Annotated in this window: 239 protein-coding genes, 1 tRNA gene and 1 other RNA gene (1 of these 241 only partly in view); 125 read left to right on the top strand and 116 right to left on the bottom strand. The window is 66.1% G+C overall.

Annotation, left to right across the window (positions count from 1 at the left end; all coding sequences use genetic code 11):
- The 3 genes in view from rfbB to G5V65_RS01200 are tightly spaced (at most 36 nt apart) and all read right to left on the bottom strand, a layout consistent with a single transcriptional unit that may run on beyond the window.
- Positions 1–47 carry the start of a dTDP-glucose 4,6-dehydratase gene (gene rfbB / locus G5V65_RS01210; protein WP_165046591.1) on the bottom strand. It extends 994 nt beyond the left edge of the window, so only the first 47 of its 1,041 coding nucleotides appear in the window; the start codon lies at positions 45–47; its stop codon lies beyond the left edge, outside the window.
- Positions 44–604: a dTDP-4-dehydrorhamnose 3,5-epimerase gene (gene rfbC / locus G5V65_RS01205; RefSeq protein ID WP_206526612.1), complete on the bottom strand. Its 561-nt coding sequence runs from the start codon at positions 602–604 to the stop codon at positions 44–46. Before rfbC (G5V65_RS01205) ends, rfbB begins: the two co-directional genes overlap by 4 nt.
- A 36-nt stretch (positions 605–640) precedes the next feature.
- Positions 641–1,279: an SGNH/GDSL hydrolase family protein gene (locus G5V65_RS01200; RefSeq protein WP_165046590.1), complete on the bottom strand. Its 639-nt coding sequence runs from the start codon at positions 1,277–1,279 to the stop codon at positions 641–643.
- Positions 1,280–1,409: 130 nt separating this feature from the next.
- On the opposite strand from G5V65_RS01200, the gene trxA reads away from it, so the two are divergent.
- From trxA to G5V65_RS01185, 3 genes are read left to right on the top strand one after another with little or no spacing between them, the layout of a single operon-like run.
- Positions 1,410–2,312, top strand: coding sequence for a thioredoxin (gene trxA, locus G5V65_RS01195; protein WP_165046589.1), 903 nt, complete (start codon positions 1,410–1,412; stop codon positions 2,310–2,312).
- A gap of 27 nt (positions 2,313–2,339) precedes the next feature.
- On the top strand, positions 2,340–2,984 hold the full coding sequence (locus G5V65_RS01190) for an LON peptidase substrate-binding domain-containing protein (protein WP_165046588.1): 645 nt from the start codon (positions 2,340–2,342) through the stop codon (positions 2,982–2,984).
- Entirely contained in the window at positions 2,981–3,163 is a 183-nt protein-coding gene (locus tag G5V65_RS01185) for a Trm112 family protein (RefSeq protein WP_165046587.1), read from the top strand. Before G5V65_RS01190 ends, G5V65_RS01185 begins: the two co-directional genes overlap by 4 nt.
- On the opposite strand, the gene G5V65_RS01180 is transcribed toward G5V65_RS01185, so the two are convergent.
- Entirely contained in the window at positions 3,160–4,389 is a 1,230-nt protein-coding gene (locus G5V65_RS01180; protein ID WP_165046586.1) for an FAD-dependent oxidoreductase, read from the bottom strand. The two genes, G5V65_RS01185 and G5V65_RS01180, sit on opposite strands and share 4 nt — an antisense overlap.
- 82 nt (positions 4,390–4,471) lie before the next feature.
- Between G5V65_RS01180 and G5V65_RS01175 the strand changes: the two genes are divergently transcribed.
- From G5V65_RS01175 to G5V65_RS01160, 4 genes are all read left to right on the top strand, one after another.
- On the top strand, positions 4,472–5,803 hold the full coding sequence (locus G5V65_RS01175) for an amidase (RefSeq protein WP_165046585.1): 1,332 nt from the start codon (positions 4,472–4,474) through the stop codon (positions 5,801–5,803).
- Positions 5,804–5,932: 129 nt separating this feature from the next.
- Positions 5,933–7,111, top strand: a complete 1,179-nt coding sequence (locus tag G5V65_RS01170) for an aminotransferase class I/II-fold pyridoxal phosphate-dependent enzyme (protein ID WP_165046584.1) — start codon at positions 5,933–5,935, stop codon at positions 7,109–7,111.
- A gap of 11 nt (positions 7,112–7,122) precedes the next feature.
- The gene (locus tag G5V65_RS01165) at positions 7,123–10,197 is read left to right on the top strand and encodes a DNA translocase FtsK (protein WP_165046583.1); all 3,075 of its coding nucleotides are present in this window, start codon (positions 7,123–7,125) and stop codon (positions 10,195–10,197) included.
- Between the two features lie 101 nt (positions 10,198–10,298).
- The gene (locus G5V65_RS01160) at positions 10,299–11,336 is read left to right on the top strand and encodes a lysine-2,3-aminomutase-like protein (RefSeq protein WP_165046582.1); all 1,038 of its coding nucleotides are present in this window, start codon (positions 10,299–10,301) and stop codon (positions 11,334–11,336) included.
- 180 nt (positions 11,337–11,516) lie between these two features.
- On the opposite strand, the gene G5V65_RS01155 is transcribed toward G5V65_RS01160, so the two are convergent.
- The gene (locus G5V65_RS01155) at positions 11,517–12,818 is read right to left on the bottom strand and encodes a D-amino acid dehydrogenase (protein WP_165046581.1); all 1,302 of its coding nucleotides are present in this window, start codon (positions 12,816–12,818) and stop codon (positions 11,517–11,519) included.
- 374 nt (positions 12,819–13,192) lie between these two features.
- Between G5V65_RS01155 and G5V65_RS01150 the strand changes: the two genes are divergently transcribed.
- Positions 13,193–13,795: a LolA family protein gene (locus G5V65_RS01150; RefSeq protein WP_165046580.1), complete on the top strand. Its 603-nt coding sequence runs from the start codon at positions 13,193–13,195 to the stop codon at positions 13,793–13,795.
- Between the two features lie 17 nt (positions 13,796–13,812).
- Here G5V65_RS01150 and G5V65_RS01145 read toward each other — a convergent pair whose 3' ends face one another.
- Positions 13,813–14,397 (bottom strand): transglycosylase SLT domain-containing protein, encoded by a 585-nt coding sequence (locus G5V65_RS01145; RefSeq protein WP_165046579.1) that lies wholly within the window; start codon positions 14,395–14,397, stop codon positions 13,813–13,815.
- 76 nt (positions 14,398–14,473) lie between these two features.
- Complete coding sequence (locus G5V65_RS01140; RefSeq protein ID WP_165046578.1) at positions 14,474–15,355, bottom strand: AEC family transporter; 882 nt, start codon at positions 15,353–15,355, stop codon at positions 14,474–14,476.
- A gap of 84 nt (positions 15,356–15,439) precedes the next feature.
- On the opposite strand from G5V65_RS01140, the gene hspQ reads away from it, so the two are divergent.
- From hspQ to G5V65_RS22235, 6 genes are all read left to right on the top strand, one after another.
- Positions 15,440–15,766 carry a heat shock protein HspQ gene (hspQ, locus tag G5V65_RS01135; RefSeq protein WP_165046577.1) on the top strand — a complete coding sequence of 109 codons (327 nt, stop codon included), beginning with the start codon at positions 15,440–15,442 and terminating at the stop codon, positions 15,764–15,766.
- A gap of 65 nt (positions 15,767–15,831) precedes the next feature.
- Complete coding sequence (locus G5V65_RS01130) at positions 15,832–16,167, top strand: STAS domain-containing protein (protein ID WP_165046576.1); 336 nt, start codon at positions 15,832–15,834, stop codon at positions 16,165–16,167.
- Positions 16,130–16,630 (top strand): ATP-binding protein, encoded by a 501-nt coding sequence (locus G5V65_RS01125; RefSeq protein WP_165046575.1) that lies wholly within the window; start codon positions 16,130–16,132, stop codon positions 16,628–16,630. The genes G5V65_RS01130 and G5V65_RS01125 overlap by 38 nt, the downstream gene beginning before the upstream one ends.
- A 666-nt stretch (positions 16,631–17,296) precedes the next feature.
- The gene (locus G5V65_RS01120) at positions 17,297–18,874 is read left to right on the top strand and encodes a gamma-glutamyltransferase family protein (protein WP_165046574.1); all 1,578 of its coding nucleotides are present in this window, start codon (positions 17,297–17,299) and stop codon (positions 18,872–18,874) included.
- Between the two features lies 1 nt (position 18,875).
- The gene (locus tag G5V65_RS01115; RefSeq protein ID WP_206526611.1) at positions 18,876–19,334 is read left to right on the top strand and encodes a GAF domain-containing protein; all 459 of its coding nucleotides are present in this window, start codon (positions 18,876–18,878) and stop codon (positions 19,332–19,334) included.
- Positions 19,334–20,131 (top strand): GFA family protein, encoded by a 798-nt coding sequence (locus G5V65_RS22235; protein ID WP_241250399.1) that lies wholly within the window; start codon positions 19,334–19,336, stop codon positions 20,129–20,131. Before G5V65_RS01115 ends, G5V65_RS22235 begins: the two co-directional genes overlap by 1 nt.
- Positions 20,132–20,134: 3 nt before the next feature.
- Here the strand turns inward: G5V65_RS22235 and G5V65_RS01100 are convergent, their stop codons facing one another.
- Positions 20,135–20,560, bottom strand: a complete 426-nt coding sequence (locus G5V65_RS01100) for a VOC family protein (RefSeq protein ID WP_165046573.1) — start codon at positions 20,558–20,560, stop codon at positions 20,135–20,137.
- Between the two features lie 161 nt (positions 20,561–20,721).
- Between G5V65_RS01100 and G5V65_RS01095 the strand changes: the two genes are divergently transcribed.
- The 4 genes from G5V65_RS01095 (at position 20,722) to G5V65_RS01080 (ending at position 24,736) form a co-directional block, all read left to right on the top strand.
- Entirely contained in the window at positions 20,722–21,360 is a 639-nt protein-coding gene (locus G5V65_RS01095; RefSeq protein WP_241250398.1) for a LysE family translocator, read from the top strand.
- Positions 21,361–21,363: 3 nt separating this feature from the next.
- Positions 21,364–22,260, top strand: a complete 897-nt coding sequence (locus tag G5V65_RS01090; RefSeq protein ID WP_165046572.1) for a homocysteine S-methyltransferase family protein — start codon at positions 21,364–21,366, stop codon at positions 22,258–22,260.
- A gap of 5 nt (positions 22,261–22,265) precedes the next feature.
- On the top strand, positions 22,266–22,916 hold the full coding sequence (locus G5V65_RS01085; protein WP_165046816.1) for an RluA family pseudouridine synthase: 651 nt from the start codon (positions 22,266–22,268) through the stop codon (positions 22,914–22,916).
- Positions 22,917–23,041: 125 nt separating this feature from the next.
- On the top strand, positions 23,042–24,736 hold the full coding sequence (locus tag G5V65_RS01080; protein ID WP_165046571.1) for a methyl-accepting chemotaxis protein: 1,695 nt from the start codon (positions 23,042–23,044) through the stop codon (positions 24,734–24,736).
- A 465-nt stretch (positions 24,737–25,201) separates the two neighbouring features.
- On the opposite strand, the gene G5V65_RS01075 is transcribed toward G5V65_RS01080, so the two are convergent.
- From G5V65_RS01075 to G5V65_RS01045, 7 genes are all read right to left on the bottom strand, one after another.
- Entirely contained in the window at positions 25,202–25,636 is a 435-nt protein-coding gene (locus tag G5V65_RS01075) for a hypothetical protein (RefSeq protein WP_165046570.1), read from the bottom strand.
- Positions 25,633–26,019 (bottom strand): response regulator, encoded by a 387-nt coding sequence (locus G5V65_RS01070; protein WP_165046569.1) that lies wholly within the window; start codon positions 26,017–26,019, stop codon positions 25,633–25,635. The genes G5V65_RS01075 and G5V65_RS01070 overlap by 4 nt, the downstream gene beginning before the upstream one ends.
- Complete coding sequence (locus G5V65_RS01065) at positions 26,010–26,891, bottom strand: protein-glutamate O-methyltransferase (protein WP_394352225.1); 882 nt, start codon at positions 26,889–26,891, stop codon at positions 26,010–26,012. The genes G5V65_RS01070 and G5V65_RS01065 overlap by 10 nt, the downstream gene beginning before the upstream one ends.
- 104 nt (positions 26,892–26,995) lie before the next feature.
- Positions 26,996–27,457, bottom strand: coding sequence for a chemotaxis protein CheW (locus tag G5V65_RS01060; RefSeq protein ID WP_343162802.1), 462 nt, complete (start codon positions 27,455–27,457; stop codon positions 26,996–26,998).
- Positions 27,458–27,469: 12 nt separating this feature from the next.
- Complete coding sequence (locus tag G5V65_RS01055; RefSeq protein ID WP_165046566.1) at positions 27,470–29,563, bottom strand: chemotaxis protein CheA; 2,094 nt, start codon at positions 29,561–29,563, stop codon at positions 27,470–27,472.
- On the bottom strand, positions 29,560–29,934 hold the full coding sequence (locus G5V65_RS01050) for a response regulator (RefSeq protein ID WP_165046565.1): 375 nt from the start codon (positions 29,932–29,934) through the stop codon (positions 29,560–29,562). The genes G5V65_RS01055 and G5V65_RS01050 overlap by 4 nt, the downstream gene beginning before the upstream one ends.
- Positions 29,931–30,239, bottom strand: coding sequence for an STAS domain-containing protein (locus G5V65_RS01045; protein WP_165046564.1), 309 nt, complete (start codon positions 30,237–30,239; stop codon positions 29,931–29,933). The genes G5V65_RS01050 and G5V65_RS01045 overlap by 4 nt, the downstream gene beginning before the upstream one ends.
- Before the next feature lie 281 nt (positions 30,240–30,520).
- Here G5V65_RS01045 and G5V65_RS01040 point away from each other — a divergent pair, with 281 nt between their 5' ends.
- Genes G5V65_RS01040 through G5V65_RS01030 form a run of 3 tightly spaced genes read left to right on the top strand, consistent with a single transcriptional unit; the run spans position 30,521 to position 33,990 of the window.
- Entirely contained in the window at positions 30,521–31,483 is a 963-nt protein-coding gene (locus G5V65_RS01040) for a CheB methylesterase domain-containing protein (protein ID WP_241250397.1), read from the top strand.
- Positions 31,480–31,998 carry a chemotaxis protein CheD gene (locus G5V65_RS01035; RefSeq protein WP_165046563.1) on the top strand — a complete coding sequence of 173 codons (519 nt, stop codon included), beginning with the start codon at positions 31,480–31,482 and terminating at the stop codon, positions 31,996–31,998. The genes G5V65_RS01040 and G5V65_RS01035 overlap by 4 nt, the downstream gene beginning before the upstream one ends.
- Positions 31,999–32,052: 54 nt before the next feature.
- Positions 32,053–33,990: a methyl-accepting chemotaxis protein gene (locus G5V65_RS01030; protein WP_165046562.1), complete on the top strand. Its 1,938-nt coding sequence runs from the start codon at positions 32,053–32,055 to the stop codon at positions 33,988–33,990.
- A 381-nt stretch (positions 33,991–34,371) separates the two neighbouring features.
- Here the strand turns inward: G5V65_RS01030 and G5V65_RS01025 are convergent, their stop codons facing one another.
- The gene (locus G5V65_RS01025) at positions 34,372–36,351 is read right to left on the bottom strand and encodes an FAD-dependent oxidoreductase (RefSeq protein WP_165046561.1); all 1,980 of its coding nucleotides are present in this window, start codon (positions 36,349–36,351) and stop codon (positions 34,372–34,374) included.
- A gap of 215 nt (positions 36,352–36,566) precedes the next feature.
- Here G5V65_RS01025 and G5V65_RS01020 point away from each other — a divergent pair, with 215 nt between their 5' ends.
- Positions 36,567–37,844: a methyltransferase family protein gene (locus tag G5V65_RS01020; protein WP_165046560.1), complete on the top strand. Its 1,278-nt coding sequence runs from the start codon at positions 36,567–36,569 to the stop codon at positions 37,842–37,844.
- A gap of 28 nt (positions 37,845–37,872) precedes the next feature.
- Here the strand turns inward: G5V65_RS01020 and G5V65_RS01015 are convergent, their stop codons facing one another.
- Positions 37,873–39,315, bottom strand: coding sequence for an aldehyde dehydrogenase family protein (locus G5V65_RS01015; protein WP_165046559.1), 1,443 nt, complete (start codon positions 39,313–39,315; stop codon positions 37,873–37,875).
- Between the two features lie 289 nt (positions 39,316–39,604).
- Between G5V65_RS01015 and G5V65_RS01010 the strand changes: the two genes are divergently transcribed.
- The 6 genes from G5V65_RS01010 (at position 39,605) to G5V65_RS00985 (ending at position 45,091) form a co-directional block, all read left to right on the top strand.
- On the top strand, positions 39,605–40,261 hold the full coding sequence (locus G5V65_RS01010; protein WP_165046558.1) for a peroxiredoxin: 657 nt from the start codon (positions 39,605–39,607) through the stop codon (positions 40,259–40,261).
- Between the two features lie 129 nt (positions 40,262–40,390).
- Positions 40,391–41,158, top strand: coding sequence for a glucose-1-phosphate cytidylyltransferase (gene rfbF / locus G5V65_RS01005; RefSeq protein WP_165046557.1), 768 nt, complete (start codon positions 40,391–40,393; stop codon positions 41,156–41,158).
- A 3-nt stretch (positions 41,159–41,161) separates the two neighbouring features.
- On the top strand, positions 41,162–42,211 hold the full coding sequence (gene rfbG, locus G5V65_RS01000; RefSeq protein WP_165046556.1) for a CDP-glucose 4,6-dehydratase: 1,050 nt from the start codon (positions 41,162–41,164) through the stop codon (positions 42,209–42,211).
- A complete protein-coding gene (gene rfbC / locus G5V65_RS00995; RefSeq protein WP_165046555.1) occupies positions 42,208–42,756 on the top strand; it encodes a dTDP-4-dehydrorhamnose 3,5-epimerase in 549 nt (182 codons plus the stop codon). Before rfbG ends, rfbC (G5V65_RS00995) begins: the two co-directional genes overlap by 4 nt.
- Positions 42,753–43,985, top strand: coding sequence for a class I SAM-dependent methyltransferase (locus tag G5V65_RS00990; RefSeq protein WP_165046554.1), 1,233 nt, complete (start codon positions 42,753–42,755; stop codon positions 43,983–43,985). The genes rfbC (G5V65_RS00995) and G5V65_RS00990 overlap by 4 nt, the downstream gene beginning before the upstream one ends.
- Positions 43,982–45,091: a DegT/DnrJ/EryC1/StrS family aminotransferase gene (locus G5V65_RS00985; protein WP_165046553.1), complete on the top strand. Its 1,110-nt coding sequence runs from the start codon at positions 43,982–43,984 to the stop codon at positions 45,089–45,091. The genes G5V65_RS00990 and G5V65_RS00985 overlap by 4 nt, the downstream gene beginning before the upstream one ends.
- Here G5V65_RS00985 and G5V65_RS00980 read toward each other — a convergent pair.
- The 3 genes from G5V65_RS00980 to G5V65_RS00970 are packed head-to-tail and all read right to left on the bottom strand — an operon-like array spanning position 45,081 to position 47,846.
- A complete protein-coding gene (locus tag G5V65_RS00980) occupies positions 45,081–45,812 on the bottom strand; it encodes a WbqC family protein (RefSeq protein ID WP_165046552.1) in 732 nt (243 codons plus the stop codon). The two genes, G5V65_RS00985 and G5V65_RS00980, sit on opposite strands and share 11 nt — an antisense overlap.
- On the bottom strand, positions 45,809–46,567 hold the full coding sequence (locus G5V65_RS00975; RefSeq protein WP_165046551.1) for a cephalosporin hydroxylase family protein: 759 nt from the start codon (positions 46,565–46,567) through the stop codon (positions 45,809–45,811). Before G5V65_RS00975 ends, G5V65_RS00980 begins: the two co-directional genes overlap by 4 nt.
- Positions 46,568–46,595: 28 nt before the next feature.
- Positions 46,596–47,846: a glycosyltransferase family 2 protein gene (locus G5V65_RS00970; RefSeq protein WP_165046550.1), complete on the bottom strand. Its 1,251-nt coding sequence runs from the start codon at positions 47,844–47,846 to the stop codon at positions 46,596–46,598.
- Positions 47,847–48,095: 249 nt separating this feature from the next.
- Here G5V65_RS00970 and G5V65_RS00965 point away from each other — a divergent pair, with 249 nt between their 5' ends.
- Genes G5V65_RS00965 through G5V65_RS00925 form a run of 9 tightly spaced genes read left to right on the top strand, consistent with a single transcriptional unit; the run spans position 48,096 to position 56,116 of the window.
- Positions 48,096–48,932, top strand: a complete 837-nt coding sequence (locus G5V65_RS00965; RefSeq protein WP_165046549.1) for a phytanoyl-CoA dioxygenase family protein — start codon at positions 48,096–48,098, stop codon at positions 48,930–48,932.
- Positions 48,860–50,086 carry a class I SAM-dependent methyltransferase gene (locus G5V65_RS00960; protein ID WP_165046548.1) on the top strand — a complete coding sequence of 409 codons (1,227 nt, stop codon included), beginning with the start codon at positions 48,860–48,862 and terminating at the stop codon, positions 50,084–50,086. The genes G5V65_RS00965 and G5V65_RS00960 overlap by 73 nt, the downstream gene beginning before the upstream one ends.
- A gap of 22 nt (positions 50,087–50,108) precedes the next feature.
- Complete coding sequence (locus G5V65_RS00955; RefSeq protein WP_206526610.1) at positions 50,109–50,831, top strand: class I SAM-dependent methyltransferase; 723 nt, start codon at positions 50,109–50,111, stop codon at positions 50,829–50,831.
- On the top strand, positions 50,824–51,816 hold the full coding sequence (locus G5V65_RS00950; protein WP_165046547.1) for an ATP-grasp domain-containing protein: 993 nt from the start codon (positions 50,824–50,826) through the stop codon (positions 51,814–51,816). The genes G5V65_RS00955 and G5V65_RS00950 overlap by 8 nt, the downstream gene beginning before the upstream one ends.
- On the top strand, positions 51,797–52,486 hold the full coding sequence (locus G5V65_RS00945; protein WP_165046546.1) for a metallophosphoesterase family protein: 690 nt from the start codon (positions 51,797–51,799) through the stop codon (positions 52,484–52,486). Before G5V65_RS00950 ends, G5V65_RS00945 begins: the two co-directional genes overlap by 20 nt.
- A gap of 34 nt (positions 52,487–52,520) precedes the next feature.
- Positions 52,521–53,639, top strand: coding sequence for a GDP-mannose 4,6-dehydratase (gene gmd, locus G5V65_RS00940; RefSeq protein ID WP_165046545.1), 1,119 nt, complete (start codon positions 52,521–52,523; stop codon positions 53,637–53,639).
- A gap of 3 nt (positions 53,640–53,642) precedes the next feature.
- Entirely contained in the window at positions 53,643–54,383 is a 741-nt protein-coding gene (locus G5V65_RS00935; RefSeq protein ID WP_165046544.1) for an FkbM family methyltransferase, read from the top strand.
- 23 nt (positions 54,384–54,406) lie between these two features.
- On the top strand, positions 54,407–55,363 hold the full coding sequence (gene fcl, locus G5V65_RS00930) for a GDP-L-fucose synthase (protein WP_165046543.1): 957 nt from the start codon (positions 54,407–54,409) through the stop codon (positions 55,361–55,363).
- Positions 55,364–55,366: 3 nt separating this feature from the next.
- The gene (locus G5V65_RS00925) at positions 55,367–56,116 is read left to right on the top strand and encodes a glycosyltransferase family 25 protein (RefSeq protein WP_165046542.1); all 750 of its coding nucleotides are present in this window, start codon (positions 55,367–55,369) and stop codon (positions 56,114–56,116) included.
- Here G5V65_RS00925 and G5V65_RS00920 read toward each other — a convergent pair.
- Complete coding sequence (locus G5V65_RS00920) at positions 56,104–56,817, bottom strand: FkbM family methyltransferase (RefSeq protein ID WP_165046541.1); 714 nt, start codon at positions 56,815–56,817, stop codon at positions 56,104–56,106. The genes G5V65_RS00925 and G5V65_RS00920 overlap by 13 nt on opposite strands.
- Before the next feature lie 123 nt (positions 56,818–56,940).
- Between G5V65_RS00920 and G5V65_RS00915 the strand changes: the two genes are divergently transcribed.
- Both G5V65_RS00915 and G5V65_RS00910 read left to right on the top strand, forming a co-directional pair.
- Positions 56,941–57,723, top strand: a complete 783-nt coding sequence (locus tag G5V65_RS00915; RefSeq protein ID WP_165046540.1) for an FkbM family methyltransferase — start codon at positions 56,941–56,943, stop codon at positions 57,721–57,723.
- Positions 57,724–57,744: 21 nt separating this feature from the next.
- Entirely contained in the window at positions 57,745–58,608 is an 864-nt protein-coding gene (locus G5V65_RS00910) for an alpha-1,2-fucosyltransferase (RefSeq protein WP_165046539.1), read from the top strand.
- Here the strand turns inward: G5V65_RS00910 and G5V65_RS00905 are convergent.
- The 4 genes from G5V65_RS00905 to rpsO form a co-directional block, all read right to left on the bottom strand.
- Positions 58,605–59,477, bottom strand: a complete 873-nt coding sequence (locus G5V65_RS00905; RefSeq protein WP_165046538.1) for a glycosyltransferase family 10 domain-containing protein — start codon at positions 59,475–59,477, stop codon at positions 58,605–58,607. The two genes, G5V65_RS00910 and G5V65_RS00905, sit on opposite strands and share 4 nt — an antisense overlap.
- Positions 59,474–60,328 (bottom strand): FkbM family methyltransferase, encoded by an 855-nt coding sequence (locus G5V65_RS00900; RefSeq protein ID WP_165046537.1) that lies wholly within the window; start codon positions 60,326–60,328, stop codon positions 59,474–59,476. Before G5V65_RS00900 ends, G5V65_RS00905 begins: the two co-directional genes overlap by 4 nt.
- A gap of 128 nt (positions 60,329–60,456) precedes the next feature.
- The gene (pnp, locus tag G5V65_RS00895) at positions 60,457–62,598 is read right to left on the bottom strand and encodes a polyribonucleotide nucleotidyltransferase (protein ID WP_165046536.1); all 2,142 of its coding nucleotides are present in this window, start codon (positions 62,596–62,598) and stop codon (positions 60,457–60,459) included.
- Positions 62,599–62,969: 371 nt separating this feature from the next.
- Positions 62,970–63,239, bottom strand: a complete 270-nt coding sequence (gene rpsO, locus G5V65_RS00890; protein WP_165046535.1) for a 30S ribosomal protein S15 — start codon at positions 63,237–63,239, stop codon at positions 62,970–62,972.
- A 280-nt stretch (positions 63,240–63,519) separates the two neighbouring features.
- Here rpsO and G5V65_RS00885 point away from each other — a divergent pair, with 280 nt between their 5' ends.
- Entirely contained in the window at positions 63,520–64,512 is a 993-nt protein-coding gene (locus G5V65_RS00885) for a calcium-binding protein (RefSeq protein WP_165046534.1), read from the top strand.
- Here G5V65_RS00885 and G5V65_RS00880 read toward each other — a convergent pair.
- From G5V65_RS00880 to truB, 3 genes are all read right to left on the bottom strand, one after another.
- Positions 64,494–65,402 (bottom strand): alpha/beta fold hydrolase, encoded by a 909-nt coding sequence (locus G5V65_RS00880; RefSeq protein WP_165046533.1) that lies wholly within the window; start codon positions 65,400–65,402, stop codon positions 64,494–64,496. The genes G5V65_RS00885 and G5V65_RS00880 overlap by 19 nt on opposite strands.
- Entirely contained in the window at positions 65,399–65,908 is a 510-nt protein-coding gene (locus G5V65_RS00875; protein WP_165046532.1) for a DUF1643 domain-containing protein, read from the bottom strand. The genes G5V65_RS00880 and G5V65_RS00875 overlap by 4 nt, the downstream gene beginning before the upstream one ends.
- Before the next feature lie 93 nt (positions 65,909–66,001).
- Positions 66,002–66,904, bottom strand: a complete 903-nt coding sequence (truB, locus tag G5V65_RS00870) for a tRNA pseudouridine(55) synthase TruB (RefSeq protein WP_165046531.1) — start codon at positions 66,902–66,904, stop codon at positions 66,002–66,004.
- A 113-nt stretch (positions 66,905–67,017) separates the two neighbouring features.
- Between truB and pgsA the strand changes: the two genes are divergently transcribed.
- From pgsA to G5V65_RS00855, 3 genes are read left to right on the top strand one after another with little or no spacing between them, the layout of a single operon-like run.
- Complete coding sequence (pgsA, locus tag G5V65_RS00865) at positions 67,018–67,683, top strand: CDP-diacylglycerol--glycerol-3-phosphate 3-phosphatidyltransferase (protein WP_165046530.1); 666 nt, start codon at positions 67,018–67,020, stop codon at positions 67,681–67,683.
- A complete protein-coding gene (moaD, locus tag G5V65_RS00860; protein WP_165046529.1) occupies positions 67,680–67,928 on the top strand; it encodes a molybdopterin converting factor subunit 1 in 249 nt (82 codons plus the stop codon). Before pgsA ends, moaD begins: the two co-directional genes overlap by 4 nt.
- A 3-nt stretch (positions 67,929–67,931) precedes the next feature.
- A complete protein-coding gene (locus G5V65_RS00855; protein ID WP_165046528.1) occupies positions 67,932–68,369 on the top strand; it encodes a molybdenum cofactor biosynthesis protein MoaE in 438 nt (145 codons plus the stop codon).
- Here G5V65_RS00855 and G5V65_RS00850 read toward each other — a convergent pair.
- The gene (locus G5V65_RS00850; protein WP_165046527.1) at positions 68,356–69,351 is read right to left on the bottom strand and encodes a P1 family peptidase; all 996 of its coding nucleotides are present in this window, start codon (positions 69,349–69,351) and stop codon (positions 68,356–68,358) included. The two genes, G5V65_RS00855 and G5V65_RS00850, sit on opposite strands and share 14 nt — an antisense overlap.
- Positions 69,352–69,570: 219 nt before the next feature.
- On the opposite strand from G5V65_RS00850, the gene G5V65_RS00845 reads away from it, so the two are divergent.
- Positions 69,571–70,464: a L,D-transpeptidase gene (locus tag G5V65_RS00845; protein ID WP_165046526.1), complete on the top strand. Its 894-nt coding sequence runs from the start codon at positions 69,571–69,573 to the stop codon at positions 70,462–70,464.
- 81 nt (positions 70,465–70,545) lie between these two features.
- On the opposite strand, the gene G5V65_RS00840 is transcribed toward G5V65_RS00845, so the two are convergent.
- Positions 70,546–70,887, bottom strand: coding sequence for a cupin domain-containing protein (locus G5V65_RS00840; RefSeq protein WP_165046525.1), 342 nt, complete (start codon positions 70,885–70,887; stop codon positions 70,546–70,548).
- 158 nt (positions 70,888–71,045) lie between these two features.
- On the opposite strand from G5V65_RS00840, the gene panB reads away from it, so the two are divergent.
- Entirely contained in the window at positions 71,046–71,870 is an 825-nt protein-coding gene (gene panB / locus G5V65_RS00835; RefSeq protein ID WP_165046524.1) for a 3-methyl-2-oxobutanoate hydroxymethyltransferase, read from the top strand.
- Positions 71,867–72,706, top strand: a complete 840-nt coding sequence (panC, locus tag G5V65_RS00830; protein ID WP_165046523.1) for a pantoate--beta-alanine ligase — start codon at positions 71,867–71,869, stop codon at positions 72,704–72,706. Before panB ends, panC begins: the two co-directional genes overlap by 4 nt.
- Before the next feature lie 3 nt (positions 72,707–72,709).
- On the opposite strand, the gene G5V65_RS00825 is transcribed toward panC, so the two are convergent.
- From G5V65_RS00825 to G5V65_RS00800, 6 genes are all read right to left on the bottom strand, one after another.
- Positions 72,710–74,017: an FAD-binding oxidoreductase gene (locus G5V65_RS00825; protein ID WP_165046522.1), complete on the bottom strand. Its 1,308-nt coding sequence runs from the start codon at positions 74,015–74,017 to the stop codon at positions 72,710–72,712.
- Positions 74,014–74,430 carry a GtrA family protein gene (locus tag G5V65_RS00820; RefSeq protein WP_165046521.1) on the bottom strand — a complete coding sequence of 139 codons (417 nt, stop codon included), beginning with the start codon at positions 74,428–74,430 and terminating at the stop codon, positions 74,014–74,016. Before G5V65_RS00820 ends, G5V65_RS00825 begins: the two co-directional genes overlap by 4 nt.
- Positions 74,427–75,893: a UbiA family prenyltransferase gene (locus tag G5V65_RS00815; protein WP_165046520.1), complete on the bottom strand. Its 1,467-nt coding sequence runs from the start codon at positions 75,891–75,893 to the stop codon at positions 74,427–74,429. The genes G5V65_RS00820 and G5V65_RS00815 overlap by 4 nt, the downstream gene beginning before the upstream one ends.
- The gene (locus G5V65_RS00810; protein WP_165046519.1) at positions 75,890–77,146 is read right to left on the bottom strand and encodes a glycosyltransferase family 87 protein; all 1,257 of its coding nucleotides are present in this window, start codon (positions 77,144–77,146) and stop codon (positions 75,890–75,892) included. Before G5V65_RS00810 ends, G5V65_RS00815 begins: the two co-directional genes overlap by 4 nt.
- 15 nt (positions 77,147–77,161) lie before the next feature.
- Complete coding sequence (locus G5V65_RS00805; protein ID WP_343162801.1) at positions 77,162–77,920, bottom strand: SDR family oxidoreductase; 759 nt, start codon at positions 77,918–77,920, stop codon at positions 77,162–77,164.
- A gap of 140 nt (positions 77,921–78,060) precedes the next feature.
- Complete coding sequence (locus G5V65_RS00800) at positions 78,061–79,332, bottom strand: acetylornithine deacetylase/succinyl-diaminopimelate desuccinylase family protein (RefSeq protein WP_165046518.1); 1,272 nt, start codon at positions 79,330–79,332, stop codon at positions 78,061–78,063.
- Positions 79,333–79,431: 99 nt separating this feature from the next.
- Here G5V65_RS00800 and G5V65_RS00795 point away from each other — a divergent pair, with 99 nt between their 5' ends.
- Entirely contained in the window at positions 79,432–79,698 is a 267-nt protein-coding gene (locus tag G5V65_RS00795; RefSeq protein WP_206526609.1) for a hypothetical protein, read from the top strand.
- 7 nt (positions 79,699–79,705) lie between these two features.
- Positions 79,706–80,350, top strand: a complete 645-nt coding sequence (locus G5V65_RS00790) for a DUF1523 family protein (protein ID WP_165046517.1) — start codon at positions 79,706–79,708, stop codon at positions 80,348–80,350.
- A 45-nt stretch (positions 80,351–80,395) separates the two neighbouring features.
- Here G5V65_RS00790 and G5V65_RS00785 read toward each other — a convergent pair whose 3' ends face one another.
- From G5V65_RS00785 to pyk, 10 genes are all read right to left on the bottom strand, one after another.
- Positions 80,396–82,015, bottom strand: coding sequence for a GMC family oxidoreductase (locus G5V65_RS00785; RefSeq protein ID WP_165046516.1), 1,620 nt, complete (start codon positions 82,013–82,015; stop codon positions 80,396–80,398).
- Between the two features lie 218 nt (positions 82,016–82,233).
- Entirely contained in the window at positions 82,234–83,526 is a 1,293-nt protein-coding gene (locus G5V65_RS00780; protein WP_165046515.1) for an autotransporter outer membrane beta-barrel domain-containing protein, read from the bottom strand.
- Positions 83,527–83,731: 205 nt separating this feature from the next.
- Positions 83,732–86,140 (bottom strand): phenylalanine--tRNA ligase subunit beta, encoded by a 2,409-nt coding sequence (gene pheT, locus G5V65_RS00775; RefSeq protein ID WP_165046514.1) that lies wholly within the window; start codon positions 86,138–86,140, stop codon positions 83,732–83,734.
- Positions 86,141–86,490: 350 nt separating this feature from the next.
- Complete coding sequence (gene pheS / locus G5V65_RS00770; RefSeq protein ID WP_165046513.1) at positions 86,491–87,573, bottom strand: phenylalanine--tRNA ligase subunit alpha; 1,083 nt, start codon at positions 87,571–87,573, stop codon at positions 86,491–86,493.
- Positions 87,574–87,692: 119 nt separating this feature from the next.
- A complete protein-coding gene (locus tag G5V65_RS00765; protein ID WP_165046512.1) occupies positions 87,693–88,385 on the bottom strand; it encodes an SGNH/GDSL hydrolase family protein in 693 nt (230 codons plus the stop codon).
- Between the two features lie 263 nt (positions 88,386–88,648).
- Positions 88,649–89,011, bottom strand: coding sequence for a 50S ribosomal protein L20 (gene rplT / locus G5V65_RS00760; RefSeq protein WP_165046511.1), 363 nt, complete (start codon positions 89,009–89,011; stop codon positions 88,649–88,651).
- Between the two features lie 12 nt (positions 89,012–89,023).
- A complete protein-coding gene (rpmI, locus tag G5V65_RS00755; protein ID WP_031338626.1) occupies positions 89,024–89,224 on the bottom strand; it encodes a 50S ribosomal protein L35 in 201 nt (66 codons plus the stop codon).
- Positions 89,225–89,372: 148 nt separating this feature from the next.
- Entirely contained in the window at positions 89,373–89,597 is a 225-nt protein-coding gene (locus G5V65_RS00750; RefSeq protein ID WP_165046510.1) for a hypothetical protein, read from the bottom strand.
- 27 nt (positions 89,598–89,624) lie between these two features.
- Entirely contained in the window at positions 89,625–89,855 is a 231-nt protein-coding gene (locus tag G5V65_RS00745) for a hypothetical protein (RefSeq protein WP_165046509.1), read from the bottom strand.
- A gap of 56 nt (positions 89,856–89,911) precedes the next feature.
- On the bottom strand, positions 89,912–91,360 hold the full coding sequence (pyk, locus tag G5V65_RS00740) for a pyruvate kinase (RefSeq protein ID WP_165046508.1): 1,449 nt from the start codon (positions 91,358–91,360) through the stop codon (positions 89,912–89,914).
- A 139-nt stretch (positions 91,361–91,499) separates the two neighbouring features.
- Between pyk and G5V65_RS00735 the strand changes: the two genes are divergently transcribed.
- The 4 genes from G5V65_RS00735 to G5V65_RS00720 all read left to right on the top strand — a co-directional run bounded on the left by G5V65_RS00735 (position 91,500) and on the right by G5V65_RS00720 (position 95,758).
- A complete protein-coding gene (locus G5V65_RS00735; RefSeq protein ID WP_165046507.1) occupies positions 91,500–92,237 on the top strand; it encodes an N-formylglutamate amidohydrolase in 738 nt (245 codons plus the stop codon).
- A 149-nt stretch (positions 92,238–92,386) separates the two neighbouring features.
- On the top strand, positions 92,387–93,310 hold the full coding sequence (locus G5V65_RS00730) for a calcium-binding protein (protein WP_165046506.1): 924 nt from the start codon (positions 92,387–92,389) through the stop codon (positions 93,308–93,310).
- A 105-nt stretch (positions 93,311–93,415) separates the two neighbouring features.
- Entirely contained in the window at positions 93,416–93,724 is a 309-nt protein-coding gene (locus G5V65_RS00725) for a DUF1244 domain-containing protein (protein ID WP_165046505.1), read from the top strand.
- A 186-nt stretch (positions 93,725–93,910) separates the two neighbouring features.
- A complete protein-coding gene (locus G5V65_RS00720) occupies positions 93,911–95,758 on the top strand; it encodes a calcium-binding protein (protein WP_165046504.1) in 1,848 nt (615 codons plus the stop codon).
- Between the two features lie 86 nt (positions 95,759–95,844).
- Here G5V65_RS00720 and G5V65_RS00715 read toward each other — a convergent pair whose 3' ends face one another.
- Positions 95,845–96,705, bottom strand: a complete 861-nt coding sequence (locus G5V65_RS00715; RefSeq protein ID WP_165046503.1) for a D-amino-acid transaminase — start codon at positions 96,703–96,705, stop codon at positions 95,845–95,847.
- 163 nt (positions 96,706–96,868) lie between these two features.
- Here G5V65_RS00715 and G5V65_RS00710 point away from each other — a divergent pair, with 163 nt between their 5' ends.
- Entirely contained in the window at positions 96,869–97,096 is a 228-nt protein-coding gene (locus G5V65_RS00710) for an AbrB/MazE/SpoVT family DNA-binding domain-containing protein (RefSeq protein ID WP_165046502.1), read from the top strand.
- Positions 97,077–97,499 carry a PIN domain-containing protein gene (locus G5V65_RS00705; RefSeq protein ID WP_241250396.1) on the top strand — a complete coding sequence of 141 codons (423 nt, stop codon included), beginning with the start codon at positions 97,077–97,079 and terminating at the stop codon, positions 97,497–97,499. The genes G5V65_RS00710 and G5V65_RS00705 overlap by 20 nt, the downstream gene beginning before the upstream one ends.
- A 71-nt stretch (positions 97,500–97,570) precedes the next feature.
- Here the strand turns inward: G5V65_RS00705 and dgcA are convergent, their stop codons facing one another.
- Positions 97,571–98,533, bottom strand: a complete 963-nt coding sequence (gene dgcA / locus G5V65_RS00700; RefSeq protein ID WP_165046501.1) for an N-acetyl-D-Glu racemase DgcA — start codon at positions 98,531–98,533, stop codon at positions 97,571–97,573.
- Between the two features lie 154 nt (positions 98,534–98,687).
- On the opposite strand from dgcA, the gene G5V65_RS00695 reads away from it, so the two are divergent.
- The 3 genes from G5V65_RS00695 to G5V65_RS00685 all read left to right on the top strand — a co-directional run bounded on the left by G5V65_RS00695 (position 98,688) and on the right by G5V65_RS00685 (position 101,188).
- The gene (locus tag G5V65_RS00695) at positions 98,688–99,644 is read left to right on the top strand and encodes an L-malyl-CoA/beta-methylmalyl-CoA lyase (RefSeq protein WP_165046500.1); all 957 of its coding nucleotides are present in this window, start codon (positions 98,688–98,690) and stop codon (positions 99,642–99,644) included.
- A gap of 273 nt (positions 99,645–99,917) precedes the next feature.
- The gene (locus G5V65_RS00690) at positions 99,918–100,877 is read left to right on the top strand and encodes an acetyl-CoA carboxylase carboxyltransferase subunit alpha (RefSeq protein WP_165046499.1); all 960 of its coding nucleotides are present in this window, start codon (positions 99,918–99,920) and stop codon (positions 100,875–100,877) included.
- Entirely contained in the window at positions 100,874–101,188 is a 315-nt protein-coding gene (locus tag G5V65_RS00685; RefSeq protein WP_165046498.1) for an SMR family transporter, read from the top strand. Before G5V65_RS00690 ends, G5V65_RS00685 begins: the two co-directional genes overlap by 4 nt.
- Positions 101,189–101,298: 110 nt before the next feature.
- Here the strand turns inward: G5V65_RS00685 and sucD are convergent, their stop codons facing one another.
- Genes sucD through G5V65_RS00665 form a run of 4 tightly spaced genes read right to left on the bottom strand, consistent with a single transcriptional unit; the run spans position 101,299 to position 105,589 of the window.
- Positions 101,299–102,198 (bottom strand): succinate--CoA ligase subunit alpha, encoded by a 900-nt coding sequence (gene sucD / locus G5V65_RS00680; protein WP_165046497.1) that lies wholly within the window; start codon positions 102,196–102,198, stop codon positions 101,299–101,301.
- A gap of 12 nt (positions 102,199–102,210) precedes the next feature.
- A complete protein-coding gene (locus tag G5V65_RS00675; RefSeq protein ID WP_165046496.1) occupies positions 102,211–103,383 on the bottom strand; it encodes a malate--CoA ligase subunit beta in 1,173 nt (390 codons plus the stop codon).
- A gap of 31 nt (positions 103,384–103,414) precedes the next feature.
- On the bottom strand, positions 103,415–104,353 hold the full coding sequence (locus G5V65_RS00670) for an HpcH/HpaI aldolase/citrate lyase family protein (RefSeq protein WP_165046495.1): 939 nt from the start codon (positions 104,351–104,353) through the stop codon (positions 103,415–103,417).
- A 15-nt stretch (positions 104,354–104,368) separates the two neighbouring features.
- Positions 104,369–105,589 (bottom strand): pyridoxal-phosphate-dependent aminotransferase family protein, encoded by a 1,221-nt coding sequence (locus tag G5V65_RS00665; RefSeq protein ID WP_165046494.1) that lies wholly within the window; start codon positions 105,587–105,589, stop codon positions 104,369–104,371.
- Between the two features lie 146 nt (positions 105,590–105,735).
- Between G5V65_RS00665 and G5V65_RS00660 the strand changes: the two genes are divergently transcribed.
- On the top strand, positions 105,736–107,133 hold the full coding sequence (locus G5V65_RS00660) for a helix-turn-helix domain-containing protein (RefSeq protein WP_165046493.1): 1,398 nt from the start codon (positions 105,736–105,738) through the stop codon (positions 107,131–107,133).
- A 117-nt stretch (positions 107,134–107,250) separates the two neighbouring features.
- Here G5V65_RS00660 and G5V65_RS00655 read toward each other — a convergent pair whose 3' ends face one another.
- The 4 genes from G5V65_RS00655 to G5V65_RS00640 are packed head-to-tail and all read right to left on the bottom strand — an operon-like array spanning position 107,251 to position 110,190.
- Positions 107,251–107,853: an MSMEG_1061 family FMN-dependent PPOX-type flavoprotein gene (locus tag G5V65_RS00655; RefSeq protein ID WP_165046492.1), complete on the bottom strand. Its 603-nt coding sequence runs from the start codon at positions 107,851–107,853 to the stop codon at positions 107,251–107,253.
- A gap of 35 nt (positions 107,854–107,888) precedes the next feature.
- Entirely contained in the window at positions 107,889–108,629 is a 741-nt protein-coding gene (locus G5V65_RS00650; protein WP_165046491.1) for a lysophospholipid acyltransferase family protein, read from the bottom strand.
- On the bottom strand, positions 108,626–109,519 hold the full coding sequence (locus G5V65_RS00645) for a cell division protein FtsX (RefSeq protein WP_165046810.1): 894 nt from the start codon (positions 109,517–109,519) through the stop codon (positions 108,626–108,628). The genes G5V65_RS00650 and G5V65_RS00645 overlap by 4 nt, the downstream gene beginning before the upstream one ends.
- Positions 109,519–110,190 carry an ATP-binding cassette domain-containing protein gene (locus G5V65_RS00640; protein WP_165046490.1) on the bottom strand — a complete coding sequence of 224 codons (672 nt, stop codon included), beginning with the start codon at positions 110,188–110,190 and terminating at the stop codon, positions 109,519–109,521. Before G5V65_RS00640 ends, G5V65_RS00645 begins: the two co-directional genes overlap by 1 nt.
- Before the next feature lie 166 nt (positions 110,191–110,356).
- Here G5V65_RS00640 and G5V65_RS00635 point away from each other — a divergent pair, with 166 nt between their 5' ends.
- Positions 110,357–111,202, top strand: a complete 846-nt coding sequence (locus tag G5V65_RS00635) for a zinc-ribbon domain-containing protein (protein WP_165046489.1) — start codon at positions 110,357–110,359, stop codon at positions 111,200–111,202.
- 38 nt (positions 111,203–111,240) lie between these two features.
- Here G5V65_RS00635 and G5V65_RS00630 read toward each other — a convergent pair whose 3' ends face one another.
- The 7 genes from G5V65_RS00630 to argH form a co-directional block, all read right to left on the bottom strand.
- A complete protein-coding gene (locus tag G5V65_RS00630) occupies positions 111,241–113,736 on the bottom strand; it encodes a DUF4175 domain-containing protein (RefSeq protein ID WP_165046488.1) in 2,496 nt (831 codons plus the stop codon).
- 43 nt (positions 113,737–113,779) lie between these two features.
- On the bottom strand, positions 113,780–115,045 hold the full coding sequence (gene lysA / locus G5V65_RS00625; protein WP_165046487.1) for a diaminopimelate decarboxylase: 1,266 nt from the start codon (positions 115,043–115,045) through the stop codon (positions 113,780–113,782).
- Between the two features lie 164 nt (positions 115,046–115,209).
- Positions 115,210–115,521, bottom strand: a complete 312-nt coding sequence (locus G5V65_RS00620) for a DUF2834 domain-containing protein (protein ID WP_165046486.1) — start codon at positions 115,519–115,521, stop codon at positions 115,210–115,212.
- The gene (locus G5V65_RS00615) at positions 115,521–115,664 is read right to left on the bottom strand and encodes an argininosuccinate lyase (RefSeq protein ID WP_165046485.1); all 144 of its coding nucleotides are present in this window, start codon (positions 115,662–115,664) and stop codon (positions 115,521–115,523) included. The genes G5V65_RS00620 and G5V65_RS00615 overlap by 1 nt, the downstream gene beginning before the upstream one ends.
- Before the next feature lie 25 nt (positions 115,665–115,689).
- Positions 115,690–115,863, bottom strand: coding sequence for a hypothetical protein (locus tag G5V65_RS00610; protein WP_165046484.1), 174 nt, complete (start codon positions 115,861–115,863; stop codon positions 115,690–115,692).
- On the bottom strand, positions 115,860–116,045 hold the full coding sequence (locus tag G5V65_RS00605; RefSeq protein WP_165046483.1) for a hypothetical protein: 186 nt from the start codon (positions 116,043–116,045) through the stop codon (positions 115,860–115,862). The genes G5V65_RS00610 and G5V65_RS00605 overlap by 4 nt, the downstream gene beginning before the upstream one ends.
- 58 nt (positions 116,046–116,103) lie before the next feature.
- Complete coding sequence (argH, locus tag G5V65_RS00600) at positions 116,104–117,507, bottom strand: argininosuccinate lyase (RefSeq protein WP_165046482.1); 1,404 nt, start codon at positions 117,505–117,507, stop codon at positions 116,104–116,106.
- 21 nt (positions 117,508–117,528) lie between these two features.
- Here argH and G5V65_RS00595 point away from each other — a divergent pair, with 21 nt between their 5' ends.
- On the top strand, positions 117,529–118,074 hold the full coding sequence (locus tag G5V65_RS00595) for a TlpA family protein disulfide reductase (protein ID WP_165046481.1): 546 nt from the start codon (positions 117,529–117,531) through the stop codon (positions 118,072–118,074).
- 142 nt (positions 118,075–118,216) lie between these two features.
- Here G5V65_RS00595 and G5V65_RS00590 read toward each other — a convergent pair whose 3' ends face one another.
- Positions 118,217–118,819, bottom strand: coding sequence for a DNA-3-methyladenine glycosylase I (locus tag G5V65_RS00590; protein ID WP_165046480.1), 603 nt, complete (start codon positions 118,817–118,819; stop codon positions 118,217–118,219).
- Positions 118,820–118,913: 94 nt separating this feature from the next.
- Here G5V65_RS00590 and G5V65_RS00585 point away from each other — a divergent pair, with 94 nt between their 5' ends.
- The 4 genes from G5V65_RS00585 to yddG all read left to right on the top strand — a co-directional run bounded on the left by G5V65_RS00585 (position 118,914) and on the right by yddG (position 122,984).
- Positions 118,914–119,774 (top strand): EAL domain-containing protein, encoded by an 861-nt coding sequence (locus G5V65_RS00585; protein ID WP_165046479.1) that lies wholly within the window; start codon positions 118,914–118,916, stop codon positions 119,772–119,774.
- Between the two features lie 117 nt (positions 119,775–119,891).
- Positions 119,892–121,067 carry an acetyl-CoA C-acetyltransferase gene (locus G5V65_RS00580; RefSeq protein ID WP_165046478.1) on the top strand — a complete coding sequence of 392 codons (1,176 nt, stop codon included), beginning with the start codon at positions 119,892–119,894 and terminating at the stop codon, positions 121,065–121,067.
- Between the two features lie 119 nt (positions 121,068–121,186).
- Complete coding sequence (gene phbB / locus G5V65_RS00575) at positions 121,187–121,912, top strand: beta-ketoacyl-ACP reductase (protein ID WP_165046477.1); 726 nt, start codon at positions 121,187–121,189, stop codon at positions 121,910–121,912.
- Between the two features lie 208 nt (positions 121,913–122,120).
- Positions 122,121–122,984, top strand: coding sequence for an aromatic amino acid exporter YddG (gene yddG, locus G5V65_RS00570; protein WP_165046476.1), 864 nt, complete (start codon positions 122,121–122,123; stop codon positions 122,982–122,984).
- A 5-nt stretch (positions 122,985–122,989) separates the two neighbouring features.
- Here the strand turns inward: yddG and G5V65_RS00565 are convergent, their stop codons facing one another.
- The 3 genes from G5V65_RS00565 to G5V65_RS00555 form a co-directional block, all read right to left on the bottom strand.
- Entirely contained in the window at positions 122,990–123,157 is a 168-nt protein-coding gene (locus G5V65_RS00565) for a DUF465 domain-containing protein (protein ID WP_161765955.1), read from the bottom strand.
- A 92-nt stretch (positions 123,158–123,249) separates the two neighbouring features.
- Positions 123,250–124,017 carry a tRNA1(Val) (adenine(37)-N6)-methyltransferase gene (locus G5V65_RS00560; protein WP_165046809.1) on the bottom strand — a complete coding sequence of 256 codons (768 nt, stop codon included), beginning with the start codon at positions 124,015–124,017 and terminating at the stop codon, positions 123,250–123,252.
- A gap of 2 nt (positions 124,018–124,019) precedes the next feature.
- Positions 124,020–124,238: a putative signal transducing protein gene (locus G5V65_RS00555; protein WP_165046475.1), complete on the bottom strand. Its 219-nt coding sequence runs from the start codon at positions 124,236–124,238 to the stop codon at positions 124,020–124,022.
- A 47-nt stretch (positions 124,239–124,285) separates the two neighbouring features.
- Between G5V65_RS00555 and G5V65_RS00550 the strand changes: the two genes are divergently transcribed.
- From G5V65_RS00550 to G5V65_RS00540, 3 genes are all read left to right on the top strand, one after another.
- Positions 124,286–125,287, top strand: coding sequence for a polyprenyl synthetase family protein (locus G5V65_RS00550; protein ID WP_165046474.1), 1,002 nt, complete (start codon positions 124,286–124,288; stop codon positions 125,285–125,287).
- 148 nt (positions 125,288–125,435) lie between these two features.
- Positions 125,436–125,714 (top strand): hypothetical protein, encoded by a 279-nt coding sequence (locus G5V65_RS00545; RefSeq protein WP_206526606.1) that lies wholly within the window; start codon positions 125,436–125,438, stop codon positions 125,712–125,714.
- Between the two features lie 81 nt (positions 125,715–125,795).
- Complete coding sequence (locus tag G5V65_RS00540; RefSeq protein WP_241250395.1) at positions 125,796–126,122, top strand: hypothetical protein; 327 nt, start codon at positions 125,796–125,798, stop codon at positions 126,120–126,122.
- On the opposite strand, the gene G5V65_RS00535 is transcribed toward G5V65_RS00540, so the two are convergent.
- From G5V65_RS00535 to G5V65_RS00525, 3 genes are all read right to left on the bottom strand, one after another.
- Positions 126,119–126,952, bottom strand: coding sequence for a 4-(cytidine 5'-diphospho)-2-C-methyl-D-erythritol kinase (locus tag G5V65_RS00535; RefSeq protein ID WP_165046472.1), 834 nt, complete (start codon positions 126,950–126,952; stop codon positions 126,119–126,121). The genes G5V65_RS00540 and G5V65_RS00535 overlap by 4 nt on opposite strands.
- Complete coding sequence (locus tag G5V65_RS00530) at positions 126,939–128,663, bottom strand: tetratricopeptide repeat protein (RefSeq protein WP_165046471.1); 1,725 nt, start codon at positions 128,661–128,663, stop codon at positions 126,939–126,941. The genes G5V65_RS00535 and G5V65_RS00530 overlap by 14 nt, the downstream gene beginning before the upstream one ends.
- A 131-nt stretch (positions 128,664–128,794) precedes the next feature.
- Positions 128,795–130,441 (bottom strand): electron transfer flavoprotein-ubiquinone oxidoreductase, encoded by a 1,647-nt coding sequence (locus tag G5V65_RS00525; RefSeq protein ID WP_165046470.1) that lies wholly within the window; start codon positions 130,439–130,441, stop codon positions 128,795–128,797.
- Positions 130,442–130,721: 280 nt separating this feature from the next.
- Here G5V65_RS00525 and greA point away from each other — a divergent pair, with 280 nt between their 5' ends.
- Both greA and G5V65_RS00515 read left to right on the top strand, forming a co-directional pair.
- A complete protein-coding gene (gene greA / locus G5V65_RS00520) occupies positions 130,722–131,192 on the top strand; it encodes a transcription elongation factor GreA (protein ID WP_165046469.1) in 471 nt (156 codons plus the stop codon).
- Between the two features lie 30 nt (positions 131,193–131,222).
- Positions 131,223–132,233 (top strand): hypothetical protein, encoded by a 1,011-nt coding sequence (locus tag G5V65_RS00515; RefSeq protein WP_165046468.1) that lies wholly within the window; start codon positions 131,223–131,225, stop codon positions 132,231–132,233.
- 35 nt (positions 132,234–132,268) lie between these two features.
- On the opposite strand, the gene G5V65_RS00510 is transcribed toward G5V65_RS00515, so the two are convergent.
- Positions 132,269–133,222, bottom strand: a complete 954-nt coding sequence (locus tag G5V65_RS00510) for an L-threonylcarbamoyladenylate synthase (protein WP_165046467.1) — start codon at positions 133,220–133,222, stop codon at positions 132,269–132,271.
- 133 nt (positions 133,223–133,355) lie between these two features.
- Here G5V65_RS00510 and G5V65_RS00505 point away from each other — a divergent pair, with 133 nt between their 5' ends.
- The 5 genes from G5V65_RS00505 (at position 133,356) to G5V65_RS00485 (ending at position 137,592) form a co-directional block, all read left to right on the top strand.
- Entirely contained in the window at positions 133,356–135,080 is a 1,725-nt protein-coding gene (locus tag G5V65_RS00505) for an acyl-CoA dehydrogenase family protein (RefSeq protein ID WP_165046466.1), read from the top strand.
- A gap of 17 nt (positions 135,081–135,097) precedes the next feature.
- Positions 135,098–136,171: an MBL fold metallo-hydrolase gene (locus tag G5V65_RS00500; protein WP_165046465.1), complete on the top strand. Its 1,074-nt coding sequence runs from the start codon at positions 135,098–135,100 to the stop codon at positions 136,169–136,171.
- A 12-nt stretch (positions 136,172–136,183) separates the two neighbouring features.
- Positions 136,184–136,684 (top strand): DUF6173 family protein, encoded by a 501-nt coding sequence (locus tag G5V65_RS00495; protein WP_165046464.1) that lies wholly within the window; start codon positions 136,184–136,186, stop codon positions 136,682–136,684.
- Between the two features lie 76 nt (positions 136,685–136,760).
- On the top strand, positions 136,761–136,907 hold the full coding sequence (locus tag G5V65_RS00490) for an aa3-type cytochrome c oxidase subunit IV (protein ID WP_165046463.1): 147 nt from the start codon (positions 136,761–136,763) through the stop codon (positions 136,905–136,907).
- Positions 136,908–136,986: 79 nt separating this feature from the next.
- Positions 136,987–137,592, top strand: a complete 606-nt coding sequence (locus G5V65_RS00485) for a hypothetical protein (RefSeq protein WP_165046808.1) — start codon at positions 136,987–136,989, stop codon at positions 137,590–137,592.
- Between the two features lie 9 nt (positions 137,593–137,601).
- On the opposite strand, the gene G5V65_RS00480 is transcribed toward G5V65_RS00485, so the two are convergent.
- Both G5V65_RS00480 and G5V65_RS00475 read right to left on the bottom strand, forming a co-directional pair.
- On the bottom strand, positions 137,602–137,928 hold the full coding sequence (locus G5V65_RS00480) for an AzlD domain-containing protein (protein WP_165046462.1): 327 nt from the start codon (positions 137,926–137,928) through the stop codon (positions 137,602–137,604).
- A complete protein-coding gene (locus G5V65_RS00475; protein WP_165046461.1) occupies positions 137,925–138,629 on the bottom strand; it encodes an AzlC family ABC transporter permease in 705 nt (234 codons plus the stop codon). Before G5V65_RS00475 ends, G5V65_RS00480 begins: the two co-directional genes overlap by 4 nt.
- Positions 138,630–138,697: 68 nt before the next feature.
- Between G5V65_RS00475 and mobA the strand changes: the two genes are divergently transcribed.
- The 4 genes from mobA (at position 138,698) to mscL (ending at position 141,830) form a co-directional block, all read left to right on the top strand.
- Complete coding sequence (gene mobA, locus G5V65_RS00470; RefSeq protein WP_165046460.1) at positions 138,698–139,288, top strand: molybdenum cofactor guanylyltransferase MobA; 591 nt, start codon at positions 138,698–138,700, stop codon at positions 139,286–139,288.
- Entirely contained in the window at positions 139,285–140,655 is a 1,371-nt protein-coding gene (mobB, locus tag G5V65_RS00465; RefSeq protein WP_165046459.1) for a molybdopterin-guanine dinucleotide biosynthesis protein B, read from the top strand. The genes mobA and mobB overlap by 4 nt, the downstream gene beginning before the upstream one ends.
- Entirely contained in the window at positions 140,652–141,233 is a 582-nt protein-coding gene (locus G5V65_RS00460; protein WP_165046458.1) for a GNAT family N-acetyltransferase, read from the top strand. The genes mobB and G5V65_RS00460 overlap by 4 nt, the downstream gene beginning before the upstream one ends.
- A gap of 177 nt (positions 141,234–141,410) precedes the next feature.
- Positions 141,411–141,830 (top strand): large conductance mechanosensitive channel protein MscL, encoded by a 420-nt coding sequence (mscL, locus tag G5V65_RS00455; RefSeq protein ID WP_165046457.1) that lies wholly within the window; start codon positions 141,411–141,413, stop codon positions 141,828–141,830.
- Between the two features lie 64 nt (positions 141,831–141,894).
- Here the strand turns inward: mscL and ald are convergent, their stop codons facing one another.
- Positions 141,895–143,013: an alanine dehydrogenase gene (gene ald, locus G5V65_RS00450; RefSeq protein ID WP_165046456.1), complete on the bottom strand. Its 1,119-nt coding sequence runs from the start codon at positions 143,011–143,013 to the stop codon at positions 141,895–141,897.
- Positions 143,014–143,170: 157 nt separating this feature from the next.
- Between ald and G5V65_RS00445 the strand changes: the two genes are divergently transcribed.
- Positions 143,171–143,632, top strand: coding sequence for an Lrp/AsnC family transcriptional regulator (locus G5V65_RS00445; RefSeq protein ID WP_165046455.1), 462 nt, complete (start codon positions 143,171–143,173; stop codon positions 143,630–143,632).
- A gap of 405 nt (positions 143,633–144,037) precedes the next feature.
- Here the strand turns inward: G5V65_RS00445 and rpsU are convergent, their stop codons facing one another.
- Positions 144,038–144,244 (bottom strand): 30S ribosomal protein S21, encoded by a 207-nt coding sequence (gene rpsU, locus G5V65_RS00440; protein ID WP_023666753.1) that lies wholly within the window; start codon positions 144,242–144,244, stop codon positions 144,038–144,040.
- 107 nt (positions 144,245–144,351) lie between these two features.
- On the opposite strand from rpsU, the gene G5V65_RS00435 reads away from it, so the two are divergent.
- Together G5V65_RS00435 and G5V65_RS00430 are read left to right on the top strand one after the other, a co-directional pair.
- The gene (locus tag G5V65_RS00435; protein ID WP_165046454.1) at positions 144,352–145,050 is read left to right on the top strand and encodes a COQ9 family protein; all 699 of its coding nucleotides are present in this window, start codon (positions 144,352–144,354) and stop codon (positions 145,048–145,050) included.
- Positions 145,051–145,075: 25 nt separating this feature from the next.
- Positions 145,076–146,065, top strand: coding sequence for an NAD(P)H-quinone oxidoreductase (locus G5V65_RS00430; protein WP_165046453.1), 990 nt, complete (start codon positions 145,076–145,078; stop codon positions 146,063–146,065).
- 135 nt (positions 146,066–146,200) lie between these two features.
- Here the strand turns inward: G5V65_RS00430 and G5V65_RS00425 are convergent, their stop codons facing one another.
- On the bottom strand, positions 146,201–146,836 hold the full coding sequence (locus G5V65_RS00425) for a ribonuclease T2 family protein (RefSeq protein WP_165046452.1): 636 nt from the start codon (positions 146,834–146,836) through the stop codon (positions 146,201–146,203).
- 124 nt (positions 146,837–146,960) lie between these two features.
- Here G5V65_RS00425 and G5V65_RS00420 point away from each other — a divergent pair, with 124 nt between their 5' ends.
- Positions 146,961–147,719 (top strand): DUF1013 domain-containing protein, encoded by a 759-nt coding sequence (locus tag G5V65_RS00420; protein WP_165046451.1) that lies wholly within the window; start codon positions 146,961–146,963, stop codon positions 147,717–147,719.
- Positions 147,720–147,781: 62 nt separating this feature from the next.
- Here G5V65_RS00420 and recR read toward each other — a convergent pair whose 3' ends face one another.
- The 7 genes from recR to G5V65_RS00385 form a co-directional block, all read right to left on the bottom strand.
- Entirely contained in the window at positions 147,782–148,402 is a 621-nt protein-coding gene (gene recR, locus G5V65_RS00415; protein WP_165046450.1) for a recombination mediator RecR, read from the bottom strand.
- A 1-nt stretch (position 148,403) separates the two neighbouring features.
- Complete coding sequence (locus G5V65_RS00410) at positions 148,404–148,757, bottom strand: YbaB/EbfC family nucleoid-associated protein (protein WP_165046449.1); 354 nt, start codon at positions 148,755–148,757, stop codon at positions 148,404–148,406.
- 70 nt (positions 148,758–148,827) lie between these two features.
- Positions 148,828–149,241 (bottom strand): hypothetical protein, encoded by a 414-nt coding sequence (locus G5V65_RS00405; RefSeq protein ID WP_165046448.1) that lies wholly within the window; start codon positions 149,239–149,241, stop codon positions 148,828–148,830.
- Positions 149,217–150,980, bottom strand: coding sequence for a DNA polymerase III subunit gamma/tau (locus tag G5V65_RS00400; RefSeq protein ID WP_165046447.1), 1,764 nt, complete (start codon positions 150,978–150,980; stop codon positions 149,217–149,219). Before G5V65_RS00400 ends, G5V65_RS00405 begins: the two co-directional genes overlap by 25 nt.
- Positions 150,981–151,136: 156 nt before the next feature.
- An RNA gene (gene ffs, locus G5V65_RS00395) (signal recognition particle sRNA small type) lies at positions 151,137–151,233 on the bottom strand.
- 55 nt (positions 151,234–151,288) lie between these two features.
- Positions 151,289–151,915 carry an HAD family hydrolase gene (locus G5V65_RS00390; RefSeq protein ID WP_165046446.1) on the bottom strand — a complete coding sequence of 209 codons (627 nt, stop codon included), beginning with the start codon at positions 151,913–151,915 and terminating at the stop codon, positions 151,289–151,291.
- Positions 151,916–151,950: 35 nt separating this feature from the next.
- Positions 151,951–153,786 (bottom strand): bifunctional 2',3'-cyclic-nucleotide 2'-phosphodiesterase/3'-nucleotidase, encoded by a 1,836-nt coding sequence (locus G5V65_RS00385; protein WP_165046445.1) that lies wholly within the window; start codon positions 153,784–153,786, stop codon positions 151,951–151,953.
- 169 nt (positions 153,787–153,955) lie between these two features.
- On the opposite strand from G5V65_RS00385, the gene nudC reads away from it, so the two are divergent.
- Together nudC and G5V65_RS00375 are read left to right on the top strand one after the other, a co-directional pair.
- Positions 153,956–154,909: an NAD(+) diphosphatase gene (gene nudC, locus G5V65_RS00380; RefSeq protein ID WP_165046444.1), complete on the top strand. Its 954-nt coding sequence runs from the start codon at positions 153,956–153,958 to the stop codon at positions 154,907–154,909.
- Between the two features lie 77 nt (positions 154,910–154,986).
- Positions 154,987–155,460 (top strand): SRPBCC family protein, encoded by a 474-nt coding sequence (locus tag G5V65_RS00375; protein WP_165046443.1) that lies wholly within the window; start codon positions 154,987–154,989, stop codon positions 155,458–155,460.
- On the opposite strand, the gene G5V65_RS00370 is transcribed toward G5V65_RS00375, so the two are convergent.
- The gene (locus G5V65_RS00370) at positions 155,457–156,290 is read right to left on the bottom strand and encodes a prephenate dehydratase (protein ID WP_165046442.1); all 834 of its coding nucleotides are present in this window, start codon (positions 156,288–156,290) and stop codon (positions 155,457–155,459) included. The two genes, G5V65_RS00375 and G5V65_RS00370, sit on opposite strands and share 4 nt — an antisense overlap.
- A gap of 124 nt (positions 156,291–156,414) precedes the next feature.
- Between G5V65_RS00370 and G5V65_RS00365 the strand changes: the two genes are divergently transcribed.
- The 6 genes from G5V65_RS00365 to G5V65_RS00340 all read left to right on the top strand — a co-directional run bounded on the left by G5V65_RS00365 (position 156,415) and on the right by G5V65_RS00340 (position 164,137).
- Entirely contained in the window at positions 156,415–156,945 is a 531-nt protein-coding gene (locus G5V65_RS00365) for a c-type cytochrome (protein WP_165046441.1), read from the top strand.
- Positions 156,946–157,122: 177 nt separating this feature from the next.
- Positions 157,123–159,045 carry an extracellular solute-binding protein gene (locus G5V65_RS00360; protein ID WP_165046440.1) on the top strand — a complete coding sequence of 641 codons (1,923 nt, stop codon included), beginning with the start codon at positions 157,123–157,125 and terminating at the stop codon, positions 159,043–159,045.
- Positions 159,046–159,064: 19 nt separating this feature from the next.
- Positions 159,065–160,213, top strand: a complete 1,149-nt coding sequence (locus tag G5V65_RS00355) for a microcin C ABC transporter permease YejB (RefSeq protein WP_165046439.1) — start codon at positions 159,065–159,067, stop codon at positions 160,211–160,213.
- A complete protein-coding gene (locus G5V65_RS00350; protein WP_165046438.1) occupies positions 160,213–161,325 on the top strand; it encodes an ABC transporter permease in 1,113 nt (370 codons plus the stop codon). Before G5V65_RS00355 ends, G5V65_RS00350 begins: the two co-directional genes overlap by 1 nt.
- Complete coding sequence (locus G5V65_RS00345; protein WP_165046437.1) at positions 161,322–162,917, top strand: ABC transporter ATP-binding protein; 1,596 nt, start codon at positions 161,322–161,324, stop codon at positions 162,915–162,917. Before G5V65_RS00350 ends, G5V65_RS00345 begins: the two co-directional genes overlap by 4 nt.
- Positions 162,914–164,137, top strand: coding sequence for a glycosyltransferase (locus G5V65_RS00340; protein WP_165046436.1), 1,224 nt, complete (start codon positions 162,914–162,916; stop codon positions 164,135–164,137). The genes G5V65_RS00345 and G5V65_RS00340 overlap by 4 nt, the downstream gene beginning before the upstream one ends.
- 13 nt (positions 164,138–164,150) lie before the next feature.
- On the opposite strand, the gene hemN is transcribed toward G5V65_RS00340, so the two are convergent.
- The gene (gene hemN, locus G5V65_RS00335; protein WP_165046435.1) at positions 164,151–165,506 is read right to left on the bottom strand and encodes an oxygen-independent coproporphyrinogen III oxidase; all 1,356 of its coding nucleotides are present in this window, start codon (positions 165,504–165,506) and stop codon (positions 164,151–164,153) included.
- Positions 165,507–165,598: 92 nt separating this feature from the next.
- Between hemN and fnrL the strand changes: the two genes are divergently transcribed.
- The gene (gene fnrL, locus G5V65_RS00330) at positions 165,599–166,345 is read left to right on the top strand and encodes a transcriptional regulator FnrL (protein ID WP_165046434.1); all 747 of its coding nucleotides are present in this window, start codon (positions 165,599–165,601) and stop codon (positions 166,343–166,345) included.
- Positions 166,346–166,560: 215 nt separating this feature from the next.
- Here the strand turns inward: fnrL and G5V65_RS00325 are convergent, their stop codons facing one another.
- Positions 166,561–167,409, bottom strand: a complete 849-nt coding sequence (locus G5V65_RS00325) for a universal stress protein (RefSeq protein WP_165046433.1) — start codon at positions 167,407–167,409, stop codon at positions 166,561–166,563.
- A 206-nt stretch (positions 167,410–167,615) separates the two neighbouring features.
- Here G5V65_RS00325 and ccoN point away from each other — a divergent pair, with 206 nt between their 5' ends.
- Genes ccoN through ccoP form a run of 4 tightly spaced genes read left to right on the top strand, consistent with a single transcriptional unit; the run spans position 167,616 to position 171,083 of the window.
- The gene (gene ccoN / locus G5V65_RS00320) at positions 167,616–169,220 is read left to right on the top strand and encodes a cytochrome-c oxidase, cbb3-type subunit I (protein WP_165046432.1); all 1,605 of its coding nucleotides are present in this window, start codon (positions 167,616–167,618) and stop codon (positions 169,218–169,220) included.
- Positions 169,221–169,235: 15 nt separating this feature from the next.
- Positions 169,236–169,961, top strand: a complete 726-nt coding sequence (gene ccoO, locus G5V65_RS00315) for a cytochrome-c oxidase, cbb3-type subunit II (protein WP_165046431.1) — start codon at positions 169,236–169,238, stop codon at positions 169,959–169,961.
- A 12-nt stretch (positions 169,962–169,973) separates the two neighbouring features.
- Positions 169,974–170,198 carry a cbb3-type cytochrome c oxidase subunit 3 gene (locus G5V65_RS00310; RefSeq protein ID WP_165046430.1) on the top strand — a complete coding sequence of 75 codons (225 nt, stop codon included), beginning with the start codon at positions 169,974–169,976 and terminating at the stop codon, positions 170,196–170,198.
- Between the two features lie 3 nt (positions 170,199–170,201).
- Entirely contained in the window at positions 170,202–171,083 is an 882-nt protein-coding gene (ccoP, locus tag G5V65_RS00305; protein ID WP_165046429.1) for a cytochrome-c oxidase, cbb3-type subunit III, read from the top strand.
- 134 nt (positions 171,084–171,217) lie between these two features.
- Here the strand turns inward: ccoP and G5V65_RS00300 are convergent, their stop codons facing one another.
- Together G5V65_RS00300 and G5V65_RS00295 are read right to left on the bottom strand one after the other, a co-directional pair.
- A complete protein-coding gene (locus G5V65_RS00300; protein ID WP_165046428.1) occupies positions 171,218–171,640 on the bottom strand; it encodes a thioredoxin family protein in 423 nt (140 codons plus the stop codon).
- A gap of 23 nt (positions 171,641–171,663) precedes the next feature.
- Entirely contained in the window at positions 171,664–172,380 is a 717-nt protein-coding gene (locus G5V65_RS00295) for a cytochrome c biogenesis CcdA family protein (RefSeq protein ID WP_165046427.1), read from the bottom strand.
- 244 nt (positions 172,381–172,624) lie between these two features.
- On the opposite strand from G5V65_RS00295, the gene ccoG reads away from it, so the two are divergent.
- Genes ccoG through ccoS form a run of 4 tightly spaced genes read left to right on the top strand, consistent with a single transcriptional unit; the run spans position 172,625 to position 176,914 of the window.
- A complete protein-coding gene (gene ccoG / locus G5V65_RS00290) occupies positions 172,625–174,055 on the top strand; it encodes a cytochrome c oxidase accessory protein CcoG (protein WP_343162800.1) in 1,431 nt (476 codons plus the stop codon).
- A gap of 1 nt (position 174,056) precedes the next feature.
- Entirely contained in the window at positions 174,057–174,521 is a 465-nt protein-coding gene (locus G5V65_RS00285) for a FixH family protein (RefSeq protein ID WP_165046425.1), read from the top strand.
- Positions 174,522–174,525: 4 nt separating this feature from the next.
- A complete protein-coding gene (locus G5V65_RS00280) occupies positions 174,526–176,748 on the top strand; it encodes a heavy metal translocating P-type ATPase (protein WP_165046424.1) in 2,223 nt (740 codons plus the stop codon).
- Between the two features lie 7 nt (positions 176,749–176,755).
- Positions 176,756–176,914, top strand: coding sequence for a cbb3-type cytochrome oxidase assembly protein CcoS (gene ccoS, locus G5V65_RS00275; RefSeq protein WP_165046423.1), 159 nt, complete (start codon positions 176,756–176,758; stop codon positions 176,912–176,914).
- A 54-nt stretch (positions 176,915–176,968) separates the two neighbouring features.
- Here the strand turns inward: ccoS and G5V65_RS00270 are convergent, their stop codons facing one another.
- The 3 genes from G5V65_RS00270 to G5V65_RS00260 form a co-directional block, all read right to left on the bottom strand.
- Positions 176,969–177,643 carry a fumarylacetoacetate hydrolase family protein gene (locus tag G5V65_RS00270; protein ID WP_165046422.1) on the bottom strand — a complete coding sequence of 225 codons (675 nt, stop codon included), beginning with the start codon at positions 177,641–177,643 and terminating at the stop codon, positions 176,969–176,971.
- Between the two features lie 2 nt (positions 177,644–177,645).
- Positions 177,646–179,349, bottom strand: coding sequence for a serine hydrolase (locus G5V65_RS00265; protein ID WP_343162799.1), 1,704 nt, complete (start codon positions 179,347–179,349; stop codon positions 177,646–177,648).
- A 180-nt stretch (positions 179,350–179,529) separates the two neighbouring features.
- Positions 179,530–180,234, bottom strand: a complete 705-nt coding sequence (locus tag G5V65_RS00260; RefSeq protein ID WP_165046420.1) for an HAD family hydrolase — start codon at positions 180,232–180,234, stop codon at positions 179,530–179,532.
- Positions 180,235–180,412: 178 nt separating this feature from the next.
- On the opposite strand from G5V65_RS00260, the gene clpS reads away from it, so the two are divergent.
- From clpS to G5V65_RS00245, 3 genes are all read left to right on the top strand, one after another.
- A complete protein-coding gene (gene clpS, locus G5V65_RS00255; RefSeq protein ID WP_165046807.1) occupies positions 180,413–180,733 on the top strand; it encodes an ATP-dependent Clp protease adapter ClpS in 321 nt (106 codons plus the stop codon).
- A gap of 201 nt (positions 180,734–180,934) precedes the next feature.
- Positions 180,935–181,921, top strand: a complete 987-nt coding sequence (locus tag G5V65_RS00250; RefSeq protein WP_165046419.1) for a class I SAM-dependent methyltransferase — start codon at positions 180,935–180,937, stop codon at positions 181,919–181,921.
- 13 nt (positions 181,922–181,934) lie between these two features.
- Positions 181,935–182,741 (top strand): SDR family NAD(P)-dependent oxidoreductase, encoded by an 807-nt coding sequence (locus G5V65_RS00245; protein ID WP_165046418.1) that lies wholly within the window; start codon positions 181,935–181,937, stop codon positions 182,739–182,741.
- On the opposite strand, the gene G5V65_RS00240 is transcribed toward G5V65_RS00245, so the two are convergent.
- Entirely contained in the window at positions 182,742–183,137 is a 396-nt protein-coding gene (locus G5V65_RS00240; RefSeq protein WP_165046417.1) for a hypothetical protein, read from the bottom strand.
- 113 nt (positions 183,138–183,250) lie between these two features.
- On the opposite strand from G5V65_RS00240, the gene hemF reads away from it, so the two are divergent.
- Both hemF and G5V65_RS00230 read left to right on the top strand, forming a co-directional pair.
- Positions 183,251–184,126, top strand: coding sequence for an oxygen-dependent coproporphyrinogen oxidase (gene hemF / locus G5V65_RS00235; protein WP_165046416.1), 876 nt, complete (start codon positions 183,251–183,253; stop codon positions 184,124–184,126).
- Positions 184,127–184,175: 49 nt separating this feature from the next.
- A complete protein-coding gene (locus G5V65_RS00230; protein WP_165046415.1) occupies positions 184,176–184,529 on the top strand; it encodes a hypothetical protein in 354 nt (117 codons plus the stop codon).
- Here the strand turns inward: G5V65_RS00230 and G5V65_RS00225 are convergent.
- The 4 genes from G5V65_RS00225 to G5V65_RS00210 are packed head-to-tail and all read right to left on the bottom strand — an operon-like array spanning position 184,526 to position 187,239.
- Positions 184,526–185,428, bottom strand: a complete 903-nt coding sequence (locus G5V65_RS00225) for a DMT family transporter (RefSeq protein WP_165046414.1) — start codon at positions 185,426–185,428, stop codon at positions 184,526–184,528. The two genes, G5V65_RS00230 and G5V65_RS00225, sit on opposite strands and share 4 nt — an antisense overlap.
- A complete protein-coding gene (locus G5V65_RS00220; protein ID WP_165046413.1) occupies positions 185,425–185,832 on the bottom strand; it encodes a VOC family protein in 408 nt (135 codons plus the stop codon). The genes G5V65_RS00225 and G5V65_RS00220 overlap by 4 nt, the downstream gene beginning before the upstream one ends.
- Before the next feature lie 58 nt (positions 185,833–185,890).
- Positions 185,891–186,928: a uroporphyrinogen decarboxylase gene (gene hemE / locus G5V65_RS00215; RefSeq protein ID WP_165046412.1), complete on the bottom strand. Its 1,038-nt coding sequence runs from the start codon at positions 186,926–186,928 to the stop codon at positions 185,891–185,893.
- Positions 186,925–187,239, bottom strand: coding sequence for a hypothetical protein (locus tag G5V65_RS00210; RefSeq protein ID WP_165046411.1), 315 nt, complete (start codon positions 187,237–187,239; stop codon positions 186,925–186,927). The genes hemE and G5V65_RS00210 overlap by 4 nt, the downstream gene beginning before the upstream one ends.
- A 74-nt stretch (positions 187,240–187,313) precedes the next feature.
- Between G5V65_RS00210 and hemC the strand changes: the two genes are divergently transcribed.
- Positions 187,314–188,258, top strand: coding sequence for a hydroxymethylbilane synthase (gene hemC / locus G5V65_RS00205; RefSeq protein ID WP_165046410.1), 945 nt, complete (start codon positions 187,314–187,316; stop codon positions 188,256–188,258).
- Positions 188,259–188,370: 112 nt separating this feature from the next.
- Here the strand turns inward: hemC and G5V65_RS00200 are convergent, their stop codons facing one another.
- The 4 genes from G5V65_RS00200 to G5V65_RS00185 form a co-directional block, all read right to left on the bottom strand.
- Positions 188,371–189,564 (bottom strand): hypothetical protein, encoded by a 1,194-nt coding sequence (locus G5V65_RS00200; RefSeq protein WP_165046409.1) that lies wholly within the window; start codon positions 189,562–189,564, stop codon positions 188,371–188,373.
- Positions 189,561–190,985 (bottom strand): FAD-binding oxidoreductase, encoded by a 1,425-nt coding sequence (locus tag G5V65_RS00195; RefSeq protein ID WP_165046408.1) that lies wholly within the window; start codon positions 190,983–190,985, stop codon positions 189,561–189,563. The genes G5V65_RS00200 and G5V65_RS00195 overlap by 4 nt, the downstream gene beginning before the upstream one ends.
- A gap of 157 nt (positions 190,986–191,142) precedes the next feature.
- Entirely contained in the window at positions 191,143–191,451 is a 309-nt protein-coding gene (locus G5V65_RS00190; RefSeq protein WP_165046407.1) for a hypothetical protein, read from the bottom strand.
- A 9-nt stretch (positions 191,452–191,460) separates the two neighbouring features.
- Positions 191,461–192,108, bottom strand: coding sequence for an arylesterase (locus tag G5V65_RS00185; protein WP_165046406.1), 648 nt, complete (start codon positions 192,106–192,108; stop codon positions 191,461–191,463).
- Between the two features lie 49 nt (positions 192,109–192,157).
- On the opposite strand from G5V65_RS00185, the gene G5V65_RS00180 reads away from it, so the two are divergent.
- The 4 genes from G5V65_RS00180 to iolG all read left to right on the top strand — a co-directional run bounded on the left by G5V65_RS00180 (position 192,158) and on the right by iolG (position 197,357).
- The gene (locus tag G5V65_RS00180; protein WP_165046405.1) at positions 192,158–192,841 is read left to right on the top strand and encodes an ABC transporter ATP-binding protein; all 684 of its coding nucleotides are present in this window, start codon (positions 192,158–192,160) and stop codon (positions 192,839–192,841) included.
- Positions 192,838–195,345, top strand: a complete 2,508-nt coding sequence (locus G5V65_RS00175) for an FtsX-like permease family protein (protein WP_165046404.1) — start codon at positions 192,838–192,840, stop codon at positions 195,343–195,345. The genes G5V65_RS00180 and G5V65_RS00175 overlap by 4 nt, the downstream gene beginning before the upstream one ends.
- Before the next feature lie 179 nt (positions 195,346–195,524).
- Positions 195,525–196,307, top strand: a complete 783-nt coding sequence (locus G5V65_RS00170; RefSeq protein WP_165046403.1) for an SDR family oxidoreductase — start codon at positions 195,525–195,527, stop codon at positions 196,305–196,307.
- Positions 196,308–196,355: 48 nt separating this feature from the next.
- A complete protein-coding gene (iolG, locus tag G5V65_RS00165) occupies positions 196,356–197,357 on the top strand; it encodes an inositol 2-dehydrogenase (protein ID WP_165046402.1) in 1,002 nt (333 codons plus the stop codon).
- 333 nt (positions 197,358–197,690) lie between these two features.
- On the opposite strand, the gene G5V65_RS00160 is transcribed toward iolG, so the two are convergent.
- Positions 197,691–198,329 (bottom strand): hypothetical protein, encoded by a 639-nt coding sequence (locus G5V65_RS00160; protein ID WP_165046401.1) that lies wholly within the window; start codon positions 198,327–198,329, stop codon positions 197,691–197,693.
- 122 nt (positions 198,330–198,451) lie between these two features.
- Between G5V65_RS00160 and argE the strand changes: the two genes are divergently transcribed.
- A complete protein-coding gene (gene argE / locus G5V65_RS00155) occupies positions 198,452–199,606 on the top strand; it encodes an acetylornithine deacetylase (RefSeq protein WP_165046400.1) in 1,155 nt (384 codons plus the stop codon).
- Entirely contained in the window at positions 199,606–200,646 is a 1,041-nt protein-coding gene (mnmH, locus tag G5V65_RS00150) for a tRNA 2-selenouridine(34) synthase MnmH (protein WP_165046399.1), read from the top strand. Before argE ends, mnmH begins: the two co-directional genes overlap by 1 nt.
- Positions 200,647–200,809: 163 nt before the next feature.
- Here mnmH and rpoN read toward each other — a convergent pair whose 3' ends face one another.
- Positions 200,810–202,066, bottom strand: coding sequence for an RNA polymerase factor sigma-54 (gene rpoN / locus G5V65_RS00145; RefSeq protein ID WP_165046398.1), 1,257 nt, complete (start codon positions 202,064–202,066; stop codon positions 200,810–200,812).
- A gap of 110 nt (positions 202,067–202,176) precedes the next feature.
- Here rpoN and selD point away from each other — a divergent pair, with 110 nt between their 5' ends.
- The 5 genes from selD to G5V65_RS00120 all read left to right on the top strand — a co-directional run bounded on the left by selD (position 202,177) and on the right by G5V65_RS00120 (position 208,350).
- Complete coding sequence (gene selD / locus G5V65_RS00140; protein ID WP_165046397.1) at positions 202,177–204,363, top strand: selenide, water dikinase SelD; 2,187 nt, start codon at positions 202,177–202,179, stop codon at positions 204,361–204,363.
- Positions 204,364–204,579: 216 nt separating this feature from the next.
- Positions 204,580–206,583: a hydantoinase/oxoprolinase N-terminal domain-containing protein gene (locus tag G5V65_RS00135; RefSeq protein ID WP_165046396.1), complete on the top strand. Its 2,004-nt coding sequence runs from the start codon at positions 204,580–204,582 to the stop codon at positions 206,581–206,583.
- 61 nt (positions 206,584–206,644) lie between these two features.
- A tRNA-Met gene (locus tag G5V65_RS00130) sits at positions 206,645–206,721 on the top strand.
- 523 nt (positions 206,722–207,244) lie between these two features.
- On the top strand, positions 207,245–207,724 hold the full coding sequence (locus tag G5V65_RS00125; RefSeq protein ID WP_165046395.1) for a DUF7931 domain-containing protein: 480 nt from the start codon (positions 207,245–207,247) through the stop codon (positions 207,722–207,724).
- A 5-nt stretch (positions 207,725–207,729) separates the two neighbouring features.
- Positions 207,730–208,350 carry a hypothetical protein gene (locus G5V65_RS00120; protein ID WP_165046394.1) on the top strand — a complete coding sequence of 207 codons (621 nt, stop codon included), beginning with the start codon at positions 207,730–207,732 and terminating at the stop codon, positions 208,348–208,350.
- Positions 208,351–208,359: 9 nt separating this feature from the next.
- On the opposite strand, the gene G5V65_RS00115 is transcribed toward G5V65_RS00120, so the two are convergent.
- From G5V65_RS00115 to G5V65_RS00050, 14 genes are all read right to left on the bottom strand, one after another.
- The gene (locus G5V65_RS00115; protein ID WP_343162798.1) at positions 208,360–209,412 is read right to left on the bottom strand and encodes a tyrosine-type recombinase/integrase; all 1,053 of its coding nucleotides are present in this window, start codon (positions 209,410–209,412) and stop codon (positions 208,360–208,362) included.
- Positions 209,384–209,620, bottom strand: a complete 237-nt coding sequence (locus G5V65_RS00110) for a hypothetical protein (RefSeq protein WP_206526641.1) — start codon at positions 209,618–209,620, stop codon at positions 209,384–209,386. Before G5V65_RS00110 ends, G5V65_RS00115 begins: the two co-directional genes overlap by 29 nt.
- Entirely contained in the window at positions 209,617–209,859 is a 243-nt protein-coding gene (locus G5V65_RS00105) for a hypothetical protein (protein WP_165046392.1), read from the bottom strand. The genes G5V65_RS00110 and G5V65_RS00105 overlap by 4 nt, the downstream gene beginning before the upstream one ends.
- Complete coding sequence (locus tag G5V65_RS00100; RefSeq protein WP_165046391.1) at positions 209,856–210,095, bottom strand: hypothetical protein; 240 nt, start codon at positions 210,093–210,095, stop codon at positions 209,856–209,858. The genes G5V65_RS00105 and G5V65_RS00100 overlap by 4 nt, the downstream gene beginning before the upstream one ends.
- Positions 210,095–210,235 carry a hypothetical protein gene (locus tag G5V65_RS00095; RefSeq protein WP_165046390.1) on the bottom strand — a complete coding sequence of 47 codons (141 nt, stop codon included), beginning with the start codon at positions 210,233–210,235 and terminating at the stop codon, positions 210,095–210,097. Before G5V65_RS00095 ends, G5V65_RS00100 begins: the two co-directional genes overlap by 1 nt.
- Positions 210,232–210,546: a hypothetical protein gene (locus tag G5V65_RS00090; protein ID WP_165046389.1), complete on the bottom strand. Its 315-nt coding sequence runs from the start codon at positions 210,544–210,546 to the stop codon at positions 210,232–210,234. The genes G5V65_RS00095 and G5V65_RS00090 overlap by 4 nt, the downstream gene beginning before the upstream one ends.
- On the bottom strand, positions 210,539–210,757 hold the full coding sequence (locus G5V65_RS00085; RefSeq protein ID WP_165046388.1) for a hypothetical protein: 219 nt from the start codon (positions 210,755–210,757) through the stop codon (positions 210,539–210,541). Before G5V65_RS00085 ends, G5V65_RS00090 begins: the two co-directional genes overlap by 8 nt.
- A complete protein-coding gene (locus tag G5V65_RS00080) occupies positions 210,754–211,377 on the bottom strand; it encodes a hypothetical protein (RefSeq protein ID WP_165046387.1) in 624 nt (207 codons plus the stop codon). Before G5V65_RS00080 ends, G5V65_RS00085 begins: the two co-directional genes overlap by 4 nt.
- Positions 211,374–212,198, bottom strand: coding sequence for a ParB N-terminal domain-containing protein (locus G5V65_RS00075; RefSeq protein ID WP_165046386.1), 825 nt, complete (start codon positions 212,196–212,198; stop codon positions 211,374–211,376). Before G5V65_RS00075 ends, G5V65_RS00080 begins: the two co-directional genes overlap by 4 nt.
- Positions 212,199–212,302: 104 nt before the next feature.
- On the bottom strand, positions 212,303–212,596 hold the full coding sequence (locus tag G5V65_RS00070; RefSeq protein WP_165046385.1) for a hypothetical protein: 294 nt from the start codon (positions 212,594–212,596) through the stop codon (positions 212,303–212,305).
- Positions 212,597–212,657: 61 nt separating this feature from the next.
- On the bottom strand, positions 212,658–212,855 hold the full coding sequence (locus G5V65_RS00065) for a hypothetical protein (protein WP_165046384.1): 198 nt from the start codon (positions 212,853–212,855) through the stop codon (positions 212,658–212,660).
- Positions 212,852–213,064: a hypothetical protein gene (locus tag G5V65_RS00060; protein ID WP_165046383.1), complete on the bottom strand. Its 213-nt coding sequence runs from the start codon at positions 213,062–213,064 to the stop codon at positions 212,852–212,854. The genes G5V65_RS00065 and G5V65_RS00060 overlap by 4 nt, the downstream gene beginning before the upstream one ends.
- 207 nt (positions 213,065–213,271) lie before the next feature.
- A complete protein-coding gene (locus tag G5V65_RS00055) occupies positions 213,272–213,790 on the bottom strand; it encodes a hypothetical protein (RefSeq protein WP_165046382.1) in 519 nt (172 codons plus the stop codon).
- A 215-nt stretch (positions 213,791–214,005) separates the two neighbouring features.
- Positions 214,006–214,341 carry a helix-turn-helix domain-containing protein gene (locus G5V65_RS00050; RefSeq protein WP_165046381.1) on the bottom strand — a complete coding sequence of 112 codons (336 nt, stop codon included), beginning with the start codon at positions 214,339–214,341 and terminating at the stop codon, positions 214,006–214,008.
- Positions 214,342–214,427: 86 nt separating this feature from the next.
- On the opposite strand from G5V65_RS00050, the gene G5V65_RS00045 reads away from it, so the two are divergent.
- From G5V65_RS00045 to G5V65_RS00005, 9 genes are all read left to right on the top strand, one after another.
- Complete coding sequence (locus tag G5V65_RS00045) at positions 214,428–214,637, top strand: hypothetical protein (RefSeq protein ID WP_165046380.1); 210 nt, start codon at positions 214,428–214,430, stop codon at positions 214,635–214,637.
- A complete protein-coding gene (locus G5V65_RS00040; protein WP_165046379.1) occupies positions 214,637–214,999 on the top strand; it encodes a hypothetical protein in 363 nt (120 codons plus the stop codon). The genes G5V65_RS00045 and G5V65_RS00040 overlap by 1 nt, the downstream gene beginning before the upstream one ends.
- Positions 214,996–215,136, top strand: a complete 141-nt coding sequence (locus G5V65_RS00035; protein ID WP_165046378.1) for a hypothetical protein — start codon at positions 214,996–214,998, stop codon at positions 215,134–215,136. The genes G5V65_RS00040 and G5V65_RS00035 overlap by 4 nt, the downstream gene beginning before the upstream one ends.
- Positions 215,137–215,645: 509 nt before the next feature.
- Positions 215,646–216,719, top strand: a complete 1,074-nt coding sequence (locus tag G5V65_RS00030; protein WP_165046377.1) for a hypothetical protein — start codon at positions 215,646–215,648, stop codon at positions 216,717–216,719.
- Positions 216,719–216,970 carry a hypothetical protein gene (locus G5V65_RS00025; RefSeq protein ID WP_165046376.1) on the top strand — a complete coding sequence of 84 codons (252 nt, stop codon included), beginning with the start codon at positions 216,719–216,721 and terminating at the stop codon, positions 216,968–216,970. The genes G5V65_RS00030 and G5V65_RS00025 overlap by 1 nt, the downstream gene beginning before the upstream one ends.
- The gene (locus G5V65_RS00020; protein ID WP_165046375.1) at positions 216,967–217,188 is read left to right on the top strand and encodes a hypothetical protein; all 222 of its coding nucleotides are present in this window, start codon (positions 216,967–216,969) and stop codon (positions 217,186–217,188) included. Before G5V65_RS00025 ends, G5V65_RS00020 begins: the two co-directional genes overlap by 4 nt.
- Positions 217,188–217,700, top strand: coding sequence for a DUF1937 family protein (locus tag G5V65_RS00015; RefSeq protein ID WP_165046374.1), 513 nt, complete (start codon positions 217,188–217,190; stop codon positions 217,698–217,700). The genes G5V65_RS00020 and G5V65_RS00015 overlap by 1 nt, the downstream gene beginning before the upstream one ends.
- A complete protein-coding gene (locus G5V65_RS00010) occupies positions 217,700–217,993 on the top strand; it encodes a hypothetical protein (protein WP_165046373.1) in 294 nt (97 codons plus the stop codon). The genes G5V65_RS00015 and G5V65_RS00010 overlap by 1 nt, the downstream gene beginning before the upstream one ends.
- Entirely contained in the window at positions 217,990–218,220 is a 231-nt protein-coding gene (locus G5V65_RS00005; RefSeq protein WP_165046372.1) for a hypothetical protein, read from the top strand. Before G5V65_RS00010 ends, G5V65_RS00005 begins: the two co-directional genes overlap by 4 nt.
- Positions 218,221–218,274 lie beyond the last annotated feature (54 nt).

Raw genomic sequence — 218,274 nt, 5'->3', positions numbered from 1 at the left:
ACGGCGGAACCTATGAATCCCGCCCCGCCGGTGACCAGGATCTTCATGCCTCATCCTTCCAGTCAAAGGGTGATTGCCAGTCCGCCATGGCCGGGGCCGCCGCATCCTTGGCCGAAAGGACCGGCTCCACCTCATCGCCCCAGTCGATCCCGACCGTGTTCCACCGCACCGCGCCATCATGGCTTGGCGCATAGGTATCGGTGCATTTGTACTGCACCTCGGTATCCGGGGCCAATGTCAGGAAACCATGCAAAAATCCTTTTGGCACAAGAAGTTGCCGTCCGTTCTCTGCCGTCAGATCGACCCGCACCCAGCGCCCGAAGGTCGGCGAACCCCGGCGGATATCCACCGCCACATCCCGGATCGCCCCGCGCGTGCAGCGCACCAGCTTGTCCTGCGCCCGCGGCGGCGATTGATAGTGCAGGCCCCGCAACGTGCCCTTCTGTGCCGAAAAGGAATGGTTGTCCTGCACAAAGGCCAGGTCCAGCCCGGCCTCGGCCATGCGGTCGGCATTCCAGGTTTCCATGAACCAGCCCCGCGCATCGCCAAAGCGCTGCGGGGTCAGGATCAGGACACCGGGCAGGTCTGTCTGTTCGATCAGCATGAAAACAAGCGTCTCTCAATCAAGGCCGCGCGGGGATCAGACCATCGTCCGAACCTTCTCCGCCACGGCCCGTCCTAGGGCCGCATGGGCTGTTTCGTCAAAATGCACACCGTCGATCGGGCTGACCGATATCACTTGTCCGGCGTCCATGAAGCCGATCCCGCGGGATCGCGCAAGATCGGCATAAAGCGGCGCAAGCGCCTGTGACCGCGCCGCGCCACCCCAGAACTCCACCCGGATCGGCCCGGTCTCCACCACCGGGGGCGGACAGATCAGCAGGATCCGGAAACCGCCATGCCGATCCTGATACTCAAGCGACATTGCAACATCCAGCAAGCCGGCAATCCCGGCCACCACCTGTTCGGGTGTTGTCGCGAAGCGTGTCTTCACGTCATTCGTGCCCAGCATGATGGTCAGCACGTCGATCGGCCCATGCGATTGCAGCGCCATCCGCAGGGCCGGGCGACCATTCATGATCGCCCCCATGACGGGATCATCGAATTGCGCCGTGCGCCCGGGCAATCCTTCCTCGGCAAGCTCCCAGTCGTCGCCCAACGCCGCCTGAGCGATCTTCGGCCAGCGGGTCTTTTGGTCAAAGCGCCGATACTCTCCCCGGTTCAGGATCGGTGGCGTTCCGTGCGTGTTGCTGTCACCGAATGTCAGCAGAATGGGCATGCATCGTCCTCTGGCCGCTTTGCGCCGCAGGCTAGGGCGCGCGGCGACGCAGGTAAAGCGGCTTTGCCTATTGGACTCAGCCCGCGCGGCGCGCATATAGAGGGCAAAGCGAAGTGCGACGAGGAATGCGATGTTCGGTATGGATGAAAAAGCGGTGCCTGCGAAAGACCTGGTAAAGGACAGCACCGAAGCAACCTTCATGCAGGATGTGATCGAAGCCAGCCGCGAAGTGCCGGTGATCGTGGATTTCTGGGCCACCTGGTGCGGCCCCTGCCGGACGCTTGGCCCCGCGCTGGAGGCGGCGGTTCTGGCCGCCAAGGGCAAGGTCCGCATGGTCAAGGTCGATGTCGACCAGAACCAGATGATCGCACAGCAGTTGCGGATCCAGTCGATCCCCACGGTCTATGCCTTCTGGCAGGGTCAGCCTGTCGATGGCTTCCAGGGGGCCATTCCGGCATCCGAGATCAAGAAGTTCATCGACAAATTGTCCGATCTGGCCGGTGACGGCGGCCTGGCCGAGGCGTTGGAAGCAGCCGATCAGATGCTGGCCGAAGGGGCGGTCACGGATGCCGCCGAAACCTTCGCGGCGATTCTAGGCGAAGAGCCGGAAAATCCGGGTGCCTATGCCGGTCTGATGCGCTGCCATCTTGCTTTGGGCCAGCTTGATCAGGCCGAAGCGATGCTGGCGGCCGTGCCCGCCGCGATCGCCAAGGCAAAGGAAATCGAAGCGGTGCGCGCGCAACTGGAGCTTGCCCGACAGGCCGCCAATGCCGGCCCCGAACAGGAACTGCGCGCCGCGGTCGAGGCGGATCCCGCCGACAGGCAGGCACGCTTTGACCTTGCGCTTGCGCTGCATGCCGCGGGGAAAGTGGAAGAGGCGGTCGATACGTTGCTGGATCTGTTCAAGCTGGACCGCGAATGGAACGAAGGCGCGGCAAAGGCCCAGTTGATCACCATTTTCGAGGCGATGAAGCCGACCGATCCGGTCGTTCTCAAGGGGCGTCGTCGGCTGTCTTCGATGATATTTGCCTGAAGCCCGTTCAGGGCTAGTTCCAAGGGCATGATGAACGTCGCCGACCTGCCAGAGATCCTGCCGGTATTTCCCCTTCCCGGGGCGCTTCTGCTGCCACGGGGGCGCTTGCCCCTGCACATTTTCGAACCCCGCTATCTGGCGATGATCGAGGATTGCATGAAGACCCGGTCCCGCCTCATCGGGATGATCCAGCCGCGCGAGGTTCCGGGCACCGGCGAAAAACGCCTGAACGCCATCGGTTGCGCCGGCCGTCTGACCGGCTTTTCGGAAACCGAGGACGGCCGCTACATGATCACGCTGTCCGGCATATCGCGTTTCCGCATCAAGGAAGAGGTGACGGGCTTTTCTCCCTATCGCCGCTGCTCTGTGGAATGGACGGGCTTCCAGCGCGATCTCGGCCCGGTTGAGGAAGACCCGGAATTCGCGCGCGAGTCATTCCTTGTCCTCTTGGGCCGGTATTTTCAGACGATGAATCTGTCCACCGACTGGTCCAGCCTGAAAGAGGCCGAAACAGAACTGCTGATCAACTCGCTGTCGATGCTGTGTCCGTTCAGCCCCGAAGACAAACAGGCCCTGCTGGAGGCGCCATCCCTCACGACTCGGCGGGAAACCCTTGTTACATTGATGGAATTCGCCCTGCGCGGCGGATCGGGTGAAGAGGTGATGCAATGACCGACGCCACGACCTTTGACAGGCGAATGCTGGAATCCTTGGTCTGCCCGGTAACCCAGGCCATCCTGACCTATGATGCCGAACGGCAGGAACTCGTCTCCAAGGCGGCGCATCTGGCCTTCCCGATCCGCGATGGCATTCCGATCATGCTGGTCGGCGAGGCGCGCAATCTCGACTAGATCGGCTTTCCGGCCAGAAGCCGCGGAAGATCCCCTTGCAGCCCGGCAGCCTGACGGATGAAGCGGCGACGCAGGCCGGGCATGGCGTTGACGATCCCAAGGCCAAGGTCACGACCCGCACGCAGCAAGGGATTGTCGTTCGAAAACAGCCTGTTCACGCTGTCCATACCAAGGGCAAGCGTGGTGGCGTCAAAGCGGCGCCAGCGCTGATACTGCTCCAGCGTGGTCTGGCTGCCGAAATCCTCGCCCCGGCGGGCTGCTTCGATCACAACCTGGGCCAGCGCGCCCACATCACGCAGGCCAAGGTTCAGCCCCTGTCCGGCAATCGGATGCACGCCATGCGCCGCATCCCCGACAAGGGCAACCCTGGGCGCGATGAACCGCTCGGCCAGTGACAGGGAAAGCGGATAGGTGAAGCGATCCCCGGCAAGGCTGATCTCGCCCAGGAAATCACCGAAGCGCGGGCGCAGCGCGGCAAGATACTGATCGTCCGGCAGGTTCTGGATGCGCTCGGCGCTGGCGCTGTCCTCGCTCCAGACGATGCTGGAATGGTGGCCGCCCTTCAGGGGCAGGATGGCCAGCGGGCCTTCCGGCATGAAGAACTGATGCGCGACGCCTGCATGGTCGCGTTCGTGCCTTATCGCCGTGACCAGTGCCGTCTGGCCATATCCCCAACCCACCCGTCGAATCCCGGCGCGCTGCGCTGTCCCGCTGCCGCGACCATCGCAGCCGACAAGCAGCCGGCAGGTCAGTTTCCGCCCGCTCGCCAAGGTGACGCTAATGCCTCCGGCATCGGTATCCTGTGCAATGACATTCTCGCCGGAAAGCAGTGTCAGGCCCGGTGTCTGTTGCATGCGTTGCAGGAAAGCCGAATAGAGATGCCGGTCCTCAAGCAGGAAACCCATTGGCCCTTCTTCGATCTCGGCCGCGTCAAAGGTCAGGAAGAAGGGGGCAGGTCCCTGACCTGCCAACCCGTCGCTGGCCTTGATCTGCAGGATCGGTTCGGCCTGATCCGCCACCAGCGGCCAGACACCCACCATCGCAAGCAGACGCCGCGAGGCGATGGCAAGCGCATAGGCGCGCCCGTCAAAACCTGCATCGGCTCGGGCCGGCGCGGGGCGCGCATCGACGACCGTCACGCGCAGCCCGCCTTGGGCAAGGGCAAGGGCCAATGCGGGGCCGTTCAGCCCGCCGCCAACGATGAGGATATCCGTATCATGTGTCATGCGCCCAATATGGCCGGGGCATCGGGATTGTCCATGCGCCGCTCTGCCGCTAGGGTCTGGGCGGATCTGGCGGAGGGTGCGGATGGGCAAGAACTGGATGAACCTGACGGCGGCTGAACTGGGCCGCGAGGTTGGGGCAGGGCGCATTCACCCGGTGGATCTTGCGGAACTTCATCTCGATGCCATCGCCAGCCATCCACTTGCGGAACGAATCTATGCGCGCCTGACCCCCGCCCGCGCCCGGGCCGAGGCAATGGCAGCCCATGACAGGGCAAGGCGAGGTTTCCGGCGCTGTTTGCTGGATGGTGTGCCCGTAAGCTGGAAGGATCTCTTCGATACCGCAGGTGTTGCAACCGAATCCGGATCAGCCCTGCTCAAGGGACGCGTGCCCTCTCGCGATGCCGAGGTGGTCGAGGTGGCGACGCAAAGCGGGCTGATCTGCCTTGGCAAGACACATATGTCAGAGCTTGCCTTTTCCGGCCTTGGATTGAATCCGGTCACGGCGACGCCCCCCTGCATCAACGACGAAGCGGCGGTTCCCGGGGGGTCGTCCTCGGGGGCGGCGGCTTCGGTGGCCTTCGGCCTCGCTCCGGCGGCCATCGGATCCGACACGGGCGGATCGGTCAGGATCCCCGCCGCCTGGAATGATCTTGTCGGGCTGAAGACGACGGCTGGCAGGCTTTCCCTGCGGGGAACGGTTCCCTTGTGCGAAACCTTCGATACCATCGGCCCGATTGCCCGGACGGTGGAAGACTGCGCCCATCTGCTGGCGGCGATGGAAGGCGGGCGGCCAACCGATCTTGCGGGAAGCAGCCTGTCGGGCATGCGTTTTCTTGTGCTTGAGACGGTCGCGCTGGACGATTTGCGCGACAGGCCCGCGCAGGGATTCGAGGACGCCTGCAACCGCCTTTCCGCCGCCGGTGCCGATGTCTGCCAGGGCCGGATACCGGAAGTCGCCGAGGCGATGGGTCTGGCCGGGCTGATCTTCACCGCAGAAGCCTATGGCATCTGGCGCGACACGATCGAGGCGGCACCAGAGAAGATGTTCCCCCGGATTCTGGAACGCTTCCGGTCGGGTGCCGGGTTTTCGGCGGCAGATTATGTGGCGGCATGGCGCCGCCTGCACGATCTGCGCCGGATCTGGGCGGAGAAGACGGCCGGATACGATGCCGTGATCCTGCCGACATCGCCCATCCTGCCCCCGGATGCCGCGCGGCTGATGACGGATCACGATTACTACGTGACCGAAAACCTTCTTGCGCTGCGAAACACGCGGATCGGCAATCTGATGGGCCTCTGTGGCCTGACACTTCCCACGATGCAGCCGTCCTGCGGCATCAGTTTCCTGTCGGCACCCTTTCAGGAAGAGCGTCTGATGCGCATCGGGGCCGCCGCCGCCCGCGCCCTGCGCTGATCACGAGTCGCAAAAGCCACAACTTGCCCCGGCAAGTTCCGGCTTTGGTTGGCTTTTTCTGGACCACCGCAGTCCGGTTGGCTATTCTCTACGCAAACGGGGCGCCACGACCCCGGGATTGAGGCATGAATGCAGTTTCCTGAGCGGTTCTCGAGCCTGCCAGAATACGCGTTTCCGCGCTTGCGGAAGCTGCTCGACCCCCACAAGCCGGGGGCCGAGCCGATTGCCATGACGATCGGGGAACCGCGCCATCCGATGCCCGATTTCGTGGCGCGGATCATGGCGGAAAGCATCGGGGAATTCGCGCTCTACCCGCCCAATGACGGCACGCCCGAACTTCTGGCGGCAATCTCGGGCTGGCTGCAGCGGCGTTATGGCGTGACGCTGGGCGAAGATCGCCTGATGATCCTGAATGGCACGCGCGAGGGGTTGTTCAATGCCGCCGTCGCGCTGTGCCCCGAGGTCAAGGGCGGGAAGAAGCCTGTCGTCCTGATGCCGAACCCGTTCTATCAGGTCTATGCCGTGGCGGCGCTGGCCATGGGGGCAGAGCCTGTCTATGTGCCGGCTACGGCGGCGACCGGGTTCCTTCCCGATTATGCCGCGCTTCCCGGCGACGTGCTGGATCGCGTGGCCATCGCCTATCTCTGTTCGCCCGCGAATCCGCAGGGGGCGATTGCGTCGCGTGATTATCTGGCGGGCTTGCTGCAACTGGCAGAGCAGCATGATTTCCGTGTGTTTTCAGATGAATGCTATTCCGAGATCTGGCGCGATGCGCCGCCCCCCGGCGCACTTGAAGTTGCGGCCGAGATCGGGGCGGATCCGGAACGGATCTGTGTCTTCCATTCGCTTTCAAAGCGGTCGAACCTGCCGGGACTGCGGTCCGGCTTTGTGGCCGGTGGGCCGAAAAGCATCGCGCGCATCCGGCAGTTGCGCGCCTTTGCTGGCGCCCCTCTGCCCTTGCCGGTTCAGCGCGTCAGCGAGATGGCCTGGGCGGATGAGGCGCATGTGGTGGCGAACTTGGCGCTCTATCAGGAAAAGTTCCGCATCGCGGATGAGGTATTTGCCGGCGTGCAGGGATTTCAGAACCCGGAAGGCGGGTTCTTCCTCTGGCTTCCGGTCGAGGATGGCGAAGAGGCGGCGCTGAAACTGTGGGTGCAGGCAGGGGTTCGCGTCCTGCCAGGCGCCTATCTGTCGCGCGAAGTCGGGGGCCAGAACCCCGGCAAGGGATATATCCGGGTCGCCATGGTGGCCCCAAGGGACGAAATGCAGCGTGGCCTGATCAGGCTTCGCGACTGCATATATGGGTGAGGAACGAGGGCATGGCATCCTATCAGGCGCGGCAGCGCGATCCCCTTCTGGATCAGAACATGCAGGCGATGCTGGAACGTCGCGGGCGCGAATTGCTGGGGCTGGTCCTGATCGGCATCGCCTTCTGCTTCATGCTGATGCTCTGGTCCTATTCGCCGGACGATCCCGGCTGGATGGTGGCAACGGACGAACCCGCGCGCAACATTCTGGGCCGGTTCGGCGCGGCCCTGTCTTCGACGCTGGTCATCATCGGCGGGCGCGGGGTCTGGGCGCTGCCGGTGATCATCGGGGCTTGGGGGGGGCGGTTCCTGCTGCATCGCGGATCGGAACGGGCACTGGGCCGCATCGTCTTTGCCGTGATCGCGGTGGCGCTGTGTTCCGTCTATGCCGCGACGCTGGTCCCCGCCGCCGACTGGCCGCATTCCTTTGGTCTGGGCGGCCTGTTCGGCGATACGGTTCTCGGGGCCATGATCGGGATCGTGCCGGGTGGTGCCGGGATCAGCCTGAAGATCCTGTCGCTGCTGCTGGGCCTTGGCATGTGTGCCGTCCTGCTTTTCGTGACGGGCTTCGATCTGCGGGAACTGCGGTCCGTGGGACGGTTCCTGATGGTTGGCTCTGTCATTGCCTATTCGCAGGCCATGGCGCTGTCGGCGTCGCTGGCCGGGCGCGGGGCGCAGGGAACGGCACGGGCCGCGCAGGCCCTGCAGGATCGCCGCAAGGCCGCCATGGCAGCCCGGGCGGGCCATGCCGAAGCGCGCCGTCATGGCCCGGTGCTGACCGAAGCCGCGCCACCGCTGCAGGGTGGCATGGTGCGGCGCCCGATTTCCGAACCGCCGGCGTCTCCGGCGCAGGGGTCGGGCGACTGGGGACGTCCGGCGCAGTTGCGCGCCGAACCGCGTTATGCGGCCCCGCTGGCCGAGGCACCGCATTACGCGCCGCCGAAGGAAAAGCTGGGCCTGCTTGCCCGCATGCCGGGATTGATGCGCCGCCTGGCCGACCCCGAGCCGGAACTGGTTGAGCCGGTGCAACCGGCCTATGCCGATGACATGCAGCCCGATGAAGACCGTATCCGCGCCCGGATTTCGGATGTGATCAAGTCGCGGATCCGCAATCCGGGTGGTCCCGTATCGGCGGTTCAGGCCGCCGTGCAACGGCGCGAGCCTGCCCTGCGCCGTGGGCCGCAACCGCTGATCTTCAAGCCCGAACCCCAGATGCGGGCGGGTGTCCTGCCCGCCGAACCGCCGCTGCATGCCGGGATGGTGCCTGCCCCGGCCCCGGTGGCCCCGGTGATCGGGGTGGCGCAGCGCGGGATAGAGATGCCGCAAGCCCTTGTTCCTGCAATGGAACAGGAACAGGACTGGGACGCGGCCGAGAACATGTTCCGCCCTGACTATGATGACAGCTGGGATGGCGAGCAGGATGAGGCGGATGATTACGAACCCGCCCCGGCCCTGCGCGCGCCTGTCGTGGCGGATCGCCGCCCTGTCGTGCAGCATGGGGTGAAAAAGCCGGCCCTGCCGTCGCGTCAGGCCATGGCCGAGGCGCAGCCGCGCCTGCGGTTTGAAGAGATCCAGCAGGAATACGAGCTTCCGCCCCTGTCCCTGCTGGCCGCCCCCTCGACGGTGCAGCGGCATACGCTTTCGGATGAGGCACTGGAAGAGAATGCGCGGATGCTGGAAAGCGTGCTGGATGATTACGGGGTGAAGGGCGAGATCGTTTCGGTCCGCCCCGGCCCCGTCGTCACCATGTATGAGCTGGAACCCGCGCCGGGGCTGAAGGCGTCGCGCGTGATCGGGCTGGCGGATGACATCGCGCGCAGCATGTCGGCGCTGTCGGCCCGCGTGTCCACCGTGCCGGGGAGGACGGTGATCGGGATCGAACTGCCGAACGCGCATCGCGAAAAGGTCGTGCTGCGGGAAATCCTTTCGGCACGGGACTTTGGCGACAGCAACATGCGGCTGCCGCTGGCCCTGGGCAAGGATATCGGGGGCGAGCCCATAGTCGCCAACCTTGCCAAGATGCCCCACCTGCTGATCGCGGGGACGACGGGTTCGGGCAAGTCGGTTGCCATCAACACGATGATCCTGAGCCTCCTCTACAAGCTGACGCCCGAGGAATGCCGGTTGATCATGATCGACCCGAAGATGCTGGAACTGTCGGTCTATGACGGGATTCCGCATCTGCTTTCGCCTGTTGTGACGGACCCGAAGAAGGCCGTCGTCGCCCTGAAATGGGTCGTGGGCGAGATGGAGGAGCGGTACCGCAAGATGTCCAAGATGGGCGTGCGGAACATCGAAGGCTATAACGGCCGCGTGCGCGAGGCGCTGGCCAAGGGTGAGTTGTTCAAGCGCACGATCCAGACGGGGTTTGACGAGGATACCGGGGAACCCGTCTTCGAGACGGAGGAATTCGCCCCCGTCGCGCTGCCCTATATCGTTGTGATCGTTGACGAAATGGCTGACCTGATGATGGTCGCGGGCAAGGAGATCGAGGCCTGCATCCAGAGGTTGGCGCAGATGGCGCGGGCCTCGGGGATCCATCTGATCATGGCGACGCAGCGGCCTTCGGTGGATGTCATCACCGGTACGATCAAGGCGAACTTCCCGACGCGGATTTCCTTCCAGGTGACCAGCAAGATCGACAGCCGCACCATCCTTGGCGAACAGGGGGCGGAGCAGCTCTTGGGCATGGGTGACATGCTCTATATGGCTGGGGGCGCGCGGATCACCCGGATCCACGGGCCTTTCGTCAGCGATGAAGAGGTGGAGGAAATCGTCAACCACCTGAAGAGCTTTGGTCCGCCGTCCTATATGTCGGGCGTCGTCGAGGGGCCGGAGGATGACAAGGCCGATGACATTGACCTTGTCCTTGGTCTGGGCGGCAATACGGACAGCGACGATTCCCTTTACGATCAGGCAGTTGCCATCGTGGCCAAGGATCGCAAATGTTCGACCAGCTATATCCAGCGGAAGCTTGGCATCGGCTATAACAAGGCCGCGCGTCTGGTGGAGCAGATGGAGGAAGAGGGCGTCGTGACCCGCGCGAACCATGTGGGCAAGCGCGAGATCCTTGTGCCGGAGGCCTGACCCAAAGGTTAAAGAAGCGTTAAGCGAGGCCGTCCTTCGGGGCGGCCTTGTCCTTTTCCGCCCCCCTTGCTAGGTGCCGCGCCCGGATGGATGGGGCAGGCATGACCGAGCAGCGGGCGATCAATGGCGTGGCAGAGATGGTGGCGACGGGACTCGTCCCCGGGGATGCCGCCGATGCGCTGCGGCCTGTGGAAGAAGCGTTCCGCATCCGCATGACGGGCGCGATGCGGGGCGCGGTTGCCACGCCGGATGATGCGGTGGCGCGGCAATTCGTGCCGTCGGTGGCGGAACTGACCATCCGGGATGAGGAACTGGGCGACCCCATCGGGGATGACTTCCATTCCCCGGTGAAGGGGCTGACGCATCGCTATCCGGACCGTGTCATCCTGCATGTGACGAAAACCTGCGAGGTTTATTGCCGTTTCTGTTTCCGGCGCGAGGCGGTGGGCGAGGAAGGCACGCTGCCCGCGCCTGACCTTATGGCCGCGCTGGATTACGTGGCAGTTAACCCGGCGATCCGCGAGGTGATCCTGACGGGGGGCGATCCGTTGGTGCTTTCTGCGCGGCGGATCAAGGGGTTGATGGAAAGGCTATCATTGATAGCGCATGTCGATGTGGTGCGGATTCACACGCGGATTCCGGTGGTTGCGCCCGAAAAGGTGACGGCGGAGATGGTGGCGGCGTTGCGGGGGGCGCGGGTCTGGGTGGTGGTCCATACGAACCATGCGCAAGAGATCGGGGTGGCGGCGGAGGCGGCCTTGGCGCGGCTGGCGGATGCGGGAATTCCCCTGCTTTCCCAATCGGTTCTGCTGCGCGGTATCAATGATAGCGTGGCGGCGCTGGAGGAATTGTTCCGCAAGATCATGCGGTTGCGGGTGAAACCCTATTACCTGCATCATTGCGATCTGGCGAAGGGGACGGGGCATTTCCGCACCACGATTGCCGAGGGGCAGGCGCTGATGGCGGGGTTGCGGGGGCGGGTGAGCGGGACGCTGATCCCGACCTATGTGCTTGATATTCCGGGCGGTTTCGGGAAGGTGCCGCTGGTGCGTGACCATGCAGAGCCGTTGGGAGGCGGGCTGTGGCGGATCACCGATTGGCGGGGCGGGGTGCATGAATACCGCGATCCGGCGCGCTGAAACGGCGTGCCACAGCTGGTGCAGACGTGCAGTGCAGCAGGGCGTATGCACGCAGCGCACGCTGCCGGAGGTGTTGGTTAAGCCTTTCCTCCGGTCTTGAGGCCAGGTCTTTCCCGGATAAGGCCAGTTTGAAGGGACCCCGCCCCGGACTTGATCCGGGGCCTCGGGCGGTGGGGGTGATCAGGCGGGTTGCGCCGCGCCGAAGCCTTGCGCGCGCGAGGCGCGGTTCTTCAGGTAGCGGGCATAGCCGAGATCGGCGCTTTCGATTTCCGTCTTCCGGCCCGAGACGATGTCGGCCAGCACGCGGCCCGATCCTGCGGCCATGGTCCAGCCCAGCGTGCCGTGGCCCGTGTTCAGGAAGAGATTCGGCATGGTGGAGCGGCCGACGACCGGCGTGCCATCCGGCGTCATCGGGCGGAGGCCGGTCCAGAAGGTGGCGCGGGATTGGTCGCCAGCGCCGCCGAAAAGGTCTTCGACCGAATGTTCCAGCGTGGCGCGGCGTTTGGGGTTCAGCGACAGGTCGAAGCCCGCGATTTCGGCCATGCCGCCGACGCGGATGCGGTCGCCAAGGCGGGTGATGGCGATCTTGTGGGTTTCGTCCATGACGGTGGAGACGGGGGCGCGGCTTTCCTCGGTGATCGGAACGGTGATCGAATAGCCCTTCACCGGGTAAACGGGGAGTTTCATCCCGAAGGGCGAGACGAGGAAGGGCGAATAGCTGCCGAGCGCCACGACGAAGGCATCCGCCGTGACGCGGCCTTCGGAGGTGCGGACGGCGGCGATGCGGTTGCCTTCGCTTTCCAGCGCCTCGATCCCCACGCCATAGCGGAAGGTCACGCCAAGCTGTTCGGCCATCGCGGCCAGCGCGTTGGTGAATTTGAAGCAATCGCCGGTTTCGTCGCCCGGCAGGCGGAGGCCGCCTGCGATCTTGTCGCGTGCCGAGGCCAGCCCCGGTTCGGCGGCGATGCAGGCGTCGCGGTCCAGCACCTCGAACGGGACGCCGTCGGCGCGGAGGACCTCGATATCCTTCGCGGCACCGTCCACCTGTTTCTGGGTGCGGAAGAGTTGCAGCGTGCCTTGGGTGCGTTCGTCATAGGCGATGCCGGTTTCCGCGCGCAGTTCCATCAGGCAGTCGCGGGAGTATTCGGCAAGGCGGACCATGCGGCGCTTGTTCGTCTGGTAGGCGGCGGTGGTGCAGTTCGACAGCATCTTCGCCATCCAGCCGAGTTTCGCGAGGTCCGGGCGCGGCTGGATGATCAGCGGCGCATGCTTCATGAACATCCACTTGATCGCCTTTTGCGGGATGCCCGGTGCCGCCCAGGGGGAAGAATAGCCGGGCGAGATTTCGCCCGCATTGGCGAAGGAGGTTTCAAGGGAAGGCCCTGCCTGACGGTCGATCACCGTCACCTCATGCCCGGCCTTGGCAAGATACCAGGCCGAGGTGACACCGATCACGCCTGCGCCGAGAACCACGATCTTCATCTTTGCCTGCCTTGCCAGAGGGTTGCATGGGTTTGGCGGAAGATGCCGGATTCGCCGGGCAAGGTGCTTGCGATGATCCTGTGGCGGTGGGCCGTTCTTCGAAGAAAATTCGGTAAGAAGCGAAAAACGAGATGGAAGATTTGATTGATGTCGGCAGAGGTGATGTATCCTTTTGGCCATCCGGTAAATTTCGAAGAAATCTTCCTTCGCAAATCGCCCAAGGATTGTGCAGGGGCCGTGGCTTCGCCTGCATTTCGGGATGGAGTCCCCCGGATGGGTGAGGTGCGTCACGCGCGATCAAAGGATCGGCACAAGCTTGCAACATCGCGGCGGGTGGGGATGCAAGGTGCGCGGCGAGGGCGTATATGTGGCGCATGGATAGACGCACCGCCCTTGTGGCCCCGCTTGCCGCCCTTGTCTTCGGCCTGCCTGCGCGGGCCGAGATCCTGCCTCTGGCGGAGCTTTCCGCCTATCTGAACGGGCTGACCACCGCCGAGGCGGAGTTCACCCAGACCAATGCGGACGGGTCGCAATCGCGGGGTCGGCTGTTCATCAAGCGGCCTGGGCGGGTTCGGTTCGAATATGCCCCGCCGGACCGGAGCCTTGTGATGGCGGGCGGCGGGCAGGTGGCGATCTTCGATGCCAAGTCGAACCAGCCGCCCGAGCAATACCCGCTGAAGCGGACGCCGTTGAACCTGATCCTGGCGCGGAATGTCGATCTGGGCCGCGCGAAGATGGTGGTGGGCCATTACGAGGCGCAGGATACCACGCGCGTCGTGGCGCAGGATCCCGAGAACCCTGAATACGGCACGATCGAACTGGTCTTCACGCGCGATCCGGTGACCCTTGCCGCCTGGATCATCACCGATGATCTGGGTAACCAGACGGTGGTGGAACTGGGGCGGATGGAGATGGGCCGCGATCTGCCTGCGTCGCTGTTCAACATCACCATCGAGACGCAGAAGCGCGGCGGCTGAGCCCGCCGCAGCCCTGATCAGAGGCGGCCGCAGCCGGCCAGTTGCGCGCGATACATCTCGGCCCGTTCGGCGACGCGGCCCGAGACATCCATCAGCCAGGGCTTGCCGAGATAGGACTGGTTGGCATAGCCGGTGCGGCCTTCGTGATAGGCCAGATACTGGGCCTGCGCATCCCATTTGGAGATGCCGAGGCGCTGTGTGGAGGCATCCATGTACCAGCCCATGAAATCGGCGGCATCGTCGATCCGGTCGCGACGGGCGCCCCAGCGACCGACTTCCTGTTCGTATTCCTCCCATGTGCCATCGAGGGCCTGGCTATAGCCATAGGCCGAGGATTGCCGCCCCATCGGGATCACCCCAAGGGCATAGCGGTGGGGGGTGCGGGCATTGCCAATGAACTTGGATTCCTGGTGGAAGGTCGCCATCTGGACATGGATGGGAATGCCCCAGCGCCGTTCGGCATCCTTCATGGCGCGGAAATACTGCGGACGCTCGGCCAGAAGGGCACAGGCGTTATCCAGGTTACGTGGCGCCGAATAATTGCCGCCCCCGCAGGAGGCGAGCAAAAGGAAGAGGATCGACGCGCGGAGAAATCTGCTCATTTGCCCCTCGCACGGTATTGTTTTGCCGCGAGGATAGGGGAAAAACGCGGCGGGGGAAATCCCGGATCGCGCGCTGTCAGATCAGGAATGCGAGAGTGAGCGGAAGAGTGATCACCGAGAGCAGGGTGGAGGCGATGACAAGGCCCGCCACGGCATCGGCATCGGCGCCGTATTTTTCGGCCATCATGTAGGAGGTGACGGCGACGGGCGTGGTGACCTGAAGGATCAGCACGGCCAGCGCGACCGGCGGCAGGCCGATCAGCAGCCCCGCGCCCAGCGCCGCGCCAAGGCAGACCGCCGCCCGCAGGAGCGAGAGCCAGAGCGCGCGGCCAAGATGGCGGGCATTGAGCCGGGCCACCGCGACGCCCAGGGTAAGCAGCATCAGCGGAATGGCGATCTGGCCCAGCAGTTCCAGCGAATGGGTCAGCCAGAGCGGCGTCTGCCAGCCATTCCACAGGAAGAGCGCGCCCAGAAGGGTGGCGCCCATGATCGGCTCCTTCAGCAGGCGCGCGGGCGAGCCGCCCCCCGCCACGACCCAGAGGCCGAAGGTGAAGCTCCACAGGATCATCACGGCGAAGACGACGATGGCATAGCCGAGCCCGATCTCGCCAAAGGCAAAGAGCGCCAGCGGCAGGCCCACATTGCCGGTATTGCCGAAGATCAGCGGGCTGAGATAGGTGCGCCTGTCCATCCCGAGCGCCCTGGTCATGCCCCAGAAGGCCAGCGTCAGTGCGCCATAGGCCAGCGCGGCCGCGAGCGAGAGGGCCGAAAGCGCGGCGGGGTCGATCTCTGTCTGCATCAGCGAGGTGAAGACGAGGGCCGGCACCGAGAGCGTCATGCAGAGGCGGGTGATGAACTCCATCCGGTATTCGAAACCGGCGCGCACCCAGACGAAGCCCGCCAGTCCGAGCAGCCCGACCGGGGCCACGATTTCCAGCACTGTCAGGATGAGGTTCACAGACTGTTTCCTTGCAGGTCCACCTGCCGGATGGACAAAGGACGGCGTCAGGGATTAGTAAACGAATTCAAGGGATGCAATGACATGTTTCTGGCACAGGCGAAATATCACATCGGCCAAGTGGTCCGGCATCGGAAGCATCCCTTCCGCGGCGTGATCTTCGATGTCGATCCGCGCTTTTCCAATACCGACGAATGGTATGACGCAATCCCCGAGGAGGCGCGGCCTTCGAAGGAGCAGCCCTTCTATCACCTGCTGGCCGAGAACGACCAGAGCTACTATGTCGCCTATGTCTCGGAGCAGAACCTTCTGCCCGACGAAACCGGCGAGCCGGTGGGCCATCCCGACCTGCCCGACCTGTTCGGCGATTTCGAGAATGGCCGATATCCCCTGCAGTTCCAGATGAACTGAGCGGCGGTTACGCTGTCTTCATTCTTTGCGGTCATTCTGGGTGCCTCATCACATGGGGGATCAGGATGGAGCTTTCGATCAGTCGCCATGGGGCGGTGACGGTTGTCCGGCCGGCAGAGGCGCGGCTGGATGCAATGGCGGCGGTGATGTTCAAGGACCGCATGAAATCCACTATCGAGGGCGCGGGGGCGCGGGTCGTGCTGGATCTTTCGGCGGTCGGGTTTCTGGATTCCAGCGGGCTTGGCGCGGTGGTTGCGGTGCAGCGGTTCCTGCGCGCGGGGCAGGCGCTGGAACTGGCGGGGCTGACTTCGGCGGTGGAGCGGGTCTTTCGGCTGACGCGGATGGACCGGATGTTCACCATTCATGGCGGGCTGGATGATGCGCTGCGCGCGGAGGCATGAGCGCCATGTGATTGCCGCCGATCCCGCCGCGGTGCGCGATCTGCTGATCCGGCTGGAACAGGGCGTGGCGCTGGCGGGCCTGACGCCGGACGAGAGGGATTGCACGCTGCTGGTTCTGGGCGAGGTGCTGAACAATGTGGTGGAGCATGGCTATGCCGGGGCGCCGGGCTGGATCGGGCTGATGCCGGGGCCGCGCCGCGACGGGCGGGACTGGCGGATCGTGGACCATGCCGAACGGCAGGTGCCCGAGGGCTGCTTTCGTGCCGAAATGCCCGAGGAAGCCGCCGAGGGCGGCTTTGGCTGGCCGCTGATCATGGCGCTGACCGAGGCGGTGGCGACACGGCGCAGGGCCGGGTTCAACGTGATGACGCTGCAGATGCGGGCCGACACGGCCGGGCAAGATGCGCCGCCGCGGCAGGCGGGCGCAGAAGGCGGCCTGCAGGCCGGGGCCTGCGGGGGCTAAACTTGCCCGGAAAGCTGCCGTTGAGATGGATGTAGCTGAATTGAAGCTGCACCCCGATGCCGCGCGTTATTGTGCCCCACCCTGTCGCGGCATCGGGGTTGTTCCCGCCGCGCGCCCTGCGCCCAGGGAACGCCGCCCTGTCTGCGCGGGGCGCTTGACGCGACATCGGCGATCTGCGGCATGATCTTTGGCTTTGGCTTTGGCTTTGGCTTTGGCTTTGGCTTTGGCTTTGGCTTTGGCTTTGGCTTTGGCTTTGGCTGTGGCTGTGGCTGTGGCTGTGGCTGTGGCTGAGGTTGGGGTTGAGGTTGGGGTTCAGGCGGTGGTTGGGGTTCAGGCGGTGTCTTCGGTCTTGGCCATGCCCTTGGCAGTGATTGGGGGGCGCCATTGATGGCGCCTGCGCCAAGGACCGAAGGGTGAAGGGGCAAGCTTCGCGTCGCGCGGCGGGCCTTTCGGCGGTGCGTCCGGCGCAATGCCCGTCCTGCGGCGAAGTGGCGTTCGGCCCATGCAAGGCAAGGCTGCCGTTCAGACACGTTCCAGGCCCGTCCCCAGGCGCGGCTTCAGGTCGCGGTAGCGGCGCCCCTTGGTCAATCCTGCCACCATTCTTGCCCAGCCACTTGGCATCCCGCGGCCCGCGGCCTAGCTTCGGCGCGCAGCAGGAGGATCAGGATGCGCGATTTCCATATGCCGGGCCGATCGGCCGTTTACGCGACGAATGGCATCTGCGCCACGTCCCATCCCCTGGCCGCGAAGGTGGCGGTCGAGGTGATGGAGCGGGGCGGCAATGCCGTGGATGCGGCGATTGCAGGGGCGGTGCTTCTGGGCATCTGCGAGCCGCAGATGACGGGCATCGGGGGGGATTGCTTTGTCCTTCTGAAACCGGCGGGGCGCGAGGAGGTGATCGCGTTGAACGGATCGGGGCGCGCGCCTGCGGGCTATTCGGCGGCGGCGATGCGGGAGCGGGGCCTGACGGCGGTGCCGTTGCACGGGGTAGAGGCGGTCACGCTGCCCGGCGCGGTGGATGCCTTCTGCCGCCTGTCGGCGGATTGGGGGAAGCTTGGCCTTGATGCGGTTCTGGCCCCGGCCATCCGCTATGCCGAGGAAGGCGTGCCAGTGGCCCCGCGCGTGGCCTTTGACTGGGCGGGCGATGCGGCCACGCTGCAGGGCGCGGCGCGGCGGCACTATCTGGTGAATGGCCGGGTGCCGCAGGTGGGCGAGATCTTCCGCGCGCCGGGGCAGGCCGAGGTGCTGCGCCGGATCGCACGGGAAGGGCGGGCCGGGTTCTATGAAGGCGAGGTGGCCGAGGACATGGTCGCCTCGTTGCGGGCGCTGGGCGGGACGCATGGGATGGCGGATTTCGCGGGCGTGGCCTGCGATTACACCACGCCGGTCGCGGGGGAGTACAAGGGAACGGATCTGCTGGAGCATCCGCCGAACGGGCAGGGGGCGACGGCGATCCTGATGCTGAACATCCTGAAGCATTTCGATCTGGCGGCGATGGACCCGTTCGGCGCAGAGCGCGCGCATGTCGAGGCAGAGGCGGCGAAGCTGGCCTATGACGCGCGCAACCGCTTCCTTGCGGATCCGGATCATGTGCGGCGGCTGGACCATATGCTCGCGCCCGGGACGGCAGCGCGGCTTGCCGCGATGATCGACCCCGGGCGCGCCATGGCGGCGGCGGCACCCCTGACCGAGGCGGTCCACAAGGACACGGTCTATATCACCGTGGTGGACAAGGACCGGATGGCGGTCAGCCTGATCTATTCGATCTTCTGGGGGTTCGGGTCGGGGCTGGCTTCAGAGAAATTCGGGATCAACTTCCAGAACCGGGGCGCGGGTTTTTCGCTGGAGGAGGGCCACCCGAACGAGGCAGCGCCGGGCAAGCGGCCGATGCATACGATCATTCCGGGGATGCTGCGGCAGGGGGGGCGGGTGACCATGCCCTTCGGCGTGATGGGCGGGGCCTATCAGCCCTGCGGCCATGCGCGGCTGGTGACGAACCTTGTCGATTACGGGATGGAATTGCAGGCGGCGAATGATGCGCCGCGCTGTTTTTCGGGTGCCGAGGGGATGCTGGTGGAGCGGGGCTATTCCGACGCCGTGCGGTCGAAGCTGGCGGAGATGGGGCATCAGGTGTCGATCCCGAACGATCCGATCGGCGGCTGTCAGGCGATCCTGATCGGCGAGGATGGGGTTCTTGTGGGGGCATCGGATCCCCGCAAGGATGGCATCGCATTGGGGTATTGAGATGACGGTGGATTACGACGGGATCACGGCGTCGCTGCGGGCACTCTGCGCGGGCGAGACGGACACGGTCGCGCTGATGGCGACGGTGGTCTGCGAGATCCACAATCATCATCCGTTCTGCGACTGGACGGGGTTCTATCGCGTGGCGGGGCCAGAGCTTCTGAAGATCGGGCCCTATCAGGGCGGGCATGGCTGTCTGGTCATTCCGTTTGCACGCGGGGTCTGCGGTGCGGCGGCGCGGACAGGCCGGGTGCAGAACGTGCCGGATGTAGAGGCTTTCGCGGATCACATCGCCTGTTCGTCGTCGACGAAGTCGGAACTCGTTCTGCCGGTCTGGAACGGAAAGGGCGTCCTGCTGGGCGTGCTGGATCTGGACAGCGATACGCCTGCAGCCTTTACGCAGGCCGATGAGGATTGGCTGGTGCCCCTGCTGGCCGAACTCTTTCGGGACGCGGCCTGATGCGCGGGGCCTGCCATTGCGGGGCGGTGCGGTTCGAGGTGGAGGGACCCATCCGCGACGCGCTGGCCTGCCATTGCACGCAATGCCGCAAGGTGACGGGGCATTTCTGGGCGGCGGCCTCGGTTCCCGTGGCGCATTGGCGGGTGACCGAGGGGCGGGGGCTGCGGTGGTACCGGTCATCCCCGGTCGCGCAGCGGGGGTTCTGCGGGGAATGCGGGGCCACGCTGTTCTGGCTGCCCGAGGCGGATGCCGTCTTCGACTGGGGCACGCCCGCGGAACACGCGATCAGCTTTTCGCCCGGCGCGCTGGAGGGGCCGGTGGCGATCAGGGTGGCCGAGCATATCTATACGGCAGATGCGGGGGATTACTATTCCCCCGAAGGCCCGCCGCCGGAAGCGGGGCCTGCACCGGAACGGTTGACGGCCTCCTGTCTGTGCGGGGCCTGCCGGTTCACCCTTCCCGGGCCGGCGGGCGAGATCACGGCCTGCCATTGCCACCAGTGCCGCAGCCTTTCGGGGCATTACTCGGCCTCTTTCGATGTGGAGGAGGGGGCGGTGGAATGGCTGTCGCGCGACGGGCTGGCGGAATATCGCACGGCGGGGGGCGGCGTGCGGGGGTTCTGCTCCGGCTGCGGGTCAAGCCTGTGGTTCCGGGCGGCGGATGGGGGTTTCTCGGTCGAGGCGGGGGCGGTGGACGGGCCGACGGGCGGGCGGCTGGCCGGGCATATCTTCGTGGCCGAGAAGGGCAGCCATTACGAGATCGAGGATGGACTGCCGCAATATCCCGCTTGGTACTGACCGTCAGATACGGCGACTGGGCACCCAGGCATAGCCATCGGGGCAGAGGATGACCGCCTCGCGCAGGCCATGCGCGGGCTTGTCGGTTGCGGGTTGCAGGATGGTGGCCTGCGGAAAGGCGGCGGCGGCGGCGACGGCCTGATCGGGATCGGCTTCGTGCAGGCGAAGCTCGATCCCGGCACCCCGGGGCGGAGTTTCGGGAAGCAGCGACAGCAACGGATGTGCGGCATAGGTGTGATCGGCATGCAGCTGGATCGGCTGGCCCGCATGCAGCAGGATCGCGAAATCCCGGCTTGCGCGATGGGCCGTCAGGCCGAAGACCGCGGTCAGGAAGGCAATCTCGGCCGCGACATCCCGGACCAGCAGATTGACCGTGACCGCGCGCAGGCTGTGGCCGAAGTCAGGGGCGGGGAGGGTTTCATAGTCCATGCGGCGCTCCATTTTGGTAAGAATTGCTGACCTTTTGGCCTGTGTCAATCCCGCAGGCACCCTTGCCATCCGGCGGGTATCTCGCGTGGGGGGGGGCCGGGGGGGCGCGTTGCGCCCCCCCGGGGCTGCGGCCGGGCTTGCGCTTTGGCATGGAGGCGGGGATGGTGGCGGCCATGGCGGATGTGCTGACCCTGATCCCGATGGCGGACCTCCTGGCCTTTCTGGCGGCGGGGATCGTGCTGAACCTGACGCCGGGGGCGGATGTGATCTTTGCCACGGCCTGCGGCATCGCGGGCGGGCCGCGCGTGGGCGCGGTGGCGGGGCTGGGCGTGGGCTTTGGCGGGTTGTTCCATGTGGGCCTGGCGGCCGTGGGGGTAAGCGCGTTGATTGCGGCGCATCCTGCCGCGCTGATCGTGCTGAAACTGGCCGGGGCGGGCTATCTGTTGTGGCTGGCCTGGGGCAGTTGGCGGGCCGCCGGGCGGGCGCAGGCGGCGGGCGCGGGCGAGATCCGGGCACGCCTCGCCCTGTGGCGGGGATTTGTGACCAATGCGCTGAACCCCAAGGTGGCGCTTTTCGTGCTTGCCTTCCTGCCGCAATTCACCGATGCCGCGCGGGGGCCGGTCTGGCTGCAGATCGTGGTTCTGGGGGCGCTGTTCACCCTGACGGGAACAGTGATCACCGCGGGATATGGCGCATTGGCGGGGTTGGCCGGGCAAAGGCTGGCGGCGCGGATGGGAATGATGAACAAGGTTGCGGCGGGGCTGCTGTTCCTGCTGGCGCTGCGGATGGCTTGGGGGTGACAGATGGCCGAGATCACGCTTCTGGACGGGGGCATGGGGCAGGAACTGGTGGCGCGGTCGGGGGATGAGCCGACGCCCCTGTGGGCCACGCGCGTGATGATCGACCATCCCGGGCTGGTGGCGGCGATCCATGACGATTACTTCGCGGCGGGCGCATCGGTGGCCACCACCAACACCTACAACATCCTGCATGACCGGCTGGACCGTGTGGGGATGGATGCCCAGTTTCACGCGCTGCATCTGCGCGCGCTGATGGAGGCGCATGAGGCCCGCGCGCGGGCCGGGCGGGGGATCATCGCCGGGTCGATGGGCCCCCTGGGGGAAAGCTATCGGCCCGACCTGACGCCCCCGGTCGAGGTATCGACCGCGCTTTACGCCGAAAAGGCGCGGATCATGGCGGCGCATGTGGACGTGATCCTGTGCGAGACGATGTCCTCGCTCGACCTTGCCAAGGGGGCGCTGATCGGGGCGCAGGCGGCGGGGCGGCCTGTCTGGCTTTCGGTTTCGGTGGATGACCGGGATGGGACAAGGCTGCGGTCGGGGGAACCCGTTGCCGGATTGGCCGATGTGCTGAAGGCCGCGCCTGCGGCGGCGGTTCTGGCCAATTGTTCCATGCCCGAGGCGATGGCCGCGGCCCTTGGCGCGCTAAGGGAACTTGGGCTTCCCTTCGGGGCCTATGCGAACGGGTTCTCGGAAATCTCGCATCTGCCCTTGCCGGAGGATGGCAGCGCGCCGGCCTATTGCGCGCGGCATGACCTTTCCCCCGCGCGCTATGTCGAATTTGCCATGTCCTGGGTTGCGATGGGGGCGACGATCGTGGGCGGCTGCTGCGAGGTCGGGCCTGCCCATATCGCGGCGCTGTCCCGCGCGCTCAGCGAGGCGGGGCATCGGGTGGTGTGAGCCTGCTGGCCGATTTCGACTATGATCCCCCGCCGGGCGATCCTGTGATCCTGTTCGAGGATGACCGGATCATCGTGGTGGACAAGCCTTCGGGGCTTTTGTCCGTGCCCGGCAAGCTGGAGGGGCGCGCGGATTGCCTGATCGCGCGGCTGGAGGTGTTTCGCCCCGGCGCGCTTCTGGTGCATCGGCTGGACTGCGACACGTCGGGGGTGATGATCTTCGCGCGGGACAAGCAGGCGCAGGGGTATCTGGGGCAGGAATTCGAAAAGCGGCGGGCGAAGAAAAGCTATGTCGCCCGGGTGGCGGGGGTGATGGCCGGGGATCGTGGCCGGGTTGACCTGCCGCTTTGCGCAGATTGGGACTATCGCCCGCGCCAGAAGGTGGATCACGATCACGGACGGCCCGCCGTGACGGATTGGGAGGTCATCGCGCGGGGGGATGGGGAGACACGGGTCAGGATGTTTCCGCAGACCGGGCGAAGCCATCAGTTGCGCGTGCATATGCTGAGCCTTGGCCATCCGATCCTTGGCGATCCGATCTATGCGCAGGGGCCGGAGCGGGAGTTCCCCCGACTGATGCTGCATGCAGAGCGTCTGGGCCTGCATCATCCGACCGGGGGCGGCTGGGTAGAGTTCGCGGCGACCTGTCCCTTCTGACATTCGTCATGCAGCTGCCCAGCTGCGGCATTAAGCCGACATTTACGCGCATGTTTCATCCTGTTTCGAAGGGCCGTTCCAGTGGCCGCAGGAAAGGGATGAACTGGCAGATGCTCTCGATATGGATGCGCAACCGCAGACTGATCTACAAGGCAATCGATTCCTTGCAGGCCAATGTGATGATCGCGAACAGCCGTTTGCGCATCACCTATGTGAACCCGTCCTTGCGGGCTTTCCTGCGACAATCCGAAGATCAGCTGCGCCGCGACATGCCGCAATTCGCCGTCGACCGACTGATCGGCAGCAAGGTGGACATCTTTCACAAGACGCCGTCGCATCAGCGCAACATGCTGGCAGCCCTGCGCGACACGCATCGCGCGACCATTCGCATAGGGCCGAAATCCTTTGATCTGATCGTCACGCCGCTGCGTTCCATGTTCGGGATTTCCGGCTATGTTGTGGAATGGGCCGATGCGAATGCGCGGCTGGAGAATGTCGATTTCGGCGAGCAGATGCGCGCGATCAGCCGCAGGCAGGCAAAGATCGACTTTGATCTGAACGGCAACATCCTGACTGCGAACGAGAATTTCCTGAACTTGATGGGCTATGGCCTGGATGAGATCATCGGCAAGCATCATTCGATCTTTGTCGATCCGGCCGAGGTGCGGTCGCCGGACTATCAGGCCTTCTGGGACAGGTTGCGCAGCGGGGAACATGTCCAGTCGGAGTTCCACCGCAGAACCAAATCCGGCCGCGAGGTGTGGGTCGAGGGGGCCTATACGCCGATCCGGGATGAGAAGGGCACCATCGTCAAGTTCACCAAGTTCTGCAGCGACATCACGGACAAGACCTCGTTCCTCGACACCATCGGAAATGCCTTCAATGCGCTGGCGGACGGGGATCTGGAACAGCGGGTGCCGGTGATGAAACTCTCGCCGCTGTTCGACAAGCTGTCATCGGATTTCAACTCTGCGCTGGATCGGCTGCAATCGACGATGCAGCAGATCCGCGACAGCGCGCTGAGCGTGCGCGGCAAGTCGCAGGAACTGCGGCGCTCCTCTGACAGCCTGACGCATCGGACGGAACAGCAGGCCAACTCGATCGACCAGAGCGCGGCGGCCCTGACGCAGATCACCACGACGGTTCAGGAGACGACCGAAAGCACGCGCGAGGCGCGCAAGCTTGTCGGTTCGGTCACGGAAAATGCGCAGCATGTCTCGCATGTCATGCAGCAGACGGTTGTGGCGATGAAGAGCCTGGAATCCTCCTCCGGGAAGATTGAACGCATTATCGGGACGATCGACGAGATCGCCTTCCAGACCAACCTGCTTGCCCTGAATGCCGGGATCGAGGCGGCGCGGGCGGGCGAGAGCGGGCGCGGCTTCGCCGTGGTCGCGCTGGAGGTGCGCGATCTGGCACAGAGATCGGCGGAGGCTGCGCAAGAGATCAAGCGGCTGATCAGCGACAGTGCGCGCAACGTGACCGAAAGCGTCGGTCTTGTGGACCGTACGGGAAGTGCCATCGGAGAAATGGTCGTGGGGGTGTCGAACATCCGCGACATCGTGGTGACCATCGCCGAGGCCGCCGAAGAACAGGCTTCGGGCCTGTCGCAGATCGCGTCGAGCGTGGATCGCCTGAACGAGGTGACGCAGAAGAACACGGTGATGGCGCAGAGCGCGACAGTGATCACTTCGGACCTTGATCGCGAAACGGCGCAGATGAACAATGCGCTGATGCGGTTTCGGCTTGGCGGTTCCGTCGCGATGCAACAGGCCGCGGAAAGCGACGCACAGCCCCAGGCGCGCCGTGCTGCTGGGTGAGGGCCGGGGATAAGCTGAGGCTGGAGAAGGGCGGCTGCAGCCAGCCGCCCTTTCGGCGCGGCGGTCGCATCTTCCACCTTGATCCGGTTCAAGAAGTGCCCTGGGCATGATGTCCGGCGGATTGCACCCGACCGGGTGCCCCCGAGGAGGTGTCAGCCGGCGGAAGTGAACGGGCGCGGGGGCAGGGCGCGGACCCGGCACAGTGTGAGAAAGGCCCTTTCAGCCGGAGCAGATACTGCGGGTGACGGCCTGGAAGGCTGCGTCGATGCCTGGGCTGGGATCTGTTGGTCTCTCAGGGCCAGATGTGCGGCGCGATTGCCGACAACAGGCGGTGTGATGCGCCATGCAAAGCCGTTTCTCGATGCGCATGGTGCTGACTGTTGGGCCTTGCGCTTGGACGGGGCCGGTGAAAGTGCGGTCCTGCGGTCCTGCGGTCCTGCGGTCGTGTGGGTCGCACGGGCGCCTTCAGGGCGCTTGGTGGTCGGCGTCGCCCCGCCCTGCCGGGCCGGCCGCGCAATTGGCGCTGTTAAGGAGTCTGGTCTGCTGGTCCCGCAAGGGCGTGCCGGCGCGGATTGCCTCGAACCGGATCGTGGTGGGAGATCCGCCTGCCTGGGCGAGCAGATCCAGAATGGTTGCGAGGCCTTCGCTCTCCTGACGCAGTTGATCGGCCTTCTGAAGATCGCGCAGAAGCGAGGGGAGCAGGCCAGGCTGTGCCCCAGGCTGGCTGGCTGACCCGTTCCAGAGTTCCAGCAGTCGGCCAAGCGCGGCATCGAGCGCGGCCATCTCTGCCGCCTGACGACGCATCTCGGTGGCGCAGGCGAAAAGCAGATCCTGTGCCGCAATTCCCCGATCCGCAGGTGCATCGGGTTGGGTGTTCTGTGCGTCGCAGATGACGATCATAGCGTGCCGACCACCTTTTCGATGCAGACTTTCAGGCCCAGCGTGGTGAAAGGCTTGCTGATGAAATTGTTCATGCCCAGCGAATGCCCGCGCGTGATGATCTCCTTGCTGGCGCGCCCGGTCATCAGGATGAAGCCGATCCGTTGGGTGGAACGGTTCATGCGCAACGCCTCGAGCAGGGAGAGCCCATCCATGCCCGGCATGTTGAAATCGGACAGGACCAGATGCACTGGATTGCTGGCCAGCTTTCGCAGGGCAACCTCGCCGCTGTTTTCGTACTGGACCTTCTGAATCCCGATCTCGTCCAGCGCCTGCTCGACGAGGCACCGGCTGACCGTCATGTCATCGACCACCATCATCGACAGTGAGAATTTCAGCGACATGCCTGACCCTTTCCTGATCCTGGGGCCGTTTCCGCAAGCACGGGCCCGGAGCCGGCCTTCAGCGCCGACCGTTCGTATTGCGTGATGCCGACCGGCAGGAAGAAGGGATCAAGCCTTGGATCCATGCGCTCTGAATGACCGATGAAGAGAGAGCCGCCTTCCGGCATCCGGGCGGCGAAGCGCATCCATAGGTCAAAGCGCGTTTCGGCATCGAAATAGATGACCACGTTCCGGCAGAAGATCACGTCGAACTGACCCTGGAAGGGCCAGGGATGCAGCAGGTTCAGTTCTTCGAAACGGATCAGATCCTGAAGGGGTTGGGACACGGCGATCCGGCCGTCCCCCGCCGGACCATCCTTCAGAAAGCGCGACAGCTGGGGTGGGGGCGTGTCCCCGATGGCCTGGCGATCGAAGATCCCGGCGCGGGCGGTTTCGATCACCGCCGGGTCGATATCCGTGGCGAGGATGCGCAGATCATAACGCGCGAGATCAGGTGCGATCGAAAGTAGGGTCGCCGCGATGCTGAAGGCTTCCTGCCCTGTGGAACATCCGGCAGACCAGAGGCGGACACGCCCCCCCGATCGTGCCCGCGCCACAAGCGCAGGGCCCAGATCTTCCAGGGCCCTGAAATGATGGGGTTCGCGGAAGAAGCCCGTGACATTCGTGGTGATGGCCGAGACAAGCGCACGCCGTTCATTTGCGCCGGCCTCTCCCTGCACTAGCGCGACATAGTCGGAGAAGTCTGTCATGCCGAGGCTGCGCAGCCGGCGCGACAGGCGCGAGACCAGCATGCTTTTCTTGGGCGCAGTGATCAGGATTCCGGTGTCGCGATGGATCAGGCGACTGACAGCGACGAAATCGGCATCTGACAGACCGTTCGATGCGGGATCATCGCCGCGGCCCGGTTCCGGCCTGGCGGAGAGCCGGGCCGGGAGGTGCTGATCTGACGCGAGGCTGCAACCGGGTGGCATGACCATCACGCGGCCTCTTGGTCTTTGCCGGGCAGGACCGCCGCAAGATCCAGCTTTCGGAGCATGCGCCCGTCGTCAAGGGCGATGACCTTGGTGATGAACGCTCCCGCGCCCTCGGCGGCGATGTCGGGCACGGGTTGCATGGCGGCTTCGTCGATCCCCATGATGTCGGATACGACGTCTGCGAGCAGGCCGACGATCTGGTTTTCCAGGGCGACGATGATCACCACATGGCGCGGCGTGGGGCATGTCTTGCCAATGGCCAGCCTTGCGGCAAGGTCAACGACGGCCACAACCGAACCGCGGAGGTTGATCACGCCGGTGACATGGTCGGGGGCATGGGGCAGCACCGTTGCCGGGGTCCAGCCCCGTATTTCACGGACGACCTCGATGTCGATGCAATAGTCCTGTTCACCGATCCTGAAGCAGACATAATCGTTCTGGTCGGCGATGTTCTGAAGGGTCATCTGCTGCATGGGCTATCCATTGGCTGCAAGAGGCATCGGTTTCGTTTCGGCGACGGCGCGGGCCACGATCTCTTCCGGGTCGACGATCAGGGCGATGCGGCCATCGCCGAGAATCGTGGCAGCAGAGATGCCGCGGACGGTGCCGTAGTTGTCTTCGAGGCTTTTGATCACGACCTGACGCTGATCGAAGATCTGGTCGGCAGCGAGGGCCGCGCGCCCGCCGGAATCGCATTCCACAAGGATCAGGACCTGTCGCTGGTCATCCTGGCGGCTTGTGAAGCCAAGACTCTGGGCAAGGTCGATGATGGGGATCATCTCGCCCCGTTTGGCGATCAGGCGGCCATTGCGCCCGAGGCTGTGGATTTCGGATTCGTCCGGCCGGAGGGTTTCGATGATGGAGGAGATCGGCAGGATCATGGTTTCGCCACCGACACCGATGAGCATCCCCTCGAGCACGGCAAGGGTAAGGGGCAAGGCGATGGTGAAGAGGCTTCCTTGCCCCGGAGTCGACTGGATGGAGACACGCCCGCCGAGGGACTGAATCTCGCGCCGGACGACATCAAGCCCGACGCCGCGGCCGGAAAGCGCGGACACTTCTTCCTTGGAGGAGAAGCCGGGGAGGAAGAGGAGATTGTCGATCTCGGCCGGAGAGAGTTGCGCGCCGGCCGGGACGAGGCCCCTTGCCTCGGCGATCTCGCGCACGCGCGTGCGGTTGATGCCTGCCCCGTCATCCGCCAGTTCGATGATCACGCGCCCCGAGCGATGCGCGGCCGACAGGGTGATGACACCTTCGGGCGGCTTTCCCGCGGCAATGCGGCGGTCTGCCGGTTCGATGCCGTGATCGACCGCGTTCCTGATCATGTGGGTCAAGGGATCGACCAGACGCTCGATCACGGTCTTGTCGACCTCGGTCGCTTCGCCGAACGTCTCGAGCCGGACCTGTTTGTGCGTTGCATCCGCGGCTTCGCGCGTGATCCGATCCAGCCGTTGAAAGACCGATTTCAGGGGCTGCGCGCGGATGGACATCACGCTTTCCTGAATCCTGGCGGCCAGTTGCTTGATCCCTTCGAGGCTGGAGGAAACGTCGCCGTCCTTGCTGAGCCCCGCGATGGATATGGCCTGTGAGAGCATCGCCTCCATGATGACGAGTTCGCCGATCTGGTTGATCAGCCGATCGACCCGGTCCAGGTTGACGCGGATCGTTGGCATGGCGGGAGGTGCCGCCGGGGTCACGGACGCGGTGCGGGGATGCGCCGGGGCGGGCGTCGGCTGCACAGGCGAAGGCTGCGGCAGGGGCGTGACGAAGGGTGCGGCCATCTGCGGTTCGGAGGCCAGGGAAGGCGGGTCCGGGTGCAGCGGTTCGACAGTGACAAGGGCCAGGTCCTGCACGAAGTCGAAGATCGCCATGACATCTTCCCGCGGTGCGGTGGTCTGCAGGGCCAATTGCCAGCGCAAGCCCGGCTGTGCCGGGTCGAAGGTATCGAGGGGGCCGATGCCCGAAAGATCGGCCGTCACGTCGGTGGTGCCCAGATCAGCAAGAGCGCGCAGAAGGGCCACAGGTTCATGCCCCGTTGCATAGAGCGCGGGATAGGGTTCGAATGTGATCGCGAAACCGGTCGGGTCAGGCGGTGCCTGTGAAAGCGCGGGCTCAATGGGGATGACGTCGATCCGCATCGGTTCGAAGGCCAGGGCGGCGGCCTCATCCTCGGGCGAGGCGGCGCCTTCGGCGAGCAGATCGAGATCGACCAGAAGCTGTGGCATAAGTTCCGGATCAGGTTGGCCGTCGCGCGCCGCGGCGACAAGATCCGCCAGCACGTCGGAGGCCCGCAGCAGGATGTGCATGGTCGATGCGTCGGGGTGAAGAGTGCCGCTGCGCATCAGATCCAGCACGGTCTCGAAGGCATGGGCGAACCCGACCAGCGATGTCAGGCCGAAGGCCCCCGCGCCACCCTTGATCGAATGGACGGCGCGAAAGACATCGTGGATCGACTCCACCTCGTTGTGCAGCGCCGCGTCAGGGATGCGCGCGAGCCCTTCGCCCATTCGAAGGAGCAGGTCTTCGCACTCTTCGAAGAAGGCCGGGCGGAGTGAATCGATGCCGCTCATTCCCGGAACCCCAGAACGCGGTGGATTGTCTGGACCAGGCGACTGTCATCGAAGGGTTTCACGATCCAACCTGTTGCCCCGGCACGGCGGGCGCGATCCTTGAGATCCGCGCCGCTTTCCGTTGTCAGGACGAGAATCGGCACGCTGGCATGAGAGGGGCTGGCACGCACGGCCTCGATCACGCCGAAACCGTCGAGACGCGGCATGTTGATATCGGTAATGACCAGATGGGGATCGGCCTTCGGCAGGAGATCGAGTCCCGCGATCCCGTCTTCGGCAAGATGCAGATCGAAACAGCCGGGCGACAAGGCTGCCGCCACAAGCCCCCGCATCGTCGGGCTGTCGTCGATGGCAAGGATACGGATGGTCATTCCGCCTGCTCCTTCTTTTCCGGGCAACTGATGCTGGCGCCGCGCCAGGGGGCATCGCTGCAAAGGCCCAGCGCACGGCTTGCCGCGGTGAATCGATCGGACGCGCGGCGGATCGTCAGGCTGTGGCCATCGGCCTCCCACTGACGCCCGGCGGCGACCAGCACCCCGAAGGCAAGCGCGCCGATCACCTCGACCCGGCCTGCATCAAGGACCAGTGGCTTGCCGATTCGATCCCGCAGGGCCGCAAGCAGTGCGGGTGCGGCCGAGCTGTCCAGTCTGTCCGGCAGGATGAAATCCCTGGTCATCTTCATGTCCCTTGAAGCGGGGGAATCGGTCTGGTGGGGCGGCCGCCACCACAGGGCAACCAATCCCTTCTCTCCATCCGAGGATTGCCCCGAGGTGATTAAGGGTTGGTTGCCACGGCCATGGAGTTCCAGAAAAAAAATTCGCTTCCTCCGCCTTCGCCGGGCAACGCTTCGTTTACGCCCTCATGCGACCCTGGCCCGGTGAAAGTGCAGGGAAACGCATGTGGGATCTTGTCCGCACCAATCGAACAGGCCGGCCGGCCCGGCAGCGACCAGTCGTCATGGTCGCCGATCCGCAGGCGGCGCGGCGTCGTGCCCTTGTGAAGGGGGTCTTGCACCATGAGGTGATCGAGGCGGCATCGCTGACCGAGATCTACCCGACGGCCGAGGAGGCCGAACCCGACGTGCTTGCCATGTCGGCCGACTTTCTGGCAGAGCCGGAACTGGAGGGGGTCATCCGGCTTGCCGACATGATCGGGGCGACCGCCTTCCTTTATGTCGACGAAGGGAATGCGCCGTTGCGCAGCCCCTTCCTGTCGCGTTTGCGCTTGGTGTCCATGCGCCCCCGAGACCGGATCGACGATCTGCTTTCCGGCCTGGCCGGAAGCCCGGCGGGAAAGGCCCTGATCCAGGGAGAGGCCCGACTGCCAGACCTCGTGCTGATCGGGGCGTCAACGGGCGGTATTGCGGCGATAGAGACCGTCCTCATGTCTTTTCCGGCCGACTGTCCGCCGACACTGATCGTCCAGCATATTCGGGACGGATTCGTTCCCGGCCTTGTGCAGCGGTTGAACCAGCGCTGCAGGCCGCGTGTCGTGGAGGCTGCGCATGACTTGCCGTTGCGCCGCGGAACCGTGTGCATCGCATCCGACGCAAACCGGCATCTGACTGTCTCGGGGCCGACCTCGCCGCGCTGCGTCCTTGTTGCGACGGCACCTTGCCAGGGCCACCGGCCCGCCGTTGATCCCTTGTTCGACTCGGCCCTCGCCTGGGGGGATCGGGTTTCTGCCGCGCTGCTGACCGGGATGGGCACGGATGGGGCACAGGGGCTCGCGGCCCTTCGACGGGCCGGCGCGCATACCATAGCGCAGGATCGCGGCACCAGCGTCGTCTGGGGGATGCCCGGGGCGGCCGTGGCCGCGGGTGCGACCGAAACGGTGCTGCCGATCGACCGGATCGGTCCGGCCCTGCTGGCCGGTCGCGCATGGTCACGGAACGCAAGGACCGGGGGTCCGGGGGGATGAGGGCACTGTCTGGGCAGACCGTTCATGTCATCCAGGGGGATCACCGGATATCCGGTGATCCTGATGCAGTTCTGACGACGGTCCTCGGTTCTTGCGTCGCGGCCTGCCTGCACGATCCGGTCCGCAGGATCGGCGGGATGAACCACTTCCTGCTGCCCGACATGCCGGGCGCGCATGACATCCGCTTCGCCTCGGCCGCGATGGAGCAGCTTGTCAACAGCCTGCTCAAGCTGGGGGGGCGTCGTGACCGGCTGACCGCCAAGCTGTTCGGTGGCGCCAGGATGATCGCCGGGCTGCCGGATATCGGGCAGCGCAACGGAGAGGCGGCGCTTGCCTTCCTGCGGGGGGAGGGAATCGCCGTTTCGGCCCAGAGCCTTGGCGGACAGCACGCGCGACGCGTGCGATTCTGGCCGGAGTCGGGGCGGGCGCAGCAGATGCTTCTGGTCGATGCCCGCGATGTGCCGGCCAACCCGCGGCCGCCCGACCCGGGCGGCGGCACGATCGAACTGTTCTGAACATCGGCAGCTCGCTGTCCGATCCTGGAGGGAAAGATGGAATTCTTTGCGCGTATGTCACTCACGTCGCGGCTTGTGACGATCGTCGTCACGGCCGCCTGCCTCGTTGCGCTTCTGAACGTGGCGGTTTCCTTGACGCTGGAAAGGAAGGAGAAGCTTGCTCTGGCAGAGGAACGGGTGGGTTTCGGACTTGTCGGTTTCGCGGCATCGCTTGTCAGCACGGCGCAGGGGTTCACGGCGGTTCCTGCCAGCGGCGAGGCCGCGGCAGGTGTCGCGCGCAACCAGGCCCCGGTCAGGATCGATCCGCCTGTCGTGGACATGCTACTGGAACGGCTGGATGTCCATGTGACCTATTTCCGGCTCATGCCGGAAAGTCAGCAGTTCGAACGCGTGATGACAAGCATCCGCGCGGCTGACGGCACACGCGCGGTGGGCACCTTCCTTGATCCCGCGGGCCCCGCCCATCAGGCGCTGATCACGGGTCAGGTCTATGCGGGAGATGCCGAAATCCTCGGTCTGCCCTATGTCACGAGATACGAACCGGTCTTCGATGCCGACGGCCGGCTGAGCGGCGCGGTCTTTGCCGGGGTGCCCATCACCTCCATCAGCGCGATGATCCTGCACCATCTGTTCGACATCGTGGCGCCGACGATTGCGCTTGTCCTCGTGGCCCTGTTCGTCAGTCGCAAGTTGATCAAACAGACGCTGCAGCCCGTGCGCGGCATGGTCGAGATCGTCAACAGGCTGGAACGGCGGGACTATGATGCCGTCATCACCCCGCCATCGACGCGGGATGAGATCAGCGAGCTTGCCACGGCCTGCATCGGCCTGCGCAATGACCTGCGAGAGGCGGCAAGGTTTGCCGAAGCGGCCGCAGCACAGGAGCAGGAGCGCCGCGCGGAACAGGCGGAACTTGCGCGCGTCGTGGCGCAGCTTCGGTCTGGCTTGGCCCGGCTTGCCGATGGCGATCTGATGTCCGCCATTCCCGACACGCCCGAGAGCCGCTTTCCGCAGGAATATGAACCGCTTCGTGACAGCTTCAACGCCGTCATCGATCGGTTCGGCCAGATGATCGACCAGGTCAATGGCATTGCCCGCACGGTGCGTGACAGCGCTGTCGAGATCACCGATGCCAGCCGCGAGCTTTCGACGCGGGCGGAAACACAGGCCGCAACGCTGGAGCAATCGGCCGCTGCCCTGACGGAACTGACGCATTCCGTCGCCTCGACCGCCGAGCGGGCAGGCATGGCGCAGGATGCCAGCTTCGGCAATCGCAAGGGGGCCGAACATGGGGCGGGGATCGTTCAGGAAGCCGTGGCGGCAATGCAGGGCATCGAGAAGGGCGCAGAGCAGATCACGCGCATCATCGGCGTGATCGAGGATATCGCCTTTCAGACGAATCTGCTTGCCCTCAATGCGGGGGTCGAAGCGGCCCGCGCCGGTGACGCAGGTCGCGGCTTTGCTGTCGTCGCCTCCGAAGTGCGGCTTCTGGCGCAGCGCGCATCGGATTCGGCGCGCGAGATCAAGGCCTTGATCTCGGACAGCACGAGGCGGGTCGAAGAGGGCTCTGCCCTTGTGCGGAGGGCGGGAGAGAGCCTTGCTGAAATCCTGGTCCGTGCGAACGAGGCGGCGGGCCTGGTGGCGGATATTGCCCAGGCGGCATCGGAACAGGCCCGCGGATTGGCCGAGGTGAATGCCGGGGTCAATCAGCTCGACCATGTCACCCAACAGAACAGCGCAGTGGCAGAGGAAACTTCGGCCGCGGCTGCCACGCTGCAGGCGCGATCCGAGGAGTTGATCGTCGCCCTCGCGGGGATCCGAACCCGGCAGAGGACAGCGCCGCGCCCGGCCGACACCGCCCCGCGCCGGGTGGAGAGGCAGGCAGCGGTGATCGAGGCGAATGTCGTCGATTGGACCGCCGCCGCCGCCGCCGCCGTGAACGGCCCGCGCGCCAATCCTGGCAGGCCAAGCGCCGTCTGGGCAGAGTTCTGACGGTTGTGAAAAGCGCTCCGGGCGGGCGGAAAGGGCAGAGAACGGCCAGCCCCCGCGTGACGATTTCTGTCCGGCCAGCGTCTCGGGAAGGGATGGGCGGATGCCGGGTGGGCCCGACGATGCGGTTCACGCCCATGCGCCGGACCGACAGCCCCGGAGAACGCGGGAGGATGCCGACCTGACAAAGCGCAGTGGAGGGATCCGGAGGCGTGAACCTTCCCCATTTGGAGGAGGTGCGAGGGTGGGATGCCCTTGCCCCGGGATTGCAGGGCCTGCCGATGGCGGATCTCTCCCCTCCCCCGAAAGCGGGGGAGGGGTGGGCGCCATCTGGCGCCCGGGGTGGGGGGGCGGGAGGGGCGTCAGGGCATTTGCTGCGACATGTCAGAACGACAGGGCGACCTTCCGGCCTTCGTGGAAGGCATAGGGGGCCTGGCGGGGAGCGGAGCAGTCGCCGATGCGGTGGGTCTGCTTGCCCGCGAAGCTTTCGGGGAAGGGGTCGAAAGCGATGTTCGTCGTTGCCATGACAAGGGCAGAGGCGGGAAGCGTGGTCTCTTCGCCCGTCAGGCCGGACCGCACCGTCGCGCCATTGCCGTGCCAGCGGGTGATGACATGTTCGGTCAGGAATTGCGCGCCGAGTCTGGCAAGGCGCTGGCGGGCGGGGGCATCTGCAGAGGTGCGGGTGATTTCCTTGCCCACGTAAGCGTCGGGGGTCACGAGGATGACTTTCTTCCCCTGTTCGGCCATGTGCCAGGCCGTGCCCACGCCGCGCCAGTTGCCGCCTTCATCATAGAGGATCACGGCGTCGCCGAGCCGCGCCTCACGGCGCATGACGTCTTCGGGTGACCAGACATTTCCATTCTCCAGTCCCGGCAGTTGCGAAAGGGCGGGAAGCCAGCGCTGTCTGGCATCCGGATCCGGCAGGGAACCGGTGGCGAGGATGACCGTATCGGCAGGGTGGGCGGCGATGTCGTCCGCGTCCAGATAGGTGTTGAGGTGGAGGGTGACGCCAAGGCGCGTGAACTGGCGTTCGTACCAATCGAACAGGTCGAGGATCTGGGCACGGCGGGGTTGTTCGCCTGCCAGCCGGAACTGGCCACCGATGCGGGGGGCGGCTTCGACGAGGTCAACGCGGTGGCCGCGTTCGGCGGCGGCGCGGGCGGCCTCGCACCCCGCGGGGCCAGCGCCGACGATCAGGATGTGGCGCGGCGTTTCGGCAGGGGTGAAGCGGTCGCCGCCCCATTCCCATTCGCGCCCCGCGCTGGGGTTGATCAGGCAGGAGATCCAGTAATCGCGCGATCGGCGGCCCCAGCACATCTGGTTGCAGGAGATGCAGGAGCGGATGTCATCCGCGCGGCCCTCCATCGTTTTCGCGGCAAGGTGCGGGTCGGCGATCAGGCCCCGCACGATGGAGACCATGTCGGCCTGACCGGAGGCGATGATGGTTTCGGCATTGTCGGGGGTTCTGACATGCGCTTCGGAGGTGACTTTGGCGTGTTTCACCACGCCTTTCAGGATTTCGGTCACGGGGGCGGTGAGTTTCTCGGCGAAGAGGAAGGTGGGCATGAGCCGCTCGAAATCGAGGTAACCGCCGTGTCCGCAGGTGACGTAGTCGATCTGGCCTGTCGCGTCATGGAGGGCGACGATTTCGGTGAGGCTTTCCACCGACAGGGTCACGTCATGCGCATCAGAGGTAGAGACGGCGAGTCCGATGATGAAATCCTCGCCACAGGCGCGGCGGATGCCCTCGATGATGGTGCGGGAAAAACGGGTGCGGTTTTCAAGGGAGCCGCCCCATTGATCGTCGCGTGTGTTGGACCATGGGGTCCAGAACTGATCCAGCAGCGAGTGGTAGGCGGCCCAGACCTCTACGCCCTGAAAGCCCGCCTTCTGGCAGCGGATGGCGGCGGCGATGTGGGCCTCGATCAGTTCCTCGATCTCTGCCTCGGTCATGCGGTGAGAGCCGTCGCTGTCATGGTAGGAGGCCGCGCCGGAGGGGGACCAGTGTGGTTGGAAGCTGAGGTCGGAATCGCCGTGGGCGCCGACATGGTAGAGCTGTTGCAGGATGACGGCGCCTTCGGCCTTTGCGGCCTCGGTCACCTTGCGGAAATGCGGGATGATGTCGTCGGTGCCGTGCAGGTAATTGCCACGCGTGAGAACGCCGGTGCGGTGGACGGGGACGGGTTCCATCACGATCATCCCCGCGCCGCCCCTGGCGCGTTCGGCGATGTAGCCGAGCGTGCGGGGGCCGGGCAGGCCCATGTCGGACATGTTGTTGGTATGCGCGCCAAAGACGATGCGGTTGCGCAGCGTGGTGCCGCGCAGCGTGATCGGGCTGGTCAGATGGGGGTGCTGGCTGGGCATGCGCGCTTCCTTCGGGGCTGGTGGGGCGAGCCTAGCGGAGTGGCGGGACGCAGCGTGAGAGGCGGGGGCGACAGAATTCGGCCCGGAGGCGGCATCGGGGACGGCCATTCCGCATGACCGGGGTCGCGGTCCGACAGGACGCCTTTCCGGGGTTGGCAATATTCCTTAAGAAGCGGGGAGAGATGGCTGTCGCAACGGGCCGGGAGGGACGGAAGATGCGTGATCAGGGCGGCCTTCACCTGCCGAAATCCGTAACGCCCGCAGGCGTGGCGCTGGCCAGCGTGGCGAGTTTTCTGACGAGTTTCGGGATCGTCTGGTTCCTGTCGCCCTTTGACGGGACCGTGGCTTCGGTCCTGTTCATCCTGGGGTCGATGGTGGTGGCGACCTTTGCAGTGGATCTGGGCGTCTACAAGGTGCATCGCCGGGCCAGCACGGGCATGGATTACGGGCGGCGCGATCTGGCACCGGGGCGGGCGGCGGTGAAGTTGCTGGGGCTTTATGCCTCGGTCGGGTTCGTGGCGCTGCTTTGGGCGATCCTGCCGATCTATCGGGAAGAGACCTACCAGCCCTTCCTGACGCTTGCGCAATGGGCGGCGCTGCCTCTGGCCTTGCTGTCGGTGCCCTATGTGCTGTTCGTGGATGCCCATCAGGCCGATCCGCGCGACGGATACTGGCAAATGGGCAAGGCGGTGCTGCTGGATCGGCGCGCGGTGGATGGCGCGGCGCTGTGGCTGCATCTGCGCGGCTGGATCGTGAAGGGGTTCTTCCTGCCGTTGATGTTCGGCTATTTCTGCAGCGCGCTGGAGGGGCTGCGCGGCTATGATCCGGCGACGCTGGCGGATTTCGTGGTGCTTTACGGGTTTCTCTACAGCTTCGCCTTCTTCTTCGATCTGAGCGTTTCGACCATCGGCTATGCGACGACCTTCCGCCCGCTGGACACGCATATGCGATCGACAGAGCCGACGGCGCTGGGCTGGGTTGTCTGCATCATCTGCTATGCGCCGATCTGGGCCTTCCTGCAGGGCAACTATCTGGATTTCGAGACGGATTGGGAATGGGGCAACTGGCTGTGGAACAGCCCGCTGGCCTATGGCGCCTGGGGGGTGATGATCCTGGGCTGCCTTTCGGTCTATGTCTATGCCACGGCGCAGTTCGGGTGCCGCTTCTCGAACCTGACGCATCGAGGGATCATCACCAGCGGGCCCTATCGCTGGACCAAGCATCCGGCCTATGTGTTCAAGAACATCTCATGGTGGCTGATCGCTATTCCCTTCATCCCGGGGGATGGGGAATGGCAGACGGCGGTGCGGAACTGCCTGCTGCTGGCGGGGGTGAGCGGGATCTACGTCCTGCGCGCAAGGACGGAAGAGCGGCATCTGTCGATGGATCCCGACTATGTCGCCTATGCGCGCTGGATCGAGGAGAACGGCATCTTCCGCCGGGTGCGCGCCATCCCCGGTCTGGGATGGCTGGCCTATCGGGGCCACGCCTGAGCGCCGCCCCGATTATCTGCAGGCAGGATCAGGCGTCGTTGTCCCAGCCCGAGATCGCCTTCACCTCGAGGAATTCCTCGATCCCCCAGACGCCGCCTTCACGCGCGCGGCCCGAGGCCTTGACCCCGCCGAAGGGCGCGCCCGCGCCGCGGGACTTGCCGTTCATCTCCACCATCCCGGCGCGGAGTTGCCGGGCCAGGCGGTTGCGCCGCGCGCCGTTCTGCGACTGGACGTAGTTCGTCAGGCCATAGGGGGTGTCGTTGGCGATCAGGACGGCCTCTTCTTCGGTGTCGAAGGGGATGATCGACAGGACGGGACCGAAGATCTCCTCTTTTTCGATCGTCATGCCGGGTTTGACGTCGGCGAATACGGTGGGGCGGACGAAATAGCCCTTGTTCATGCCTTCGGGCAGGCCAAGGCCGCCCGCCACAAGGCGCGCGCCTTCCTCGATGCCTTTCTGGATATAGCCCTGGATCTGATCCCATTGCCGCTTGTTCACCACCGGGCCGATATGGCGGCCGGGTTCATGGGCCGAGGCGACCTTGGTGTTGTCCGCCACCTGCCGGGCGATTTCCACCGCGCGGTCATAGGCGGGGCGTTCCACCAGCATGCGCGTGGGGGCGTTGCAGCTTTGGCCGGAATTGTTGAAGCAATGGCGCACGCCGCGTTCGACGGCGCGGTCATCAGCATCGGCGAAAATCAGGTTCGCGCCCTTGCCGCCCAGTTCCAGCGTCACGCGTTTCAGCGTTTCGGCGGCGGCCTTGCTGATCGCCTTGCCTGCCCGGGTGGAGCCCGTGAAGGAAATCATTTCCACGTCGGGGTGGGTGGAAAGACGCGTGCCCACGCCCGCGCCATCACCATTCACAAGGTTGAAGACGCCCGCAGGCACGCCCGCGTCATGCACGAATTCGGCGAAAAGAAGCGAGGAGAGGGGCGATTCCTCGGACGGTTTCAGCACGCAGGTGCAGCCTGCAAGCAGCGCAGGGATCACCTTCAGCGTGACCTGGTTCATCGGCCAGTTCCATGGCGTGATGAGGCCCACCACGCCGATGGGTTCCATCGCGATCCGGTCATTCGGGGCATGAGGGCCGAGCGGGCGGATCCATTCGATATGGTCGAAGGCGGTCAGGAAGTTCTTCAGGTGCCAGGGCAGGCAGGGGGCCTGATCGTTACGCGACATGTCGATGGGGGCGCCCATTTCGAGGGAGATGGCCTGGGCCATTTCCTCGGCCCGTTTTTCATACTGGGCGAGGATGGCTTCGACGTAGGCCTTCCGTTCGGCGGGGGGCGTGGCGGCCCAGGCGGGGAAGGCGGCCTTGGCAGCGGCGACGGCGACATCGGTATCGGCCTCGGACCCGAGCGAGATGATGGCGCAGACATCCTCGGTCGAGGGGTCGATCACGTCGCAATCGCGGGGGGCAAGGGGGGCCGTCCAGCGGCCGTTGATGTAGAAATCGCGCTTGATGAGCATGGGATCCTCCGGGGTTGGGGGGAAGGTGGCAGGGCCTTTGGCCGGGGGCAAGTGGCGAAGCGACAGGTTTCGTCGCGGATGGGCGACGGGATCGGGGCGAACAAATTTCTTGGAAGAAATTTGCAAAAGTTTTCGAAAACTTTTGGGGTCGCAGGGTCAGGGAAATTCTTCTGCCTGTCGGATCATCCGAGGGTCAGCATTCTCTTTTGCGCGGGAAATGGCCGAGGGGGATGAAACCTTGTTCCGAGTGGCGTATGTCTGTGGCGACACGACAGACAGGAGACCGGACATGGCCGTGCGCATCAATGACGTAGCCCCCGACTTCACCGCAGAGTCCACCGCAGGGACGATCAGGTTCCATGAGTGGCTGGGTGACAGCTATGGGATCATTTTCAGCCATCCGCGCGACTTTACCCCCGTCTGCACCACCGAATTCGGCGCCGTGGCGCAGCTTGCCGGGGAATGGGCGAAGCGGAACACCAAGGTTCTTGGGGTTTCGGTCGATTCGGTGGGCGATCACGAAAAGTGGAAGCGCGACATCGAAGCCTTCGGCGGCGCGCCGGCCGAGTTTCCGATCATCGACGATTCGTCCCTGACCGTGGCCAAGGCCTATGACATGCTTCCCGCCGATTACTATCTGCCGACCGAAGGCCGCACACCCGCGCATTCGGCGACGGTGCGGACGGTCTACATCATCGGGCCGGACAAGAAGGTGCGGCTGACGATGACCTATCCGATGAGCGTGGGCCGCAACTTCGCCGAAATCCTGCGCGCACTGGATGCCGTGCGGGCGACGGACGGCGTCCCGCTGGCAGCACCCGCCAACTGGGTGCCGGGGCAGGACATGATCGTGGCGTTGGCGCTGACCGACGATCAGGCGCGTGAGCGGTTCGGGGAGTTGGACATCAAGCTGCCCTATCTGCGGTTTGCGAAGGTGGGTGCCTGAGACGCCTTCGGCAGGCAGCCGGAGCCTGTGGTGTTCCGCCTGCCTGCCATCCACGGAAAACAAAGCTGTTCAGCTTGGACCTCGGTCGCGTTACATGAGGGGTGAATTGCCTTTCGTGGTGTTGAATTGATGAAAGCCGTCATCCTTGCCGGGGGACTTGGGACCCGGATCAGCGAAGAATCGCATTTGCGCCCGAAGCCGATGATCGAGATCGGGGGGCGGCCGATCCTGTGGCACATCATGAAGATCTACGGGGCGCATGGGATCACCGATTTCGTAATCTGCTGCGGCTACAAGGGCTATGTCATCAAGGAATACTTCGCGAACTACTTCCTGCACATGTCGGACGTGACCTTCGACATGGCCGAGAACCGGATGGAGGTGCATCACCGCCATGCCGAACCCTGGCGGGTGACGCTGGTGGATACGGGCGATGCCACGATGACCGGCGGGCGGTTGCGGCGGGTGGCGGATTACATCGACGGCACCTTCTGCCTGACCTATGGCGACGGGGTGTCGGATGTAGATATCTCGGCGCTGGTTGCGCAACACAGGGCGGCGGGGCGCGAGGCGACGGTAACGGCGATCCAGCCCCCCGGCCGCTATGGCGCACTGGAAATTGCCGATGGGCGGGTGGAGCGGTTCCTGGAAAAGCCGGTTGGCGACGGGCAGTGGATCAACGGGGGCTTCTTTGTATGTGAACCGTCGGTGATCCGCCGGATCGAGGGCGACGCGACGCCTTGGGAAGCGGGGCCGTTGGAGAGCCTTGCCGCAGATGGCCAGTTGTCCGTCTATCGGCATGGCGGGTTCTGGCAGGCGATGGACACGCTGCGCGACAAGAACCTGCTTGAGGATCTGTGGTCGCGGGGCCGCGCGCCCTGGAAGGTCTGGGCCTGAGGCATGGGGTTCTGGGCGGGCAGGCGGGTTCTGGTTACCGGGCATACGGGTTTCAAGGGAAGCTGGCTGTGCGAGATGCTGCTGGCGCGGGGGGCGGTGGTTTCAGGTCTGGCCCTTGCGCCCGACACGCGGCCCGCACTGTTTGCGCAATTGGGATTGGCCGGGCGGATGGATCACGCCCTGGGTGATATCCGTGATAGCGCTCTGGTGGCGGCGCGGCTGCGGGACGCGCGGCCGGAAGTCGTGCTGCATCTGGCGGCGCAGCCCTTGGTGCGGCGGTCCTATCGCGAACCGCTGGAGACATGGGCCACCAACGTGATGGGAACGGCACATGTGCTTGAGGGCGTGCGGGCGCTGGATGCGCCCTGCGCAGTGGTCGTGGTGACGACGGACAAGGTCTATGAGAACCGCGAATGGGAGCATCCCTATCGCGAGAATGATCCCTTGGGCGGGCATGATCCCTATTCCGCATCGAAGGCCGGGACGGAACTGGTCGCGGCAAGCTGGCGCAAGGCGTTCTTCGCCGGGCCTGGCGTGCGGCTGGCCACGGCACGGGCGGGGAATGTGATCGGCGGCGGGGACTGGTCGGAGGATCGCATCCTGCCCGATCTGGCGCGCGCCTTCGGGGCGGGAAAGCCGCTTCTGGTGCGCAACCGCCATGCCGTGCGGCCCTGGCAGCATGTGCTGGATCCGCTGGAGGGCTATCTGATGCTGGCCGAGCGGCTGGCGGGGCCAGAGGCGGCGCGGCTGGAAGAGGGGTTCAACTTCGGCCCCGAACCCGCAGATCAGCGCAGCGTGGGGGCCCTGGTCGAGGCGGCGCGGCAGCATTGGGCAGGGGATTGGACGGATGCGACCGATCCGAAGGCACCGCATGAGGCGGGGCAGTTGGCGCTGTCGATCGAGCGGGCGCGGATGGTGCTGGGCTGGCAACCACGTTGGGATTTCGCGCGGGCGGTTGAGGAAACCGTGGGCTGGTATCGCGATGTGGCGGCCGGGGCCGACCCGGCAGAGCGGGTGCGGGCGCAGATTGCCGCCTTCGGGGGTGGGGTGTGAGGTTCACCGAATTGCCGCTGGCCGGGGCCTATCGTGTGGAGCTGGAACCGCGCGGGGATGCGCGGGGGTTCTTTGCCCGCCTGTTCTGCGCCGAGGAATTCGCGGCGCGTGGCTTGGCGACCGGCTGGGTGCAGTGCAACACATCCTTCACGGCGGCGCAGGGCACCGTGCGGGGGCTGCATTTCCAGCGCCCCCCGATGGCTGAGACAAAGCTTCTGCGTTGCATCCGGGGGGCGATCTTCGATGTGATCGTCGATCTGCGCGCCGGATCGCCAACCTTTGGCCGATGGCATGGCGAGAGGCTGGATGACCAGAACCGGGCGATGATCTGCGTGCCGGAAGGCTTTGCCCATGGGTTTCAGACGCTGACCCCGGATGTCGAGATGCTGTATTTTCATTCGGCGCCATATAGCGCGGCGCATGAGGGCGGATTGCGCTGGGATGATGCAAAGGTTGCGGTGAGCTGGCCGCTTGGCGTAACGGAGATGTCGGCGCGGGATGCCGCCTTTCCGACGCTGGACAAGCTGGAGCCGATAGCGAAATGACCTTGCCTTCCTGCCGCCATTGCAAGGCCCCGATGCCGCAGGTCTTTCTCGATCTGGGACATGCGCCGCCGTCGAATGCCTATCTGTCGCCCGATCGGCTGAACGCGCCCGAAATGACCTTTCCGCTGCGGCTGCGGGTCTGCGAGGCCTGCTGGCTGGTCCAGACCGAGGATTTCACCGAGGCCGACCGCCTGTTCGATGCGGATTACGCCTATTTCTCGTCCACCTCGAAAGGGTGGCTGGATCATGCGGCGCGCTATGCCGCTCAGATGATCGCGCGGTTCGGGCTGGGGGCGAAAAGCCATGTGATCGAGGTGGCGTCGAATGACGGCTATCTGCTGAAGAACTTCGTGGCGGCGGGGGTGCCCTGCCTTGGGGTGGAACCCACCGCCAGCACGGCGGCAGCGGCCGAGGCGCTGGGCATCCCGGTGCTGCGGGAATTCTTTGGCGCAGCGCTGGGGGGGCGGCTGGCAGGGGAAGGCCGGAAGGCCGATCTGATCGCCGGGAACAATGTCTATGCCCATGTACCTGATATCAATGATTTCACGGCGGGTCTGGCGGCAGCTTTGAAGCCCGAGGGGGTTATCACGCTGGAATTCCCGCATCTGATGCGGCTGGTGGAGTTCTGCCAGTTCGACACGGTGTATCACGAGCATTTTTCCTATCTGTCGGCGCTGACCGTGGCGCGGATATTTGGCGCGGCGGGGCTGCGGATCTTTGACATCGAGGAATTGCCAACGCATGGCGGAAGCCTGCGGGTCTACGGCTGCCATGCGGGGGCGTCGCATGCAGAGACCGATGGCGCGCGGGCGGTGCTGGATGAAGAGCGGCGGCGCGGGATGGACAGGGCCGCGTTCTATGCCGGTTTCCAGTCGCGGGCGGATGCGGTGAAGGATGGGCTTTTGCGGTTCCTGCTGGATGCAAAGCGCGACGGGAAAACGGTCGCGGCCTATGGGGCGGCGGCGAAGGGCAATACGCTGCTGAACTATGCGGGGGTGAAGCCGGACCTGCTGCCTTTTGTCTGCGACGCGGCAACGTCGAAGCAGGGCAAGCTGATGCCCGGCAGCCATATCCCGATCCTGGCGCCCTCAGTGCTGGAGGAACGGCGGCCGAATTATGTGGTGATCCTGCCGTGGAACATCGCGGATGAGGTGAAGCGGCAGTTGGCAGGGCTGGCAGTAGCGGGCACGCGGTTTGTCACGGCAGTGCCAGAGGTGCGGGTGGGATGAGCAGTCGGATCGCCTATACCAAGCCCTCGATCACGGAGCTTGAAGTCGCCTATGCGACGGATGCCGCCCGGAATGGCTGGGGCGAGCGGTGCTATGATTACATCGTGAAGTTCGAAGCGGCCTTCGCGGCACATCTGGGCGTGACCCATGCCATCGCGACGTCAAGCTGCACGGGTGCCTTGCATATGGGCATGGCCGCGCTGGATATCGGACCCGGCGACGAGGTCATTATGGCGGATACCAACTGGATCGCCTCGGCTGCGCCCATCGTGCATCTGGGGGCGACGCCGGTGTTCGTGGATATCGACCCAGTCAGTTGGTGTCTTGACCCGGATCGGGTGGAGGCCGCGATCACGCCGCGGACCAAGGCCATCCTTGCCGTGCATATTTACGGCAATCTTTGCGACATGGACCGTTTGCAGGACATCGCGGATCGGCATGGGATCGTGCTGATCGAGGATGCCGCCGAGGCGATAGGTTCCGTGTGGAAGGGGCGGCGTGCCGGGTCTATGGGGCGGTTCGGGGCGTTCTCTTTTCACGGCACCAAGACGTTGACGACCGGGGAAGGGGGGATGTTCGTCACCTCGGATCCAGCGCTGCATGAACGTGTGCTGACCCTTTCGAACCACGGTCGGGCGCGGGGACAGACACGGCAGTTCTGGCCGGACGAGGTGGGTTTCAAATACAAGATGTCCAATGTGCAGGCCGCCATAGGCCTTGCGCAGGTGGAACGGATCGGGGAGTTGATCGCACGGAAGCGGGCGATCATGCGGGCCTATCGCGAACGGCTGGCAAAGTATCAGGGGTTGAGCCTGAACCCCGAGCCACCGGGCACGGAAAACGGAAGCTGGATGCCGACGGCGGTGTTCGACCGGGATCTTGGCATCACGCGAGAGGCGCTGCAGGAGGCGTTCAAGGCGGCGGATATCGATGCGCGGGTGTTCTTTCATCCGCTTTCGTCATTGCCGATGTTCGATCCGGTGGAGGGCAATGCCCATGCCTGGGACATTCCAACGCGGGCAATCAACCTGCCCAGTTTTCACGACATGCAGGAAGACGAAATTGAGCGGGTGGTCGCGGTGGTGGCTGGAATTCTCAGTCGCTGACGGCGATGCCCTTAGCAGCCAGGAAATCACGCCAAGGTAGGGTTGTTCGGCTAAGGTGGGCGGTGCGGTGTTCGGGGGGGACATTCGCAATCAGATCAAGGCTGGTGACATAAGGGGAAAAGTCGCCGTGCTGCTGCGGCCAAGGCAGGAATTCGTATCCCATGTAGTCGACCGTGACGCCCTCGGCCTCGAAGGCCGCGTGATTGAGGTAGTTGGCCGCGCCATGGCCGGTGAGGTAGCGGGTGCCTCCGACGGTATGGACGAGGTCGAGAACGCGTCGCCAACTTGCCCCCGGCACATTCATTTCCGACGCTTGGCGAATATCGCTGCGGGGGGGGTGGCATGCGGCAAGGCAAAGCTCGGCGCTTTTGACAAGTGCCGCGCAGAGAGTGTCGGATGTTGCGGACATATCAAGGATTGAGAGGGCTTCCTGCAAAAAAGGGCTATTGCGAAGCGCCTGACGCACGAGATCGCGGTGGGCGCGGTGCCAATCCGTCCGGGCTGCGGCAAGGCAACGTATCGGCGCGTCGACACCCTTTCCGACAAGAGGAACGCTAAGCCATTTTGAACCGCCCGAAGTTCTGATCTGAACCCTGTTCGTGAAGGACCCGCGTGAGAACTGCGCATCGTCAAGCCAGATCAGGACATCCGCCATGGCCATTTGCGAGATGAAACCCGGCCATGGAAGATACATCGGCTGACTTATGACGACGGTTGTCATGCCTTGGTTTGCTTTTTCCGGATATAGCCGCCCGGCGAGGAAGACAGGACGAGTTTGCCGTTCAGCACTTCGTCCACCTCGAATGACGCGTTTTCCGAAAGGAACATGCGGAGCGCGGTCAGCGGTTCGTTCCCCTTGAACCAGAGTTTCGATCGTTTGCGTGGCGCGTCGCTTTCATCGACATGGCCGATCATCGTATCGGCTACCACCATGTAGCACCCTTCCGTGACGAGGGGGGCGTAGGCGCGGCATTCCGCAAGGACGTGGTCGCGGCTGTGGTCGCTGTCAAGAATGACCATGACACGGGCACCTTCGGGGATGAGGGCCTTGACGGCGGCCAGCGTTTCGGGCGCGGTGGACCCCCCTTCGACCAAGGTCACACGATGCGACATCGGGTGGTTTTCGATCGTGTCACGGTTATGGGCCCGTATGTCGATGTCGACGCCGATCACTTGGCCTTTGCCGATAAGCTGCAACAGCGATGCCATGAACAGAACAGACCCACCGCGCGCCACGCCTGTCTCGATGATGATGTCGGGTTGCGTGGCCCAGATCACCTCTTGCGTTGCCAGGATATCGGCAGGCATCTGGATGATCGGCACGCCCATCCATGTCCAGAGATAGGAGTAATCGTAGGGATCGAGCTTCAGCATGAAGTTGGTCGAGGCGTCGAAAACTTCTTTGTCCTTGCCAAGGGCAACCGATTGATCCCGGCTGTGCCTTGCGAAAGCCTCGCGATCATCCTGCGTGGTCATAGCTGTCCCTGTCCCTGTTGTATCGCATTCACATTTGCCGCGCATAGCCGCCGCTGCGGCCTATGGCCCTTTGCCATGCTTCGGCTGGCTTCATCTTTCCGGCCAGGATTTCTTCCGCATCCTGCGCGAGGACGATGTCGCACATCCTCGCGGCTGTTTCGATCGTGTTCATGCCGTCTGCTTCGGCCAGCAGGCGGAAGCTGTTTGCCTTGCGGATCTTCCCGAGTCCTTGGCTGAGTTTATGAGTCAGGATCGACCAGTCGAACCCGCGGCTGTTTCTGGCTGTTGAAAGTGCTTTTTCGGCCCCGAACTGTGCTGCATGGGCGATGAGGGAGTTGTCGATCATTCCGGCCACCTCTGGCCCCTTGCGGCGCATGTCCCGAAGTGCTGCGACATACCACCTTTGGTAATCGGGGGCGAAGGGTTGGGGCGGAACGACCGCAGCCGCGGTCTGTGCCGTGCCGAGATATGCAAGTGCCATGGACATCGTGATCGGGATGATATCCTCGACCGGATCAGTTCTGGTTTCGACAAGGAAGCGCGTGTCGGCCGCGCCGCCCTGCTGCCGATCGCCCACGGCATTCATTGATCCGCCGGTACTGGCAGGGCTGTGTCCGTTGATCGAGAAAGGATGCGGATAAAAATCGAAGGTGCCACCCATCACGACCGCGCGGAAACTGGCATAGATGTCCGGACTGCGCGCCCGGAACAGCACGCCGGCAGGATCCTTCATCCGATCCAGCAAATTCCTGGACATCGCACCGTGGTAGATCCGGGGAAGTCGCGAGAATTGGTGCATCTGTCCGGATTCAAGTATCATACGGGCTTCGGCCGGCTCTACCCGTTCGGGATGACCGAAACAGTCATGGACGGTGAAGCGTATGCCGCCGACCTTTGTTCCGTAGCCGTCGACCGGCCAGCCATAGGCGGGAAGCGACCAGCTGGCTGCATCCGGCCTGCGTGTTGCGAGCAGGTGGCGAAGCATCGGAAACTGCCCGGGAATGATCCCGTCATCGTCACCGAAGCTGATGATGTAGTCACCGGTGGCGTGCTGGAAGGCGAATTCGAAATTCATGCGCATCGAGACACGATCGCCGGTGTTCAGGTAGCGCAAGCGCGGATCTGAGAGGCTGGTCACAAGATCCCGGGTGCCATCGGTCGAGGCATTGTCGCTGACGATGATCTCAAGGCGGTCGTCGTCGATCGCAAGTGCCGTCGCCAGCGAATGCCGGAGGTATCTTGCCCTTTCGCGCGTTGGGATAATGATGCTTATGAGCAAACCGCGACCTCCGATGCGAGGTGCATAGCCCAAGCTTTGCTGCCTTCGCAACAGCGCGCAGGAAATCGGCGGGCATTCCCGCCTGTATGCGTCTGTGCTGGTCGATAGAGTTTGCCTAAGGGTGCCGGCCGCCATGCGGTTGAGGGGAAAGGCCCTTGGACTGCGGTTGAGGCTTGACTAGAGTGCGCCCGGAGCGGCGCGCTCCCCTTCGAGTAGGGCAGGCTGGTCCGGAAAGACAATGGGTGGGACATGATTGAAGACGCACAACGGGAGTTCTTCGCGAAAGAGGGCTACCTGCTGATCAAGGGCTTTTACGATTTCGACACGGACATCCTGCCGATCCTGAGGGATATTCACCGGATCATCGGACTGGTTGCCGAACGCCATGGGATCAGCCTGTCACGTGAGGAGTTTTCCCCGGAGCGGTTCGATGACGGCTATCCCACCCTGCTTGCGACGAACCGCAGGATCGCGGGTGAGGTCTATGATCTGGTGAAGCAGATCCCATCCTTTCTGCGGCTGATCTCGCATCCAAAGGCCGAGGCGCTTTTCCGTGACATCCGGGGTACGGATCACGCCGGGATTGGTGCTGCGTCCTATGGGATAAGGATCGACAATCCGAACGAAGAGAAGTTCCGATCTCATTGGCACCAGGAGTTCGTATTCCAGCCGCAGAGCATTGATGGCATCGTCTTCTGGACACCTTTGCTGCCGATAAAGCCGGATCTTGGGCCGGTCGTCATTCTGCCGCGATCCAACCTTGACGGCCTGTGTACCTATGTTCGCGGCACGACTTATGCCGAAAAGGCCGGTGCCTATCAGATTGGCATCCACGACGAAGATGCGGTTGTAGCGCGCTATGAACATGTTGCGCCACTTACCGATCCGACCGATTTGCTGATCATGGATTTCCTGACCATTCATGGCTCCGGCTATAACACTTCCGGCAGGTCGCGCTGGTCGGTGCAGGGCCGTTTCTTCAATTTCCGCGACCCGATCGGAATGAAGGTGGGTTGGCGGGCGTCGATCACGGCTGGCACCGAGGTGGAGGCGATCTTCCCCGACAATTTCGTGAGCGCAGAATGATGCAGTGGTGTAATGTCTGCGGCACAAGCCTTGGAGCGCCCATCTTTGCGGGCGAAGAGGCCGCGTCCATCACGACAATGAATGCGCTGATTGCCGGGCAGACGGCGGTTCATCTCTGTACGGTTTGCGGCCACCTGCAGACTCGCGCGCTGCCAGATCTCGAGCGCTATTATGCCGAGGAATACAGCATCAACGCCGACGGCGTGGACGATGACCAACTCTACGAGATCCGGGACGGGCGCGAGATCTATCGGTCAGAGCATCAGGCCACAATCCTGATGCAGAAGCTGGATCTGACACGACCGCTGAAGGTGCTGGATTACGGCTGCGCAAAAGGGGCGACGCTGCGGCGGGTGGTCGAGTCATGCCCCGGGGTTCAGCCCTACCTGTTCGATGTCACGGAACGATATCTGGAGTTCTGGAAGAAATTTCCCGGCGATCCAAGGTTTGCCGCGCACCATGTCGACCCGGCTTGGGCAGGAACGCTTGATGTCGTGCTGTCCTTCTATGCGCTGGAGCATATCCCGAACCTGACGGCAGCGCTTGAGGATTTCCGCAATCTGCTCCGGCCCGGCGGGACGCTATATTTCATCGTGCCAAATGTCTATCGCAACGCTGCGGACTTCATCGTCGCAGATCATGTGAACCATTTCAGTGAGAGATCACTGCAGACAATGTTGCATCGGGCCGGTTTCGGACAGGTCGAGATAGACGTCGACGCCCATGCCGCGGCCTTTGTCGTGACATGCAGAAAGGAAGATCTTGCGCAAGGGGCCGGTCCGGCTGCGCTGGCGGAGATCAGTCACGACGAGATCGCGGCACTAGTCGATTTCTGGGGGGCGGCCAAGTCGCGGATACAGGCGGCCGAAGCCGCCCTGCCAGAGGGATCGTCTGTCGCCATTTACGGGGCCGGCATCTATGGCAACTTCATCCGCACATGTCTGAAGCGGCCAGACAGGGTGGTGGCGTTCATGGATCAGAACCGCTTTCTGCATGGGCGCGTCGTGAATGGATTGCGCGTGCAGCCACCGGCAGCGATGATCGGGGTGGTAAGTGCGATCTTTGTGGGGCTCAACCCGCGTATCGCGCGGCGGGCAATGGACGAGTTGTCGCAAAGCGCCGGGCAGGAATTGCCCTGCATATTTCTTGACTGATCTTCTCGAGGGGTAACCGCCTTTGGATCTTGATGCCGTCGCCGACAAGTATCTGGCAGAACCATCTGTCGAGATCGAGAATGATCTGATCATGAACTGGTATCCGGGCCGAATTGAACGGCGGATCGGTCATGTGGGCCGGCTTCTGGAGTTGGGACTGGGTCACGGCTATACCGTTCCACATTTCGTGCCCATGGCCGACCATCATCATGTCATCGAGGGATCGCAGCGCGTCATTGATCATTTCCGCAGCAGGAACCCTTGGTACAAGGGCGAACTGGTTCAGGGTTATTTTGAGGATTATGCGCCCAGTGAGCAATTTGATGTCATCGTGATGGGCTTTGTGCTGGAGCATGTGGATGATCCGGTGGCGATCCTGCGCCGCTACCGCAGCATGCTTGCGCCGGGTGGGCGGGTTTATGTTGCCGTGCCGAATGCCAAGTCGATGAACCGCAGACTTGGCCTCGCCATGGGGATGATACCCGATATCTACGAATTGAATGCGACCGATCACAAGCTCGGGCATCAACGGAACTATTGCCGCGACACGCTGCGCCGCGATGTCGAAGCTGCTGGCTATCGGATCACCCATGAAGAGGGCATGTATCTCAAGCCACTGCCGTTGAGTGTTCTGCGCTCGCTGGACGACATGGCGGCGAATCTGCGCGCAATGATGGAGGTCGGTGTGGATTTTCCGGATCTTTGCGTGGCACTTCTGGTCGAGATCGAGAACGCTGTTGACTGAAACTGTCACTTCAACGGTTGTCGTCACCGGCATTGGCGCCTTGATCGGGCAGGGCATCGCGAGATCCCTGCGGCACATCAAGGGAATACGGATCGTCGGGGTCGATCGTCGGATCACGGATCTGGCGCGAAGCTTCTGCGACATCGCCGTGCAAAAGCCGGATATGGCCGAAACGGATCCGGCATACCTGGAGTTCTGGGCAAGGCTGGTGCAGCAGCACCGGGTTGATGTCGTGCTGCCGGGGCTGAGCGTGGATGTGGCCTTCTTGAGCAGCGTTGCACCAGATCTGCAGCGCGGTGGCTGTGCCATCATGTTGAACCGGCGCGAGTTGATTGATCTCTGCGCCGACAAGCAGATCTTCGGCGAGGCGCTTTCGGCGGCCGGCTTTCCGACGATTCCGACAATCCGGACAACCAACTGGGACGAAGCCTGCGATGCACTGGGGGCACCGCCATTCCTGCTGAAGCCCCGTCGCGGTGAAGGATCCGCAGGGATCGTGCGGCTGCAGGATGCGGGCGATCTCGACTACTGGGCGCGCAAGAGCGGCGACAACTGGATGCTGCAGCGCATCGTCGGGCGCGATGACGAAGAGTACACGGTCGGTCTTTTCGGGCAGGGCGCCGATGATCCGGTGGGGCCGATCATCTTTCGCCGGACCCTCGCACGGGCGGGGCATACGGGATTTGCGGAAGTCGTGGAAAACGAGGTGATCCGCGAGATGGCGTTGCGCATCGCCACCCATTTTGTCCCCGTTGGCCCGACCAACCTGCAGTTTCGGCTGGAGGGCGAGAACGCTTATCTCCTGGAGATCAACCCCCGCTTTTCGAGCAGTTGTTCGTTGCGCACGGCGTTCGGGTTCAACGAGGCATTGATGTCGTTGGAATACCTGCGCCACGGACGCGTTCTGACCGAAGTCCATCTGCGCGGAGGGCGGGCCTGGCGATACAATGAGGATTTCGTCCGCCATGATGGCGATCATTTCTGACATCCATGCCAATCGCGCCGCGCTGGAGGCGGTGCTGGCCGATATAGACGCGCAGGGATGCGACGAAATCCTCTGCCTTGGTGATGTGATCGGCTATAACGCCGAGCCGGAGGAATGCGTTCAGCTCTTGATGCGCCGCGGGATCCCCAACATCCTGGGCAATCACGACAGCTATATCACCACCGGTCGCAACTGCGAACGGTCACGGGTCGTCGCCGAAATCATCGACGACCATCGCAGCAGGTTGTCGGCTGAAAGTATCGACTGGCTGAAGCTGTCCCTCGGCGCCATCCGACGGGATGACGTTTTGTTCCTGCATGGTGGCCCGGAAGACCCCGTGGACCAATACATCTACGAGGTTGACGAAGCACTGTTTCCCGAGGGCGTCAGCATCCTGTTTGCCGGGCATACGCATGTCCAGTGCTGTATCCGCTTGGGGGGCAAGACGTTTTGCAACCCCGGCTCGGTCGGTCAGCCACGTGACGGGGATCCCAGAGCAGCCTATGCGATCCTGGATGGACGAGAGATCCATCTGCGGCGAGTGGCTTATGATGTAGCGCGCACCATCGAGGTGATGGACGAACGGGGATACGAACCTTACAAGAGCCGCGGTCTGGCTGTCGGGGCGCAGATCAATGGCAAGATCTCGACCATCACGGTGCGGGAGTGATCTTGGGTCGGACCGATGTCGGGAGCAGGATGGAATGAAACGCGCACTCATCACCGGGATCACCGGGCAGGACGGTTCCTATCTGGCAGAGTTTCTGCTGGAGAAGGGCTATGAGGTCCATGGGATCAAGCGGCGCGCCTCGCTGTTCAACACGGGGCGGATCGACCATATCTATCAGGATCCGCACAATCCGAACCCCAAGCTGAAGCTGCATTACGGCGATCTGACGGATACCTCGAACCTGACGCGCATCCTGCGCGAGGTGGAGCCGGACGAGGTTTACAACCTTGGCGCGCAGAGCCATGTGGCGGTGAGTTTCGAGGCCCCGGAATACACGGCGGATGTGGATGCGATCGGCACGCTGCGCCTGCTGGAGGCGATCCGCTTTCTTGGGCTGGAGAAGAAGACGCGGTTCTATCAGGCCTCTACCTCCGAGCTTTACGGGTTGGTGCAGGAGGTGCCGCAACGCGAAACCACGCCGTTCCACCCGCGCAGCCCCTATGCGGTGGCGAAGATGTATGCCTATTGGATCACGGTGAATTACCGCGAGGCCTATGGGATCTATGCCTGCAACGGCATCCTCTTCAACCATGAGAGCCCGCGGCGGGGCGAGACCTTCGTCACGCGCAAGATCACGCGGGGCTTGGCCAATATCGCGCAGGGTTTGGAAGATTGCCTCTATATGGGCAACATCGACGCGCTGCGCGATTGGGGGCATGCGAAGGATTACGTGCGGATGCAGTGGATGATGCTGCAGCAGGACGTGCCCGAAGATTTCGTCATCGCGACGGGGGTGCAGTATTCCGTGCGGGAGTTCATCCAGTGGAGTGCGGCGGAACTGGGTATCCGGCTGCGCTTCGAAGGGGCGGGCGTGGATGAGGTGGCGGTGGTGGATAGCGTCACGTCGAACCATGCGCCTGCGGTGAAGCCGGGGCAAGTGGTGCTGCGGATCGACCCGCGCTATTTCCGGCCCGCCGAGGTGGAGACATTGCTGGGCGATCCGACCAAGGCAAAGGAAAAGCTGGGTTGGACGCCGCAGATCACGGCGCAGCAGATGTGCCGCGAGATGGTGGCAGAGGATCTGAAGACCGCGCGGCGGCATCGGCTGTTGAAGGAACACGGGCTGGATCTGCCTGTGTCGCTGGAAGGGTAAGCGATGAAGGGGGCGATGCTGGCGCTGGCGGCCGGGGTGGAAAAGCTGGCCTGCAAGCTGCAGGGCAAGGGCAGCGGGTCCCATTCCATCGCGCGCGAGGTGGCGGTGCTGGCCGGACTGGCGGGCGGGGCGCCGAAGCTGGCCCTGGATATCGGCGGGAACGTCGGGGAGTATTCGGCAGGGCTGAAAGCGCGGTTTCCGGGGCTTGAGGTGCATCTGTTCGAGCCGTCCACGGTGAACATCGCCAAGCTGCAGGCGCGGTTCGGGACGGGGTCGGGCGTGACGGTGGTGCCTTTCGCCGTATCGGACAAGGCTGGCGAGGCGCCGATCTATTCCAACGCGCCGGGGTCGGGGCTGACCAGCCTTTCGATGCGGAAGCTGGACCATCTGGGTATTCCTTTCGCCGAGCAGGAGGTGATCCGCACCCTGCGGATCGAGGATTACTGGCGCGAAACGCTGGGCGGGCGGGCCATCGACCTTGTGAAGATCGACATCGAAGGGCATGAACTGGCGGCCCTTCAGGGGTTTGGGGCGGCCTTGGCCTCGGTTCGGGCGGTACAGTTCGAATTCGGCGGGGCGAATATCGACACGCGGACCTATTTCCGCGATTTCTGGTATCTGTTCACCGAGGCGGGGTTTGATCTTTATCGGATCACGCCGCTTGGCCCGCAGCGGCTGCAGCGTTATCGCGAGCGGGACGAGTTCTTTTCGACGACGAATTACGTCGCCGTGCGCCGCGCCTGAGGCGGGTGCGAAGGGAGAGACGGATGAAGGTCTATGTGGCGGGCCATCGGGGCATGGTGGGCAGCGCGATCCTGCGGAGGTTGCAGGCGCAGGGGGTGGCGACGGTCACCCGGACCCATGCCGAATTGGACCTGACGGATCAGGCGGCGGTGCGCGGTTTTCTGCAGGCCGAGCGGCCGGATGCGGTGATTTTGGCGGCGGCCAAGGTGGGGGGCATCCATGCCAACAACACCTATCCGGCCGATTTCATTTATGAAAACCTGATGATGGAATGCAACGTCATCCATCAGAGCTTTGCCGCCGGCGTGCGGCGGCTCTTGTTTCTGGGATCGTCCTGCATCTATCCGCGCGCCGTCGCGCAGCCCATGGCGGAGGAGGCGCTGCTGACGGGCGTGCTGGAACCCACGAACGAGCCCTATGCGATTGCCAAGATCGCGGGGATCAAGCTGTGCGAAAGCTATAACCGGCAGCATGGGACGGATTACCGGTCGGTCATGCCGACGAACCTTTATGGTCCGGGGGACAATTTCCATCCGGCGAACAGCCATGTGATGCCCGCGATGATGCGCCGCTTCCATGAGGCAGTGCAGGAGGGGCGGGATGAGGTGGTGGTCTGGGGCACCGGCACGCCACGACGCGAGTTCCTGCATGTGGATGATATGGCCGAGGCGAGCCTTTTCGTGATGAACCTGGATCGCGCGGTTTATGAAGCCAACACCCAGCCAATGCTGAGCCATATCAACGTTGGCACGGGTGAGGATGTCTCGATCCGCGACCTGGCCGAGTTGCTGGCCGAGGTGACGGGGTTCAAGGGCCGGCTGGTCTTTGACACGACGAAGCCTGACGGAACCCCGCGCAAGCTGATGGATGTGTCGCGTCTGGCGGCGATGGGCTGGCGGGCGCGGACGGGGCTGCGAGACGGGATCGAGGAAACCTATCGCTGGTTTCTGCAGAATTCCGACGGCCTGCGCGGGGCCTGAGCGATGCAGGCCGTGGGTTTCGTGATCCATCTGGCGCGGGCGGAAGGGCGGCGCGGGCATGTGGCAGCGCTGCAGCGGCTGTCGCCCGTGCCGGTGCAGGTGATCGACGCGGTGGATGGCGCAGCGCTGGATGAGGGGACGCTCCGCGCCGTCTATCAGCCGCATGATCTGCTGGAACCGCGCTATCCCTTTGCGATCAGCCGGGGCGAGATCGGCTGTTTCCTGAGCCATCGGAAGGCATGGCAGGCGATCATCGACAGCGGCGCCGATGCCGGGCTGGTGTTCGAGGATGACGTGGTGCTGGATGCGGATGTGTTTCCGCGCGCGGTTGAGGCGGTGCTGGGCTGGATGGGGCGGGGCGATTGGGTGGAGTTCCAGACCCGGCCCGTTGCCGGCGCGCTGATCCATGAGGCAGAGGGGTTTCGCGTCGTGGAGCCGGAAATTCCGCCTGTGCGGCTTTCGGCACAGCTGATCGGGGCCGAGGCGGCGGCGCGGATGCTGGCGGTGACAGAGCGTTTTGATCGGCCGGTGGACGGCGTGGTGCAACTGCTGGGCGTGACGGGGCAGCGGATCCTGTGCGTGGACCCTTCGGGTGTGCGCGACGATACGGCGGCGGTGGGGGGCACGACGATCCAGAAGAAGGGCGTGGCCTTGTGGGGGCAGGTCGCCAAGAGCTGGCACCGCGCCGCCTATCGCCGCGCGATCCGCGCGCATGTGGCCGAGGCGCGGGCGCGGATGGGTCAGCGCGTATAGACGGCGTTCATCATGGATCGGCGGACGCGCGTGCGACGCCTGAATCCCTTGCCCGCCAGCCAGGCATCCAGTTCGGGCAGTAGGACGCCACCTTCATACCAGGCTGTGGTCGCAACTTCGGATTCCAGCATGGTGATCCGGGACAGGAGGTCGCTCGCGCCGCGCAGACACAGAAGTTCGGCCCCCTGCACATCGAGGACCAGGATATCGACACTGTCGAGGGCGATGCCATTCTCCGGCAGAAGGCGGTCAAGGCTTCGCATGGCAAGCTGGCGCACCTTGCCGGTTTCCACGATGGCGGCATGGCGGGCATCCGCATCGGCGGCCTTGCGGAAGATGGAACTGGATTCCCCATCGTTCGAGAAGACGTGAAAATCGGTCAGCTTGCCGTCTTCGTCGCCGATCAGGGCTTCGATCACGCGATGTTCGGTGGCGGGAAAGCCAAACAGGCGCTGCAGCCATCCCTGCGGATGGCCTGGCAGGGCGGCCAGATGCTGCCGCAGGCCACGGGCCGTTTCGGGATCGGCCTCGATCCAGATCACGCGGGCGGCACCCCATTTCTGATACTCTGCCGCCTCTTGCCCGCGATGCGCCCCGACATGCACGATCGTCTTGCCCCGCAAGGTTTGCAGGCGCAGAAGGTGGTGCCGGATCAGATACATGGAAAACCTCGGGCCGATGAGCGTGGCGCCCTTTAGCATGCCACGGCGCATGGGGGCAGGCAAAAACGCCCGCTTCGGTGTTGCGATTGATGGCGGGGACTCGCCCCCATCGTCCAATGGGGGTATGTGCGGGAGGGCGGAACTGGTGATGGACGGGGCAGAATGCTGAAAAAGGTCGAGACCGCGATCAAGGATGCGTTTCGCAAGCTGGATTTGCGGGTAACTTCCTATTCCCGCTTTGACCGCCTGAAATCCTATGAGCGCGACCACGCCAGCCTTGCCTTTCTGAAGGCACTTGATCCGGCGGCGGCTGCGATGGTCTTGTCCTATCTGGACCAATCGCGCGCGCAACTGCATCAGGATCTGTTTGCATATGCGGTATCGGGTGGAAAGAAGGGCGGCTTCTTCGTGGAATTCGGAGCCACGAATGGCGAGGAGTTGAGCAATAGCTGGCTTCTGGAGAAGCAGTTCGGCTGGACCGGAATTCTGGCAGAACCGGCGCGGGTCTGGCACAGCGCCCTGCGGGCGAACCGTTCTGCGATCATCGAAACGGACTGTGTCTGGAAGACGACCGGGGACAGCCTTGAGTTTCTGGAGGTCAGCGCGGCGGTGCTGTCGACAGTTGCCGAGCATGGCGATGGCGACCTGCATCGCGGGCGCCGGAAGAATGCGACGAGCTATCAGGTGAGGACCGTCTCGCTGGCCGACATGTTGGCCCGCCATGGGGCACCGCGCGAGATCGATTTCCTGTCGATAGATACCGAAGGGTCGGAGTTCGACATCCTGCAGGCCTTCGATTTCAGCCTTTACCGTTTTGGCTGCATCGCCGTGGAACACAATTTCACCGAGAACCGCGAGCGGATCCATGCGCTGCTGACGAAGAACGGCTATCGCCGGGTTCTTGAAGAGGCGTCGCAGTTCGATGACTGGTATGTTGCGGCCTGATCGCGGATCGGGGGACGCGGCATGATCTATGTGCGCCTAGTCGGGGGGCTTGGGAACCAGTTGTTCCAGTACGCCTGCGCGCGGGCGGTGGCCTTGCGACATGGGGTGGAGGTGGTGCTGGACACGCGCGAACTGGCGCGTGGGGCGGCGCATGCGGTCTATGGGCTTGATCGGTTTGCCGTAGCGGCCCGGATCGGGGAAGGGGCGGGGTTGCCCCCCGCGCGCAGCCGGATCATCCCCTATGCGCTGTGGCGGGCCGGGCTGATGCGCCCGCGCTTTCTGCGTGAACGCGGGCTGGGGGTGAACCCCGCCGTTCTGGCCGCCCCGGATGACAGTTATCTGCACGGTTATTTCCAGAGCGAGGGCTATTTCCTCGATCAGGCGGCGGTGATCCGTGATGATCTGAGTATCCTTGTCGCGCCCGCGGGTGAAAATGCGCGCTGGCTGGACCGGATCGCTGCGGATCCGCGGGCGGTTTCGCTGCATGTGCGGCGGGGGGATTACGTGGGGTCGGTCAAGGGGGCGGCGGTGCATGGCACCTGCGACGCCGCCTATTACGCGCGGGCGGTCGAGACGATCCGCGCACGCGCCGGGATAGAGCCGCTGCTTTACGTCTTTTCCGACGATCCGGCCTGGGCGCGCGAGAATCTGCGGCCGGGGGCTGAGATGGTGGTTCTGGACCACAACGCCGCATCGGCGGCGGTGGAGGATCTGCGCCTGATGGGGGCCTGCCGGCACCATATCATCGCGAATTCCAGCTTTTCCTGGTGGGGCGCGTGGCGCAACCCGTCGCCCGACAAGGTCGTGGTGGCACCTGCGCGCTGGTTTGCCGACCCGGGGCTGAGCAACCCGGATATCTGCCCGGCAGAGTGGGTGCGGATCTAGGTGGCGTTCCGGATGATCTCGGCCGCGCGACGGTGCATATCGGCATAGTGGTCGGCAAGGCGGGCGTTTGCCTCGATGGCGGGGCGGCGGCGGTCGTAGTCTTCCGCCGAGGCATGGCGCAGGGCGGCGAGGATGTCGTCGCGCGTGGTGCATTCGATCAGGCCCGCCGGATCGAAGATCGTGCCTGCGTCCGGCGCGCCCCAATAGATGGGGACAGAGCGGCAGCGCAACGCGTCGATCAGCTTTTCGGTGATATAGGAGGGTTCGCGCGAATTCTCGATCACCACGGTATAGCGATAGGGGGCGAGGCCCTCGGTCTTGTCCTCGATCGGGCGGTAGCCGCGGCCCATGACTTCGAGCGGGAGGCCAAGGGCCCGGGCTTCGTCGATCACGGCGTGGCGCAGGCGGTGGCCTTCGTAGATGCGCTTGGCCGATGCGATGATGGAGGTCATCCGCGTCTTTTCGGCCGCGATTTCGTCGCTGGGGGCGACGAAGGAAAAGCCCGCGATGAACCTGGCCCCGTTCGGGATGGCGGCCAGCAGGCCGGAATTCTTGGTCAGCACCCGGAAGAAGCGGCGATGAAGCAGGCGGGCAAGGCGCAGATGCTTGGCATGGACGGCGTCGGGTTCCACGATCATCAGGGAAAGCCGCGCCTTGCGGCGGCCCCTGGGCGCAAGGTAGAGGCGCGTCTTGGGGTAGGTGATCAGGTGGTCGGTTGCGGCCATGTCGGCCACTGTGCCTTGGGCCAGGCGGGCCGGGCGGCCCAGCGGCCAATCCAGCCGGTCGAGCGGCAGGTTCGGCAGGCCTTCGGGCAGGCGTTCCAGATAGGGGATCACCGCGATGGCGGGTTGGTCATCGGGGGCGATCATGGGGCGAGGGCGTAAAGCGAGTTGTTCCGGTTGCGCCCCACCAGCCGATAGCCGTGGCGGGCAAAGGCGGCGGTGCAGCCGGGGTAATCGGCCTGCGGTTCGGGATGTTCGATGACGATGCGGCGCGGCCTCATCGCGGGCGGGCAGGTATCGAGGAACGGGACAAGGGCGCGGTCCTCATGGCCCTCGATGTCGATCTTCAGGCCATGGATGGCCGTGAAACCTGCCTCTGCCAGCAGAGAGGCGAGGGTGCGGATCGGCATCTCCCCGCCCGCGCTTTCCTGCACGGCGACGATGGCGACATCGTCCTTGCGGATCACCAGATCGCCGCGACCGTCGCTGTCGGAGACGGCAGCATGGATGGGGGTAAGGTTGGCAAGGCCGGTTGCCATTGCGTTCCAGTGGATGCGGGCGATCATCTTGGGATTGGCGTCGATGGAAAGGACGCGGCCCTGCGGGCGGGCAACGGCAAGGGGCAGGGAATAGAGGCCGATATTGCAGCCCAGATCGACAAAGCAGGCATCGGGCGGCGCATCATCAAGCAGGAAGTCGATATCCTGCCCGTTATAGCTGGGCACCAGCAGCAGGCCGTATTCGATGAGGTTCTGTTCGCCCCGGATGCGGTAGGCCGCGCCACGGAAGCGGATGTCCAGCGTGCCACGCCCGAGGGCCAGGATCAGGCGGGTCATCGTGCCACGGAAGACGCCGCGTTTCAGGACTGTCGCGCGGCAAAGCGCGATGAGCGCGCGTTGCAGCGGGTTCGGGGCGAAATGGCCGAAGGGAAGGGATGCATCCGCATCCTGCGTGGATTGTTCCGCCGCCGTGACCGACCGCCAGTTGCCCTGCATCATTCGCCCTTTCCTTGGCGGGTGGGGTAGCAGGTCACGCGGGCCTTGAAAACCGTGCAGCGCAGCGGGTGGCAGGAAAAGGAAAGGCCCCGGCAATACTGCCGGGGCCTTCTTGGTGCAGTCGAAGGCGATCACGCCTCGGCGTCTTCGCCCTTCTTCTCGACGATCTCTTCGCCGGTTTCCTGATCGACCATCTTCATGCCGAGCCGGACCTTGCCGCGGTCGTCGAAGCCCAGAAGCTTGACCTTCACTTCCTGGCCTTCCTTCAGCACCTCGTTCGGGTGGTTCAGGCGCTTGTTGGCGATCTGGGACACATGGACCAGACCGTCGCGCTTGCCGAAGAAGTTCACGAAGGCGCCGAAATCGACCAGCTTCACCACGCGGCCGGTGTAGATATGGCCTTCCTCGGGTTCGGCGACGATCGACCAGATCATGTCATAGGCGCGCTTGATCGCATCGGCCGAGGACGAGGCGATCTTGATGATGCCGTCATCGTTGATGTCGACCTTGGCACCCGAGGTTTCCACGATCTCGCGGATGACCTTGCCGCCCGAGCCGATCACTTCGCGGATCTTGTCGGTGGGGATCTGCAGGGTTTCGATCTTGGGCGCGTATTCGCTGAAGCCCTGCGGGGCCGACAGCGCCTTGTTCATCTCGCCCAGGATGTGCATGCGGCCGTCCTTGGCCTGTGCCAGCGCCTGTTCCATGATTTCCGGGGTGATCCCGGCAACCTTGATGTCCATCTGCAGCGAGGTAATGCCGTTTTCGGTGCCCGCAACCTTGAAGTCCATGTCGCCGAGGTGATCCTCGTCGCCGAGGATGTCGGTCAGCACGGCCCAGCGGCCATCGTCTTCGAGGATCAGGCCCATGGCCACGCCCGCGACCGGGGCTTTCAGCGGAACGCCCGCATCCATCATCGACAGCGATCCGCCGCAGACGGAGGCCATCGAGGAGGACCCGTTCGATTCCGTGATCTCCGACACCACGCGGATGGTGTAGGGGAAGTCGGTCGGTGCAGGCAGCACGGCCTGAAGCGCGCGCCATGCCAGTTTGCCGTGGCCGATCTCGCGACGTCCGGGGGAGCCCACGCGGCCCACTTCGCCCACCGAATAGGGCGGGAAGTTGTAGTGCAGCAGGAAGTTGGAGCGGCTGTTGCCGTGCAGCGCGTCGATGATCTGCTCATCCTCGCCGGTGCCAAGCGTCGTCACGACCAGCGCCTGCGTTTCACCGCGGGTGAACAGGGCCGAGCCGTGGGTGCGCGGCAGGACGCCGGTTTCCGACACGATCGGACGCACGGTCTTGTTGTCGCGCCCGTCGATGCGCGCGCCACCGTTGATGATGTCACCGCGCAGGATGGACGATTCCAGCTTCTTGATCGCCGAGCCGAGATTGATGTCGGCGTTGTCTTCTTCCGACAGCGCGGCCTTGATCGCGTCCACGGCGGCAGAGATCGCGTTGGTGCGGTCCTGCTTGTCCTTGATCGCGAAGGCGGCGCGCATCTGGGTTTCGCCGGCGGCCTTCACACGGGCGTAAAGCGCCGAGTAATCCGGGGGCGAGAAGTCGAAAGGTTCCTTCGCGGCGTCTTCGGCCAGGTCGATGATCAGGTCGATCACCGGCTGCATGGCGGCATGGCCGAACTTCACGGCGCCGAGCATCTCGGCTTCGGTCAGCTCATAGGCTTCCGATTCCACCATCATCACGGCGTCCTTGGTGCCCGCGATGACGAGGTCGAGGCGCTGGTCAGGGTTGTTCCGCAGGTTCTGCAGATCGTCGACCGACGGGTTCAGCACATATTCGCCGTTCGAGAAGCCGACGCGGGCAGCCCCGATGGGGCCCATGAAGGGCACGCCCGAAATGGTCAGCGCAGCAGAGGCCGCGATCATTGCCACGATGTCGGGTTCGTTGTGCAGGTCGTGGGACAGCACGGTCGCCATGACGAGGACTTCGTTCTTGAAGCCATCGACAAACAGCGGGCGGCAGGGACGGTCGATCAGACGCGACGTCAGCGTTTCCTTCTCAGAGGGACGCGCTTCGCGCTTGAAGAAGCCGCCTGGAATCTTGCCGGCGGCATAGTATTTTTCCTGATAATGGACGGTCAGGGGGAAGAAGTCCTGCCCCGGTTTCGCCTGCTTGGCGAATGTCACGTTGGCCATGACCGAGGTTTCGCCCAGCGTGGCGATCACGGTGCCGTCGGCCTGACGGGCAACCTTCCCGGTTTCCAGCGTGAGCGTCTCACCGCCCCACTGGATGGATTTCTTGATAACGTTGAACATCAGCGGATCCTATCTGAGGGATCACGGCCCCTGCCGGCCCCCCGTTTGCATGGCGGCCCCATTGCCGCCGCCCCCTATCCTTCGCATGTGGCCGGGGGCATGGCCTCACGTCGCAGATGGGGCGGCGCATACAGGAAAAGCGGGGGTTTGGAAAGGACGTAGTGGCCGAAGCCGGGGAAGGCGAAGTTTGACGCAAACTTCGCGCCGGTTTCTGACGCAGAAACCGGGCCCCTGCCGTCGCGCTGCGGGGGATCGGCGGAATTTGCGTCAAATTCCGCAGCGATTTCTGCGTCAGAAATCGCCCGGCCGAAAGAAGAACGCCCGCGACCATGGCGGTCGCGGGCGTTCCTGTCAGCGCGGTCTTCGCCGGATCAGCGGCGCAGGCCGAGGCGCGAGATCAGGGTCGCATAGCGGCCCTCGTCCTTGGCCTTGAGATAGTCCAGCAGCTTGCGGCGCTGGGCGACCAGCATCAGAAGGCCACGGCGCGAATGGTTGTCCTTCTTGTGGGTCTTGAAATGCTCGGTCAGCGTCGCGATGCGCGACGACAGGATCGCGACCTGCACCTCGGGCGAACCGGTGTCGCCTTCCTTGGTGGCATAGTCCTTGATCAGGCGGGCCTTTTCTTCAACGGTGATCGACATCGGATATCTCCTGTAGCCAGAGGGTGAAGGCACGAGCCGGGATGTCGTCCAGCAGGGCCGAATGAACCCGCGCGAGTCGGCTGACCGCGAAGGATGGCGGCAGTTACGGCAAAACGGCGGGAAAGGGAAGCGGGAAAGCCTGTCCCGGTTAACCAGATTGCGTATTTTCCGCTGTGACAAGGGCCTCGATGCTGGAGAAAGGGTGCGATTTCTGGCATGATCTTCCTGGGCAAGGCGTGGTGACCCTTGTTCCCGTGGGTTCTGTGTAAGGGGTGGCCTGATGTTCGGATTGCTCGGTCTGCTGGGATTTCTTGTCGCCGGAATGGCAGCGGACGCTGTTACGAACTCCGCAGAGGATGAGGACGAGGCCGATCTTCCCGAAGATGCCGCAGACGATCCCGCGCCGGATGAGGGCGCGACGGCGGACCTGATCGCGCAGACCTTTGGCGAAACCAACCCGGATGGAATGCCCATAAGCGACGACCTGCCCGATCCGGTGGACCCCGATCAGGTGATCTATGGGACATCCGGCAGTGATGTGCTGAACGGTGGTGGCGGCAATGATCTGATGCGCGGCGGCCCGTCGGGAGACCAGATGGCCGGGGGTGACGGTGCAGACCGGATACATGCCGGATCCGGCGATGACGAGGCGAGCGGCGAGGCCGGGGATGACAGGCTGCTAGGCCGGGTCGGCGATGACAGCCTGCGCGGCGATGCCGGAGATGATGTCCTGCGCGGTGGCGCGGGCGATGACTATCTGTCCGGGGGTGCGGGCGATGACCTTCTGGCAGGCGGATCGGGCGATGATTCCCTGTTGGGCGGTGATGGGAATGATGTCCAGCGGGGTGCCGCGGGTGCGGATTGGCTGGCAGGCGGCGAAGGCGACGACAGTCTGAGCGGCGGCGCAGGCAATGACACGCTGGACGGCGGCGCGGGCAATGACACGCTGGAGGGCGGGCCGGGGCAGGATTACGTGAATGCAGGCGAGGGGGATGATCTGCTGCGCCTGTCCGATGACACCTATGCCACGGGCGATGCGGGCAGGGACATATTCGAAGTCATGACCCCCGGCAGTTCGGTCATTGCCGATTACAACGCGGCAGAGGATCAGATCGTCGTCGTCTTCGAAGCGGATGCATCAGGCGAGCCGCCCGAGGTTTCATTGCAGATCGAGGGCGGGGATGCGCTGATCCTGCTCGATGGTCAGGTTCTGGCCCGGGTCAGCAATGGAGCCGGGCTGACGCTGGAGGATCTTCAACTGCGCGCGGTCTGATCGCTGCCGAAGAAGGGCAGGAATGCGTCCAGCACGGCCTGGGGGTTTTCCTCCATCACGAAATGGCCGGAGTCGCAGGACATGTCCGTCACCTGTTCCGCCCAGCGCCGCCAAATGGCGGCGGGGTCGCCCGTCCGCGCGGGGAAACCGTGCCGCCCCCACAGGAAATGCAGCGGGGCGGTGATGCGCCGGCCTGCGGCGCGGTCGGCCAGATCATGCGCGCGGTCCGTGGTCGCCCCGGCGCGGTAATCCGCGCACATGGCGTGAATACGGGCAGGATCGGTGGCTTGCAGCCGATAGGCAGCAAGCGATGCGGGCGGGAAGCAATCAAGCGATTTCGCAAGGGTCCAGCCGCGCAGGGTGTGATCCAGCCAGGCCACGGGATCGGCGGCGATCATGCGTTCCGGCACGGGGGCGGGTTGGGCGAGGAAGGTCCAGTGCCATGCCGACAGGGCAAGGTCATATCCCCAGGCATCCCAGTATTCCGCGGTGGGGGCGATCTCGATGATGCCCAAGCGCAGGACGCGCGCAGGATGATCCAGCGCCAGGCGATAGGCGACCCGCGCGCCCCGGTCATGGCCCAGGATATGCGCGGCGGGCAGGCAAAGGTGATCCATCAGGGCGAGGATGTCGGCGGCCATGCGACGTTTGGAATAGGCATCGTGGGAGGCATCGTCGGGGGGCGCATCGCTTTGGCCATAGCCGCGCAGATCGGGGATGATCACACGGAAGGCCTGCGACAGGTCGGGGGCGACCTTGGCCCAGCAAAGGCCGTTTTCGGGAAAGCCGTGCAACAGGATCAGGGGGCGGCCTGCGCCTGCCTCCTGCACCGAAAGGGTGATGCCGGGCAGGGCGATCTGGCGGCGGGTAAAGCCTGTGATGTCGGTCATGTCCACGGCTCTGGCTGCTGGTCATAGGCGATGTAGAGCGGGTGCTTCGGATGGCCGCCCTTGGACAGGCCAAGGGTGAAAAGCGGCCTGCCCGTGGCGCGCAGCAGCGATTCGACCTGCGCGCCCCTGTCCAGATGGGCGCCGTGGGTGCCCCAGGCGCAGATGATGCGGTCGGCCCAGTCCGTGGCGCTGTCGCGGATGGCGGCATCATTGCCGGGGCCGACGGGATCGGCCTGCGCGCGCATCACGCGGGGATCGGTGGCGCGATAGGCGAAGATGTTGGTGACGCGGAAAGCGCCGAAACCCAGCGCGCGGGCGCGGCGTTCGCAGCGTTCGACGGTGGGGTCGTTCTGGAATTCGGTCGCGGTGGAAGGGTTGAGCATGACGAAGAGCGCCCTGGGGCCGGACGGGTTCCAGACTCGGGTCAGCAGATAGCGATAGCCTTCGCAGGGGGAATAGACGGCGGTGCTGGCGGCATCGCCCTTCTGATGGTCGCGGGTGATCATGCGCTTTCGCCCCTTCGGTTTCGCCCTTGGCTGGCCCCCGGGGGCTTCACCCCCGGACCCCGAGGGTATTTGGGCCAAGACGAAGGCGAAAGGTCAATTGAAGACGCGGGAGGGGTGCAACTCGCCCGCCTGATAGCGCCCGATGGCGATGGCGCGGCCCTGATGGGAGGCCCAGACCTCAGTCCCCCAGTCGATGCCGGAGGCGATGACCATGCCGGGATTGCCGTTCCGGATGCGGGCCGCGCCTTCGGGCGTGGCCGTGACCTGCGGCAGGTCCTGCAGCGCGAGTTCGAGGGGTTGCAGATGGGCGTCGAGGTCGGGCGTATGGGCGAGGCGGTCGATCTCGTCCAGCGAGATGCCCTGATCGGCATCGAAGGGGCCGGACCATTCGCGCCGCAGCCAGAGGACATGGCCAAGGCAGCCAAGCGCATGGCCAAGATCGCGCGCGATGGAGCGGACATAGCCGCCCTTGCCGCAGACCATTTCCAGAAGGGCATGGTCGGGATCGGGGCGGTCGATGAGGTCGAGGCTTTCCACCCAGAGCGGGCGGGCGGCGAGGTCGAGGCGTTCGCCTTCGCGCGCAAGGTCATAGGCGCGTTCGCCATCCACCTTCACGGCCGAGAATTGCGGGGGGACCTGTTCGATCTGCCCGCGAAAGGCGGCAAGCGCTGCGCGGATCGCGTCATCGTCGGGGCGCTGGTCGCGGGTTTCGAGGATGTCGCCTTCGGCATCGTCGGTGGTGGTGGCCGCGCCGAGGCGGACCATGAAGCGGTAGCATTTCAGCGCGTCGGTGATGTGGGGAACGGTTTTCGTCGCTTCGCCCAAGGCCACGGCAAGAACCCCGGTCGCGGCCGGGTCGAGCGTGCCGGCATGGCCGGCCTTCTGTGCGGCGAGCGCCCATTTCACCTTGTTCACCACGGCAGTGGAGGTGATCCCGGCGGGCTTGTCGACGATCAGCCAGCCCGAAACCGCCCTGCCCTTTTTCGTGCGCGCCATGCCTGTCTCCTGCTGTGAAGGCGGCCTGCTAGCGAAGGGCGTGTCGCGCGTCAACCATTCGGCGGCGCGTTTGCCCTTTAACATCTGCTGCAACCCCTGCTATCCCTTCTGCCATGAAATGGACGCTGCCGAATATCCTGACGGTGATCCGTCTGCTTGCCGCGCCGGGCGTGGCGGTCATGTTCCTTTATTTCCACAGGCCCTGGGCGGACTGGCTGGCGCTTGCGCTTTTTGTCAGCGCGGCGGTGACGGATTGGTTCGATGGCTACCTGGCCCGGGCCTGGAAGCAGGAATCGAAGTTCGGCGCGATGCTGGATCCGATTGCCGACAAGGCGATGGTGGTGATCGCGCTGGTGATCATCACGGGCTATTCGGGGATGAACCCCTGGCTGATCCTGCCGGTGACGGCGATCCTGTTCCGCGAGGTGTTCGTTTCGGGATTGCGCGAATTCCTTGGGGCGAAGGCCGGGTTGCTGCAGGTGACGAAACTGGCCAAGTGGAAGACCACGGCGCAGATGGTGGCGATTGCGGTGCTGTTCCTGGGCACCGGGCTGGAACATATCGAGGGCATCGCGCGCCAGGGGCTGACGATGGAGCAATATGCCGATCTGGTCAGCCAGGGGCTGGCCGATCCGATCCGGTCCTGCGGGACGCGGGGCTGTTCGTCCTATGCCACGCTGGTGGGGCTGGTGCTGATCTGGGTGGCGGCGATGCTGACGCTGGTGACCGGGGTGGATTACTTCCGCAAGTCGCTGCCCTTCCTGAGGGATGGCAAATGATCGAGGTTCTCTATTTCGCCTGGGTGCGCGAGAGGATCGGCCTGCCGCGCGAAAAGGTGGAAACCGCGGCCGAGACGGTGGCCGGGCTGGTGGAAGAGTTGCGCGCGCGGGAAGAGCGCTATGCGCTGGCCTTCGCGGATCTGGCCAGCCTGCGGGTGGCGCTGGATCAGGAGCTTTCCTCTTTTGATGCGCCGCTGGCCGGGGTGCGCGAGGTGGCCTTCTTTCCGCCGATGACGGGGGGGTGATCCATGCGGATCGTCGTGCAGGAGGCGGGTTTCGATCTGGGGGATGAGGCGCGGTCCTTTGCCGCCGGGGCGACGGGGGCGGGGGCCGTGGTCACCTTTACCGGGGTGGTGCGCGGCGATGGCAAGATGGCTGCGATGGAGATCGAGCATTATCCGGGGATGACGGAGAAGGCGATCACGGCCATCGTGGCGCAGGCGATGGAGCGTTGGGCCCTTTCGGATGCGCTGGTGATCCACCGGCATGGCCGTCTGGTGGTGGGCGAGCCCATCATGATGGTGGCCACGGCCGCGCGGCACAGGGTCGAGGCCTTTGCCGCGGCGGAGTTTCTGATGGATTATCTGAAATCCCGCGCCCCCTTCTGGAAGAAGGAGATCGGCGCGGATGGCGCGGCTTGGGTCGCGGCCCGTGATGAGGACGAGGCCGCGCTTACCCGGTGGTGAAGCGGGCGCGCCAGGCGGGCTGACGGTCGCCCGGCATCGGTTCGGCCAGATAGACGGCACGGGCGATGGCGCGGGCAAGGCAGCAGGCCGCGGCATGGCCCAGGGTAAAGGCATCTGCGACCGGGTCTGTCAGGGGCCGTGCGCCCGTGCTGGCGGCGAAGACCAGATCCCCGTCCAGCAGCGTATGCGACGGCACCAGCGCGCGGGCCATGCCATCCTGCGCGGCGGTGGCAAGGCGCTGGCATTCCGCCTGTGTCAGGGCGGCATCGGTGGCGACGATGGCGATGGTGGTGGCCTCTCCCATCCGTTTTGTCGGGGGCGGTTCGTGGCCCGGGTCGTGCCGTGCGGCAGGGCCGAGGCCGCCGAATTCGGCGGCCATCTCCCAGGGGGCTGCCCAGAAATGCGGGCTGTCCCCCACGGTGGCAGTGCCGAGCGCATTGACCGCGACCAAGGCGCCGACCCTGTGGCCCGAGGCGAGGGCGGCCGAGGCCGAGCCGACCCCGCCCTTCAGCGTTCCGGTCATCGCGCCGAACCCGGCGCCGACGCTGCCAAGGGCGGGCGTGACGGTCCGGGCGTCGAGGGCGGCGCGGCCGAGGGCGTGGTAGGGGTTTCGGTCCCATCCCTTGTCGCCGCCATTCAGCAGATCAAAGAGGATCGCCCCCGGCACGATCGGCACCCGCTGATCGCCCACGGCAAAGCCACGCCCCATGGCGCGCAGCGCATCGGCCACGCCGGAACAGGCATCGAGCCCGAAGGCCGAGCCGCCCGCAAGCACCAGCGCATCCACCTGTTGCACCAGCCTGTCGGGCGAGAGCAGATCGGTTTCCCGCGTGCCGGGCGCGCCCCCCATGACCGAAACCCCCGCCGTGAAGGGCCGGTCTGCTGTCAGCACGGTAACGCCGGATCGCAGGCGGGCATCCTGGGCATGGCCCACGACAAGACCCGGAACATCGGTGATCAGGTTTCTGGCGCCGGGGGTCATCGGGCATTCCTCTGCCTGTGGCGGGGGTGGGGCAGACATGGGTCGCATGGCCGCGTCGGGGGGGCAAGCGAAAGGAGACGGGCCGGAATGGCAGGGTTTTTGCGGCACTGGCGCGGGAATCGGCGGATCGGGCGGTTCCGGGGCTTGACGCCCGCAGGTGCAACGGTGCTTTTAGACCCGACATCTTCAAAGATACGAGATCGTGACGTGCAATCCCTGATGATCCGGCTGACCGCCCTGGTCGCGCTGCTTGGCCTGGCGGCCTGCGCCGACGCGCCCCGTACCGAAACCGTTCCCCCCGCCGAAAGCGTGCCGCCCCATTACCAGGCGGTGCAGGATGGCGAATACCTGATCCCGGCGGTGGAGCCGCTGCATCTGTTCGGCACGAATGCGCGGACCGAGGTTGACTATGCCGGCAGCGAAGAGCCGGGGACCATCGTCGTCGATACCCATGCGCGCGTCCTTTACTATGTGATGGAGGGCAACCGCGCCCTGCGTTACGGCATCGCGGTGGGGCGTGAGGGGATTTCCTTCCGCGGGACGGGCTATGTCGGGCGCAAGGCGGAATGGCCGTCCTGGACACCGACGGCGAACATGGTGCGGACGAGGCCCGATCTTTATGCCGAATTCGCGGGCGGCCTGCCGGGCGGGCTGGACAATCCGCTGGGCGCGCGGGCGCTGTATCTCTATCGCGGTGGGCGCGACACGATGTTCCGCATCCATGGCACGATCGACAATGCCTCGATCGGGCGGGCGACAAGTGCGGGCTGCATCCGGCTGTTCAACCAGGATGCGATCGACCTTTACAACCGGGCTGAACCCGGCGACCGGATCGTGGTGCGGACGCTGGAGCAGAGCCTGGCCGCCGAAGGGCCCTATATGGACGATGCCTATGGCCGCGCCGTGCCGGACACGCCCGAGAACCGGGCGCGGCTGGATGCGGATCGACTGGCCATCGCCCAGGCCGAGGCGGCGCGGGTGGAGAATGAAAGACTGGCCGCAGAAGCGGCGGCCAAGCAGGCCGAAAAGGATGAACGCCGCCGCCTGCGCATCTGCCGCAACCGCGGCATCGACAGCGCCGAATGCCCGACGCTGGAGGAACTGGTGGGCTGAGGTCACGATTTTTCTGCGAAAAATCGGAAAGGGCGAGGGGAAACCCTCGCCCTTTGTCTTTGGCGGAACGGTGGGGCCGGATCAGATGATCACATAGTCCTTCAGCGTGGTTTCCACCACTTCCCAGGTGCCCTCGAATCCGGGCCGGATGATCCAGCTGTCGCCTGCCTTCAGATGGGTTTGCGCCCCGTCCTTGTCCGTCAGGATCGAATGGCCTTCCAGGATGTGGACATATTCCCATTCCGCATAGGACACCGCCCATTTGCCCGGCGTCGATTGCCACAGGCCCGCATAGAGACCATCGCGTGCCTCGATGCTCCATGTCGTGTGGACGGGATCGCCCGCGATCACGCGGGCGGGATCGGGGCGTTCGGTTTCGGGGGGGATGCCATCACGGCTGACAGGTTGGATAAGGGACGTCATGCTGCACTCCGCTGCCTTTTCCCCGCCATGGGAGGCAAGCCGCGGGCCCCGGTCAAGCGGATTTGCCCGATGGGGATGCCGCGTTGCAGCGAAGAATTCTTGCTGTTGCGGCGCGGCTGTGCCTCTATAACGGGCAGAGTTGAAAGAGGGAGACGCCGATGAGCGCCACCGCCCCCGTCCGGCCCGTGCTGCCGCCCGATATCACCGCCCGCAAGGGTGGCGTGCCGCTCGTCGTGCTGACGGCCTATACGACGCCGATGGCGCGGCTGGTGGATGCCCATTGCGATATCGCGCTGGTGGGCGATTCGCTGGGCATGGTGCTGCATGGGATGCCTTCGACCATCGGCGTGACGCTGGAGATGATGATCCTGCACGGCCGCGCGGTGACGCGCGGGCTGTCGCGCGCCATGGCCGTGATCGACATGCCCTTCGGCAGCTATGAGGAAGGCCCCGCGCAGGCCTATCGCAATGCCGCCCGGCTGATGGCGGAAACCGGGGCGCCCGCCGTCAAGCTGGAGGGCGGGCAGCACATGGCCGAGACGATCGCCTTCCTCACGGCGCGCGGCGTGCCGGTGATGGCCCATGTCGGGCTGACGCCGCAGGCGGTGAACACGCTGGGCGGATACAAGGTCGTGGGCCGCGAGGCCGAGGCGGACAAGGTGATGCAGGACGCGCTGGCCTGCGAGGCGGCGGGGGCCTTTTCCATCGTGCTGGAGAAGGTGCCGGTGGGCCTTGCCGCGCGGGTGACGGCGGCGCTGAAGATCCCCACCATCGGGATCGGCGCCGGGGTGGAGTGCGACGGGCAGGTTCTGGTGATCGACGACATGCTGGGCATGTTCACCGAGTTCCGCCCGAAATTCGTGAAGCGCTATGCCGATCTGGGCCACGCTGCGGATGAGGCCATCGCGGCCTATGCGGCCGAGGTGCGCGCGCGCGCCTTTCCCGGGCCGGAACATGGATTTGCGGATCAGGTGAAGGCGTGACGGACATCATCCGGACGGTGGCCGGGCTGCGCGCGCTGGTGCGTGGCTGGAAGGCCGAGGGGCATGTCGTGGGCGTGGTGCCGACCATGGGCGCGCTGCATGAGGGGCATCTGAGCCTTGCGCGCCGGGCCAAGGCGGAATGCGGGCGGGTGATCACGACGATCTTCGTGAACCCCATGCAGTTCAACAATCCCGACGACCTGAAGAAATACCCCCGCAGCGAGGATGCAGATGCCGCCCTTCTGCAATGGGTCGGGGTCGAGGCGATCTTCGCCCCCATGCCCGAGGAGGTTTATCCCGAAGGTTTCGTGACGACTGTTACCGTGGGGGGAGTGTCGCAACCGCTGGAAGGGGCGCTGCGGCCGGGGCATTTCGAGGGGGTGGCCACTGTCGTGGCCAAGCTTTTCGGGATGACACAGGCGGATCGGGCCTATTTCGGGCAGAAGGACTGGCAGCAGTTGCAGGTGGTGCAGCGTCTGGTTGCCGATCTGAACATGGCCGTCACGGTGGTGGGTTGCGAAACCGTGCGCGATCCGGACGGGTTGGCCATGTCATCGCGCAACCTGCGGCTTTCGGCCGAGGGGCGGCGGCGCGCGCCCGCGCTTTATGCGGCGATGCTGGCTGCGGCGCGGGATGTCCGGTCGGGCATGGCGCAGGATCAGGCAATGGCCCGCGCGGCCGAGGCGGTGCTGGCGGAAGGGTTCTCCAGCGTGGAATACATCGCCTTGCGCGATGCCGAAACGCTGGGCGAGGTGACCGATCCCGACCGGCCGCTGCGCATGCTGGCCGCGGCCTGGCTGGATGACGTGCGCCTGATCGACAATATCGCCGTCTAGCGATCACAGCTCCAGCCGGGCGGACTGGGCCGAGGCGAACTGCGCCGTCAGCCCGGCCCCGGCACGGAAGCGGGCGAAATCCGCGGCGCGGGGATCGGCGGCGCGGAAGGTGCCGGCCGAGAGGCGCGCATCCTTGGCCAGGTAGAAGCGCCCGCCATGATCAAGCGTGATCGCCTCGAGCCGGTCGAACAGGGCCTGCGCCCGGGCCGTGGCCGGAAAATCAAGCGCGAGCGTATGGCCCGGCATCGGGAAGGACAGGCCCCCGCCCGCAGCCCCCATGCGCTTCAGCACGGCGAGGAAAGAGCCCTGCCCGCTGGCGGAAATGGCGCGCAAAAGGGCCGCCATGCCGGCATGGGCCGATGCGTCGGGCAGGACGCACTGGAATTGCAGGAAACCCTTGCGGCCATAGATGCGGTTCCAGCCGAGGATGGCATCGAGCGGGTAGAAATAGCTGTCCCAGTCAACAAGGCGGCTGCCTTGCTGGCGCTGGCCTGCCGCCCAGTACAGCGCGTTGAAGGCGCGCACGGAGAAGCGGTTCAGCGCGAAACCCGGCAGGTCCACCGGCACCGCGCGCTTGCGCCGGGCCGGGGGCAGGGTGGGCTTGCCCGCAAGTTCGGACAGTGCGGCATGTTCGCCCGTCATCACCAGCGACCGGCCCATGGCATCGCCTGTCGCCAGGCAATCAATCCAGGCCACCGAATAGGTGGCGTGGCTGTCGGCCTCCAGCGCCGCGAGCGCGGCTTCCAGATTGGCGGCGGGGCGGGTGGTCTGGCGGATCCAGCCAGTTTCCACCGGGCGCAGCCGGATGGCGGCGCGCAGGATGACGCCGGTCAGGCCCATGCCGCCGATCGTCCATTCGAAAAGCTCGGGGTTTTCCTGCCGCGAACAGCGCCGGATCGTGCCGTCCTGATCCATCAGGTCGATCCAGTCGGTCACATGGCGCATGCCCCCGTCACGATGATGGTTCTTGCCATGGACATCGGCGGCAATCATTCCGCCCAGCGTGACAAAGCGTGTGCCGGGTGTGACGGCGGGAAACCAGCCCTGCGGCAGGAAGCAGGCGATGATGTCGGCCAGAAGCAGGCCCGCCTCGGCGACAAGCTGGCCGGTGGCGGGATCGAAGGCCAGCACATGATCAAGGCGGCGCATGTCCAGCGTCTGCTGGCCCACGGCGCTGTCGCCATAGGCGCGGCCATTGCCACGCGCGATCAGCGGCCCATCGGCCAGGGCGGCGCGGATGTCGGCCTCGCCCTCGGGGTGGATCAGGCGGGTGGCGTGAACGGGTGTGCGGCCCCAGCCCGACAGCTTCATGCCGGTGCCCCCCTGTCGGTAAAGACGAAGCGCCGGTCGAGGTTGTATTTCACCACATATCCCACGGTCAGCCCCAGGACCGCCCCGACTTCGCGCATCGCATGGGTTTCCCAGATCAGCCAGAATGCCGTTTCCGTTGCCCAGAAGAGCGCGGTCGTGACAAGGCCCATCACGGTATAAAGCAGGAACTTCCGCCCGTTTTCCCGCGCGCCGGTGCTGGTGTCGTGAAAGATCCAGCGCTTGTCGAGGATGTATTTCAGCACCAGCCCCGCCCCGGTTCCGGCGATGATGGCAAGGGTGAACAGCGCAGCACTGTTGCCGAAGGCCAGCACGAGGCGCTGCACGCCCAGATTGGCGATGGTGGCCAAAGCGGCAAAGGCCGCATAGCGCAGGATCAGGGTAGAGCGTGTCACAGAAGAACCCCGGCAAGGATGAAGCCGCAGGCCATGAGCAGGCAGAGGCGGCTGATCCTGTCCTTTACGGCGAAAACGATGGGATCGTCATGCATTTCCCCGCGATGTGTGATCAGGACGATCCGGGTGATCCAGTAAAGCTGCACGGCGAAGATGCCCCAGAGGATGTTGGGCTGGCGATAAAGGTGCCGCACATCCGGCGTATCGAGGTAAAGCGCCAGAACCAGCACCGATACGAAACCCGCCCCCAGGGCGATCATGCTGATGATCGGCAGATCGCTGACGTGATAGCCGCGCCCCGCGACGGAAAGCTTGCCGCGCTGTGCCTGATCGGTGAGTTCGGCCTGCCGTTTCACCGCCGCCAGGGCAAGGAAGAAGAAGACCGAAAAGGCAAAGAGCCAGACCGAGATGGGAATGCCCGTGGCCGCCCCCCCGGCGATGATGCGCAGGGTGTAAAGCCCGGCCAGAACGCAGATGTCGATCACGATCCGCCGCTTCAGATGCAGGGAATAGGCGGTCGTCAGGATGAAATAGCAGACCATCAGCGTCAGGAATGTCCACCCCAGCGGCAGCGACAGGCCCAGCCCCGCCAGGATGAAGGCCGGGGCCAGCCATGTGCCATGGGCGACGGCCAGGCTGCCCGAGGCGAAGGGGCGTTCCCGCTTGCGCGGATGGGCGCGATCGGGGCCAAGATCCAGCAGGTCATTCATCAGATAGACGCCCGAGGCGACAAGGCTGAAGGCGGCAAAGCCCAGCAGGCCAAGGCCAAGAGTTGCCGGATCAACCCGATGCGCGGCAAGGATCGGGATGAAGACCAGGATGTTCTTGAGCCATTGATGCGGGCGCATCGCGCGCAACAGCGCCTTCCAGGGGGAAGGGGCGGTCAGCAGATGTTCGACGGGCTTGCCCAGCGACCCGGCCTTCTGGCGCGTCGAGGCAGAGGCATTGACGGTGATCACCGCGCCAGACCGTTCCCAGACGGCCAGATCGGCAGGGGAATCGCCCATATAGGCAAAGCCGCCCTCGCCGAAGCGGTCTTTCAGGAAGGCGGCCTTGGTGGCCCCCTTCAGGTTCACGCTGCCGTCAGAGCCGTGAACCTCGTCGAAGATCCCCAGATGGGCGGCGATCTTTTCGGCCAGGCCCTGATCGGCGGCAGTCACCAATGCGGCATGGCCTCCGGCATTGCGCCAGCCTTCGATCTGTTCGATGACGGCGGGATCATAGGGCAGGGTTGCCACGTCGATCTCCGCCGCGCGGGCAAGGTGGCGCTTCAGTGCCGCGCGTCCGCCGAAAAGGGCGCGAAAGGCAGAGAAGGGGCTGCGCCAGTCACGCCCGAAGGCCGACCAGAAGCTTTCATGCAGCATGTCCGACCGGACCAGCGTGCCATCCAGATCGACGACGAGGACGGGCGCGCCCGTGTCCGTGGCGGTGGCAGAGGGGGGCTGCGCGATTGCCTCGGTCATGCGGGCTGTCCCCCGGTGGCAGGCTCCGCGCGGGACAGGATCCGCGCCATCGCCAGCAGCATGAGCAGATTCACCCCGGCCTGGATCGAGGGCAGGTCTGCCGCCTGCCCGGCATCGGGCGCGGCGGCGATCATCGCGGTGGGGATACCCCAGCCGCAGGCGATCCATGCCCCCGCCAGCAGCGCGATCCTCTCGGCCGGGCGGCTGCGCGCCATGAGCGCAGGGCCAAGCAAAGCAAGGGCGATGCCGGCCACGGCCATGTCATAGTCATAGGCATAGGGGCTGATCAGCAGGGGTGCCGTCAGTGCCGCGGCCAGCAATACGCGCGGCGCGGCGCGGCGCAGGGCCAGCAGGGCAAGCCCGGCCAGCACCGCCACCGCCAGGGCCGCCTGCGCGGCCATCGCCAGATCGGCCGATGCGCCTAGGCTGCGGAACAGCGCATAGACCGACACCATCCGATGCAGCGGATAGGCCCCGTCGCGCAGGAAGCCCATCGCCTCGGCCGTGGCGGCGGGGATAAGGTGAAGCTGATCGGTCCCGAAGGCCAGAAGTGCCGCGCCCAGCGTGACAAGCCCCGTCGCCAGCGCGACAGCCGCCAGCCGCCAGCGCCCCATCAGCAGCGCTGCCGCGCCGACGCCCAGCGCCATATGCGGCTTGATCGCGGCCAGCCCCAGCGCAAGGCCCCCCCGCCACGCCCCGCCCGCCAGCAGGCCCTGCACGGCCAGGGCAAGAAGGCCCGCCAGCAGCAGGCCGTTCTGCCCGGTGCGGATGTTCACGAGGATTGCCGGAAAGACCATGACGAAGGCAAAGCCCGCCTGCCCCGGCGACAGGCGGCGCAGGGCCACGGCATAAAGGGCAAGGCCCGCCGCCAGCATCAGCGCATAGGCCAGCCAGACGGGCAAAAGGCCCATCGCTGCCGTCAGGAAATTGAACTGCGGCGGATAGGTATAGGGCATGAAGCTTTCGGTTTGCAGAACCTCGGCCTGCACGGCGAAGAAGGCGGTCGCATCATAGGCTTCGGCCAGGCGGCCCTGCCGGATCAGCCAGCCCACCAGCCAGAAGGTTTCGATATCCGTCGTCGACGGCCCCCCGCGCCCGACCGATTTCAGATAGAGATCGACCAGCGTCTTGGCCGCCACGGCAAGGCAGGCAAGGCACAGCACCAGCAGCGTGCGCCCGGTGACAAGCCCGCCGGCCGGCGGGGCCGGGGCGGGCGTGGCGGGGGCATGGTCCGGTGCAAGCGGATGGATCATCGGGGCGCCCTGCGATCAGATCTTCAGCCGCTTGAAGACGGGTTCGGGGATGGACCGGATCACCAGCATGATCAGCCGCCAGATCGGCCGGACATAGATGACATTGCGCCGCTTCTCCTGCGCCTTGAAGATGGCCTCGGCCACTTCGTCGGGGCTGGCGGTCAGCTTTTCGGGCAGATCCATCCCGGCGGTCATGCGGGTGGCGATGAAGCCGGGCGAGACGGTAATGACATGCACGCCCCGGCCCGCCAGACGGTTGCGCAGGCCCGACAGGAAGGCGGTGAACCCGGCCTTGGCCGAGCCGTAGATGTAATTCGTGGCGCGGCCCCGGTCGCCCGCGACGGAACTGATCCCGATGATCGTGCCCGATCCGCGCGCGGCAAAGGCATTGGCCAGATGCGACAGGATGCTGGCCGGGCCTTCGTAATTGCTGCGCATCACGGTGATGGCGGCGGGGATGTCGGCCTCGTCCGCCTCTTGCCGGCCCAGAAGGCCGATCGCGCTGATGGCCACATCGGGCAGGGCGGGCAGGGCGGCGACGAAGGCGGCGTGATCCTCGATCCGCAGGGCATCGAAGGCCAGCAGGGTGACAGGCACCCGATAGCGCAGTTCGAGATCGGTCTTTTCCGCCTGAAGGCGTTCGGGATCGCGGGCGGCCAGAAGGATGCCATAGCCCGCAGCCGCATAGCGGCGGGCCGTCGCGCGGGCGACATCGGATCTGGCGCCCAGCAAGAGGACGGTGGCCTTGGGGTTGCGGTCAATCTCTGTCTGCACGGGTTCAACCTTGAATTCTGGCGGGGACACGGGCGAAGCCGGGGTCTGGTCAATGTCTTTTCGCGATCCGGGCTAGCGGAAGCTTTGGGCGAAATTGTGTCCGGTTTGGTGACAATACCGGGCAAACTGCCGGGATTGCCCTAGCCAAGCAGATCGCGCAGCACCAGGGCCATGACCTTGGCGCTGTCGGCCATGTCCTGCACGCCAACCCATTCATCGGGCTGATGCGCCAGATGCAGCAGGCCCGGACCATAGGCGATGCAGTTATGCAAGCGTCCGATCCGGTCGATATGCTTCTGGTCATAGGTGCCGGGGCTGACGACGTAATCGGCCACCTGACCCAGCACCCGTTCGATGGCGGCGGCGGTGGAGCGGACGACGGGCGCATCACGATCCGTCATCACAGGCTGCACTTCGAACAGGTCGCGGATCGTGTAGGTGAAGCCGGGGCGGCGGCTTTGCACGCGGTCCAGCACGGCGCGGAGTTCGGATTTCACCTCGTCTATCGCCTCTTCGATGAGGAAGCGGCGGTCCAGAACGATGCGGCAACGGTCGGCCACGCAGGGCGCGGGAAGCGCGGTCGATCCGGGGGGCGGTTCGGGTTCGCCCCCGTGGATGGAGTTGATGTTGAGCGTGGATTGCCGCGCCTGTGGCGGGACGACGGGCATGGCAGTGGTTCGGGTGGCCAGCAGGGGGTAGAGGTGATGTTCGATCTCTTCCAGCACTGCGCCCATGTGGCGGATGGCACTGTCGCCGAGAAAGGGCATGGAGCCATGGGCGATGCGGCCATGGGTTTCCACCTCGGCCCACCAGACGCCGCGATGGCCAAGGCAGATGCGATCCTTGTGCAGGGGTTCGGGGATGATGACATGCTGCACGCGGTCGGGGGCGAAGTGGCCGCGTTCCGCAAGATAGGCCACGCCGCCGTAACCCCCTGATTCCTCATCTGCCGTGGCGCTGATCTCGATGGCGCCCCGCCAATCCGGGGTGGTGGCGAGAAAGGCTTCGGCGGCGATGATGCTGGCCGCCAGCCCGCCCTTCATGTCACAGGCGCCGCGCCCGTAGAGGCGGTCGCCCTCCAGTTCGCCGCCGAAGGGATCGCGAGTCCAGCCGTGGCCCACCTCCACCACGTCATGGTGGCTGTTGAAATGAACGCAATCGCCGGGGCGGCCCGATGTGATGCGGGCGACCATGTTCCAGCGGGGAAAGGCGTCGCTGTCGCCCGGTGCGCCGATGGCGCGGATCAGTTCCACCGTCCAGCCCTGCGCCATCAGGCGGGCGGCGAGGTAATCGCAGATGTCGCGATAGTTCCGCCCGGGCGGGTTCAGCGTGGGAATGCGGATCAGATCCTGCGCAAGGCCGATCAGCGCGGGGATCTGGTCGTCGATGGCCTGGTTCAGGGTATCGGTCATGCCCCCATGTTGGGTTGGCCCGGCGCTGCTGCCAAGGGGAAAGCTTGCGCATCGGGGGGCGCGGGGCCACATTGGGGGGGCAGACGGGGGTGTTGCGGCATGATCGCCTTTTTCAAGCTGGCGCTTTTCGGCTATATCGGGCTGACGGTGATCTACTGGATCCTGTCCATCTATTCCCGGTCGCTGGAACGCGAGAGGCTGGAGAAGGACTATGATCAGGGCGATATCCCCGGGCCGCGCGACGCCCATGTCGAACGGGGGATGGCGGAATATGAACGCAGCCTGCGGCGGCGGCTGATCTGGCTGGTCTTCGTCATTCCCACGGCGGTGGTCATCGCCCTGGTCTGGATCCTGAATTTTTCCTGAGGCAGCAATGCGTTTTCTGAAATGGTCCGTCCTTGGCACGCTGGCGCTGCTGGTCTTTGCCTTCCTGCACTACACCCTGCCGCAGACCGATATCGTGCGGATCGTGGGAACCGAGAACCGCCGCATGGATCTGGGCGAGAATGCCTGGTTCTGGGCCGCGCCGGATGTGGGCACGGGATCGGGCACCAGCCGCGACATCTTTTTCATCAACGCCGTCTATCCCGATGGAAAGACGATGGAATATCGCAACGAGGATACGGGCTGGGGCTGGCCGCCCTATTTCAAGATGGACAGTTCCAGCACCAATACCGAGGCGAAGGAGATGCAATCCACCGCCGCCGCGCCGAAATGGGTGGCGGTGACGCATTATGGCTGGCGTAACCAGTTGTTTACCATTTTCCCGAATGCCATCTCGCTGCGTCAGGTCGAGGGGCCGGATGTGCGGATCATCCCTTGGGTCAATATCGTGATCCTGTCCTTCCTGGCCTTCGTACTGTTCATGCTGTGGCGCATCTGGGCGCAGTTCAAGGAGCGGATGATCGAGCCCGCCGTGATCGAGGCGCAGGAAACGCTGGATGATCTGGACCGGCGGGCGGATCGGGCCAAGGCGGGGATGGGCGGCTGGTTCCGGCGCGTGTTCGGGCGCAAATAGAAGCGCGGGCCTGCCCCTTCATCTTGGAAAAAATACCCAAGAACCCTAATCCGCTGCGCCACGCTGGGCGGAAAGGATCAGATCGGCGGCGCGTTCGGCGATCATGATGGTGGGGGCGTTGGTGTTTCCTCCGATCAGGGTGGGCATGACGGAAGCATCTACCACGCGAAGCCCTTCCAAACCGTGAACGCGCAGGGCGGGGTCTACCACGGCCATCGCATCGCGGCCCATGCGGCAGGTTCCAACGGGGTGGTAGATCGTATCGGCGCGGGCGCGGATATCGGCGGTGAGTGATTCATCCGTTCCGTCAAGGGGATAGAGCCGTTTGCCCCGCCACGGGGCCAGGGCCTCGGCCTGCATTGCCCGGTCGAGGAGGCGCACCCCGGCCTTGAGCGTTTCCAGATCGCGCGGATCGGACAGGAAGTTCGGGTCGATGCGCGGGGGGCTGGCGGGATTGGCATCCCGCAGGCCGACATGGCCCCGACTTTCGGGGCGCAGCACGCAGACATGCGCCGACCAGCCATCTGCAAGATGGATGCGGCGCATGTGGTCATCCACGATGGCGATGACGAAATGCACCTGAAGATCAGGCACTTGCAGGCCGGGGCGTGACATGAGGAAGGCCCCGCCTTCCGCCCCCGGCGTGGTGAGGAGGCCCGTGCCGTGATCGCGGAAGGGCCGCCAGCCACGGACCAGCCGCATGAGGCCCGCCGGGTTGAACCCCACCACATCGGGCCGGGGCGAGTGCCAGATCAGCGTGTGATCGAGATGATCCTGCAGGTTCTGCCCGACACCCGGCAGGGCATGGGCGACGGGGATGCCGTGGGTGCGCAGCTCATCCTCGGGGCCGATGCCGGAGAGGAGCAGGAGCTGCGGAGAGCCGAAAGCGCCCGCCGCGACGATCACCTCGCGCCGTGCCATCAGCGAAAGGCGGCGGTTTTTCTGCTTTACGATCAGCCCCTTGGCGCGGGTGCCATCCAGGATGATGCGTTCGGCCCGGGCATGGGTGAGGACGGTCAGGTTGGGGCGGGACAGGACGGGATGCAGATAGGCCGCGGCGGCCGAGCAGCGGCGGCCCTTGCGGGGGCCATGGGCAAACTGGGTGACCTGATAGAGACCCGCGCCGAACTGCGTTTCGCCGTTGAAATCGGGGTTTTCGGGGATCTGCAGGCTTTCCATCGCGCGGATGAAGGCGCGGGAAATGGCATGGGGGCTGTGCTGATCGGTGACGTGAAGCGGCCCGGATTTGCCGTGAAGGTGGCCAGAGAGGGAGGAATTTCCCTCTGATTTCAAGAAGTAAGGCAGGACGGATTGCCAATCCCAACCATCGGCGCCGAGGTCGGCCCAGGTGTCGTAATCGGAGGGGTGGCCGCGCACATAGAGCATGGCGTTGATGGCCGAGGAACCGCCCAGTGCCTTGCCGCGCGGCTGATAGCAGCGGCGCCCGTTCAGATGCGGCTGGGGCGTGGTGCGAAAGGCCCAGTTGTGCAGCGGCGGACGGCCGGAGACCATGGCGGCAACCATGGCTGGGGTATTGATAAGAAAGGATTTTCCGCTTCCCCCGGCCTCGATCAGGCAGACGCTGATGGCGGGGTCTTCCGACAGGCGCGCGGCCAGAACCGCCCCGGCGGAACCGCCCCCCGCGATGATGTAATCATACTGCATGACACCCCCCGACCCCGGCTTAACCTTTGCGCGAAGCGGGCGGATCGGGAAGCGTGACGTTGCGGCGGGCGTTCAGCAGCGCAGTGCAGCAGCGCAGTGCAGACGGCTGTGCATACAAATCCGGGCAGGGTGGCCCTCTGATTCGTGGTTAACCGTGCTTGCATGCACAGGCCGGCCGGGCCCCTTTCCCGCCCCGGGGGCGGAAAAGGGGGATCGTGTCAGAACGAGATTTCGTAGGTCAGATCCAGCCCGGCATCGTAGACGTCGCTGCCGCTTTGCCCGATGTCGAGGCTGGCCGAAAGCCGGCCCGCGCCGACCATGCCGTTGACGCCAAGGCCGATGCGGGGGGCGAGGTAGTCGTCCTTCGCGCCCGAGGGATCCTGCAGGCGGCCATATTCGATGTCGACCGACAGGAAGGGGGTCAGCGCCGTGCCGGGCATCGGATCGCGCCAGTCGAACCGCGCGCCGAGCGAGGCGGTCAGCTGTTCGCTGTTCCCGGCCACGACGCCGGTGATGCCGGTGGGGAAATCCTCCCATGCGGCGGAGAGGCGCGCGCGGGGCTGCAAGAGGCCCGCGGCCTGTTCGATGCTGCCGCTGAGGCCCAGCCCGGCCATGACGCGATCGGTGTCAAAGCTGCTGCCCGCCGCATCATAGGAGACGCGCGACCAGGCGAGATAGCCATCGGCCAGCAGGCCGCCGGTCAGGCCCTGCGCGGCATAGAGGCCGATCATCCCGGCATCGGCATCGGTGCTGGCCCCGGTGGCATCGCTGACCGACAGGCGGTTCAGTCCGACCATGACACCCACCAGCGTATTGGCGGCAACGAAACGATCGACCCCGAAGGAAAGATCGACGGCGCTGCCTTCATATCCATCCCAGAAGCTGCGCCCCGAGAGCGAGATCCAGGCCGAAACCTCGCTATCCTGCCCCTTGGTCGAGGCAAAGACATTGCGCGGCCCCTGCGGCACGGCCCCCGGCAGGCCGAAGCGGTTGCGGAAGTTGCGGCCAAGGGCCGAACTGATGGAGTGCTGCTGGGCAAAGCCCGACAGAAGGATCACGTCGCCCCCGCTTGTGGTGCCGACGCAGGTGATGGAGACGCCGAGGAGTTGGGTGAAGTTCGGGCCGGTTTCCTGCAGGCCGAAGGAGAGCATCCCGCCCGAGGCCACGGTGAAGACATGGCTGAAGGCCGCATTGGTGGCATCATAGGTGGGCGAGACGGCGCCGCCGCCTGCCGTCGGATCGGTGATGAACCAGCCCGCCCCGGGCATGGCCATCATGGTAGAGATGCCCGTGCCGCTGATGGTGACGGTTTCGCCCGCATTCAGCGCCGACAGCGTCAGGGTGGCCGTGGGCATGACGGTGATATCGCCGGTGGGGGTGGCGTTCAGGGCGGCGCAACCGGCGGATTGGGCAAGGGCGGCCGAGGCAGGGGCAAGGGCGAAGGCGGCGGCGAAGGTGGCGGCGAAGGTGGCGGCGGCGGAGGCCGCGACGCGGGGCAGGGGGCGAGTCATCATCTCTCCAGCGGATCAGGCCGGGCCGGGTTTCGGCCCTGGATGGGCGACCCTATGGAGAAGGCGGGGCAGCAGGGAATGCCGGGGCGCGAATTCCCCCGGCGCGTTGCCGAATAATGACATGAAAACAGATGGTTGACCCATCCTGAAGGATGGGTATCCGGGCGCATCCGGCCATCCGCACGGGCGGATGGCCGTTCCCTGATCAGCCGCGCAGGGTGCCGCCGGTGGCCTTTGTCACCTTTTCGATGATCCGGGCGGAGACGGAGTCGATCTCGGATTCGGTCAGGGTCTTTTCGGTGGGTTGCAGGCGCACGGTAAGGGCGATGGATTTCTTGCCCGCGCCCATCTGCGATTCCGCCTTTTCGCCCGTGAACTGGTCAAACAGGCGGACGCTTTCGATCAGGGCCTTGTCGGCCCCCTGGGCTGCGTTGATGGCCGTCAGCGCCTCGACCCCCTTGTCCACCACGAAGGCGAAATCGCGTTCCACCGCCTGCAGGTCGCTGATGGCGAGCGCGGGGCGGGTGGGGGTTTTCGTCTTGGGCAGGGGGACGTTGGCGACAAGGATGGTGAAGGCCATGGCAGGCCCCTTCACGCCAAGGGCGGAAAGGATGCGGGGATGCACCTCGCCGAAGGTGGCGAGCGCGTTCGGGCCAAGGCCGATGGTGCCGGAGCGGCCGGGATGCCACCACGATGCCACCTTGCGCGTGATCTGCACGCGGGCGGGCGCGCCAAGGGCGGCGAGGATCGCTTCGGCATCAGCCTTGGCATCGAAGACATCGACGGGGCGGCGGCTGCCATAGGGATCGCGCGGGGCGGTCTGGCCGACAAGCAGGCCGGTCGCCTGCAGGTGCTGTTCCCCCGGTTCGCCGCCATGGAAGGCGGGGCCGATTTCGCAAAGCGCAAGGTCGGCGAAGCCGCGCGCCTGATTGCGGGCGGCGGCGCGCAGCAGGCCCGGCAGCAGGTCGGGGCGGAGATGCGTCATCTCCGACGAGATCGGGTTGTCGACGCGCACGGCATCGGACCCGCCGCCAAAGAGGGTGGCAGCCTGTTCGTCGATGAAGCTGTAGGTGACGCATTCGTTGTAGCCGAGCGCGGCAAGGCTGCGGCGGGCGGCTTTCTCGCGGCTTTGCAGCGGCGTCAGGATCGGCTTCGGCACGCCCGGCGCGCTGCGCAGCAGCGGCTTGCCTTCAAGCCGGGTCAGGCTGGCGATGCGGGCGACCTCTTCCACCAGATCGGCCTCGCCCAGGATATCGGGGCGCCAGGTGGGGGGGGTGGCCATGTCGCCCGACAGCGTGAAGCCCAGCGCGGCCAGGGTGCGGCGCTGTTCTTCTTCGGGGATGTCCATGCCGACCAGGCTGATGACGCGGGCGGGGTTCAGGCGATAGGCGCGGGTGGTGTCGGGGACCGCGCCATCCATGGCAAGATCGGAGGCTTCGCCGCCGCAGAGATCGAGGATCATCTGCGTGGCAAGGTCCAGCCCCGGCAGGGTGAAGGCCGGATCGACGCCGCGTTCGAAACGGTAGCGGGCGTCGGAATTGATCTTCAGCGCGCGGCCCGTGGTGGCGATGGTGATCGGATCCCAGAAGGCGGATTCGAGGAAGACATCGGTCGTGGCCTCGGTGCAGCCCGACACTTCGCCACCCATGATCCCGGCCAGCGATTCCGGGCCGTTGTCATCGGAGATGACCATCATGCCGGCGCGCAGGGCATAGGTCTTGCCGTCGAGGGCCAGCAGTTCCTCGCCGCCCTGTGCCGGATGGATGCGCAGGGGGCCATGCACCTTGGCCGCGTCGAAGACATGCAGCGGGCGGTTCAGGGCGAAGGTGAAGAAGTTGGTGATATCGACCAGCGCCGAGATCGGGCGCAGGCCGATGGCGGTGAGGCGGGCCTGCAGCCAGGCGGGCGAGGGGCCGTTCCTGACGCCGCGGATCAGGCGGCCCGCGAAGAGGGGGCAACCCTTCGCCTTCAGCGCGGGGTCGATTTCCACGCGGATGGGGCAGGGGAAGGCGGCGGGGATCGCGGGGATGTCCAGCGGTTTCAGCGTGCCAAGGCCGCGCGCGGCAAGGTCACGCGCGATGCCGCGCACGCCCAGCGCATCGGGGCGGTTGGGGGTGATCTTGATATGGATCATCGGATCCACCACTTCGGGCCGGTTCTTCGCCAGCCAGTCGGTGAATTTCTCGCCCACCTCGCCCGAGGGCAGTTCGATGATGCCGTTATGTTCGTCGGACAGTTCCAACTCGCGTTCCGAGGCCATCATGCCGTGGGATTCCACGCCCCGGATCTTGCCCACGCCCAGCGTCACGTCGATGCCCGGCACATAATCGCCCGGCTTGCACAGAACGACGGTGATGCCCGCACGGGCATTGGGGGCGCCGCAGACGATCTGCTTTTCGCCCTCATCGGTCAGCACGCGGCAGACGCGCAGCTTGTCGGCATCGGGGTGCTGTTCGGCATGCAGCACCTTGGCCAGGGTAAAGGGGGCCAGCCGGGCGGTGCGATCGGTGACCTCTTCCACCTCCAGCCCGAGATCGGTCAGCGCATAGAGGATATCCTCCAGCGTGGCCCCGGTTTCGAGGTGGTCCTTCAGCCAGGAGAGGGTGAACTTCATCTTTGCCGGTCCCTTCGGAATTGCAGGGCAGGGGATAGCGCAAAGGGCGGGAAAGGGGAAGCGCCGGGCTGGGGTTTCCGAAGTGGAAACGGGTTGTTCAGGGGGTGCCCGGAACGGGGCGCGCGGGTGCCACATTTTCGAACGGTATGGGTGGCATCCCTTCGTCTATGGACCCGATGTTTAAAGTACCCGACCCTTCCCGCCGCATCCCGGCATGGCGACTGATCCTGATCATGGGGCTGTCGCTTCTGGCGCTGTTGCTTCTTGTGATCTGATTGCACAGAGCCATTTCATGACGTGTGGAAAGCCCCGCCTTGGCGGGGCTTTCCTTTTGGGCGCAACCGTGGCGATCAGCGGCTGAGGCCGCCCGCCAGATCGGGCATGTCCAGCGCGGCAAAGCCGTAATGGCGCAGCCAGCGCAGATCGCTTTCGAAGAAGGCGCGCAGGTCGGGGATGCCGTATTTCAGCATGGCGATCCGGTCGATCCCCATGCCGAAGGCAAAGCCCTGCCATTCGTCAGGGTTCACGCCCGCCGCGGCCAGCACCTTGGGATGCACCATGCCGGAGCCCAGGATTTCCATCCACTTGTCGCCTTCGCCGATGCGCAACTGGCCGCCGACATTGGAATAGCGGATGTCCACCTCGGCCGAGGGTTCGGTGAAGGGGAAGTGGCTGGCACGGAAGCGAAGCTCCACCTTGTCCACCTCGAAGAAGGCGCGGCAGAATTCCTCCAGCGTCCATTTCAGATTGGCCATGGAGATGTCGCGCCCGATGGCCAGCCCCTCGACCTGATGGAACATCGGGGTATGGGTCTGGTCCATGTCCATGCGGTAGACGCGGCCCGGCGCGATGACGCGGATGGGGGCGCCCTGTTCCGTCATCGCGCGGATCTGCACGGGGCTGGTATGGGTGCGCAGCACATGGGGCGGGCGATCGTCGCCCGGGGCGCGGTGCATGAAGAAGGTGTCATGTTCCTGCCGCGCGGGATGTTCGGGCGGGATGTTCAGGGCATCGAAGTTGAACCAGTCGGATTCGACCTGCGGGCCTTCGGCCACGGCAAAGCCCATATCGGCGAAGATGGCGGTCAGTTCCTCCATCACCTGGCTGACGGGGTGGATCGTGCCACGCGGGCGCGGGCGGCCCGGAAGCGTGACGTCCAGCCATTCCGTGCGCAGCCGCGCATCCAGCGCGGCATCGGCCAGCCCCGCCTTGCGGGCGCGCAGGGCGGCGTCGATTTCATCCTTCAGCGCGTTCAGGCTGGCCCCGGCGGCCTTGCGGGCATCCGGGTCCATCTTGCCGAGGCCCGCCATCATGGCGCTGATCTCGCCCTTCTTGCCCAGCGCGGCGAGGCGGACCTCTTCCAGCGCGGCTTCGTCCGCCGCAGTGGCGACGGCGGAAAGATACTTGGCCTTGAGCGTGTCGAGCCCGTCCATGGAAGCCTCCTGCAGATGCGAGGCGGTGGTAGCGGCACGGGGCCTGCGATGCAAGGGGTGCGCCCGCTGGCCATGGGCGCGAGGGGGTGTGGGGGAGGTTTCCTCCCCCACCGGCGGCGTCAGCCGCCGTTGGCGCGGATGGCGGCGGCGATGCGGGCGCCGATGGCGGCGCTGCCCTTGGGCGAGGGGTGGATCATGTCCTCCTGGTGCAGGCTGGGATCGCCCGCTGGCACAAGGTCGGACATGGGCAGGAAGATCATGCCGTCATCGCGGGCCGCCATGCGGGCAAGGCGGCGATCCAGTTCGTCGCCATAGGGTTTGCAGGCCCGGACGGGGGTATAGAGGCCGGGATTGCGCAGATAGCCGGAATAGACGACCTTCGCCCCGGTCTTGCGGATGCGGGCGACCAGTTCGGGAATGGCCCCCGAGGTGCCATCGCGCGACACGAGGCGATCGACCATCGTGTTGCAAAAGCCGCAGCCGCAGCCGAACATCAGGTCATTGCCGCCGCCATTGATCACCACCCAGTCCCAGCCGCCGGGCTGATACTGCGCGGGCAGGCGCAGCCCCGCCGCGCCCGAGATGGGCAGGAAATAGAAATAGCGCGACGCGATCACCGACCGGTCGATCACCTCTTCCCCCAGTTGCCGTTCGATCGCATTGGCCACGGCGCGCCCGGAACCGCGATTGGCCGCCATCATGGAATCGCCGATCAGCAGGATGCGGGCGTCCCTTGTGCTTTCGGTGACAACCTCGCCACAGGCCGACAGCAGGAAGAGCGCGGAGAAAAGGGCAATCAGGGGGCGAAACATGCGTCAGGGTTCCAATATGATAATCATCTTAAGGTTGCATCCGCCTGAAGGCGGGTCAAGCATGCGGAAAAAACGGGGGGGGAGGGGCGGCCCTGTCCGGGCGGGGGGGGATCCTTTCCTGTCAGATCGGGATCCTTGCGGATCCCCGTGCCGTGGCTTTTGCCATCTGTGCAGCAGGAACGGACGATCCGCGCCGGGGTTTACCGCCGGGCATGAAAAAGGCCGCCCGGAGGCGGCCTTTTCGAAACGATGCCGTCTGGCGATCAGGCCAGCGCGGCCTTGGCCTGGGCGGCGATGGCGTTGAACGCCTCGGGCTCATGCACGGCGAGATCGGCCAGAACCTTGCGGTCCACCTCGATCCCGGCCTTGGCCAGGCCGTTGATGAACTTGGAATAGGTCATCTCAAGGTCGAACAGGCGGACAGCCGCGTTGATGCGCTGGATCCACAGGGCGCGGAAGTTGCGCTTGCGGGTCTTGCGGTCGCGGGTGGCATACTGGTTGGCCTTGTCGACCGCCTGGGTGGCGGTGCGGAAGTTGCGCGAGCGGGCACCGTAGTAACCGGCAGCCTGCTTGATGACCTTGCGGTGACGGGCGTGGGTCACGACACCGGATTTGACGCGGGACATATGCTGTTCTCCTTACCGGTCGTAGGGCATGTACTTCTTGACGATCTTCGCATCGCTGTCGCACAGCAGCATGGTGCCGGACGCATCGCGGATGAATTTCGTCGTACGCTTGATCATGCCGTGGCGCTTGCCGGCGACGCCGGCCTTCACCCGACCGGAGGCCGTGAAGCTGAACCGCTTCTTCGCCGCCGACTTGGTCTTCATCTTGGGCATTTCCATCTCCGTGGTTGCAGGCGCGACTCGGCATGCCACATCGGCCGGTCGCGCGGGTATCGCAAGGTGGGCCGTATAGGCGGGGCCGGGCCGGGGCGCAAGGGGAAAAGCGCGGGCGGGGGGGGCGCGCTCGCGCGCCCCTGCGCGATCAGGGCAGGTAGCGGCCCAGCACCTCGAAGAAGAGGCGGGGCAGGTTGGCGGGGTGCAGGTCCATGCTGCCGCCGAGCAGGCCCCAGAGGGCCAGCGCCCCGCCCACGACAAGACCGAAGCCCGCGACGAGGGGCAGGCGATCGTCGATCAGCGCCGAAAGCAGCGAGGGGATGGACAGGCAGCAGAGCCCGAGCCCGAGGATGAGGAGAAGGTCATGGTCCATGCGCGTGTCCTGCGGCCGGGGGGCGGGTCAGTGGAGAAAGGCCCGGATGACGCGGGAAAAGGCGGGAAGCACGTCATCGAGACCATAGCCCGACGGGCTGCGCGCCATGGCAAGCCCGATGAGGACGAGGCCGGTCAGGCCGATGATGGTGCCAAAGCGCGGGGGGCGATCCTCTGTCCAGGCGTTGAGCAGCGAGGGGATGGCAAAGACGGCCAGCACCACCCCGAGAACGAGGGAGAGATCATTCGTATTGACCAACAGGCGCACCCCTTACAACCGAAACGGCCCGCATCTTGGATGCGGGCCGTTTCAGGTTATTCGGGATCGACCCGGTAGATCAATCGTTCATCGCAGGGCGCGACGCGCAGGATGTTCGTTGTCCCCTGCACGTTGAAGGGGACGCCCGCGGTCAGCACGATCTGATCCTTCTCGGAGGCGAAGCCATAGGTCCGCGCGGCGCGGACGGCCGAGATGACGGCGCCCTTGAAGCGGTCCTGCTCTTCGGTGATGACGCAATGCGCGCCCCAGGTCAGGCACATGCGGCGGGCGGTTTCCATCAGCGGGGTCAGCGCGATGATCGGCACGCGGGGCCGTTCGCGGGCCACCAGCGAAACCGTCGTCCCCGATTGCGAGAAGCAGCAGATCGCCTTGATGTCGGCGCTTTCGGCGATCTCGCGCGCGGCGGCGACGATGCCATCGGCAACCGAGGTGCGGGCGACGCTGCGGCTGGCCTCGATGATCTGGCGGTAGACGGCATCGCCTTCGACGCTGATCGCCACGTTGTTCATGGTGGTGACGGCCTCGACCGGGTATTTCCCGGCCGCGGATTCCGCCGACAGCATGATCGCATCCGCGCCTTCATAGATGGCGGTGGCGACGTCCGACACCTCGGCCCGCGTGGGCATGGGCGATTCGATCATGGATTCGAGCATCTGCGTGGCCACGATCACCGGCTTTGCCGCCGCCCGCGCGCCGCGGACCAGTTTCTTCTGGATCGGCGGCACGGAATGCACGGGCAGTTCGACGCCCAGATCGCCGCGCGCCACCATGATGCCATCCGACACCTCAAGGATGGCGTCATAGGCCTTTACGGCGGCGGGCTTTTCGATCTTGGACAGGATGGCGGCGCGGCCACGGGCCAGATCGCGGGCCTCGATCACGTCTTCGGGGCGCTGCACGAAGGAGAGCGCCAGCCAGTCCACCCCCAGTTCGCAGGCGAATTCCAGATCCTTGCGATCCTTGTCCGACAGCGCGGCCAGCGGCAGCACGACATCGGGCACGTTCACGCCCTTGCGGTTGGAGATGGTGCCGCCCACGGTGACGGTGCAATTGGCAAAGTCCTTGCCGCAGGTTTCCACCCGCAGGCGGATCTTGCCGTCATTGACCAGAAGCGAGGCCCCGGGTTCCAGCGCGGCGAAAATCTCGGGATGCGGAAGTTGCACGCGCGTCGCGTCGCCCGGCGCGGGATCGAGATCCATGCGGAAGGCCGCGCCTTCGGCCAGTTCCTCGCCCGCGTCATTGGCAAAGGCGCCGACGCGCAGCTTGGGGCCCTGAAGATCGGCCAGGATCGCGATGGGGCGGCCGGTATCGGCCTCGACCCGGCGGATGATGACATGGCGCGCACGGATATCGTCATGCGTGCCGTGCGACATGTTCAGGCGGAACACGTCTGCGCCCGCCTCGAACAAAGCGCGGATGGTTGCGTAATCGCTGGAGGCCGGTCCGAGTGTGGCCACGATCTTGACGTTCCGAAGGCGTCTCATGCCTTCCTCCTTCTGCAGTTCTTCATTTTGTCGTGGGCCGAGGCGGGTTATGGCGCAATCGGGGGCCTGCCGCAACTGGCGGTTTCCTCTTCGTCAGAATAAATGACGAATTCATGAAAACGGCAGGGGATTGGCGGGTGTGAGTGCCTATCGGATCATCGGCGAGGATCGGCCCGGGCGCTGGCTGATCACCTGCGACCATGCGACGAACCGCGTGCCGGATTGGGTGGCGGGGGGCGATCTGGGGATCGGGCCTGCGGATATGGGCCGCCACATCGCCTTTGACATCGGCGCGGCGGGGGTGGCAGAGGCGCTGGGCGCGGCGCTGGACAGCCCGGTGGTGCTGTCGGATTTCAGCCGCCTGGTGATCGACCCGAACCGGGGCGAGGATGACCCGACGCTGGTGATGAAGCTGTATGACGGCACGATCATCCCGGCGAACCGCCATATCGGGGCCGAGGGCGTGGAGGAGCGGCTTTCGCGGCTCTATCGCCCCTATCACGCGGCGCTGGCGCGGCTGGCCGCGCGGCGGCCGGATGTGGTGATCGTGGCGGTGCATTCCTTTACCCCCTGCCTGAAGGGGCGCGCGCCGCGCCCCTGGCATGTGGGGGTGCTGCATTCGCATCTGGACGGGCGGCTGAGCCATGCCCTGATCGAGGTGCTGCGCGGCGAGGCGGATCTGTGCGTGGGCGACAACGAGCCCTATTCGGGCCATCTGCCGGGCGATGCGATCGACCGGCACGCCCTGCGCCCGGGGCGGCAGAACACGCTGATCGAGGTCAGGAACGACCTGATCGCCACGGCTGCGGATCAGGCCGCCTGGGGCGCGCGTCTGGCGCCGCTGCTGCGGCGGGCGCTGGCCGGGGCGGGGGGATAGGCGCGAATTGCCGACAATTCACCGCGCTGGCGCGGATTGTTTCCGTGATGTGGCGCGAACTGCGCGGCATTTGACAGAATCGGCGGAGACCCCGCAACTGACGGCTGGTGTGATTTCCCTGTGCGAGTTTTGCCATGTTGCTGGTTCTGTTGACGATTATCCCCCTTGGCCTGATCGGGCTTTTGTCAGGCGGGGATGATGATCCCGCCCCTGCCGTGGATGGCGGCGAGGATGAGGCGGATCTTCTGCGCGGGGATGCGGGCGACAATGACATCTCGGGCGATGCCGGGGATGACCTGATCCTTGGCTTCAACGGCGATGATCTGTTGCAGGGCGATGCCGGGGTCGATCTTCTGGTGGGCGACAATGGCACGGATACGCTTCTGGGCGGGGCGGCCAATGACGTGCTGCTGGGCGGTGCGGGCAATGACCAGATGTCCGGCGATGCGGGGAACGATCTGCTGGTCGGCGGGGCCGGGGATGATTCCATGGCGGGCGGGGCGGGCGCGGATGTGCTGGCGGGCATGGACGGGGCCAATACGCTGGATGGCGGGGCAGGGAATGACGTGCTGATCGGGCTGACGCCCGACAGCGCCTCGCCCGGCGATGTTCTGGATGATCTGGATCGCAATGCCTTCATCACTGCGGTGGAAGCCCGCTATGGCGCGATTTCCGGCCCGGTCGAGAGCCGGGTTCTGAACAATCTGTTCAATGTGGGGGGCGAGGCGAGCGAGGATCGCCTGATCGGCGGGGATGGGGATGATGTGCTGGTCGGCGACCGGGGCGATGTGATGACCGGCGGGGCGGGGGCGGATATCTTCTCGGCGCTGGTGCCGCCGGTGCCGGACGATCCGGCGGATCCGAATTTCGGGCAAGTGGTGCGGGTGGAGGATTTCAACCCGGCCGAGGACCGGCTTGAGGTGCTGGTAGAGTCGCAGGCCGGGGTCGATATCGTGGTGGAGCAGCAGGATCAGGGTGTGATGGTCACCGTGGACGGGGCGGATGTGGTCTATCTGCCGGGGCTGCGGGCGGATCAGCTGAACGCGGCGGATATCGTGCGGACGCGGGTCTAGCGGGGAGGGTGCGCGCGCTCTGCGCGCAGCGCCGGGGCGGGGCCTTCCGGGGGGCTGGTGCGCGCGGGGCGCAGGGCCTACCTTTGCCGGAAGGAGGACCGCCGCATGACCCAGATCGACGATGCCACGATGCAGGCCCTGGAGGCCGCCGCCTATCGGCGGCTGCGCGACCATCTGCAGAACCGGACCGATGTGCAGAACATCGACCTGATGAACCTTGCCGGCTTCTGCCGCAACTGCCTGAGCCGCTGGATGGCCGAGGCGGCGGCAGAGGCGGGCGTGCCGCTGGGCAAGGACGAGGCGAAGACGCTGGTCTATGGCATGCCCTATGACGACTGGAAGGCGCTGCATCAGGCCGAGGCATCGGATGCCCAGAAGGCCGCCTTCACCGAGGCCTTCAAGACCCATGGCTGAGGCCGCCCTGCCGCCGGAACCGGGACCGTAGGGGTGATTGTTCGCGAATCGGGAACGGTTTCCGGGGTGCAGCGCAAATAGTTTCCGCATCGTTAACGCGCGACCCTCGGCCCCGGGAATCGCTTGCTTTGGGCGCATGAATTGCGTCAAATTTTCGGCATTGTAACGAGTGCTGGAGTTTGTGTGATGAGCGCCCTTCTGATGTTGCTTGCCTTGCCCTTTGCGGCGCTGTCCAACTTCCTTCTCGACAGTTCCACGAATGATGACAGCGAGGGAGAGGCCGCCGAGGCGGCCGGCACGGGGGACGACACCGCCGGTCCGGCGGCAGGCGACGATACCGATCAGGATCAGACGCTTCTGGCCCAGGCCGCCCCGGCCCGCATCGCGGGCGGCGGCGCGACATCCGGCGATGACCTGCTGGCCGGGACGAATGTCGCCGACACGATCTCGGGGCTTGGCGGGGATGATACGCTGCTGGGCCGGGGCGGGGCCGATGTCCTTGGCGGCGGCGATGGCGCGGATCGCCTGTTCGGCGGGGCGGGCGCGGATGCGCTGCGCGGCTGGACGGGGGCGGACAAGCTCTATGGTGGCGAGGGCGTGGATACGATCTATGGCCAGGCCGATGATGACACGATCTTTGGCGGCGATGCGGCGGACCGGCTGTTCGGCGAGGGCGGGAATGACCGGCTCTTTGGCGGCGAGGGAAGCGATACCCTGCTGGGTGGCGCGGGGGATGACCGCATGACCGGCGGCGCGGGGGCCGACACGCTGTTCGGCGGGGCCGGGGCGGATACGGTGACCATGTTCTCGGACAGCGGGGCGGATTCGGTCTTTCTGGGCGCGGGGCGTGACGTGCTGGCGGGCGGCGGGGCGGTGATCGGCTTCCTGGCGCGGGGGGCCGAGGGGGCCGATTCCCTGATCGGCGGGGCGGGCAATGACTCGATCTACGGGGACAGCGATGCCGATACCCTGTCGGGCGGCGCGGGCGACGACCTGCTGAGCGGTGGCCTTGGCGATGACGGGATGGCGGGCGGCGAAGGCGCGGATTCGCTGTCGGGCGATGACGGGGCCGATGTGCTGGCCGGCGGCGCGGGCAATGACAGCCTGGATGGCGGGGCCGGGAACGATGTGCTGAATGGCGGCATCGGGGCGGACAGCCTGACCGGGGGCGATGGGGATGACATCATCGACGCCCGCGATGCAGGCTTCATCGCGGATACGGTTGCGGGGGGTGCGGGCAATGACAGCATCCTTGTCGATGGACAGGATCGGGTCTCGCTTGGTGCGGGGGCGGATATCCTGACGCTGGATGGCGCGGCGGGCGTGACGGTGACGGATTTCGACCTGGCGCAGGACCGGATGGAGATCCTTTATGCCGGCACGCGGGCCCCGGTCGTGACCATCACGAGCGAGGGCAGCACGGCGGTTGTCTCTGTCAACGGGTCTGTGGCGGCGCGGCTGGACGGGGCGGCGGGGCTGGAGGTTGCGGATATCGTGATCCGGCGCGATCCGGAGGATACCGGGATCCGGCTGACAGGGGAGAACGATTTCGAGCGTTATGTGGGGGCCAGCCAGGATATCTATGGCCTTGCCGGGGATGACAATATTTCCGCCCAGCTTGGCTTTGACGTGCTGCATGGCGGGGTGGGGAACGACACGCTGGCAGCGATTGATCTGGGCGCGACGGACAGCCCCGACACGGTGTTCGGCGGGCCGGGGGATGACGATGTGGCGGGCGATGACGGGGATATGTTGTACGGCGGGGGCGGCGTGGATGGCTTTGGCATCGTGACCGCCGGGCGTGCCGCCGTGACCATCGCGGATATCGACCCCGCGCAAGAGGAATTGCGGATCGAGGTGGAGCCCTTCGTGAACGGCAGCACCGCCGCCGGGGATTACCCCATGCGCCTGCAGGAAGGTGCCGGTGGCGGCACGGATGTGCTGGTGGCGGATCGGGTCGTGGCCAGCCTGCCCAATGTGCCCTTTGGCACGGCGGTTGACGTGACCGTCATCGTCCTGAGCGCGGCCGCCTAAGGACAGGCGGCCCTGTCGGGCGTTTCTCGGCGGGCGGGGCGGCGGTCAGACCGCCGCCTTGCGCCACTTGCCACGTGCGGAGGCGGTCAGATGGCCGCCTTGCGCATTTCGTCGATATAAAGCTCGCGCAGGCGGGTGGCGACGGGGCCGGGCTTGCCCGCGCCGATCTGCGCGCCGTCGATTTCCACCACGGGCATGACGAAGATGGTGGCGGCGGTGGCGAAGGCCTCATCCGCCTGTTTCACCTCATCCACGGTGAAGGGGCGTTCCTCCACCTCGAACTGCGCTTCGGCGGCGAAGCGGAGGACGGCGGCGCGGGTGATGCCATGCAGGATGTCGTTCGTCAGTTGCCGCGTGATGATGCGGTTGCCCTTGATGATATAGGCGTTGTTCGAGGTGCCTTCGGTGACATGGCCGTCCTCGACCATCCATGAATCATCCACGCCGGCCTTCTTGGCCATCATCTTGGCCATGGAGGGGTAGAGGAGTTGCACCGTCTTGATGTCGCGGCGGCCCCAGCGGATATCGGGGACCGAGATGACCTTGAAGCCTGTCTTGGCGGCAGGGGCATCGGCGAGGGTGGGGATATCCTGCGTGAAGGCCACGATGGTGGGCTTCACCGCGCCATCGGGGAAGAGGAAGGAGCGGTCGCCCGGATTGCCGCGCGTGACCTGCAGGTAGATCATGCCCTGGTCGATGCCGTTCAGGCGGATGAGTTCGCGGTGCATCTCCAGCAGGTCTGCGTCCGAACAGGGGGCCTGCATGTCAAGCTCTTCCAGGCTGCGGTGCAGGCGTTTGGTGTGGCCGTCGAAATCGACCAGCTTGCCATCAAGGACGGAGGTCACCTCATAGACGCCATCGGCCATCAGGAAGCCCCGGTCGAAGATGGAGACGGTGGCCTGATCCTCGGGCAGGTAGGTGCCGTTGACGAAGACGGTGCGGGACATCGGGTTTCCTCCTGCGCGTGTGGCTTGAGGCGGTTAGGGCGCAAGGGGGGCGCGGGGTCAAGGGGGAAGTGGGCAAGGGCCGCGCCGGTCAAGCGGAGATGTTGCCGATCCGTGTGGAATGATATACATTTATCGTTGGATATCCGCAGGGATGAGGGCGATCATGCAGGTTGCGAAATGGGGTAATTCGCTGGCAGTGCGGCTGCCTGCGGAACTGGTGCGCGAACTGGGCCTGCGCGAGGGGGATGAGGTTTCGTTGCACGCTGCGGCGGGTGGGTTTGCCGTGCGGCGCGAGGCGCGGCCCGAGGAAGTGCTGGCAGGGCTGCGGCGGTTTCGCGGGCGGCTGGCGGCCGGGGATCGTCTGAGCCGCGATGATGCCAACGGGCGGTGACTTCATCGACAGCAACGTGATCCTCTATCTGCTGCACGATGGGCCGAAGGCAGATCGGGCCGAGGCCGTGCTGTCGGCAGGTGGAACGATCAGCGTTCAGGTGCTGAACGAGGTCTTGGTGAACTGTGTCCGCAAGGCAGGGATGCCTCTGGCAGAGGCGGGCGAGTTTCTGGCTGGGATCAGGGGTCTGTGTCGTGTCGTGGACCTGACAGTTGAGATGCACGATGTCGGGCGCGCAGTGGCGGCGCGATATGGGCTGTCTGTTTATGACTCCATGATCGTTGCCGCGGCCCTGGTTGCAGGCTGTGACAGGGTGCTGTCAGAGGATATGCAGGATGGGTTGGTGATCGAAGGCGCTTTGCGGGTGGTCAATCCCGTTGCAGGACTCCCGTCCCGAGCTTGACCCGGGACCTCTGGCTACCTCTTGGCGGCCCCGGGTCAAGCCCGGGGCGCGCGGGGTCGGCGCGGGATATGTCACCCCCACAGCGCCGCCTCTGGCGGATGCACGCCTTCGGCATCATAGCGCAGGGGATGGTCGCGGTCCCGCGCCAGCAAGAGCGGGCCGTCCAGATCGGTGAAGGCCGCGCCCTGCGCAGGAAGGATCGCGGGCGCCATGGCCAGCGAGGTGCCGACCATGCAGCCGACCATCAGCCCGAAGCCCATGGCGCGGGCGGCATCGGCCATCAGAAGCGCCTCGGTCAGGCCGCCGGTCTTGTCGAGTTTCAGGTTGACCATGTCATAGCGGCCTTTCAGGGCGGGCAGGCTGGCGCGGTCATGCGCGCTTTCGTCGGCGCAGATGGGGATGGGGTGGGGGATTTCGGCGAGCATGTCGTCGGCCCCTGCGGGCAGGGGCTGTTCCACCAGCGCCACGCCAAGGCGCAGCAGATGGGGGGCGAGGGTGGTATAGATCTCGGGCGTCCAGCCTTCGTTGGCGTCGATGATGATGGTGGCGGCGGGGGCGCCGGCGCGGACGGCCTCCAGTCGCGGCATGTCGCCCTCGGTGCCGAGCTTGATCTTCAGAAGCGGGCGATGGGCGTTTTCGCGGGCCTGTGCGCGCATGGCTTCGGGCGTGTCGAGCGAGAGGGTATAGGCGGTGATGCGGGGGCGGGGGGCGGCGAGCCCCGCGCCTTGCCAGATGCGTTGACCGCTGGCCTTTGCCTCCCAGTCCCAGAGCGCGCAATCCACCGCGTTGCGGGCGGCGCCGGGGGGGAGGGCCTCTTGCAGCGCGGCGCGGGTGATGCCTTCGGGCAGGGTGGCGATCTGGGCCAGCACGGTTTCGGGGCTTTCGCCATAGCGGGCATAGGGGACGGATTCGCCCCGCCCGGTGATGCCATGGCGCGTGAGGGTGACGGTGACGACGCGCGCCTCGGTCTTTGACCCGCGCGAGATGGTGAAGGCGCGGGCAAGGGGGAAGGTTTCCAGCGTGGCGGTGATCATGGGGCCTCCTGTCTGGGGCGAGGGGGCGGCAGGGCGGGGGGCAAGTCAAGCCGGGACAGGGCCATGCTGCGGGTGCGAAAAGGCGCTTGCGCGGTGCGGCGCAAGATTATATCGCTGGCGCAGCGCCAACCGTAATTTCATTGCGAGACTGACCATGAGCTTTCGCCTGCAACCCCCCGCCCCCGCCCGCCCGAACCGTTGCCAGCTGTTCGGCCCCGGATCGCGGCCCGCGATCTTTGCCAAGATGGCGGCGAGCGAGGCGGATGTGATCAACCTTGATCTGGAGGATTCGGTCGCGCCGTCGGACAAGGCCGTTGCGCGCGAGAACATCATCGAGGCGATTTCCGGCGTGGATTGGGGGCGCAAGACGCTTTCGGTGCGGATCAACGGGCTGGACACGCCCTGGTGGTATCGCGATGTGGTGGACCTGCTGGAAAAGGGCGGGGAGCGGCTGGATCAGATCATGATCCCCAAGGTCGGCTGCGCCGAGGATATCTATGCGGTCGATGCGCTGGTGACGGCGGTGGAACGGGCGATGGGGCGGACGAAGCCGATTGCCTTCGAGGTGATCATCGAATCGGCGGCCGGGATTTCCCATGTGGAGGAGATCGCCAAGGCCAGCCCGCGCCTGCAGGCCATGTCCTTGGGCGCGGCGGATTTCGCGGCCAGCATGGGGATGCAGACCACCGGCATCGGCGGCACGCAGGAGAATTACTACATGCTGCGCGAGGGTGTGAAGCATTGGTCCGACCCCTGGCATTGGGCGCAGGCGGCGATCGTGGCGGCCTGCCGGACGCATGGCATCCTGCCGGTGGACGGCCCCTTCGGCGATTTCAGCGATGACGAAGGCTTCCGCGCGCAGGCGCGGCGGTCGGCCACGCTGGGCATGGTGGGGAAATGGGCGATCCATCCGAAACAGGTGACGCTTGCGAACGAGGTCTTCACCCCGTCGGATGCGGCGGTGGCCGAAGCGCGCGAGATCCTGGAGGCGATGGAGGCCGCCAAGGCGCGGGGCGAGGGGGCGACCGTCTACAAGGGCCGTCTGGTGGATATCGCCTCCATCAAGCAGGCCGAGGTGATCGTGCGGCAGGCGGAACTGATCGCAGGTTGACGTAGCGTCAGCAATGAATCGTTGACAGGCCGCCGCTGCTGCGGGCAGGGTTTCGCAACCGAAGCGTGAAAAACAGGCGCTTTGCAAAGATTACCCGCGCTGCGACCCACGGGGAGAGGAGGCCCCGCGCAGCAAAGGGGAGGATGCACGCCCCGTGGCCCCGGCCGCGGGGCGCTGCTGTTTCCGGGGGCGGCCAGACGCGCAGCGCCAAGGGGCGAGTTGCATCTTGGCCCGTCCCTGCGCATATAGGGGCGATCCTTCAGGGAGTGCCCGATGAACTATCTGGAATTCGAAAAGCCGCTGGCCGAGATCGAGGGCAAGGCGGAAGAGCTGCGCGCGATGGCGCGGGGCAATTCCGGCATGGATGTCACGAAAGAGGCCGAGGCGCTGGATCGCAAGGCCGAGGTGCTGCTGAAGGATCTGTACAAGGATCTGACACCCTGGCGGAAATGCCAGGTGGCCCGCCACCCGGACCGGCCGCATTGCAAGGATTACATCGACGCGCTGTTCACCGAATATACCGCCCTGGCGGGGGATCGGAACTTTGCCGATGACCATGCGGTGATGGGCGGGATCGCGCGGTTCAACGACCAGCCGGTCGTGGTGATCGGCCATGAGAAGGGCAATGACACGAAAAGCCGGATCGAGCGGAATTTCGGCATGGCCCGGCCCGAAGGATACCGCAAGGCCATCCGCCTGATGGACATGGCGGACCGGTTCCGCCTGCCCGTGGTGACGCTGGTCGACACGCCCGGCGCCTATCCCGGCAAGGGCGCGGAAGAGCGCGGCCAGGCCGAGGCGATTGCCCGGTCGACCGAGAAATGCCTGCAGATCGGCGTGCCGCTGATTTCGGTGGTGATCGGCGAGGGTGGATCGGGCGGCGCGGTGGCCTTTGCCACGGCCAACCGCGTGGCGATGCTGGAACATTCCGTCTATTCGGTGATCAGCCCCGAGGGCTGCGCCTCGATCCTGTGGAAGGATGCCGAGAAGATGCGCGAGGCCGCCGAGGCGCTGCGCCTGACGGCGCAGGATCTGCAGAAGCTGGGCGTCGTGGACCGGATCATCAAGGAACCGCTGGGCGGGGCGCAGCGGGGCCGCAAGGAAACCATCGAGGCGGTGGGCAAGGGCATCGAGGTGATGCTGAAGGAGTTGTCGGGCAAGAAGCCCGAGGCGCTGATCAAGGACCGCCGGACCAAGTTCATCGAGATGGGATCGAAGGGGCTGGCGGCGTGAGCCCCTGGCTGATCGTTGTCCTCGCGGGTTTTCTGGAAACCGGCTGGGCGCTGGGTCTGAAATATTCCGACGGGTTCACCAAGCCCTTGCCTTCGGTGCTGACGGTGGTGGGGGCGCTGGCCTCATTCTGGCTTTTGTCCATTGCGATGAAGGACTTGCCCGTGGGCACGGCCTATGCCGTCTGGGTGGGGATCGGCGCGGTGGGGACGGCGGTGCTGGCCGTGTTCCTGTTCGGCGATCCGGTGAACCTTGGGCGGGTGCTGGGGGTCGGGCTGATCCTGGCCGGGATCATCGCGCTGAAATTCGCCTGACAGCGCGGGGTTGGCCCCGTGGAATTTGGGTATTTGGGCCAAGATGAAGCCCTGAGGCCGGGAAAAGGGGGCAGCCCGGAAGCCGCCCCGCAAAGGCGCGATGAAGGCTGTCAGGCTGCGGCGCGGCGGGTGGCGAGGACGCGCGCCATGGTTTCGCCCATCGAGGACGGGTTCGGCGCGATGGTGATGCCGGCGGCGGAGAGGATTTCCACCTTTTCCTGCGCGCTTTCCCCGAAGGCCGAGATGATCGCCCCGGCATGGCCCATCTTGCGGCCCTTGGGCGCCGACAGCCCGGCGATATAGGCCACGACCGGTTTCTTCATGTGGTCGCGGGCATAGATCGCGGCTTCGGCCTCTTGCGGGCCGCCGATTTCGCCGATCATCATCACGGCATCGGTTTCCGGGTCCGCCTCGAAGAGTTCGAGGATGTCGCGGAAGCTGCTGCCATTGATCGGATCGCCGCCGATGCCGACAGAGGTGGAGACGCCGATGCCCAGCGCCTTCATCTGGGAGGCGGCCTCATAGCCCAGCGTGCCGGAGCGGCCGACGATGCCGATGCGGCCGGGCATGTAGATATGGGGCGGCATGATGCCCATGAAGCCCTTGCCGGGCGAGATGATGCCCGCGCAGTTCGGCCCGATCAGGCGCATCTTCCGTTCGGCGGGATAGCGCTTCAGGAAGCGCTTCACCTTCATCATGTCCTGGCTGGGGATGCCGTCGGTGACGCAGACGGCGGTCTTTATCCCTGCGTCGGCGGCTTCCATGATCGCGTCCGCCGCGAAGGGCGGGGGGACGAAGACGAGGCTTGCTTCGGCCCCCGTCGCCTCCACCGCTTCGCGCACGGTGTTGAAGAGGGGGCGGCCAAGCAGGCTTTCGCCGCCCTTGCCGGGGGTGACGCCGCCCACGACATTGGTTCCGTGCTTGATCATGTCTTCGGCATGGAACTGGCCGATGCGGCCCGACATGCCCTGCACGATGACGCGGGTCTTTTCGGTGATGAGGATGGCCATCTGTCGTTCCCCTTAGGCTGCGAGTTTCTGGCGCGTGGCGACGGCCTTTTCGGCGGCGTCGGCCAGCGTGTCGGCGGTGATCAGCGGCAGGCCCGAATCCTGGATGATGCGGCGGCCTTCCTCGACATTGGTGCCGGCAAGGCGGACGACGACGGGCACGGAAAGGCCCAGTTCGCGATAGGCCTGCACGACGCCCTGCGCCACCCAGTCACAGCGGTTGATGCCCGCGAAGATGTTCACGAGGATGACGCTGACGTTACGGTCGGCCAGCACGGTGCGGAAAGCCCGCACGACCCGCTCCGGGCTGGCCCCCCCGCCGATATCGAGGAAGTTTGCAGGCTCCCCCCCGGCGAGTTTGATCATGTCCATCGTCGCCATCGCCAGACCCGCACCGTTGATGATGCAGCCGATGTCGCCATCGAGGCCGACATAGGCGAGGCCGTGGTCGCCCGCCGTGCTTTCGCGCGGGTCTTCCTGGCTGCGGTCGCGGAGTTCCGCGATTTCCGGGCGGCGGAAGAGGGCATTGGTGTCGAAGGACATCTTGGCATCGAGCGCGACGAGATCGCCCGAGCCGGTAATGACAAGCGGGTTGATCTCGACCATCATGGCGTCGAGATCGCGATAGGCGCGGTAGCAGGCCTTGAGGATGTTCACCATCTGGGCGATCTGGCCGCCCTTCAGGCCAAGCTGGAAGGCGAGTTCCCGCGCCTGGAATTCCGACAGGCCCGCCGCCGGATCAATCGTCATGCGGCGGAGCGAGTTGGGGTCGTTCTCGGCCAGATCCTCGATCTCCATCCCGCCATGGGCGGAGGCGACGATCATGATCCGTTCGGATTTCCGGTCGAGGACGAAGCCCAGATACAGCTCCTGCGCGATGTCGGAGGCGCCTTCGACCCAGAGGCGGTAGACGCCCTTGCCATTGGCATCGGTCTGCTTCGTCACAAGCTGGCGGCCGAAGAGGGTGGCGGCGAATTCCTGCACCTCGGATTCCGAGCGGCAGAGTTTCACGCCGCCCGCCGCACCGCGGCCGCCGGAATGGATCTGGGCCTTGACCACCCAGGCATTGCCGCCCAGTTCGCGGGCGCGGTAGCCCGCCTGTTCAGGGCTGTAGGCAAGGCCGCCGCGCGGGACGGGCACGCCGAAGCGGGCGAGGATTTCCTTGGCCTGATATTCGTGAATGTCCATTCGGTATTCCTCCCTGGAGTCCGCTGGGCCGTTACTTGGCGGCAATCGCCTCGGCGATCACCAGCACGTTGTTCGCCATCTTTTCGGATGCGGCGTCGATCATCTTGCCATCAAGGCTGGCCGCGCCCTTGCCCTGGGATTCTGCGATCCGCAGTTCCTCGATGATGCGGCGGGCCTTTGTCACCTCGGCATCTGTGGGGCTGAAAACTTCGTTCGCCATGGAAACCTGGCTGGGGTGGATCGCCCATTTCCCTTCACATCCCAGGGCGGCGGCGCGGCGGGCGCCTTCCTTGTAGCCTTCGGGATCGGAGAAATCGCCGAAGGGGCCGTCGATGGCGCGCAGGCCATAGGCGCGGCAGGCGATGACCATGCGGCTGATGGCGGCGTGCCACTGGTCGCCGGGGTAATGCGGGTTCAACCCGCCGATATTGGTGGTGCGGGCGCGCATCGAGGCGGCGTAGTCGGCCACGCCGAAATGCAGCGCCTCAAGCCGGCCGCCGAATTGCGCGATGGATTCGACGTTGGCCATGCCGAGCGCGGTTTCGATCAGGGCTTCAAGGCCGACGCGGGTGGTATAGCCCTTGCCCTGTTCGATCTGGTTCACCATCGCCTCGACCATATAGAGGTCGTCGCGGACGCCCACCTTGGGGACCAGCAGCGTATGCACGCGGCTGCCTGCCTGTTCCATCACATCGACCACGTCGCGATACATGTAATGGGTATCGAGGCCGTTGATGCGGACGGAAACCGTCTTGCCCTTGGCGGCCCAGTCGATGTCATTCAGCGCCTGGATCGCGTTCTTCCGGGCCTGTTCCTTTTCCGGGGGGGCGACCGCGTCTTCGAGGTCGAGGAAGACGTAATCGGCGGGGCCTTCGGCGGCCTTGTCGATCATCGTGGGGTTTGACGCCGGGACAGCGAGTTCCGATCGCTGCAGGCGTTGGCGCCGCAGCGGGTAAAGCGTGTGGGACATGGTTTCCTCTGGGTGTTATTCGGCGGCGATGCGGGCGGCGGCGCGGGTGCTGCGCTGCACGGCGCGGGCGGCGGGTTCGGCATAGATTTCCTGCGCGGCGGCGACGCCCGATCCGAAGCGGATCTGCGCGCCCGCGGCGGCGAGGCAAAGCTCGGCCAGCGAGATGGCGGAAAGGCACATGCCTTCGTTCAGATCGCCCAGATGGCCGATGCGGAAGACCTTGCCGTTCAGCGGGCCGAGGCCGGCGCCGAAGGAACAGTTGTAGCGATCATAGGCGATGCGGATCACGTCGCGGGCATCCACGCCCTGCGGCACGCGGATCGCGCTGACCGTGTCGGAGTAGAGCGAGGGGTGTTCGGCGGCGAGGTCCATCCCCCAGGCGGCAACCGCATTGCGCACACCCGAGGCGAGGCGGCGGTGGCGGGCGAAGATGTTCTCCATCCCTTCGTCCAGCATCCGGTCCAGCGCGCGGCGCAGGCCGTGGAACAGCGGCACGGGCGGGGTATAGGGGAAATAGCCGGTGGCATTGGCGCGGGCCATGTCGGTGAAATCGAAATAGGCGCGGCGCATCTTCGCGCCTTCCGCCGCCGCCATCGCCTTGGCCGAGACGCCCAGCATCCCCAGACCCGCGGGCAGCATGAAGCCCTTCTGGCTGCCGGTGACGGCCAGATCGACGCCCCATTCATCCATGCGGAAGTCGATGGAGCCGATGGAGGAGACGCCATCGACGAACAGCAGCGCATCGTGGAACGACTCGTCCAGCGCGCGGCGGACAAGCGCCACGTCCGAGGTGACGCCGGTCGCAGTTTCGTTATGCGTCACGAAGACGGCCTTGATCTTGCCATGGCGATCATTGCCCAGGATGCGGGCGAATTCATTGGCGGGCGCGCCGGCCCCCCAGGCGAGATCGACGATCTCCACATCGAGGCCCAGCTTCACCGCCATGTCGGCCCAGAGCAGCGAGAACTGCCCGTGCCGCGCCATCAGCACCTTGTCGCCGGGGTTCAGCGTGTTGGTGATCGCCGCTTCCCAGCAGCCGGTGCCGGAACCGGGGAACATCATCACGGTGCCGGTTTCGGTTTTGAAAACCTTTTTCAGATCGGCGAAGAGGCCCAACGTCAGGTCGCCGAAATCCGGGGCGCGGTGATCCTGCATCGGCACGATCATGGCCTGGCGCACGGCCTCGGGCACATTGGTGGGGCCGGGGATGTAAAGGTGCTGCGTTCCGGTTTTCATGGCGTCCTCCCGTTCATTGATCCTTCCATGCCACCGGGGCGGGCTTGTGCAAAATGAAAGCGCGTCCTGCTGTGAATGCGAGAATTTACAGAGTGTGAATAATGTAATATTGTAAAGATGACGAAACCCAAATTGTGTGCGGCGGTATGCAGAAGACGTTCATCGGGCCGCATATGCGGCGGTTGCGGCTGGAGCGGGGCGAGACGCAGGGCCAGATGGCCAAGGCGCTGGGCATCAGCCCTTCCTATGTCAACCTGCTGGAAAACAACGAAAGATCGGTCTCCGTCTCGGTCCTTTTGCGGATGTTCGAGGTTTATGGCGTCGACTGGCGCGAGATCGCGGAAGAGGATGGCACCAGCCAGCTGGCCGATCTGCGGGCGGTGATGCAGGACCCGCTTTTCGCCGAGGTGAAGCCCGACCTTACACAATTGCGCGCCTCGATGGTGCATGCGCCTGGGCTGGTGCAGGCCTTTCTGCGGCTGCACAGCGCCTATCAGGCGGCGACGGATCAGCTTTTGTCACTGACCGAGGGCGAGGCGCCGCAGATCCTGGCCACGCCCGAGGCGGCGGTTCACAACGAGTTCCGCAAGCACCGGAATCACTTTCGCGATCTGGAAGAGGCGGCCGAGGGGTTCTGGGCGGGCGCGACGGTGGAGCCGGACGAGACCTATGTCGCCCTGAAGCGCCGCCTGCGCGAGGGGGTGGGGGTGACGGTGCGCCTCGTGCGGGTGGAGGATCTGCCCGGCACGCTGCGGCAATATGACGAGGCGCGGCGCGAGATCCTGCTGTCCGAGGCGCTGGATCACACCAACCGCATCTTCCAGCTGGTGCATATGTGCGGATTGCTGGAACAGCGCGCGCTTCTGGACAATCTGGCGGCGCGGTCGGGGATCACCGATCCGCGCGGGGTGGCGCGGCTGCGGGTGGAACTGGCCAACTATTTCGCGGCGGCCGTGCTGATGCCCTATGATGCCTTCCTGGCCGAGGCGCGGGCGACGAAATACGATCTGGACCATATCGCCACGCGCTTTGGCGTGTCATTCGAACAGGCCTGCCATCGCGCGACGACGCTGCAGCGCGAAGGGGCGCAGGGGGTGCCCTTCTTCTTCATGCGCATCGACAAGGGCGGCAACGTGACCAAGCGGTTCAACGCGACGGGGTTCCATCTGGCCGAACATGGCGGGGCCTGCCCGCGGCTGGATGTGCATACATCCTTCCGCACGCCGGGGCGGATCGTGCCGCAATTCGTGGAAATGCCGGATCGGTCGCAGTTCTTTGTCTTTGCCCGCACGGTGGACCGCCCGACATGGGCGCGCCATGCGCAGGACAACCGTCTGGCCGTGGCGATGGGCTGCGCCATCGAACATGCCGCCGAGATCGGCTATGCCGAGGCGTTTTCCGTGACCGGCGCGCGGATGACGCCGGTGGGCATCAACTGCCGCATCTGCCCGCGATCGGGCTGCGACCAGCGGGCCTATCAGGCGGTGGTCCTGTCGCAGCCGGTGGATGAAAAGCGCCGGGGCGCGACCCGGTTCGAGGTGTAGCGCAAGCCCCCCCTCCCCGACCCTCCCCCCGTTCCGGGGGAGGGAGTGGCTCCCCTCTCCGCAGGGCGGGGAGGGGTTGGGGGAGGGGTGGGTTTGTTCGGCGCGGAGCGGTGGGGGCTACCAGATCGACCCGGCGCGTTTCGCCGAGGCTGTGTCATATTCCGTGGCGTCGATCCCGCCCGCCGTGGCATCCGCCAGCATCTGGCCCGTTGTCGGCAGGCCTGCCGACTGGTCCCCTGCCGTCCAGAGCCCCGCCCGCACCACGGCGCGGGCGCATTGGGAATAGACCTCGGCCACCGAAATGACGATCACCGTGCGCGGCAGCACCCCGTTCCTGTCGAAGCTTGCGCGCAGGGCGGGATCCGCGGTCAGCGCGGCGGTGCCGTTGACGCGCATCAGGTTCTTCCAGCCCGGGATCAGGAAACACAGGCTGACCCGCCCGTCGCGGACGATGTTGCGCAGGCTGTCGATCCGTTCATTGCCCTTCCAGTCGGGCAGGGCGAGGGTGCGGTCATCCAGCACGGTGACGACTGGGCCGTCATCGCCGCGCGGGCTGCCATCGGTGCCTTCGGGGCCGACGGTCGTGAGGATGCAGAACCGGCTGCGCTCCAGCACTGCGCGATAGCTGGGGATCAGGCGATCCACGACCTTGCGCAGGGCGGGATCGGCCGGGGTGCCGTAAAGGGCGTGCAGCGCCTCGAGCGTGGTGATGCGGTCCATTCCGGTTCCTCCGCTTGCGCCTGTCGGGCGCGGTGTCAGGCGGGCCTGGGATAGGTAAAGCCCGCCTCGGCCATCAGCGCGTCAGAGGCGGTTTCGATCACGCGTTCCACCTCGGCCATGAAATCGGCGACAGAGCGGCCGGGCTGGATGGCGGGCAGGAATTCCACCACCGCCAGCCCCGGCTTGCGATAGATGCCGTGGCGCGGCCAGAACACGCCCACATTGGTGGCCGCCGGGATGCAGGGCTGCTGCATCTGCTGATAAAGCAGGCCGGTTCCCACCTTGTAGGGCAGGGGCGCGCCGGGGGCCACGCGGGTGCCCTGCGGATAGATGATCAGCTGGCCCGGAATGCGCGCGCCTTCGGCGACGGCCTTGCGCATCTCGGCAATCGCGCGGCCCTTCTTGCCGCGATCGACCGGGATGCAGCCGATCCGCCAGGCGTAGAAGCCCAGAAGCGGCGTCCAGCGCAGTTCCTTTTTCATGATGAATTTCGGGCGCGGCACGACCGAGCAGATCAGGATGATGTCGAAGAAGCTTTGGTGTTTCGAGGCGATCAGCACCTCGCCCACCGGCACTGTCCCGCGGATTTCCGAGCGCAGGCCCACCATCCAGCGCGCCGTCAGCCGCACCCAGCGGCAATAGGCATGGATCCCGGCCCAGGCCCCGTTGCGGCTGATCAGGGCATAGGGGCCATAGGCCAGCGCGAAGACAAGCATGGCAAGATACATCTGTCCGATGAACAGAAGCGATATCAGCCAGCGCAATGCATAGGTCATGGCAGTTCCCGAAGCTTTCTGAACGCGGCGGCGCGTGTGGCAAGCAGCGCCACCGCCGCAGCGATCGGGGGTAGCAGAAGCGGCAGCAGCCATCCAGCCCCCTGAAAGCCGAGCCCCGTCAGGAAACCGCCCGCCTCGTCCACCGGGGGCAGCAGGGCCACGCCGATCAGCCCCGCCAGCGCCCCGATGCCCGATCCGGCCAGCGCGCGCAGGGTGAAGCGGCGCACGAAGGCGGCGGCGATGTAATCGTCCTGCGCGCCCACGATCCGCAGCACGCGGATCACCTGCGCATTGGCGGCAAGCGAGGCATTGGCGGCCAGCGTGATCATCGCGGCCATCGTCGCCCCGATCAGCAGGAGCGACAGCCCCCCCAGCAGATTGAGCCGCGCCGCCGCCGTGGCCAGCGGGCGGCGCCAGCGGCTGTGATCGTCCAGCACGGCGCCCGGGGCCTCGGCCATCAGGCGCTGGCGCAGGCCTTCGCCATCATAGCCTTCGGGGGCCTCTGTCACCTCGATCAGTTGCGGGAGCGGCAGGGCATCGAGCGGCAGGTCGGGGCCGAACCAGGGCGCGAGAAGGGCCTTCTGTTCATCGGGCGTCAGGGCGCGGGCGCTTGCGATGCCGGGGGTGGTGGACAGCACTGCGAGGACGGCGGCGGTCTGGATTTCCATCTGTTCGGCCGGGGCCGAGATGCGCACGGTGGCCGTGCGGGCCAGCGCATCGGCCCAGCGATCTGCCAGCCGCCCCGAGGCCAGCGACAGCGCCAGCGCGAAGACGGCGAGGAAGGTCATCGCCCCGGCGGTGAAGCCCGTGAGCCAGGCGGAATGGCCCGAGGGCGGAACCACGCGGTCGGCCTGCCGGTCGGGGGTGACGAGAAGGCGCAGGCGACGGATCACAGGTCGGCCCCCGCAAGCTGGATACGGCGGTTGCGGATGCGCAGCACGCGGGCGGCGACCTGGTTCTTGGCGGTGCGGATCAGGTTCAGGTCATGGGTGGCGACAAGGATCGTCTTGCCCATCTTGTTCAACTCCACCAGCAGCGTCAGAAGGCGCAGCGACATCTCCCAGTCGAGGTTGCCGGTGGGTTCATCGGCGAGGATCACATCCGGCCCCATGATCACCGCCCGCGCCAGCGCGGCGCGCTGCCTTTCGCCGCCCGAAAGCTGCGGCGGCAGGGCATCGCCCAACTGGCCCAGGCCCACCCATTGCAGGAGATCCGTCAGATCGCGCGGATCGCCTGTCCGGCCCGACACCATCAGCGGCATGGCGACATTGGCCGCCAGCGGCAGGTGATCGAGGAATTGCACATCCTGATGCACCACGCCGATGCGGCGGCGGGTCAGGGCCACATCATCGCGCGTCAGGCCGCGCACCTCGCGGTCGAAGATCGTGACGCGGCCTGCGGTGGGCAGAAGCTCGGCATAGGCGAGCTTGAGGAAGGTGGTCTTGCCCGCGCCGGAGGGGCCGGTGAGGAAGTGGAAGGAGCCCGGCGCAAGGCGCAGGCTGACTTCGGAAAGAAGTTCTCCTCCGCCATAATTGTAGGCGACATTGTCGAACGCGATCACTTGTGTTTCACAGCCCCTTGCTTGCAGGGGCAGCATTGCCCAAGGTGGAGACGGTTGCAATCGGGGGCGGGTGCCGGTTGTGGACCTTGCAGGATGGTGTAATCCTGCGGTGACGGTCGCGGGGGATGGTGTGTCTGCGGCCGAAGGGGAATTGGGGAAGTAGCGAATGCGGCTGATCTGTCCGAATTGCGAGGCCGAGTACGAGGTGGACGACGCGGCGATCCCCGATATGGGGCGCGATGTCCAATGTTCCAATTGCGGACATGCCTGGTTCCAACTGCCGCCCGAGATCGAGCTTGCCCTGGAGCAGGAGGATGAACTGTTCGGGGGCGAAGGGGCCATGGCCGATCCCGTGATCCCGGACGAGCAGGACGCGGAGCTGCCTGCGCCTGCCCCCGCGGCCGAGGCCCCCCGTCGCAGCGTGGATGAGAACCTTCTGGCAATCCTGCGCGAAGAGGCCGAACGCGAGGCCGCCGCCCGCAAGGCCGAAGCGGCCCCGATCGAGACGCAGCCGGATCTGGGCCTGCCGCCCGCATCGGCGGCCCCTGCCGCCACGGCGGCAACAGCGGCAACAGCGGCGGCAGCCGGGGCGGGGATGGGTGCGGTCGCCCGGCGGATCGCGCAGTTGAAGGGGATTGATCCCGATGCGCCGCCCGCCGTGCCGCCCAAGCCGCCCGCGCGGCGCGATCTTCTGCCCGACATCGAGGAGATCAATTCCTCGCTCAAGGCCGAAAGCCCGCAGGACGGGGAGGAAAGATCCGATGACCAGATCGCGACCGACAATGCGCGCGGCTTTCGCCGGGGCTTTGCGGTGGCGATGGTGATCGCGGTGATCGGGCTGGCCGCCTATGTTTCCGCCCCCCGGATCGCGGCGATGGTGCCTGCGCTGGACGGGCCGGTTCAGGCCTATGTCGGGGCGGTGGATGCGGCGCGGCTGTGGCTGGATGCCACGATGCGCGCGGCGACAGAGTCCCTGCGTGGCCTGTCGAGCCAGGAGACCAGCGGCAGCTGATCCGGCCCCCGGCCCGGCCCGGCGTCGGGCCTTTGCGTTCAGAACATATCCAGCAGGCGGCGCAGGTAATCGCGTTCGCCTTCGGGGCGGGCCTGATCGCCCGAGCGGCGGCGGATTTCATCCAGCAGATCCTGCGCGCGGCGATAGACATCCTCGCCCTGAAGCATGTTCCTGTCCGATCCGATGCGGGCGGAATTGCCGGGTTCGCGGCCCAGCGGATCGCGCTGGCCATTGGGATCGGCCTGGCCGAATTCCTGCCCCTGTTCGGCATTGCCCTGCTGCTGCTGGTTTTCGGCCAGCGCCTCGCCGAATTGCTGCATCCCGTCGCGCATGGCTTCCATCGCCTCGGCCTGGCGGTCCAGCGCGCCGGGCAGATCGCCGTTGCGCAGCGCCTCTTCGGCCTCTTCCATGGCGCGGCCCGCGCGATCCAGCTGGCGGCGGCCTTCCTCGCCGCGTTCGGTGCCATCGCCGGGCAGGGGGTTGCCCTGCAACTGGCCCAGCCTGTCGCGCAGCTCCTGCTGGCGTTCGGCAAGGCTGCGGCCCTGACCTTCGCCCTCGCCCTCGCCTTCGCCCTGCTGCTGGCCGGGGCGCTGGCCTTCATTGCCTTCCTCGCCATCCTGCAGATCGCGGAAGGCCTCGTCCGACAGGCCCTGCTGGCCACGCAGCGTATCCTGCAAGTCGCGCATCGCCTGCTGGCCGGGGCCACCCTGGCCCTGACCCTGCCCCTCGCCCTGGACGACCTGCATGTTCTCCATCAGCTGGCGCAGCATTTCCATCAGTTCCTGCGCCTCGGCCATGCGGCCCTCTTCCATCAGGCGCTGCAATTCCTCCAGCATCTGCTGAAGCTGGTCGCCCGACATCTGCATGCCTTCCATGTTCTGGGAAAGCTGGCTGTCGGGGTTGCGCTCGGCCTCTTCGGCCAGTTCGCGCATGTAGTCGTTCAGGGCCTGACGCAGCTCCTGCATCAATTCGTCGATCTCGCCCTGTTCGGCGCCGTTGCGGATCGCCTCATCCAGCCGGTCCTGCGCGCGGCGCAGGCGTTCCATGGCCGATGCCAGATCGCCCTCTTCCACCAGAAGCGCGATTTCCCACAATTCGGCGGCGGTGGCATCGCGCGCCTCGGGCGAGAGGCTGGCCTTCTGCGCATCGAGATCGCGCATCAGCACGCGCAGGCGCAGATAGGCGCGTTCGTTGCGGATCAGGTCTTCGGGGCGATGGGTGACGGCCTTCAGGATCTGCGCCGTCCGGGGGGCATTGGCGCGGTTCCACAGAAGATCGCGCCGCATCTCGATCAGGGCGGCGGCCAGCGGATCGAAGAAGCGCCGCCCGGGCAGGATCAGATGCACGGGGTCTGCCACGCCCTGCTGGCCCGCTGCATCGGTGACGGAAAAGCGCATGGTCACGGGCAGGTTGGCGAAGGGATGTTCGGACAGGTCGTCGATCAGGGTTTCGGTGAAGTCGGCGCGGTTGCCCGTCATCGGCATGGGCAGATCCAGCACCACCGCCTCGCGCGGTTCGGGATCCATCGTCAGGCCGTAGCTGCGTTCGACGGCATCCAGATCCAGCGCGATGGAGACCTGCCCCGCGGCGATGCCGTAATCGTCGCGCGCCGAGAAATCCATGGTGAAGCGGCCATCGCCTTCGCGCGCGGCGCTGTCGCCCGGGGTGACGGTGGGGGCCAGGTCGGGCAGGACGGACAGCGTCCATGTCCGCCCGCCGGGGCCCGCGATGGCCACCTCGCCCGCGCGGTTCAGGGTGAAGTCATGCACGGTTTCCGATGCGGCCGGAACATCGGTGCGGCCCGAGACGGTTTCGGCCAGCGTCATATCGCCCACCTCGCCGTAAAGGCGGAATTGCAGGCGGGTGCCTGCGGGCAGTTCCAGCCGCCCCTCGGCAATGTCGTTCATGTAGAGCGAGGGCTTGCCGGTATGGGCGGGGGGCTGCGCCCAGCCTTCCCAGGCGGGACCGGCGGCCAGTTCGTTGCCCGCGCCGGGGGCCAGCGCCTGGACCGAGGCGACGCGCCAGATCGACCCGAAGAGCAGCGCCATGACGAAGGCCGTCAGCGCGACATAGCGCAGGGCATAGGGATCGCGCCGGGAAAGTTTCAGATCCGGCTCCACCGCGCGGGCCTTTGCGGCGCGGGCGGCCATGCGGGCGCGATGCGCCTGCCAGACGGCCAGCGAGGCGGGATCGTCGCCGCCGATGGCCTGGCTATCGGTCAGCGCGGCGATGGGCTGGCCCGGCAGGCGGGAATCCAGCCGGATCAGCGCCTCAGCCCGGCTGGGGGCGCGAAAGCCGCGCAGGCCGCGCCACAGCGTCCAGACCAGGGCCAGTGCCAGGCCGACAAGGGCGGCCCAGGCCGCCTCGAGCGGGAGATGATCTTGCAGCCCGAAGGCCGCCGCCGACAGGCCCGTCAGCACCACCGTCCAGAGCGGCCAGAAGGCCCGCGTCAGCCGTTCCGCCCACATCCCCAGCAGCGTCAGGCGCAGGGGGCGGGACAGGGCCGCAAGCGGGGTGTCGGTCTTCACTGCCATCCGTTCGGGAATCGCCTTTGCCGCTGATCGCGGCCAAGCCGCCCTACAACCATGCCGGAATGGTATCGCGGTTCAGGATTTCGTCAAAGGACGGTCTTTCCCGGATGACGGCGAAGTGATCCCCCTTCACCAGCACCTCGGGCACCAGCGGGCGGGAATTGTATTCCGAGGCCATCACCGCACCATAGGCTCCGGCCGAGCGGAAGGCGACAAGGTCGCCCTCGGCCACCAGCGGCAGGTCGCGGCCCTTGGCGAAGGTATCGCCCGTCTCGCAGACCGGGCCCACCACATCGAAGGGCCGGGTCGGGGCGCCGGGCGGGGCCTCGATCACGGGGACGATATCGTGATGCGCGCCATACATCGACGGGCGCGCAAGATCGTTCATCGCGGCGTCGAGGATCAGGAAATCCCGCCCCTCGCCGCTTTTCACATAGATCACCCCGGCAACCAGCAATCCGGCATTGCCGGAAATCAGGCGGCCCGGTTCGATTTCCACCTCGCAGCCCAGATCGCCCACCGTGCGCTTGATCAGCGCGCCGTAATCGGTGGGCAGGGGCGGGGCCTCGTTCGAACGCGTGTAGGGAATGCCAAGCCCGCCGCCCAGATCGAGACGGCGGATGTCATGCCCCTCGGCGCGCAGGCGATGCGTGAGGTCGGCCACCTTGAGATAGGCCTGTTCGAAGGGTTCCAGCTCGGTCAGCTGGCTGCCGATATGGACGTCGATTCCCACCACTTCGATCCCCGGCAGGGATGCGGCCTCGGCATAGACCTCGGGCGCGCGGGCGATGGGGATGCCGAACTTGTTGTCCTTCTTGCCGGTGGCGATCTTCTCATGGGTGCGGGCGTCCACATCCGGGTTGACGCGGATGGTGATGGGCGCGGTCACGCCCAGCGACACGGCCACCTCGGACAGGGCGCGCAGTTCGGGTTCGCTTTCCACGTTGAACTGCCGGATGCCGCCGGTCAGCGCCAGCCGCATCTCTTCGCGCGTCTTGCCGACGCCCGAGAAGACGATCCTATCCCCCGGCACGCCTGCCGCGCGGGCGCGGCGGTATTCCCCGCCCGAGACGACATCCATCCCGGCGCCCAGGTCGCCCAGCAGTTTCAGCACCGCCACATTGGACAGCGACTTGATCGCAAAGCAGACCATATGCGGCAGGGGCGACAGCGCCTCGGTGAAGAGGTGGTAATGCCGGGTCAGGGTGGCCGCGGAATAGACATAGAAAGGCGTGCCGACCGAGGCCGCGATATCAGGGAGCGCCACGTCTTCGGCATGCAGGATGCCGTTGCGGTAAAGGAAATGGTCCATCCGGTGGCCCCTGCGGAAATGGCTGTCCAGCCGCTGCTATAGCAGACCCTCCATGGCGCGCAATTCGCGAGGGGGACGAAAAATTTTCAGTGAAAATTTTTCGTGATGCTCTGCCGAGGCAGAGCAGGGCAAGATTTTTCGGTGAAAAATCTTTTGCGCGGGCCTCAGCCCGCGCGGCGCAGGAAAAGGTAGAGCGGAAGGCCGCAGCTGACGCCGATGCAGAAGGTGGCGGGAATGGCGATCAGGCCCGCCCAATGCCTGCGGCCAAGGCATTCCGCCAGGATCCAGGCTGTCAGGGTGACGGCGGCGATGGTCAGATCCCATGTCAGCCCGGTGGTCGAGGCATTGACATACCAGGCGTCGATCAGGCCCGAAAGGCCGGTGCCGGTTTCGGCCATGTAGGTGACGAACCAGTACATGGGATGGATCGCCCCCCAGATCGCCAGGGCCAGCCAGAGCATGCGGAGCGGGGCCATCAGTTGCCCCCCGTGACACCAACCTGAACCTGCCCGGTGGCGGCAAGCCCGGTGGCGGCGGCCTGCGAAGGGGCCACGGGCGGGCCATCCGCGCCGCAGCCGGCCAGAAGGGCAAGGGTGGCAAGGGTGAAGAGGGGTTTCATGCAGCAGCGACCTTTTTCCTGAAATCTACGGGGCATAGCTGATCCGGCCACCGCCGAGCCCGGCCGAGACAGAGGGGCTGACGCTCAACCCGTCCGGGCCGAGACTTAGCCCGGCATTCAGCCGCGGCGAGGAGCAGGCCGACAGCGTGGCGCAGAGACAGGCGAGCATAAGCAGGCGCGGCGGCGGGAAGGGCATCATCGGTTCATCCTGTGCAGCGGATCGGTGATGGTAACCCCGAGGACCGGATGTCGCTGGTTCAGATCGGTGCCGAAGCTTGCGTCATCCGACAGCGGGATGGCCAGGACGGGAAGGCGGGTTTCGCCACAGGCGGCAAGCGTCAGCAGGCAGGGAAGCAGGAGGCGGGGCCGAAGCGGGATCATGGCCGCGATCCTAGCCCCCGGCGCGGGCCCTGTCACCTGCGGGGCGCACGGCGGAAGGTCAGGCCAGCCTGTCACGCCAGGCCGCGACCTGCGCGCGCACCTGATCCGGGGCCGTGCCGCCATAGGACCGGCGCGAGCGGACCGAATTCTCGACCCCCAGCACATCGAAGACATCGGCCCTGATACCCGCATGGACGCCTTGCATGTCGGCCAGCGTCAGATCCGGCAGGTCGCAGCCCCGTTTCTCGGCCATGGCGACCAGGGTGCCGGTCACATGATGCGCCTCGCGGAAGGGCAGGCCCAGTTCCCGCACCAGCCAATCGGCAAGGTCCGTCGCGGTGGAAAAGCCCGAGGCGGCGGCCTGCGCCAGGACCGCGCGGTTCGCGGTCATGTCCGAGACCATCCCCGTCATCGCGGCGAGCGCCAGCATCAGCGTATCGGCGGCGTCGAAGACCTGTTCCTTGTCTTCCTGCATGTCCTTGGAATAGGTCAGCGCCAGCCCCTTCATCACGGTGAAGAGCGCCACCGTCGCCCCCATGATCCGCCCCAGCTTCGCCCGCAGCAACTCTGCCGCGTCGGGGTTCTTCTTCTGCGGCATGATGCTGCTGCCCGTGGTCCAGCGATCCGACAGCCGCACGAAGCGGAACTGGGCCGAGGACCAGATCACCAGCTCTTCCGCAAAGCGCGACAGGTGCATGGCGCAGATGCTGCTGGCGGCAAGGAATTCCAGCGCGAAGTCGCGGTCGCTGACACTGTCGAGCGAATTGGCCGTGGGCCTGTCGAAGCCCAGCGCGCTGGCCGTCATGTGGCGGTCGATGGGGAAGGAGGTGCCTGCCAGCGCCGCAGCACCCAGGGGGCATTCGTTCATCCGCGCGCGGGCATCCATGAAGCGGCCCCGGTCGCGCGACAGCATTTCCACATAGGCCATCATGTGATGGCCCCATGTCACCGGCTGCGCCGTCTGCAGATGGGTGAAGCCCGGCATGACCCAATCCGCCCCGGCCTCGGCCTGGGCAAGGAAGGCGCGGATCAGCGACTCGAGCCCCGCAATCGCGGCATCGCACTGGTCGCGCACCCAGAGACGGAAATCCACCGCCACCTGATCGTTGCGCGACCGGGCGGTGTGCAGGCGCCCTGCCGGTTCGCCGATGATCTCTTTCAGGCGGGCTTCCACGTTCATGTGGATGTCTTCAAGTTCGGTGCGGAAGGGGAAGACGCCCGTTTCAATCTCTGACAAGACCGTGAGCAGCCCTTCCCCGATCGCCTCGGCGTCTTTATTCGTCAGGATGCCTGTGGCGGCGAGCATCGCCGCATGGGCGCGCGAGCCTGCGATATCCTGCGCGTAAAGCCGTTTGTCGAAGCCGATGGAGGCGTTGATCGCCGTCATGATGGCATCCGGACCTTCGGCAAAGCGCCCGCCCCACATCTGGTTGGCGGTTCTGGTGTCGGGGGTAGCGGACATGGGGCGGCCTTCGGAGGGATGATGCTGCGGAAATTGTTGGCCGTCCTTTATACGGCCTTGGCCATCGGTGCAAATGCCGCCCTTGCGGGCGATGTGGCCGATCTGCGCGAAGGCGACATGCGCAAGCTGGCGATCCATTCCGCCCCGGTTGACCTGCCCGAGGCGGTGTTTCTGGATGCCCGCGATGGCGAGGTGCCGCTGGCGCAATGGCGGGGGCAATGGGTTGTGCTGAACTTCTGGGCGACATGGTGCGCGCCCTGCCGGAAGGAGATGCCCTCGCTTCTGCGGCTGCAGCAGGCGATGCCGGATCTGGCGGTGCTGCCGGTGGCGACGGGGCGGAATGCCGTGGAAGGGATCGAACGCTTTTACGAAGAGGCGGGGGTGCAGGCCCTGCCCATCCTGCGCGATCCGAAAAGCGAACTGGCGCGGCCCATGGGCGTGATGGGCCTGCCGGTGACCGTGGTGCTGAACCCGCAGGGGCAGGAAGTGGCCCGCCTGATCGGCGATGCCGAATGGGACAGCGCCCATGCGCAGACCGTGCTTTCCGCGATGATCGCCGGGAATTGAATTGCGCGCGCCGGGCGCAAGCGCCCGCCGCGCATTCCCTTTTTCCGTCCCGCCGCCCTGCGGCGGCGTGCCGGCAGGGGGGGCCAGCCCCCCGGGCGCGTGCCGCGCCCTCCCCCCGGGGTATTTGGGGCCAAGATGAAGATCAGCCTTCCGCGGCCATGGCTGCAACGCGGGCCCGGGCGGGGCAGCCGAGCAGATGGTCATTCACCAGCCCGGTGGCCTGCAGGAAGGCATAGACGATGGTCGGCCCGCAGAAGGTGAAGCCGTCCTTCTTCAACTGCTTCGAGATGGCCTGTGACAGGGGCGTTTCGGTGGGGATGTCGCGCATCGTGGCGGGGCGGTTCTGCAGCGGCTGCCCGTCAAGGTGTTTCCACAGATAGGGGGCGAAACCCTCGCGCTCTTCCACTGCCAGATAGGCGCGGGCCGAGCGGATGGTGCCCTCGATCTTGCCCCGGTGGCGGATGATGCCGGGATCGGCCAGCAGGCGGGTGACCTCTCCCTCGCCCCAGCCTGCGATGATGGCGGGATCGAAACCCGCGAAGGCCGCGCGGAAATTGTCGCGCTTTTTCAGGATCGTGATCCAGCTGAGCCCGGCCTGGAACCCGTCGAGGATCAGCTTTTCCCACAGCGCGCGAGGGTCACGCTCCGGCACGCCCCATTCGTGATCGTGATAGGTCACATAGAGCGGATCCGTCCCGCACCAGGGGCAGCGGCCGGCCTGGGGATCGGGGGTGCTGTCCTGCATCTGTCTATCCCCTGTCGCGGCCCGCCCGCGCGCCTTTACCCCATCTTTACGGGGGCTGGGGCAGGGTTGTCGACGGGTCATGTGGGGGTTCGACATGAAGATGGACAAGGGCAGCGGTCTGGCGGAAAGGGGCAGCCCGCTTTCGGTGGCGATGGCCGAAGATGCGGCGCGCGCCATCGACATGGTGGCCGAAGCCGTGCGGATGCGCCGCTTGCGGCTGGCCTATCATCCGGTCGTGCTGGCCGGGCGGCCGGGGCAGATCGGGTTTCACGAGGGCCTGATCCGCGTGCTGGATCCCGGCGGGCGGGTGATTCCGGCGCGGGATTTCGTGCATGCGGTGGAGTCGCTGGAACTGGGGCGCGAGATTGACTGCGCGGCGCTTGCCATGGGCATGGATGCGCTGGCCCGCCATCCCACCCTGCGGCTGTCGGTGAACATGTCGGCCCGGTCGCTGGGCTGGCCGCGCTGGACAAGGCTGCTGCGGGCGGGTGTGGCGCGCAATCCCGGCATCGGCCAGCGCCTGATCCTGGAGATATCCGAGGCCAGCGCGATGACGGTGCCGGAACTGCTGGCGGGGCTGATTGCGGAACTTCGGCCCAGCGGCATTTCCTTTGCGCTGGACGGGTTCGGCGCCGGGGCCTTTGCGCTGCGCCATTTCCGGGAGCTGAGCTTCGACATGATGAAGGTGGATGCCCAGTTCAGCCGCAACATCCAGACCCATCCGGACAACCAGGTTCTGATGGCGGCCTTCCTGGCCATCGCGCGGCAGTTCGACATGCTGGCCGTGGCGCAGGGGGTGGAGCAGGCGGCCGAGGCAGAGTGGCTGGCGCAACTGGGGATGGACTGTCTGCAGGGCTATCATTTCGCCGCGCCCAAGCTGATTCCCGAAGGGTTGGAGGCAGAGGGAGAGGCGGCGTCAGCGGCGGCGACGCAGCGCCGGCAAGCGGCAAGGTGACGCTGCGGCAATCTGCAGACGCAAGATTGTTGCTTTTGTTTCCCCCGGCGTCTAGGCCATGCTGCAAGGCGGCGAGGTCGCGCGGACCGCGCCCGGATGGGAGAGAGAGGATCAGCCATGACCAATGTCGTCATCGTTTCCGCAGGCCGGACGGCCGTGGGCAGTTTCAACGGTTCCTTCGCCAATACCCCCGCCCATGATCTGGGCGCGGCGGTGATCGAGGCGGTCGTGGCCCGCGCGGGCATCGACAAGGCCGAGGTGGAAGAGACGATCCTGGGTCAGGTGCTGACGGCGGGTCAGGGCCAGAACCCGGCGCGGCAGGCGCATATCAAGGCGGGCCTCGCCAAGGAGGCCAGCGCCTGGTCGCTGAACCAGGTTTGCGGATCGGGCCTGCGGGCGGTGGCGCTGGGCGCGCAGCATGTGCAGCTGGGCGATGCGCGGATCGTCGTCGCGGGCGGGCAGGAAAACATGTCGCTGTCGCCCCATGTCGCGCATCTGCGCGCGGGCACCAAGATGGGCGACATGAAGTTCATCGACTCGATGATCAAGGACGGGCTCTGGGATGCCTTCAACGGCTATCACATGGGCCAGACGGCGGAGAACGTCGCCAATCAGTGGCAGATTTCCCGCGACATGCAGGATGAATTCGCGCTGGCCAGCCAGAACAAGGCCGAGGCCGCGCAGAAGGCCGGCAAGTTCAAGGAAGAGATCATCCCCTTCACCATTTCCACCCGCAAGGGCGACATCACGGTCGATGCGGATGAGTATATCCGCGCGGGGGCGACGCTCGAATCGATGCAGAAGCTGAAGCCCGCCTTCACCAAGGACGGGTCGGTCACGGCGGGCAATGCCTCGGGCATCAATGACGGGGCGGCGGCGGTCGTGCTGATGTCGGCGGATGAGGCCGCGCGGCGCGGGCTGGTGCCGCTGGCGCGCATCGCCTCTTACGCCACGGCGGGGCTGGATCCGGCGATCATGGGCGTGGGGCCGATCCATGCCAGCCGCAAGGCGCTGGAAAAGGCGGGCTGGAAGGCCGGTGATCTGGATCTGGTCGAGGCGAACGAAGCCTTCGCCGCCCAGGCCTGCGCGGTGAACAAGGACATGGGATGGGATCCGTCCATCGTGAACGTGAACGGCGGCGCCATCGCCATCGGCCACCCGATCGGCGCCTCGGGCTGCCGCATCCTGAACACGCTCCTGTTCGAAATGGCGCGGCGCGATGCCAAGCGGGGCCTTGCCACGCTGTGCATAGGCGGCGGCATGGGCGTGGCCATGTGCCTGGAACGCGCCTGATCGGCGATTGCTGCGGCCACAATGCCGCAGGTGCAAAATGGGCGCGCAATAATGTTGCGCGCCCCTCTTCATTTCGGTAACACCATTTCAACGATGTCCGCATTCAGGAGGAGGGACTTATGGCTCGAGTGGCTTTGGTAACAGGTGGTTCGCGCGGGATCGGCGCCGCGATTTCGGTGGCGCTGAAGGCGGCGGGCTACAAGGTGGCCGCGAACTATGCCGGCAACGATGAGGCGGCGGCGGCCTTCACCAAGGAGACGGGCATCCCCACCTTCAAATGGTCTGTCGCCGATTACGATGCCTGCGTGGCGGGCATCGCCAAGGTCGAGGCCGAGGTCGGCCCGGTGGATGTGCTGGTCAACAATGCGGGCATCACCCGCGATGCCATGTTCCACAAGATGACGCCGCAGCAGTGGAAAGAGGTGATCGACACCAACCTGACCGGCCTGTTCAACATGACCCATCCGCTGTGGTCGGGCATGCGCGACCGCAAGTTCGGGCGGGTGATCAACATCTCGTCCATCAACGGGCAGAAGGGTCAGGCGGGGCAGGCCAACTATTCCGCCGCCAAGTCGGGCGATCTGGGCTTCACCAAGGCCCTGGCGCAAGAGGGCGCGCGGGCGGGGATCACCGTCAATGCGATCTGCCCCGGCTATATCGCGACCGAGATGGTGAAGGCGATCGACGAAAAGGTGCTGGCCGAACGCATCATCCCGCAGATTCCGGTGGGCCGTCTGGGCGAGCCGGAGGAAATCGCGCGGACGGTGGTCTTCCTGGCCTCGGACGATGCGGGTTTCATCACCGGCTCCACGATCTCGGCCAATGGCGGGCAGTTCTTCGTCTGACCACCGAAGGCGCGGAATTTGACGCAAATTCCGCGTCGATTTCTGACGCAGAAATCGGACCGTCCTGCCGCCCAAGGGGTGGCAGGACGGGAAGCGCGACGACAGGGGCCCGGAATTTGCGTCAAATTCCGTCGCGGTTTCTGCGTCAGAAACCGCCTTCCCCTTGCCCCACACCCCGCCTAAGTTGCGCGCGGAACGCGAGGCAGGCATGACGCAGAGAAACGCAACCGCCATCGGCTTTACCGCCGTCCTGATGTGGGCGCTGCTTGCGCTTTTCACCATCGGCTCGGCCCCGGTGCCGCCCTTCCTGCTGAACGCGCTCACCTTCGGCATCGGCGGCACGCTGGGCCTGATCTGGACGCTCAGGAACGGGCTGGACCGGCTGCGCGGCATTTCATGGCGGGTCTATGCCTTCGGCATCCTCGGCCTCTTCGGCTATCACGCGCTTTACTTCACGGCCTTCCGCATCGCGCCCTCGGCAGAGACGGGGCTGATGGCCTATCTCTGGCCGCTCTTCATCGTGCTTTTCGCCAGCCTCCTGCCGGGCGAACGTCTGCGCCCCCTGGTCCTGATCGGCGCGCTGATCGCCTTTGCCGGCGCGGCGCTGATCGTTCTGGGGCGTGACAGCGGCGGGGCCGCCACCCCGCTTGGCCTGTTCCTCGGCTTTCTCTGCGCCCTCACCTGGGCGGGTTATTCCACCCTCTCCCGTCGCCTTGGCGACGTCCCCACCGAAAGCGTCACCGTCTTCTGCCTTGGCACGGCGCTTCTCTCGGCGCTCGTGCATCCGCTGGTGGAACAAACGGTCTGGCCGACGGGCGCCATCGGCTGGCTGTCCATTCTTGCACTGGGCATCGGGCCGGTCGGCGCGGCCTTCTTCACATGGGATATCGGCATGAAGAAGGGCGACATCCAGCTTCTCGGCGTCGCCTCCTATGCAGCACCCCTGCTGTCCACGCTTGCCCTCGTCACAGCAGGCATCAGCCCGGCGTCATGGACGATCCTTGGCGCGGCCATCCTCATCACCGGGGGGGCGGCGCTGGCCGCCCGGGCGGGCACCAGCGCCGAAGGGTAAACCCCTCAGGCCTGTTGCAGGCGGGTCATCTCTTCCTTGAGCTTGAGTTTCTGCTTCTTCAGCTCGGCAATCCTCAGGGCATCCGCGCCGGGGCTTCGCTGCTCACGCTCGACCATGTCAGAGAGGTGCTCATGCTTGCGGCGCAGTTCCTGCAGATGCGAAGCAATCGTCATATCCGTCCTCCTCATGATTGGTTCCGACAGGTTGAGTGCAACACAACCCTTGAGTCGTGTCACGGACAATCGGTGCCGACTTACGGATAGGTCTAACGATCCCGGCCAAAGGCCGCCGAAAGATCGGCCCCGTTGCGCAGAACATCGTTCGCGGCTTGGGTATAGCTTTCGCGATCACCGTCATGTGACGGGCCCTCATGCAGGGTGAAGGGCGCGAGCAGCCGGAAGGCCGCCCGCCCGCCCTTCCGCGCCTGCAGGATCACGCGGGGCGGGGCGCGGCCGCTGCGCGGCTCCAGCGGCAGGACCATGGCCGAGCCGAGCTTGGGCGGCAAAGCCGCCAGCGCCTCGGGCAGGCAGGGCGTGGCGAAGATCATGGTCAGCCAGCCGCCTGGCCGCAGCCGCGCCCCCGCGGCGGCGACCCAGGCGGCGATCGGCGTGGCCACCCGCAGCGCCCGGTCCCGCGCCGCGACGGGCGAGGGCGACCCCCCCGCGTCGTAATAGGGCGGGTTGGCGATGACATGGTCGAAGTCCCGCCGCAGTGCGCGCGGCATGGCCGTCAGGTCGCCTTCCACCACCTCCATCGCCATCCCGTTCCGTTCCGAATTGCGCCGCGCCAGATCGGCATATTCGGGCTGCACCTCCAGCCCCGCCAGAACCACCCCCGGCACCCGCGCGCCAAGGCACAGCGCCGCCGCCCCCGCCCCGCAACCCAGATCCAGCACGCTTTCCCCCGCCCGGGCCGGGCAGGCGGCGGCCAGCAGCACGGGATCCGTCGCCGCGCGATAGCCGCGTGCGGGTTGCAGCAGGCGCAACCTTCCCATCAGGAACTTGTCATCCGTCAGGGCGTCATCGGGAAACAGGCTCACTCCAGCCCCGTCGGGATGCCATTGTCCCGCAGCACCGCGCGGGCGATGAACAGGTCCGCATCCCGCACCATCAACCGGCGCGGCAATATGCCAAGGCTGCCGTCAAGGATGCTCATGTGGACGTCCATGTCGAATACGTCTATATCCTCGCCTTCAAGCAGGGCGGTTGCAAAGGCGATCACCGTCGGATCCGTGCTGCGCAAAAGCTCTTTCATGGGCCAAGGTTACCGGGCATTGGCCCGAAAAGTCGAGAGGCGGGGGAATGGGTTTGGACGAGGCCGCGCAGAAACCGCATGACCGCCTGGCCGCATGGCTGGCCGATGACATGGCGGCGGTGAATGCGCTGATCCGCACCCGCATGGCCAGCGAACACGCCCCCCGCATCCCCGAAGTCACGGCGCATCTGGTCGAGGCCGGGGGGAAACGCCTGCGGCCCATGCTGACACTCGCCGCCGCGCGGATGTGCGGCTATCAGGGCGAGAATCACGTCAAGCTGGCCGCCACGGTGGAATTCATCCACACCGCCACGCTGCTGCATGACGATGTGGTGGATGAAAGCGAACGCCGCCGGGGGCGGCCCACGGCGAACCTGCTATGGGACAACAAATCCTCGGTCCTTGTCGGCGATTACCTTTTCGCGCGCTCCTTCCAGTTGATGGTGGAAACACAGTCGCTGCGGGTGATGGACATCCTTGCCAATGCCTCTGCCGTGATCGCCGAGGGCGAGGTGCTGCAACTCACCGCCGCGCAGGATCTTGGCACGACGGAAGGCATCTACCTTCAGGTGATCCGAGGCAAGACGGCGGCGCTTTTCGCGGCCGCCATGGAAGTGGGCGGCGTCATCGCCACTGTCCCCGAGGCGCAGGTGCAAGCCCTGCGCGCCTATGGCGATGCGCTGGGCATTGCCTTCCAGATCGTCGATGACCTGCTGGATTACGGCGGCACCGATGCCGCCATCGGCAAGAACACGGGCGACGATTTCCGCGAACGCAAACTGACGCTCCCTGTCATCAAGGCCGTGGCCCGGGCCGATGCCGAGGAACGCGCCTTCTGGCAGCGCACCATCGAAAAGGGGGATCAGCGCGACGGCGATCTGGCGCAGGCCATGGCGATCATGGCCCGCCACGGCGCGATGGCCGCAGCCCGGGACGAGGCGCTGCATTGGGCCGAAACCGCGCGGCGCTCGCTCGACATCCTGCCCGCGCATGAATTGCGCGACATGCTGTCCGACCTTGCCGATTACGTGGTGGCGCGGATCAACTGATCCGCCCCGCCGCTCAAGCCCGATAAAATCGGCGTCAGCGCGATTGTTCCGGCCTTCATCCATCCCGACCTGTCCCTCAGGTGCAAATGATGGAGGGTTCGATGCGCGGCTTTCTTTTTCTGACAGGTCTTTTTCTGGCGGGCCCGCCTTGGCAAACACGGTCGCCATCGGCGATCTGCAATATGGCAGCACCGCCACCATCAGCGGCGTGGTGGACCGCATCACGGATGAGGATGAATTCCGCCTGCGCGACGACAGCGGATCGGTCCTTGTCTACATCGGCCCCGGCATCGTGCCCTTCGACATGGGCGAGGCGATCACCGTCAGCGGGATCGTCGATCGGGACTTCGGCCGGTTGGAGCTTTATGCCCGGCAGGCCACCCGCGCCGATGGCACGGAAGTGACCTTCGATCACCGATACGATTGATCCGGGCAGGCCGCCCCCCTTGCCAAGGGGGGGCGGCTTTCCCACCTCCCATGGTAACGAAAGACAAACAGGGAGATGACGATGATCCGTTCCGCCGCGATGGCCGCCGTGCTGCTTTCGGCCTCGGCCGCCTTCGCCGCCCCCGTTCCCATCGCCAAGGCCCCGCGCGGCCAGCCTGTCACCGTCAGCGGCAAGGTGATGCGCATCACCGATTCCGATGCCTTCCGCCTGAAGGATGCGTCGGGCGTCGTCACCGTCTATGTCGGGCCGCATGGCCTGCCGGTCGAGGTGGGCGAAGAGGTCACGGTCATGGGCGCGCTGGAAGAGGGGTTTCCGCCGGAATTCGTGGCCCGCGCCCTGCGCCGCGCCGATGGCAGCGAGGTGGCCTTCCGCCACGACTGGGCCTAGGGCAGCAGCGGCGCGTCCGCCACCCACCAGCCCGGCTCTGCCGCGCGGATCGCCCGTGCTGCGGCATGGGCGGCCAAAGGGTCCGCGAACAGGCCAAAGCATGTCGCCCCCGAACCCGACATCCGCGCCATCAGGCAGCCTGCCTGCGCCGACAGCGCTGCCTTCACCCGCCCGATGACGGGTTCAAGGGCCAGGGCGGGCGGTTCCAGATCGTTTCGCTGCATCATCACGAAGGCCGCCAGGTCCGCCGCGCTGCGCAGGCGCGGCAGGTCGCGGGGCAGGGGGGCATTGTCCGCCCGCGCCAGCGCGCGGAAGATCGCGGGGGTGGACAGGGCAACGCCCGGATTGGCCAGCACCAGCCAGACCTCGGGCAAGGGGGGCAGGGGGGCCAGCCCCTCGCCGATCCCCGTCATGCGGGCGGGCCGCCCCGCCAGACAGACCGGCACATCCGCCCCCAGCGCCAGCACGGCGGCCGCCTCGGGCAGGGCCCGCCCTGACAGCCGCGCCAGCAGGCGCAGCGTGGCCGCGGCATCCGCCGACCCGCCGCCGATCCCTGACGATACCGGCAGGTGCTTTTCCAGCACGATCCGCGCGGAAACGCCCATCGCCCGCGCGGCGCGCAGGACAAGGTTATCCCCCTCACCCGTCAGCCCCTCAGCCTTCGGGCCTTCAACGCTCAGCGATGGGGGATCAGCCAGCGTTCCGCTGACCTGATCCCCCACCCCGGCAAAGACAACCAGCGAATCGAGCAGGTGATACCCGTCCGCCCGCCGCCCCGTGACATGCAGGCAGAGGTTGATCTTGGCCGGCGCGAATTCAGTTTCCGCCATTCGCCACTTCGGTCAGGGGTTTCGCGCCCTCTTCGGCCAGCACGCTATCCAGCCCCACCTCCAGCTTGCGCCGGATGCGCTTGGCCTCTTTCTCCTCGGGGTCGAAGGACAGCGCGCGGTGCCACTGGAACCGCGCCTCGAGCTTGCGGCCCACGGCCCAGTAGACATCGCCCAGATGGTCCGTCACCACCGGATCCACGGGTTCGAGGATCGAGGCCCGCTCCATCGGCTCTACCGCCTCGTCATAGCGGCCCAGCCGGAACAGCGCCCAGGCCAGGCTGTCGATGATATAGCCCGCCTCGGGCTGGGCCGCGACGGCGCGCTTGATCATCTCCAGCGCCTCGTCCAGGTTTTCGCCCCGGTCGACAAAGCTGTAGCCCAGATAGTTCAGGACCTGCGGCTGTTCCGGGTTCAATTCCAGCGCGCGGCGGAAATCGGCCTCGGCCTCGGTCCAGTTCCCGGCGCGTTCATTGCTGATGCCGCGCGAATAGAACAGCGTCCAGTGGCGCTGCTCGGCCTCGGGGATCAGGTCGATGGCGCGGGTATAGACCGGGATCGCATCGGCGAAGCGTTCCTCGCGGCGCAGGGCATCGGCCAGGGCGGAATGCACCTCGACCAGTTGGCCATGGCTGCGGGTCAGGGCCTGCAGCACCTCGAGCGCGGCCTCGGTCTTGCCTTCGGCGATCAGCGTGTCGGCGCGGCCGATTTCGGCCACGTGATAGGCCGGGTCAGTGGCGGGGATCAGGGCATAGGTTTCCCCGGCCAGCGCGTGCTGATCCAGGTTTTCCAGCAAGCCCGCCGCCAGAAGCCGCGCCTCGGAGTGATCGGGGCGCAGATGCGTCGCCGCGCGGGCGTAAAGCAGGGTATAGCCATCCTCGGCCTCGCCCCGCAGCGCGGTCGCCAGCGAGAAGAACACCTCGGCGATGCCGTCCTTCGGGTTGCGCACCAGATCGAAGGGCAGCGTCTCGCCCGCCTGCAGCCGGGCGCGCAGGCCATCCACCTGCGGGTCGGCCTCGGGGCCGAAAGCGCGATCAAGAAGCGCGATCGCATCGGCGGGGCGTTCAAGCTGGCTCAGGATCTGGACATGGGCGATGGCCCCGCGCCGCATCAGCGCGATCTGCCCCGCCTCGCGGCCCGACAGGATGTTGTCGGCGCTTTCGAAATCCCCGACAGAGGCAAGCGCCAGCGCCTTGTGATAAAGACCGAAGGCCTCGAGCCCCGGCGCGCTGGCCAGTTCGTCAAAGCCTGCGACGGCATCGGACATGCGCCCGTCGCCAAGGGCCGCCCAGGCCATCACCAGATCATCCAGCAGCCGCCCGACAGAGCGGCCCGCCTCGATATCTGCGATCAGCGCGGCATAGTCCTCACGCGCGACCTGATCCGTCAGCAGGGCGATATAGGCGGTCTGGCTGCGCCCGCCCTTCTGCACCAGCAGCCGCGACAGGTCTGCCGCGCGGTCGATGTCGCCCAGGCTCATATGCGAAATCAGGCTGCCTTCCAGCGTTGCCGCGTCATCGGCGCCGCTGTCCAGCAGCCGGTCATACCAGCGCGCGGCCTCGCGGAAATCGAATTCCGACGCGGCGACGCGCGCGGCCAGATAGGCCCCCGCGCTGCCGTCGCCCTCTTGCGCGGTGCCCGGCCCGGCAAGCGGCAGGGCAAGGCAGGCGGCAAGGGCAAGGGCCTTGAGGGGCTGGCGGGTCTGGGCGGGCATCGGCGGGCAACTCCGGCGGGTTTCGCAAAAGCTAGCGTCGGGGCGGTTCACTGGCAATCGGGCCGGGGGTCATTCCTGCCCCCGGCCCGCCGTTTCCCGCCGATTCACACGAAATTGTCAGAAATGCCGCATCACATGTTGGGATAGTTCGGCCCGCCGCCGCCCTGCGGCGTGGTCCAGTTGATGTTCTGGCTGGGATCCTTGATGTCGCAGGTCTTGCAATGCACGCAGTTCTGGAAGTTGATCCGGAAGGTCGCGTCATTCCCCTCGCCCAGCACTTCATAAACCCCGGCCGGGCAATAGCGCTGCGCCGGTTCGGCATATTTCGGCAGGTTGACCGAGATCGGGATCGACGGATCCTTCAGCTTCAGATGCGCGGGCTGCGCCTCGTCATGGTTGGTGAAGCTGTAGGCCACATTCGTCAGCCGGTCGAAGGACAGAACGCCATCGGGCTTGGGATAGTCGATGGGCTTGTGGTTCTTCGCCAACCCCGTCGCCGCCGCGTCCGATTTGCCATGGCGCAGCGTGCCAAGGACCGTCAGCCCGATGGTATTGGCCCACATGTCGATCCCGCCACCCATCAGGCTGGCCACCAGCCCGTATTTGGACCAGAGCGGCTTGACGTTCCGCACCTTCTTCAGGTCTTTCCCGATGGGGCCGGTCCTGACGGCCGTCTCATAGGCCGAAAGCTCATCCCCCGCTCGGCCTGCCTTGATGGCGTCATGGGCGGCCTCGGCCGCCGCCTTGCCCGACAGCATGGCATTATGGTTGCCCTTGATGCGCGGCACGTTCACCAGCCCCGCCGAACAGCCCAGCAGCGCCACGCCCGGCGCCACCATCTTGGGGATCGACTGCCAGCCGCCTTCGGAAATCGCCCGCGCGCCATAGGCCACGCGCTTCCCGCCCTTCAGGAGTTCCGCCACCATCGGGTGATGCTTGAAGCGCTGGAATTCCATATAGGGGTAAAGATGCGGGTTTTCATAGTTCAGGTGGACGACGAAGCCCACGTAAACCTGATTGTTTTCCAGATGATAGATGAAAGACCCGCCGCCCGCATTGCTGCCCAGCGGCCAGCCCATCGTATGCGTGACCGTCCCCTCGCGGTGCTTGGCGGGGTCGATCTCCCAGATCTCCTTCATGCCAAGCCCGAATTTCTGCGGGCAGTGGCCCTTGGACAGGTCATACTTGGCGATCACCTCTTTCGACAGCGATCCGCGCACGCCTTCCGACAGGAAGACGTATTTGCCGTGCAGTTCCATCCCCGGCTCATAGCTCGGCCCCGGCTCGCCCGTTTCCGGATCGCGCCCGAATTCGCCCGCCACGACACCCTTCACCCGGTCGCCTTCATAGACCAGCGCAGAGGCGCTCATGCCGGGGAAGATCTCCACGCCCAGCCCCTCGGCCACACCGGCCATCCAGCGGCAGACATTCGCCATGGAAACGATGTAATTGCCGTGGTTGTTCATCAAGGGCGGCATGGGGAAATTGGGGATACGCACCTGACCGGCGGGGCCGAGGATATAGAAGTTGTCCTCCTTCACCTCGGTCTTGATCGGCGCGCCCATGTTGCGCCAGTCGGGCAGCAGGGCATCCAGACCCGACGGGTCAAGCACCGCGCCAGACAGGATATGCGCGCCGACCTCGGATCCCTTTTCCAGCACCACCACCGTCATGTCGGGATCAAGCTGCTTCAGCCGGATCGCCGCCGACAGGCCGGCCGGGCCCGCGCCCACGATCACCACGTCATATTCCATCGACTCACGGACGATGTCGGCCATCCTGCCTGCTCCTTCCCCGCGTTTCCCTGCCGCCCGCGCAAGATTGTTGCGGGCTGCCGTCTCCCCTAGCCCAAGCCGCGCCAAGGGGTCAATCATAACGCGGCATCACGATGTCGCATTGCGGCATCCGGCCCGCCCCGGCGCGGATTTCCGCGCCTGCCGCGCGGCAGGGCCTTGCATTTGCGTCATGGGTCGGATCAGGTGAGGGACACTTCGCAGGTTGCAATGCGCCACAGCCTTGGAAAAGGGCCGTGGCATTCCTTTTGTCATGTTGGGGCCGATGGAAAAGATACCGATGACGCGCGCGGGCTTCACCGCGCTGGATGAAGAGCTGAAGACGCTGAAATCCGTCGAACGCCCCGCCGTGATCCGCGCGATTGCCGAAGCCCGCGAACATGGCGACCTGTCGGAAAACGCCGAATACCACGCCGCGCGCGAAAAGCAGTCCTTCATCGAGGGCCGCATCAAGGAGCTTGAGGCGATGCTCTCGCTGGCCGAGGTCATCGACCCGGCCAAGCTTTCCGGCGCGGTGAAGTTCGGCGCGACGGTGACCGTCGTCGACGAGGACACGGATGAGGAGAAGACCTATCAGATCGTGGGCGAGGCCGAGGCCGATATCGAACGCGGCCTGCTGAACATGCGCTCGCCCCTGGCCCGCGCCCTGATCGGCAAGGACGAAGGCGACAGCGTCGAGGTGAAAACCCCCGGCGGCCAGAAAAGCTATGAGATCCTGACAATCCGCTACATCTGATCGCCAGAGCGGGGAATTTCGGGGAACGGAATGCCGGAAGAGCCAGACAAGCCGGAACCCTTGGGCCTGTTCCTCAGGGCCGAAGAGGCGCCGCCCTTCGGCCCGACCGAGATGGTCGCCGCGCTGCTGGCGCTGGTCTGGGTGGTGGCAGTGATCGCCTATGCCATCATCTCGCCCGCCACGGATGGCGGCGGGCTTCTGGGGCTGGTGATGACGCTGCTGGTGGTCTTCCTGCCGCTGGCGCTGATCTGGGCGGCGGTGACGACGCTGCGTTCCGTCCGCGTGCTGCGGGCCGAGGCCGCGCGCCTGCAGGCGACGGTGGATGCGATGCGCAACGCCTATCTGATGTCGCAGCAGACCGCCGCCGCGATCAAGCCGCTGCCCGATCCCCGCCCCGAAGACAGCCCGCCGGGCCTGCCCGCCACCTTCCAGACGCGCCGTGATCCGGGTGCCAGCCAGCCCTCGGCCGATCGCAAGGCGGCGCTTGTCGCCCCGCCGCCGCCCCGCCCCGTCGCCCCCGACGAACAGCCCGCGCTGGCGCTTGGCACCCCGGCCGAGGCGCTGCGCCCGCCGATTTCCGTCGCCGATTTCATCCGCGCGCTGAACTTTCCCGAAAACCCCGATGATCGCGAAGGCTTTCGCGCACTGCGCATGGCGCTGGAGGATCGCACCACCGCCAAGCTGATCCGTGCGGCGCAGGATGTGCTGACGCTTCTGTCGCAGGAAGGCATCTACATGGATGACCTGCGCCCCGAACGGGCGCGGCCGGAATTCTGGCGCAAGTTCGCCCAAGGGGAACGGGGCCGGGCGATTTCCGTGCTGGGGGGGATCCGTGACCGGTCTTCGCTGGCGCTGACCGGCGCCCGCATGCGCGAGGATCCGATCTTCCGCGATGCGGCGCATCACTTCCTGCGCACCTTCGACCGCACCTTCCAGGAATTCGAGAAGGTCGCCTCTGACGCCGATCTGGCGGAACTGGCCGATACGCGCACGGCGCGGGCCTTCATGCTGTTCGGCCGGGTGACGGGCGTCTTCGACTGACAGCGTCGCCTGTCGGAAACCTGTGCAGAAGGGTCTTACCCGCGCGGCGCCGCCGCGCGGCGCAGGCGATCGTTGATCGCGCGGCCAAGGCCCGCTTCCGGCACCGGGGCAAAGGCGATGCGGCCCTCGGGGCCGGCCCTGTCATCCGCCTCGCGCAGGATATGGAACAGCCGCGCCGCCGCCTCGACCGGATCGCCCCGCTCGGACAGCGACAGATCCGCCCCCGGGCAGGGGCCGAAGCCCACCCAGACCTCGCCCGGCTGTGGCGCCACGGCCTCCAGCCGCACCGCCGCCCCGGGCGCGTAATGGCTGGCCAGTTGCCCCGGCGCGTTGGGACGTTCCGCCGATCCGCCCGTGGCCAGCCTCTCTCCCAGAACCTCTTCCAGCACCTCGACCGCCAGCCCGCCGGGGCGCAGCAGTTCCGGCTGGCCCAGCAGCCCCAGAATGGTGGATTCCACCCCCACCGCGCAGGGCCCGCCATCGAGGATCGCCTCGATCCGCCCCGCCAGCCCGGCCCGCACATGTTCCCCCCGCGTGGGTGACACCTTGCCCGAAGGATTGGCCGAAGGCGCGGCCAGCGGCCCGCCGAAGGCGCGCAGCAAGGCCCGCGCCAGCGGATGCGCGGGCAGGCGCAGCGCCACGCTGTCCAGCCCCGCCGTGACCAGCGGCGACAGCCCCGATCCCGGCCGGATCGGCAGCACCAGCGTCAGCGGCCCCGGCCAGAAGGCCCGCGCCAGCGCCTCGGCCCGGTCATCGAAGACGGCCAGTTCCCGCGCGCTTTCCACATCGGGCAGATGCACGATCAAGGGGTTGAAGCGCGGCCTTCCCTTCGCCGCGAAGATGCGGGCCACGGCGCGGTCGTCGCGCGCATCGCCGCCAAGGCCATAGACGGTTTCCGTCGGAAAGGCGACAAGCCCGCCCGCGCGCAGGATTTCCGCCGCGCGGCGAAGGCCGGTTTCGCTGTCCTGCAGATCTTCGGTGGCAATCATGGCCTGTGACGCAGCGTTGGGCTTGAGGTGTCGGGGCAGGGCTGTAAACCTTTTCCCATCAGGTGCCCTTACCCGCCATGCCGCGTCTTGCCAAGGCTCTGGCGGTGCAGGGGGACAGTGGAAGGAAAGACCGATGCCCTATCGCGCGCCCCTCGCCGATCTTGAATTCCTGCTGGCGCATGTTCTGGGCTTTGACCGCGTCACCGCGACCGACCGCTTCGCCGAGGCAGGCCCCGATACCGCCCGCGCCATCCTGGCCGAGGCCGGGCGTCTGGCCGAACAGACGCTGGCCCCCCTGAACCGCGCGGGCGACAGGCAGGGCGCGCGGCTGGAAAACGGCATCGTCCGCACCCCGCCCGGCTTTGCCGAAGGCTATCGCGCCATTGCCGAAGGCGGCTGGGTCGGCATGGCCGCCCGGCCGGAAAACGGCGGCATGGGCCTGCCCATGACGCTGGCCACCGCCGTGAACGAGATGATGTCGGGCGCCTGCCTTGCGCTGCAGATCAACCCCCTGCTGACCCAGGGCCAGATCGAGGCGCTGGAACACCACGCCCCGGAGGCGATCCGCGCGACCTATCTGCCGCGCCTTGTGTCGGGGGAATGGGGCGGCACGATGAACCTGACCGAACCGCAGGCCGGATCCGATGTCGGCGCGCTGCGCAGCCGGGCCGAACCGCGCGGCGATGGCAGCTATTCGGTGACGGGGCAGAAGATCTATATCAGCTGGGGGGATGCGGATTTCATGCCGAACATCTGCCATCTGGTGCTGGCCCGCCTGCCCGATGCCGCGCCGGGAACGGCGGGGATCAGCCTGTTCCTCGTGCCGAAATTCATCCCCGATGCGGCGGGCAATCCGGGGCCGCGCAACAGCCTGTCGGTGGTCAGCCTGGAACACAAGCTGGGCCTGCATGGCAGCCCGACCTGCGTGATGCAATATGACGGCGCGCAGGGCTGGCTGGTGGGAGAGCCGCATCGCGGCATGGCGGCGATGTTCACCATGATGAACAACGCCCGGCTGGGCGTGGCGGTGCAGGGCGTGGGCATCGCCGAGGCCGCGCTGCAGCAGGCGCTTTCCCATGCCGAAGGCCGGGTGCAGGGTCGCACCCCCACGGGGCGCGGGCCGATCACCGATCATGCCGATGTGCGCCGGATGCTGGCGCGGATGCGGGCGCAGGTCTTTTCGGCCCGCGCCATCGCGCTGTCCTGCGCCGTGGCCATCGACATGGCCCATGCCACCGGATCGCCCGAATGGCAGGCCCGCGCCGCCTTTCTGACCCCCATCGCCAAGGCCTATGGCACCGATACCGGCGTCGAGGTGGCGCAGATGGGCCTGCAGGTGCATGGCGGCATGGGCTTTGTCGAAGAGACGGGGGCCGCGCAATTCGCCCGCGATGTGCGGGTGACGACGATCTATGAAGGCACCAACGGCATTCAGGCGATGGATCTGGTCGCGCGCAAGATGGCCGATGGCGGCAGCGCCGCCTTTGCCCTGATCGACGAGGTGCAGGCCGGGGCCGAAACCGCCCGGGCGGGCCTGCCCGATCTGGCGGGCGATGTCTGGCAGGCCGCCGAATCCCTGCGCGAAGCGACAGAGGTGTTGCTGCGTCAGGAGATGAACGATCGCTTTGCCGGGGCCGCGGCCTATCTGCGCGCCTTTGCGCTGGTCCTTGGGGCCGATGCGCATCTGCGCGCGGCCCATGCCGCGGCCGGGGCGGGCCTGGCACAGGCCCCCGCGCGGGCGGCGCTGGCGCGGGTCGCGATCCGCCGCCTGCTGCCGGAACAGGCCGGGCTTCTGGTGGAAATGCGCGAAGGCGCGGCAGGGCTTTATGCGCTGTCGCCCGGGGATCTGGCGGCGTGACGGCCAAGGCCCGGCACATGGCCCCGGACCCCGCCGACACCGCGCCGGATACCCCCCTTCCGGGCCTGCATCACCCCTTTCCCACCCCACCCGAGGAAGGCGGCGCGGTCGAGATCGCCGAAGGCGTTCTCTGGCTGCGCCTGCCGCTGCCGATGGCGCTGGATCATGTCAATGTCTATGCGCTGGACGATGGCGATGGCTGGACGGTGGTCGATACGGGCTTTGCCTCGAACCGGGGGCGCGCGATCTGGCAGCGCCTGCTGGATGGCCCGCTGCGGGGCCGCCCGGTGCGGCGCGTCATCGTCACCCATTACCACCCCGATCACATCGGCCTTGCCGGCTGGTTCCAGACGCAGGGGGCCGAACTCGTCACCACGCGGACAAGCTGGCTTTATGCCCGGATGCTGGTGCTGGACGTGCAAGCCCTGCCCGCGCCCGAGATGCTGGCCTTCCAGCGCCTGGCAGGCGTGCCGCCTGACCGGCTTGCCCGGATCGCCGCCACAAGGCCCTTCAACTTTGCCGATGTGGTGGCCCCGCTGCCGCCCGGCTTTACCCGCATCCGCGAAGGCGACAGCCTTTCCGCCGGGGGGCGCCGCTGGCTGGTGCGCTGCGGCGATGGCCATGCGCCGGAACATGCCACGCTCTGGAGCATGGAGGATGATCTGGTGCTGGGCGGGGATCAGCTTCTTCCCGGCATCTCGGCCAATATCGGCGTCTATCCCACGGAACCCGCCGCCGATCCGCTGAGCGAATGGCTGGACAGTTGCCGCCGCCTAGCCGCCCATGCCGAGGATCGCCACCTTGTCCTGCCGGGCCACAAGCTGCCCTTTACCGGCCTGCCCCTGCGCCTGCGCCAGATGGAAGAGAATCACGACTCCGCCCTTGCCCGCCTTCTGGATCACCTGCGCCAGCCGCAGACCGCCGCCGATTGCTTCCTGCCGCTGTTCAAGCGCCAGATCGACGGGCCGGAATACGGCATGGCGCTGGTCGAATCGGTGGCCCATCTCAACTGCCTCTTGCGGCGGGGGCTGGTTTGCCGTTCGCTGTCGGATCAGGGCGCGTGGCTGTGGCGGCGCGCCGGGGAGGCATGACAGGGCAGGGCGATGAAGAAGGACGAAATCTCCACCACGGCGGAATTCGCCGAGGCGGCGGCGCTGACGGCGGCCGCCGAACCCCGGGCAAAGGCGGTGCATGCCGATCCCGCCCAATGCGGCACGCTGGAAAGCGCACCCCTGCCCAAGGCCGCCACCCGGCGCAGCGTCGAGGAGAAAAGCCCCGCCGAATGGGCCTATGAACGGCTGATCCTCTATATCCAGAACTTCGAGGCGCAGCTTGACGCAAGCGAAGAGGTGGCGATGGGCTTTACCGGCGGGCAGGCGGGCGTTCTGTCGATCGAAGGGGTGGGCTTCTTCGATCCCGATCTGGTGACATTCTATGGCCGCGACGAAGACGGGCTGCGCACCCAGCTGATCCAGCATGTGACGCAGCTCAACGTCATCCTGCGCGCCGTGCCGCGCGAAACCCCGGCCGAGCCGCCGCGCCGCATCGGCTTTCAGATGATGCAGCAATGGGCAGGCGGCGATTCCGGCGATGCCTCGGCCTGAGGGACGCTGCCTGAAGGCGTGACAGTCGGCGATGAATCGGCTATTCGGCCTTCAAGAACAGGAAAGGGAACCTGAAATGGCCGATCACCACAGCGACTTCAAACCCGGCAGCATGGACATCCGCGCGCAGGAGAAAACCTTCGCGGGCTTCGTGAAGTTCGTGCAATACGGCGTCGTCATCATCTTCGCCATCCTGATCTTCATGGCGCTTGTGAACGCCTGAGGCGGCGGGGCCGCCCGGCGGCCCCCCTCCCTTGCCCTTCCTGCCCGATTTCAGACCCGCCGAATTGGATTGATACATGCTGCGCGCCGTTCTTGCCCTGCTGGCCCTGCTGAACCTTGCCGCCTGTGGCGCGGATTCGGTCTGGGCTCCGGATGAACAGGTTCAGGCGGCGCGCTATGTGCATGACGGCCCGAATGCCATCACGCTGTTCACGGTGATCAACAACCGTTCGGGCGCGGGGGCGCATAGCGGGCTGATGATCAATGATTCCGAACGGATCATGTTCGATCCGGCGGGCACCTGGAACCATCCGCGCATCCCGGAACGCAACGACGTTCACTATGGGATCACCCCGCGCATCGTGAATTTCTACATCGACTATCACGCGCGCGAGACGTTCCGCGTGGTGGAACAGACGGTTGTCGTCTCGCCCGGCGTGGCCGATCTCGTGGCGCGGCGGGTCAAGGAATACGGCGCGGTGCCCAAGGCGCAATGCGCCAATTCCATCTCGTCCATCCTGCGCGGCGTGCCGGGCTTCGAAGGCATCCGCAACACCTGGTATCCGAACAAGCTGATGGAAGATTTCGCCCGCATCCCCGGCGTCACCACCCGCGTGATCCGGGATGAGGATGCCGACAAGAACCACGGCGTCCTGCTGATCCAGGCGGGCGAATCCCCGCTCTGACGGCAGGGATCAGCCGACAGTTGCCAACAGCGCAAACAGCGTGCCCGCCCCGGCAAGGATGGCGGCCATGGTGCTGCGCGTGGCAAGGCCCACGGCCAGCGTGACCAGCGCGGCGGCAAGGCGCGCGGGATCCGTCTCGCCGCCCGTGGCCGCAGGCCACAGCACGCCCGGCGCCACCAGCGCGGGCAGCACCGCCACCGCCGTATAGCGCAGCGCGCGGGTCAGCCAGCCCGGCAGGGGCCGCGTGCCCAAGGTTCCCAGAAAGGAAAAGCGGATCGCATAGGTGCCAAGCGCCAGCACCGGCAGCACGATCCAGAAGGTGGCCTTGTCGATCATGCGCGCCGAACCTCCAACCAGCGGTCGATCAGCGCGCCCACCGTCATGGCCCCCGCCGCCGCGATCAGCAGGCCCGTGCCATAGGGCAGCCCCGCCAGAACCAGCGACAGAAGGATCGACACCCCCGCCGCCGCCAGATGCGGCAGGCTGCGCAGCATCGGCGCGACCATGGCCAGAAAGGTGATGGGCAGCGCGAAATCCAGCGCATATTCGGGCGGGATCGCCCGCCCGATCAGCGCCCCGGCCAGCGAGGCGAGAAACCACAGCGGCGCGACCGCCACCACCGCCCCGAAGAAGACCGCGCGCTTTTCCTGCGCCGTCATCGCGGGATTGCGGTCGATCTCGGCCACGGTGGTGGCAAAGCTCTGATCGACAAGGAAATAGGCCATCAGCGCGCGTGACCGCAGCGGCAATTCCCCGAAATGCGGGGCCAGCGTCACCGAATACATCACCATCCGCAGATTGACGGCCAGCGCCGTGGCCAGCACCACCAGAACCGGCGCGTTTTCCTGCATCGTCTGCAGCGCCGCGAATTGCGACGCGCCGGCAAAGACCGAAACGGAAAACAGCATCGCCTCGATCACGTTCAGCCCGGCCTCTGTCGCCACCACCCCGAAGAGCAGCGCGAAGGGCCCGACGACCACGGTCATCGGCAGGGCGGCCAGCAGGCCGCGCAGAAAGGCATGTCGGGCAGATGTCATCGCGCCTCGCGCTTTACCTTGCGCAGCGAAGGGCTTAGGCCATTGCAGGAAGAAGGGAAAGGGCGCGCGTGCGGATATTCGGGGTGATTCTGGCCGGCGGGCAGGGCCGCCGCATGGGCGGGGCCGACAAGGCCATGCTGCCGCTCGCCGGGCGCAGCCTGATCGCCCATGCCGTGGAACGGCTGGAGCCGCAGGTGGATCGCCTCGCGATCAGCGCCAATGGCGATCCCGCGCGGCTTGCCGGGCTGGGCCTGCCCGTCCTGCCCGATACCGACGCCTCGCAAGGCCCGCTTTCGGGCCTTCTGGCGGGGCTGGACTGGGCCGCGCGCCATGGCGCGACGCATCTTGTTTCCGTGCCGGTCGATGCGCCCTTCTTCCCGCCCGACCTTGTGCCCCGCCTGCTGCTGGCAGGCGAAGGGGTGGGGGCCGCACTTGCCAGATCCGGGGGCAATGACCATCCGACCTTCGGCCTCTGGCCCGCCGGGGCCGCCCCCGCGCTGCGGGCCTTTCTCGCCAGCGGCGAAAAGGCCCGCGTCCGGAGTTTTGCCGACAGCCTCCACGCCGCCCGTGCCGATTTCCCCGATGACGGGGCCTTTGCCAACCTCAACACCCCCGAAGACCTTGCCACGGCCGAGGCCCGCATCCGGGGCGCGGCATGAAGGTTTACGGCGTCATCGGCTGGAAGAATTCGGGCAAGACCGGCCTGATGGAACGGCTGGTGGCCGAAATCACGGGCCGGGGTTTCTCCGTTTCCACCGTGAAGCATGTGCATCACGAGGTGGATCTCGATCAGCCCGGCAAGGACACCTTCCGCCACCGTCAGGCCGGCGCGCGCGAGGTGGTTCTGGCCGCCAAGGACCGTTTCGCCCTGATGGTGGAACATCGCGGCCCCGAGCCCGCCCTGTCCGAGGTGCTGGCGCGTCTGGCCCCTGTCGATCTGGTGCTGGTCGAAGGCTACAAGCGTGACGCGCATCGCAAGGTGGAAGTCTGGCGCCGCGAGACGGGGCATGACCTGATCCAGCCGGGCGATCCGCTGGTGCGCGCCGTGGCCAGCGATGCGGCGGGGCTGGCGCTGCCCGTGCCGGTGCTGGATCTGAACGACACCGCCGCTGTTGCCGATTTCATCCTTGCCGAAACCGGCCTTGCCGCGCCAGCCTTTGACGGGGTGATGGTGGTCGACTGGTCGGCCACGCATGGCCCGTCTCCGGCCCGCCCCTCGGCCGATGCGATCTGGATCGGGCAGGCCGATGCGACAGGGGAAAGCGCCCTCTACTTCCGCAGCCGGGCCGAGGCCGAGACGCATATCCGCGCCAGCATCGACCGCGCCGCCGCCGAAGGCCGCCGCCTGCTGATCGGCTTCGATTTCCCGATGGCCTATCCCGCGGGCTTTGCCGCCCGCCTGACGGGCCAGCCCGATCCCCGCGCCGTCTGGCGCTGGCTGGCCGGGCGGATCACCGATGAGGGCAACCGCAACAACCGCTTTGCCGTGGCCGATGATATCAACGCCATCATCGCCAGGGGCCACCCCGCGCCCGGCCCCTTCTGGGGCCGCCCCGCGGGCCTTGCCCTGCCGCATCTGCCGCCCCGCAAGCTGGCCGATTACCCCGCGTTGGGCCTTGCCGAACGCCGCGCGGTCGAGGCCCGCGTTCCCCGCGCCCAGCCCGTCTGGAAGCTTTACACCACAGGCTCCGTCGGATCGCAGGCGCTGATGGGCCTGCCGATGATCCACCGCCTGTCGCAGCGCCCCGATGTCTCGGTCTGGCCCTTCGATCCGCAACCGGGCCGCAGCGCCGTTCTGGCCGAGGTCTATCCCTCGCTCCTCGCCCCGCTGGTGGCCCGCGCCCCGGGCATCCGCGACCGCGCGCAGGTGGTGCTGCTGGCCCGTGCGCTGTGGCGGCTGTCGCATCTGGGCGAACTGGCGCGGATCATGCAGGATATCAATGATATCGGCACCGAAGAGGGCTGGATTCTGGGCGCAGGGCATGAAGGACCCCTGCAGGCGGCAGCGGAAGGAGAGCTGGCATGATCCGCATCGAAGGGGGCCTGCCCGATCATCTGCGCGACGAGGCGGCGGTGCTGTACTGGGCGGCCTTCGGCGAAAAGCTGGGCCGCGTGCTGGGGCCAGAGCGGCTTGCGCTGGTCTTTTTCGCCCGGGTGATGCGCGCCGATCATTGCCTGACAGCCTATGATCGCGAAGGCCGCCTTGTGGGCCTTGCCGGTTTCAAGACCGAGAGGGGCACCTTCGCGGGCGGCACGGAAGAGGATCTGCGCGCCGTCTACGGCACCTTTGGCGGGCGCTGGCGGGCCATGGTCCTGCGCCTGCTGGGCAGCGAATCCGATCAGGCCCGCTTCCTGCTGGATGGGCTTTGCGTCCGCCCCGATTGCCGCGGCCAGGGCGTGGGCAGCGCGCTCTTGCAGGCCTTCATGGCCGAAGGCCGCGCGCGCGGCTTCGGCGCGGTGCGGCTGGATGTCGTCGATACGAACTGGCGCGCGCGCGCGCTTTACGAACGGCAGGGCTTCGTCGTCGACCGCACCTCGGCCATCGGTCCGCTTCGGCTGATCTTCCGCTTCAACGCCGCCCACAGCATGGTGCGCCCGATCTGACGCCCGCCAGAAGGCGATTTCCCGTGCAACACCCCGGGCCGGCTGCGCCCGACTTGCACTTTTCCGATGAAAATTTCGCGAAAATGCGCTTAGGCTGTCCCTGCCGCCGGGGCAAAGGGACAGTGCCTGTTTCGCACATGGCGGAAAGTAACAAGGAAAAAACGTGGGAACCGTGAAATGCTGAATGAATTCAAGACGTTTATCGCGCGGGGGAATGTCGTCGACCTTGCGGTGGGTATCATCATCGGTGCGGCCTTCACGGCCATCGTGAACTCGCTCGTGGGGGATCTGATCAACCCCATCATCGGGCTGATCACCGGCGGCGTAGACTTTTCGAACCTGTTCATCGACCTGTCGGGAACGGATCCCGTCTCGCTCGCCGCGGCGCGCGATGCGGGGGCGCCGGTCTTTGCCTATGGGGCCTTCATCACCGCCGTGATCAACTTCCTGATCATCGCCTGGGTGGTGTTCCTGCTGGTGAAGGCGGTGAACAAGCTCAAGGATGCCACGGCGAAGAAAGAGGCCGCCGAGGCCGCCCCCGCCGGGCCGACGGAACTGGATATCCTGATGGAAATCCGCGACTCGCTGAAGAAATAAGCCGCCACGGATCGGGCAAGGGCCGCGGGATGAACCCTGCGGCCCTTGTGTTTCCGGACAGCCGTCAGATCGCCAGCGCCTCCGCCGCGCTGATCGTGGGCAGGCCCAGCGCCGTGCCGACCGCCGCATAGGTCAGCTTGCCGGCATGGGTGTTCAGCCCGGCCAGAAGATGCCGGTCCTCGGCGCAGGCGCGCTTCCAGCCCTTGTCGGCCAGGGCCAGCAGGAAGGGCAGCGTCGCATTGCCAAGCGCCTGGGTCGATGTCCGCGCCACCGCCCCGGGCATGTTGGCCACGCAGTAATGCATGATCCCGTCCACCTCATAGATCGGGTCCTGATGCGTGGTCGCGCGGGAGGTCTCGAAGCAGCCGCCCTGGTCGATCGCCACATCCACCAGCGCCGCGCCGGGTTTCAGTTCTTTCAACTGCGCGCGTGAAATCAGCTTGGGCGCCGCCGCGCCGGGGATCAGGACCGCGCCGATGATCATGTCGGCCTGCCGCGCCAGTTCGATCGTGGTGGCCGCATCGGCATAGCCGCATTTGAACTGCCCGCCGAAGACGTCATCCAGATAGCGCAGCCGGTTCACCGAACGGTCCAGCACGGTGACATCCGCCCCCATCCCCGCGCTGATCTTGGCGGCATGGGTGCCCACCACCCCGCCGCCGATGACCAGCACCTTCGCGGGCAGCACGCCGGGCACGCCCCCCATCAGCACGCCGCGCCCGCCATTGGCCTTCTGCAGCGTCCATGCCCCGACCTGCGGCGCAAGCCGCCCCGCCACCTCGGACATGGGCGCCAGCAGCGGCAGCCCGCCGCGATCATCCGTCACCGTCTCATAGGCGATGGCCGTGACGCCCGATGCCAGCAGATCCTTCGTCTGCGCCGGATCCGGGGCCAGATGCAGGTAGGTGAACAGAAGCTGCCCCTCGCGCAGGCGGGCACGTTCCACCGCCTGCGGCTCCTTCACCTTCACGATCATCCCGGAACTGTCGAAAACCTCTTCCGCCGTCCCCGCGATCCGCGCGCCTGCGGCCTGGTAATCCGCATCCGAAAAGCCCGCGCCGATACCGGCGCCGGTCTCCACCAGAACCTCATGCCCATGGGCCACCGCCTCGCGCGCGGCATTGGGCGTCATGCCGACGCGGAATTCCTGCGGCTTGATCTCTTTCGGACATCCGATCTTCATCTGGTTGCTTCCTCCCGTTCCGGGCACGGATACGGCCCGCTGTGGGAAAAGCTTCCGTCAGCTTCCCCGCCGTTTCTTTGATTTCTGCATGACGCGGGGGCGGCCTTGCGGTAGATTTCTTCGCAATCGGCCCAGATGGTGAAAGTTTCTTCCGCGAATGTCCGAACTCGACGCAACCGACCGCCGCATCCTGACCGTCCTGCAGAAGGAAGGCCGCATCACCAATGCCGATTTGTCGGAACGGGTGAACCTGTCGCCCTCGGCCTGCCACCGCCGCACCCAGCGGCTAGAGGAAGAGGGCTTCATCGCCCGTTACGTGGCCCTGCTCGATCCGCGCCGCCTTGGCCGCCCGACGACGGTCTATGTGGAAATCACCCTGCAGGGCCAGGCCGACGAGTTGCTCGATGCCTTCGAACGCGAGGTGGCGCGCATCCCCGACATCCTGGAATGTCATCTGATGGCGGGGCAGGCGGATTACCTGCTCAAGATCATGGCGCAGGATACCGAGGATTTCGCCCGCATCCACCGCCAGTATCTGTCGCGCCTGCCCGGCGTGCGGCAGATGCATTCCTCCTTCGCGCTGCGGACTGTGGTCCAGACCACCGCGCTGGCCGTGTAGGGCGGGGTTCACCCCGCCATTCCCGACGCCCCCACTTCCGCGCAAAACGGAATTTGACGCAAATTCCGTCCCGAAATCTGACGCAGATTTCGGGCCCCTTCCGTAGCGCACCGCCGCCAAGCGAAATCTGCGTCAGATTTCGCCCCGATTTCTGCGTCAGAAATCGGTTCCGCACTCGCGCAATCGCGCACGGTTAACCATGATTTCCCGGGTCAACCTGCCGGAATTTGTATGCACGCCCTGCTGCACCGCGCGTCTGCACCGGCTGTGGCACGGTCGGATCGGGACATCCCGCTGAAATTCCCGGGAAAACCCCAAGGTTAATCCCCGGCGCAATGAAAAACCCCCGGCCTTGCGGACGGGGGTTGATCGGTTGGGGATCGCTCCCCCAGTGTCGCAAACGCCTCAGAGAGCGCCTTCGCGCTGCGCCTTCTTGCGCGCGAGTTTGCGCGCACGGCGGACCGCTTCGGCTTGCTCGCGCGCTTTCTTGACGGACGGTTTCTCGAAATGCTGCTTGAGCTTCATTTCACGGAAAACGCCTTCGCGCTGGAGCTTTTTCTTCAGGGCACGGAGTGCCTGTTCGACGTTATTGTCGCGGACGCTGACCTGCATGTGGTTGTCACCACCTTCCTAAGTTAGAGTTGCACTACAGTGTGCAGGCGCGCGCCCTATAACAAAGGAAATCGCCCCTGTCCACCAAAGCCCCGAAGGAGTCTGCCATGGAAAGCCCGCAAAGCCCTGAAAACGCCCGCGAAGCGGTGCTGGATGCCGCGCTGTCCCATGTTCCCTTCGATGGCTGGTCCGAAACCACCCTGCGCGCCGCCATTACCGATTCGGGCGTGGCCGAAGGTCTGGCCCGCGCGCTTTTTCCCCGTGGCGGCATCGACCTTGCCGTGGCCTTTCACAAGGACGGCGACCGCCAGATGGCGGAAACCCTTGCAAAGGCTGACCTTTCCCAGATGCGCTTTCGCGACCGGGTGGCCTTTGCCATCCGCACCCGCCTTGATCTGGTCGCGGATCGCGAACTGGTCCGCCGCGGCACCACCCTTTTTGCCCTGCCGCAGCACGCCGCCGAAGGGGCGAAACTGATCTGGGGCACGGCGGATGCGATCTGGCTGGCGCTGGGCGATACGTCGCGCGATCTGAACTGGTATTCCAAGCGCGCCACGCTTTCCGCGGTCTACGGATCGGTCGTGCTTTACTGGCTGGGCGATGACAGCCCGGGCCATCAGGCGACCTGGGATTTCCTGGATCGGCGCATCGACGATGTGATGCAGATCGAAAGCCTGAAGGCGAAGCTGCGGGAAAATCCCCTGGGCAAGGCGCTGCTTGCGGGTCCGGGCCGGGTGATGGAGAAATGGCGTGCGCCGACAGTCCCCGATGACCTGCCCGGCCGGATCATGAACCGCTTCCGCTGAAGCCCGCCGACAGGAAGACCGCAGAATGGAACTTTCGCATCACATGCGCGCCGTCGAGATCACCGAACCCGGCGGTCCCGATGTGTTGAAACCCTGCACCCGTGCGGTGCCCGTGCCGGGCCATGGGCAGATCGTCATCCGGGTGGCCTATGCCGGGGTGAACCGCCCCGACGCCCTGCAACGCGCGGGCAGCTATGCGCCGCCTGCCAATGCCTCGCCCCTGCCGGGGCTGGAGGCATCCGGCACCGTCGTGGAAACCGGCCCCGGCGTCACCCGCTATAGCATCGGCGACAAGGTCTGCGCCCTGCTGCCCGGCGGCGGCTATGCCGAATATGTCACCACGCCCGAGGCCCATGCCCTGCCCATCCCCGATGGGCTGTCGATGAAAGAGGCCGCCTGCCTGCCCGAGACCTGCTTCACCGTCTGGTCCAATGTCGTGATGCGCGGTGGGCTGAAGGCGGGGGAGCGGTTCCTCGTCCATGGCGGATCGTCGGGCATCGGGACGACAGCGATCCAGATCGCCAAGGCGCTGGGTGCGCGGGTCTTCACCACGGCAGGATCGGATGAGAAATGCGCGGCCTGCGAAGCCTTGGGCGCGGAAAAGGCGCTGAACTACCGCAGCGGCGATTTCGTTGCCATGATGCATGACGAAGGCGGCGCGCAGCTGATCCTCGACATGGTCGGGGGCAGCTATCTGCCGCGCAACGTGAAGGCGCTGGCGACCGAGGGGCGCTTGGTGCAGATCGCCTTCCTGCAAGGGGCGAAGGTGGAGCTGAACTTTGCCGAGGTGATGATGCGCCGCCTGACGATCACCGGATCGACCCTGCGCCCGCAAAGCGACCTGGCCAAGGCCCGCATCGCGGCCGAGGTGGAAGCGCATGTCTGGCCGATGATCGCGGCAGGCAAGTTCCGCCCGGTGATGGACAGCGAATTCCCGCTTGAACAGGCCGCCGCCGCCCATGCCCGGATGGAAAGCTCCGGGCATGTCGGCAAGATCGTCCTCAAGGTCGAATAGGTTGGATGAGCAGATGGCTGCCAAGGGGCAGTCGCGGGCAGGTGACGTGGGACAGTTCCCCGCAAGGCTGCAAATCCTTGCGGAATGTCGGGTCTGGAAAAGCGGCCGTGCATTCGGAAGGCGCGGTCCGCGGGTTCAGCGCACGGCCTCCATCGCGGCGACGCCGCGGCAGACGCGCCCGACATCCCCGCCGCAATCGCGGAATTCCAGATCCTTCGTCAGGCAGATCCGCACCTCCTGCACCATGCCGGACCGGCAGGTCACCACCACGCCGTCGGGTGCAAGATCCGGGTTTGCCTCAAGAAAGGCGTCCTCGATCACATCCGCCTCGACGCGGATATCGCGCGACAGCCCCTGCAGGGGCGCAGGCACCGACACGCGCCCAAAGGCCGCGCGCGCGGTGTCATAGAAATCCGCCGCCGACAGGCCGGAACAGCGGCCATGCTTCTTCCACTGATAGAAGGCCGCGCCTGCCCCGCCGAAGACATCCGCCTGCGCCGCCGTCAAGGCGCGGGGCGGATCGCGTTCGGGGGTGCGGCAGAAGGAGGGCCAGCCCTCTTCGTATTGCGGCCAGAGGCCGTGCAGCACGAAACCGATCCCGCGCCCGGTGTCGCATTGCGGATCGTCGCGCGCATCGCCCTCCAGCGCGCACCAGCTGGAGGACCAGGACAGGGCCATGACGTAATAGTCGAAATCCCCGGCCCTTTCGCCTTCGGCCCGGGCGGGGGCCGCGGCAAGAAGGGCCAGCAGCAGCAGATGGATCACGCGCATTTTTACTTTCCTCTGTCGCAGGAACCGACTATATCCCGCCCTGAACTTCCCCGAAATCGTGGAATGGCGGCCCCGGTCGCAGCCGATTTCCCGGCCCGAGAGAGATATTGCAAGGAGCAATCCTATGAACAAACCGCTCATGGCAAAGGCCACCGCCGTCTGGCTTGTGGACAACACCACCCTGTCCTTCAAGCAGATCGCCGATTTCTGCGGCATGCACGAGCTTGAGGTGCAGGGGATTGCCGATGGCGACGTGGCCACCGGGGTGAAGGGTTTCGATCCCATCGCCAACAACCAGCTTGAGGCGGTAGAGATCGAGAAGGGTCAGGCGGACCCGCTTTACAAGCTGAAGCTGAAGCACAACCTTGCCGCCGTGGGCGAGGAAAAGCGCCGCGGTCCGCGCTATACCCCGCTGTCCAAGCGGCAGGATCGCCCCGCCGCGATCCTGTGGCTGGTGAAGTTCCACCCGGAACTGTCGGATGGAGCCATCGGCAAGCTGGTGGGGACGACCAAGCCCACGATCCAGTCGATCCGCGAACGCAGCCACTGGAACATCAACAACATCACCCCCATCGACCCGGTCGCGCTGGGCCTGTGCCGCCAGTCGGAACTGGATACCGCCGTGCAGCAGGCCGCGCGCAAGAAGGCCGCCGAGGGGACCGTCATGTCGGATGACGAACGGCGCAAACTGGTGTCCACCGAACAGTCGCTGGGCATGTCGCCCGAGGCGAAGATGCCGTCCTCCATCGCCGGGCTGGAAGCGTTCAGCCTGACCGAGCGCGAAGAGAAGCCCGCCGATTTCTCGGATGCCGAAAGCTTCTTCAACCTGCCGCAGTCGGATGACGACGAGGACGAGGATGAGGATGACAACCGCCGCCGCTAAGGCGCGGCTGGCACGAAACGGTATGGGCCGGGGCAGAGATGCCACCGGCCCTTTCCTTTGCATCAGAAAGACTTGCGCGCCCGCAGCGCCGCGCCCAGCGTGCCATCGTCGAGATAGTCCAGCTCGCCCCCGATGGGCACGCCCTGCGCCAGCGAAGTGACGGAAACCCCCGTGGCCGCCAGGGCATCGGCGATGTAATGCGCGGTGGTCTGGCCATCCACCGTGGCATTCAGCGCAAGGATCACCTCGCGCGTAGCTTCCGTCGCGACCCTCTCGATCAGGTCGGGGATGCGCAACTCCTCGGGTCCCACGGCATCGAGTGCCGAAAGCGTGCCGCCCAGCACGTGATAGCGCCCGCGGAACACCCCCGCGCGTTCCAGCGCCCAGAGATCGGCCACATCCTCGACCACGCAGATCTCGCCCGTGGCGCGGCGGTCATCGGCGCAGATCGCGCAGATGTCGGAGGTGCCGATATTGCCGCAGATCCGGCAATCGCGGGCCGAGACGGCCACCTGCGCCATGGCCTGCGCCAGGGGCGCCATCAGCGCCCCGCGCCGTTTCAGAAGCACCAGCACCGCGCGGCGGGCCGAGCGGGGGCCAAGCCCCGGCAGGCGCGCCATCAGGTCGATCAGCGCCTCGATCTCGCGCGGGGTGTCGCCGCCATGGGCGCCGCCTGCGGCCATGTCAGAAGGGCAGCTTCATGTCGGCGGGCAGACCCAGCGCTTCGGTCATGCGGCGCATTTCCTCGGCCATGCGCATCTGGCCCTTGGACTGCGCATCCTTGATCGCGGCGAGGATCAGATCCTCGACCACTTCCTTTTCCGAGGGGACAAGGATCGAAGGGTCGATATCCAGCCCGGTCACCTCGCCCTTGGCGGTGGCGCGGGCCTTGACGAGACCGGCCCCGGCTTCGCCGATCACCACGGTATTGGCCATCTCGGCCTGCATTTCGGCCATCTTCGTCTGCATGTCCTGCGCGGCCTTCATCATCTTGGCCATGTCGCCAAGGCCGCCAAGGCCACCGAGTCCCTTCAGCATCGCGATACTCCTTCGTTCCGGCGCGCAGGACACAGTGATAGGGCCTGCATCGGGGCGCGGCAAGGCTGGCTCATGCCGCGGGTTTGCCGCGCGGCCGGGCGCGGAAGCCCCGGACAAGCACCACCGCCGCCATCAGGACGAGCAGGATGGATGCGGGCATTGCCGTGCCGATGCAGCCTTCCGACATGGCCAGCCCCGCCGCATCGGACGTGCGACCGATGGTCAGCAGCCAGGCCAGGCCAAGCGCGGGCAGGGCGAGGATCGCGGAAAGCCAGGGGCGCGGAAAGACAAGGCCGATCCCCAGCAGCAGGATGATCCCCAGCCCCAGCGGCGAGCCGAGGATATAGAGCGTCTCGCCCCAGGCGCCGACCGGCCCGTCGGCGGGCTGCCAGCCCGGGCGCTGCGTGGCGCAGATGCCCGCCTGAGCCGCCCCCGGGGCAAGCGTGGCCGTGACGGCGATCAGCCCTCTTCGAAGGGGTCCCATTCGTCCTCGACTTCCGGCAGGGCCTCGGCCTCGGCTGCCGCGGCAAGGGCGGCAGGCGTGCGGATATCCGCGATCCTGGCGCCGGGGAAGGCCGTCAGGACGGCCTGGACAAGGGGATTGCGCAGCGCCTCGGCCTCGGCCTCGCGGCGGGCCTGATCGCGCTGTTCGGCGATGGTGGGGGCGCCGCCTTCATTGACGACGGAGACACCCCAGCGCGCGCCTGTCCACATCTGCAGGCGCTGGCCGAGTTGCGCGGCAAGGTCCGGGCTGGCCTCGCGGCTGGGCTGGAATTCGATCCGGCCCGGCGCATAGCGGACAAGGCGGAGGCCGGTCTCCACCTCGTAAAGCAGCTTCATGTCGCGCTTTTCGCGGATCAGGTCGACCACCTGATCGAAGCTGACAAAGACCTGAAGCGTGCCTTCGGCCACGGCAAGGGCCTGTTGCCCGCCGCCCTGCATGACCGGGCCGCGCGCGGGGGAAGGGGGGGCCATGCGCATGGCGGGGGCATGGACCATGCGCCCACCGCCGCCCGCAGGCGCGCCGCCCCCGCCACCGGGGGCGGGCCCGGGCTGCGGGGCGGATTGCAGCTTGCGGATCAGGGTTTCGGGATCGGGCAGGTCGGCCACATGCGTCAACCGGATCACCGCCATCTCGGCGGCCATCATGGCATTCGGGGCCAGCGCCACCTCTTCCAGCGCCTTGAGCAGCATCTGCCACATCCGCGTCAGCACGCGCATGGGCAGGCGCGTGGCCATGTCCATGCCGCGGGCGCGTTCATCGGGCGGGGTTGTCGGGTCTTCGGCGGCGGCGGGGGTGATCTTGACCACGGAAAGCCAATGGGTGATTTCCGCCAGATCGCGCAGCACGGCCATCGGATCGGCCCCGTCGGCATATTGGCCCGCCAGTTCCGAAAGCGCCCCCGCGGCATCGCCCGTCACGATCAGATCGAACAGGTCCAGCACGCGGCCCCGGTCGGCAAGCCCCAGCATCGCGCGCAGCTGATCTGCCGTCACCTCGCCCGCGCCATTGGAAATGGCCTGATCCAGCAGCGATGTGGCGTCGCGCGCCGATCCTTCCGCCGCGCGGGTGATCAGCGCCAGCGCGCCATCGGTGATCTGCGCGCCTTCCGCCGTGGCGATGCGGCGCAAAAGGGCCATCATCACCTCAGGCTCGATCCGCTTCAGATCGAAGCGCTGGCAGCGTGACAGGACGGTGACGGGAACCTTGCGGATCTCGGTCGTGGCGAAGATGAACTTCACATGGGCGGGCGGTTCCTCCAGCGTCTTGAGCAGCGCGTTGAAGGCGCTGGTCGAGAGCATGTGAACCTCGTCGATGATATAGATCTTGTAGCGCGCGCTGGCCGCCCGGTAGTGGACGGAATCGATGATCTCGCGGATGTCGCCCACCCCGGTGCGCGAGGCGGCGTCCATCTCCATCACATCGACATGCCGGCCTTCGGCAATCGCGCGGCAGGGATCGCAAAGGCCGCAGGGATCGGTGGTGGGTCCCCCGGTGCCATCGGGGCCGACGCAGTTCAGCCCCTTGGCGATGATCCGCGCGGTGGTCGTCTTGCCGGTGCCGCGGATGCCCGTCATCACGAAGGCATGGGCGATGCGATCGGCGGCGAAGGCGTTCTTCAGCGTGCGCACCATCGCCTCTTGCCCGACAAGATCGGCAAAGGTTTCGGGGCGGTACTTGCGGGCAAGAACCTGATAGGCCTTGTCGGGCGTGTCGGACATGGTCGCTCCTTGATCGGGTCCAACCTAGTGCGACTGGGGAAGTCAGGGCAAGGTCGATGGTGGGCCGCAGGGCGATCCGGATGGTGTGCTGCGCCAGGTGGAGGGGAATGCCCGGCGCGAGAGGGCGCGCCCCATTCAGGCGAAGGCAGGGGAAAGGGTGAGAGGCTGGACAACGACCCAAGCGGGGCTCGTTACGGCTGCTACCTTCCGGTCCTGACCGGGTTGGCGAGGCGCTCGCCCGCGCCAACCTCTCGACCGGGGATATAGGCCCCCGGGCGCGGATTCGCAAGCGCCGCAGGCGGACCCGTTCAGATGACCCCCGCCGCCCGCGCGCCAGAAAGCAGGTCCTGTGCCAGATGGCGGGCAAAGCGGCCCTCGGTCGGGGCGACGTCGGGCACCTGGACAACGGTGCAGCCCGCGCGATGCGCGGCTTCGGCACCGATATCGCTGTCCTCGAAGACGAGGCAGCGCGCCGGGTCGACGCCAAGCTGCCGCGCGGCCAGGAGATAGGGCTCTGCCGCGGGTTTGGGTTCGCGCACGTCATCAAAGGTCACGACGATCCGGAAGTGATGCGCGATGCCCGCAAGGCCCAGCTTGTGATGCGCGCCCTGCCGCCCGGTCGAGGTGACAAGGCCCAGCGGATGATCCAGCATCTCCAGCAGTTCCGCAGCCCCGGATTTCAGCGGCAGGCCTGCGTTCAGCCCGGCCTCGAAATGCGCCCGCCAGGCATCGCGGAAGGCCGGAATGTCAAGCGCGGGAAGGGAGGCCCGGATGATCTGTTCCGCCTGGGGTTCGGCCTTGCCGACAAGGCCGTGCATGAAGCTTTCCTCGACGGAATGGCCCAGATCGGCAAAGGCGCGCAGACCCGTGACAAGCGCAAGGCTTTCGGTATCCACCAGCGTCCCGTCCAGGTCGAAGAAGATCGCGTCGAACATGCCCTGCTCCGTCGGTTCGGGGCCGTCCTATCCGATCAGAGCCGCAAACGGAAGCGCATGAAGCCCGGCTGCGCGCCGGGCAGGGCTTCGGGGCCCAGGGTGGCGATGTGATCCGTGCAGGTGATGGCGCGGGCTGAGGTTTCGAACAGCGCCGTGGCCCCCAGCGGGCGCAGGTGCCAGTCGAACCCGGTGCCGGGCGTGAAGGGCGGGCCTTCGGACAGATAGCGGACAAGGGCCGCGCGGGTGGGGGTCTTGTCATCCAGAACGATGCGGTCGCGCCGGCAGGCGGGAAAGCCGCCGCTGCCCGCGGCGCGATAGCTGTTGGTGGCCAGGATGAAGCGGTCTTCGGGGTGAAGCGCCCTGCCGCCATGGGAAAGGTCGCGGATGCGATGGGCGCCCGGCGCGGCCAGGCGGCCCATGGCATCGAAGCGCGGGGGCTGCGACAGGTCGATCGCGAAGGACAGCCCGTCGATCAGATCGAAGTCGAAACCGGGATGATCGGGATTGATCAGGGGAATGTCCCTGTCCCCCGGGCGCAGCGTGGCGAACTGGATGACGGCCCGTTCCAGCCAATCCTCCAGTTCCGCGCCAGAGATCAGAAGGCCCACCACGGTATTGGGAAAGGGGTAGATGTCATTGGCATGGCGCAGTTCCAGGGGCCCGGGCCCTATCTCGGTGAAATAGTCGGGCCCGCCGCGCCCGCCGACGCGAAAGGGGGCCGCTGCCGACAGAAGCGGCAGATCGGCGAAGGCCGTCTGCGACAGCCTTTCGCGCAGGTGATGGGCCTGGGCGGCGGCGACAAGGCGCAGGATGTCGGTCGGGGCGACCCGGGCGAAATAGCTGCAGAGCGGCACCGACGTCTGCCCGATCTGGGTGCCGAGCCAGCCCCTTGCCGCCTGATGCGCCTCGCCGCAGACCGTCTGCAGCCCCGGATGGATCGCTGCCCTGGCCTGTGCGGGCAGAAGTTCGGCCCGCGCCCCGGACAGCGACCAGGCCCTGCCATCATGGCGCAGCGCCATGTCGATCTGCCCGAGATGCGAGCCGAAATAGCCCGGCATCACGGCGGGCGTTCCGTTCAGAAGCGCCTGACCGCTGTCCTGCCGGGCGTCCTGTGGATCGGGAAAGACCATATGGGTATGGCCAAGCACCATCGCATCCGCCCCCGACAGGGCCGCGAGGGGCAGCCCGACATTCTCGGTCCCGCCCTCGGCCCCGGTTTCGGGCCCGGAGGGGCCGATGCCGGTATGGGCCAGAAGGATGACGACATCCGCCCCCGCATTGCGCAGCGTCCGCACCTCTTGCGCGGCGGCAAGAACGGCGTCTTCGGCCGACAGGTTCCCGTTGATCGAGCCGGCCTCCCACTGGATCGTCTGCGGCGGGGCGATCCCGGTGATGCCGATCCGGATCGGGCGGCGCGCGCCATCGGAGGCGGCCATGCTGCGTTCGATCAGGATGGAGCGGTTCACCAGCGGGACATCGTCCAGAGACCGGATATTGGCCGAGATCATGGGAAAGCTGGCTTCCGCGATGGCCCGTCGCAGCAGCGGCAGGCCATGGCTGAATTCGTGATTTCCCAGCGTCGCCGCGTCATATCCCAGTGCGTTCATGGCCGAGATCATCGGATGCGGCTGATCCGTGCCCTGCTCGGCCGCCCAGTCGCCCAGGGGGCTGCCCTGCAGGAAATCCCCATTGTCCAGCAGCAGGGTATTGGGGCATTCGGACCGGGCGTCATCAATCAGATGCGCCAGATCAGACAGGCCGAGGCCTTCCTGATGGCGGTCTGCGTGATAGTCCCAGCCAAAGGCATGGGCGTGCAGATCCGTCGTGGCAAGCAGCCTCAGGACTGCCTCGAAGGCGGGCACATTCGTCATCCCTTGAAGGGCGAGAGCTACGGGGCAGATCCGCAGCGCCGCGTCTGTAATGCATAGTTTACAACTATTGCGTGTCTTTTGGCAAGAGAAGTTTACACCGGCAGGGGGTTTGCCTTGCGGGGGGCGGCATGGCAAGACAGCGGCGCAGGACAGGGGTGGGGCAGGTCTGATGCGGCTGGCTGAAACGGTGACTTTTGGCGGCTCCGGTCTGGACCGGGCGGCGCATCTGCGCGGCGATGCGGACAGGCTGGCCGAATTGGCGCGGACGGGGCGCATCCTGCCTGTCTGGCGGGGCAAGCCGCTTTGCCTGCCGGACGAGGGGCTGGGCTGGGTTGCCGCAGGGTCGCCGGTTCTGGCAAAGGCGGGGCCGCTTGTGTTCCTCGGGCTGGACGAGGGCCGTGCGGTCTTTGCCGCGGACATTTCCGACTGGCCCCCCGAAGCCGGGGCCGAAGGGGTGGAGCAGGGGTTTCTCGACACCACGCAGCAACGCCATCCGGCGCTTGATCCCGAATTCTGCTTTGCCGAATTGCGGGCCGTGATGACCGGGCTTTCCCCGCGTGAGGCGGAACTGGCGGCCACGGCCAAGGCCGTGCTGCACTGGCACCGCAGCCACGGCTTCTGTTCGGCCTGCGGCGCGGCGTCCGACATGGCCGAAGGCGGCTGGCAGCGCCGCTGCCCAGCCTGTGCTGCGTCGCATTTCCCGCGCACGGATCCGGTGGTGATCATGCTGGTCACGCGTGGCAACAGCGTGCTTTTGGGGCGGAATGCCGTCTGGCCCGAGGGGATGTTCTCGCTTCTGGCCGGTTTCGTCGAACCCGGCGAGACGATCGAGGCAGCCGTCCGCCGCGAGGTGCAGGAGGAGGCGGGCGTGCGGATCGGGGCCGTCCGCTATCTGGCCAGCCAGCCCTGGCCCTTTCCCGCAAGCCTGATGCTGGGCTGCGCGGCCGAGGCGCTGAGCGCAAAGATCACGCTTGATCCGGCCGAACTGGAAGATGCCTGCTGGCTGAGCCGCGAAGAGATGGTCACGGTCATGGCAGGGCGGCATCCGCGCATCAGGCCCGCAAGACCCGGCGCGATTGCGCATTTCCTGATTGCGAACTGGCTTGCCGACAGGCTTGATTAGTCGGCATATCGCCGGGGCGGCATAACATTGCCCCGGATTTGGTCGAGTAGGTGGTGGCATGACGGGTCGGGACGGGAATGAAGCTTAGCGGTCGGACAGATATCGGGGCGCCTCTCGGCGTCGTTTTCGCGGCGCTGTCGGATTTCGATGCGTGGGAACGTTCCGCCATGCGCCGCGGCGCGGATGTTCACCGCACCGACAAGCTGCGGCTGCCCGGGCCGGGAATGACATGGCAGGCGCGCTTTGCCTGGCGCGGGCGCGAGCGGCAGTTGCAGGTTCGGCTGTCGCGGCTGGAGGCGGACCAGTTCCTTGCCGTCGATTTCGACGGCCCCTCGGTCGAGGGGGTGCTGAACATCGAACTTGTGGAACTGGCAGCGCGGCGGACGCGGATGCTGATGCAGGTCGAGACCAGGCCCCGCACCCTTGCGGCGCGGCTGTTCATCCAGTCGATGAAACTGGCCAAGGGGCGTGTCCAGCGCAAGTATGACGCCCGCCTTCAGGCCATCGCCCGGGACATCGAACAGCGCTATGCCGGTCAGCCGACGCTTTAGCCGCGTTCGCGATCGGCCGGATAGACGCCAAGGATGTTGAAGGCCGAGGTGAAATAGCGCAATTCGTCGAAGGCCAGTTTCACATTCGGATCTTCCGGGTGGCCTTCGATATCGGCGTAGAATTCGGTGGCGGTGAAGCTGCCGCCGACCATGTAGCTTTCCAGCTTGGTCATGTTGACCCCGTTCGTCGCGAAGCCGCCCATCGCCTTGTAAAGTGCGGCAGGGATGTTGCGGACGCGGAAGGTGAAGGTCGTCATCATCCGGCCCGCGCCGCGGCGGGAAAGATCGGGGTCACGCGACATCACCAGAAAGCGCGTGGTGTTGTTGGCGTGATCCTCGATATGGCGGGCAACGACATCAAGCCCGTAGATCCGGGCCGCCAGCTCTGATGCCAGTGCCGCGCGGGCGGGATTGCCGGCTTCGGCCACTTCGCGGGCGGCGCGGGCATTGTCGCTGCTGACCTTGCCCTTGATGCCGTGCTTGCGCAGGAAGCCCGCGCATTGCGGCAGGATCACCACATGGCCATGCGCCTCGGTGATCTGGTCCAGCGTCGCGCCGGGCACGCCCAGCAGGTTGACATGGACACGCACGAAGGCCTCGTCCACGATATGCAGCCCGGCCCGGGGCAGAAGGGAATGCACATCCGCCACGCGGCCATAGGTGGAATTCTCGACCGCAAGCATCCCCAGATCGACAGCGCCCGAGCGGGTAAGTTCGACGACATCCTCGAATGTCTGGCAGGGCACGGCCTCCATTTCGGGGCGGGCCTGCGTGCAGGCCTGGTGCGAATAGGCCCCGAGTTCCCCCTGGAATGCGATGCGTCCGGTCATGTCGGCTGGGCTCCAACTGCGAAAACCCCCCAAAAGGGGCGATTGGTCGCGCTAGTATACCTTGAAACCGGGTGGTGGAAGCGGATACATACCGCGCCAAACGACGGCCAAGGGAAGGCGCGACATGTTCGACACGATGACGATGACCAAGGCAACCGGTGCGATCTGCGGGTCGCTGCTGGTCTATCTCTTTGCGGCCTGGGGCGCGGAAAGCCTGTACCATGTCGGCCATGACAGCCATGGTGGCGAAGGCGAGGAAATCGCGCAGGCCTATTCCATCGACACCGGGGCCGAGGAATCGGCTGGTGAGGCCGTGGAAGAAGGCCCCGATTTCGCGACCGTCCTTGCTTCGGCCGATCCGGCCGCGGGCGAGAAGGTCTTTGCCAAGTGCAAGTCCTGCCACAAGCTGGATGGCGCGGATGCCACCGGCCCGCATCTGAACGGCGTCGTGGGTCGCGCCAAGGCCGCTTCGGCCGGGTTCGCCTATTCCGACGTTCTGGTCGGCATGGCGGCGGATGTCTGGTCGGAAGACAATCTGAACGCCTTCCTCGAAAACCCCAAGGGCTATGCCCCGGGCACCAAGATGTCTTTCGCGGGTCTGCCCAAGGTGGAAGACCGGGCGAACCTGATCGCCTATCTCGCCACCGTGCAGTAAGTGGCGCGGGATTGATTGCGCAGGGGGCCGTTTCCGCAAGGAAGCGGCCCTTTTGCCATTTCCGGCCGCTGATTGCGTGCGTTTCACGCAAACGCAACTTGTGGCTTGGACATCGGGCGAATTACCTTACATCCGCAAGCGAAGGCCGGTGACAGGCCGATGACAGGGGAGAGCGGGATGCGCAGAGCAATGGCCGGTGCGGGCGATGGGGCTTTGGCGGTGCGGTGGACCGCGCGGCCGATCGTCTGGAGCGGCCTTCTTGCGCTGTCGCTGGCGGCGGCCTGGGCCGTGGCGGCCCATGCCCAGGGGGACACGATCACCAGCCATGCGATCACCACCTTCGGCGATCCGCCCAAATATCCGGCCGACTTCGCGCATCTGGATTACGTGAACCCCGATGCGCCGAAAGGGGGCGAGATTTCGATCTGGACGGCGGGCGGCTTTGACAGCATGAACCCCTATTCCGTGAAGGGGCGCGCGGCGGCGCTGTCTTCGGCGCCCTATGAATCCATCCTGACCAGCACGGCCGACGAAATCGGCACCTCCTACTGCCTGCTGTGCGAGACGATGGAATATCCGGCCGACAGGTCCTGGGTGATCTTCAACCTGCGCCCCGGCATCACCTTTTCCGACGGCACCCCGATGACGGCCGAGGATGTGGTGTTTTCCTTCAACCTCTTCCTGACCAAGGGCCTGACGGATTTCCGCACCGTCTTTGGCCAGCAGGTCGACAGGGCCGAGGTGCTGGATCCGCTGAAGGTGAAATTCACCTTCAAACCCGGCGTGCCGACCCGCGATCTTCCGGCATCCGTGGGCGGGCTGCCGATCATGTCCAAGGCGCATTACGAGGCGAACAATCTGGATCTGGAGGAAAGCAGCCTGACGCCCTTCCTGGGGACCGGGCAATATGTGCTGGACAGGATGGATGTGGGCAAGTCGATCGCGTGGCGGCGCAACCCGGATTACTGGGGCAATGACCTGCCCATCAATCGCGGGCGCGGCAATTTCGACGTGATCCGCGTGGAATATTACGGCGACTATCAGGCCGCCTTCGAAGGGTTCAAGGCGGGCAACTACACTTTCCGCAACGAAGCGTCCTCGATCACCTGGGCCACGGGATATGATTTCCCTAGCGTGACGAACGGGCAGGTGAAGAAGGTCGAACTGCCCTCGGGCGCCAAGGCCAGCGGGCAGGCCTTCCTGTTCAACCTGCGGCGCGAGAAATTCCAGGATCCGCGTGTGCGCGAGGCGATCGGGTTGATGTTCAACTTCGAATGGTCGAATGCCACGCTGTTCTACGGGCTTTACGACCGTATCCATTCCGTCTGGGAAAACACCGAACTTGCCGCCACCGGCACGCCCGGCCCGGAAGAGGTGGCGATCCTGCAGCCGCTGGTGGATGAGGGGCTGCTTCCCGCCAGCATCCTGACGGATGAGGCGGTGATGGCCCCCGCATCGGGCGAGCGGCAGCTGGATCGGGGCAATGTGCGCAAGGCCTCCGCCCTGCTGGATGAGGCGGGCTGGACCGTCGGCGATGACGGCCTGCGCCGCAATGCCAAGGGCGAGGTGCTGCGCGTGGAATTCCTGAACGACAGCCCCACCTTTGACCGCGTCTTCAACCCCTATGTCGAAAACCTGAAGGCCATCGGGATCGACGCGCTGATGACCTCGATCGACAATGCCCAGATGGAGGCGCGGACCCGGCCGCCGCAATATGATTTCGACATCATCACCGGCAATGCCCGGTCCGACTATATCTCGGGGTCCGAGTTGAAGCAGTATTACGGGTCGGAAACGGCGGATGTGTCCTCCTTCAACCAGATGGGGCTGAAATCGCCCGCGGTGGACCGGCTGGTCGATGTGGTGATGGCGGCGGATTCGAACGACAAGCTGCGCGTCGCGACACAGGCGCTGGACCGGGTGCTGCGGTCCGAACGGTTCTGGGTGCCGCAATGGTTCAAGGCCACGCATACCATCGCCTATTACGACATGTACGAACATCCCGAGACGCTGCCCCCCTATGCCTTGGGAGAGCTGGATTTCTGGTGGTACAACGCCGAGAAGGCCGCCGCGCTGCGGGCATCCGGCGCGTTGAAGTGATGGAAGGCGGGCAGCGCTGATGGGCGCCTATATCCTGAGGCGGCTGTTGCTGATCATCCCGACGCTGATCGGGATCATGGTCATCAACTTTTCCCTGACACAATTCGTTCCGGGCGGCCCGATCGAACAGGTCGCCGCCCGTCTGGAAGGCGATGGCGATGCGCTGGAAAGCGTGTCGGGCGGCGGCGATGCGGGCGTGGATCAGGGCCGCGACGACGGCTATATCGGCGCGCGGGGCCTGCCGCCGGAATTTCTGGCCGCGCTGGAAGTGCAGTTCGGCTTTGCGCGCATCGTCTGTGACGAGGGGTTCACCGGCACGCCATCCGTCACCGCGCCGGAATGCCGGAAAGAGATGATCCCCGCGACCGAGCGGTTCTTCATCATGATGTGGAACTACATGCGCTTCGATTTCGGGGAAAGCTATTTCCGCTCCATCGACGTGGTCGATCTGGTGATCGAAAAGATGCCCGTGTCGATCACGCTGGGCCTGTGGTCCACGCTGATCGCCTATCTGATCTCCATCCCGCTGGGCATCCGAAAGGCCGTGCGCGACGGCACGCCCTTTGACACATGGACAAGCGGCGCGATCATCGTGGGCTATGCGATCCCCGGCTTCCTGTTCGCGATCCTGCTCTTGGTGCTGTTCGCGGGCGGATCCTACTGGAAGATCTTCCCGCTGCGCGGGCTGACATCGGACAACTGGGAACAGCTGTCGCTGATGGGCAAGGCGCTGGATTACCTCTGGCATATCGCGTTGCCGGTCATCGCCTCGACCATTTCCAGCTTTGCCACGCTGACGCTGCTGACCAAGAACAGCTTTCTGGATGAGATCAAGAAGCAATACGTGATGACCGCCCGCGCCAAGGGGCTGAGCGAGGGGCGCGTGCTTTATGGCCATGTCTTCCGCAATGCGATGCTGATCGTGATCGCGGGCTTTCCGGCGCTGTTCGTCAGCGTCTTTTTCGGGGGCAGCCTGATCATCGAGACGATCTTCTCGCTTGATGGGCTGGGGCAGTTGGGCTTCCGCGCCGCGGTAGAGCGGGATTATCCGGTGATCTTCGGCACGCTGTTCTTCTTTGGCCTGATCGGGCTGGTGATGGGGATCATTTCGGATCTGATGTATGTCTGGATCGACCCCCGGATCGACTTTGGCTCGCGGAGGGGATGATGGCACTGTCCCCGCTGAACCAGCGCCGCTGGCGCAACTTCAAGGCCAATCGCCGGGCCTTCTGGTCGCTTTGGATATTCCTTGTGCTTTACGGCATCACGCTTTGCGCCGAGGTGATCGCGAATGACCGCCCCCTGCTGGTCAGCTATCGGGGCGAGTTGCACACGCCCTTCCTGCGCTTCTATCCCGAAACGGCCTTTGGCGGCGATTTCCGGACCGAGGCGAAATACACCGATATCGAGGTGCAATGCCTGATCCGGTCAGGCGGCAGTCTGGATTGCTGGGACGATCCCGAAGGGGTGATCGCGCAGGTGGAGGATGGCAGCCGGGCAGGCGCGGATCCCGACTTCGTGCAGGGCTGGATCCTGTGGCCGCCGATCCCCTACAGCTATAACACGATCAACGATCTGGCGGGGCCAGCGCCTTCGGCGCCGGATGCGAACCACTGGCTTGGCACGGATGACACGGCGCGCGACGTGCTGGCGCGGGTGATCTACGGGTTCCGCCTGTCGGTCAGTTTCGCGTTGATCGTGACGCTGATCACCTCGGTCGTGGGCATCGCCGCCGGGGCGGTGCAGGGCTATTTCGGCGGCCTGACCGACCTGATCTTTCAGCGGATCATCGAATTGTGGGGATCCACGCCCAGCCTTTACGTCATCATCATCGTGGCCGCGATCTTCACCATGGATTTCTGGCTTCTGGTGGGGCTGATGGTGCTGTTCGGCTGGACGGCGCTGGTGGGCGTGGTGCGGGCGGAATTCCTGCGGGCGCGCAACTTCGAATATGTGCGCGCGGCCAAGGCGCTGGGCGTGTCGGACCTTGTGATCATGTTCCGCCATGTGCTGCCCAATGCCATGGTGGCCACGCTGACCATGCTGCCCTTCATCATCACCGGCACCATCGGCAGCCTTGCCACGCTGGATTTCCTTGGCTTCGGCCTGCCCGAAAGCGCGCCCAGCCTTGGCGAACTGACCCAGCAGGCCAAGCAGAACCTGCAGGCGCCCTGGCTGGGTTTCACCGCCTTCTTCACCTTTGCCATCATGCTCAGCCTTCTGGTCTTCATCTTTGAAGGCGTGCGCGATGCCTTTGACCCGAGAAAGACCTTCCGATGAACGCGGTGCTGGAGGTTTCGGGGCTTTCCGTGCGGTTCCGTCAGGATGGCCGCGTGATCGAGGCGGTGAAGGGCGTGAGCTTCACCGTCGGCAAGGGCGAGACGGTCGCACTGGTGGGGGAAAGCGGATCGGGCAAGTCGGTTACGGCGCTGTCGACCGTGTCGCTGCTGCCCGACAGCGCGGGGGTCGAAGGGTCGATCCGCTATCTTGGCCGCGAAATGGTGGGCGCGTCAGAGGCCGAACTGCGCCGCGTGCGGGGCAATGACATCAGCTTCATCTTCCAGGAGCCGATGACGAGCCTGAACCCCCTGCACACGATCGAGCGGCAGTTGGGCGAAAGCCTGGCCCTGCATCAGGGCCTGACGGGCGATGCGGCGCGGGCGCGGATCGTGGAACTTCTGGAAAAGGTCGGCATCGCCGAGGCGGAAAGCCGGCTTGGGGCCTATCCGCACCAGCTTTCGGGGGGGCAGCGCCAGCGGGTGATGATCGCCATGGCGCTGGCCAACGGGCCGGAACTGCTGATCGCCGATGAACCGACAACCGCGCTGGATGTGACGATCCAGGCGCAAATCCTTGACCTGCTGGCCGAACTGAAGGCGCGGGAAGGGTTGAGCCTTCTGTTCATCACCCATGACCTTGGCATCGTGCGGCGGATCGCGGATCGCGTCTGCGTCATGCAGGGCGGCGAGATCGTGGAACAGGGACCGGCGGCAGAGATCTTTGCCAATCCGCAGCATGCCTATACGCGCAAGCTTCTGGCGGCCGAGCCGACGGGCCTGCCCGAACCCGTGCCCGCCGATGCGCCCGAAGTGGTGCGCACCGAAGGGCTGCGCGTCTGGTTTCCCATCCAGCGCGGGCTGATGCGGCGGACCGTGGGCCATGTGAAGGCGGTGAATGACGCCACGCTGTCGGTGCGGGCAGGCGAAACGCTGGGCATCGTGGGGGAAAGCGGATCGGGCAAGACGACGCTTGCCCTGGCGATCCTGCGGCTGATCGGGTCCGAAGGGCCCGTGGTCTTCATGGGGCGCGACCTGAGGGGTGCGCGCGGGGCCGATCTGCGGGCGCTGCGGCGCGACATGCAGGTGGTGTTCCAGGATCCTTTCGGCAGCCTTTCCCCGCGCATGACGGCGGAACAGATCATCGCCGAAGGCCTGGGCGTGCATGGGCTGGAACCCGGGCGCGACCGCCGCGCCATGGTGGCCGAGATCATGGCCGAAGTGGGCCTGAACCCCGACTGGATGGGGCGATATCCGCATGAATTTTCCGGCGGGCAGCGGCAGCGCATCGCCATTGCCCGGGCGATGATCCTGCGGCCCCGGCTTGTGGTGCTGGACGAACCGACCAGCGCGCTGGACATGACGGTGCAGGTGCAGATCGTCGACCTGCTTCGGGCGTTGCAACGCAAGTGGGGCCTGGCCTACATTTTCATCAGCCACGACTTGCGGGTGGTGAAGGCGTTGTCGCACAGGGTGATCGTGATGAAGGCGGGTGATGTGGTTGAGGCGGGCGCTTCGGAGGCGGTTTTCGAACGGCCGCAGAATGACTATACCAGAACCCTGATGGCGGCGGCCTTCGGGGGGGTGTCTGCGTGAAGATCCTTCTCGTCCATCAGAACTTTCCCGGCCAGTTCCTGCATCTTGCGCCCGCGCTGAAGGCGCGCGGCCACGAGGTCACGGCCCTGACCGACATCCGCAACCAGCGCGCGACGGATATCCCGACCCTGCGCTATCGCCATGACGGGGCAAAGGTCGAGGCGGCGCAGGCCCGGCTGGGGCGCAACTTCATCACCCAGAGCGACCGGGGCGTCACCGTGGCGCGTGCCTGCCTGCGGCTGCGCAACGAGACGGGTTATGTGCCGGATGTGATCTTCGGCCATTCCGGCTGGGGCGAGACGCTGTTCCTGAAGGAAGTCTGGCCCGAGGCGCGGCTGATCGTCTATGCCGAATTCTACTATCGCGGGCGGGGCGCGGATGTCGGCTTCGATCCCGAGGCGGGGGATGCCGGATTTGATCAGGTGATGATTGCGCAGGGCCGCGCGGCGCATCTGGGCCAGTCCCTGCTGCATGCCGATGCCGGGATCGCGCCGACGGAATGGCAGGCCTCCACCTATCCGCCCGCCCTGCGCCGGATGATCGAGGTGATCTTCGACGGTGTCGACAGCGACAAGGTGACGCCGGATCCGGCGGCCATGGTGGAACTGCCCGGCGGCCATGTCCTGCGCGCCGGGGATGAGGTGCTGACCTTCGTCAACCGCAACCTGGAACCCTATCGGGGCTATCACACCTTCATCCGCGCCCTGCCCGAGGTGCTGGCCGCCCGGCCCGCGGCGCAGGTGGTGATCGTGGGGGGCGACGAGGTCAGCTATGGCCCCGCGCCAAGGGACGGGCGGCGCTGGAAGGACATCTACCTGGACGAGGTGCGCGGCCGGATCGACGCAAGCCGCGTGCATTTCCTGGGCAAGGTGCCCTATGGCACATTCCTGTCGCTGATGCAGGTCAGCCGGGCGCATGCCTATCTGACCTATCCCTTCGTTCTGTCATGGTCGATGGTCGAGGCGATGTCGGCCGGCGCGCTGGTGATCGGATCGGACACGGCCCCCGTGCGCGAGGTGATCCGCCATGGCCAGAACGGGCTGCTGGTGGATTTCTTCGATGTCGCGGCCTGGTCGCAGACGCTGATCACCGCTCTGGCAGAGCCGGAACGCTTTGCGCCACTGCGCGCGGCGGCGCGGCAGACGGTGCTGGATCGCTATGACCTGCGCCGGATCTGCCTGCCGCGGATGATCGAGATGGTGGAGCGGCAGGGCAGCTAGGCCGCCCCGCCCTTCAGATCGCCGCGGAATGCTGTGCCTTTGACTGATCATAGGCGTCGAAGGCGCGGGCGATCATGCGGGTCAGCGGGCGGCCTTTCGGCGGGATGGACAGGCCCTCGGGGCCGTTGTCGACCATGCCGGGAAAGGCGGATGCGGCGGCATCGAACAATTGATCCAGACGTTCGGGCCGGGTGCCGAAGTCGCGCATCAGTTCCGCCCGATCAACGCGGAAATCGCACATCAGCGCCTCGATGATCCGCGCGCGAAGCAGGTCTTCGCCCGCAAAGACATGGCCGCGATGGGTGGAAAAACGCCCCGCGCGGATCGCCTTGGTATAATCCGAGGTGCCCGAAACGTTCTGCGCATAGCCCTGGGGAAAGCGGCTGATGGAGGATGCGCCCAGCCCGACAAGGACGGGGGCGGTATCATCGGTATAGCCCTGGAAGTTGCGGCGCAGCGTGCCGTTGCGGGCGGCGACGGCCATGCCATCCTCGGGCCGGGCGAAATGGTCGATGCCGATTTCCTGATAGCCGTCCCAGGTGAAAAGCTGCCGCGCGGTTTCGAACAGGCGCAGGCGTTCCTCGGGGGTGGGCATGGCGTCCGAGGGGATCATCTGCTGGCGGCGGCTCATCCAGGGGACATGGGCATAGCCGTAGAGGGCCACGCGGTCGGGCGACAGGGTCAGCAGTTTCTGCACGGACTCGGCGATTTTCGCCTTTGTCTGATGGGGCAGACCGTAAAGAATATCGGCATTCAGGCTGCAGATGCCGCGGGCGCGGATCATGTCGGCGACGCGCTTGGTCAGGTCATAGCTCTGTTCGCGGCCGATGGTCTTCTGGATTTCCGGATCAAAGTCCTGCACGCCGATGGAGGCGCGGTTCATGCCGGAGGCGGCCAGCGCGTCGAGGCGGGCCTCGTCGATTTCGTTCGGGTCGATCTCGACCGAGAACTCTGCCCCCGGTCCCATCGGAACGGCGTCAAGGATCGTTCCGGCCAGATCGCGCATCATGTCGGCGGGCATGAGGGTGGGCGTGCCGCCGCCCCAGTGCAGCCGCGACAGGGTGATGCCGGGCGCGAGATGGCGCCGCAGCAGCGCGATTTCGGCCTTCAATGTCTGGGCATAGGCGCGGACGGGTTCATCCGACGAAGTGCCCTGCGTGCGGCAGGCGCAGAACCAGCAAAGCCTGCGGCAGAACGGCACATGCAGGTAGAGCGAGATCGCGGAACCGGCCGGAATCGCTTGAATCCATTCGGTAAAAAGCCCGGAATCAACCGCCGCCCCGAAATGCGGGGCGGTGGGATAGCTGGTATATCTGGGCACCCGCGCGTCAAAAAGACCGAGGCGCATGAGTTGCGATTCATGGGTCATTCGAATAGGTTTATGAGAGGACAGAAATTTGGCCTTGATGCAGATCAAACATGTCTTGATCGGTTGTCGGGCAAGAGACAGAAAGGCCGGCCATGGCACATCATGACCTGCAGACGGTGTCTCACGAGTGTGGGGATTGCCCGATCCGGCATCGCGCGGTGTGCGCCCGATGTGAATCGGATGAACTGCAGCGGCTGGAGCAGATCAAGTATTACCGCAGCTATCAGGCGGGGCAGACGGTGATCTGGTCGGGCGACCGGATGGATTTCGTGGCCTCGGTCGTGACGGGAATCGCCACGCTGACCCAGACGATGGAGGATGGGCGGCGGCAGATGGTGGGCCTTCTGCTGCCTTCGGATTTCGTCGGGCGGCCCGGGCGGACGACGGCGGCCTATGACGTGACCGCGACGACCGATCTTGTAATGTGTTGTTTCCGCAAGAAACCTTTCGAGGAACTGATGCAGTCGACGCCGCATATCGCGCAGCGCCTGCTGGAGATGACGCTGGACGAACTGGATGCCGCGCGGGAATGGATGCTTCTGCTGGGCCGCAAGACGGCGCGCGAGAAGATCGCCTCGCTTCTGGCGATCATCGCGCGGCGGGATGCGCATCTGAAGCTGAAGGCGGCGAAGGGGTCGATCGTGTTCGACCTGCCGCTGACGCGCGAGGAGATGGCCGATTACCTGGGCCTGACGCTGGAAACGGTGAGCCGCCAGGTCAGCGCGCTGAAGCGGGATGGCGTGATCGAGCTGGAAGGCAAGCGCCACATCATCGTGCGGGACTTCGATCTGCTGCTGGAAGAGACCGGGGATGACAGCGACGGCGGTTATCTGGTCTAGGTTAACTTTCTGATTTTCCAGAAGAATAGGCCGCGGATCGCCCGTGGCCACCGTTCAGCCGCGCAGTGCAACAGCGCAGTGCAGACGGCTGTGCATACAAGATCCGGCAGGGCGGGCTGCCGGATCATGGTTAAGGGTGCGCAAGCGCACAGAGGCAAGCCGGAGCCGATCCGCGGCGGGCCGTTATCGGCCCGGCCCCGGATCAGTCCGCAGCGTCAATGCGCCATCAGCACCGGCACTTCGGCCTGTTCGAGCATGTTGCGCGTGGCGCCGCCCAGGATCGCCTCGCGGAAGCGGGAATGGCCATAGGCGCCCATCACCAGAAGATCGGCGTTCATGTCGCGGACATGGCGGGCCAGAACCTCGGATATCCGGGGCAGGGTGCGGGCCAGCACCGAGACCTCGGCCTTGACGCCGTGGCGCACCAGCATCTGGCACAGCATCCCGCCGGGATCGGAGCGTTCGGCCCCGTGCTGGGGCGGGTCGATCACCGCGATGTTGACCAGATCGGCCAGTTTCAGCATCGGCAGCGCCTTGCGGACGGCGACCATGGCCTCGGCGCTCTGGTTCCAGGCGATGACGATGCGGCGGGGGGCGGCGGCATGGCCCGCGCCGGTTTCCGGCAGGATCAGAACCGGGGCCTGGCCTTCGAAAAGCGCGGCCTCGACCACGGCTTCGGCCTCAGGTCCCTGGTTCGCGCCATAGGGGCGGGGCAGGACGACCAGATCGGCGAATCGGGCGCGCTGGGCCACGAGATCGGTCAGCGTGCCAAGCTGGGTCATCGCGGCCTCGACCGTCCAGCGCAGGGTGGGTTGCTGTTCGCCGATGGCGGCGCGGGCCGCCGCCTCGATCTCCTTGGCTTCCTGTTCGGCGCGGTCGAGCGCGGCCTGAAGGATGACGGCCCCCGACCCGACATAGGAATAGCCCACCTGCGTGCGGTCCACGCCAAGGGCGAGAATGTCGAGATGCGCGTCATGGGCCGTGGCAAGGGCCGCGGCGCCGGTAATGGCAAGATCACAACGTTCCGCGCTTGTGGCGACGGTCAACAGGCTTTTGTAGGCCATGGGATGCCTCCTTCCATTTGATGGACCGAGGAATAATCCCGTGGATCAGACATTTCTTTGATTGAGGTCAAGGCGGACCCCGCCAGGTGTTGACATGGATCAAGGCATCGGATGGCCCGCGCCTGCAAAAGCGGACCAGTCGCAAAGTGCCCTGCGGGACCGGATTCGTCCGGGTCTGACGGGGCCAGGAGACGAAGGGACGCAAAATGTGGGATTATCTGAAACTGATCGTGCTGGGGGTGATCGCGGTCTTTGCCGCCATCGCCACCAATTACGCGCACGATCTGGCCTATCAGGTCAACGCCATCGTGGTCATGCTGGCCGCGGGTCTGACCTTCATCTGGACGCTGCGCACGATGGGCGAGCCGAAGGTGGCCAATCAAGGCGAATATCTGGACGGCGTGGTGCGCGCCGGTGTGATCGCGACGACGTTCTGGGGCGTTGTCGGCTTTCTGGTGGGCGTGTTCATCGCGTTCCAGCTGGCCTTTCCGGCGCTCAACTTCGAGTGGTCGCAGGGCATATTGAACTTTGGCCGGTTGCGCCCGCTGCATACCAGCGCGGTGATCTTTGCCTTTGGCGGCAATGCGCTGATCATGTCGGCCTTCTATGTGGTGCAGCGCACCAGCGCGGCGCGGCTTTGGGGCGGGAACCTGGCCTGGTTCGTGTTCTGGGGCTGGCAGCTGATGATCGTGCTGGCGGCGACGAGCTATGTGCTGGGCGGCACGCAATCCAAGGAATATGCCGAGACGGTCTGGTATATCGACTGGTGGATCGTGGTGGTCTGGCTGGCCTTCCTCGCGGTGTTCATGGGCACGCTGATCAACCGGAAAGAGCCGCATATCTATGTGGCGAACTGGTTCTACCTGTCCTTCATCGTGACGATCGCGATGCTGCATCTGGGCAACAACCTGGCCATCCCGGTTTCCATCTTCTCGTCGCAATCCGTGCAGGTCACGGCGGGCGTGCAGGATGCGATGATCCAGTGGTGGTATGGCCATAACGCGGTGGGCTTCTTCCTGACCGCGGGCTTCCTGGGGATGATGTACTACTTCGTGCCGAAGCAGGCGGAACGGCCTGTCTTCAGCTACAAGCTGTCGATCATCCACTTCTGGGCGCTGATCTTCCTGTATATCTGGGCCGGTCCGCACCACCTGCACTATACCGCGCTGCCGGATTGGGCATCGACCCTTGGCATGACCTTCTCGGTCATGCTGTGGATGCCGTCCTGGGGGGGCATGATCAACGGGCTGATGACGCTGTCGGGCGCCTGGGACAAGCTGCGCACCGATCCGATCATCCGCATGATGGTGGTTTCGGTGGGTTTTTACGGGATGTCCACCTTCGAGGGACCGATGATGTCCATCAAGGCGGTGAACTCGCTCAGCCACTATACCGACTGGACCATCGGCCACGTGCATTCGGGCGCGCTGGGCTGGAACGGGATGATCACCTTCGGGGCGCTTTACTTCCTGACGCCGCGGCTGTGGAACCGGGATGGGCTGTATAGCCTGAAGCTGGTCTCCTGGCACTTCTGGCTGGCGACGATCGGGATCGTTCTCTACGCCTCGTCGATGTGGGTGACGGGCATCATGGAAGGCCTGATGTGGCGCGAAGTGGATGCGAACGGGTTCCTTGTGAACGCCTTCGCCGACACGGTGGCCGCGAAGTTCCCGATGTATGTCGTGCGGGGCCTGGGCGGGGCGATGTTCCTGACCGGCGCGCTGATCATGGCCTACAACCTGTACATGACGGTGCGGGCGCAGCCTGCGAAGGCGCCCGTCAACGCCAACAACTTCGTTCCGGCAGAATAAGGGGGGGCATGAGAAATGGCTTTTCTTGACAAGCACAAGGCGATTGAAACCCATGCGACCCTGCTTCTGGTCCTGTCTTTCCTGGTGGTGACCATCGGGGGGATCGTGCAGATCGTGCCTCTGTTCTATCTGGAGAACACGATCGAGGATGTGGAAGGGGTGCGCCCCTACACGCCCTTGGAACTGGCCGGGCGCGACATCTATATCCGCGAGGGTTGCTATGTCTGCCACAGCCAGATGATCCGCCCCATGCGGGACGAGGTCGAACGCTATGGCCATTACAGCCTGGCGGCCGAGTCGAAATACGATCACCCCTTCCAGTGGGGATCGAAGCGGACCGGGCCGGATCTGGCCCGGGTGGGCGGGCGCTATTCGGACGCCTGGCATGTGGATCACCTGACCAATCCGCAAAGCGTGGTGCCGGAATCGGTGATGCCGAAATACGGCTATCTGCTGAACCGCGAGATCGACGGGCGCTATATCGAGGGCATCATGGCGACGCATCGCATCGTCGGCGTGCCCTATGACGACGCGATGATGGAGAACGCGGTGGCGGACTTCACGGCGCAGGGCGACCCGAACAGCGATTATGCGGGCCTGCAGGAGCGCTATGCCAAGGCCAATGTGTCGAATTTCGACGGGCAGCCGCAGCTGACGGAGATGGATGCGCTGATCGCCTATCTGCAGGTTCTGGGGACGATGGTCGACTTTTCGACCTTTACCCCGGATGCGAGCCGGTAAGGGGGGCTGGGGATGGAAACCTACAGCTTTCTGAGGGAGTTCGCGGACAGCTGGGCGCTGGTGGCGCTGACGCTGATCTTCCTGGGCGTGGTTGCCTGGGCCTTCCGGCCCGGCAGCAAGCCGCTGCATGACGATGCCGCAAGCTCGATCTTCCGAAACGAGACGAAACCGGCTGGCGATGCCGGGCGCGGGCAGCCCCGCGCCACGGACGGCGCCCGCAGCCAGAAGGAGGCGTGAGAGATGTGCGCCAAGCAAGTGACGAAGAAGCCCGGCGCGCAGGTCGAGACGACCGGCCATAGCTGGGATGGCATCGAGGAATACAACAACCCGATGCCGCGCTGGTGGGTCTGGACCTTCTATGCCTGCATTGTCTGGGCGGTGGGCTACATGATCGCCTATCCGGCCTGGCCCCTGATCAACGGGGCGACGCCGGGGGTGCTGGGCGCCAGCACCCGCGCGGATGTGGCGGCCGAGATCGAGCGTTTCGATGCGGCCAATGCCGAGATCAAGGCGCAGCTCATCGCCGCGCCGCTGACCTCCATCCCCACGGACCAGACGCTGATGGCCTATGCCGAACCGGCCGGGGGCGCGGTGTTCCGCACCTATTGCGCGCAGTGCCACGGATCGGGCGCGGCGGGTGTGGAGGGCAAGGGCTATCCCAGCCTGCTGGATGACGATTGGCTGTGGGGGGGGACCATCGAGGATATCCACCTGACCATCACCCACGGCATCCGCAACACCACGGACCCGGATGCCCGCTATTCGGAAATGCCGAAATTCGGCGTGGACGGGTTGCTGGAGCCGGCCCAGATCGACGCGGTGGTGGAACATGTGCTGGCCATTTCGGGGCAGGAGCATGATGCCACGCTGGCCGTCGAGGGGGCCACGGTCTTTGCCGACAACTGCGCCGCCTGTCACATGGAGGCGGGCGAGGGCGACCGGACGCAGGGCGCACCCGCGCTGAACGATGCGATCTGGCTTTATGGCGGCAGCCGCGAGAAGATCAAGGAAACGGTCACCTATGCCCGCTTCGGCGTGATGCCGGCCTGGGCCGGGCGTCTGACCGAGGACGAGATCCGGGCGGTGGCGGCCTATGTCCATTCCCGCGGCGGCGGCGAATGATCTGACGGGTTCCCGGCGGGATCAAACCCGCCGGGCGACGGCACCGGCGCCCCACCTGTTCGCGCGTTTCCTGGGGGTGCCGGTGCCTGACTATCGGGCGGCGGGGTCGAAAGGCCCCGCCGTTTTCATGGCCCTCAGGCCCCGGCGGCGGCAAGGCCCGCATCGAGCAGGGCCTTGATTTCCTGGCGCGAGGTGCCCGCGACCGTGCGGCCGAGTTCGGTTTCACCCTTCAGCAGCACAAGGGTAGAGCGGCGGGGGATCTGGAGTTTGCGGGACAGGTCGCCGTCGCCGTATTCGTCCCAGTCCACGGTGATGAAGCGGATGGCCTTGTCATAGGCGGGGTTTTCGGCGCGCAACTCTTCCATCACGCGGACCTGCGCGCGGCAGGTGGAACACCAGCTTGCCCAGAAATCCAGAAGGATGACGCGGCCTTCGGCCATGTCCTTTTCCGCGAGGCCTGGGGTGTAGAAAAGTTTAGGCATCTCGGCCCGCAGGGGCAGGGGGGCAAGGGCAAGGCTGGCGGCAGAGGCAAGAAGCAGGTGGCGGCGGGTGATCATTGGGGTGTCCTTTCGCTGCGGGATCAGAGGGCGACCGAAAGATCGGTAAGCCAGGGGGGAAGGGTATCGAGAAGCCATGCCTCGACCGGGTGGTTCAGGCCGGACCAGAGAAAAAGGCCCACGGCCAGGAAGGCCGCGCCGAGGATCGGGCGGGCCTTGGGCGCAAGGCGCGTCAGCAGGGCCTTGCGGGCCTGCAGGCGCGATTTCGCGCAATAGGCGAGGCCAAGGATCAGGGTCGAGACGCCCGCGGCGAAGGCCGCCATCGTGAGGCCTGCACCGAGGAGGTCGGTCCGCTGGGCGGCCAGCGAGATGGCCGCGCCGAGGGTGGGGCCGATGCAGGGGCTCCAGACCGCGCCGAGGAGGAGGCCGCCCGCGATCTGGCCGGTGGGCGAGGAGGCCCAATCCGCCCCGAGGCCCCTGTCGGCGCGGGCGGCGAGGCCCGCCGTGGCCGTGGCGAAGCGGGCGGCGAAGGCGGGGACAAGCATGACAAGGCCGAAGGCGGCCATCAGAAGGGCCGCCGCGCGGGCGGCCGTGTCGGGCGACAGGCCAAGGCCCGGGCCCGCGGCGGAAAGGCCAAGGCCGAGGGCGACGAAGGACAGGCTCATGCCAAGGGCAAGGCGCAGGGGGGCGCGGCGGTCGGCCGAGAGTGCGGTGGCCAGCACGATGGGCAGGATCGGCAGGACGCAGGGGTTGATGAGGGTGAGAAGGCCCGCGCCATAGGCGAGCAGAAGGGAAAGCATGTCTGTGCCTCACACTCGGGGTCGTGGGTCCGTCTGATGGCGATACGCAGGAAGGGGGCAGGCCGTTTCCCGCGATGACGAAATGGTGATCGCGCGGGGCCGGGATCGGCGGGGGGGAAGGGCCTGCCGTGCCGCCATGTCGCAGCCGGAAACCTGCATTGCGGATGCGTTTTTGATATGGGTCAAGGCAGCGGGTCCGGCGTCAGCCGATACCGAAGCCCATAGCCAGCGACCGGAGAGTCCCGTGACCAGCCCCGATACCGAACCGCAAAGCCTTTACACCGCGCGCGAGCCGATCTTTCCGCGCCGGGTGAAGGGCAATTTCCGCACGATGAAGTGGTGGATCATGGCGGTGACGCTGGGCATCTATTACCTGACGCCCTGGATCAGGTGGGACCGTGGCCCGCATCTGCCGGATCAGGCGGTGCTGATCGACATGGCGAACCGGCGGTTCTTCTTCTTCATGATCGAGATCTGGCCGCATGAATTCTATTTCGTGGCCGGTCTGTTGATCATGGCGGGGTTGGGGCTGTTCCTGTTCACCTCCGCCGCGGGGCGGGTCTGGTGCGGCTATGCCTGCCCGCAGACGGTGTGGACGGACCTTTATATCCTTGTCGAACGCTGGGTCGAGGGGGACAGGAACGCCCGGATCCGCCTGCATCGGCAGGGCTGGGATGGCGAGAAGATCAGGAAGCGCGCGGTCAAGTGGACGATCTGGTTCCTGATCGGGCTGGCCACCGGGGGGGCGTGGATCTTCTATTTCACCGATGCGCCGACGCTGGCCGTCGATCTGGTGACGGGCAATGCCCATCCCATCGCCTATACGACGATGTTCATCCTTGCCGCGACGACCTTTGCCTTCGGCGGTTTCGCGCGGGAACAGATGTGCATCTATGCCTGCCCCTGGCCGCGCATCCAGGCCGCGATGATGGACGAGGACACGCTGACCATCGCCTATCGCGAATGGCGGGGCGAGCCGCGCGGCAAGCTGCACAAGGGCGCGGTGCCGGAAGGGCAGGGCGATTGCATCGACTGCATGGCCTGCGTGAATGTCTGCCCGATGGGGATTGATATCCGCAACGGCCAGCAGCTGGCCTGCATCACCTGCGGGCTGTGCATCGACGCCTGCAACGACACGATGGACAAGATCGGCAAGCCGCGCGACCTGATCGGCTATATGGCCCTGACGGACGAGGTGCGCGAGCGCGAGGGCAAGGCGCCGAAATCTGTCTGGACGCATGTCTTCCGGCCGCGCACGATCCTTTACACCACGCTTTGGGCTGGCGTGGGGATCGCGCTGGTGGTGGCCTTGTTCCTGCGGTCGGATATCGACGTGAACGTGACGCCGGTCCGCAACCCGACCTTCGTGACGCTGTCGGATGGCACGATCCGCAACACCTATGACCTGCGGCTGCGCAACAAGACGGGGGATGATGCGCTGTTCTCCATCGCGGTGACATCCGAGGCCGGGCTGGTGCTGCGGCTGGAGGGGACCGAGGATGCGCTGGTGCGCGTGCCCGCCAACGAGACGATGCAGCAGCGCGTCTATATCGAGGCGGCCCCGGGATCGGCGGGGGCCACCTCGGACCGGACGGATCTGCGGCTGTGGGTTTCCGACACGCGGGGGACATCGCGCGTGCATCATGATACGGTCTTCAACGGAAAGGGGCAGTGACATGGCGGAACTGAAGGGGCGGCATGTTCTGGCAATCGCGGTGGGGGCCTTTGGCGTGATCATCGCGGTCAATCTGGTGATGGCCTGGCAGGCGATCCGCACATTCCCGGGGCTGGAAGTGGCCAATGGCTATGTCGCGAGCCAGACCTTCGATGTGGAGCGCCGCGCGCAAGAGGCGCTGGGCTGGACGGCGGTGCCGGACTATCGCGATGGGCGCCTGACGCTGACCGTGACGGATGCCGATGGCCTGCCGGCGGTGGTGCAGTCGCTGGAGGTGCTGGTGGGGCGGACGACGGCCGCGAATGACGACCAGCGTCCGGTCCTGACGCGGGTGGCAGGGGTCTGGGAGGCGGATCTGGCGCTGGCGCGGGGGAAATGGATGCTGAAGGTCGAAGCGGTGGCGACGGACGGCACGCTGTTCCGGCAGCGGCTGGAACTGTTCGTGCGGGACGAGGCGCAGGGGTAAGGCCATGACGATTTCCGCGCCCCTTCCCGGTGCCATGGCAGAGCCGGAGCATGTGCAGGCCTCGGCCTGCCCGGCCTGCATCGCGGCGCCCAGTGCGGCGGCCATCGCGGCGGCGGCGGCCGAGGTTCAGGGCGCGCGGCTGATGCTGTCGCTGCCCACGGCGCATTGCGCGGCCTGCATCTCGCTGGTGGAGCAGAGCCTGCAGAAGGTGGAGGGCGTGCGCAGCGCGCGGGTGAACCTGACCCTGCGCCGCGTCAGCGTGGATGCCGCGCCCGAGGTGACGGCAGAGCGGCTGATCGGCGTGCTGAAGGGCGTGGGATATGAGGCGCATGAGCTGGACCCCGGCCTGCTGAGCGCGACCGAGACCGACAGGCAGGGGCGTGACCTGCTGATGCGGCTGGGCGTGGCGGGGTTCAGCATGATGAATGTCATGCTCTTGTCCGTTGCCGTCTGGTCGGGGGCGGGGGATGCGACGCGCGACCTGTTCCACTGGATTTCGGCGGCCATCGCGCTGCCGACGGTGGTTTTCGCGGGGCAGCCCTTCTTCAAATCGGCCTGGGCGAGCCTGCGGGTGGGGCGGCTGGGGATGGATGTGCCGATCAGCCTTGCGCTGATCCTTGCCTCGACCATCTCGCTGTTCGAGACATGGAACAGCGGGCATCACGCCTATTTCGACGCGGCGGTGATGCTGTCCTTCTTCCTGCTGGCGGGCCGCTATCTGGACCATCGCACGCGGGCGGTGGCGCGGTCGGCGGCCGAGGAACTGGCCGCGCTGGAAGTGCCGCGCGCGGTGGTGCTGCGGGACGGGGCCGAGGTCACGCTGCCGATTGCCGAGGTTGCCCTGGGCGATCTGGTGCGGGTGCGCCCCGGCGGGCGGATGCCGGTGGATGGCGTGGTGGTGGAGGGGCAATCGGAGCTGGACCGGTCGCTTCTGACGGGCGAAAGCCTGCCGGTCTTCGCCGGGCCCGAGACGGTGGTTTCGGCGGGCGAGGTGAACCTGACCGGGCCGCTGGTGGTGCGGGTGACGGCGGCGGGGCGCGAATCTTCCTTGCACCGCATGGCCGATCTGGTGGCCGTCGCCGAAAGCGCCAAGACGCGCTACACGTCCCTGGCCGAGCGGGCGGCGCGGTGGTATTCGCCGCTGGTGCATATCCTGTCTTTCGGGGCCTTTGGCTTCTGGATGTGGAAGACGGGGGGCGATCTGCGCTTCGCGGTCAATATCTCGGCCGCCGTCCTGATCATCACCTGCCCCTGCGCGCTGGGATTGGCCGTGCCTGCCGTGGTGACGGCGGCGAGCGGCAAGCTGTTCCGCAAGGGGTTGCTGATCAAGCACGGCACCGCGCTGGAGCGGATGGCCGAGGTGGATACGGTCGTCTTCGACAAGACCGGGACGCTGACCATGGGCGCGCCTGCGGTGACGAATCTGGGCGAGCATCCCCGCGCGGCGGTGGAGGTGGCGGCGGCGCTGGCGGCGGCGTCTTCGCATCCGCTGGCGCAGGCTTTGGTGGTGGGCGCGCGGGCGGCGGGGATCGCGCCCACGCGGGTGGAGGATCTGCGCGAGGTGCCGGGCTATGGCGTCGAGGGGGTCTGGAAGGGCCGCCGCGTGCGTCTGGGCCGGGCGGAATGGTGCGGTTCCGAACCGGGTGATACGACGGCAACCTATCTTTGCACCGGCGAAGGCGCGGCGCGGGCCTTCACCTTTGCCGACAGCCTGCGCCCGGGCGCGGCGGAAGCGGTGGCCAGCCTGCGCGCGCAGGGGCTGCGCGTGATGCTGATTTCCGGCGATGCGCAGGGCGCGGTGGCGGGGCTTGCGGCACGGCTGGGGATCGAGGACTGGACGGCAGGCGCATTGCCTGCGGAAAAGGCGGCGGCGGTGACGGGGCTGATGCAGGCGGGGCATCGGGTGCTGATGGTGGGCGACGGGCTGAACGACACGGCGGCGCTGGCGGCGGCGCATGTGTCCATCTCTCCGGCCAGTGCGCTGGATGCGGCACGGGTGGCGTCGGACATCGTCCTGCTGGGGCAGGACATGGCGCCCATCGGCGATGCGCTGCGGATCAGCCGTCAGGCGGCGCGGCGGATTGTCGAGAATTTCGGGGTCTCGGCGGCCTATAACGTGATCGCGGTGCCGCTGGCCCTGGTGGGGATGGCGACGCCCCTTGCGGCGGCGGCGGCGATGTCGCTGTCTTCGATCACGGTTTCCCTGAATGCGCTGCGGTTGAAATGAGGGCGATATGGCGATCCTGACATTCCTGATCCCGGTGTCGCTGTTTCTGGGCGGGCTGGGGCTGGCGGCCTTCTTCTGGGCGATGAAGACGAAGCAGTTCGACGATCCCGAAGGGGATGCGAACCGCATCCTGACCAAGGATTGGGATGACCGGCCCAAGCCGTGAGGCTTGGCCAAAAATCTTGGAAGATTTTTGCAAATTTCTTCGAAGAAATTTGGGTCAGGCGAGGGTGACGGTCGCGGGGGGCAGGTCGCCGATGGCGACGGTGCAGGTTTCGCCGCGCGCGATGGGGCCGACGCCGGCAGGCGTGCCGGTGAAGATCAGGTCGCCGGGGTGAAGCTCTACATAGGTGGAGAGATGGGCGATGATCTCGGGGACGGACCAGATCATGTCCGACAGCCGCGCCGATTGCGTGACGCGGCCATTCACCCTGCAGGTGATGGGCGCATCCGCGATCGGGCCTTCCACCAGCGCCCCCATGACGGCGGAATGGTCGAAGGCCTTGGCCATGTCCCAGGGGCGGCGGGCGGCCTTTGCCTCGGCCTGCAGGTCGCGGCGGGTAAGGTCGTTCCCGGCGGCATGGCCCCAGATATGGGCCGGGGCCTGATCGACCGGGATGTCGCGCCCGCCGATGGCAAGGGCGACCACCAGTTCCGCCTCGTGGTGAAGATCGGCGGTGCGGGGCGGGTAGGGGATGGTCTGGCCCGATTCGATGCAGGCATCGGCGGGTTTGGTAAAGAAGAAGGGCGCCTCGCGCGTGGGATCGCCGCCCATTTCGCGGCTGTGTTCGGCATAGTTGCGGCCCACGCAAAAGATGCGGCGGACGGGGAAGCGGTCGGTGCGGCCCTGGATGGGCAGCGTGACGGGGGCCGGGACGGGGGGCAGCAGGGGCACCGTTACGGCCCCATCGTGAAGCACTGGATGGCGCGCGCCTGCAGGCGGCGGCAGGCCAGATCGGCCTGATCCTGCGTCAGCCCCACGAAGGTGGCGTCAAAGCCGCCGCCGCGCGGCATGACCTTGCGCAGCGATCCGTTCAGCGTGGCGCTTTCGGCAAGCTGGGTTTTCAAGAGCGCGCGTTCGGCATCATAGCTGGATCCGAAGCGGCCCACATTCACGCCCCAATGCCGATCACCCGAGGTGGAGACGGAGAGAACGATTTCCGGTTCCGCCTCTTCCGCGCCGGGGGCGGGCAGGGCCACTTCGTCATAGATGGGCGCGTTGCGCCGGGCCGGGCGGGGCGAGAGCGCCACGCCCGAGGCAGAGACGACCTGGAAGGGGATGATCTCGGCTTCGGGTTCGACATCGGCTTCGGCCAGCGCCTCGGCCGGCAGGTCGCCGGGGCGGGGCAGGGGCGCGGTGCTTTCCATCGCGGCGGCCAGCGTTTCGGCATCGGGCAGGGGGGCGCTGTCGCTGCCGCCGGTCGAGGCGAGTTCGACATCATCCACCGCGAGGCTGGCCGCCGGGGCGGCCTCTTGCGCCAGTTCGGCCGCCTGCGATTCGAGCGTGCCTTCGGGTGCCAGCGCGGCGGCGAGCGCGCCTTCGATGCCCGATTGCATGGCATCCACGGCCTCGGCCGTGGCGATGACGGTTTCGGGCACCTCTGCCGCGGGTGCCGCGCCCGGGCGGGCGACGGGCCGGGGGGAGGAGGCCAGTTCCATCGACACGCGCAGCGTCTTGCCCGCGCCATCGGCGGTTTCGGGCAGATCGGCATCGGCGACCAGCATCTCGTCCCCGCCCTGATAGCCGGGGGGCGTGGGCGGATTGACCGGCGCGTTGCGCGGGGCCTTGCCGAAGCCGAGATCAAGCAGCTTCATCATCTTGGCGTTGCGGTCGGCGGTGGACTTGCCGCCGAAGATCGTGGCGATCAGCCGCTTGCCGCCACGATCGGCCGAGGCGGTGAGGTTGAAGCCCGCGGCGACGGTATAGCCCGTCTTGATGCCATCCGCGCCTTCATAGGCGTCAAGGAAGCGGCGGTTGGTGTTGTTCACCGTGGCCAGCCCCGCATCGACGGAGCGGCGCGAGAAGAGGTTGTAATACTGCGGAAAGTCATAGAACAGGTGCCGCCCCAGGATCGTCATGTCGCGGGCGGTGGAGAGGTGGCCCTGCGCCGTCAGGCCATTGGCATTCTTGAAGGTGGTGTTCTTCATCCCCAGCGCCTTGGCGGTGCGGGTCATGCGGCGGGCGAAATCGGCCTCGTTCCCGGCGATGGCCTCGCCAATCGCAGTGGCGGCGTCATTGGCGGATTTGATCGCGGCGGCGCGGATCAGGTTGCGCAGCGAGATCTTCTGCCCGGCGCGCAGGCCAAGCCGCGAGGGCGGCTGGGCCGCGGCATGCTTGGTGACCGTCACCATCGTATCGAGCGAGATATTGCCGCGCTGGATTTCCTCGAAGGCGATGTAAAGCGTCATCATCTTGGTCAGCGAGGCGGGATGCAGGCGGGTATCGGCATTCTCGGCATAGAGAACCTCGCCGCTGCGGGCGTCGATCACGATCGAGGCATAGGGGGCGGCGCGCAAGGGAGAGGCGGCAAGAATTGCCGCCAGGGCCGCGATACAGATGAATGAATACAGTCGGGCGAAATGCCCCCAAAGCGATGCCACGTCGCCGGTTCCTTGTTCCTGCCTCTGGTCCGCCCCGGGTTTTTGGTGGGGCTTGTCTGCTGCGGGCAGGTTAGCACAAGGCTGCATGCCGGAAAACCCCTGAATTTCAAGGGCTTTTCGGATGTAGTTGGCGCGATCCGAAGGGATGGGTGCGCGCGATCCGGCCCCATCTGTTGTGTGTCAATCCAGCCGGGATACCAGATCGGGGAGTTCGCCCAGATGTTCCAGAAGCGAAAAGCGGGGGTGATCGGTCGGCGGATCGGCGCGTTCCAGCGCCCAGGTCAGGCCATGCGGCACATGGACGCCGAAGCCGCCCGCCTCGATCACGGGGATGACATCGGATTTGAGCGAGTTGCCCACCATCAGCGCGCGTTGGGCCCCGTCGCCATGGCGGGCAAAGATCCGGGCATAGGCGGCGGCGGTCTTGTCCGACACGATCTCGACCCCGTGGAACAGGTCGCCCAGGCCGGATTGCGCCAGCTTGCGTTCCTGATCCAGCAGGTCGCCCTTGGTGATCAGCAGCACGCGATGCGAACGGGCCATCGCTTCCACCGCCTGCCGGGCATGGGGCAGCAGTTCGATGGGGTGTTCCAGCATCTCGCGCCCGGCGGCCATGAGGTCGGCGATGACGGTGGCGGGAACGCGGCCTTCGGTCACCTCGATGGCGGTTTCGATCATCGACAGGGTGAAGCCCTTCACGCCAAAGCCATAATGGCCCAGATTACGGCGTTCGGCGGCGAGGAGGCGGTCATGCAGATGGTCGGGATCGGCGAAATCGGCCAGAAGCGCGGTGAAACGGTCCTGCGTCAGGCGGAAGAAGGATTCGTTCTGCCAGAGCGTATCATCCGCGTCGAAGCCGATGGTGGTGATGCGGGGCTGGGGCATGGGCGGTTCCTTCGGGCTATGGTTTTCTTGCCCCTTGCGCGGCCCGACTGCAAGGGGAGCGGGCATGGCCCCTTTTCGCAGCGGCGGATTGGGCTATATTCCTTGCGCAACCGTCAGAACCGAATCCTTGCCACACCTGACCCGGAGTTCACCTTCCGTGACGCTGAGACCGTTCCACATGACAGGAAAACCCGAGGGGCCGGGGAACGAATCCGGTGTGCTGACGAAGACCAAGTCAAAGACGCAGCGCCCGCCGCTTTACAAGGTGATGCTGCTGAATGACGACTATACGCCGATGGAATTCGTGGTGCATGTGCTGGAGCGGTTCTTTGGCATGAGCCATGCCCAGGCCTTCGACATCATGCTGACAGTCCACAAGAAGGGGCTGGCGGTGGTGGGGGTGTTTTCCTTCGAGGTGGCGGAAACCAAGGTGGCGCAGGTGATGGATTTCGCGCGCAGGCACCAGCATCCGCTGCAATGCACGATGGAAAAGGAGTGACGGGGTCACTTCGGGGGAGCGAATTCTGACGCAGAATTCGCGGCGGAATTTGACGCAAATTCCGGTTTCGAACCGCCCCTCGGGGCGGTTCTTTCGTTTCCTGCGTCAGGAAACGACGCGAAATCTGTGTCAGATTTCGCTTCCCTTGGCATTCGGTCGGCCTTTGCCTAGGGTGCGCGGCGATGTGCGAAGGGGATGGCGATGCGGTCTGCGCGGCTGGAGATGGCGTTGGACAGCGGGCTTTGGCCGCTGCCGAGCGAGGGGATCATTGCGGTGATCCGGCCCCGCACGGGCGATGACCTGTCGGCCCTGCCGAAGGACCGGGTCGAGGTGGTGACGGGGTTCAAGCCCGATGCCGACTGGTTCGCCGGGCGTGGCTATCGGGTCGTGACGCGGGCCGAGGGGCCCTATGCCGCCGCAGTCGTCTGTTTGCCACGGGCGCGGGCACAGGGGCAGGCGCTGATCGCCGAGGCGGCGGCGCGGGTCGCCCCGGGCGGGCCTGTCGCGGTGGACGGGCAGAAGACGGATGGCGTCGATGCCATGCTGAAGGATCTGCGCGGGCGGGTTGCCCTGTCCGAGGCCCTTTCCAAGGCGCATGGCAAGATCGCGGTCTTTCCGGCGGGGCCGGGGCTGGAGGATTGGGCCGCGCGACCTGCCGAGGTGGAGGGGTTCCGCACGGTGGCGGGCGTCTTCAGCGCGGACGGGATCGACCGGGGGTCGGCGCTGCTGGCCGCTGCGCTGCCGGGCGAGATGAAGGGCAAGGTCGCCGATCTGGGCGCGGGCTGGGGCTTTCTGGCGCGGGCGGTGCTGGCGCGGACGGGCGTGAAGGAATGCCATCTGGTCGAGGCCGAGGCCGAAGCGCTGGATTGCGCGCGGGTGAATCTGGTGGATGCGCGCGCGCAGTTCCACTGGGCCGATGCGACGACGCTGCGTTTGCCGAAACTGATGGATCATGTGGTGATGAACCCGCCCTTCCATGCGGGGCGCGATGCCGATCCGGCGCTGGGCCTGGCCTTCATCGGCGCCGCGGCGCGCGCCTTGGCGCCGGATGGGGTGCTGTGGCTGGTCGCGAACCGGCACCTGCCCTATGATCGGGCATTGAAGGCCCTGTTCCGCGAGGTGCAGGAGATTGGCGGCGATGCCGCCTTCCGGGTGGTGCGGGCATCCTGTCCCATCCGGTCACGCTGAACGGGGGCGGGCAATGAGCTTTGCGATATCGGGCAAGACGGCCATCGTGACGGGATCGGCCAACGGGATCGGGCTGGCCATCGCGCGGCACTTCCTGGACAAGGGCGCGAATGTGATGTTCGCCGACATGGACGAGGCCCGGCTTGAGGATGAGGTGGGCGAAGAGGCCCGCGCCGAGGGGCCGGTGCGCATGTTCGCGGGCGATCTGCGCCAGAAGCTGACCATGGCCAATCTGCTGTCGGCGACGGTGGATGCCTTTGAGCGGATCGACATCCTGGTGAATGCCAGCCGCCAATGCGCCCTGTCCGATGTGCTGGATCCCGAAAGGGACGCGGTGGAGGACCTGCTGGAGCAGAACCTGCTGACCAGCCTGCGGCTGAGCCAGATGGCGGCGAAGCGGATGATCCAGAAGGCGGAAAAGACCGGGGCGGAGGGGATGATCGGGTCGATCATCAACCTGTCCTCATTGGCGGCGGTGCGGACGCAGCCGCAGCTTCTGGCCTATTCGATCAGTTCGGCGGCGGTGGAGCAGATGACGCGCTCGCTGGCCGTGGCGCTGGCGCCGAAGGGGATCCGCGTCAATGCCGTGTCCTTTGCCAGCGTGATGAGCGCGTCGATGCAGGGGGCGCTGAAGGAAAACCCCGACTGGCGCGAGGTGGTCGAGGCGGGCACGCCGCTGGGCCGCATCGCCAGCGCCGATGAGGTGGCGGAGGCCGCGCATTTCCTGGCCTCTGACGCGTCGGGATTCATGACGGGGCAGGTGCTGACGCTGGATGGCGGGCGCGGCCTTCTGGATGCGGTGGCGGCACCCAGTTTCTGATCATTCGGGATATTCCGCCTTGCACTGGGCGATGACGGGTTCCGCCGCGCGGGCCAGTTCATCGCGCCGGTCAAGCAGGCTTTGCAGCTTGGCCCTTTCGGCGTTCAGGTCGATCGCCTTGGGGCGGGTGCGGGTCTGCGCCTCGCGTTCAAAGCAGTAGCGGGGCGTGGGGGCCGGGTTGGCCGGATCGGCGGAAGGCTGGTAGTCGCAGATCTGCCAGACGGGGATGTAGACGGTATATTCCTCGATCGCATAGCCGCGGGCGATGTTGCCTTGGGTTTCATCCACCAGTCGCTGGATCGTGCGCAGGTCGCGGGTGTTGCGGTTGATGCATTGTTCCTGCGGGGTGCCGCAGGCGGTGAGCGCGAGGAGGCAGCAAAGGGCAAGGCGGCGCATGGGACTCTCCGTGTTCTGACCGTGATAGCGCGGGGGAGGGGGGGATGCCAAATGCCATGTTGGCGAGCGCGAGGCGCGGTGCTAGGCATGGAAGTGTAAACCTGGAGAGACAGATGACCGACCTGTTCGATACCCGCAAGGCGCGTGCCGCCGCCTGGTTCCGTGAATTGCGCGATCAGATCGTGGCGGGGTTCGAGGGGCTGGAGGACCGGTTCGGCGAAGGCGTGCCGGGGCGGTTCGAGGTGACGCCGACGGTGCGCGCCGATGGTGGCGGCGGGTTGATGAGCGTGATGCGCGGGGGCCGCGTCTTCGAGAAGGTGGGCGTCAACGTGTCCGAGGTTCATGGCACGCTGGGCGAGCGGGCGCAGAAGGCCATGGCCGCGCGGGGCGTGCCGGGGATGGACCGCGATCCGCGCTTCTGGGCCAGCGGCATCAGCCTTGTCGCCCATATGGTGAACCCGCATTGCCCGGCGGTTCACATGAACACGCGGATGTTCTGGACGCCGCATGCCTGGTGGTTCGGGGGCGGGGCCGACCTGAACCCCGCGCTGGAATACCCCGAGGATACGGCGCATTTCCACGGCCAGATGCAGGCGGCCTGCGACCTGCATGACGCGGGCTATTACCCGAAGTTCAAGGCCTGGGCGGATGAATACTTCTTCGTGCCCCATCGGGGCCGGGCGCGGGGTGTGGGGGGCATCTTCTATGATGACCTGAACACCGGCGGCGCGGGCGCGGATAGCTGGGAGGCCGATTTCGCCTTCACGCAGGAGGTGGGGCGGCATTTCCTGCCCGCCTTCGTGCCGGTGACCGAGCGGCGGGTGAACACGCCCTGGACGGAAGCCGACCGCGAGGCGCAGCTGATCCATCGCGGGCTTTATGCGGAATACAACCTTGTCTATGACCGGGGCACCAAGTTCGGGCTGGAAACCGGGCATGACGCCAATGCCGTGCTGATGAGCCTGCCGCCGATTGCCAAGTGGACTTGACGCCCGCCCGCCTGTAAACGGCGCGCGGTGAAGCGAAGGGGTGCGGGGCATGGGCGGGAACGCGGCGGATATCGAGATCAGGGCACGGGCCTTCTGGGCCGATACCGAGGGCGGCGAACATGCCGTGGGTTTCGCGGCGAGCGAGGACCCGGAAGATGGCTATGTGATCTTCGAGGGCCGACCGGGCGACCGGAAGGGGCTGTATCTGGAAGTGTCGGACGAGATCTTTGCCGCGAAGGACGCGGTGGAGGATGTGGCGTTCAACGAGGGCGGCTTCGTGCTGACGATCCGCCCGGCGATGCAGGCCAAGCTGGGCATGGTGGCGACGGTGGCGGTCTTTGTCGCGGCCGAGGATGCCGATGGGCAGGCTGCGCTGGCGGTGCTGCGGGGGCTTCTGGCCTAGCCCTGCTGCCAGAGCAGGGCCGCGACGCCGACAAGGATCACCGCCATGCCGAGATATTGGCGCGGGGTGGTGCGCTGCCGGAAATGCAGCCGCGCGACGAGTTGGGCCATGGGGATTTCCACCAGCGCCAGCGTGCGGACATTGGCGGCAGAGGTCAGCGAAAAGCCGGTGAACCAGCAGGCCGAGGCGAAGGCGCCAAGGAAGCCTGCGGCAAGTGATGTGCGCCAGACGCGGAAGGAACCGGCCAGCGCCTTGCGATCAAAAAGTGCCAGCCAGATCAGCAACGTGGCGGACTGGATCGCAAGGGCAAGGGTGAGGGTGGTCAGCGCCCGGGTGAGGAAATCGCCCGAGGGCAGGTTCGTGATCCCGCCGCGAAAGCCGATGGCGGCAAGGCCATAGCCAAGGCCCGACAGCAGGCCGAGCACGGCGGGGCGGGTCTGGAACAGGCTTCCCAGGGTGGGGCCGGGCTTGATGGACAGGATCAGGACGCCGGCCGTGGCGATGGCGATGGCGGTCAGCGTGCCGGGGGTCAGGTGATCACCCAGCAGGGGGACGCCAAGGAGCGCGACGAGGACGGGTTCCGTCTTCAGCCATGCGGTGGCGACGCCAAAGCTCTGGTCCTTCATCAAGAGCAGCATGAGCGCGGTTCCCGCGATCTGCGCCCAGGCGCCGAGGGCTGTCCAGCCCAGCGTGGCGGGGCCGGGCAGGGGGATGGGCGACCCGGTCCAGACTGTGAGGATCAGCAGGAAGGCGGCCGCGAAGGGCAGCCCGAAAAGGAAGCGCACCTGCGTCGCGCCCACTGTGCCAAGCGCGGTGGTCAGCCCCGCCTGCGTGGCATTGCGCCCGGTCTGGGCGATGGCCCCCATCAGCGCGGCCCAGACCCAGAGGGGAAGGGTCATGTAAGGCCCCAGATGCGGGCTTCGGCGATCTCGACCGAGTTTCCGGCGGGGTCGCGGAAATAGATCGAATGGCCCCCGGCGGGCCAGTCCTGTTCGTGTTCGACAGGGATGGCGAGGGCGGCGAGGCGGTCGCGCCAATGGGTCAGGTCTTGCCTGCTGTCGGCGCGGAAGCAGATATGGCCGGGGCCTGTGGCGCCATGGGTGGGGATGCCGGATTGCTGTGCCGGATCGGAGGCGGGGCCGGGCGCGAAGATCAGAAGCATCTGGTCGCCCGCGCGGAGAAAGGCGAAGCGGCCCTTGACGCGGCGTTGTTCGGAAAAGCCGAAGAGGCGGATGTAGAAATCGGCGCAGGCATCGGGGTCTGCGGCGTAGATCACGGTTTCGAGTATGGCGGGGGGTGGCATGGCTGGTCCCTTCGGGGGCAGCCTATGCCCTGTCCGCGCGGGCGGCAAGGTGGCGGGATCAGGCCCCGCGCACCGTGTCGATCATCAGTTGCACATTGTCGGGGTTGGCGTCGGGGGTGATGCCGTGGCCGAGGTTGAAGATGTGGGGGCCGTTGCGGAAGGCATCCACCACGCGGCGGGTTTCGCGGATCAGCGCCTCGCCGCCCGTGACCATGTGTTCGGGGGCGAGGTTGCCTTGGACGCAGCCTGTGGGCTGGACGTTCTGTGCGGCCCATTCCGGGGTAATGGAGTTGTCCAGTGCCACGCAATCGGCGCCGGTTTTCGCGGCGAAGCCGATATAGCCCTCGCCCGCCTCGCGCGGGAAGGCGATGATGGGCAGGTGGGGGTAGCGGGCCTTCATCGCCGAAATGATGGCGGCGGCGGGTTTGACGGCGAAATCCTCGAAATCCTGACCTTTCAGCGATCCGGCCCATGAGTCGAAGAGTTTGACGACTTCGGCCCCGGCGTCGACTTGCGCGGAGAGGTATTCGACGGTGGCTTCGGTGATGCGGTCGATGAGGGCGGTGAAGGTGGCGCGGTCGGTGTTCTTCAGCGCATGGGCGGCGCCCTGGTCTTTCGATCCGCGTCCGGCGATCATGTAGGTGGCGACCGTCCAGGGGGCACCCGCAAAGCCGATGAGGGTGGTTTCGCGGGGCAGTTCGCGGGCAAGGATGCGGACGGTTTCGTAGACGGGCGACAGCGTGTCGTGGATGGCGGAGGTGGGCCTGAGCGCGCGGACCTGATCCATCGTGGTGGTGGTTTCCATGCGCGGGCCTTCGCCCGTTTCGAACCAGAGTTTCGGGCCCAGCGCCTGTGGCAGGAGCAGGATGTCGGCAAACAGGATCGCCGCGTCAAAGCCGTAGCGGCGGATCGGTTGCAGGGTGACTTCGGCGGCGAGGTCGGGGGTGTAGCAGAGCGACAGGAAATCCCCCGCCTGCGCGCGGGTGGCGCGGTATTCGGGCAGGTAGCGGCCCGCCTGGCGCATCATCCAGATCGGCGGGGTGGGCAGGGTTTCACCGGCAAGGGCGCGCAGGATGGTCTTGGTGGCTTTGGTCATGGGCTGGCTTTCGTGGGGTCGGCCGCGCGGGCCGCGATGAGGGATTGCAGGCGACCCAGGGCTAGGCGCCAGGCGGCAAGGTGCCAGAGGGCGGAGATCAGAAGGACGATGGCGGCGGCGGTCGGCCCATCGGCCCACCAGGCCAGCGCGGCGACGGGGATGGTGGCCGAGGCCGAGGTGATGAAGGCCGCCAGAAGCGTCAGACCGCCCGCCCCGTTGATCCGCTGGCGGATGGCCGAGCGTTCCATCCGGAAGGCGATGGTCAGCAGCAGGGCCGAGGCGGCAAGGGCTGTGAGGTAGAGCGCGGTCATGGATCATGCGTCGGCTGGCCGCGCGGCCTTGTCAAGAGTTGTCAGGCAAAGATGACAGTTGTATGCCTTGGGGCATGACAAATCCGCTCCCCTCCCCCGCCCAGCCGTTGAAGATCGGAACCCGAGGTTCGCCCCTTGCGCTGTGGCAGGCGCATGAGGTGCGGCGCTGTCTGGGGGCGGCCTTCGGCCTGCCGGACGCGGCCTTCGAGATCGTGGTGATCAAGGTGACGGGGGACCAGATCCTGGACAAGCCGCTGAAGGAGATCGGGGGCAAGGGCCTGTTCACGCGCGAGATCGAGGAGGCGCTGATCGACGGCGGCATCGACATCGCGGTGCATTCGATGAAGGACATGCCCACGGTGCAGCCCGAGGGGCTGGTGCTGGATTGCTATCTGCCGCGCGAGGATGTGCGGGATGGGTTCGTGTCGCCGGGGGTGGCGTCGCTGGCCGATCTGCCGCAGGGGGCGGTGGTGGGGTCGTCGAGCCTGCGGCGGCGGGCGCAGCTGGCGCTGCGGCGGCCGGACCTGAAGCTGGTGGAATTCCGGGGGAACGTCCAGACGCGGATGCGCAAGCTGGAGGAGGGGGTGGCGGTTGCCACCTTCCTTGCGATGGCGGGGCTGAACCGGCTGGGGATGGCGCATGTCGCGCGGTCGGCGATTGCGCCGGAAGAGATGCTGCCCGCCGTGGCGCAGGGCGCGATCGGGGTAGAGCGGCGCGCGGCGGATGAGCGGGTGGCGGCGATGCTGGCCGCGATCCATGACGGGCCGACGGGTGTGCGGCTGGCCGCCGAACGGGCGATGCTGGCGCGGCTGGACGGTTCCTGCGAGACGCCGATTGCGGGGCTGGCGGTGATCGAGGGCGATCAGCTTTGGCTGCGGGGAGAGATCCTGCGGCCCGATGGCAGCGAGTCGATCACCGGCGCGCGGCGGGGCGGCGTTGCCGATGCAGCGGCGCTGGGGCGCGATCTGGCGGAAGAGCTTCTGGGGCGCGCGCCGTCGGGGTTCTTCAGCTGGCGCTGAAGGCGAAATCTGACGCAGATTTCGCGCCGTTTTCTGACACAGAAAACGGGTCCGGACCGGGGCACCCGGACTGCGTCAGGTTCCGTGGCGTCTGTCTCGCCTCACACAGCGCCTAGCTGCGGTTGCGGTCGATCCAGAGGAGGGCGCCTGCCCCGATCAGGGCGATGGCCGCGCCCATCAGGGCCGTGATCGCATGGCCCCCGCCAAGCACCGCGCCGAGGGCGAAGGCCGCGGCGGCCAGCAATTCGGCGGCCAGCCGTTGCAACGCGATCATCGCCCCTGCCGCGCCCGGACGGCCATCCAGCAGATCCTGGTAATAGGCGATGGGCAGGGTCAGGATCGCCGTGCCGCCCAGCCCGGCAAGCAGCGTCAGCGCCCAGAGCCAGGCGGTTTCCGTCAGCACCGGCATCAGGGCCAGATGGGTGACATAAAGCGCCGTGCCCGCCGCGATCAGCGTGGCGCGGCGGAAGCGGTGGGTGATCAGCGGCAGAAGCAGCATGAAGGGCACCTCCCACCCAGCCACCAGGCCGATATAGAGCGCCACATCCCCGGCATCCCGGCTGGGCGAGGCATCGAAGACCAGCGCTGTCAGGATCATGTAGAGATTGCCCGCCGAGGCGATGGCACCCAGAAGCAGCAGCCGGATCAGGATGCGGGGTTCGGCGATTTCGGCGAAGGCGCGGCGGAAGTTCAGGCCGGAGGGGCGATCCTGCCAGGCGGTCTGGCCATCGCGCGGCCAGCGCAGGTGCAGCATCGTCGTCAGGATCACGGCGGCCAGCGTGGCCGAGACATAGACCGACATCACGTCGAGCCCCCAGCCGAAGGCGGCGGTCCAGAAGACCAGCATGCCGAGGAAGCTGAGCGAGAGGGCCGAGCGGAGGGTGGCGAGGATGGCATCCCGCGCCGCGCCGCCATCATCGCGGGCGAGGCGGGCCAGCGCGAAGAGCTGGCCGTAAAGCGAGGTGGCGACCGGGAACAGGATCCCGTGGCAAAGCGCGAAGGTCAGCGGCGAGGGCGCGACGAGCATCAGCCCCACGCCAAGGGTGCCGGAGGCCGCCGTCAGCAGGGCGATGCGGCGGCGGTTGGCCCTTTGATCGGACAGGATGCCGAGAAGGACCGAGGCCGAGACCGACACCGCCGAGGCAAGGGCGAGGATAAGCGCGAAGGCCGGTTCCGACAGGCCCAGCCGTTCGATCCCCACCAGCGACTGATAGGGATAGACCGAGGCATTGAGCGCCCCGAGCAGAAGGAGCGCCCATGCGATCAGGCGCAGGGTCGGGTCGCGCAGGACGGAAAGGGTGGTCATTCGGAGGCGTCTTTCGGCGGCAGCACCTTGCCGGGATTCATCAGGTTGCCGGGGTCGATGGCCTGTTTGATCGCGCGCATGAGGTCAAGCGCGACCGGGTCCTTGCGGCGGGCCATGGAGTTGAGCTTGGACAGGCCGACGCCATGTTCGGCGGAGAAGGAGCCGCCGAGGTCTTGCACGATATCCTCGATGGCGTGGATGACACGGTCGTAAAGCGCCCTGGAGGGATCGCCGGGATAGACGGAGAAATGCAGGTTGCCATCGCCCAGATGGGCGACGGTCACGGTTTCCGCGCCGGGGGCGATGTCGGCAAGGCGGGGCGCGATGCGGGTGAGGAAGGTTTCCACGCGGTCGAGGGGCAGGGCGATGTCGCTGTCGATCATGGGTTTGACCGCCGCGCCAATTTCGGCGGCCGCTTCGCGGCGCGCCCACATGGCCGCGCGCTGGGTGGTGGAGCGGGCGATGGTGGCATCGAGGATGAGGCCGTCTTGCATGAGCTGGGCGAGGGTTTCCTCCAGCAGGTCGGTGAGGGGGAGGGTGCCGTGCGGCGTTTCGGTGGCAAGCGCGGGGGAGGTGGCGGCGAGTTCGACGAGGATGGTGCAGTCGCGATGCGCCGGGAAGGGGATGCCGAGGTCGGGGCGGATGCGTTCCAGCCGGGCCATATAGTCGGCGGGCATGTATTCGAAGGCTTCGACCAGGCCGCCACTGGCCGCTTGCAGGCGGTTCAGGAGGGTGAGCGCGTCGGGAAGCGAGCGGGCCGCGAGGGTGGCCGTGGCATGGGCGCGGGGGGCGGGGACGAGTTTCATCACGGCGGCCGTGATGATGCCGAGCGTGCCCTCGGCCCCGATGAAGAGGTCTTTCAGATCGTAGCCGGAATTGTCCTTGTGGAGTTCGGACATGAGGTTGAGGACGCGGCCATCGGGCAGCACCACCTCCAGCCCGAGGCAGAGCGCGCGGGTGGAGCCGTAGCGCAGGACGTTGGAGCCTCCGGCATTGGTGGAGAGGACGCCGCCGATCATGGCGGAGCCGCGCGCGCCGAACCAGAGGGGGAAGTAGAGGCCATGGGTTTCGGCGGCGTCGTGGAGGCGCGACAGGATGACGCCGGATTCCACGATGGCGATGCGGGAGGCGGGGCGGATTTCGCGGATGCGGTTCAGCCGTTCGGTGGAGAGGAGGAGGCCGCCCTCGGTATAGGTGGCGCCGGTGAGGCCCGTGTTGCCCGAGATGGGGATGACCGGGATGCCGTGTTCTGCCGCCAGTTTCACCGTGGCGGCGACTTCCGCCGTGGAGCCGGGGCGGGCGACGGCGAGGGGGGTGCCATGGTAATTCCCCATCCAGTCGCTGGCATGGCGGGCCATGTCGGGGCCGGTGAGGACGTGACTGTCACCGAGCAGGGATTTCAGGGCGGGGATGAGGGACATGGGACGCTCCGGTCTGCTGCGGAGTCATCGGACGGGCGTGGGGGAGTTGCAAGGGGGGATGAAGGCCCGGGCGTGGTGCGGGTGGTGAGGGCGTAAAGTGGGTATTTGGGCCAAGATGAAGCAGCGGGCGCAGGAGAGGATGTCAGCGGGGCGGGTCTCAGGCGGGCGGGCCCTGAAGGATGCGGAGGGCGAGCCAGAGGAGGCCAGTGAAGATGAGGAGGGAGAGGCCGATGGCACCGAGGATTTGGCCCGCGCGGTTGAGGCGGGACTTTCCGGAGGATTGGAAGGCATGATTCATCACCTCGCCCTGTCTGGCGAAGCGGTCGCGGAAGGGGAGGGAGAGGCTTTGCCAGTAGCCGGGGTTGAGGAAGAGGCGGAGGACGACTGAGAGCGCGAGGAGCGCCAAGCCGAGCCAGAGGCAGAAGAAGCCAGCGATCGCGAGGGTTTGGATCAGGGTGGCGAGCATCCCTTCGCGTCAGTTCGCGGGGCGGGAGGCGAGGTCCAGCACGGCGGGGCCGAGGCTTTCGACGATCCTTGCCACGCCGTCCTTGTTGGGGTGGATGCCGTCGGCCTGCATCCATTGGGCGATCTGGCCGGGATCGGTGGCGGTGGCGTCGAGCAGGCGGAAGAAGGGTTGGGTGATGGCCGCGCCATGGGTGGTGGCGATTTCGGGGTAGAGGGCGTCGAACCGGGCCTTGTAGTCGGGGCCGAAATTGCCCGGCGCCTCCATCGGGACGATGAGGACCTTCAGGCCGCGGTCGGTGGCCTGTTTGACGATGCTGTCGATGTTCGAGCGGGTTTCGCTGGGGGGAAGGCCGCGGAGCAGGTCGTTGCCGCCAAGGGTGACGATGAGGGCATCGGTTTCCGGGGTGAGCGACCAGTCGAGGCGGGAGAGGCCGCCCGCCGAGGTGTCGCCGGAGACGCCTGCGTTGATGACGGTGATGTCGGAGCCTTGGGCGGTGAGCCAGTTCTGAAGCTGGGGGACGAGGCCATCGCCTTCGGGCAGGCCGTAGCCTGCGGTCAGGCTGTCGCCGAGGGCCACGATGATGGTTTCGGCCTGTGCAGCGACGGGGGCGAGGGCGAGAAGCGTTACAGAGGCTGTCGCCAATGTGATGTTGCGCATGCAGCGAGGCGCGCCATATCTGGCTTTGGACAGTTGGAAGGCGGTTTTCATGACTGATACGGTTCTGGCGCTGAAGGATGTGCGTTTGACTTTGGCGGGAAATGCGGGGCCGGTCGATATCCTGAAAGGCATATCACTGGAAGTTCATGCGGGCGAGACCGTGGGGCTGGTGGGGCCGTCGGGTTCGGGGAAGTCGTCGCTGCTGATGCTGATGGGCGGGTTGGAGCGGGCCACGGGGGGCGAGGTGCGCGCCTTGGGGCAGGATCTGACGGCGATGGACGAGGATGGGTTGGCGCGGTTCCGGCGGGGGAAGATGGGGGTGGTGTTCCAGTCCTTCCATCTGATGCCCACGATGACGGCCTTGGAGAATGTGGCGGTGCCGTTGGAGTTGATGGGCGTTTCCGATGCCTTCGCGCGGGCCGAGGCGGAGTTGGTGGCCGTGGGTCTGGGGTCGCGGATGGGGCATTACCCGAGCCAGATGTCGGGGGGCGAGCAGCAGCGGGTGGCGCTGGCGCGGGCGGCGGCACCGCGGCCCGCGATATTGCTGGCGGATGAGCCGACGGGGAATCTGGACGGGGTGAACGGGGCGGCGATCATGGATCTGCTGTTCGGGTTGCGGGATCGGCATGGGGCGACGCTGGTTCTTGTGACCCATGCGCCGGAACTGGCGGCGCGCTGTGACAGGGTGGTGCGGTTGCAGGATGGGCGTGTCGCGCCGGAGGTTGCGGGGTGAGTCTGGCATGGCGGATTGCGCGGCGCGAGTTGCGGGGGGGTCTGAAGGGATTCCGGGTGTTTCTGGCCTGTCTGGCGCTGGGCGTGGCGGCGATTGCCGCGGTGGGCCTTGTGCGGGCCTCGATCCAGCAGGGGCTGGCTGATCAGGGCGCGGTGCTGCTGGGCGGCGATGCGCAGATGGAGTTCACCTATCGCTTCGCCACCGAGGAGGAGCGGGCCTGGATGGAAGGCGTGGCCGAGCGGGTTTCCGAGATCGTCGATTTCCGGTCGATGGTGACGCTGGGTGACGAAACGGCGCTGACGCAGGTGAAGGGGGTGGATGACGCCTATCCCCTGCTGGGTTCGGTGGTGCTGGAGAGCGGCGATCTGCCGGGGGCGCTGGCCACGGTGGAGGGGCTTCCGGGCGTGGCGATGGACAAGGTGCTGGTGGAGCGGCTGGGGCTGTCGGTGGGCGACCGGTTCCGCATGGGGGTGAAGGAGTTCCGGCTGGGCGCTGTGCTGCTGCGCGAGCCGGATAGCGCGAATGGCGGCTTCTCGCTTGGCCCGCGCACCATTGTGCGGACGGCGGACCTTGCAGGATCGGGGTTGCTGGAGCCGGGGTCGTTGTTCGAGACGGAATATCGGCTGCTGCTGCCTGCGGGGACGGACCTTCAGGCGATGGAGGCGCGGGCCGAGGCGGAATTCGCCGATAGCGGCATGGGCTGGCAGGACAGCCGCCGCGCCGCGCCGGGGGTGGAGCGGTTCGTGGACCGGATCGGGTCTTTCCTGATCCTTGTGGGGATTGCCGGTTTGGCCGTGGGCGGCGTGGGCGTGCAGGCGGCGGTGCGGGCCTATCTGGAGGGGAAGGTCGCGACGATTGCCACGTTGAAGACGCTTGGCGCGGAGGGGCGGCTGATCTTCCGCATCTATCTTTTGCAGATCGCGGTTCTGGCCGGGATCGGGGTTGCGCTTGGCCTGATGCTGGGCGCGGCGGTGCCGGTGCTGTTCGGCGGTGTGATCGAGGCGGCGCTGCCGTTTCCGGCGGAGGTGGGGGTCTATCTGCTGCCATTGCTGGAGGCGGCGTTTTATGGGCTGGTGACGGCCTTCCTGTTTACGCTGTGGCCCTTGGCGCGGACGGAAGGGGTGCGGGCGGCGGCGCTTTATCGTGGATCGGGGCGCGGGGGGATGCCTGCGGCGCGGCATCTGCTGGCGATTGCAGGGCTTGCGGTGCTGTTGATCGGCGGGGCGGTGTGGTTTTCGGGCACGTGGGAATTGACGCTGGGATCGGCGGGCGGGGTGATTGCCGCGCTGATCGTGCTGGCGGGGGCGGCCTGGGGCCTGCGTCGGTTGGCGCGGGGCATGGCGCGGGCGGGGCTGGCGCGGGGGCGCGTGGCGCTGCGGTTGGCGCTGGCCTCCATCGGCGGGCCGAGGGAGGAGGCGGGGGCGGTGGTGCTGTCGCTTGGGCTGGGCCTGTCGGTGCTGGCGGCGGTGGGGCAGATCGACGCCAACCTGCGCGCGGCGATTGCGACCGACCTGCCGGAGCGGGCGCCGAGCTATTTCTTCGTCGATATCCAGCCCGACCAGATCGCGGGCTTTCTGGAGCGGGTGCAGACGGACCCGGCCGTGAGCAAGGTGGAAAGCGCGCCGATGCTGCGCGCGGTGCTGACGCAGATCAACGGGCGGCCCGCGAAGGAAGTGGCGGGCGAGCATTGGGTGGTGCGGGGCGACCGGGGGATCACCTATTCGGCCGAGCCGCAGGAGAATGCCAGGGTCGTGGCGGGCGAATGGTGGCCCGCCGATTACACCGGCCCGGCGCAGGTGTCCTTTGCGGCGGAAGAGGCCGAGGAGATCGGGTTGAAGCTGGGGGATGCGCTGGTGATCAATGTGCTGGGGCGGGATATCCCGGCGACGATCACCTCTTTCCGGCAGGTGGATTTTTCCAGCGCCGGGATGGGGTTCGTGATGACGATGAACCCGGCGGCCTTGCAGGGGGCGCCGCATACCTTCATCTCCACCGTCTATGCGGAGGAAGCGGCAGAGGCGGCAATCCTGCGGGATGTGGCGCGGGCCTATCCCAACGTGACGGCGATCCGCATCCGGGATGCCATCGACCGCGTGACCGAGGCTTTGGAGGCGATTGCGACGGCCACGGCCTGGGCGGCGGCGGCGACCTTGGTGACGGGGTTCGTCGTGCTGATCGGGGCGGCGGCGGCGGGGGAACGTGCGCGGGTCTATGAGGCGGCGGTGATGAAGACGCTGGGCGCGACGCGGGGGCGGATATTGGCGAGTTTCGCCTTGCGGTCGGGGTTGATGGGGGCTGCGGCGGGGATCGTGGCCATTGTCGCGGGGGGCCTTGCCGGATGGGCGGTGATGGTCTTCGTGATGGAGGCGGATTACTTCTTCGAGCCTGTTTCGGCGGTGGCAATCGTGGCGGGCGGGGTCTTTGCGACCATGGCGGCGGGGCTTCTGTTCGCGCTGCGGCCCCTGGCGGCGCGGCCGGCGCAGGTGTTGCGGACGCAGGAATAGGATTCGGAACAGTCTTCTGCGAAGCCTCAGACTTGCGATTATCGTAGAGAATTGCTGCTCTGCGTGGGTGGCGGGATCGGTTGACGATTTTCGTCAGACTGGAACATTCGGGTTGAAGATGCAGAGAAATGGAATAGAAGTTCCGTTTGCGGGGCTTGCCGTTCCATGCGGGGGGAATCATGCCGGATCATGCGCGGACGGTTGCCGTCATCACGGGGGGCGGGCAGGGGCTTGGCCTTGCGATTGCCGAGCGGCTGGTGGCCGAAGGATGCCGCAAGCTGGTGATTTCGGGGCGGAATGTCCTGAAGGGCGAGGCGGCGGCGGAGGGGCTGCGCGCATCCGGCGCGGATGTGCGCTTCCTGCCTGCGGACATGTCGGATGCGGGCGAGGCGGCGGAACTGGTGGAGCGGGCGCTGATGCGCTTCGGTCCCGTCAACGCCTTGGTCAATGCGGCGGCATCCACGGCGCGGGGGTCGATCCTTGATACCACGCCGGAAGGGTGGGACGAATTGATGGATACCAACGCCAAGGGTCCGTTCTTTGCGCTGCAACGTTTCGCGCAGGCGGCGGTGGCGGCGGGGCATCCGGCGTCTTGCGTCAACATCGTGACGATGAGCAGCCATTGCGGGCAGTCCTTCCTTGCCGGTTATGCGGCCAGCAAGGCGGCGCTGGCCAATATCACCAAGAACAGCGCCAATGCGCTGCGCGCCCATCGCATCCGGGTGAACGGGGTGAATGTGGGCTGGATGGACACGCCGGGCGAGGATGCGATCCAGCGGCAGTTCCATGGGGCGGGGGATGGCTGGCTGGAGGCGGCGGAGGCGAAGCAGCCGTTCGGCATGCTGGTGAAGCCGGGCCATGTGGCGGGGCTGGTGTCCTATCTGCTGTCGCCGGAGTCGGGTGTGATGACGGGCGCGATGGTGGATTTCGATCAGAACGTGAATGGGGCCTATGGGGAGTGATCCCCGCGGCCGGATGACAACGCCCCGGGCGGGCAGAGGAGTGGTGAAATGGCAGTCAGGTTCGGGCTTCTGGGTGCAGGGCGCATCGGCAAGGTCCATGCGAAGGCGGTGACGGGCGACGCGAATGCGAAGCTGGTGGCGGTGGCGGATGCCATGGCCCCGGCGGCGCAGGCGATTGCGGATCAGTACGGCTGCGATGTGCGGACGATCGAGGCGATCGAGGCGGCCAAGGATATCGACGCGGTGGTGATCTGCACGCCGACGGATACTCATGCCGACCTGATCGAGCGCTTCGTGAAGGCGGGCAAGGCCGTGTTCTGCGAAAAGCCCATCGACCTGAGCCTCGCGCGCGTGAAGCAATGCCTTGAGGTGGTCCGCGCGCATAAGGGGACGCTGATGGTGGGTTTCAACCGCCGCTTCGACCCACATTTCCGCGCCGTGCGGGCCGAGATCGACAAGGGCACCGTGGGCGAGGTGGAGATGGTGGTGATCACCAGCCGCGACCCCGGCGCGCCGCCGGTCGAGTATATCAAGCGGTCGGGCGGCATCTTCCGCGACATGACGATCCATGATTTCGACATGGCGCGGTTCCTGCTGGGCGAGGAGATTTCGGAAGTCGTCGCCACCGCGGCGGTTCTGGTCGATCCGGCCATCGGCACGGCGGGGGATTTCGACTCTGTGCAGGTGCTGCTGAAGACCGCATCGGGGCGGCAGGCGATGATTTCCAACTCGCGCCGCGCGACCTATGGCTATGACCAGCGGATCGAGGTGCATGGGTCGAAGGGCGCCGTGTCGGCAGAGAACCAGCGCCCGGTGTCCATCGAGGTGGCGACGGGGGCGGGCTATACGCGGCCGCCGCTGCACGACTTCTTCATGACGCGCTACACCGAGGCCTATGCGGCGGAGATCGCGACCTTCATCGCTGCGCTGAACGGCACGGGCAAGGCAGAGCCGACGGGTGAGGATGGGCTGATCGCGCTGGCCCTGGCGGATGCGGCGGTGAAGTCGGTGGCCGAGGGGCGTGTCGTGAAGATGTCGGAAGTGATGTAAGCTTTCGGATCATGGCGGGGTGACCCCCTTCAAGGCGGGGTGAACCCCGCCCTTCGCGCCGCGCTTTCTGCGCGGCGTTTTCGTTTTGGGGGGGTGGTGATCGGGCGTGGGTTCGGGGTGGCAGGCGGGCTTGGGTATTTGGGCCGAGACGAAGCAGGGGTGCTGCTGGTCTTGTGCGAGGCGCTCCGTTGCGGAGGGCGCTCCTGGTCCGGGCGGAAGGATTTGGGTATTTGGGCCAAGATGAAGGGGCGGTTTTTCTGCTTCTTCGCTGCGCAGCATGGGCGCGGAAATGCTGCGGTTTTCGCTGCGCAGCAAATGTTTTGGATCAATGGGTTAGTTGGTAAGCAGGCTGTAGGTCGCCGTGGTTTCGCCGAGGTTCGTGACGGTTATGGTGAAGGTGGCGTTTTCTTCGGGGACGAAGCTGCAAAGGGCGCGGTCGGCGGGGGCGGTGTCGAGGCAGATCGGGATATCTTCGGCGAGCGTCACGGAGAGGTCGAGATTGGCCTTGCCGTCGCCGAGGAGGCCGATCTCTGCGGGGCTTGCTGCGAAGAAGGGGAGTTGCCAGACCTGCGCCTCGCCCCCTGCGATGCCGCGGGTGGAGCGGATGACGGTCAGGGTGGGGGCGTTGGCGGATTCTGTCAGGGTGCGGGCGGTGAGGTCGGTGACGAGGTCGTCTTCCTTGGCCAGGGCCTTGGCGGCGGTGAACATCACCTCCGCCGTGGGATAGGTGGCGGGGACGGGTTCGCCGGGGGGCGTGGGGGCGCGGTCGTCGTCGGTGGCCGTGATGCCTGCGGCGAGGCGGGCGGCGGAGAGTGTGGCGAGCGGGTCCTTGCGCGCGAGGGCAAGGTCGAAGAGCGTATGCGCGTGGAGGAGTTGCGCGACTGCGCCGCCGTCGCGGGGGCTGGGTGGGGTGGTGGTTTCCTGCGCGACGGCGGGCGTGGCGAGGATAAGGAGGGCGAGGAAGGGGCGCATGGGAATCGCTTTCGTCTGTCTGGATGCGACCTTTGCACCCTGCGGCGGGGATGGGGAAGGGGCGGGGGTTCCGCTTCACGGTCCTTTGCGGTTAGGTGGTCGCGTGACTGGAGGGCCCCGGAATGGATGCGCGCGCGATACTGGAGCGGCTGATTGCCTTTGACACCGTCAGCCATCGGCCCAACCGGGCGCTGATGGACTGGGTGGCGGGGCTGCTGGCGCAGGCGGGGGTGGAGGCGGTGCTGATCCCGGACGCTTCGGGCGGGAAGTGCAACCTTTATGCGACGGTCGGGCCTGCCGATCTGGGCGGGGTGATGCTGTCGGGGCATACCGACGTGGTGCCGGTGGAGGGGCAGGCCTGGACCTATCCGCCCTTCGCGCTGACCGAGGATCAGGGGCGGTATTACGGGCGCGGCACGGCGGACATGAAGGGCTTTGTCGCCTGCGCGATTGCCGCCGTTCTGGCGGCGGCGCGGCGGGAGTTGCGGGTGCCGCTGCATCTGGCGCTGTCCTATGACGAGGAGATCGGCTGCATGGGGGTGCGGTCGCTGATCACGATGCTGGAGGGGGCGCCGGTGCGGCCCCGCATGTGCATCGTGGGGGAGCCCACGGGGATGGCGGTGGCGACGGGTCATAAGGGGAAGGTGGCGCTGCGCGCGACCTGTGTGGGGCGCGAGGGGCATTCGGCGCTGGCGCCGCTGGCCTTGAATGCGCTGCATCTGGCGGCGGATTTCGTGGGCGTGCTGCGCGGGGTGCAGGCGCGGGTGGCGGCGGAGGGGATGCGGGATGGCGATTATGACGTGCCTTATACGACGCTGCATGTCGGCAAGATGTCGGGCGGGGTGCAGGTGAACATCGTTCCCAATCAGGCGGTGGCGGATTGGGAGATACGGTCGCTGGCCGGCGAGGATGTGGCGGGGCTGATCGAGGAGGTCCGCGCGGGCTGCGCGGCCTTGGTCGCGCCGCTCAGGGCGGAGTTCCCGGAGGCGGAAATACGGATCGAGCGGTTGTGGGATTATCCGGGGCTTGGGACGCCATCGGATGCGGGGGTGGTGAACTTCGTCAAGGCTCTGACGGGGGCGAACGGGACGATCAAGGTGGCCTTTGGCACGGAAGGGGGCCTCTTCGACGCGCGGCTGGGGGTGCCGACGGTGATCTGCGGGCCTGGGTCTATGGCGCAGGGGCATAAGCCCGACGAGTTCGTGTCGGTCGAGCAGATGGCGCGGTGCGAGGCGATGCTGGCGGCGCTGGTCGCGCGGTGCGAGGCGGGGTTCTGATGGCGGTGGTGCTGAAATCGCTGGCGGATGTGCTGGCGCTGGATTTCGACGATATCATTGATGTCAGATCCCCGTCGGAATGGGCCGAGGATCATGTTCCCGGCGCGATCTCGCTGCCGGTGCTGGATGATGACGAACGCGCGCGGGTGGGCACGATCTACAAGCAGGTGAGCCCGTTTTCGGCGCGCAAGATCGGCGCGGCGCTGGTGGCGAAGAATGCCGCGGCGCATCTGCAGGGGCCGCTTGCGGACAGGCCGGGCGGGTGGCGGCCATTGGTCTATTGCTGGAGGGGCGGGCAGCGATCGGGGAGCTTCGCGACGATCCTGGCCCAGATCGGCTGGCGGGTGGAGGTGCTGCAGGGCGGATATAAAAGCTGGCGGCGGCTGGTGGTGGATGCGCTCTACAACGATCCGTTTCCGCATCGGTTGGTGGTGCTGGACGGGAATACGGGGTCGGCCAAGACCGAGGTGCTGAACCTCTTGCCTGCACGGGGGGTGCAGGTGGTGGATCTGGAGGGGCTGGCAAACCATCGCGGATCGCTGTTCGGGCATATGGGGGAGCAGCCGTCGCAGAAGGCGTTTGAGGGGCGGCTTGCGCTGGCGCTGGCGCGGCTGGATCCGGCACGGCCCGTGGTGGTGGAGGCCGAAAGCGCCAAGGTGGGCGAGTGTCGCCTGCCGCCACGGCTGTGGCGGGCGATGGTGGCCGCGCCCCGCGTGGCGATCGAGGCGCCGCGGGCGGCGCGGGCGGCCTATCTGCTGCGCGCCTATGCCGATCTGGTGGCGGATCCGGGGCGGCTTGACGCGGTGCTGGCGGCGCTGGCCCCGGCGCATCCGCGCGAGGTGATTGCCGCCTGGCGGGCCTGGGCGGCGGCGGGGCGCTTTGCCGAACTGGCCGAGGGGTTGATGGAGCGGCATTACGACCCGCGCTATGGCAAGCACCGCGCGCGGATGGATGTGCCCTGTGTCGAGGTGGCGGTGGAGGGGCTGGAGAATCCCGGCGGTCTGGCGGACCGGATCGCCGGGGTGCTGCACGGGATGTAGGGGCCGGGCGGGGGGGCAACGGCCCCCCCGCACCCCCCTGGTGCCCGGATCCTGCCGTCACGCTGCAGGCTGGCGTTGCGGGCCTCCATTCCCCGTGCGCCGGAGGCAGGATCAGGGACAAGGGGGGTGCGGGGGGACGGCTGTCCCCCCGCCCTTTCCCCGCTCAGCCGCGCAGGCGGCGGCGATGGGCGGGCGGGATGCCCTGCATCTCGCGGTATTTTGCGATGGTGCGCCGGGCGACGACCGCGCCTTCGGTTGACAGAAGCCGGGCCAGCGCCTCGTCCGAGCGGGGATGCGCGCGATCCTCGCGCGCGATGAGTTCGGCCAGCCGGGCGCGCAGCGCGGCTGCCGAAAGCCCCGGCGCGCTGTCATCGCCCATCCGGGCCGAGAACAGCGCCCTGAGCCAGAGCGTCCCGCGCGGCGTGTCCACGCTGGTGCCTGCGACGACCCGGCTGATCGTGCTTTCATGCAGGCCGAGCGCGGCGGCGATATCGGCCATCGTCATGGGCAATAGGCGGGCCGCCCCTTCCTCAAGCGCGGCCTGCTGGCGGCGCAGGATCTCTTGCCCCACGCGCAGAAGCGTTGCGTTCCGCGCCTCGACCAGGCGCAGCACGGCCCGGGCGGGGCCCTGGCCCTTGCCCCGGCCGGGGGCGACCTCGACGCTGGGCAGGGAGGAGCGGTTGAGCGCCACGCTCCAGCCCATATCGCCCTTGCGGGCGATGAGATCGGGTTCGCGGATGGGGGCTGCCAGCATGTCGAAGCTGGTGCCGGGCTTGGGGTTCATGGCGCGGATGCTGCGGATTGCCTGCGCCACGGCGGGATCGGTGACGCCCAGCTTGCGCGCAAGGCGGGCGATGTCGCCGGTGGCCACCAGATCGAGATTGTCGATCACGCCCAGAAGCACCGGGTCGGGCGCGCCCTCTGCCAGCGCCTGCAGGCGCAGGCATTCGGCCAGTGAGCGGGCGAAGAGGCCCGCCGGTTCGATGCGCTGCAGCCGGGTCAGCACGGCCACCACCTCGGCTTGCGGGCGGCGGGTCTCGGCGGCGATGCGCGCCAGCGGCGCGCCCAACCAGCCCGAGGGTTCCAGGTTCTCCGCCAGCGCCAGCGCGATGCGGGTTTCGGCGGCGGTGAACCCCTGGCGCGACAGCCAGTCGGTGACATGGGCGATCAGGCTGGGGGCCGCGCTTTCGGCATGGTCGGGCGGCGGTTCGCGGCCCTGGAACATCGCATCCCAGCGCGGCAGCCAGTCGCTGGCCGGGGGCGGACCCAGCATCAGGGCGGGGTTTTCGGCGGCCTGCTCTTCCAGATAGCGCGTCAGGCCCGCCGCATCGGCCCGCAGGATGCGGATGGAGGCCTGCAGCGCCACCGAAAGGTTCAGGCGCTGGGTTGTGGTGACTCCGATCCTCTGGCGGTGTGGCATGGCGCCAGTCTAGGGCCTGGGCAGGGCCGGGGCAATCGGGCGCGGGGGCGGCCCCTCGCCTTTGCCCGGGGCAGGGGCTAGGCTGCCGGGCGGACAGCAATGGATCGGCGATGATGCAGGACCCCCTTCCCCTTGTTCAGGATATCGTGCTGGTGGGCGGCGGCCATGCCCATGCGCTTGTCCTGCGGATGTGGGGGATGGATCCCCTGCCGGGGGTGCGGCTGACGGTGGTGAACCCGAACCCCGCCGCGCCCTATACCGGCATGCTGCCGGGGCTGATCGCGGGGCATTACCGCGCGGAGGAGATCATGATCGACCTTGTCCGCCTGGCGCGCTTTGCCGGGGCGCGGGTGATCCTTGACCGGGCGGTGGGGATCGACCGCGCGGCGAAGCGCATCCGTCTCGCGGGCGGGCGGACGCTGCGCTACGACATCGCCTCGGTGGATATCGGCATCGGGTCGGACCTGCCGGAGGTGCCGGGATTTGCCGAACATGCCGTGGCGGCCAAGCCCCTGGGCGATTACGCGCGGCGGTGGGAGCGGTTCGTGGCAGAGGCGCCAGCGGCGCCCGCGCTCGTGCTGATCGGGGCGGGGGTCGGCGGGGTGGAACTGGCCCTGGCCTCCAGCCATCGGTTGCGGGCGGCGGGGCGGGTGCCGCGCATCACGCTGCTGGAACGGGGGGATGCGGCGCTGCCCCATATCGGCGCGCGGGCGCGGGCGCGGCTGATGCAGCGGATGGCGGCAGAGGGGATCGCGCTGAAGACCGGGGTCACGGCGGCGGCGATCGGGGCGGATCATGTGCTGCTGACGGATGGCACGCGGCTGGCGTCGGATTTCACGCTGGCTGTGGCGGGGGCGCGGGCACAGGGCTGGCTGGCGGAGACGGGGCTTTCCCTGCAGGACGGGTTCATCGCGGTGGACGCGCATCTGCAAAGCTCTGACCCGGAGATCCTTGCCGCCGGGGATTGCGCGCATCTGACCCATGCGCCGCGCCCGAAGGCCGGGGTATTCGCCGTGCGCGAGGCGCCGGTGCTGCTGCACAATCTGCGGGCCCTGGCGACGGGGCGGCCCTTGCAGACCTATCGGCCGCAGCGGGATTACCTGAAGCTTGTCTCGCTGGGCGGGCAGGCGGCAGTGGCCGACAAGTTCGGCCTGCGGTCGGGGGGGGCGTGGCTCTGGCGGTTGAAGGATCGGATCGACCGGGAATTCATGGCGAAATTCGACGCCTACCCCGCGATGGCGCGGGCCCTGCCCGAGCCTGCGGTGCGGGGGCTGGCCGAGGCGATGGGGGCGAAGCCCATTTGCGGCGGCTGCGGGGCGAAGGTGGGGGCAGGGGCGCTGGGCGACGCGCTACGCGCCATGCCGCGCCCCCTGCGCGGGGATGTGCTGGCCGGCGCGGGCGATGATGCGGCGGTGCTGCGCCATGGCGGGGGGGTGCAGGTGATCACCACCGATCACCTGCGCGCCTTCACGGCGGATGCGGCGCTGATGACGCGGATCGCGGCGATTCATGCGCTGGGTGATGTCTGGGCGATGGGGGCCGCGCCACAGGTGGCGCTGGCGCAGGTGACGCTGCCGCGCCTGTCGGCGGCGCTGCAGGCCGACATGCTGGCCGAGGTGATGGCTTCGGCGGGCGAGGTGTTCCGCGCCGTGGGGGCGGATGTGGTGGGCGGCCATACGACCGTGGGGGCGGAGTTGACCATCGGCTTCACCGTGACGGGGCTTGCGGTTCTGCCGGTGACGAAAGGGGGCGCGCGTCCGGGGGACGCGCTGATCCTGACCAAGGCGCTGGGATCGGGGGTGATCATGGCCGCCGAGATGGCTTTGGAGCGGCTACCGGGGGGGATTTTGGGCGAGGCGGTGGCGGGGGCGCTGGCGCAGATGGGGCGGATGCAGGACCGGGCGGCGGCGGTGCTGGCCCCGGTGGCCCATGCGATGACGGATGTGACGGGGTTCGGGCTGGCGGGGCATCTGTTGGAGATGCTGGAGGCATCGGGTTGCGGGGCGTCGTTGCAGATGGAGGCCGTGCCCCTGCTGCCGGGGGCCGAGGCGCTGGCGGGGCAGGGGGTGGAAAGCTCGCTCGCGCCTGCGAACCGGGCGGCGGTGGCGGGGCGGATGGCGGGGGGAACGGGCGCGCGGGGGGCGCTCTTGTTCGATCCGCAGACGGCGGGGCCCTTGCTGGCGGCGGTGCCGGGCGATCAGGCCGAGGCGGTGATCGCGGCACTGGCGGCGGCGGGCGAGGCTGCGGCGGTTGTGGGCGTGGTGGAAGAGGGGCCGGCCTTTCTGCGGGTGGTGTGAGGGGGGCGAAATCTGACGCAGATTTCGCGACGATTTCTGCACGCAGAAATCGCCTTGTAGACGGGGCATGACGGATGGGGGCCGGAATTTGCGTCAAATTCCGGCGCGGTTTCTGTGTCAGAAACCGCTTTGGCGACAGGAAAGGGTCGCCTTCGGGGGTGAACTTGGCCGCGCTTCGCATTAGGTGCCGGACGGAAGAAACCGGCAGGCGGAACGATGGCGTATTTTCTGGGCGTGGATACAGGCGGCACCTACACCGATGCGGTGATCGTGGACGAGGCCGCGACCAGGGTGATCGGATCGGCCAAGTCGCTGACGACGCGGGGCGATCTGGCGCTGGGCGTGGGCCGCGCCGTGGATGCGGCGCTGGCCGAGGCGGGCGTTGCCCCGTCCGAGGTGGCGCTGGTCTCGCTGTCCACCACGCTGGCCACCAATGCGCTGGTCGAGGGGCAGGGCGGGCGCGTGGCGCTGGTCTTCATCGGCTTTGCCGATGCCGATCTGGAGCGGGGCGGCCTGGTCGAGGCGCTGAAGGGCGACCCGGTGATCCGGCTGGCGGGCGGCCACAGCCATGCCGGGGGCGAGATCGCGCCGCTGGATCTGGCGCGGCTGGAGGCCGAGGTGGCGGCGTTGGCCGATCAGGTGATGGGCTTTGCCGTGGCGGCAAGCTTTGCCACCCGCAACCCCGCCCATGAGGTGGCCGCGCGGGAGGTGATCCGGCGGGTGACGGGGCGGCCCGTCACCTGTTCGCATGAACTTTCGGCCAATCTGAACGGGCCGAAGCGGGCGCTGACGGCGGTGCTGAATGCCCGGCTGATCGGCATGATCGACCGGCTGGTCGCCGCCTGCGAGCGGCATCTGGATGCCGTGGGCATCCATGCCCCCCTGATGGTGGTGCGCGGCGACGGCGCGCTGATCTCTGCCGCCATGGTGCGCGAGCGGCCGATCGAGACGATCCTGTCCGGCCCCGCCGCCAGCATCGTGGGGGCGCGCTGGCTGACGGGCGAGAAGGATGCGCTGGTCTCTGACATCGGCGGCACCACCACCGATGTGGCCCTGCTGCGCGACGGCCTGCCCGAGATCGACCCGCAGGGCGCGCGGGTGGGCGGCTTTCGCACCATGGTCGAGGCCGTGGCGATGCGGACCAGCGGCCTTGGCGGCGACAGCGAGGTGCATCTGATCACCGAAGGGCTGGAGGGCGGGCTGCGGCTGGGGCCGCGTCGGCTTGTCCCGGTCTCGCTTCTGGCGGTGGAGCATGGGGCGATGGTCCATGCGGCGCTGGACCGCTGGCTTTCGGCCGATGCGGTGGGCGAATTCGACGGGCGCTTCGCCATTCCGATGGGGGGCAATGCCGGCGGGCTTGGCCCGCGCGACCGGGCGGTGCTGGAGCGGCTGGTGCAGCCCATGCCGGTGGGGCAGGCGCTGACCTCGCGCCTTGAGGTGGCCGCGCTGGAGCGGCTGGTGGCGCGGGGCCTGGTGATGATTTCCGGGGTGACGCCCTCGGATGCGAGCCATGTGCTGGGCCGCCTTGCCGCCTGGGATGGGGCGGCGGCGGAAAAGGCCGTGCGCCTGCTGGCGCGGCGGCGGACGGGCCGGGGCGAACGCTTTGCCCCCGATGCGCCGGTGCTGGCGCAGGGGATCGTGGATCAGCTGACGCAGCAGACGGTGGATTGCCTGCTGGAGGCCGCCTTTGCCGAGGACGGCGCCTTTGCCGGCGAGGCGCCCGAGGCGCTGGCGCGGCATCCCCTGGTGGCGGCGGGCCTGAGGCCGCATCGCGGGATCGTGGAGATCACGGCCCGGCTGGGCGTGCCGGTGATCGGGCTGGGGGCATCGGCCCCGTCCTATTACGGCGCTGTGGGCGAAAGGCTGGGCGCGCGGATGGTGCTGCCCGCCCATGCGGGCGTGGCCAATGCCATCGGCGCGGTGGTGGGGCAGGTCAGCCAGCGGGCGACGGGCACCGTCACCTCGCCCGCCGAGGGGCGCTTTGTCGTGCATCTGGGCGAGGGCGTTCAGCATTTCGCCGATCAGGACGCGGCCCTTGCCGCGCTGGAGGCGGCGCTGGTCGAAGAGGCGCGCAGCCGCGCCCGCCTGGCCGGGGCCGAGGATCAGCGCGTGACCGTCACCCGCGACATCCGCGCCGCCGAGGTGGAGGGGCGGCAGATGTTCATCGAGGCGGTTCTGACGGCCACCGCATCGGGGCGACCGCGCGTCGCGCATTCCTGAAGAAAAGCGTGGCGATCGTGGCTTGACGCCACCTGTGCTGCACTGTAGCTAGCCCGCCAGTGGCTAGGTAGCTCAGTTGGTTAGAGCATGCGACTCATAATCGCAGGGTCGGGGGTTCGAGTCCCCCCCTCGCCACCATTTCGAATCAAGCACTTATGCAGAATCTGAGGCGGCTCCGTCGGAACCGTTTACAGGTCCGTTTACAGTTCGCGTTCTGCCTCTGTGCTTTTCCCCAACCAGTAATCCTCGGGCCAAAGGAGCCTTCGCGTCGTTCTGATGCGAAGAAGGGTAACGAAAACTTTGACCGTGGTGAGAATGTCGAACGGTTGCCGCCTGTGCTCTACGTCACACATAAACAGATGCAAAACGTGTATCTGTGCTGGGCGGAGCACCTACTTAGGATTGGCTGGCCGACCTTCGGATAGATTGTCCACGCTCGGCATGTAGATGACGCTCTAAGGGGAAGAGGCACATGATGAAGCCGCGCCAGTGCTGCAATTTTGCTGCATTGTGCTGGCACCATTCGTGTGCGAAAAACGAGGAAGCACGGCTTGTGGGGGCTCGCCGTCTGCTCACCTCAGTAGTTGCCATGAGGCTTGGCAGTTTCTTGTCGTGAGGAAAGTCAATGAAAATAGATGCTTATAGCGCGAAGATCGACAGAATGATCAGCGTTGCGGATGGCTCTATCGCGCTCAATGGATCTACCTCCCATGCCGCCGTTGTGCTTGAGCGCATGCTGTCGCGCGGGCAAGATAGTGTCAGAATCATGACGCGGTACCTTGATCCTCGGATCTATGCAGACAGTGCGACAGTTCTCGCGGCAGCGGACTTTCTTCGCGGTGGCAAGAAGCTGCGCATTCTCGTCGATCAGGTGAGCCCTGAGAAAGAAGCAGAGGTGTTTGAGCGGCTCGCCGATGAGGGCGACATCCAGATCAAGCAAGTTCCTGAAGCGTTCAGAAATGGTATTGCCATCAACTTCAGCCTGATGGATCAAAAAGGCTTCAGGCTTGAAAAGGACGAGAGTGGCGCAACAGCGGTTGTGTCGTTTGGGCAGAACGATCTGAACGAGCGATTGATGACACTTTTTGATAAGGTGTGGAAAACCTCGACGCCAGTATTGCTTAGAGCAAAGGTTAACTGAAGAAGTTGCTGAATGCTGAGATTATTCCGAACCTGGAGCCAATGCTAGGAATGGCATTGGCTTTCAATTTGGCGTATCTCAATCTGCCAATCTTTCATTTTCTTTCACAGATCAGCGAGGCGGTTGGGACAAAAATAGATGCCTTGCCTGACTCGACCAAAAGGCATGTAGAGAATACGCCGTGGTTTAAAGACGCGGTTCAGATCGCAAAAGTTAAGAACTTGGAGCGCGTGCAGTTTCACAACAGCCGCTCTGGATCTTTGTGGACTCCTTTCTCCAACAAGTTGTGCGCAGTCCTTTTCAATGTTCTGTTTAAGTTCAGGCTGGCAAAGGTTTTGTCGATCCTTCTTACGGCGACCTGCTGTCAACTGATCATCCTCGGCGTGATGATCGACATTATGCCTTCAGCTATGGTTACAGCCGTACTAGTGCAGCACACCCCTGCACCCTTCTTCTTGGCGCTACTATCCTTCCTTTGGCCGATAATTGTAATCGGGGCAGGCGCATCGATTCGCATAATAACTGTACGACAACTTAACTACACCCTTGCTGGTCTTGGAGTGACAGCAATGGATGAGGCGGAAGAGGCGTTGAAAAAAGCTGAACAAGTTGTTGAAGCAAAGTGAGTTTTTTCACTATGCCTCTGCTTTTCCCTTTTGCCAGGTTTCCAGCTTCCCGATCGCCGATTCCGCCAACCTCCGATCGGGGCCGAGGTAATGCTTCGACAGGATGGAGTTAGCGTCGGTCGGACTGTGGCCGGTGATGCTGCAGATCTCCGGCACGGTGCAACCGGATAGGGCCAAGTTGACGACGGCCGTGCCGCGCGTGTCGTGGAACGTTCGGTTCTCGATCTTCGCTGCTGCCTTGGCCTTCCCGAAGCTTGTCTTGTAGCCGTCCAGCGTCCAGGGCTTGCCCCGGCTGTTCACGCAGATCACCGGGCCGGTTCGCTTTGCCTTTGCCGCGTCCAGGACGGCGCGCAGATCGACGGTGAGGGGCACGGTCAGCCATTTCCCGCCCTTCGATTGCCGCAGGCGGATCACCTCACCGTCATATGCTTTCCAGGTCAGCCGGAGAATGTCGGTCTCGCGCTGCGCAGTGCTGAGAGCGATCAGGAACGGCAGAGCCACATGGGGCTCTGCCACAGCCAGGAATGCCTCGACCTCGGTGTCGGACCAGATGATGTCCACGCGGCTGCCCTTGTGTAGCCTGCCCGGCCTGGCGAGATGGTTCTCGCGGATGGTCCTGCGGTCATGCGCCCATGAAACGATTCTGGCCATCACCGTCAGGCAATAGTCGGCCTCCCGGGTGCCAGCGGTTACGGCGATGCGATCGCGCCAGTCCAGAGCCTCGCCGCGGATGCGCGGGTCGTCCAGAACCTTGATGGGCAGGTCGCCGAACTCCTTCTCCACCTTGCGGATCCGCCGGACGTAGCCGCTGCGCGTGGCTTCGGCCAGATCCTTGAAGGCCGGGCTTCGCTGATAGGCGTTGATGATGAACTGGAACGTTCCATCGTGGTGGGTCGGCCTGTCGCGATCGGCGGTCAGCCTCTGGAACTCCGCGATGAACTCCGGCGTGTCTGGCTCGGCCTCGATCCGCGGCCCGCCCCTCCACGCGTAATGATGCGTCTTGGTCTCGCCCGAGGCGAGGCGGCGCTTGACCTTATGAACGCCCTTCAACACGACCTTCACGCTTGGCTTTCCATGTGGCGAATGCATCCTCTGGCGACGGCGCGGCTGGCGCATCGGTCAGGACGATAGAACCGTCTGCCGAGATCTCGCAACGGGTCACTGTCATGCCGGCCGCTTTCGCCGCCTTGATAGCGCGGGTCACGTCCGCCTGCCTGAACGGGCTGGCTCGTCGCTTGGGAGGATGGTTGATGATCTCATGCCTGGTCACTTCGGCCCCTCCAACCTAGGCGTGGTGTCCTGTTTCATGTCGCGGCGCACCCGCACCCGATACCCCCCGGTTCGGCCCTCCCCACGCAGCACCTTCACCTCGATGCCGGGCCGCAACTTGTTGTCGTCGCCATAGCAGCCGAGGGAGGTGCAGACCTCGCGAGCCAGTCGGTCGCGCAGCTCGTTCTCGCTCACCTCGATCTCGTGGGTGACGATGGATGTGTCGATCAGGCTGGTCATGCTCTCTCTCCATTCTGCGCGGCGATGCGCGCCTCGAACTGGGGCCAGTAGATCCGCCGCGCCTCTTCGCAGGTGCGGCGGACGATCTCGGCCGTCGACAACGGCAGCAGGCCCGTTCCCCGGCAGACCTGGCACTGGATGACGGGCCGGATGATTGCGGTGGTGTCGATCATCTCGCGCCGCAGCTCGCAGGCCGGGCAGGGTTCGTTGTTGCCGTGCAGGGTGTGGTCAGGCATCACGTCACCGCCCACAGCAGCAATGCCCAGCCGCATGCGCCCAGAATGGCACAGGGGGTCACCCACCAGCCGGATGGAAGCTGCTCCCAGCGGTCAGCGGCGGCGCGGCGGATGCGGTGCAGGGCGGCAGTGTAGGTCATCTGGCGGCTGCCTTTTGCAGAAGCGCTGTCCCCTCGCGGATGATGGCATCCCATTCGGCCGTGCTGACACCGTCCGGATCAACCCGGGACATGGCATCAATCGCGCGGGACAGCGTGTTCTCGATCTGGCGCGATATCTCGGCCCTGCCCGCCTTCAGAACCAGGTCCTGCAGCCCGTGGCGCTGAATGCAGCCATTCACGCTGGCCTTCGATGTGCCGATCTCGCGCGCGATCTCGGCGACGGTTCTGTTTCCATCTGCGAGGCGAAGGACAGCGGCCTTGAGTTCGCCGTATGGGAGGCGCTCACCCATGCCGCCCCTCCACCAGCTCGCGGACATGCTCCACGGTCGTGTCATGGATCGCGGCGACCCGCTTCCAGACGCCAAGCAGATCGGGGCGCAGCAGGACGCCGCCCGGGGTGGCCTTGCGCGCCGCGCGGGCGTGCTGGTCGTAGGTTGCGAGGATCTCGGGGGAATCGACAATCATCTGCATTTCCTCTCCGATCGCGTAAACCTTGGTCATGCCGCCACCTCCAGCGCGTAGCCGCCCCACTGATCCGCCCATGCCTCTGCCATCCCGACAAAGGTCTTGCTGCGGACCTTCCAGCGATCCGGGCCGGGGCTGGCGCGATGGATCATCGACCAAGCCTTGTGGGCATCGGTGCCGGGTTTCGGCGGGGTCAGCCGCTGCGTCGGCTCCAGCGCAGGCAGGCCACGCGTGTAGAGGCCGGTTGCCTTGAATGCCGGATCACCGAACCACCACGGCTGCACGATCTGCGGCTTCGGCAGATCGGCGGGCATCCGTTCCCGCGCGTGCCTGTGCATGACCGGGTTTTCCAGCGCCACGCGGTCAACCGGCGCGTTCCAGCAAGCGGCGAACAGCGCGACTGCTTCGTCCAATTCGCCCCACAGGTTCCGCTCGTGCAGCCACCGGACGCCGGAATTGCACAGGCGGGTGCAGGGCGGGTTGCAGATGATCAGCAGATCCCAGCCGTCAGCCAGATGGTCGCACACGTCGCCTTGGATGTGCCGGTTCGTCGGCTTGTCGGCGGGCAAGAGGTCGCACTGCCACGCGTCATGGCCGCGCCGCAGGAAGGCATCGAGGGCAACGCAGGAGGTGGCGCAGCCGATCAGCACCTTCATGCCGCTACCGTGAAGCCGTGCTCCAGTATCTGCCGCTCGAAGAACTGGCGCTTCGTCGGTGCGGTCGGAAGGCGCTCGACACCCGCATAGCGTTCCGCCGCCTCGATCACCTGGTAGGGATTGCGCTTCCGCAGCACGGCAACCAGGTCTGCATTCACGAAGGCCGGATCAGAGGCGACGGCCGTCAACCACGGGGTCAGGACATAGTCTGCATACAGCGCGACCTTTTCGGGTTCGTAGGCCCGCAGCGCTTGCAGTCCGGCCGTGACCGCGCCAGCCTTGCCTGCCTCGACCAGCTTCCTGATCAGCGCGATGCAGAACACCTCGCCGGGTTTCTTGTCCTTTGCGAGGGTGGAATTGTTCATCATCAACCTGCAGTCCGCCGCCTCGACGGCATCCCGGCAGGAAACGGCCCAAGGTTCCCGCGCAGCCAGTGCGGCCCGGTAGACCTGATGGCCAGAAACGCGGATCTGCGATCCGTTCACATGCACAAAGGCCCGCGCCTGCTCCGCCTTGGTCACGGTGGTGATCATGGCCGGGACGCGATCGAAGCCGCAGATCGCGGCGGCATGTGTCCGGTGCTGGCCGTCGATGCAGCTGTAGAGGCCGCCTTCGATCGGGGCCAGCAGGACAGGTGAGAACCGTGACCAGTGAAAGTCAGCCGCAATGCGCTTGATCGCGGCCCAGTTGTTCGGCTTCAGCTCGCGCTGGTATTCGTCATCCATGACGATCTTGCTGATCGGGATCCAGTCCAGCATCGGTGCAGGCTGGTCGGCAGGCGTGACCTGCTCGCAGTTCTGAATGTCGATGTGGCGGAGCATGGGTCCAATCCTTTTGGTAAAGAACCCCGGCAGCGATGCTGCCCGCCGCCGGGGAGTTGCCAACTTGGGAGGTGCCGCGATTACCCGCGCGGCACGGGGTGGGGTCACTTCGCCGCGACTTCCTCGCCGGGAACCGCCACAGGCGGGCGGTTGATGGCCGCGATCTGGCGCAGGGTGTCGAGGATGTTCTTGCCGCCACCGGCGCTGGACGCCGCACAGCCGCCGCCATCGGTGTTGGTCCAGTAGAGAACCTCGCCGGGGTTCAGGTCCGAAATGACCGGCACGAGGGTCGCGACATCGCAGCCATTGGCGGCGAAGATCGACGCGTCCGGCTCGGCGGCCGTGGCGAGGGTGGTGGTGCCGAGCATCAGCGCGGCGGTCAGGAGCAGCTTCTTCATGGGGTCGTTCCTTCGGGTTGGGGAAATGCGCAGGTCTGACCCGCCCGCGCTCGGGATGGGGTCAGAAGCCGCGCAGCTGCTCGGCCTGATCGAGGACCGCGCCGATCTGCGGAACTGCCGCAGCGGCAGCGCCAAGCAGGACGGCGAAGGCCATGAGTGCGACGGCCGTCATGCAGGCCGCGATGATCGCTGGCGCAGTTTCGGCGACGTTCTCGATCGCGATGCGGCGGGCGTTGATCCGGGACTGGGGCGATCTCATGCCGCGTCCTCCGGGAAGGCGGCGCGGATGACCTCAGCGGCGCGACGGGAGGCGAGGCGCTCCATCTGGTCGGCCTTCAAGGCCCACCAGGCTGTTGAGATCAGGGCTTCGAAATCCGGCTCGTGAAGGAACTGGCCGGGATTGCCAGCGATCTGACGTGCGCCGATCAGCTGGGCGCGAGACGGGAGAGGGGGCTGGGTACGCGGCACGGGGGCCTCCATCGGTTCTGATGGAGGGGAAGATACTTGCCAAATGACAAATTACAAGGTCAAAATTTGCCAAGTGACAAAGAAAATTTGTCACGCGGCGATTGCTGTAGCCAGAATCGGCCGATTTTCTAGTTAGCTAGGGTCCGTAGAGCGATGCGAAGGCCGTGCGGATTGAGCGCCCTTCACCCTTGCAGGTGACCGGGCTATTCAGTTGCCGAGCTTCTCGATCTGATCCAGGGCCCATTCAAATGACGTGTACCCGTCGACTCTCGGATCAAGCATCGAAACATCCCTGAGGGCTCTTCCCCTCAAGACAAACGCCTCGCATCTGGCTGTACCTCTGAGTGGGGTGCCGAAGGCATTGGCTGCATCGTAGTCGAAGTAGAGGCTCAATTTGTCATGCGGGGTGGCTTGAAAGCGATCGACCTTCTGGTCGTGAAGCCGCTTCAACTCCGCGTCGCGTCTGTTTTTCTCGATCTGGTTCAGTGCGCGCCTCTTGTCGTTGGCGTAGAGATAGTCGTTCTGAAGCGCAACTGTGCGTTCGACATCGGTGGCGGTTACTCGGTTGTAGGTCGCCGGCGATCTTAGTCGGTCCAGGAGAACCTCCTCGCACTTCGCCAAGAGCAGCGACTGATCGGTCAATCCAGTTGCCTTCCAGTAGAAAAGACCCGCTCCAGCAATGCCCACTGTGGCTGCGATAGCTGCAACAAGAACCTTCTTTGCCAATCTAATCTCCTGTCTGTTCTCAAAGTGATTCCACCCAACTTGTAGCGCCCTTCTGGAACTTCTCGCGGCGGTCATCTGCCGGGCGCACAAGATGCGCTACCTTGGTGTTCTCTTTATGTTCTGCTAAGTGTGAGGTGCCTCACTGGGGGTATGCATGAACCGTGATGAATTCGTCAGACTGATTATCGAGCTACCAGACGACGATATTGAGGCGATTATCCGCCGCTTTGAAAGCGCCGAGAGGCCAGAAACAGGGCGTAGTCCTCCAGCTTCCTCCGAGTCTCATCGTCAAATTCGTCGTACATCGCAACAACAGCCGACCGGCGATCCGCCGGGGCTGGCGCCTCGCCGAAGAGAATGAAGCGTGAGGTTGTGCCCAGGATTCCTGCAAGGCGATCTGCATTGTCTGCAGACAGCTTGGCAGACGGGCGTCTCCAGAGGTTGTTGATGGTGTGGTACGGAATTCCAGCCGCTCGTGCCGCCTCGGCTAGGTTCATGCCGCTGGCGTCGAGCAGCGTCTGAATTCTCTGTGCGATGGCATTCTCGATCATGGTGCGAACCTACCCGTTCCACGGGCGCAAGAGCAATTTGCCGTTTGCCAGTTGACAATCGTTAGTCAAATGACAAATAACGGGGCATGGACCCGAACATCATCATCGCAGACATCGAGCGCTATGCCCGTGACGCTGGCTTGAAACCCACGACGATCTGTCAACTTGCGCTCGGCAACCCGCGTTACTTTGACCGGCTTCGCTCTCGGATCGGCAGATTCCCCGAGGAAGCTGAACGCCTTCGCCAGTGGATGGCAGAGCACCCAATTCCTGACAGCAAAGCAAAGGCATCCTGATGTCATCGCCCCGTCTCCATCTGGCCCATTCCGGCCAGCCTTCGCAGGCATCCGCGCAAACCGGATGCTCGAATGAGTTCCGAGTCATCCAGGGCGGCCGCCGTCGGCGCCGCTCCGATGCCGAGGTGATGAAGGCGGATCTTGCGATCCTCTGGCAGCGCTTCGTCCAGAACGTGTTCGGCTATGGGCCGGGCGCGCGGACCGACACCGCGATCGAGTTTGGCTGCACGCTCCAGACTGCCTGCAACTGGCATGATGGCGTGGTGGGGCCGATGGGCCATGCCGTGGCCCACGCCTCGCAGGCGTTCCCAGATGAATACGATGCGGTCTTCCGGCCCGATCGGCAGCGGAGGGCGGCATGATGGTCGACAACCTTGTCTTTCAGCTTCGTGACTTTGCGGCTCGCGCTCCTGACCTTGGCGCGCTCCCCCGCCCGCAGCTGCGGGACGTGATCATTTTGGCCGCCGCGCTGGTGGCGGCCATTGCCGGGGTGATGTGATGCCCGGCTCAAACGGATTTGACCCCGCCGACATCAGCGCCTCGGGCGCGGGACGTGCAGCATGACCGCGATAACCGTCATCGCCATGTCGAGCATCGCCGTCGTCAGCTTCTTCGCTGGGATGGCCTTCGCAGCTTGGGTGATCGCCGGATGAAACGCCTGTCCGCGCCGACTGCCTGATTTCCGGCGCGGGCCACTTCCCGGCGACTGCCATCGCCGGGCCTTTATTCGATCGGTCGCGCTCTCCTCCTCCCTGCGCGATCCAGCGCCCGCCCGTTGTGGGGCGATGGGCGGGCGCACCTAGCCCCATCCGCCCCGAAGGTAAGACTATGCAGACCATTACCGAACATCGGAAAGAGAGGATCGCCGCTGAGGTTGCGGCACGCTATGGCGTCCAAGTCATGCCGGACGCGGTGCAGATCATCCCGCAGGGCGTGTCGGGTTTCCCCGGCTTTGTCTTTGACGGTTTCCAGCTGGTGCCGGTGGTGAAGCAGTCCCGGGGCGAGGCCATGCGCGCCATCAAGGCTGCTAACTGGCGCAATGCAGCCCGCCAGCGCCGCCTGGCGAGGGTCGCCAGTGAAGAGAAGATCAGTCCTGCAGCGAAGTCTCCGAGGGTCATCGCGGCCGAGGCCCGCCTGGATCAGGTGCGGGACATGGCGGCGAAGGGCGCGACGGTGAAACAGATCGCGGCCTATCTCGGCATCCTCGAGAAGTCAGCTGGCAAGTACTGCCGAGATCACGGCGTCCCGGTCGCAAAGGTCGAGCCGAAGCGCAAGGAGATCCTCGCGGCCAAATGCGCAGCGGCCCTTGCCTTCGGCCAGGAAGCCCCGCGGACGATCAAGGACTATGCCGTGTTCCTGGGAACCAATGTCCGATCCGCGCATGCCTTCGTCACCGGGCATGACCTTCCGTGGGTTCGCGTAGAACGCGGGGCAACTGGCAATTCGCAGCGTGACCGTCAGATCGAGCGGGGGAAGGCGATCCGGGCGAGGATCGAAGCGCGGCGTGTCAAGGTGGCGCGCATGTTCAGCGACGGTCTGTCGATGCGGGCCATCGCCCGCAAGCTCGGCGTCATGGATTTCACCATCAAGCAGGACGTCGTGGCTCTTGGGCTGGACCGGAGCGCATCCTCGGCAAAGTCCAGGAGCGAGGCGCAAGAGGACCGCGCGCGGCGCATGATCGAGGCCCGGGAGGCCAAGATACGGGCGAAGAAGGAAGCCGCGGAAGAGCGGCGCAGAGCGCGGAACGAGGCGGAAGCTGCCCGCAAGATGGCCCGGGCCGAGGAACTGGCCCGCAAGGTTTCTGAGCGTCGCGCTGCGGTGAAGGAAATGCGCCTGCAGGGCATGTCGATCCCCCGCATCGCCAACCAGTTGTGCGTGGCACGATCGGTGATCGACCGGGACATCTCTGCGCTTGGCCTGACCACAAAGGTTCATCCCTGCGGATATGTCGGCAATGTCGCGCTTATGGATCAGGTCCGGGACCTTCGGGCTAAGGGCCTCAGCGGGCTTGAGATCGCGCGCCGCATGGGCATCGCGAAAAGCACTCTCTGGCGCATGACCAATGCGATGGAGGCCGCGTGATGGCTGTCCGCAACAATGTCTGGAGCGATGAGGACATCCTTGAAGTCCTCGACCTCCATGAGCGCCATGGCATGACGGCGTCTGAGATTGCCAGGCGCAAGGGTGCCAGCCGGTCCGCGATCTGCGGCCTGATCTACCGGGCGAACTTCGACACCGACCGAGCCGAGGCCGGATCCACGGTGGCGAAGCCGGAGAACATGGACGGCGGCATGCCTGCTTGCTGGTGGAAAAAGCGGCGGAGGGCCGCATGATGCGCCGCGCCACCGACTTCACGCTCTGCAACGACAAGCTGACCGTCCTCGAGTTCGAGGGCACGGTGCAGCTGATCCTCTATCAGGAAGGTTGGCCGGAAGGTGACCGCAAGGTGATCGGCAACCTGTTCTGCGATGCCGGGACGGCAGCGGAACTGGAGGCGGTGGCGCGGCACATTCGCGGATTGATCCCGGCAGAGAAGACGGAGGCCGCGTGATGCCTGGCACCGCCAGCCCCGACTGGGGGCGGATCTTCGGCCCATCGCGGCGCCTCGCTTGGGAAAGCCGCATCTGGTTCGGCGCTGGCCCAAGCACGGTGGCTAGGTTCACCGATGGCGGCAAGCCGATCTACCTCGCCACGCCATACACGAGCCGCGTGACCGGGGCCGATGGCCGCTGGTCATATGAGGCATCGCTGCATGCCTCGGCGCAGGCTGCGCGCGAGCTTGGCCGACTGGCGCGGGTTCAGGTCACCGGGATCAGCCCGATCGTGCAGTCCGCCGAAATGGTTCACGCCGAGGCATTCGAGCGGCAGATCGACGGCCTGGCCCTCGATCCCCTTTCCCGGGCCTTCTGGCTGCGCTGGTGTGTTCCTCTCCTGAACGTCTGCGGCGCCATTGTCGTTCCGGACATCGAGGGCTGGCGTGAAAGCGCGGGCGTCTATTCCGAGGTCATGTGGGCGCTGCGAGAGACGAATGTGCCGGTCTTCTTCTATGCGGGGGATATCTGATGGCCCGCACAGTGCTGAGCGAGGACGAGCGTGTTCTGGTGGCCGCGATCGCGACCTTCTGTGTGTCCTGGCAGTTCCCGGAAGAGCGGCGGACCATGCTCGGTCTCATCGCCCATCATCTTCCTCATGTGCGGAGGGAAGTGCCACTCGCCGATCTGATCGTCGCGGCGGAGCAGTTCCAATCGGCGAAGACCTCGGTCGAGTGGGCCTATGCCAAGGCAGCAGCTTGCCGCGCGCTGGTGCCGATTCTGCGCCTCGATCTCTCCCTTTCCGGAGCAGGTGCGCGGCGATGACAGATCCAGCGCTCTCCATCTCGCCGGAACGGGCCAAGATCATCGCCGGAGCCTATTCCGGCATGGATCGCGACGAAGCGGCCCGCAAGATCTACAACGACGTGTCGGTCGCTCTGGCGATGTCGATCGAGAACCTCGCCAAGATAGATGAGCGGGCCGTGATCGACACGCTCGACTTTGCGCTGCGGCAGCTTGGGGCATCGATGTTGATTTGCACTGAGAGCTGACCCGGGTTTTCCATCGAGAAGTGACCCACCATTGGTTATGGATTTCGTGTCATG

Origin of the sequence: Paragemmobacter kunshanensis (genome assembly GCF_011059185.1) — a bacterium.
Taxonomy (GTDB): Bacteria; Pseudomonadota; Alphaproteobacteria; order Rhodobacterales; family Rhodobacteraceae; genus Paragemmobacter; species Paragemmobacter kunshanensis.
This window is presented reverse-complemented; position numbering and strand designations above follow the sequence as displayed.

Bases quoted from the DNA above. Each gene is read 5' to 3' on its own strand.
- rfbC (WP_206526612.1), bottom strand. From the start codon at position 604: ATGCTGATCGAACAGACAGACCTGCCCGGTGTCCTGATCCTGACCCCG.
- G5V65_RS01200 (WP_165046590.1), bottom strand. From the start codon at position 1,279: ATGCCCATTCTGCTGACATTCGGTGACAGCAACACGCACGGAACGCCA.
- trxA (WP_165046589.1), top strand. From the start codon at position 1,410: ATGTTCGGTATGGATGAAAAAGCGGTGCCTGCGAAAGACCTGGTAAAG.
- G5V65_RS01190 (WP_165046588.1), top strand. From the start codon at position 2,340: ATGATGAACGTCGCCGACCTGCCAGAGATCCTGCCGGTATTTCCCCTT.
- G5V65_RS01185 (WP_165046587.1), top strand. From the start codon at position 2,981: ATGACCGACGCCACGACCTTTGACAGGCGAATGCTGGAATCCTTGGTC.
- G5V65_RS01180 (WP_165046586.1), bottom strand. From the start codon at position 4,389: ATGACACATGATACGGATATCCTCATCGTTGGCGGCGGGCTGAACGGC.
- G5V65_RS01175 (WP_165046585.1), top strand. From the start codon at position 4,472: ATGGGCAAGAACTGGATGAACCTGACGGCGGCTGAACTGGGCCGCGAG.
- G5V65_RS01170 (WP_165046584.1), top strand. From the start codon at position 5,933: ATGCAGTTTCCTGAGCGGTTCTCGAGCCTGCCAGAATACGCGTTTCCG.
- G5V65_RS01165 (WP_165046583.1), top strand. From the start codon at position 7,123: ATGGCATCCTATCAGGCGCGGCAGCGCGATCCCCTTCTGGATCAGAAC.
- G5V65_RS01160 (WP_165046582.1), top strand. From the start codon at position 10,299: ATGACCGAGCAGCGGGCGATCAATGGCGTGGCAGAGATGGTGGCGACG.
- G5V65_RS01155 (WP_165046581.1), bottom strand. From the start codon at position 12,818: ATGAAGATCGTGGTTCTCGGCGCAGGCGTGATCGGTGTCACCTCGGCC.
- G5V65_RS01150 (WP_165046580.1), top strand. From the start codon at position 13,193: ATGGATAGACGCACCGCCCTTGTGGCCCCGCTTGCCGCCCTTGTCTTC.
- G5V65_RS01145 (WP_165046579.1), bottom strand. From the start codon at position 14,397: ATGAGCAGATTTCTCCGCGCGTCGATCCTCTTCCTTTTGCTCGCCTCC.
- hspQ (WP_165046577.1), top strand. From the start codon at position 15,440: ATGTTTCTGGCACAGGCGAAATATCACATCGGCCAAGTGGTCCGGCAT.
- G5V65_RS01130 (WP_165046576.1), top strand. From the start codon at position 15,832: ATGGAGCTTTCGATCAGTCGCCATGGGGCGGTGACGGTTGTCCGGCCG.
- G5V65_RS01125 (WP_165046575.1), top strand. From the start codon at position 16,130: ATGGCGGGCTGGATGATGCGCTGCGCGCGGAGGCATGAGCGCCATGTG.
- G5V65_RS01120 (WP_165046574.1), top strand. From the start codon at position 17,297: ATGCGCGATTTCCATATGCCGGGCCGATCGGCCGTTTACGCGACGAAT.
- G5V65_RS01115 (WP_206526611.1), top strand. From the start codon at position 18,876: ATGACGGTGGATTACGACGGGATCACGGCGTCGCTGCGGGCACTCTGC.
- G5V65_RS22235 (WP_241250399.1), top strand. From the start codon at position 19,334: ATGCGCGGGGCCTGCCATTGCGGGGCGGTGCGGTTCGAGGTGGAGGGA.
- G5V65_RS01100 (WP_165046573.1), bottom strand. From the start codon at position 20,560: ATGGACTATGAAACCCTCCCCGCCCCTGACTTCGGCCACAGCCTGCGC.
- G5V65_RS01095 (WP_241250398.1), top strand. From the start codon at position 20,722: ATGGTGGCGGCCATGGCGGATGTGCTGACCCTGATCCCGATGGCGGAC.
- G5V65_RS01090 (WP_165046572.1), top strand. From the start codon at position 21,364: ATGGCCGAGATCACGCTTCTGGACGGGGGCATGGGGCAGGAACTGGTG.
- G5V65_RS01080 (WP_165046571.1), top strand. From the start codon at position 23,042: ATGCGCAACCGCAGACTGATCTACAAGGCAATCGATTCCTTGCAGGCC.
- G5V65_RS01075 (WP_165046570.1), bottom strand. From the start codon at position 25,636: ATGATCGTCATCTGCGACGCACAGAACACCCAACCCGATGCACCTGCG.
- G5V65_RS01070 (WP_165046569.1), bottom strand. From the start codon at position 26,019: ATGTCGCTGAAATTCTCACTGTCGATGATGGTGGTCGATGACATGACG.
- G5V65_RS01060 (WP_343162802.1), bottom strand. From the start codon at position 27,457: ATGACCCTTCAGAACATCGCCGACCAGAACGATTATGTCTGCTTCAGG.
- G5V65_RS01055 (WP_165046566.1), bottom strand. From the start codon at position 29,563: ATGAGCGGCATCGATTCACTCCGCCCGGCCTTCTTCGAAGAGTGCGAA.
- G5V65_RS01050 (WP_165046565.1), bottom strand. From the start codon at position 29,934: ATGACCATCCGTATCCTTGCCATCGACGACAGCCCGACGATGCGGGGG.
- G5V65_RS01045 (WP_165046564.1), bottom strand. From the start codon at position 30,239: ATGACCAGGGATTTCATCCTGCCGGACAGACTGGACAGCTCGGCCGCA.
- G5V65_RS01040 (WP_241250397.1), top strand. From the start codon at position 30,521: ATGGTCGCCGATCCGCAGGCGGCGCGGCGTCGTGCCCTTGTGAAGGGG.
- G5V65_RS01035 (WP_165046563.1), top strand. From the start codon at position 31,480: ATGAGGGCACTGTCTGGGCAGACCGTTCATGTCATCCAGGGGGATCAC.
- G5V65_RS01030 (WP_165046562.1), top strand. From the start codon at position 32,053: ATGTCACTCACGTCGCGGCTTGTGACGATCGTCGTCACGGCCGCCTGC.
- G5V65_RS01025 (WP_165046561.1), bottom strand. From the start codon at position 36,351: ATGCCCAGCCAGCACCCCCATCTGACCAGCCCGATCACGCTGCGCGGC.
- G5V65_RS01020 (WP_165046560.1), top strand. From the start codon at position 36,567: ATGCGTGATCAGGGCGGCCTTCACCTGCCGAAATCCGTAACGCCCGCA.
- G5V65_RS01015 (WP_165046559.1), bottom strand. From the start codon at position 39,315: ATGCTCATCAAGCGCGATTTCTACATCAACGGCCGCTGGACGGCCCCC.
- G5V65_RS01010 (WP_165046558.1), top strand. From the start codon at position 39,605: ATGGCCGTGCGCATCAATGACGTAGCCCCCGACTTCACCGCAGAGTCC.
- rfbF (WP_165046557.1), top strand. From the start codon at position 40,391: ATGAAAGCCGTCATCCTTGCCGGGGGACTTGGGACCCGGATCAGCGAA.
- rfbG (WP_165046556.1), top strand. From the start codon at position 41,162: ATGGGGTTCTGGGCGGGCAGGCGGGTTCTGGTTACCGGGCATACGGGT.
- G5V65_RS00990 (WP_165046554.1), top strand. From the start codon at position 42,753: ATGACCTTGCCTTCCTGCCGCCATTGCAAGGCCCCGATGCCGCAGGTC.
- G5V65_RS00985 (WP_165046553.1), top strand. From the start codon at position 43,982: ATGAGCAGTCGGATCGCCTATACCAAGCCCTCGATCACGGAGCTTGAA.
- G5V65_RS00980 (WP_165046552.1), bottom strand. From the start codon at position 45,812: ATGACAACCGTCGTCATAAGTCAGCCGATGTATCTTCCATGGCCGGGT.
- G5V65_RS00975 (WP_165046551.1), bottom strand. From the start codon at position 46,567: ATGACCACGCAGGATGATCGCGAGGCTTTCGCAAGGCACAGCCGGGAT.
- G5V65_RS00965 (WP_165046549.1), top strand. From the start codon at position 48,096: ATGATTGAAGACGCACAACGGGAGTTCTTCGCGAAAGAGGGCTACCTG.
- G5V65_RS00945 (WP_165046546.1), top strand. From the start codon at position 51,797: ATGATGGCGATCATTTCTGACATCCATGCCAATCGCGCCGCGCTGGAG.
- gmd (WP_165046545.1), top strand. From the start codon at position 52,521: ATGAAACGCGCACTCATCACCGGGATCACCGGGCAGGACGGTTCCTAT.
- G5V65_RS00935 (WP_165046544.1), top strand. From the start codon at position 53,643: ATGAAGGGGGCGATGCTGGCGCTGGCGGCCGGGGTGGAAAAGCTGGCC.
- fcl (WP_165046543.1), top strand. From the start codon at position 54,407: ATGAAGGTCTATGTGGCGGGCCATCGGGGCATGGTGGGCAGCGCGATC.
- G5V65_RS00925 (WP_165046542.1), top strand. From the start codon at position 55,367: ATGCAGGCCGTGGGTTTCGTGATCCATCTGGCGCGGGCGGAAGGGCGG.
- G5V65_RS00920 (WP_165046541.1), bottom strand. From the start codon at position 56,817: ATGCTAAAGGGCGCCACGCTCATCGGCCCGAGGTTTTCCATGTATCTG.
- G5V65_RS00915 (WP_165046540.1), top strand. From the start codon at position 56,941: ATGCTGAAAAAGGTCGAGACCGCGATCAAGGATGCGTTTCGCAAGCTG.
- G5V65_RS00910 (WP_165046539.1), top strand. From the start codon at position 57,745: ATGATCTATGTGCGCCTAGTCGGGGGGCTTGGGAACCAGTTGTTCCAG.
- G5V65_RS00905 (WP_165046538.1), bottom strand. From the start codon at position 59,477: ATGATCGCCCCCGATGACCAACCCGCCATCGCGGTGATCCCCTATCTG.
- G5V65_RS00900 (WP_165046537.1), bottom strand. From the start codon at position 60,328: ATGATGCAGGGCAACTGGCGGTCGGTCACGGCGGCGGAACAATCCACG.
- pnp (WP_165046536.1), bottom strand. From the start codon at position 62,598: ATGTTCAACGTTATCAAGAAATCCATCCAGTGGGGCGGTGAGACGCTC.
- rpsO (WP_165046535.1), bottom strand. From the start codon at position 63,239: ATGTCGATCACCGTTGAAGAAAAGGCCCGCCTGATCAAGGACTATGCC.
- G5V65_RS00885 (WP_165046534.1), top strand. From the start codon at position 63,520: ATGTTCGGATTGCTCGGTCTGCTGGGATTTCTTGTCGCCGGAATGGCA.
- G5V65_RS00880 (WP_165046533.1), bottom strand. From the start codon at position 65,402: ATGACCGACATCACAGGCTTTACCCGCCGCCAGATCGCCCTGCCCGGC.
- G5V65_RS00875 (WP_165046532.1), bottom strand. From the start codon at position 65,908: ATGATCACCCGCGACCATCAGAAGGGCGATGCCGCCAGCACCGCCGTC.
- truB (WP_165046531.1), bottom strand. From the start codon at position 66,904: ATGGCGCGCACGAAAAAGGGCAGGGCGGTTTCGGGCTGGCTGATCGTC.
- pgsA (WP_165046530.1), top strand. From the start codon at position 67,018: ATGAAATGGACGCTGCCGAATATCCTGACGGTGATCCGTCTGCTTGCC.
- moaD (WP_165046529.1), top strand. From the start codon at position 67,680: ATGATCGAGGTTCTCTATTTCGCCTGGGTGCGCGAGAGGATCGGCCTG.
- G5V65_RS00855 (WP_165046528.1), top strand. From the start codon at position 67,932: ATGCGGATCGTCGTGCAGGAGGCGGGTTTCGATCTGGGGGATGAGGCG.
- G5V65_RS00850 (WP_165046527.1), bottom strand. From the start codon at position 69,351: ATGACCCCCGGCGCCAGAAACCTGATCACCGATGTTCCGGGTCTTGTC.
- G5V65_RS00845 (WP_165046526.1), top strand. From the start codon at position 69,571: ATGATCCGGCTGACCGCCCTGGTCGCGCTGCTTGGCCTGGCGGCCTGC.
- G5V65_RS00840 (WP_165046525.1), bottom strand. From the start codon at position 70,887: ATGACGTCCCTTATCCAACCTGTCAGCCGTGATGGCATCCCCCCCGAA.
- panB (WP_165046524.1), top strand. From the start codon at position 71,046: ATGAGCGCCACCGCCCCCGTCCGGCCCGTGCTGCCGCCCGATATCACC.
- G5V65_RS00825 (WP_165046522.1), bottom strand. From the start codon at position 74,017: ATGAAGCTGTCGGGCTGGGGCCGCACACCCGTTCACGCCACCCGCCTG.
- G5V65_RS00815 (WP_165046520.1), bottom strand. From the start codon at position 75,893: ATGACCGAGGCAATCGCGCAGCCCCCCTCTGCCACCGCCACGGACACG.
- G5V65_RS00810 (WP_165046519.1), bottom strand. From the start codon at position 77,146: ATGATCCATCCGCTTGCACCGGACCATGCCCCCGCCACGCCCGCCCCG.
- G5V65_RS00800 (WP_165046518.1), bottom strand. From the start codon at position 79,332: ATGACCGATACCCTGAACCAGGCCATCGACGACCAGATCCCCGCGCTG.
- G5V65_RS00795 (WP_206526609.1), top strand. From the start codon at position 79,432: ATGATCGCCTTTTTCAAGCTGGCGCTTTTCGGCTATATCGGGCTGACG.
- G5V65_RS00790 (WP_165046517.1), top strand. From the start codon at position 79,706: ATGCGTTTTCTGAAATGGTCCGTCCTTGGCACGCTGGCGCTGCTGGTC.
- G5V65_RS00785 (WP_165046516.1), bottom strand. From the start codon at position 82,015: ATGCAGTATGATTACATCATCGCGGGGGGCGGTTCCGCCGGGGCGGTT.
- G5V65_RS00780 (WP_165046515.1), bottom strand. From the start codon at position 83,526: ATGACTCGCCCCCTGCCCCGCGTCGCGGCCTCCGCCGCCGCCACCTTC.
- pheT (WP_165046514.1), bottom strand. From the start codon at position 86,140: ATGAAGTTCACCCTCTCCTGGCTGAAGGACCACCTCGAAACCGGGGCC.
- pheS (WP_165046513.1), bottom strand. From the start codon at position 87,573: ATGGACGGGCTCGACACGCTCAAGGCCAAGTATCTTTCCGCCGTCGCC.
- G5V65_RS00765 (WP_165046512.1), bottom strand. From the start codon at position 88,385: ATGTTTCGCCCCCTGATTGCCCTTTTCTCCGCGCTCTTCCTGCTGTCG.
- rplT (WP_165046511.1), bottom strand. From the start codon at position 89,011: ATGTCCCGCGTCAAATCCGGTGTCGTGACCCACGCCCGTCACCGCAAG.
- rpmI (WP_031338626.1), bottom strand. From the start codon at position 89,224: ATGCCCAAGATGAAGACCAAGTCGGCGGCGAAGAAGCGGTTCAGCTTC.
- G5V65_RS00750 (WP_165046510.1), bottom strand. From the start codon at position 89,597: ATGGACCATGACCTTCTCCTCATCCTCGGGCTCGGGCTCTGCTGCCTG.
- pyk (WP_165046508.1), bottom strand. From the start codon at position 91,360: ATGAGACGCCTTCGGAACGTCAAGATCGTGGCCACACTCGGACCGGCC.
- G5V65_RS00725 (WP_165046505.1), top strand. From the start codon at position 93,416: ATGACCCAGATCGACGATGCCACGATGCAGGCCCTGGAGGCCGCCGCC.
- G5V65_RS00720 (WP_165046504.1), top strand. From the start codon at position 93,911: ATGAGCGCCCTTCTGATGTTGCTTGCCTTGCCCTTTGCGGCGCTGTCC.
- G5V65_RS00715 (WP_165046503.1), bottom strand. From the start codon at position 96,705: ATGTCCCGCACCGTCTTCGTCAACGGCACCTACCTGCCCGAGGATCAG.
- G5V65_RS00710 (WP_165046502.1), top strand. From the start codon at position 96,869: ATGCAGGTTGCGAAATGGGGTAATTCGCTGGCAGTGCGGCTGCCTGCG.
- G5V65_RS00705 (WP_241250396.1), top strand. From the start codon at position 97,077: ATGATGCCAACGGGCGGTGACTTCATCGACAGCAACGTGATCCTCTAT.
- dgcA (WP_165046501.1), bottom strand. From the start codon at position 98,533: ATGATCACCGCCACGCTGGAAACCTTCCCCCTTGCCCGCGCCTTCACC.
- G5V65_RS00695 (WP_165046500.1), top strand. From the start codon at position 98,688: ATGAGCTTTCGCCTGCAACCCCCCGCCCCCGCCCGCCCGAACCGTTGC.
- G5V65_RS00690 (WP_165046499.1), top strand. From the start codon at position 99,918: ATGAACTATCTGGAATTCGAAAAGCCGCTGGCCGAGATCGAGGGCAAG.
- sucD (WP_165046497.1), bottom strand. From the start codon at position 102,198: ATGGCCATCCTCATCACCGAAAAGACCCGCGTCATCGTGCAGGGCATG.
- G5V65_RS00675 (WP_165046496.1), bottom strand. From the start codon at position 103,383: ATGGACATTCACGAATATCAGGCCAAGGAAATCCTCGCCCGCTTCGGC.
- G5V65_RS00670 (WP_165046495.1), bottom strand. From the start codon at position 104,353: ATGTCCCACACGCTTTACCCGCTGCGGCGCCAACGCCTGCAGCGATCG.
- G5V65_RS00665 (WP_165046494.1), bottom strand. From the start codon at position 105,589: ATGAAAACCGGAACGCAGCACCTTTACATCCCCGGCCCCACCAATGTG.
- G5V65_RS00660 (WP_165046493.1), top strand. From the start codon at position 105,736: ATGCAGAAGACGTTCATCGGGCCGCATATGCGGCGGTTGCGGCTGGAG.
- G5V65_RS00655 (WP_165046492.1), bottom strand. From the start codon at position 107,853: ATGGACCGCATCACCACGCTCGAGGCGCTGCACGCCCTTTACGGCACC.
- G5V65_RS00650 (WP_165046491.1), bottom strand. From the start codon at position 108,629: ATGACCTATGCATTGCGCTGGCTGATATCGCTTCTGTTCATCGGACAG.
- G5V65_RS00635 (WP_165046489.1), top strand. From the start codon at position 110,357: ATGCGGCTGATCTGTCCGAATTGCGAGGCCGAGTACGAGGTGGACGAC.
- G5V65_RS00630 (WP_165046488.1), bottom strand. From the start codon at position 113,736: ATGGCAGTGAAGACCGACACCCCGCTTGCGGCCCTGTCCCGCCCCCTG.
- lysA (WP_165046487.1), bottom strand. From the start codon at position 115,045: ATGGACCATTTCCTTTACCGCAACGGCATCCTGCATGCCGAAGACGTG.
- G5V65_RS00620 (WP_165046486.1), bottom strand. From the start codon at position 115,521: ATGGCCCCGCTCCGCATGCTCTGGCTGGCCCTGGCGATCTGGGGGGCG.
- G5V65_RS00615 (WP_165046485.1), bottom strand. From the start codon at position 115,664: ATGAAACCCCTCTTCACCCTTGCCACCCTTGCCCTTCTGGCCGGCTGC.
- G5V65_RS00610 (WP_165046484.1), bottom strand. From the start codon at position 115,863: ATGATGCCCTTCCCGCCGCCGCGCCTGCTTATGCTCGCCTGTCTCTGC.
- G5V65_RS00605 (WP_165046483.1), bottom strand. From the start codon at position 116,045: ATGATCCCGCTTCGGCCCCGCCTCCTGCTTCCCTGCCTGCTGACGCTT.
- argH (WP_165046482.1), bottom strand. From the start codon at position 117,507: ATGTCCGCTACCCCCGACACCAGAACCGCCAACCAGATGTGGGGCGGG.
- G5V65_RS00595 (WP_165046481.1), top strand. From the start codon at position 117,529: ATGCTGCGGAAATTGTTGGCCGTCCTTTATACGGCCTTGGCCATCGGT.
- G5V65_RS00590 (WP_165046480.1), bottom strand. From the start codon at position 118,819: ATGCAGGACAGCACCCCCGATCCCCAGGCCGGCCGCTGCCCCTGGTGC.
- G5V65_RS00585 (WP_165046479.1), top strand. From the start codon at position 118,914: ATGAAGATGGACAAGGGCAGCGGTCTGGCGGAAAGGGGCAGCCCGCTT.
- G5V65_RS00580 (WP_165046478.1), top strand. From the start codon at position 119,892: ATGACCAATGTCGTCATCGTTTCCGCAGGCCGGACGGCCGTGGGCAGT.
- phbB (WP_165046477.1), top strand. From the start codon at position 121,187: ATGGCTCGAGTGGCTTTGGTAACAGGTGGTTCGCGCGGGATCGGCGCC.
- yddG (WP_165046476.1), top strand. From the start codon at position 122,121: ATGACGCAGAGAAACGCAACCGCCATCGGCTTTACCGCCGTCCTGATG.
- G5V65_RS00565 (WP_161765955.1), bottom strand. From the start codon at position 123,157: ATGACGATTGCTTCGCATCTGCAGGAACTGCGCCGCAAGCATGAGCAC.
- G5V65_RS00555 (WP_165046475.1), bottom strand. From the start codon at position 124,238: ATGAAAGAGCTTTTGCGCAGCACGGATCCGACGGTGATCGCCTTTGCA.
- G5V65_RS00550 (WP_165046474.1), top strand. From the start codon at position 124,286: ATGGGTTTGGACGAGGCCGCGCAGAAACCGCATGACCGCCTGGCCGCA.
- G5V65_RS00540 (WP_241250395.1), top strand. From the start codon at position 125,796: ATGATCCGTTCCGCCGCGATGGCCGCCGTGCTGCTTTCGGCCTCGGCC.
- G5V65_RS00535 (WP_165046472.1), bottom strand. From the start codon at position 126,952: ATGGCGGAAACTGAATTCGCGCCGGCCAAGATCAACCTCTGCCTGCAT.
- G5V65_RS00530 (WP_165046471.1), bottom strand. From the start codon at position 128,663: ATGCCCGCCCAGACCCGCCAGCCCCTCAAGGCCCTTGCCCTTGCCGCC.
- G5V65_RS00525 (WP_165046470.1), bottom strand. From the start codon at position 130,441: ATGGCCGACATCGTCCGTGAGTCGATGGAATATGACGTGGTGATCGTG.
- greA (WP_165046469.1), top strand. From the start codon at position 130,722: ATGGAAAAGATACCGATGACGCGCGCGGGCTTCACCGCGCTGGATGAA.
- G5V65_RS00515 (WP_165046468.1), top strand. From the start codon at position 131,223: ATGCCGGAAGAGCCAGACAAGCCGGAACCCTTGGGCCTGTTCCTCAGG.
- G5V65_RS00510 (WP_165046467.1), bottom strand. From the start codon at position 133,222: ATGATTGCCACCGAAGATCTGCAGGACAGCGAAACCGGCCTTCGCCGC.
- G5V65_RS00505 (WP_165046466.1), top strand. From the start codon at position 133,356: ATGCCCTATCGCGCGCCCCTCGCCGATCTTGAATTCCTGCTGGCGCAT.
- G5V65_RS00500 (WP_165046465.1), top strand. From the start codon at position 135,098: ATGGCCCCGGACCCCGCCGACACCGCGCCGGATACCCCCCTTCCGGGC.
- G5V65_RS00495 (WP_165046464.1), top strand. From the start codon at position 136,184: ATGAAGAAGGACGAAATCTCCACCACGGCGGAATTCGCCGAGGCGGCG.
- G5V65_RS00490 (WP_165046463.1), top strand. From the start codon at position 136,761: ATGGCCGATCACCACAGCGACTTCAAACCCGGCAGCATGGACATCCGC.
- G5V65_RS00480 (WP_165046462.1), bottom strand. From the start codon at position 137,928: ATGATCGACAAGGCCACCTTCTGGATCGTGCTGCCGGTGCTGGCGCTT.
- G5V65_RS00475 (WP_165046461.1), bottom strand. From the start codon at position 138,629: ATGACATCTGCCCGACATGCCTTTCTGCGCGGCCTGCTGGCCGCCCTG.
- mobB (WP_165046459.1), top strand. From the start codon at position 139,285: ATGAAGGTTTACGGCGTCATCGGCTGGAAGAATTCGGGCAAGACCGGC.
- G5V65_RS00460 (WP_165046458.1), top strand. From the start codon at position 140,652: ATGATCCGCATCGAAGGGGGCCTGCCCGATCATCTGCGCGACGAGGCG.
- mscL (WP_165046457.1), top strand. From the start codon at position 141,411: ATGCTGAATGAATTCAAGACGTTTATCGCGCGGGGGAATGTCGTCGAC.
- ald (WP_165046456.1), bottom strand. From the start codon at position 143,013: ATGAAGATCGGATGTCCGAAAGAGATCAAGCCGCAGGAATTCCGCGTC.
- G5V65_RS00445 (WP_165046455.1), top strand. From the start codon at position 143,171: ATGTCCGAACTCGACGCAACCGACCGCCGCATCCTGACCGTCCTGCAG.
- rpsU (WP_023666753.1), bottom strand. From the start codon at position 144,244: ATGCAGGTCAGCGTCCGCGACAATAACGTCGAACAGGCACTCCGTGCC.
- G5V65_RS00435 (WP_165046454.1), top strand. From the start codon at position 144,352: ATGGAAAGCCCGCAAAGCCCTGAAAACGCCCGCGAAGCGGTGCTGGAT.
- G5V65_RS00430 (WP_165046453.1), top strand. From the start codon at position 145,076: ATGGAACTTTCGCATCACATGCGCGCCGTCGAGATCACCGAACCCGGC.
- G5V65_RS00425 (WP_165046452.1), bottom strand. From the start codon at position 146,836: ATGCGCGTGATCCATCTGCTGCTGCTGGCCCTTCTTGCCGCGGCCCCC.
- G5V65_RS00420 (WP_165046451.1), top strand. From the start codon at position 146,961: ATGAACAAACCGCTCATGGCAAAGGCCACCGCCGTCTGGCTTGTGGAC.
- recR (WP_165046450.1), bottom strand. From the start codon at position 148,402: ATGGCCGCAGGCGGCGCCCATGGCGGCGACACCCCGCGCGAGATCGAG.
- G5V65_RS00410 (WP_165046449.1), bottom strand. From the start codon at position 148,757: ATGCTGAAGGGACTCGGTGGCCTTGGCGGCCTTGGCGACATGGCCAAG.
- G5V65_RS00405 (WP_165046448.1), bottom strand. From the start codon at position 149,241: ATGGGACCCCTTCGAAGAGGGCTGATCGCCGTCACGGCCACGCTTGCC.
- G5V65_RS00400 (WP_165046447.1), bottom strand. From the start codon at position 150,980: ATGTCCGACACGCCCGACAAGGCCTATCAGGTTCTTGCCCGCAAGTAC.
- G5V65_RS00390 (WP_165046446.1), bottom strand. From the start codon at position 151,915: ATGTTCGACGCGATCTTCTTCGACCTGGACGGGACGCTGGTGGATACC.
- G5V65_RS00385 (WP_165046445.1), bottom strand. From the start codon at position 153,786: ATGACGAATGTGCCCGCCTTCGAGGCAGTCCTGAGGCTGCTTGCCACG.
- nudC (WP_165046444.1), top strand. From the start codon at position 153,956: ATGCGGCTGGCTGAAACGGTGACTTTTGGCGGCTCCGGTCTGGACCGG.
- G5V65_RS00375 (WP_165046443.1), top strand. From the start codon at position 154,987: ATGAAGCTTAGCGGTCGGACAGATATCGGGGCGCCTCTCGGCGTCGTT.
- G5V65_RS00370 (WP_165046442.1), bottom strand. From the start codon at position 156,290: ATGACCGGACGCATCGCATTCCAGGGGGAACTCGGGGCCTATTCGCAC.
- G5V65_RS00365 (WP_165046441.1), top strand. From the start codon at position 156,415: ATGTTCGACACGATGACGATGACCAAGGCAACCGGTGCGATCTGCGGG.
- G5V65_RS00360 (WP_165046440.1), top strand. From the start codon at position 157,123: ATGCGCAGAGCAATGGCCGGTGCGGGCGATGGGGCTTTGGCGGTGCGG.
- G5V65_RS00355 (WP_165046439.1), top strand. From the start codon at position 159,065: ATGGGCGCCTATATCCTGAGGCGGCTGTTGCTGATCATCCCGACGCTG.
- G5V65_RS00350 (WP_165046438.1), top strand. From the start codon at position 160,213: ATGGCACTGTCCCCGCTGAACCAGCGCCGCTGGCGCAACTTCAAGGCC.
- G5V65_RS00345 (WP_165046437.1), top strand. From the start codon at position 161,322: ATGAACGCGGTGCTGGAGGTTTCGGGGCTTTCCGTGCGGTTCCGTCAG.
- hemN (WP_165046435.1), bottom strand. From the start codon at position 165,506: ATGACCCATGAATCGCAACTCATGCGCCTCGGTCTTTTTGACGCGCGG.
- fnrL (WP_165046434.1), top strand. From the start codon at position 165,599: ATGGCACATCATGACCTGCAGACGGTGTCTCACGAGTGTGGGGATTGC.
- G5V65_RS00325 (WP_165046433.1), bottom strand. From the start codon at position 167,409: ATGGCCTACAAAAGCCTGTTGACCGTCGCCACAAGCGCGGAACGTTGT.
- ccoN (WP_165046432.1), top strand. From the start codon at position 167,616: ATGTGGGATTATCTGAAACTGATCGTGCTGGGGGTGATCGCGGTCTTT.
- ccoO (WP_165046431.1), top strand. From the start codon at position 169,236: ATGGCTTTTCTTGACAAGCACAAGGCGATTGAAACCCATGCGACCCTG.
- G5V65_RS00310 (WP_165046430.1), top strand. From the start codon at position 169,974: ATGGAAACCTACAGCTTTCTGAGGGAGTTCGCGGACAGCTGGGCGCTG.
- ccoP (WP_165046429.1), top strand. From the start codon at position 170,202: ATGTGCGCCAAGCAAGTGACGAAGAAGCCCGGCGCGCAGGTCGAGACG.
- G5V65_RS00300 (WP_165046428.1), bottom strand. From the start codon at position 171,640: ATGATCACCCGCCGCCACCTGCTTCTTGCCTCTGCCGCCAGCCTTGCC.
- G5V65_RS00295 (WP_165046427.1), bottom strand. From the start codon at position 172,380: ATGCTTTCCCTTCTGCTCGCCTATGGCGCGGGCCTTCTCACCCTCATC.
- G5V65_RS00285 (WP_165046425.1), top strand. From the start codon at position 174,057: ATGGCGGAACTGAAGGGGCGGCATGTTCTGGCAATCGCGGTGGGGGCC.
- G5V65_RS00280 (WP_165046424.1), top strand. From the start codon at position 174,526: ATGACGATTTCCGCGCCCCTTCCCGGTGCCATGGCAGAGCCGGAGCAT.
- ccoS (WP_165046423.1), top strand. From the start codon at position 176,756: ATGGCGATCCTGACATTCCTGATCCCGGTGTCGCTGTTTCTGGGCGGG.
- G5V65_RS00260 (WP_165046420.1), bottom strand. From the start codon at position 180,234: ATGCCCCAGCCCCGCATCACCACCATCGGCTTCGACGCGGATGATACG.
- clpS (WP_165046807.1), top strand. From the start codon at position 180,413: ATGACAGGAAAACCCGAGGGGCCGGGGAACGAATCCGGTGTGCTGACG.
- G5V65_RS00250 (WP_165046419.1), top strand. From the start codon at position 180,935: ATGCGGTCTGCGCGGCTGGAGATGGCGTTGGACAGCGGGCTTTGGCCG.
- G5V65_RS00245 (WP_165046418.1), top strand. From the start codon at position 181,935: ATGAGCTTTGCGATATCGGGCAAGACGGCCATCGTGACGGGATCGGCC.
- G5V65_RS00240 (WP_165046417.1), bottom strand. From the start codon at position 183,137: ATGCGCCGCCTTGCCCTTTGCTGCCTCCTCGCGCTCACCGCCTGCGGC.
- hemF (WP_165046416.1), top strand. From the start codon at position 183,251: ATGACCGACCTGTTCGATACCCGCAAGGCGCGTGCCGCCGCCTGGTTC.
- G5V65_RS00230 (WP_165046415.1), top strand. From the start codon at position 184,176: ATGGGCGGGAACGCGGCGGATATCGAGATCAGGGCACGGGCCTTCTGG.
- G5V65_RS00225 (WP_165046414.1), bottom strand. From the start codon at position 185,428: ATGACCCTTCCCCTCTGGGTCTGGGCCGCGCTGATGGGGGCCATCGCC.
- G5V65_RS00220 (WP_165046413.1), bottom strand. From the start codon at position 185,832: ATGCCACCCCCCGCCATACTCGAAACCGTGATCTACGCCGCAGACCCC.
- hemE (WP_165046412.1), bottom strand. From the start codon at position 186,928: ATGACCAAAGCCACCAAGACCATCCTGCGCGCCCTTGCCGGTGAAACC.
- G5V65_RS00210 (WP_165046411.1), bottom strand. From the start codon at position 187,239: ATGACCGCGCTCTACCTCACAGCCCTTGCCGCCTCGGCCCTGCTGCTG.
- hemC (WP_165046410.1), top strand. From the start codon at position 187,314: ATGACAAATCCGCTCCCCTCCCCCGCCCAGCCGTTGAAGATCGGAACC.
- G5V65_RS00200 (WP_165046409.1), bottom strand. From the start codon at position 189,564: ATGACCACCCTTTCCGTCCTGCGCGACCCGACCCTGCGCCTGATCGCA.
- G5V65_RS00195 (WP_165046408.1), bottom strand. From the start codon at position 190,985: ATGTCCCTCATCCCCGCCCTGAAATCCCTGCTCGGTGACAGTCACGTC.
- G5V65_RS00190 (WP_165046407.1), bottom strand. From the start codon at position 191,451: ATGCTCGCCACCCTGATCCAAACCCTCGCGATCGCTGGCTTCTTCTGC.
- G5V65_RS00185 (WP_165046406.1), bottom strand. From the start codon at position 192,108: ATGCGCAACATCACATTGGCGACAGCCTCTGTAACGCTTCTCGCCCTC.
- G5V65_RS00180 (WP_165046405.1), top strand. From the start codon at position 192,158: ATGACTGATACGGTTCTGGCGCTGAAGGATGTGCGTTTGACTTTGGCG.
- G5V65_RS00170 (WP_165046403.1), top strand. From the start codon at position 195,525: ATGCCGGATCATGCGCGGACGGTTGCCGTCATCACGGGGGGCGGGCAG.
- iolG (WP_165046402.1), top strand. From the start codon at position 196,356: ATGGCAGTCAGGTTCGGGCTTCTGGGTGCAGGGCGCATCGGCAAGGTC.
- G5V65_RS00160 (WP_165046401.1), bottom strand. From the start codon at position 198,329: ATGCGCCCCTTCCTCGCCCTCCTTATCCTCGCCACGCCCGCCGTCGCG.
- argE (WP_165046400.1), top strand. From the start codon at position 198,452: ATGGATGCGCGCGCGATACTGGAGCGGCTGATTGCCTTTGACACCGTC.
- mnmH (WP_165046399.1), top strand. From the start codon at position 199,606: ATGGCGGTGGTGCTGAAATCGCTGGCGGATGTGCTGGCGCTGGATTTC.
- rpoN (WP_165046398.1), bottom strand. From the start codon at position 202,066: ATGCCACACCGCCAGAGGATCGGAGTCACCACAACCCAGCGCCTGAAC.
- selD (WP_165046397.1), top strand. From the start codon at position 202,177: ATGATGCAGGACCCCCTTCCCCTTGTTCAGGATATCGTGCTGGTGGGC.
- G5V65_RS00135 (WP_165046396.1), top strand. From the start codon at position 204,580: ATGGCGTATTTTCTGGGCGTGGATACAGGCGGCACCTACACCGATGCG.
- G5V65_RS00125 (WP_165046395.1), top strand. From the start codon at position 207,245: ATGATCAGCGTTGCGGATGGCTCTATCGCGCTCAATGGATCTACCTCC.
- G5V65_RS00105 (WP_165046392.1), bottom strand. From the start codon at position 209,859: ATGACCAGCCTGATCGACACATCCATCGTCACCCACGAGATCGAGGTG.
- G5V65_RS00100 (WP_165046391.1), bottom strand. From the start codon at position 210,095: ATGCCTGACCACACCCTGCACGGCAACAACGAACCCTGCCCGGCCTGC.
- G5V65_RS00095 (WP_165046390.1), bottom strand. From the start codon at position 210,235: ATGACCTACACTGCCGCCCTGCACCGCATCCGCCGCGCCGCCGCTGAC.
- G5V65_RS00090 (WP_165046389.1), bottom strand. From the start codon at position 210,546: ATGGGTGAGCGCCTCCCATACGGCGAACTCAAGGCCGCTGTCCTTCGC.
- G5V65_RS00085 (WP_165046388.1), bottom strand. From the start codon at position 210,757: ATGACCAAGGTTTACGCGATCGGAGAGGAAATGCAGATGATTGTCGAT.
- G5V65_RS00080 (WP_165046387.1), bottom strand. From the start codon at position 211,377: ATGAAGGTGCTGATCGGCTGCGCCACCTCCTGCGTTGCCCTCGATGCC.
- G5V65_RS00075 (WP_165046386.1), bottom strand. From the start codon at position 212,198: ATGCTCCGCCACATCGACATTCAGAACTGCGAGCAGGTCACGCCTGCC.
- G5V65_RS00070 (WP_165046385.1), bottom strand. From the start codon at position 212,596: ATGAAGAAGCTGCTCCTGACCGCCGCGCTGATGCTCGGCACCACCACC.
- G5V65_RS00065 (WP_165046384.1), bottom strand. From the start codon at position 212,855: ATGAGATCGCCCCAGTCCCGGATCAACGCCCGCCGCATCGCGATCGAG.
- G5V65_RS00050 (WP_165046381.1), bottom strand. From the start codon at position 214,341: ATGATCGAGAATGCCATCGCACAGAGAATTCAGACGCTGCTCGACGCC.
- G5V65_RS00045 (WP_165046380.1), top strand. From the start codon at position 214,428: ATGGACCCGAACATCATCATCGCAGACATCGAGCGCTATGCCCGTGAC.
- G5V65_RS00040 (WP_165046379.1), top strand. From the start codon at position 214,637: ATGTCATCGCCCCGTCTCCATCTGGCCCATTCCGGCCAGCCTTCGCAG.
- G5V65_RS00035 (WP_165046378.1), top strand. From the start codon at position 214,996: ATGATGGTCGACAACCTTGTCTTTCAGCTTCGTGACTTTGCGGCTCGC.
- G5V65_RS00030 (WP_165046377.1), top strand. From the start codon at position 215,646: ATGCGCGCCATCAAGGCTGCTAACTGGCGCAATGCAGCCCGCCAGCGC.
- G5V65_RS00025 (WP_165046376.1), top strand. From the start codon at position 216,719: ATGGCTGTCCGCAACAATGTCTGGAGCGATGAGGACATCCTTGAAGTC.
- G5V65_RS00020 (WP_165046375.1), top strand. From the start codon at position 216,967: ATGATGCGCCGCGCCACCGACTTCACGCTCTGCAACGACAAGCTGACC.
- G5V65_RS00015 (WP_165046374.1), top strand. From the start codon at position 217,188: ATGCCTGGCACCGCCAGCCCCGACTGGGGGCGGATCTTCGGCCCATCG.
- G5V65_RS00010 (WP_165046373.1), top strand. From the start codon at position 217,700: ATGGCCCGCACAGTGCTGAGCGAGGACGAGCGTGTTCTGGTGGCCGCG.
- G5V65_RS00005 (WP_165046372.1), top strand. From the start codon at position 217,990: ATGACAGATCCAGCGCTCTCCATCTCGCCGGAACGGGCCAAGATCATC.